General features: G+C 74.9%; 156 protein-coding genes. 76 read left to right on the top strand and 80 right to left on the bottom strand.

Annotated elements, in window-relative coordinates; all coding sequences use genetic code 11:
• Positions 1 to 126 precede the first annotated feature (126 nt).
• The 9 genes from ACFVTF_RS25540 to ACFVTF_RS25500 all read right to left on the bottom strand — a co-directional run bounded on the left by ACFVTF_RS25540 (position 127) and on the right by ACFVTF_RS25500 (position 16,374).
• Positions 127 to 3,012 (bottom strand): condensation domain-containing protein, encoded by a 2,886-nt coding sequence (locus ACFVTF_RS25540; protein WP_387816791.1) that lies wholly within the window; start codon positions 3,010 to 3,012, stop codon positions 127 to 129.
• On the bottom strand, positions 3,009 to 4,826 hold the full coding sequence (locus tag ACFVTF_RS25535; protein WP_387816788.1) for an amino acid adenylation domain-containing protein: 1,818 nt from the start codon (positions 4,824 to 4,826) through the stop codon (positions 3,009 to 3,011). Before ACFVTF_RS25535 ends, ACFVTF_RS25540 begins: the two co-directional genes overlap by 4 nt.
• 74 nt (positions 4,827 to 4,900) lie before the next feature.
• Positions 4,901 to 6,694, bottom strand: a complete 1,794-nt coding sequence (locus ACFVTF_RS25530; protein ID WP_387816786.1) for an amino acid adenylation domain-containing protein — start codon at positions 6,692 to 6,694, stop codon at positions 4,901 to 4,903.
• A gap of 47 nt (positions 6,695 to 6,741) precedes the next feature.
• Positions 6,742 to 7,917, bottom strand: coding sequence for an acyl-CoA dehydrogenase family protein (locus ACFVTF_RS25525; RefSeq protein ID WP_371522428.1), 1,176 nt, complete (start codon positions 7,915 to 7,917; stop codon positions 6,742 to 6,744).
• On the bottom strand, positions 7,914 to 11,024 hold the full coding sequence (locus ACFVTF_RS25520; protein WP_387816784.1) for an amino acid adenylation domain-containing protein: 3,111 nt from the start codon (positions 11,022 to 11,024) through the stop codon (positions 7,914 to 7,916). Before ACFVTF_RS25520 ends, ACFVTF_RS25525 begins: the two co-directional genes overlap by 4 nt.
• Before the next feature lie 343 nt (positions 11,025 to 11,367).
• Positions 11,368 to 12,642: a non-ribosomal peptide synthetase gene (locus ACFVTF_RS25515; protein ID WP_387816782.1), complete on the bottom strand. Its 1,275-nt coding sequence runs from the start codon at positions 12,640 to 12,642 to the stop codon at positions 11,368 to 11,370.
• Between the two features lie 74 nt (positions 12,643 to 12,716).
• Positions 12,717 to 14,009, bottom strand: a complete 1,293-nt coding sequence (locus ACFVTF_RS25510; RefSeq protein WP_387816780.1) for an MFS transporter — start codon at positions 14,007 to 14,009, stop codon at positions 12,717 to 12,719.
• 389 nt (positions 14,010 to 14,398) lie between these two features.
• Positions 14,399 to 15,487, bottom strand: a complete 1,089-nt coding sequence (locus ACFVTF_RS25505; RefSeq protein WP_387816778.1) for a PP2C family protein-serine/threonine phosphatase — start codon at positions 15,485 to 15,487, stop codon at positions 14,399 to 14,401.
• A gap of 233 nt (positions 15,488 to 15,720) precedes the next feature.
• A complete protein-coding gene (locus tag ACFVTF_RS25500; protein WP_387816776.1) occupies positions 15,721 to 16,374 on the bottom strand; it encodes a maleylpyruvate isomerase family mycothiol-dependent enzyme in 654 nt (217 codons plus the stop codon).
• Between the two features lie 71 nt (positions 16,375 to 16,445).
• Between ACFVTF_RS25500 and ACFVTF_RS25495 the strand changes: the two genes are divergently transcribed.
• The gene (locus ACFVTF_RS25495; protein ID WP_387816774.1) at positions 16,446 to 17,408 is read left to right on the top strand and encodes a LysR family transcriptional regulator; all 963 of its coding nucleotides are present in this window, start codon (positions 16,446 to 16,448) and stop codon (positions 17,406 to 17,408) included.
• Positions 17,409 to 17,441: 33 nt separating this feature from the next.
• Here the strand turns inward: ACFVTF_RS25495 and ACFVTF_RS25490 are convergent, their stop codons facing one another.
• Positions 17,442 to 18,584: an erythromycin esterase family protein gene (locus ACFVTF_RS25490; protein ID WP_387816772.1), complete on the bottom strand. Its 1,143-nt coding sequence runs from the start codon at positions 18,582 to 18,584 to the stop codon at positions 17,442 to 17,444.
• Positions 18,585 to 18,673: 89 nt separating this feature from the next.
• Between ACFVTF_RS25490 and ACFVTF_RS25485 the strand changes: the two genes are divergently transcribed.
• Complete coding sequence (locus ACFVTF_RS25485) at positions 18,674 to 19,435, top strand: TioE family transcriptional regulator (protein ID WP_387816770.1); 762 nt, start codon at positions 18,674 to 18,676, stop codon at positions 19,433 to 19,435.
• A 33-nt stretch (positions 19,436 to 19,468) separates the two neighbouring features.
• Here the strand turns inward: ACFVTF_RS25485 and ACFVTF_RS25480 are convergent, their stop codons facing one another.
• Positions 19,469 to 20,368: a BTAD domain-containing putative transcriptional regulator gene (locus ACFVTF_RS25480; RefSeq protein WP_387816768.1), complete on the bottom strand. Its 900-nt coding sequence runs from the start codon at positions 20,366 to 20,368 to the stop codon at positions 19,469 to 19,471.
• A 235-nt stretch (positions 20,369 to 20,603) separates the two neighbouring features.
• Positions 20,604 to 21,257, bottom strand: a complete 654-nt coding sequence (locus tag ACFVTF_RS25475; RefSeq protein WP_387816766.1) for a ScbR family autoregulator-binding transcription factor — start codon at positions 21,255 to 21,257, stop codon at positions 20,604 to 20,606.
• A 461-nt stretch (positions 21,258 to 21,718) separates the two neighbouring features.
• Between ACFVTF_RS25475 and ACFVTF_RS25470 the strand changes: the two genes are divergently transcribed.
• The 3 genes from ACFVTF_RS25470 (at position 21,719) to ACFVTF_RS25460 (ending at position 24,364) form a co-directional block, all read left to right on the top strand.
• A complete protein-coding gene (locus ACFVTF_RS25470) occupies positions 21,719 to 22,723 on the top strand; it encodes a ScbA/BarX family gamma-butyrolactone biosynthesis protein (protein WP_387816764.1) in 1,005 nt (334 codons plus the stop codon).
• 275 nt (positions 22,724 to 22,998) lie between these two features.
• Positions 22,999 to 23,529, top strand: a complete 531-nt coding sequence (locus ACFVTF_RS25465) for a DUF5959 family protein (protein ID WP_387816762.1) — start codon at positions 22,999 to 23,001, stop codon at positions 23,527 to 23,529.
• 169 nt (positions 23,530 to 23,698) lie between these two features.
• Entirely contained in the window at positions 23,699 to 24,364 is a 666-nt protein-coding gene (locus ACFVTF_RS25460) for a response regulator (RefSeq protein WP_387816760.1), read from the top strand.
• A gap of 43 nt (positions 24,365 to 24,407) precedes the next feature.
• On the opposite strand, the gene ACFVTF_RS25455 is transcribed toward ACFVTF_RS25460, so the two are convergent.
• The 3 genes from ACFVTF_RS25455 to ACFVTF_RS25445 form a co-directional block, all read right to left on the bottom strand.
• The gene (locus ACFVTF_RS25455; protein ID WP_387816758.1) at positions 24,408 to 25,697 is read right to left on the bottom strand and encodes a sensor histidine kinase; all 1,290 of its coding nucleotides are present in this window, start codon (positions 25,695 to 25,697) and stop codon (positions 24,408 to 24,410) included.
• A 119-nt stretch (positions 25,698 to 25,816) separates the two neighbouring features.
• Positions 25,817 to 27,205, bottom strand: a complete 1,389-nt coding sequence (locus ACFVTF_RS25450) for an FtsX-like permease family protein (protein WP_387816756.1) — start codon at positions 27,203 to 27,205, stop codon at positions 25,817 to 25,819.
• 5 nt (positions 27,206 to 27,210) lie between these two features.
• Entirely contained in the window at positions 27,211 to 27,987 is a 777-nt protein-coding gene (locus ACFVTF_RS25445) for an ABC transporter ATP-binding protein (protein ID WP_387816754.1), read from the bottom strand.
• A 299-nt stretch (positions 27,988 to 28,286) separates the two neighbouring features.
• Between ACFVTF_RS25445 and ACFVTF_RS25440 the strand changes: the two genes are divergently transcribed.
• The 5 genes from ACFVTF_RS25440 (at position 28,287) to ACFVTF_RS25420 (ending at position 33,390) form a co-directional block, all read left to right on the top strand.
• A complete protein-coding gene (locus ACFVTF_RS25440; protein WP_387816752.1) occupies positions 28,287 to 30,461 on the top strand; it encodes a serine/threonine-protein kinase in 2,175 nt (724 codons plus the stop codon).
• 87 nt (positions 30,462 to 30,548) lie between these two features.
• Positions 30,549 to 31,094 (top strand): hypothetical protein, encoded by a 546-nt coding sequence (locus ACFVTF_RS25435; RefSeq protein WP_387816750.1) that lies wholly within the window; start codon positions 30,549 to 30,551, stop codon positions 31,092 to 31,094.
• Entirely contained in the window at positions 31,091 to 32,002 is a 912-nt protein-coding gene (locus ACFVTF_RS25430; RefSeq protein ID WP_387816748.1) for a ketopantoate reductase family protein, read from the top strand. The genes ACFVTF_RS25435 and ACFVTF_RS25430 overlap by 4 nt, the downstream gene beginning before the upstream one ends.
• 187 nt (positions 32,003 to 32,189) lie before the next feature.
• Positions 32,190 to 32,591: a hypothetical protein gene (locus ACFVTF_RS25425; protein ID WP_387816746.1), complete on the top strand. Its 402-nt coding sequence runs from the start codon at positions 32,190 to 32,192 to the stop codon at positions 32,589 to 32,591.
• Between the two features lie 142 nt (positions 32,592 to 32,733).
• On the top strand, positions 32,734 to 33,390 hold the full coding sequence (locus tag ACFVTF_RS25420) for a transcriptional regulator (protein ID WP_387816744.1): 657 nt from the start codon (positions 32,734 to 32,736) through the stop codon (positions 33,388 to 33,390).
• A gap of 103 nt (positions 33,391 to 33,493) precedes the next feature.
• Here the strand turns inward: ACFVTF_RS25420 and ACFVTF_RS25415 are convergent, their stop codons facing one another.
• Positions 33,494 to 34,027, bottom strand: a complete 534-nt coding sequence (locus ACFVTF_RS25415; RefSeq protein WP_387816742.1) for a hypothetical protein — start codon at positions 34,025 to 34,027, stop codon at positions 33,494 to 33,496.
• A 271-nt stretch (positions 34,028 to 34,298) separates the two neighbouring features.
• Between ACFVTF_RS25415 and ACFVTF_RS25410 the strand changes: the two genes are divergently transcribed.
• Positions 34,299 to 35,474, top strand: coding sequence for a S1 family peptidase (locus tag ACFVTF_RS25410; protein WP_387816741.1), 1,176 nt, complete (start codon positions 34,299 to 34,301; stop codon positions 35,472 to 35,474).
• Between the two features lie 54 nt (positions 35,475 to 35,528).
• Here ACFVTF_RS25410 and ACFVTF_RS25405 read toward each other — a convergent pair whose 3' ends face one another.
• The 4 genes from ACFVTF_RS25405 to ACFVTF_RS25390 all read right to left on the bottom strand — a co-directional run bounded on the left by ACFVTF_RS25405 (position 35,529) and on the right by ACFVTF_RS25390 (position 39,699).
• Positions 35,529 to 36,737, bottom strand: coding sequence for an ROK family protein (locus ACFVTF_RS25405; protein WP_371522389.1), 1,209 nt, complete (start codon positions 36,735 to 36,737; stop codon positions 35,529 to 35,531).
• Positions 36,738 to 36,946: 209 nt separating this feature from the next.
• The gene (locus tag ACFVTF_RS25400) at positions 36,947 to 37,798 is read right to left on the bottom strand and encodes an SDR family NAD(P)-dependent oxidoreductase (protein ID WP_387816739.1); all 852 of its coding nucleotides are present in this window, start codon (positions 37,796 to 37,798) and stop codon (positions 36,947 to 36,949) included.
• A gap of 124 nt (positions 37,799 to 37,922) precedes the next feature.
• Positions 37,923 to 39,218: a trans-sulfuration enzyme family protein gene (locus ACFVTF_RS25395; RefSeq protein WP_387816737.1), complete on the bottom strand. Its 1,296-nt coding sequence runs from the start codon at positions 39,216 to 39,218 to the stop codon at positions 37,923 to 37,925.
• A gap of 100 nt (positions 39,219 to 39,318) precedes the next feature.
• Complete coding sequence (locus ACFVTF_RS25390; protein ID WP_387816735.1) at positions 39,319 to 39,699, bottom strand: hypothetical protein; 381 nt, start codon at positions 39,697 to 39,699, stop codon at positions 39,319 to 39,321.
• 219 nt (positions 39,700 to 39,918) lie between these two features.
• On the opposite strand from ACFVTF_RS25390, the gene ACFVTF_RS25385 reads away from it, so the two are divergent.
• On the top strand, positions 39,919 to 41,649 hold the full coding sequence (locus ACFVTF_RS25385; protein WP_387816734.1) for an LCP family protein: 1,731 nt from the start codon (positions 39,919 to 39,921) through the stop codon (positions 41,647 to 41,649).
• Between the two features lie 116 nt (positions 41,650 to 41,765).
• Here the strand turns inward: ACFVTF_RS25385 and ACFVTF_RS25380 are convergent, their stop codons facing one another.
• The 4 genes from ACFVTF_RS25380 to ACFVTF_RS25365 form a co-directional block, all read right to left on the bottom strand.
• Positions 41,766 to 42,425: a zinc ribbon domain-containing protein gene (locus tag ACFVTF_RS25380; RefSeq protein WP_371522382.1), complete on the bottom strand. Its 660-nt coding sequence runs from the start codon at positions 42,423 to 42,425 to the stop codon at positions 41,766 to 41,768.
• 242 nt (positions 42,426 to 42,667) lie between these two features.
• Positions 42,668 to 42,916, bottom strand: coding sequence for a hypothetical protein (locus tag ACFVTF_RS25375; protein WP_387816732.1), 249 nt, complete (start codon positions 42,914 to 42,916; stop codon positions 42,668 to 42,670).
• Between the two features lie 138 nt (positions 42,917 to 43,054).
• Positions 43,055 to 44,077: a signal peptidase I gene (gene lepB, locus ACFVTF_RS25370; RefSeq protein WP_387816730.1), complete on the bottom strand. Its 1,023-nt coding sequence runs from the start codon at positions 44,075 to 44,077 to the stop codon at positions 43,055 to 43,057.
• Between the two features lie 68 nt (positions 44,078 to 44,145).
• Positions 44,146 to 44,742, bottom strand: coding sequence for a helix-turn-helix domain-containing protein (locus ACFVTF_RS25365; RefSeq protein ID WP_063350727.1), 597 nt, complete (start codon positions 44,740 to 44,742; stop codon positions 44,146 to 44,148).
• Positions 44,743 to 44,837: 95 nt separating this feature from the next.
• On the opposite strand from ACFVTF_RS25365, the gene ACFVTF_RS25360 reads away from it, so the two are divergent.
• Positions 44,838 to 45,194 (top strand): hypothetical protein, encoded by a 357-nt coding sequence (locus ACFVTF_RS25360; protein WP_371522376.1) that lies wholly within the window; start codon positions 44,838 to 44,840, stop codon positions 45,192 to 45,194.
• 66 nt (positions 45,195 to 45,260) lie between these two features.
• Here ACFVTF_RS25360 and ACFVTF_RS25355 read toward each other — a convergent pair whose 3' ends face one another.
• From ACFVTF_RS25355 to ACFVTF_RS25345, 3 genes are all read right to left on the bottom strand, one after another.
• Positions 45,261 to 46,826 (bottom strand): hypothetical protein, encoded by a 1,566-nt coding sequence (locus ACFVTF_RS25355; protein WP_387816727.1) that lies wholly within the window; start codon positions 46,824 to 46,826, stop codon positions 45,261 to 45,263.
• A gap of 401 nt (positions 46,827 to 47,227) precedes the next feature.
• A complete protein-coding gene (locus tag ACFVTF_RS25350) occupies positions 47,228 to 48,049 on the bottom strand; it encodes an SDR family NAD(P)-dependent oxidoreductase (protein WP_387816725.1) in 822 nt (273 codons plus the stop codon).
• A 437-nt stretch (positions 48,050 to 48,486) separates the two neighbouring features.
• Complete coding sequence (locus ACFVTF_RS25345; RefSeq protein ID WP_387816723.1) at positions 48,487 to 49,656, bottom strand: magnesium and cobalt transport protein CorA; 1,170 nt, start codon at positions 49,654 to 49,656, stop codon at positions 48,487 to 48,489.
• 458 nt (positions 49,657 to 50,114) lie between these two features.
• Between ACFVTF_RS25345 and ACFVTF_RS25340 the strand changes: the two genes are divergently transcribed.
• Positions 50,115 to 51,452 (top strand): FAD-dependent monooxygenase, encoded by a 1,338-nt coding sequence (locus ACFVTF_RS25340; RefSeq protein WP_387816722.1) that lies wholly within the window; start codon positions 50,115 to 50,117, stop codon positions 51,450 to 51,452.
• A 97-nt stretch (positions 51,453 to 51,549) separates the two neighbouring features.
• Here the strand turns inward: ACFVTF_RS25340 and ACFVTF_RS25335 are convergent, their stop codons facing one another.
• Complete coding sequence (locus tag ACFVTF_RS25335) at positions 51,550 to 52,473, bottom strand: RimK family alpha-L-glutamate ligase (RefSeq protein WP_387816720.1); 924 nt, start codon at positions 52,471 to 52,473, stop codon at positions 51,550 to 51,552.
• Positions 52,474 to 52,704: 231 nt separating this feature from the next.
• Between ACFVTF_RS25335 and ACFVTF_RS25330 the strand changes: the two genes are divergently transcribed.
• The gene (locus tag ACFVTF_RS25330) at positions 52,705 to 54,306 is read left to right on the top strand and encodes an ABC-F family ATP-binding cassette domain-containing protein (protein WP_387816719.1); all 1,602 of its coding nucleotides are present in this window, start codon (positions 52,705 to 52,707) and stop codon (positions 54,304 to 54,306) included.
• A 68-nt stretch (positions 54,307 to 54,374) separates the two neighbouring features.
• Here ACFVTF_RS25330 and ACFVTF_RS25325 read toward each other — a convergent pair whose 3' ends face one another.
• Positions 54,375 to 55,241, bottom strand: a complete 867-nt coding sequence (locus ACFVTF_RS25325; RefSeq protein WP_387816718.1) for a methyltransferase domain-containing protein — start codon at positions 55,239 to 55,241, stop codon at positions 54,375 to 54,377.
• A gap of 183 nt (positions 55,242 to 55,424) precedes the next feature.
• On the opposite strand from ACFVTF_RS25325, the gene ACFVTF_RS25320 reads away from it, so the two are divergent.
• Positions 55,425 to 55,877 (top strand): hypothetical protein, encoded by a 453-nt coding sequence (locus tag ACFVTF_RS25320; RefSeq protein WP_387816716.1) that lies wholly within the window; start codon positions 55,425 to 55,427, stop codon positions 55,875 to 55,877.
• An 85-nt stretch (positions 55,878 to 55,962) separates the two neighbouring features.
• On the opposite strand, the gene ACFVTF_RS25315 is transcribed toward ACFVTF_RS25320, so the two are convergent.
• The gene (locus ACFVTF_RS25315; RefSeq protein WP_387816714.1) at positions 55,963 to 57,081 is read right to left on the bottom strand and encodes a DUF6745 domain-containing protein; all 1,119 of its coding nucleotides are present in this window, start codon (positions 57,079 to 57,081) and stop codon (positions 55,963 to 55,965) included.
• Positions 57,082 to 57,280: 199 nt separating this feature from the next.
• Complete coding sequence (locus ACFVTF_RS25310) at positions 57,281 to 57,607, bottom strand: hypothetical protein (protein WP_063350717.1); 327 nt, start codon at positions 57,605 to 57,607, stop codon at positions 57,281 to 57,283.
• 201 nt (positions 57,608 to 57,808) lie between these two features.
• Between ACFVTF_RS25310 and ACFVTF_RS25305 the strand changes: the two genes are divergently transcribed.
• The 7 genes from ACFVTF_RS25305 (at position 57,809) to ACFVTF_RS25275 (ending at position 64,801) form a co-directional block, all read left to right on the top strand.
• Positions 57,809 to 58,765 carry an STM4015 family protein gene (locus tag ACFVTF_RS25305; RefSeq protein ID WP_387816712.1) on the top strand — a complete coding sequence of 319 codons (957 nt, stop codon included), beginning with the start codon at positions 57,809 to 57,811 and terminating at the stop codon, positions 58,763 to 58,765.
• A gap of 95 nt (positions 58,766 to 58,860) precedes the next feature.
• Positions 58,861 to 59,802 (top strand): STM4015 family protein, encoded by a 942-nt coding sequence (locus tag ACFVTF_RS25300; protein WP_387816711.1) that lies wholly within the window; start codon positions 58,861 to 58,863, stop codon positions 59,800 to 59,802.
• A 15-nt stretch (positions 59,803 to 59,817) separates the two neighbouring features.
• Entirely contained in the window at positions 59,818 to 60,957 is a 1,140-nt protein-coding gene (locus ACFVTF_RS25295) for an STM4014 family protein (RefSeq protein WP_387816709.1), read from the top strand.
• Positions 60,958 to 61,004: 47 nt separating this feature from the next.
• Positions 61,005 to 61,901 carry an STM4013/SEN3800 family hydrolase gene (locus tag ACFVTF_RS25290; RefSeq protein ID WP_387816798.1) on the top strand — a complete coding sequence of 299 codons (897 nt, stop codon included), beginning with the start codon at positions 61,005 to 61,007 and terminating at the stop codon, positions 61,899 to 61,901.
• Complete coding sequence (locus ACFVTF_RS25285) at positions 61,898 to 63,229, top strand: STM4012 family radical SAM protein (protein WP_387816707.1); 1,332 nt, start codon at positions 61,898 to 61,900, stop codon at positions 63,227 to 63,229. The genes ACFVTF_RS25290 and ACFVTF_RS25285 overlap by 4 nt, the downstream gene beginning before the upstream one ends.
• Positions 63,226 to 64,197 carry an STM4011 family radical SAM protein gene (locus ACFVTF_RS25280; RefSeq protein ID WP_387816705.1) on the top strand — a complete coding sequence of 324 codons (972 nt, stop codon included), beginning with the start codon at positions 63,226 to 63,228 and terminating at the stop codon, positions 64,195 to 64,197. The genes ACFVTF_RS25285 and ACFVTF_RS25280 overlap by 4 nt, the downstream gene beginning before the upstream one ends.
• A 223-nt stretch (positions 64,198 to 64,420) precedes the next feature.
• Positions 64,421 to 64,801 (top strand): VOC family protein, encoded by a 381-nt coding sequence (locus ACFVTF_RS25275; protein WP_387816703.1) that lies wholly within the window; start codon positions 64,421 to 64,423, stop codon positions 64,799 to 64,801.
• 160 nt (positions 64,802 to 64,961) lie between these two features.
• Here the strand turns inward: ACFVTF_RS25275 and ACFVTF_RS25270 are convergent, their stop codons facing one another.
• Positions 64,962 to 66,581 (bottom strand): YDG/SRA domain-containing protein, encoded by a 1,620-nt coding sequence (locus ACFVTF_RS25270; protein ID WP_387816702.1) that lies wholly within the window; start codon positions 66,579 to 66,581, stop codon positions 64,962 to 64,964.
• Between the two features lie 261 nt (positions 66,582 to 66,842).
• Here ACFVTF_RS25270 and ACFVTF_RS25265 point away from each other — a divergent pair, with 261 nt between their 5' ends.
• Positions 66,843 to 67,172, top strand: coding sequence for a hypothetical protein (locus tag ACFVTF_RS25265; RefSeq protein ID WP_387816700.1), 330 nt, complete (start codon positions 66,843 to 66,845; stop codon positions 67,170 to 67,172).
• Between the two features lie 194 nt (positions 67,173 to 67,366).
• Entirely contained in the window at positions 67,367 to 68,257 is an 891-nt protein-coding gene (locus ACFVTF_RS25260; RefSeq protein WP_387816698.1) for a YhjD/YihY/BrkB family envelope integrity protein, read from the top strand.
• 85 nt (positions 68,258 to 68,342) lie between these two features.
• Here ACFVTF_RS25260 and ACFVTF_RS25255 read toward each other — a convergent pair whose 3' ends face one another.
• Complete coding sequence (locus ACFVTF_RS25255; protein ID WP_371522343.1) at positions 68,343 to 69,050, bottom strand: rhomboid-like protein; 708 nt, start codon at positions 69,048 to 69,050, stop codon at positions 68,343 to 68,345.
• Positions 69,051 to 69,327: 277 nt separating this feature from the next.
• On the opposite strand from ACFVTF_RS25255, the gene ACFVTF_RS25250 reads away from it, so the two are divergent.
• From ACFVTF_RS25250 to ACFVTF_RS25235, 4 genes are all read left to right on the top strand, one after another.
• Entirely contained in the window at positions 69,328 to 70,017 is a 690-nt protein-coding gene (locus ACFVTF_RS25250) for a rhomboid-like protein (RefSeq protein ID WP_387816696.1), read from the top strand.
• Positions 70,018 to 70,115: 98 nt separating this feature from the next.
• Entirely contained in the window at positions 70,116 to 70,646 is a 531-nt protein-coding gene (locus tag ACFVTF_RS25245) for a hypothetical protein (RefSeq protein ID WP_387816694.1), read from the top strand.
• 253 nt (positions 70,647 to 70,899) lie between these two features.
• Entirely contained in the window at positions 70,900 to 72,324 is a 1,425-nt protein-coding gene (gene argG / locus ACFVTF_RS25240; protein ID WP_371522338.1) for an argininosuccinate synthase, read from the top strand.
• A gap of 317 nt (positions 72,325 to 72,641) precedes the next feature.
• On the top strand, positions 72,642 to 73,310 hold the full coding sequence (locus ACFVTF_RS25235; protein WP_387816692.1) for a GAP family protein: 669 nt from the start codon (positions 72,642 to 72,644) through the stop codon (positions 73,308 to 73,310).
• 93 nt (positions 73,311 to 73,403) lie between these two features.
• Here the strand turns inward: ACFVTF_RS25235 and ACFVTF_RS25230 are convergent, their stop codons facing one another.
• The 3 genes from ACFVTF_RS25230 to ACFVTF_RS25220 all read right to left on the bottom strand — a co-directional run bounded on the left by ACFVTF_RS25230 (position 73,404) and on the right by ACFVTF_RS25220 (position 75,392).
• Positions 73,404 to 74,093: a hypothetical protein gene (locus ACFVTF_RS25230; protein ID WP_387816690.1), complete on the bottom strand. Its 690-nt coding sequence runs from the start codon at positions 74,091 to 74,093 to the stop codon at positions 73,404 to 73,406.
• The gene (locus ACFVTF_RS25225) at positions 74,090 to 74,662 is read right to left on the bottom strand and encodes an RNA polymerase sigma factor (protein WP_371522333.1); all 573 of its coding nucleotides are present in this window, start codon (positions 74,660 to 74,662) and stop codon (positions 74,090 to 74,092) included. Before ACFVTF_RS25225 ends, ACFVTF_RS25230 begins: the two co-directional genes overlap by 4 nt.
• Before the next feature lie 256 nt (positions 74,663 to 74,918).
• Entirely contained in the window at positions 74,919 to 75,392 is a 474-nt protein-coding gene (locus ACFVTF_RS25220; protein WP_363582623.1) for a MarR family transcriptional regulator, read from the bottom strand.
• 117 nt (positions 75,393 to 75,509) lie between these two features.
• Between ACFVTF_RS25220 and ACFVTF_RS25215 the strand changes: the two genes are divergently transcribed.
• Positions 75,510 to 75,920 (top strand): organic hydroperoxide resistance protein, encoded by a 411-nt coding sequence (locus tag ACFVTF_RS25215; protein WP_387816688.1) that lies wholly within the window; start codon positions 75,510 to 75,512, stop codon positions 75,918 to 75,920.
• A 119-nt stretch (positions 75,921 to 76,039) separates the two neighbouring features.
• Here ACFVTF_RS25215 and ACFVTF_RS25210 read toward each other — a convergent pair whose 3' ends face one another.
• Positions 76,040 to 76,414, bottom strand: coding sequence for a hypothetical protein (locus tag ACFVTF_RS25210; protein WP_387816686.1), 375 nt, complete (start codon positions 76,412 to 76,414; stop codon positions 76,040 to 76,042).
• 156 nt (positions 76,415 to 76,570) lie between these two features.
• On the opposite strand from ACFVTF_RS25210, the gene ACFVTF_RS25205 reads away from it, so the two are divergent.
• Positions 76,571 to 76,942 (top strand): hypothetical protein, encoded by a 372-nt coding sequence (locus ACFVTF_RS25205; RefSeq protein WP_371522326.1) that lies wholly within the window; start codon positions 76,571 to 76,573, stop codon positions 76,940 to 76,942.
• A 12-nt stretch (positions 76,943 to 76,954) separates the two neighbouring features.
• On the opposite strand, the gene ACFVTF_RS25200 is transcribed toward ACFVTF_RS25205, so the two are convergent.
• Positions 76,955 to 77,605 (bottom strand): beta-glucanase, encoded by a 651-nt coding sequence (locus tag ACFVTF_RS25200; RefSeq protein WP_387816684.1) that lies wholly within the window; start codon positions 77,603 to 77,605, stop codon positions 76,955 to 76,957.
• A gap of 166 nt (positions 77,606 to 77,771) precedes the next feature.
• A complete protein-coding gene (locus ACFVTF_RS25195; protein WP_387816682.1) occupies positions 77,772 to 78,401 on the bottom strand; it encodes a CBS domain-containing protein in 630 nt (209 codons plus the stop codon).
• 358 nt (positions 78,402 to 78,759) lie between these two features.
• Here ACFVTF_RS25195 and ACFVTF_RS25190 point away from each other — a divergent pair, with 358 nt between their 5' ends.
• Positions 78,760 to 80,610 (top strand): hypothetical protein, encoded by a 1,851-nt coding sequence (locus ACFVTF_RS25190; RefSeq protein WP_387816681.1) that lies wholly within the window; start codon positions 78,760 to 78,762, stop codon positions 80,608 to 80,610.
• Here ACFVTF_RS25190 and ACFVTF_RS25185 read toward each other — a convergent pair.
• Positions 80,594 to 81,808: an FAD-dependent monooxygenase gene (locus tag ACFVTF_RS25185; protein WP_387816679.1), complete on the bottom strand. Its 1,215-nt coding sequence runs from the start codon at positions 81,806 to 81,808 to the stop codon at positions 80,594 to 80,596. The two genes, ACFVTF_RS25190 and ACFVTF_RS25185, sit on opposite strands and share 17 nt — an antisense overlap.
• Positions 81,809 to 81,944: 136 nt before the next feature.
• On the opposite strand from ACFVTF_RS25185, the gene ACFVTF_RS25180 reads away from it, so the two are divergent.
• Positions 81,945 to 82,634 carry a TetR/AcrR family transcriptional regulator gene (locus ACFVTF_RS25180; RefSeq protein ID WP_387816796.1) on the top strand — a complete coding sequence of 230 codons (690 nt, stop codon included), beginning with the start codon at positions 81,945 to 81,947 and terminating at the stop codon, positions 82,632 to 82,634.
• Between the two features lie 164 nt (positions 82,635 to 82,798).
• On the top strand, positions 82,799 to 83,068 hold the full coding sequence (locus ACFVTF_RS25175; RefSeq protein WP_350882685.1) for a GlsB/YeaQ/YmgE family stress response membrane protein: 270 nt from the start codon (positions 82,799 to 82,801) through the stop codon (positions 83,066 to 83,068).
• A gap of 16 nt (positions 83,069 to 83,084) precedes the next feature.
• Here ACFVTF_RS25175 and ACFVTF_RS25170 read toward each other — a convergent pair whose 3' ends face one another.
• The gene (locus ACFVTF_RS25170; protein ID WP_371522314.1) at positions 83,085 to 84,986 is read right to left on the bottom strand and encodes an amino acid transporter; all 1,902 of its coding nucleotides are present in this window, start codon (positions 84,984 to 84,986) and stop codon (positions 83,085 to 83,087) included.
• Between the two features lie 356 nt (positions 84,987 to 85,342).
• On the opposite strand from ACFVTF_RS25170, the gene ACFVTF_RS25165 reads away from it, so the two are divergent.
• The 3 genes from ACFVTF_RS25165 to ACFVTF_RS25155 all read left to right on the top strand — a co-directional run bounded on the left by ACFVTF_RS25165 (position 85,343) and on the right by ACFVTF_RS25155 (position 89,309).
• Positions 85,343 to 86,920 (top strand): N,N-dimethylformamidase beta subunit family domain-containing protein, encoded by a 1,578-nt coding sequence (locus ACFVTF_RS25165; protein WP_387816677.1) that lies wholly within the window; start codon positions 85,343 to 85,345, stop codon positions 86,918 to 86,920.
• 298 nt (positions 86,921 to 87,218) lie between these two features.
• Positions 87,219 to 87,959, top strand: a complete 741-nt coding sequence (locus ACFVTF_RS25160; RefSeq protein WP_371522310.1) for a polyprenol monophosphomannose synthase — start codon at positions 87,219 to 87,221, stop codon at positions 87,957 to 87,959.
• A 114-nt stretch (positions 87,960 to 88,073) separates the two neighbouring features.
• On the top strand, positions 88,074 to 89,309 hold the full coding sequence (locus tag ACFVTF_RS25155; RefSeq protein WP_387816675.1) for an aromatic acid exporter family protein: 1,236 nt from the start codon (positions 88,074 to 88,076) through the stop codon (positions 89,307 to 89,309).
• A gap of 35 nt (positions 89,310 to 89,344) precedes the next feature.
• Here the strand turns inward: ACFVTF_RS25155 and ACFVTF_RS25150 are convergent, their stop codons facing one another.
• The 6 genes from ACFVTF_RS25150 to ACFVTF_RS25125 all read right to left on the bottom strand — a co-directional run bounded on the left by ACFVTF_RS25150 (position 89,345) and on the right by ACFVTF_RS25125 (position 94,922).
• Positions 89,345 to 89,794, bottom strand: coding sequence for an SRPBCC family protein (locus tag ACFVTF_RS25150; protein ID WP_371522308.1), 450 nt, complete (start codon positions 89,792 to 89,794; stop codon positions 89,345 to 89,347).
• Between the two features lie 4 nt (positions 89,795 to 89,798).
• Positions 89,799 to 90,272, bottom strand: a complete 474-nt coding sequence (locus ACFVTF_RS25145; protein ID WP_371522306.1) for a VOC family protein — start codon at positions 90,270 to 90,272, stop codon at positions 89,799 to 89,801.
• 97 nt (positions 90,273 to 90,369) lie between these two features.
• Positions 90,370 to 92,361 (bottom strand): phosphocholine-specific phospholipase C, encoded by a 1,992-nt coding sequence (locus tag ACFVTF_RS25140; protein WP_387816673.1) that lies wholly within the window; start codon positions 92,359 to 92,361, stop codon positions 90,370 to 90,372.
• Positions 92,362 to 92,375: 14 nt separating this feature from the next.
• Positions 92,376 to 93,809, bottom strand: coding sequence for an endonuclease/exonuclease/phosphatase family protein (locus tag ACFVTF_RS25135; protein ID WP_387816671.1), 1,434 nt, complete (start codon positions 93,807 to 93,809; stop codon positions 92,376 to 92,378).
• Between the two features lie 367 nt (positions 93,810 to 94,176).
• Entirely contained in the window at positions 94,177 to 94,443 is a 267-nt protein-coding gene (locus tag ACFVTF_RS25130; RefSeq protein WP_363582589.1) for a metal-sensitive transcriptional regulator, read from the bottom strand.
• 131 nt (positions 94,444 to 94,574) lie between these two features.
• The gene (locus ACFVTF_RS25125) at positions 94,575 to 94,922 is read right to left on the bottom strand and encodes a PRC-barrel domain-containing protein (RefSeq protein WP_387816669.1); all 348 of its coding nucleotides are present in this window, start codon (positions 94,920 to 94,922) and stop codon (positions 94,575 to 94,577) included.
• Positions 94,923 to 95,167: 245 nt separating this feature from the next.
• Here ACFVTF_RS25125 and ACFVTF_RS25120 point away from each other — a divergent pair, with 245 nt between their 5' ends.
• Together ACFVTF_RS25120 and ACFVTF_RS25115 are read left to right on the top strand one after the other, a co-directional pair.
• Positions 95,168 to 95,998 carry an SAM-dependent methyltransferase gene (locus tag ACFVTF_RS25120; RefSeq protein WP_387816668.1) on the top strand — a complete coding sequence of 277 codons (831 nt, stop codon included), beginning with the start codon at positions 95,168 to 95,170 and terminating at the stop codon, positions 95,996 to 95,998.
• A 231-nt stretch (positions 95,999 to 96,229) separates the two neighbouring features.
• Entirely contained in the window at positions 96,230 to 96,955 is a 726-nt protein-coding gene (locus ACFVTF_RS25115) for a DUF4097 domain-containing protein (protein ID WP_387816667.1), read from the top strand.
• 118 nt (positions 96,956 to 97,073) lie between these two features.
• On the opposite strand, the gene ACFVTF_RS25110 is transcribed toward ACFVTF_RS25115, so the two are convergent.
• From ACFVTF_RS25110 to ACFVTF_RS25095, 4 genes are all read right to left on the bottom strand, one after another.
• On the bottom strand, positions 97,074 to 97,724 hold the full coding sequence (locus ACFVTF_RS25110) for a hypothetical protein (protein WP_387816665.1): 651 nt from the start codon (positions 97,722 to 97,724) through the stop codon (positions 97,074 to 97,076).
• 192 nt (positions 97,725 to 97,916) lie between these two features.
• Positions 97,917 to 98,591 carry a response regulator gene (locus tag ACFVTF_RS25105; protein ID WP_371522292.1) on the bottom strand — a complete coding sequence of 225 codons (675 nt, stop codon included), beginning with the start codon at positions 98,589 to 98,591 and terminating at the stop codon, positions 97,917 to 97,919.
• On the bottom strand, positions 98,588 to 99,895 hold the full coding sequence (locus ACFVTF_RS25100) for a sensor histidine kinase (RefSeq protein WP_387816663.1): 1,308 nt from the start codon (positions 99,893 to 99,895) through the stop codon (positions 98,588 to 98,590). The genes ACFVTF_RS25105 and ACFVTF_RS25100 overlap by 4 nt, the downstream gene beginning before the upstream one ends.
• 223 nt (positions 99,896 to 100,118) lie before the next feature.
• Complete coding sequence (locus ACFVTF_RS25095; protein WP_371522289.1) at positions 100,119 to 102,308, bottom strand: MMPL family transporter; 2,190 nt, start codon at positions 102,306 to 102,308, stop codon at positions 100,119 to 100,121.
• 424 nt (positions 102,309 to 102,732) lie between these two features.
• Between ACFVTF_RS25095 and ACFVTF_RS25090 the strand changes: the two genes are divergently transcribed.
• From ACFVTF_RS25090 to ACFVTF_RS25080, 3 genes are all read left to right on the top strand, one after another.
• The gene (locus ACFVTF_RS25090) at positions 102,733 to 103,857 is read left to right on the top strand and encodes a DegT/DnrJ/EryC1/StrS family aminotransferase (RefSeq protein ID WP_371522287.1); all 1,125 of its coding nucleotides are present in this window, start codon (positions 102,733 to 102,735) and stop codon (positions 103,855 to 103,857) included.
• 123 nt (positions 103,858 to 103,980) lie between these two features.
• The gene (locus tag ACFVTF_RS25085; protein WP_387816660.1) at positions 103,981 to 104,925 is read left to right on the top strand and encodes an NAD-dependent epimerase/dehydratase family protein; all 945 of its coding nucleotides are present in this window, start codon (positions 103,981 to 103,983) and stop codon (positions 104,923 to 104,925) included.
• Positions 104,926 to 104,937: 12 nt separating this feature from the next.
• Positions 104,938 to 106,017 (top strand): hypothetical protein, encoded by a 1,080-nt coding sequence (locus tag ACFVTF_RS25080; RefSeq protein ID WP_387816659.1) that lies wholly within the window; start codon positions 104,938 to 104,940, stop codon positions 106,015 to 106,017.
• A gap of 75 nt (positions 106,018 to 106,092) precedes the next feature.
• Here ACFVTF_RS25080 and ACFVTF_RS25075 read toward each other — a convergent pair whose 3' ends face one another.
• The 4 genes from ACFVTF_RS25075 to ACFVTF_RS25060 form a co-directional block, all read right to left on the bottom strand.
• Entirely contained in the window at positions 106,093 to 106,830 is a 738-nt protein-coding gene (locus tag ACFVTF_RS25075) for a polysaccharide deacetylase family protein (RefSeq protein WP_387816657.1), read from the bottom strand.
• 5 nt (positions 106,831 to 106,835) lie between these two features.
• A complete protein-coding gene (locus ACFVTF_RS25070) occupies positions 106,836 to 107,624 on the bottom strand; it encodes an SDR family NAD(P)-dependent oxidoreductase (RefSeq protein WP_387816655.1) in 789 nt (262 codons plus the stop codon).
• A gap of 78 nt (positions 107,625 to 107,702) precedes the next feature.
• The gene (locus ACFVTF_RS25065) at positions 107,703 to 108,629 is read right to left on the bottom strand and encodes a hypothetical protein (RefSeq protein WP_387816653.1); all 927 of its coding nucleotides are present in this window, start codon (positions 108,627 to 108,629) and stop codon (positions 107,703 to 107,705) included.
• A gap of 118 nt (positions 108,630 to 108,747) precedes the next feature.
• Entirely contained in the window at positions 108,748 to 109,551 is an 804-nt protein-coding gene (locus tag ACFVTF_RS25060) for an SAM-dependent methyltransferase (RefSeq protein ID WP_371522276.1), read from the bottom strand.
• 225 nt (positions 109,552 to 109,776) lie between these two features.
• Here ACFVTF_RS25060 and ACFVTF_RS25055 point away from each other — a divergent pair, with 225 nt between their 5' ends.
• Together ACFVTF_RS25055 and ACFVTF_RS25050 are read left to right on the top strand one after the other, a co-directional pair.
• A complete protein-coding gene (locus ACFVTF_RS25055; protein WP_387816651.1) occupies positions 109,777 to 110,451 on the top strand; it encodes an RNA polymerase sigma factor in 675 nt (224 codons plus the stop codon).
• A 158-nt stretch (positions 110,452 to 110,609) separates the two neighbouring features.
• The gene (locus ACFVTF_RS25050) at positions 110,610 to 111,257 is read left to right on the top strand and encodes a hypothetical protein (RefSeq protein ID WP_387816649.1); all 648 of its coding nucleotides are present in this window, start codon (positions 110,610 to 110,612) and stop codon (positions 111,255 to 111,257) included.
• A gap of 30 nt (positions 111,258 to 111,287) precedes the next feature.
• On the opposite strand, the gene ACFVTF_RS25045 is transcribed toward ACFVTF_RS25050, so the two are convergent.
• From ACFVTF_RS25045 to ACFVTF_RS25030, 4 genes are all read right to left on the bottom strand, one after another.
• Positions 111,288 to 113,030: a condensation domain-containing protein gene (locus ACFVTF_RS25045; protein WP_387816647.1), complete on the bottom strand. Its 1,743-nt coding sequence runs from the start codon at positions 113,028 to 113,030 to the stop codon at positions 111,288 to 111,290.
• A 159-nt stretch (positions 113,031 to 113,189) separates the two neighbouring features.
• Complete coding sequence (locus tag ACFVTF_RS25040) at positions 113,190 to 113,969, bottom strand: hypothetical protein (RefSeq protein WP_387816646.1); 780 nt, start codon at positions 113,967 to 113,969, stop codon at positions 113,190 to 113,192.
• Between the two features lie 4 nt (positions 113,970 to 113,973).
• Entirely contained in the window at positions 113,974 to 114,264 is a 291-nt protein-coding gene (locus ACFVTF_RS25035; protein WP_079136143.1) for a phosphopantetheine-binding protein, read from the bottom strand.
• A 69-nt stretch (positions 114,265 to 114,333) separates the two neighbouring features.
• A complete protein-coding gene (locus ACFVTF_RS25030; RefSeq protein ID WP_387816644.1) occupies positions 114,334 to 115,266 on the bottom strand; it encodes a 3-oxoacyl-[acyl-carrier-protein] synthase III C-terminal domain-containing protein in 933 nt (310 codons plus the stop codon).
• 144 nt (positions 115,267 to 115,410) lie between these two features.
• On the opposite strand from ACFVTF_RS25030, the gene ACFVTF_RS25025 reads away from it, so the two are divergent.
• The 4 genes from ACFVTF_RS25025 (at position 115,411) to ACFVTF_RS25010 (ending at position 118,832) form a co-directional block, all read left to right on the top strand.
• The gene (locus ACFVTF_RS25025) at positions 115,411 to 115,734 is read left to right on the top strand and encodes a hypothetical protein (RefSeq protein WP_387816642.1); all 324 of its coding nucleotides are present in this window, start codon (positions 115,411 to 115,413) and stop codon (positions 115,732 to 115,734) included.
• A complete protein-coding gene (locus ACFVTF_RS25020) occupies positions 115,731 to 116,924 on the top strand; it encodes a glycosyltransferase (protein WP_387816640.1) in 1,194 nt (397 codons plus the stop codon). Before ACFVTF_RS25025 ends, ACFVTF_RS25020 begins: the two co-directional genes overlap by 4 nt.
• 146 nt (positions 116,925 to 117,070) lie before the next feature.
• On the top strand, positions 117,071 to 118,045 hold the full coding sequence (locus ACFVTF_RS25015) for an ATP-binding cassette domain-containing protein (protein WP_387816638.1): 975 nt from the start codon (positions 117,071 to 117,073) through the stop codon (positions 118,043 to 118,045).
• A gap of 22 nt (positions 118,046 to 118,067) precedes the next feature.
• Entirely contained in the window at positions 118,068 to 118,832 is a 765-nt protein-coding gene (locus tag ACFVTF_RS25010) for an ABC transporter permease (protein WP_387816637.1), read from the top strand.
• Between the two features lie 84 nt (positions 118,833 to 118,916).
• On the opposite strand, the gene ACFVTF_RS25005 is transcribed toward ACFVTF_RS25010, so the two are convergent.
• The 4 genes from ACFVTF_RS25005 to ACFVTF_RS24990 all read right to left on the bottom strand — a co-directional run bounded on the left by ACFVTF_RS25005 (position 118,917) and on the right by ACFVTF_RS24990 (position 123,183).
• Positions 118,917 to 120,215 (bottom strand): PLP-dependent aminotransferase family protein, encoded by a 1,299-nt coding sequence (locus ACFVTF_RS25005; protein ID WP_387816636.1) that lies wholly within the window; start codon positions 120,213 to 120,215, stop codon positions 118,917 to 118,919.
• Positions 120,212 to 121,147: an alpha/beta hydrolase gene (locus ACFVTF_RS25000; protein ID WP_387816634.1), complete on the bottom strand. Its 936-nt coding sequence runs from the start codon at positions 121,145 to 121,147 to the stop codon at positions 120,212 to 120,214. Before ACFVTF_RS25000 ends, ACFVTF_RS25005 begins: the two co-directional genes overlap by 4 nt.
• Before the next feature lie 97 nt (positions 121,148 to 121,244).
• Positions 121,245 to 122,039, bottom strand: a complete 795-nt coding sequence (locus tag ACFVTF_RS24995) for a class I SAM-dependent methyltransferase (protein ID WP_387816632.1) — start codon at positions 122,037 to 122,039, stop codon at positions 121,245 to 121,247.
• 49 nt (positions 122,040 to 122,088) lie between these two features.
• The gene (locus tag ACFVTF_RS24990) at positions 122,089 to 123,183 is read right to left on the bottom strand and encodes an alpha-hydroxy acid oxidase (protein WP_387816630.1); all 1,095 of its coding nucleotides are present in this window, start codon (positions 123,181 to 123,183) and stop codon (positions 122,089 to 122,091) included.
• Between the two features lie 180 nt (positions 123,184 to 123,363).
• Here ACFVTF_RS24990 and ACFVTF_RS24985 point away from each other — a divergent pair, with 180 nt between their 5' ends.
• The 12 genes from ACFVTF_RS24985 (at position 123,364) to ACFVTF_RS24930 (ending at position 135,196) form a co-directional block, all read left to right on the top strand.
• Positions 123,364 to 124,800, top strand: a complete 1,437-nt coding sequence (locus ACFVTF_RS24985; RefSeq protein WP_387816628.1) for a class I adenylate-forming enzyme family protein — start codon at positions 123,364 to 123,366, stop codon at positions 124,798 to 124,800.
• A gap of 33 nt (positions 124,801 to 124,833) precedes the next feature.
• The gene (locus ACFVTF_RS24980; protein ID WP_387816626.1) at positions 124,834 to 125,121 is read left to right on the top strand and encodes a phosphopantetheine-binding protein; all 288 of its coding nucleotides are present in this window, start codon (positions 124,834 to 124,836) and stop codon (positions 125,119 to 125,121) included.
• Entirely contained in the window at positions 125,118 to 125,372 is a 255-nt protein-coding gene (locus ACFVTF_RS24975; protein WP_371522244.1) for an acyl carrier protein, read from the top strand. The genes ACFVTF_RS24980 and ACFVTF_RS24975 overlap by 4 nt, the downstream gene beginning before the upstream one ends.
• Complete coding sequence (locus tag ACFVTF_RS24970; RefSeq protein ID WP_387816624.1) at positions 125,369 to 126,517, top strand: beta-ketoacyl synthase N-terminal-like domain-containing protein; 1,149 nt, start codon at positions 125,369 to 125,371, stop codon at positions 126,515 to 126,517. The genes ACFVTF_RS24975 and ACFVTF_RS24970 overlap by 4 nt, the downstream gene beginning before the upstream one ends.
• Before the next feature lie 61 nt (positions 126,518 to 126,578).
• Positions 126,579 to 127,211 carry a hypothetical protein gene (locus ACFVTF_RS24965; RefSeq protein ID WP_387816623.1) on the top strand — a complete coding sequence of 211 codons (633 nt, stop codon included), beginning with the start codon at positions 126,579 to 126,581 and terminating at the stop codon, positions 127,209 to 127,211.
• A 291-nt stretch (positions 127,212 to 127,502) separates the two neighbouring features.
• Complete coding sequence (locus ACFVTF_RS24960; protein WP_371522239.1) at positions 127,503 to 129,125, top strand: class I adenylate-forming enzyme family protein; 1,623 nt, start codon at positions 127,503 to 127,505, stop codon at positions 129,123 to 129,125.
• Positions 129,122 to 130,378 (top strand): beta-ketoacyl-[acyl-carrier-protein] synthase family protein, encoded by a 1,257-nt coding sequence (locus tag ACFVTF_RS24955; RefSeq protein ID WP_363617211.1) that lies wholly within the window; start codon positions 129,122 to 129,124, stop codon positions 130,376 to 130,378. The genes ACFVTF_RS24960 and ACFVTF_RS24955 overlap by 4 nt, the downstream gene beginning before the upstream one ends.
• A 42-nt stretch (positions 130,379 to 130,420) precedes the next feature.
• Positions 130,421 to 131,407, top strand: coding sequence for a 4-hydroxyphenylpyruvate dioxygenase (hppD, locus tag ACFVTF_RS24950; RefSeq protein ID WP_387816620.1), 987 nt, complete (start codon positions 130,421 to 130,423; stop codon positions 131,405 to 131,407).
• A gap of 33 nt (positions 131,408 to 131,440) precedes the next feature.
• The gene (locus ACFVTF_RS24945) at positions 131,441 to 132,355 is read left to right on the top strand and encodes a phytanoyl-CoA dioxygenase family protein (RefSeq protein WP_371522235.1); all 915 of its coding nucleotides are present in this window, start codon (positions 131,441 to 131,443) and stop codon (positions 132,353 to 132,355) included.
• Positions 132,352 to 133,407: a thiamine pyrophosphate-dependent dehydrogenase E1 component subunit alpha gene (locus ACFVTF_RS24940; protein WP_387816618.1), complete on the top strand. Its 1,056-nt coding sequence runs from the start codon at positions 132,352 to 132,354 to the stop codon at positions 133,405 to 133,407. The genes ACFVTF_RS24945 and ACFVTF_RS24940 overlap by 4 nt, the downstream gene beginning before the upstream one ends.
• Positions 133,404 to 134,372 carry an alpha-ketoacid dehydrogenase subunit beta gene (locus ACFVTF_RS24935; RefSeq protein ID WP_387816616.1) on the top strand — a complete coding sequence of 323 codons (969 nt, stop codon included), beginning with the start codon at positions 133,404 to 133,406 and terminating at the stop codon, positions 134,370 to 134,372. The genes ACFVTF_RS24940 and ACFVTF_RS24935 overlap by 4 nt, the downstream gene beginning before the upstream one ends.
• Positions 134,373 to 134,407: 35 nt before the next feature.
• Positions 134,408 to 135,196, top strand: coding sequence for a DUF3050 domain-containing protein (locus ACFVTF_RS24930; protein WP_371522229.1), 789 nt, complete (start codon positions 134,408 to 134,410; stop codon positions 135,194 to 135,196).
• A gap of 89 nt (positions 135,197 to 135,285) precedes the next feature.
• Here the strand turns inward: ACFVTF_RS24930 and ACFVTF_RS24925 are convergent, their stop codons facing one another.
• A complete protein-coding gene (locus ACFVTF_RS24925) occupies positions 135,286 to 136,557 on the bottom strand; it encodes an acyltransferase (protein ID WP_387816614.1) in 1,272 nt (423 codons plus the stop codon).
• Between the two features lie 214 nt (positions 136,558 to 136,771).
• Here ACFVTF_RS24925 and ACFVTF_RS24920 point away from each other — a divergent pair, with 214 nt between their 5' ends.
• The 4 genes from ACFVTF_RS24920 to ACFVTF_RS24905 all read left to right on the top strand — a co-directional run bounded on the left by ACFVTF_RS24920 (position 136,772) and on the right by ACFVTF_RS24905 (position 141,418).
• On the top strand, positions 136,772 to 139,180 hold the full coding sequence (locus ACFVTF_RS24920) for an FHA domain-containing protein (RefSeq protein WP_387816612.1): 2,409 nt from the start codon (positions 136,772 to 136,774) through the stop codon (positions 139,178 to 139,180).
• 129 nt (positions 139,181 to 139,309) lie between these two features.
• Positions 139,310 to 139,900: a hypothetical protein gene (locus ACFVTF_RS24915; RefSeq protein ID WP_387816610.1), complete on the top strand. Its 591-nt coding sequence runs from the start codon at positions 139,310 to 139,312 to the stop codon at positions 139,898 to 139,900.
• A 98-nt stretch (positions 139,901 to 139,998) separates the two neighbouring features.
• Positions 139,999 to 140,991: a serine/threonine-protein kinase gene (locus ACFVTF_RS24910; protein ID WP_371522998.1), complete on the top strand. Its 993-nt coding sequence runs from the start codon at positions 139,999 to 140,001 to the stop codon at positions 140,989 to 140,991.
• Between the two features lie 52 nt (positions 140,992 to 141,043).
• Complete coding sequence (locus ACFVTF_RS24905; protein ID WP_387816607.1) at positions 141,044 to 141,418, top strand: DUF1304 family protein; 375 nt, start codon at positions 141,044 to 141,046, stop codon at positions 141,416 to 141,418.
• A 21-nt stretch (positions 141,419 to 141,439) separates the two neighbouring features.
• On the opposite strand, the gene ACFVTF_RS24900 is transcribed toward ACFVTF_RS24905, so the two are convergent.
• Positions 141,440 to 142,837: a streptophobe family protein gene (locus ACFVTF_RS24900; RefSeq protein WP_387816605.1), complete on the bottom strand. Its 1,398-nt coding sequence runs from the start codon at positions 142,835 to 142,837 to the stop codon at positions 141,440 to 141,442.
• Between the two features lie 470 nt (positions 142,838 to 143,307).
• Between ACFVTF_RS24900 and ACFVTF_RS24895 the strand changes: the two genes are divergently transcribed.
• Complete coding sequence (locus ACFVTF_RS24895; protein ID WP_387816603.1) at positions 143,308 to 144,579, top strand: DUF6777 domain-containing protein; 1,272 nt, start codon at positions 143,308 to 143,310, stop codon at positions 144,577 to 144,579.
• A 30-nt stretch (positions 144,580 to 144,609) separates the two neighbouring features.
• Here the strand turns inward: ACFVTF_RS24895 and ACFVTF_RS24890 are convergent, their stop codons facing one another.
• Positions 144,610 to 145,053: a winged helix-turn-helix transcriptional regulator gene (locus ACFVTF_RS24890; RefSeq protein WP_387816601.1), complete on the bottom strand. Its 444-nt coding sequence runs from the start codon at positions 145,051 to 145,053 to the stop codon at positions 144,610 to 144,612.
• 136 nt (positions 145,054 to 145,189) lie between these two features.
• Between ACFVTF_RS24890 and ACFVTF_RS24885 the strand changes: the two genes are divergently transcribed.
• A complete protein-coding gene (locus ACFVTF_RS24885; protein ID WP_387816599.1) occupies positions 145,190 to 146,446 on the top strand; it encodes an MFS transporter in 1,257 nt (418 codons plus the stop codon).
• Positions 146,447 to 146,512: 66 nt separating this feature from the next.
• Entirely contained in the window at positions 146,513 to 146,965 is a 453-nt protein-coding gene (locus ACFVTF_RS24880) for a hypothetical protein (RefSeq protein ID WP_387816597.1), read from the top strand.
• Positions 146,966 to 147,038: 73 nt separating this feature from the next.
• Here the strand turns inward: ACFVTF_RS24880 and ACFVTF_RS24875 are convergent, their stop codons facing one another.
• Complete coding sequence (locus ACFVTF_RS24875; protein WP_387816595.1) at positions 147,039 to 148,631, bottom strand: LCP family protein; 1,593 nt, start codon at positions 148,629 to 148,631, stop codon at positions 147,039 to 147,041.
• Positions 148,624 to 149,199 (bottom strand): DUF6542 domain-containing protein, encoded by a 576-nt coding sequence (locus tag ACFVTF_RS24870; RefSeq protein WP_387816593.1) that lies wholly within the window; start codon positions 149,197 to 149,199, stop codon positions 148,624 to 148,626. Before ACFVTF_RS24870 ends, ACFVTF_RS24875 begins: the two co-directional genes overlap by 8 nt.
• Before the next feature lie 259 nt (positions 149,200 to 149,458).
• Here ACFVTF_RS24870 and ACFVTF_RS24865 point away from each other — a divergent pair, with 259 nt between their 5' ends.
• The gene (locus ACFVTF_RS24865; RefSeq protein ID WP_280680643.1) at positions 149,459 to 149,665 is read left to right on the top strand and encodes an antitoxin; all 207 of its coding nucleotides are present in this window, start codon (positions 149,459 to 149,461) and stop codon (positions 149,663 to 149,665) included.
• An 84-nt stretch (positions 149,666 to 149,749) separates the two neighbouring features.
• Complete coding sequence (locus tag ACFVTF_RS24860; RefSeq protein WP_387816591.1) at positions 149,750 to 150,451, top strand: lytic transglycosylase domain-containing protein; 702 nt, start codon at positions 149,750 to 149,752, stop codon at positions 150,449 to 150,451.
• A 38-nt stretch (positions 150,452 to 150,489) separates the two neighbouring features.
• Here ACFVTF_RS24860 and galE read toward each other — a convergent pair whose 3' ends face one another.
• The 4 genes from galE to ACFVTF_RS24840 all read right to left on the bottom strand — a co-directional run bounded on the left by galE (position 150,490) and on the right by ACFVTF_RS24840 (position 154,253).
• Entirely contained in the window at positions 150,490 to 151,506 is a 1,017-nt protein-coding gene (gene galE, locus ACFVTF_RS24855; RefSeq protein ID WP_387816590.1) for a UDP-glucose 4-epimerase GalE, read from the bottom strand.
• 92 nt (positions 151,507 to 151,598) lie between these two features.
• Positions 151,599 to 152,213 (bottom strand): hypothetical protein, encoded by a 615-nt coding sequence (locus ACFVTF_RS24850; RefSeq protein WP_387816588.1) that lies wholly within the window; start codon positions 152,211 to 152,213, stop codon positions 151,599 to 151,601.
• Between the two features lie 779 nt (positions 152,214 to 152,992).
• Positions 152,993 to 153,424: a hypothetical protein gene (locus tag ACFVTF_RS24845; RefSeq protein ID WP_063350641.1), complete on the bottom strand. Its 432-nt coding sequence runs from the start codon at positions 153,422 to 153,424 to the stop codon at positions 152,993 to 152,995.
• 91 nt (positions 153,425 to 153,515) lie between these two features.
• Entirely contained in the window at positions 153,516 to 154,253 is a 738-nt protein-coding gene (locus ACFVTF_RS24840) for a sigma 54 modulation/S30EA ribosomal C-terminal domain-containing protein (RefSeq protein WP_387816585.1), read from the bottom strand.
• A gap of 340 nt (positions 154,254 to 154,593) precedes the next feature.
• Here ACFVTF_RS24840 and ACFVTF_RS24835 point away from each other — a divergent pair, with 340 nt between their 5' ends.
• On the top strand, positions 154,594 to 157,131 hold the full coding sequence (locus tag ACFVTF_RS24835) for a cytochrome P450 (protein ID WP_387816583.1): 2,538 nt from the start codon (positions 154,594 to 154,596) through the stop codon (positions 157,129 to 157,131).
• A 7-nt stretch (positions 157,132 to 157,138) separates the two neighbouring features.
• Here the strand turns inward: ACFVTF_RS24835 and ACFVTF_RS24830 are convergent, their stop codons facing one another.
• From ACFVTF_RS24830 to ACFVTF_RS24810, 5 genes are all read right to left on the bottom strand, one after another.
• A complete protein-coding gene (locus ACFVTF_RS24830; protein ID WP_350879374.1) occupies positions 157,139 to 157,282 on the bottom strand; it encodes a DUF6126 family protein in 144 nt (47 codons plus the stop codon).
• Positions 157,283 to 157,389: 107 nt separating this feature from the next.
• Positions 157,390 to 157,734 carry a helix-turn-helix transcriptional regulator gene (locus ACFVTF_RS24825; RefSeq protein WP_063350638.1) on the bottom strand — a complete coding sequence of 115 codons (345 nt, stop codon included), beginning with the start codon at positions 157,732 to 157,734 and terminating at the stop codon, positions 157,390 to 157,392.
• Between the two features lie 257 nt (positions 157,735 to 157,991).
• Entirely contained in the window at positions 157,992 to 158,462 is a 471-nt protein-coding gene (locus ACFVTF_RS24820; protein ID WP_387816579.1) for a hypothetical protein, read from the bottom strand.
• 423 nt (positions 158,463 to 158,885) lie between these two features.
• Entirely contained in the window at positions 158,886 to 159,899 is a 1,014-nt protein-coding gene (locus ACFVTF_RS24815) for a glycoside hydrolase family 3 N-terminal domain-containing protein (RefSeq protein WP_387816577.1), read from the bottom strand.
• Positions 159,900 to 160,237: 338 nt separating this feature from the next.
• Positions 160,238 to 161,770 (bottom strand): PLP-dependent aminotransferase family protein, encoded by a 1,533-nt coding sequence (locus tag ACFVTF_RS24810; protein ID WP_387816575.1) that lies wholly within the window; start codon positions 161,768 to 161,770, stop codon positions 160,238 to 160,240.
• Between ACFVTF_RS24810 and ACFVTF_RS24805 the strand changes: the two genes are divergently transcribed.
• On the top strand, positions 161,769 to 162,662 hold the full coding sequence (locus tag ACFVTF_RS24805) for an L-histidine N(alpha)-methyltransferase (protein WP_387816574.1): 894 nt from the start codon (positions 161,769 to 161,771) through the stop codon (positions 162,660 to 162,662). The two genes, ACFVTF_RS24810 and ACFVTF_RS24805, sit on opposite strands and share 2 nt — an antisense overlap.
• Positions 162,663 to 162,701: 39 nt before the next feature.
• Here the strand turns inward: ACFVTF_RS24805 and ACFVTF_RS24800 are convergent, their stop codons facing one another.
• Positions 162,702 to 163,205: a MarR family winged helix-turn-helix transcriptional regulator gene (locus tag ACFVTF_RS24800; RefSeq protein ID WP_371522189.1), complete on the bottom strand. Its 504-nt coding sequence runs from the start codon at positions 163,203 to 163,205 to the stop codon at positions 162,702 to 162,704.
• A 111-nt stretch (positions 163,206 to 163,316) separates the two neighbouring features.
• On the opposite strand from ACFVTF_RS24800, the gene ACFVTF_RS24795 reads away from it, so the two are divergent.
• The 4 genes from ACFVTF_RS24795 (at position 163,317) to ACFVTF_RS24780 (ending at position 167,595) form a co-directional block, all read left to right on the top strand.
• Complete coding sequence (locus ACFVTF_RS24795; protein WP_387816573.1) at positions 163,317 to 164,255, top strand: EamA family transporter; 939 nt, start codon at positions 163,317 to 163,319, stop codon at positions 164,253 to 164,255.
• Between the two features lie 92 nt (positions 164,256 to 164,347).
• Positions 164,348 to 164,989: an NAD(P)-dependent oxidoreductase gene (locus tag ACFVTF_RS24790; RefSeq protein ID WP_387816572.1), complete on the top strand. Its 642-nt coding sequence runs from the start codon at positions 164,348 to 164,350 to the stop codon at positions 164,987 to 164,989.
• Between the two features lie 100 nt (positions 164,990 to 165,089).
• Positions 165,090 to 166,724 carry an alpha/beta hydrolase gene (locus tag ACFVTF_RS24785; RefSeq protein ID WP_387816570.1) on the top strand — a complete coding sequence of 545 codons (1,635 nt, stop codon included), beginning with the start codon at positions 165,090 to 165,092 and terminating at the stop codon, positions 166,722 to 166,724.
• A gap of 172 nt (positions 166,725 to 166,896) precedes the next feature.
• The gene (locus ACFVTF_RS24780; RefSeq protein WP_387816568.1) at positions 166,897 to 167,595 is read left to right on the top strand and encodes a DUF6585 family protein; all 699 of its coding nucleotides are present in this window, start codon (positions 166,897 to 166,899) and stop codon (positions 167,593 to 167,595) included.
• Between the two features lie 34 nt (positions 167,596 to 167,629).
• On the opposite strand, the gene ACFVTF_RS24775 is transcribed toward ACFVTF_RS24780, so the two are convergent.
• Positions 167,630 to 167,926 (bottom strand): hypothetical protein, encoded by a 297-nt coding sequence (locus tag ACFVTF_RS24775; protein ID WP_387816566.1) that lies wholly within the window; start codon positions 167,924 to 167,926, stop codon positions 167,630 to 167,632.
• 21 nt (positions 167,927 to 167,947) lie between these two features.
• A complete protein-coding gene (locus ACFVTF_RS24770) occupies positions 167,948 to 168,331 on the bottom strand; it encodes a hypothetical protein (RefSeq protein ID WP_350879391.1) in 384 nt (127 codons plus the stop codon).
• Between the two features lie 672 nt (positions 168,332 to 169,003).
• Between ACFVTF_RS24770 and ACFVTF_RS24765 the strand changes: the two genes are divergently transcribed.
• Positions 169,004 to 170,482 carry a lytic murein transglycosylase gene (locus ACFVTF_RS24765; protein WP_387816564.1) on the top strand — a complete coding sequence of 493 codons (1,479 nt, stop codon included), beginning with the start codon at positions 169,004 to 169,006 and terminating at the stop codon, positions 170,480 to 170,482.
• Positions 170,483 to 170,609 lie beyond the last annotated feature (127 nt).

Raw genomic sequence — 170,609 nt, 5'->3', positions numbered from 1 at the left:
TTTTTTTTTTTATAACTCCCCGCGGTTTTGGTGTTCGCGCCGGGTTCATATTCCGCCGGGGGCGCCCCCCCCCCCGGCGGGGGGGGCCGCCCCGCGGCCGCCCCCCACGACGCGGAGCGGTGCAGGTCAGCCGACCATCGCCGCCAGGACGGTACGCCAGTCCTCGCCCGGCTCGGGGCTCAGCGGGGCGGCGAGGGTCTCCGCGCGGTAGTGCCAGGGGCGGCGGAGTTCGGGATCGGCGTCGGGGCGCAGGTCCAGCGGGCTGCCGGAGTCGAGCAGGCGTACGAGCTCGCCGGTGAAGTCCGCCCAGGAGACGTGCCCGTTGACGGCGTTGACGATCCGGCCGGCCGCCGGGTTGCCGTCCGCGACGCAGGCGGCGAGCGCGCGGGCCAGCGCGGCGGAGTGCACCCAGGCGGCGCCGTACCAGGTGGAGCGGTCGCCGGGGGCGGGGGCGGGCAGGGCGATCGGGCGGCCGGCCAGGGCGGCCTGGTAGAGGTCGCCGGTGGAGCCCCAGCGGAGCTGGTCGCGCAGGCGCTGGTGCGGGCCCCAGACGATCGGGGCGCGGACCACGGTGGCCGGGCCCCGGCCGGTGGCGGCCGCCTCGAACAGGATGCGCTCGCAGTCCAGCTTGGCCTGTCCGTAGGGGCTGACCGGGTCGCCGGTCGGGCCGCCCTCGGGGATGTCGGTGCCGGACGGGCGGCCGTAGGCGTCGATGCTGCTGACGAAGACGAACGGGCCGCCGCGCCAGCCCTCGACCAGGGCGCGCATCGCGGCGAGGTCGACGGCGTGCTCGGTGAAGGTGCAGGCGGCGTGGATGACGGCGTCGACGCCCTCGACCGCGCGGCGCAGGCTGTCGAGGTCGGCGAGGTCGCCCTCGGCCAGCTCGGCGCCGTGCAGGGCGGGCAGGTGGGCGGACTCCGGCCGGACCAGGGCCCGGACCGGGCGGCCCTGGGCCATCAGTTCCTGGAGGACGGCCGCGCCGACACCGCCGGTGGCGCCGGTGAGCAGCACGGTGCCCGCGCGGGTGCGGCTGCCCGGGCGGGAGCCGGTGCGGGCGGGGGCGGCGCGGCGCTCGTCCTCGCGGGTGGCGAGCAGGGCGGCGAGGGCGCGCGGGGTGCGCTGTTCCAGCACGTCCAGGCCGGTGAGCGGCAGGCCGGTGCGGGTGCGCAGGCGTTCGGCGAGCTGGACGGCGACCAGGGAGTGGCCGCCGAGGGCGAAGAAGTCGCCGTCGGCGGGCGGGGTGGTGCCGAGCAGTTCGCCGAAGGCCGTCCGGACGGTGTCGAGCGGGCCGGAGCGCTCGGGGGCGGTCGGGGCCGCGCCGGGCAGCCGGCCGCGGTCCGGGGTTCCGTCGGCCTGCCGGGGCAGCCGGTCCAGCAGGGTGACGGCGGCCGGCAGGTCGCCGGGGGCGAGGTGGCGGCGCAGGGTGGCGCGCAGTTCGACGCCGGTCGGGGCGACCGGGCCGCGCACCACGGCGTAGGCGAGCGGCGGGCCGTCGGCGGTCTCGACGACGGCCGCCTCGACCACCCGGGGGTCGGCCGACAGCGCGGCGAGCGCCGGGTGCTGGGCGGTGGCCAGGCGGGTGCCGGGGAGCGCGGAGAGGGGCTGGTCGGGGTCGGTGGCGACGGCGGCGAGCAGGTCCGCGAAGGCGGTGAGCAGGTGCTCGGCGGTGGTCTCGTCGAGGGCGTCCCGGTCGTGCTGGACCAGGCAGCGGGGCTGCGGGCCGTCCTCGACCAGCAGGGCGAGGCCGAACTTGGCCAGGCCCAGGTCGAGTTCGACGTCCTCGGCGGTGAGGCCGGGCAGCGTGAGCGGCTCGGCGGGGTGGACGAGGTCGCAGCTGACGGAGAGCAGCGGGGTGCCGTCGGCGCCGCGGGCCGCCGCGCCGAGCCGCTCGACGATCAGGTCGAACGGGATCTCGTGGTGCTGCTGCGCGTCCAGCAGCGCGGTCCGGGTCCGTCCGAGCACCTCGGTGAAGGTGGGATCGCCGGCCAGGTCGGTGCGCACCGCGAGGGTGTTGACGCCGAGGCCGACGGTGCGGCGCAGTTCGGGCCGCAAGCGCTGGCCGCTGGCGCAGCCGAGGGTGAGGTCGGCCTGGTCGGCGGCGGTGCGCAGGGTGGCGAAGGCGGCGGCCAGGACGACGGCGAACAGGGTGGCGCCGTGCCGGGCGCCGAGCCGGCGCAGGCCCTCCACGGTGGCGGGGGCGAGCGGGGCGGTGTGCAGGGTGGCCCGGCGCTCGCGCGCCCCGGGCGGGGTGGGCCGCAGCAGCGGCAGCGGGCGGGCGCCGGCCAGGTGTCGGGCGCGGGCGTCGGCGGCGCTGGTGAGTTCGGCGTCGCGGGTGCGCTCCTCGCGGGCGTACTCGGCGTACGACGGTCCGGGCGGCGGGAGTTGGGGCGCCACGCCGTCGCGGGCGGCGGCGTAGAGGGCGGCCAGGTCGGCGGCGAGGACGGGCAGCGAGCCGCCGTCGACGGCGATGTGGTGGATGTTCAGGAGCAGGGTGTGGTCCTGCGGGCCGTGCTTCAGCAGCAGGGCGCGCAGGACCGGGCCGGTGGCGAGGTCGAAGGGGCGGGCGGCCTCGGCGGCGAGCAGGGCGGGGGCGTTGTTCCCGGCGCCGTTCTCCCAGGTGGCGTCCACCGTGCGCAGCGGCACCGGGGTGACCGGGTCGGTCTGCTGGTGGGGCTGGTCGCCCTCGCGGCCGTAGCGGGTGCGCAGGACGGCGTGGCGCTCGGTGAGGCCGGTGAGGGCGGTGGCGAGGGCGGCGGGGTCGAGCGGTCCGCGCAGGCGGGTGGCGAGCGGGACGTTGTAGAGGGCGCCGCCCTGGCCGAGGTGGTCCATCAGCCACATCCGCTGCTGGGCGTGCGAGAGCGGGGCGGGGCCGGCCGGACCGTCGCCCTGGCCGGTCGGCGCGCTCTGCCCGGCCGCGGGGCGCCCGCCCGCGGCGGGGCGGTTGCGGCGGGCGCGGCGCAGCAGGTCGGCCTGGTCGGCGGTCTGGTCGACGGCCGGGTGCTCGGCGGTCATCGGGTGGCTCCTTGCGGGGTGTCGTCGTGCGCGGCGCGCAGGGCTCGTTCGAGCAGGTCGGCCTGGCCGGCGACGGTGGGGTGGCCGAGGAAGTCGGCGAGCGAGAGCTCGACGCCGAGGTCCTCGCGGAGGTCGTCGACGACCCACATGGCGAGCAGCGAGTGGCCGCCCTCGGCGAGGAAGTCGGCGGCCGGGTCGGTGATCGGGCGTTCCAGGGCGCGGGTCCAGGCGGTGGCGACGGCCTGCTGGATCGGGGTGAGGGCGGCGGCGGTGCCGGGTCCGTCGGCGGTCGTCTCGTCGGCGGCGGCGAGGGCGCGGCGGTCGATCTTGCCGGTGCTGGTCAGCGGCAGGGCGGCGAGCACGGTCCAGGTGGTGGGGACCAGGTGGGCAGGCAGCCGGTCGGCGAGCCGCGCGCGGAGGGTCTCGACGGCCGGTCGGCTGCCGTCGGCGAGGACCAGGCAGGCGGTGAGCGCGGCGTCGGTGTGGCCGGGCCGGCGGACCACGACGGCCGCCTCGGCGACCTCGGGGAACTGCAGCAGCGCGTGCTCGACCTCGCCGGGTTCGATCCGGAAGCCGCGGACCTTCACCTGGTCGTCGGTGCGGCCGTGGAACTCCAGTGCGCCGTCGGGGCGTTGGCGGACGAGGTCGCCGCTGCGGTAGGCGCGGCCGGTGCCGGGCAGGTCGCGGAAGCGCTCGGCGGTCAGCTCCGGCCGGTCCAGGTAGCCCTGGGCGAGCCGGCCGCCGGCGATCCACAGTTCGCCGACAGTGCCGGGCGGCACCGGTGCGAGCTCCTGGTCGAGGACGAGGGTGCGGGCGCCACCGAAGGGCCGGCCGATCGGGACGGGGCCGGCGGTGCAGTCGGCCGGGGTGATCCGGTGCAGGGTGGTGAAGGTGGTGGCCTCGGTCGGCCCGTAGACGTTGAAGAGTTCGAGCCAGGGGAAGGCGCGCAGCACCGCCCCCGCGTACTCGGGCGACAGGGCTTCGCCGCCGACGGCCAGGGTGCGCAGCACGCCGAAGATCCGGGACTGCCGGGCGGCCAGGTGGTGGAACAGGGCGGTGGTGATGAACACGGTGGTGACGCCGAACCGCTCGATGTCGCGGACGAGTTCCTCGGCGGTGGGCCGGTCGGACGGCGAGACGGCGACGGCGGCGCCGCGCGCCAGCGGGGCCCACAGTTCGAAGGTGGAGGCGTCGAAGCTGATCGTGGAGTGGAACAGGACCCGGTCGCGGGGGCCGAGGGTGAACGCGTCCTGGGCGGTGACCAGGTCGGCGACGGCGCTGTGCGGGACGATGACGCCCTTGGGCCGGCCGGTGGAGCCCGAGGTGTAGAAGAGCAGGGCGGGCGCGGCCGGGTCGGCGGCGTCGGGGGCGGCCGCACCGGTGGCGTCGGGGCCGTGCCCGGCCGGGGCGGCGGGCTCGGCCAGGACGAGGGTCGAGGTCAGCGCGAGGGTCTGCTCCTCGGCGAGTCCGGCCTCGGCGAGCAGCGTCTTGTCGCCGAGGACGAGCCGGACTCCGGCGTCCCCGGTCATCTCGGCGATGCGCTGGCGCGGGTAGGCCGGGTCGAGCGGGACGACGTGGGCGCCGGTCCGCCAGATCGCGAGCTGGGCGACGACCAGGCGGGTGGAACGGGCGCAGAGCAGGCCGACCGCGCTGCCGGGGCCGATCCCCCGGGCGGTCAGGGTCGCGGCCAGCCGGCCTGCGGAGTCGAGGAGTTGACGGTAGGTCAGAACGGTGGAGCCGTCGGTCACGGCGAGGGCGTCGGGGCGCTCCTGGGCGTGCCGGGCGATCAGGTCCGGGAGGGTCGCGGTGGGCATGGTGGGTCCCTTCCGGGCGCCCCGGCCGCGAACGGCCGGGGCGCCCTGCGCAGGTCGTACGGGCGGGCGGGCGGTCAGACGGCGGCGGCGGCGGTCGGCTGCCGCTCCGCCACCAGCCGGGCGACGGCCCGCAGGTCGGGCTGGCGCAGCACCAGGGGCGCGCGCAGCCGCACCCCGCACTCCTCCTCCAGGGCCTCCAGCAGCCGTGCGGCGGCGAGCGAGTTGCCGCCCGAGGCGAGGAAGTTGTCGCCGGGCCCGAGGTCCGCGCGGCCGAGCAGGTCGCGGCACAGGCGCAGCACGGTGCGCTCGGTGGGCGTGGCGCCCTCCTCCGCCGCGACCGGCTCGTCCGCCGTCGGGGCGAGCAGCAGGGCGGCACGGTCGACCTTGCCGTTGGCGTCCAGCGGGAAGGTGTCGACCAGGCGGACGGCCGAGGGGACGGCCTGCTCGGGCAGCCACGGCCGGACGGCGGCCAGCAGCTCGTCGGCGTCGGCCGCCGAGGACCCCTCGGCGGTCTGGACGAAGGCGAGCAGCCGGACGCCGCCGGTGGGCGCCGGGGCGGGGGCCACCACGGCCCGGCGCACCCGCGGGTCGCGCTCGAACGCGGCCTCGACCTCGGCGGGTTCGACCCGGACGCCGCTGACCTTGACCTGGTCGTCGAGCCGGCCGTGGAACTCCAGCACGCCGTCGGCGCGCATCACCACCCGGTCGCCGCTGCGGTAGACCCGGTCGATGCCGTCCACGCCGGGCGGCACGCCGACGAAGCGGCGGGCGGTCAGCTCGGGGTCGAGGTAGCCGGCGGCCAGGCCCCGGCCGCCGATGCGCAGTTCGCCGGCCTGGCCGCGCGGCACCGGCCGGCCCTCCTCGTCGGTGACCAGGACGACCGCGCCCGGGACGGGCAGCCCGATCGGCGGTGCGCCGGCGCCGTGGTCGAGGCCGGGCGCCATGGTGTGCACGGTGGTGGTGACGGTGGCCTCGGCGGGGCCGTAGGCGTTGTGGACGGCCGCGGTGACGTCCGGGCCGGGGGCGCGGCGCAGCCGGTCGCCGCCGATGGTGAGGTGGCGCAGTGCCAGCCCGTCCGGCCACGCGCGCGCCAGGATCGGTTCGGCGAGCGGGGTGGGCAGGATGCTGACGGTGACGCCGGCCTCGCGCCACCAGTCGGTGAGCGCGCCCGGGTCCCAGCGGACGGCCTCGGGGGCGAGGGTGAGCGCGGCGCCGGAGGTGAGGGTGGCCCACAGTTCCAGGACGTGCGGGTCGAAGGACACGCCGATCAGCAGGCTGTGCCGCTCGCCGGGGCCGAGGCCGGTCAGCTCGCGGTACCAGTGCAGCAGCGCGCCGAGGGCGGGTTCGCCGACGGCGACGGCCTTGGGGGTGCCGGTCGAGCCGGAGGTGAGCACCGCGTAGTGGGTGCCGGCGGGCACGTGGACCTGCTCGCCGGGGACGAACGCGGCGACCACGTCGCCGGTCGATTCCAGGTCGAGCGCCAACTGCTCGCCGCCCTGGGGAAGTCGGGCCGGGTCGCCGACCAGGCAGGCGGGCCGCAGCTGCTCGGCGACGGCCTGGAGCCGGCGCTCGCCGGGGCGCGGGCCGAGCGGCAGGTGGACGGCGCCGAGCTTGGCGGTGGCGAGGGTGACGGCGGCCAGGGCGGCGGAGTGGCCGAGGCAGACGCCGACCAGGTCGCCGGGGCGGATCCGGTCGCGCAGCGCCGCGGCCACCGTGTCGGCGAGGCGGTCGAGTTCGGCGTAGCTGTAGGTGCGGGCGCCGTCGATCAGGGCGGGCGCGTCCGGGGTCCGGTGCACCCAGGTGGCGAACAGGTCGAGGACCGCGCCGTCCTGGTGCGGGCGGCCGTATTCGATGCTCAGGGTTTCCATCATCGTCTCCAGGTGGTTCAGGCCGTTGACAGGCCGTTGACGGACTGTCAGTTCAGGCCCATGGAGCGGGCGATGATCACCTTCTGGACCTCGGAGGTCCCCTCGATGATCGTGGTCATCCGCACGTAGCGGTACAGGAACTCCAGCGGGTGGCCGCGCACCCAGCCGGTGGCGCCGTGCACCTGGAGCGAGCGGTCCACCGCGCGCACGGCGGTCTCGGAGGCGGTGAGCTTGGCGAGCGCCGCGTTCTCCGGCGCCTCGGTGCCGTCGTCGACCAGCCGGGCGCAGGCGAGGGTGAGCAGCTTGGAGCACTCCACCTCGGCCCGGGTGGCCACCAGGTGTTCCTGGACGTGCTGGTACTCGCCGATCACCTTGCCGAAGGCGCGCCGCTCGCGGGCGTACTCGACGCCCATGCGCAGCGCGTACTCGGCGATGCCGTTGCACATCGCGGCGACGACCAGGCGGCCCCGGGAGAGGCTGTCCATGGCGAGGGCGGTGGCCGCGCCGACGCCCTCCTCGCCGCCGATCACGGCGTCGGTGGAGACGGTGACCTGGTCGAGCAGCAGCTCGAACAGCGGCTCGCCGGACATGCCCTCGTAGCGCTGACCGATCCGCAGACCGGGCTGGTCGATCGGGAGGACGAAGGCGGTGGCGCCGGCGGTGGGCCCGGCGCCCTCACCCAGGTCGGTGGCGGTGACGACGAGCACCAGGCCGGCCCGGTCGGCGTTGCTGACGAAGGTCTTGCGGCCGTTCAGCACCCAGCCGTCGGCGGTGCGCACGGCGGTGGTGGTGAGGCGGAACGCGTCGGAGCCGGCGTGCGGCTCGGTGAGGGCGAGGCAGCGGGTCTGCTCGCCGCGCACCAGCGGCACGAGGTGCTGCTCGATCTGCTCGGGGGTGCCGTGCCGCAGCAGCGGGCTGGGGCCGTCGGAGCCGGCCAGGGCGTACGGCGCGAGCGGGCAGCCGCTGCGCCCGGCCGCGTGGTGCAGCAGGACGACGGCGGTGAACGGCATGTCGGCGCCGCCGAGTTCCTCGGGGTAGTCGCCGGCGTAGAAGCCGAGCGCGGCGGAGCGCTTGCGGACGTAGGCGCGCAGTTCGGCGGGCACCTCGTCGGCGGTCTCGGGCAGTTCGGCGGCCAGCGGGACGAGCTCGCGGCGGACGAAGCTCTCGAACGCGTCGACGAGTTCGCGGTGGCCGTCTTCGAGGACGGCGGAGGGGGCGGTCATGCGCGGTCTGCCTTTCCGGGGTGCTGGCCGGTGAGGGCGCTGGCCTGGTCGGCCAGGACGGCGTGGCGGAACAGGGTGCGCAGCGGCGGGCGGCTGCCGAGGTGCGGCTCCAGCCAGGCGGCGAGCTGGGCGGCGAGCAGCGAGTGGCCGCCGACCTCGAAGAAGTGGGAGTCTGCGGTGAAGCGGTCGTGGCCGAGCACCTCGCGCCAGGCGGCGGCGATCAGTTCCTGGCCGGGGTCGGCGAAGGCGCTCTCGGCGGCCGGGGCTGCCTCCTGGGCGGGGGCCTCGTCGGCGAGCCGGGCGAGGGCGGCGCGGTCGGGCTTGCCGCCGGGCAGGGTGGGCATCGTCTCGACGGCCGTCCAGATGGCGGGGACGAGCCCGCCGGGCAGCCGCTGGGCGAGCGCCGCGTGCAGGGCGGCCTGGTCGGGGCGGTCGGCGCCCTCCAGGAAGCCGATCAGGCGCGGGCCGGCCTGCGGGTCGGTGTGCAGCACCACCGCGCAGGAGCGGCCGCCGAGTTCGGCGGAGGCCGCGGCCTCGATCTCCTCCAGTTCGATCCGGTGGCCGCGGAGCTTGACCTGGTTGTCGGCGCGGCCGAGGAAGCTCAGCCGGCCGCGCAGGTCGCGGTAGCCGCGGTCGCCGGTGCGGTAGACGCGCTCGCCGCCGAGGGCGGGCACGGTGACGAAGCGGGCCGCGGTCGGCTCCGGCAGGCCGAGGTAGCCGTCGGCCAACAGGGCTCCGCTGACGGCGAGTTCGCCGACGCAGCCGGCCGGGAGCGGGCGCAGCGCCTCGTCCAGGACGTGCACGCGCACGCCGTCGAGTTCGGCGCCGAGCGGGATCTCGCCGTCCTCGGCCACGTCGGCGGCGGTGACCTCGTACACGGTGGAGGTGACGGTGGCCTCGGTGACGCCGTAGGCGTTCAGCACGGTGGTGGCCTCGGTCAGGCCGGCCAGCGCGCGGGCGGGCAGGCGCTCGCCGCCGAGGACGAGCAGCCGGGGCGCCCAGCGGCCGTCGCGCAGCGCCTCGCGCAGGTCCTCGCGGACGGCGAGCAGGTAGCTGGTCGGCAGGTTGGCGACGGTGACGCCGCGGGCGGCGAGCACGGCGACGAGCTCGGGCCCGGTGGGCACCTCGCGCTGCGGCACGACCAGGGCGGCGCCGGCGGCGAGCGCGGGCAGCACCTCCTCCAGCGCCACGTCGAAGGACGGGCGGGCGAACAGCAGCACCCGGTCGGCGGGGGTCAGTTCGTAGCGGGCGGCGATCGCGGCGACGTACCCGGCGAGCGCGTCGCGGCCGACCAGGACGGGCTTGGGCACGCCGGTGGAGCCGGAGGTGTGGATCAGGTAGGCGGCGCCGTCCAGCACGGCGGCGGGCTCGGCCTTGGGGAAGGCCGGGCCGTCCAGCAGCGCGGGGGTGACGCCTTCGGCGGGCAGGGCGAGCGCGCTCTGCCGGGTGGCCAGCACCAGGGCCGGGGCCAGCCGGTCCAGCAGCAGGCCGAGCCGGGCGGCCGGGTCCTCGGCGGACAGCGGCGCGTACACGGCGCCGTAGCGCAGGCAGGCGAGCAGGGCGACGACGCTGTCCACGCCGCGCGGCAGCACGGCGGCGACCGGCTGGCCGGGGGTGACGCCGGCGGCGCGCAGGCGTTCGGCCAGCTGGGTGACGCGGCGGTCGAGCTCGCCGTAGCTGAGGCGCTCGGTGCCGGCGATCATCGCGATGGCCGTGGGGTCGTGGGCGGCGGCCGGGTCGAGACCGGCCCGGGCGACGGCGGTGGCGGGTTCGGCGGCCGGGGCCGGGTCGAGCGCGGCGAGCGTGGCCTCGGGCCGGTCGAGGTAGCAGCGCAGCAGCTGGAGCAGGCGGTCGGCCAGCAGGGTGGCCTCGGCCTCGCCGAAGAGGTCGGCGTCGTAGTCCCAGACGAGGGTCATCCCGGCGCCGCCGTGCTTCTCGCCGACGACGCGGCGGTCGTCGGGCAGCAGCACCAGGTCGAGGTCGAAGCGGGTGGTGCCGGTGTTGAAGCCCTCGTACAGCGAGACTTCGAGACCGGGCGCCTGGACGTCCGGCAGCGCGGCGTCGTGCGCGCTGAACATCACGTTGAACAGCGGGTTGTCGGCGCCACCGGTGTGCAGGCCGAGCCGGCGGGTGAGCTCCTGGACCGGCAGGTCCTGGTACGGCAGCGCGCGCAGCAGGACGTCGGTCACCTCGTCGACGGCCTCGGTGCCGGGGGCGGCCGGGTCCAGCCGCAGGTGCAGCGGCACGGTGTTCACGAACATGCCGACGGTGCCCTCGAAGCCCTCCGGGCGGTTGCCGACGGCGGTGCCGACGACGAGTTCGCGGTGCCCGGAGTGCCGGCGCAGCAGTTCGGCGAAGAGCGTGAGCAGGGTGCTGAACGGGGTGTGCCCGTCCGCCTTGCTGCGGGTGCGCAGCCGCTCGGCGAGGTCGGCGCCGATCGCCTGGCGCATCTGGCCGCCGCGGTGGCGGCGCACCGCGCCGGGGTTGGCCAGCCCGGGCAGGGTGACCTCGCGCGGGGCGTCGGCCAGCTCCCGCAGCCAGAAGGCGAGCGCGCGCTCGCGGGCGTCCGGGTCGACGGCCGTGCGGGCGTGCTGCTCGTACGAGGGCGCCTCGGGCAGCTGGTAGGGCTCGCCGAGGACGTGGGCGCGGTAGACGGTGAACAGGTCGCGCAGCAGGATCGCGAAGGAGTGGCCGTCGTGGACGAGGTGGTGCTCGACGTGGATCAGCCGGTGGTGGTCCGTGCCGAGGCGCACCAGGTGCCAGCGCAGCACCGGCGCCTTCTCGGTGTCCACCGGCTCCGCGGCCTCGGCGGCCAGCAGCTCGCGGAAGGCGGCGTCCGGGTCGGCCTCGGCGGCGAAGTCGCTGCGGCGCAGCGTCGGTTCGCAGTGCTCGGCGACCCGCTGGCCGGGCAGGCCCTCCGGGCGGGCGACCAGTTCCAGGCGCAGGCCCGGGTGGTGGGCGAGGACGGCGGCCAGTCCGGCGTGCAGCGCGTCCTCGTCGAGGGTGCCCCAGAGGTCGAGCACGGCGGTGAAGTTGTACGCACGACTGCCGGGCAGCATCTGCTCGTGCAGCCAGACGATCTCCTGCGAGGAGGAGAGCGCAAACATCGGTGACTCCCTTGTGTGGTGGGCGTGTTGGCCCTGTGGCGGCGGGGCGGGCGTGGATGGCCCGGCCCTGGTTCCGGGCACGCCGGGGTGGTGGCGCGGCCCGGCGGTCGGTATGGGGGCTCGGTGGCGGCTTCGGTCCGGGGCGGATCAGGCGTCCGGAGCGGGCGTCCTGATGCGGACGTCCGGTGCAGGTCCGGTACGGCTTCGGGTCGGGTCCGGGGCGGCTTCGGGGCGGCTTCGGGTCGGGTAAGGATCAGGCGTCCGGAGCGAGCGTCCGGAGCGGGCGTGCGGATCAGGCGTCCGACGCGGGGTCAGGCCGGGGGCGGGGTCGGGCCGGGGCGGGTCAGGCCGCCCGCAGGTGACGGCGCAGCGTGGCGAGCAGGTCGTCGAAGGCGGCGGTCGCGGCGTCCTCGGGGAAGCGTTCGCGGTCCCAGGCGAGGCGCACCAGCAGGTCGTCGCCGTGCGAGGCGGCGACCGCGAACGGCGCGGCGAGCGGCCGCCCGGCCAGGTGGGTCTCCCGGCCGGGCACGCCGCCGAACACCAGCGGCGGGCGGCGGTGCAGGTCCTCCAGGGTGAGCATGCCGTCCAGGGCGCCCGTCCACGGGGCGCCGGCGGTGCGGGCGGCCCGGACCACCTCATCGAACGGGGTGTCGGCGTGGTCGAGGTCGTCCCACCAGGCGTCGGCGAGGTCCTCCAGGGCGGCGGACCCGCCGGGCACGGCGGGGTGCACCAGGGTGTTGAGGAAGCAGCCGAGCGCGGCGGGCGCGCCGGGCGGGCGGCCGCCCCACGGGTAGCCGAGGGCGAGCTGCCCGTCGGTCCGGTGCAGCCGGTGGGCGGCGGCCGCGGTGGCGTCCAGCAGCGCGGGGAAGATGGCGGTGCGGGCGGCCCCCTCGGCGGCGGGCAGCCGGTGGCTGAGCATGCCGGTGGAGCCGGCCGCTCCCCCGCCCGTCCCGGTGACGCCGCCGAGCCGGCGGCCCCAGTGGGCCTGGGCGGCGGGGCCGCCGGCGGCGTCCTCGGCGGCCAGTTGCCGTTCGACGGCCTCCCGGTAGGCCGCCAGGGCGTCCTGGTCGGGGGCGGCGACGGCCTCCTGGGGGTGGTCGTCCCGGGCGTAGGCGTCGGTGAGGTCGGCGGTCAGGATGCCGAGCGACTGCTCGTCGCAGGCGGCGTGGTCCACCGCGAGGGCGAACAGTTCCTCCTCGGCGTCCGGCTCCCGGGCCACCAGCAGGCGCAGCGCGGGCCCGTCGGCGGGCCAGTCCAGCAGGGCCTCGCGCAGGGCGGAGCGGGCGGTGCCGCCGGGCGGGACGGCGATCCGGGCGGCCTCGGCCGAGGGGGCGCCGACCCGCAGGACGGGCGTGCCGCGCACCGTCCCGAAGCCGCCGCACAGCGCCGGGTGCCGAGCCGCGGTGGCGGTGGCGGCGCGGGCCAGCCGGGGCAGGTCGAGGGTGCCGCCCGGGTAGGCGTGGAACAGCGGGACGACGTCGGGCCGGCCCTGCGGCGCGAGCCTGCGGGTGATCAGGAAGCGCCGCTGGGCGCCGGTGAGCGGGAGCAGGTCCATCGGGGAGTCGGCGGCGGCGGAACGGTACCGGGCGAGGTAGGCGGCGGTGATGCTGGCGTGCACGGAACGGTCTCCGGTTTCCGGTTTCGGTTCGGTTCGGACGTCAGGCGGCGGGGCTCGTCGGGCGGCCGGGTGCGTCAGGCGGCGGGGCTCGCGACGGGCTCCTCCCCGGCCGTGGCGGCGGTGTCCGCCGGGAGGTCCCGCAGCCGGCGCAGCGGCGACAGCAGCAGCGGCACCGGGACGAGCAGGAAGCCCGCCGCGCACAGCCACAGCGCGGCGCGCGGTCCGGCCGCGTCGGCGACGGTGCCGCCGATGAGCGCGCCGATCGGCAGCGTGCCCCAGACCAGGAAGCGCATGGTGGCGTTCATCCGGCCGAGCAGCTCCGGCGGGCACAGGCTCTGCCGGAAGCTCACCTGGGCGACGTTGTAGGCCACCGCGCCGAACAGCACCACCGCCGAGGCGATCCCGAACAGCACCACGCCCGCGCCCCGGCCGGACAGCGGCCACAGCACCGCGAACGGCGCCGTCACCACGGTGGCGAGCCAGATCAGCCGGGCCTGGCCGAGCCACGCCGCCAGCCGCCCCGCGCACAGCGCCCCGGCCAGGCCGCCGACGGCGGAGGCCGACAGCAGCAGGCCGATGGCGCCCGGCGCGAGGTCGAGCACCCGCACCCAGAACACCGTCTGCACGGCCGCCAGCACGGCGGCGAACAGGTTGGACACGGCGGTCGCGGCGGCGATCGCGCGCAGCAGCGGGTGCTTGAGCACGAAGCGCACGCCCTCGGCGACCTCGGCGCGCAGCGACCGTCCGGGCGCCGGCTCCGGTCGGGGCTCCTCGACCCGGATCCGGGCGAGCAGCAGGGCGGAGGCCAGGTAGCCGACGGCGTCGGCCACGATGGCGAGCGACGCGCCGAGCAGTTGGACCAGGCCGCCGCCGAGCCCGGGCCCGACGATCTGCGCCGAGGAGCGGACCGTCTCGATCGCGCCGTTGCCCCCGACCAGTTGCTCGCGCGGCAGGACGGACGGCAGGAAGGACTGGTGGGCGACGTCGAAGAAGACCGTCGCCACCCCGGTGACCAGCGCCACCAGGTAGAGCTGGGCCATGGTCAGCACGCCGAGCGCGGCGGCCGGCGGGATCGACCCGACGGCGAGGCAGCGCACCACGTCGGCGCGGATCAGCACCGGGAGCTTGCGCATCCGGTCCAGCCAGGCTCCGGCCGGCAGGCCGACCAGCAGGAACGCGGCGGTCTCGGCGGCGGTCAGCAGGCCGACCTCGAAGGGTGTGGCATCGAGCACCACCACCGCCACCAACGGGAGTGCGACCAGGGTCACCTGGCTGCCCGTCTGGGCCGTCGCGGCTCCGGTGAGCAGGAGTCGGAAGTCGCGGTGGCCGAGCAGGCGGTCGCGGCGGGGGCTTGGCGTCTCGTTCATCAGTGCGACTTTCGGTCACCACTTCGCTACTGGGCAAGCATCGCGTCCGTTTCAGGACGAACCACGGGTCAGCCTGATCACGCCACTCCCGCGACCCGCCCATACGGCCCCCATACGACCGGGCGCGCTCCCGCCGGGACGTCCGCGCAGGCCGCCGACCTGGGGCGGACCACCCGCGCGGCCACCCGGCGCACCGCGGGCCCCGCACGTCCAATTCGCCGTCCGCTATGCGGGCATTCGCATTCCGGCCACCGGACGCCATCACTCAACTTGGCTGGATCATGCGAAACACTGACTGCCCGTCACCTGATCGTGATATCAGCCGCGCCGCGGGAGGCCGTGAGAAGAAGCACCCGTACCGCCGAACCGGCCGGACCGGGCCCCGCCGCTCAGTCCGCCTCCCGACAGGTCACCGCCAGCACCGCCATGTCGTCGTCCCGCGGCCCGCCCGTCCACCGCTCCACGTCCGCCACCAGCGCGTCGACGGCCTCCTGGGGACCGTCGAACGGGCCGAGCGGGCCGAGGGCGGGCAGCGGATCGTAGAACTCCCCGGCCGCGTCCCGGGCCTCCGTCACCCCGTCGGTCACCAGCAGCAGCGTGCACCCCGGCGGGAACGGCCGGGTCTCCGGCACCGGCCGGGCCACACCCAGCGAGCCCATCCCGAGCGGCAGCCCCGGGTCGGCGGCGTCCAGCCGGCGCACCGCCTCCGGGCCGCCCAGCAGGTACGGCCCCGGGTGCCCGCAGTCGAGCGTGCGCATGACGTCCTCACCCGGCGGGAACTCGACCAGCAGCGCCGTGATGAACCCCTCCAGCCGTACTTCCTCGGCCAGCAGCGTGCTCTCCCGGGTGAGCGCCCGCTCCAGCCCGTCGGCCAGCGCCGCGAGGTCCGGCGCCCGGTGGGCGTCCTCCCGGAACGCGCCGAGCAGCACCGACACCGCGCTGACCGCCTGCAGCCCCTTGCCCCGCACGTCCGCGATCAGCACTCGTACGCCGTACGGGGTCTCCTGCAGCGCGTACGCGTCGCCGCCGATCAGCGCCTCGGTCTGCGCCGCCCGGTAGCAGGCGGCGACCGACAGCCGGCCCACCCGCGCGGGCGGCTCGGGCAGCACCGCCCGCTGGGCGGCCTCGGCCACCGACCGCACCTGCGCCAGCTGCTCCCCGTGCCGGGCGACGACGCGGTTGACCCAGACGCCGAGCAGCGCGGCGAAGGCCGTGTTCACCAGCTCCAGGTAGCCGTCCTGGGTGCCGATCGAACCGTCCCGCACGGCCAGCACGAGGATGCCGGTCACATTGGCGACGCCCACCGCGAGGGTGTCCCGCAGGGTCAGCAGGGCGCCGGTCAGGACGGCGGCGGCCGCGAGGAGCGGGTCGCCCCAGTAGTCGGCGGGGTCCAGGGAGTTCCAGACGAGCCCGCCGACGATCAGCAACCACGGCGCGAACCGCACGTACGGCGGCCACTGCTCGGACCTCGGGGCCATCGGAGACCTTGCTTCCCGTCTCACCGCCTATCCGGAATGGGCGATTCCGATCCTAGCCACCCCTGCGCGGCCCGCGCGCGCCCGACTGCGCCGCGGGGAGCGAACCGCGCGGTGGCGCCCCTCGGCCACCGGGGCCGGGGCGGGCCGAAGGCCGTGGGTCGGCCTGGTGTTCTGCTCCGGTACCTGCACGGTGCCCTCGCCGACGGCCGGGTAGCCGGGAGCGGACGCGCCCGCTACCCGTCCAGGGCGAACCGCCCCGCGCCCGGGCCGGTGAGGAGGCCGGGCGGCAGCCGGCGCCCGTAGGTGAGCAGCAGGAGGTGTTCGGCCCGGCCCTCCACCACGGCCGGGCCCTCGCCGTACGCCCAGGCGGTGTCGGTGGCCCGCAGGTGGACGCCGTCGAGCCGGGCGCCGAAGAAGCGCAGGCTGCGGCGGGAGACGGTGGCGAGCAGGGCGGTGACCCGAGGCAGCGGGAGGCGCGAGGGCAGGCCGAGCGCGGTGGTGATGTCGAGGCCGTGGACGACGTCGTGGGCGAGGGCGGCGATCCGGCCGCCGACCGGAGGGCGCCAGGGGTGTTCGGCGTGGTCGGCGAGGGCGGCGACGAGTTGGCGGTCGGTGAGGGCGGCGGCGTCGCGGCGGGCCACCCGGTCGGTCATCCGGTGGAGGGAGCCGCCGGCCCGCACGAGGTCCGCGAGGTTGCGGGCGGTGGAGTGGCGGAAGCCGGTGCTCATGTGGGCGGCGACCTCGCGAACGCGCCAACCCGCGCACAGCGAAGGGGAGTTCCACTGGTCCCGGGAGAAGGTGGTGAACACCTCGGCGAGTTCCCGGCGTTCGGCCGCGATCTGCTCGCGGACCCGGTCGACGGCCTGGTCGTGCTGCACGGTTCCCATGCCTCCAGCCTGCGGCCGGGGCCCTCCGTACGTCCAAGACCGGGGAGTTCTTCCACCTATCATCAGAAGTTATGGAACTCCGGCAGCTCCAGTACTTCGTCACCGTGGCCCAGCAGGGCAGCTTCACCCGCGCCGCCGAGCTGCTGCACCTCACCCAGCCCGGGGTGAGCGCCCAGATCCGGCAGCTGGAGAAGGAGTTGGGCCACCGGCTGCTGGACCGCGGCGGGCGCGGCGTCCGGCTCACCCCGGTCGGCGAGGCGGTGCTCCCGCACGCGCGGGCGGCGCTCGCCTCCGCCGCGGCGGCGCGGCAGACGGCGCAGGACTTCGGCGGACTGCGGCGCGGGCACGTCCGGCTCGGGCTGGTCTCCGGTGCGGCGCTGGGTCCCGTCCCGCCGGCCGGGGCGGACGGCCTCCCCGGACTCGCCACCACGCTCGCCGCGTTCCGCCGCGACCACCCGGGCATCGACCTCTCGCTGGCCGAGGACGGTACCGCGCGGATGCTCGGCGCCCTGCGCGAGGGGCTGTTGGACCTCGCCGTGATCGGCCTGCCCACCGCCGCGAGCGGACGGGACGAGGACGACGGCTGGCGGACGCTGGCCGGGCTCGCCCTGCACACCGTGCTGGAAGCCCCGCTGGTCGCCGCCTTCACCGGGCGCCACCCGCTGGCCGGCGGACCGGACGGCCCCCTGCCGGTCGCCGCGCTGGCCGGGCACGCCCTGGTGAGCACCCCGCGCGGCACCGGCCTGCGGACGGCGCTGGAGCAGGCCCTGGCCGCGGCCGGCGCACACCCCACGGTCGCGGTCGAGGCGGCCGCCCCGCCGCAGCTGGCCGAACTCGCCGCCCACGGGCTGGGCGTGGCCGTGCTGCCGGATCCGCCGCCCGCCGCCGGGCTGCGGATCCGGCCGCTCACCGACCCCGTCCCGCTGGTGCGGATCGCACTGGCCTGGCCGACCGACCGCCCCACCGCGCCGCCCACGGCCGCGCTCCTGGGCCACTTGCGGACGGCCTATCCGGGCCCGGGGCCGCGTACCTGACGCTGCCGGGGGTCCGTCCTCCGCAGGCCGCCGTCAGAGTGCGACGGTGGTCCCGTCGCCGATGTGCAGGATCGCGTCGGCCTCGTCGAGGACCGCCCGGTCGAGCGGGAAGTAGCCCTGCTCCGGCGTGGTGTCGGTGCGCGTCCGGCCACCGGCGGCCGCACCGGAATCGGCCAGTCCCCAGGTGGCGGCCCCGCGCTGGAGCGCGCCCTCGTGGGTGTCCGGCTCTGGCTCCTGGAGCCCGACGGCCTCGCTGCGGCCCAGGCTGCCGGGGACGAAGGTGTACGGCTCGTCCAGGGAGCTCAGGATCGCGCCGACGCCGCTCCAGGCCAGGTCCAGGTCCCCCAGGCGCATGGTGCTCGGCTGCCGCTGCAGGTGGAGGTTGTGGGCGAAGACCAGGGTTCCCCCTCGGCGGGCCTCGCCGCCGCGGATGTCGAGGAGGTTCTGGGCCATGAGCACGTCCCGGGTGCCGAGGAGGCCGGACAGCCGGGCGCCCGGTTCCAGGCGCTCGGCCGACTGCCGGTGGTAGCGGAGCAGGCCGAGGCCGGCGGTGAGGTGCGTCCTGGCCCTGAGCCACTCGGCGCGCGAGGTCGCCGCGACCAGTTCCGGGGCCCGCGCGTACAGCAGGGTGAGCAGGTCGTCGGCGATCGTCCGCAGCTTCTCCGCCTCGGCGGAGGCGCCGGGCGACATCTCCGGGTCCAGGACCGCCTCGGGCCGGCTCCAGCGCTGGTCCTCGCCGACGAGGCCGGCGAGGTCGAGGTCGAGCCCGAGGTAGTCGCGGGCGTGTTCGAGGTAGCGCCGCGGGCTGGGTGCGCTGGTGTTCTCCGTCTGCGCGTCGAAGCCGTGGAAGGCCAGACGGTCCGCCGGCGGCCGGCTCCGGTTGTACTCGCGCATCCAGGCGACCAGCCGCCGGTTGCCGTCCAGCTCTCCGAAGCCGTGGGAGAAGCCCTCACCCATCACCGAGTCGAGGGTGCCCACCCCCTCCTGGACGAAGTCGTTCACGGCGAGCGCGGCCACCCGGTCGGTTTCGAGGGCGATCGACCGGAAGCCCCGGTCGACCAGCTGGGCGAACAGCTCGTTGCGGATCCGCGCGAAGGCCGGTTCCCGGTGGGTGGGTTCACCGAGCGCCAGCAGTGCGCATGACGGAGGGACGAGGTCTCGCAAGTCCTGACTCATGGCCCTCAAGCGTATCCTTGAAAGAACGGTTGAAACTTTTCCTGCTCCGACCGCCCGATCCGCCGCTAAAGTCTCTAACCGGTGACCGCATGCGCCCCTCCGACCTCGCCCGCCGGCACGGCCTCTCGACCCAGGCCGTACGCAACTACGAGCGGGACGGCTTCCTCCCGCCCGCCGAACGCACCGCCAGCGGCTACCGCGTCTACACCGAGGTGCACGCGGCCGCGCTCGACGCCTACCGCTCGCTCGTCGCGGCGTACGGCCACGCGACCGGCGGCCGGATCATGACCGCGCTCCACCGGGGCGGGCTCGACGACGCCCTGACGGCCATCGACCTCGGCCACGGCCAACTGCTCCGCGACCGGGACACCCTGGACGCGGTGCGGAAGGCCGTGCACCACCTGACCGCTCGGCCCGGCGCGGCGCGGGACCTCGCGGCGGATCCTGCGGCGGGCCCGCCGGCGGAGCCCGCGGTGGACGGCGCCGCCCTGAGCATCGGCGAACTCGCCCACCGGCTCGGCGTCACCCCGGCGACCGTGCGCAACTGGGAGGGCGCGGGCATCCTCACCCCCGCCCGGGACCAGGCCAACGGGCACCGCGTCTTCCGCGCCGACGACATCCGCGACGCCGAACTCGCCCACCTGCTCCGGCGCGGCGGCTACCCGCTGGACCACATCGCCACCGTGGTCCGACAGGTGCGGACGGCCGGCGGCACGGCCTCCCTGGCCGACGCCCTCGACGGCTGGCAGCGCAGGCTCACCGCCCAGGGCCTGGCCATGCTCGACGCGGCCGCCCGGCTCGGCCACTACCTGGGCCTGACCGGCCACCCGCGGCCGGACCGGGGGTCTTAGCCAGCGGTTCGGCGGGCCGTCTCCCCGGCGGGCTCAGCCCACGCGGGTGAGCCGGGTGGTGCGGGGCGGGGTCTGATCGGCAGGGGTGGCTATGCCTGCGGGGGTGGTGGGACCGGCGGGGGTGGTGGGGCCGGCGGCACGGTCGGGCTCGGGGCGGTCGGGGTTGGCGAGCAGGATGGAGCGCTGGAGGCGTCGCAGTCCGGCCGAGGGTTCCATGCCCAACTCCCGTACCAGGGTGTTGCGCAGGCGCTGGTAGGCCTCCAGGGCCTCGCCCCGGCGGCCGGAGCGGTGCAGGGCGATCATGTACTGGCCGTGCAGGCTCTCGTGGGTGCGGTAGCGGTCGACCAGGACGGTGAGTTCGGCGAGCAGGACGCGGTGGCGGCCCAGCCGCAGGTCGGCCTCGATCCGCTGGTCCAGCGCGCAGAGCCTTGTCTCCTCCAACCGCCTGGCCTCGACGGCGAGTTGACCGCCGAGCGGGACGTCGGCGAAGGCCGGACCGCGCCACAGGCCGAGTGCCTCGCCCAACTGGCGGGCGGCGAGCGGGAAGTCACCGCCGTCCATGGCCCGGTAGCCGAGGCCCGCGAGGCGGTCGAACTCCTGGTGGTCGACCAGTCCGCCGCCGCTGTCGAGCCGGTAGCCGCCGGGCGAGGTCACCAGGACGTCCTTGGCTCCGCACGCTCCCCCGGCGTCGTCACGCTGGGCGAGCGCCCGGTCGATGAGGTCGCGCAGTTGGAGGACGTAGGTCTGGACGGTGGTGCGCGCGCTGCGCGGCGGATGGCCGGACCACAGTTCCTCGGCGAGGACGCCCGCCGAGATGACCTGGTCGGCGCGCAGGGCCAGCAGGGCGAGCACTTGCCGTGGCTTCGGCGCCGAGGGCACCACCGACACCCCGCACACCTGGACCCCCAAGGCCCCTAACACCCGGATCTCCATGACGTCCACCCCAATCCAGACGGATCGGCGGCCCCGACGGCCACCGGCCGGCCGGTGCTGCGGCTACCGCACAGCCGAGCACCAGGTGCTCATCCAAAAACAGGACGGACGGTTTGTCAATACAAAACCGAACGAGCTGTTTGTTTTTGAACGGACCATCGAACTCCGGACTGCGACGACCCACCGGACCGACCGCCGCCGCAAGTGCCGTCGCGTCAGCCCCGGGCGCGAGCCGTCAGGCGCCACCAGCACGGGCCGCCGCCAGCTCGGCCACCACCCGCTCACCCCGGTCCGAGCCCAGGTCCAGCGTGGCCAGCACCCCGGGGACGGTGATGCCCGGCATCACGTGCCGGTAGAGCACGGCCACCCGCCGCTCCAGATCCGCCCGGCCGGACATCTTCTGGGACTGGATCTGCACGCCCGTCCAGGCACCCGTCATCAGCCACGCCGTCTCGGCCGGCAGTACGTGCGGCAGCAGCTCGCCCCGCTCGCCGGCCGCCGTCAGCACCGCCTCCAGCCGGGCGATCCACCCGGGCGTGGCACCACCGCTGAGGTCGCCGAACACGTCCTGGCCGAGCGAGAGCCGCGCGCCCGCGCTCAGCAGCGGGTCACGCGGCATGAGATGCGCGACGACCATCCCCAGGTCGACGAACTCCTGGAGCTTGCAGTGCCGTTCGGGGATCTCGTCCCGACCGAACTGCTCCTCCACGACGCCCTGAGCGAGCTCCCGCTTCGACGCGAAGTGGAAGTACACCGCACCCCGGGTCACACCCGCACGGGCGACCACCTCACCGATCGTCGCCCCGTCGTACCCGTGCTCGTCGAAGACCGAGGCCGCCGCCTCCAGGATCAGCCGACGCGTCCGGATCGCCCGCTCCTGCCGCACCACCGCAACCACCCCGCCCGAAACGCTCGGCAAACAAAACCAAACACCCTGTATCTTACCCGCCGGTCAACCGGCGATCCCTCCTCCCCAGGTCGCATGCACCCGCCTTCGAGCGAAGGAAAACCGTGTGGACGGCACAGGGCGGGAAAGCGACCGCCACCCCTCCCTCAGTCGACAGATCCGGAATCCGTCTCACCACTTCTGGCCGCATCCCACCGAAAACGGGCCGCCATGATAATGCACCTGTCATCCCGCTTTTGGGGATTCCTTTGCAGGCCAGGCGGCATCCACCCCAGGCTCGGCCCGCCCGGACGGCCATCACGCGACACCTGGAGCGACCACCCGACCACGCTCGGCCGCCAACGAACCTTCGTTCGGGCTCCTTGAAAACCAAACCGGAAGGTACGTATCTTACGAGCCCTGAGCAGCCCACCCCGCCCGCCACGGCCTTCCGGAGCGCTCCCATGACCCTGCTTGCCTACCGCGCCCCCGCCATCTCCCGCGCCGCCGGCGCGGACCACGGCACCGCCCCCGGCCGCACCGCCGGGCCGTCCGAGCCGACCGGACCGGCACCGCGCCTGACCAGCACCGTTGCCAAGGAGTACGTCCACCGGGCCTGCCACGCCGAGGTCTTCCTCACCGGCAGCGAGCAGCTGAACGAGACGACCTTCGCCGTCACCGCGCAGTGGCCGCGCGCCCACACCTTCTTCACCACCCCCGACGGAACCCGGCACGACCCGATCCAGACCGCTGAAACGATCCGCCAAGCCGGGCTCTACCTCGCACACACCCGGTTCGGCGTCCCGCTCGACCACAAGTTCATGATGTGGAACCTCGACTACACCACCCGCCCCCGCCAACTGCTCATCGGCGCGGCGCCCACCGACCTCAGCATCGAGGCCAGACTCGTCCCGCAGCCGCGCCGGAGCGGCACCACCATCGACTTCACCCTCAGCGCCGTCATCCGACGCGGCGCCCACCTCGCCGCCACCGGACACACCCGGTTCACCACCGTGCCGGACTCCACCTACCGGCGGCTGCGCGGGGCACGCCGCGAGGCCGGCCCGGCGCCCGCCGTCTCCGGCGAGCCGCTGGCCCCGGGCCGAGTGGGCCGGATCCGCCCCTGCGACGTCGTCCTGACCCCGGCCGACGCACCCGGCACCTGGCACCTCACCCCCGACCTCTGGCACCCGATCCTCTTCGACCACGCCAACGACCACATCCCCGGCATGGTCCTGCTGGAGGCCGCCCGCCAGGCCACCAACGCGCTCGTCTCACCGGCCACCGTCATCCCCGCCTCCGCCACGACCACCTACCACCGGTACGCCGAGCACGACGCCGCCACCACGATCACCGCCCGGCACACCCCCGGCGACGACCCGGACGCCCTCACCACCACCGTCACCGGCCACCAGAACGGCGAGCCGATCTTCACCACCGTCCTGACCGGCCACGCCGACCAGCGGTGACCGGCACCGACGGGCACTGCCGCGTGCCGACGGGCGCCGACGGGCTCCCGTCGACCCGCGCCGGCCCCGGCCGGTACCGGCCGGTCCCGACCAGGGCGGACCAGCCCTGAGCAGCGCGGACCTCCGGCCGCCCACCGCCCCGCCCGGCCCGTCCGACCTCCACGGTCGGGCGGGCCGTTGGCGCGTCGGAGACGAACCCCTCCCACGGACTGGCACCGGACGAACACCTGCGCGAGGATGTCAGCCCTTGGATTCGCAGTGACCGGGAGTACACAGTGCGTGAAGTCGCTTCGCACCAGAACGAGTTGATCAGGCTGACGGACCGCCCCGGCACCGACGACGCCACCGGACACGAGGGGCGCACCGGCGGCCGGAGCGTACGGGTGCGGGTGCTGGGGCGGCACGCGCCGGGCTCCCTGCTCGGCCACGACTGGCTGGACTGCGAGATCACCGTCACCGCCGACTCGGCCCGCGGGCAGTTCGTCACGCTGGTGACGGAACGTCAACTCCAGCAGTGGGAAGCCGCGCTGGAGCGGCTGGAGCGGCGCGAGGCGGTGCGCTGGCTGGACGAGGAGCACGGCCCGGAGCTACGGATCGAGCCGGGGCGACCAGGCGGCCTCTGGGTGACCGTCTCCGACGCCGAGGACTCCGGCGTCACCCTCCGGGTCGTCCTGTCCCCCGCCCCCGGCTGGCTGGACGAGCAGCGCGCCCTGCTCGAACTCGTCCGCGACGCCTACCCGTTCGAGGTGGTCGAGGTCGCCCCCGGCGTCCACGCGTGGCGCGGACAGCAGGGGGAAGCCGGCTGACGGATTGCCACGATCCTTGTGATGACAGGCCCGCCGCCCGGCGTGGCGAGCAGCCGGGCCTGGCGAGCGGCGGCACGACCGGTCCGGTGGTGGTGGCGGTTGGTGTGGCGGTGGCGGTGGCGGCGGTGGTGGCGGCGGTGGTGGCCCGGCCACCGCCGATAATGGCGACATGATCGAGAAGCAGCTCCGCGTCGTCCTCGCCGAGGACTCGGTGATCCTCCGGGACGGCATGGTCGAACTCCTCACCGCGCGCGGGTGCGCCGTGGTCGCCACCGCCGGGACGGCCCCCGAACTGATCGCCGCCGTCGAGGAGCACCGGCCCGATGTGGCCGTGGTCGACATCCGGATGCCGCCCAGCCACACCGACGAGGGCATCCGCGCCGCCGTCGAGCTCCGCTCCACCTCGCCCGGGGTCGGCATCCTGGTCTTCTCCCAGCACGTCGAGACCGCCTGGGCGGCCCGGCTGCTCGCAGACGGCGCCGCAGGCGTCGGCTACCTGCTCAAGGAACGCGTCGCCCGCACCTCGGAGTTCGTGGACGCGCTGCACCGGGTCGCGGCCGGCGGCACGGCGCTCGACCCGGAGGTCGTCAACGGCCTGATGCACGGCGGACGGCGGAGCCGTGTCGACGCGCTCACCCCGCGCGAACGGGAGGTGCTGGAGCTGATGGCGCAGGGCCACTCCAACCGCTCGATCGCCGGGCTGCTCGTGGTCTCGGAGCGGGCGGTGGAGAAGCACGTCGCCGCCGTCTTCACCAAGTTCGACCTGCCGGCGACCGAAGCCGACAACCGGCGCGTCAAGGCCGTGCTCACCTACCTCGCCGAGAGCGGCGGCTGAGCCGGGAGCAGCGGTTCCGTGGACGGCGCGCCGCGGCCACCCGTCACAGGCGGCTCGGCAGTTCGGCGGTGACCGTCGTCGGCCCGCCCGGCGGGCTGTCCACCCGCAGCACGCCGTCCACCGCCGCGAGCCGTTCGGCCAGGCCCGCCAGGCCCGAGCCGGAACCCGAACCGGAGCTCCCGCCCGGGACGGCGCCCCCGCGGCCGTCGTCGCGCACCGTCAGCCGCACCCGCCCGTCGGCCGCGCTCGCCGTGAGCTCCGCCGCCGCCGCGCCGCTGTGCTTGGCGACGTTGGTCAGCAACTCGGCCGCGCAGAAGTAGACGGCCTGCTCGATCGCCGCGTCCGGCCGTTCCCTCAGGTCCAGCCGGACCGTGACCGGCACCGGCGCGGTGGCGGTGAGCCCGGGCAGCGCTTGGGCGAGGCCGCCGTCCAGCGCCACCGGGTGGATGCCCCGGGTGAGCCGGCGCAGTTCCGCGATGGTGTCGTCGGTCTGCCGGCGGGCCCGGTCGACCAGGGTGCGCAGGCGCTCGGTGTCCGGAGCGCCGGGCGGGCCGGCCGGGCCGGTCCGGGCGTCGCCAGGAGCGTCACCGGTGACCGCACCGAGGGCGTCGTCGGTCAGCGAGAGGGTGATGGCGAGCGCGACCAGTTGCGCCTGCGTCCCGTCGTGCAGATCGCGTTCGAGGCGGCGCAGACGGTCGGTGTTCTCGGCGAGCAGGGTCGCCCGGGCGGTCTCCAGCTCACGTACCCGCTCCTGCGACCGCACCGGGCCGAGCAGCAGCCGGGCGAGACCCCGATCGGCCGCGCTCACCGCCCGCAGCGCCGCCGGCATCGCCGCGAGTACGGCGAGCCCGGCCGGGGCCCCGGCCACGTCCAGCCAGCCGACCGGTCGCGGCCCGGGCTCCAGCAGCCGGACCCACAGCGGGAAGCCCACCAGCCAGACGCAGCTGAGCGGCAGTCCGACCGCGACCAGGAAGCCGAGCACCCCCAGGGGCAGCCGCAGCAGCAGGTAGAGCAGCGCCCGCCAGGCCACCGGGTCGGTCAGCACCGCCCGGCCCCGGGCGATCGCCCCGGACGGCCGGGGCAGCGCGCCCGGGGCCGGCACCCGCTCGCCGAGCAGCCGCCCGACCAGTCGCCGGTGCAGCCCGCCCAGCCCGCGCGCCCCGGCCAGGGCGGCCACCACGAACGGCAGCCCGAGCACGGTGAGCGAGAGCAACGCCCCGGCATAGAGCACGGCCACGGCGTAGACCCCGCCGAGCACGCCGATCGGCAGCCCGAGCAGCGCGAAGGCCAACTCGCCACCGCGCACCGACAGATACCGCCACCGCTCAGCCACCGTCCACCTCACGCTCACAGCAATCACCGCTCACCGCTCACCGCCCACCGCTTCGACGACACACCCAGGCGGCTTCGACCCGGTCCCGCCCCACCTGGCGAAGGCCCGGTCACCCGCCCTCACCCCCGCTCACCGCCGACCGCCTCGACCGCACGCCCCCGGATCGCCCGCAGGCCGGTGCCCAGGATCCCCGGTACCGTCAGCGCCGCCGCGCCCGCCACCACCCAGCCGCACGCGGCGCCGGGCACCACCGGCAGCACCGACCCCGTCACCGCCCGGGCGAACGCCCCCGAGGCGACGGCCGCCACCGCCGCCCCCAGCAGCACGCCGACCGCCGTGGTGAGGGCCGCCTCGACGGACAGCATCCGCAGCAGTTGCCGCCTGGTCGCGCCGACCAGGCGCAGCAGCGCGAACTCGCGCCGCCGGTCGGCCGTCAGGGCGACCAGCGTGTTGACGGTGGAGACGGCCGCGAAGCAGACCAACATCCCCAGTTCCGCCTCGCGGAGCCAGACGTCCGTCGCCTTGGTGACGCTGGTCGCGGCGCCGGTCGTACGGACCACGTGCTCGGCGGTGCTCGTCATGATCAACATGGTGCCCGACAGCCCGACCAGGAGCGCGACCGGCACCACGGCCGAGGAGAGCCGGGCCGCGTAGCCGCGCAGGTTGGCGTCGGCGAGCCAGCCCGCCCCGGGGGCCAGCACCCGTACCGGCGCGCCGAGCACTGCGGCCACGGCCCGGGCGGCGAGCGGCCCGAGCAGGGCGAGGGCGACCAGCAGCACCAGCGAGCCGAGCATCGCCGCCTGCCCCGCCTTGTCCAGTTCACCGGCCCCTCTGGTGGCGGCGAGCCGCAGCAGCAGCACCCCGCCCGCCAGGACGGCCAGCCCGGCCAGCACCCGCAGCACGCCCGTGCGCCGCTGGCCCGAGGTGTCGGCGGTCAGCGCGGCGGCCGGGGTGAGCCGGGTGATCCGTCGGGCGGCGAGGGCGGTGGCGGCCAGGCCGACCAGCAGCACCACCGCCAGTGCGACCAGCATCGGCACCGGCGTCCCGGGGATCCGCAGCCCGGGCGCGGCCAGCCCCCGCCGTTGGAGCGCGGCGAGGAAGCCCCGGGCGGCGAGGGTGCCCGCCGCGCCGCCGGGCACGGCTGTCAGCAGGACGGTCGCCGTGACCTGGGCCCGCACCAGCCGACGCACCTGACGGGGTGTCGCGGCGACCGTCCGCAGCAGGGCGAGGTCACGGTGCTGCTGGCGGAGGGTGAAGCCGAGCGCGTTGACCACGACGAACAGCGCGACCAGGACGGCGATCTCACCGAACGCCCCCGCGATCAGCAGCAGGCCGGGCCCGGCCACCGCCCGCTGGGCCACCGTGGCGGGGGCCGTTGCCTGGGCGGCGACCAGCGAGCCGAACAGCGTCACCGTCGCCACCGCGAGGAACAGCGCCACCGCCAGCCCGGCGAAGGCGGCCGGTCGGCGCCGGATCTGTCCGGCCGCCAGGGAGAGGACGGGGCTCATCGCGCTCACCCGCCCAGCCGGCTCAGCCGCTCGCCGACCTGTGCGGCGGTCGGCCGGTCGAGCTCGTCCACCAGCAGCCCGTCGGCCAGCAGCAGCACCCGGTCCGCGTAGCCGGCGGCCACCGGGTCGTGGGTGACCATCACACACGTCCGGCCGTCCAGGTCCACACCGGAGCGCAGCAGGTCGAGGACGTCGCGCCCGGTCGCCCGGTCGAGCGCGCCGGTCGGCTCGTCCGCGAACAGCACGGCCGGCCGCGCGACCAGCGCCCGGGCGATCGCCACCCGCTGCTGCTGGCCGCCGGACAGCTGCCCGGGCCGGTGCCGCTCCCGCCCGGACAGGCCGACCCTGGCGAGCGCCTCCCGCACCTGCGCCCCGTCCGGCCGCGCCCCCGCGAGCCGCCCGGGAAGTTCGACGTTCTGCGCGACGGTCATCGCGGGCATCAGATTGAACGCCTGGAACACGAACCCCACCCTGGTGCGCCGCAGCTGCGCGAGCCGCCGCTCGGGCAGCCGGGACACCTCCGTCCCGCCCCAGCGGACGGTGCCCCGGGTGGGGCGGTCCATCCCGGCGAGGCAGTGCAGCAGCGTCGTCTTGCCAGAACCGGAGGGCCCCATCACCGCCGTGAACGTCCCCGGCGCGAAGGCCACGGACACCCCCCGCAACGCCCGGACGGCGGCCGTGCCCCGCCCGTACTCCCGGTGCAGCCCGTCCCCGGTCAGGGCCGCGCCCGCCACCTCACCGCCCGTCACCTCACCGCTCGCCGCCGCGGCAGCTGTCGTCATCCCGTTCATGCCCTCCATCCTGGGCATGAACGGCAGCACGATCGATTGGGCTGGCCCCCCGATGCGGGGTTCGGAAAACCGAACCCCGCAGGTTGTCCTGCCTCCGGGCCCAGGACGCGTACGTCGGGTCGAGGCCGTCGCGGCCCCCTCCCGCCCCGGCGCCGTCGCGGTCCGGTCCCACCCCGGCGCCGTCGAGGTCGACCGTCCCGAGCCGCCGTCACGGCGCCCACCGGGGCGGTACTAGGCTGGCTCCCGTTTCGCCGGGGGACGGGGGACGGGTGTCTGAGGACGGGGGTCACGTGACCTTGCTGGAGAACGATCCGCGCGAGATCGGCGGGTACCGGCTGGAGGGCCGGATCGGCGCGGGCGGCATGGGCGTCGTGTACCGCGCGCGGTCGCTGTCCGGGCGGCAGGTGGCACTCAAGGTGATCCGCCCCGAGCTCGCCGGGGACGAGGAGTTCCGGGCCCGGTTCCGACACGAGGTCGAGGCCGCCCGCCGGGTGAGCGGGGCGTTCACCGCACCCGTCGTCGACGCGGACCCCGACGCCCCGTCGCCCTGGCTGGCCACCCTGTACGTCCAGGGCCCCTCACTGGCCGAACGGGTCGCCCGGCAGGGCCCGTTGAGCCCGCCGGAGGTTCGGCGGCTGGCGACGGGCCTCGCGGAGGCGCTGCGGGACATCCACCGCGCCGGGCTGGTGCACCGGGACCTCAAGCCCGGCAACGTCCTGCTCGCCGAGGACGGCCCCCGCGTGATCGACTTCGGCATCGCCCGCGCCCTGGACGGCACCCAGCTCACCAGCACCGGAGTCGCCGTCGGCACACCGCCGTTCATGGCGCCGGAGCAGTTCCGGCACGGCGACACCAGCCCGGCCACCGACGTGTTCGCGCTCGGTTCGGTGCTGGCCTTCGCGGGCACCGGGCGCGGTCCGTTCGGCGCGGACTCCTCGCACGCGGTGGGCTTCCGGGTCGTCTACGAGGAGCCGGACCTCGCCGGGCTGGCGGCGGAGCTGCTCCCGATGGTCGCGGCCTGCCTCGCCAAGGAGCCGACCCGACGGCCCACCCTGGAGACGTTGCTGACCTGGTCCGTCGCGGGCGTGGAGCCTCCCCCGGCCGCACCCGGCACCCGGCCCCCGGCCGCGCCCGAAACCCGGCCCGCGACCGTGTGGGAGCGGCCCGTGGCGCCGCCCGTTCCGACCGAGCCGGACGTCCGCCCGGCACCCCTCGCACCCGCCCTCCCCCCGCCCGCCGGACCCGCCGTCATACCGGCGCCGACCGATCCCGCCGCCCCCGCCCCCGCCGCCTCCCGGCCACGCCGCCGGAAGGCCGCGCTCGTCGTCGCGGTCGCCGTCGCGCTGGCCGCGGCCGGCGGCACGGCCGTCCTGCTGCGGCAGCAGGAGAAGGACAGCGGCGGTGCCGGTGCCCTGCCCCCGGCCGCCTCGGCGCCGTCCACTCCCGGCCAGTCAGGCCGGTCCGGCCCGCCCGACTGCCCCTCGGCGCGCGCCGTCGTGGGCGGAGACGGGCCGTTGAAGACCGTCATGAGCCGTTGGACGGCCGACTACCACCAGGCGTGCCCCACCGCGAACGTGGCCACCGCCGACCTGGGCGGCACCGCCGACCAGCAGTTCGTCGCCGGCCAGGTCGACGCCGTCACCTTCGACGACGCGCCCCTGGGCGACGAGGCCGCCGGCCTCGGCAAGCGGTGCACGGCCGCCCGTCCCGCCAAGCTCCCGCTCGCCGCGCTGCCGATCGCGGTCGTCTACAACGTCCCCGGGCTCGACTCGCTGGTGCTGGACGCCCCGACGGTGGCCCGGATCTTCAACGGCCAGATCACCAGCTGGCGGGATCCCGCGATCGCGACGCTCAACCCCGGCCGGATGCTGCCCGACTCGGCCGTCACCGCGGTCCACCCGTCGACCGAATCGCCGGTCACGCTCGGCTTCACCCGCTACCTCGCCGAGGCCGCGCCCGCCGCCTGGCCGTACCCGACGGCCGCCCGCTCCTGGCCCGCTCAGGCGGCGGGCGGTCTGGCGGTCGGCGATCCCGGCGCCGTCCGCCAGACGGTGACCGGCAAGTCCGGCGCGATCGCCTTCCTCCCGCTCAAGGACGCCGACGGGCTGCGGACCGCCAAACTGTCCGCCGGCTCCGGTCCGGTGGCCGCCACCACCGAGGCCGCCACCACCGCCCTGGCCGGAGCCAAGGTCACCGGCACGGGCGCCGACCTGACGGTCGACGTCGACCACGCGAACCCCGGTTCCGGCGCGTACCCGCTCGTCCAGGTCGGCTACGCGGTGTTCTGCGGCACCGACGCACCGGACAACCGCGGCAACCGGCCGACCCAGGCACTGGCCGGCCTGCTCTCCCACGCGGTGAGCGCCGCCGGCCGGCCCGCCGCGACGCAGCTGGGCTACGCCGCACTGCCGCCCGCCCTCGCCCGTCAGGTCACCGACGCGCTGAACGGCCTGACGGCCGGCTGACCCGGCAACGGTGGGCGGCGGGCGACCGGTCACGACGCCGGTGCCCCCGGGCCCCGCGCCGCCCGTCCGGCAAGGGATCATGAACGGGTGACCATCGACCTGCTGCCCGGCCACGGCATCCGCCTGCCCGCGCCTCTGCCCGAACTGCGCTTCGGCCTCACCGAGGCGACGGTCCGCCGACTGCTGGCCCCGCACCACGAGGCGCTCCCGGGCGGTGTGCACCCCACCTTCGTCTGCGGCTCCGGCTGGGCGCTGCACTTCACCCTGCCCGGGGTCGGCGTCACCCTCTGCTCGGGCCCGGGCGAGCGCCTCCGGACCGTCTTCCTCTCGCGCTGCCCGGTGGAACCGGCCGAGGGTGCGGCCGCCTGCCCGGTCGGCCTGCACGGCGTCGACGTCTTCGGCTGGCCGGCCCACGAGGTGGTCGAGGCGCTGCGCGGCGGGGGCCTGCCCGTCCCCGACCCCGCCCACGGCAACATCCGGTACGACACGCTGCACCTCAGCCGGAACACCCCCGTGCGCTGGGCCCCGGCCGGCGGGCGGAAGCCGCGCCACGAACCGCCGTTCACCTTCGGCCTCGTCTCCCTCTCCTCCCCGCAAGCCCACCCCTCACCCCCTCACCAGGAGTCGACATGACCACCACCCCCGCGACCACCTCCGCGACCGCCCCCCTCACCGTCGCCGTCCTCGGGCCCGGCGGCGTCGGCGGCCTGATCGGCGGACTGCTCGCGCGCGCCGGGCACCGGGTGATCTGCCTGGCCGGCGAGGAGACCGCCGCCGTCCTGAACCGGGACGGACTGCACATCCACAGCGAGCAGTTCGGCGAGTTCACCGCCCGGGTCGAGGCCGCCACCGAACTGCGCGAACCAGTCGACGCCGCGTTCGTGACCGTCAAGGAGACGGCGCTGGCCGACGCGCTCGACCGGATGCCGCCGCAGGCCCTCGGCTCCGCCGTGGTGGTGCCGCTGCTCAACGGAATCGACCACGTCGCGGCGCTGCGCGAGCGCTACCCGGCCGGGCGGATCGCGGCCGGCACGATCCGGGTCGAGGCCACTCGGACCGCGCCCGGGCGGATCGAGCACACCAGCCCCTTCGCCGTGCTCGAACTCGCCGGACCGGTGGTGGACTTGGCCGAGCAGCTGCGGCGCACCGGCCTCGATGTCACGCTTCGCGAGGACGAGACCGCGATGCTCTGGAGCAAGCTCTCCTTCCTCGCCCCGTTCGCGCTGCTCACCACCCGCCACCGCAGCGAGGTCGGCGTCGTGCGCACCGAGCACCGGCCCGAACTGCTCACCGTCCTCGACGAGATCGCGGCCGTCTCCGGCGCGGCGGGCGCGCCCGCGGACGCGCAGGCACTGCTCGCCGCCTTCGACCGGGTGCCCGGGTCGATGAAGTCCTCGATGCAGCGCGACGTGGAGGCCGGCCGTCCGATCGAACTGGACGCCATCGGCGGCGCCGTCCTGCGGGCCGCCGCCGCGCACGGGGTCGACACCCCGGCCCTCGCCGGACTGGTGCGCGACCTCTCCGGACCGGCCGACCGGTAGCGGTTCCGGCCGACTTCACGTCACGGGGCGGCGCCCGTGACGTGAAGTCGGCGCAGTCGAGACCGGAACCTGATGCTCCATCAACTTCCGTTCCTGGCCGACGGTAAAGGTTCACCCATGATTCACCCTATCGGGCGGAACCAAGAGCGGGCGATCAGGCGTTGTTGCCGGCGGGAGGGATACAGACATGACAAGGAAACCGTACCGACTGGCCGCCGCCGCACTCGCGCTGCTCGCCACCGCTCCACTGCTCAGCGCGTGCAAGGACGTCGACCAGGCACTCGACTGCGGCAAACAGGCCGTCAGCATCACCGGCGACATCCAGGACCTCGCCTCATCGGCCATCAACGTCGGCCAACTCACCGACCAGGACCGTCGCAAACACACCTCGGACGCCCTGAAGAAGGTCGGCGACGACATCAAGAAGCTCCGCGACCACAACAACGGGGACAAGCTCGACAAGGCCACCGACAAGCTGAACAAGGCCGTCTCCAGCGCCCAGGACAACGTCTCCAAGGGCAAGATGCCCGACATCGGGGCGATCACCGACGCCGCCGGCGACGTGACCAGCGCCTGCGCCGGGTCCTGAGCCACCGACCGCACCGCCCGCTCCCGGCCCCGCACCCGCGGGGCCGGGAGCAACCCGGGCCCGCCCCGGCCTGTCGCCACCGACCGGGCCCCGCCGGACGGTAGGAATGGCACCGGGACCGAACCGCACCACGGAGGCACCGGTGAACCACCCGATCCTCGACCAGATCCGCGACCTGCGCGCCGAGTTGGCGCCCGGCGACGCCGCCCCGGCACTCGTCACGGCGCTCGCCGACGGCACCGCGCCCCGCGCGGCCCTGGCCGAACTCGCCGCCCAGCAGCACCGGATCATCGCCTCCGACCGGCGCAGCCTGCTGCTGCTCGCCACCCGCAGCGCCGACCGCCCGTTGAGCGCCTGGTTCGCCACCCTCGCCGAGGGCGAGAGCGCCGCGCTGCGCACCCTGCCCGGCCTCGCCACCGCCTGCGGCCTCGGCCCGGACGAACTCGCCGCCCGGCCGCCACTGCCCGGCTGCCAGGCCTACCCGGCCTACTTCGCCTGGCTCGCGCTGAACGGCGAGCCCGCCGCCGCGGCCGCCGCGCTGGTCGCCAACTTCGCGGCCTGGGGCGGCTACTGCGCCGACATCGCCCAGGCCCTGCGCGGCCGCTACGGCTTCCCCGACCAGGCCTGCGCGTTCTTCGACTTCTTCGCCCAGCCCGCCGTCGCGCTCGAACAGCAGGCCGCCGACGCCCTCGGGCCGGATCCACTGGACGAGCCGACCCTGGCCGCAGCCCGCGAGTACGGCCGCCTGCTCCAGGCGTACGAGCACCTGTTCTGGGACACCCTCGGACAGCTCGACTAGGGTCCAGGGTCTCCCGGGTCACGCCGACGGGCCGAACGGGCCGAACGGGCCGAACGGGCGCGGGGGGCCGAGGCGTCCATCCCCCGCGCCCGTTCGGCCTCGCTCAGGCCTGCCAGTGCGGCTTGCCGCTGACCATCCGGCAGTAGATCATTCCCCCGTTGGCGTCATGGGTGCTCTTGCCGAGATCGGCGTTGCGGCAGAACTGCCCGGCCGCGTAGCAGTTCCCGGCGTTCGAGCGGAGCTCGCACTCCGCGCCGCCGGCCGCCGCGGTGTGCTGCGGCTCCGGGGCGGCCGGCGGCTGGGCCGTGGTGGTCTTCGGCTGCGGCGCCTTCGGGGTGGACGACGGCGCGTGGGTGCTGGGGGCCGCCGGGGCGGGGGCGGCCGGCGTGCTCGGCACGGGGTCGGACGCGGGCGGCGGCGTGCTGGCCGGGGGCGCGGCGGGCGGCGCCGCAGGCGGTGCGGCCGGCGGGGTCGACTGGGTGGTGGCGGCCGCCGGGGCGGTCACCGAGGGCGAGGCCTTGGCTCCGCCGTCGGCGGCCGACGGGTCGCAACCGGTCAGCGCCAGACCGACGGTGAGGACGAGTCCGGCGAAGCCGGCCAGGCCGGCCCGCCGACGCCCGCGTATGCGTGAAGGCATGGGTGGAGAACGCTCCGTTCCGTATGGGTGAGGTGTGTGATTCAAGCAGAGCCCGCACACGATCCGTGCACGGATCTCCCACTCGTTGGCAGATCGAGATCTGCCGGCTACCGAGCGTCGCCGCCCCCGGCCCGCCGTCACGCTGCGCCGAACCGTCGGCCGCCCCAACAGGGGTATAGCGCCGGAGCGCAGGGGAATTCAGCATGTTCCTGACACGTCCGGCGGATCGCTACCGTTCCGGCAACCCCCACGCCGAACGAGGAGTTCCCCCATGCTCCGTATCCGTGTGCTCGCGGTCGCCACCGCGCTCGCGGGCGTCGCCCTGACCGCCGCCCCCGCCGTCAGCGCGCCCGCTGACGACCCGTCCGTAGTCGCCGCCCTCGCTTCCCCCGCGGCCCGGACCGCCCCGGCCCCGTCCGCGCTGCTCCCCGCGCTCCAGCGCGACCTCGGACTCTCGCCGCAAGCCGCCGCCGACCGGCTGGCCGGGGAGAGCCGGGCCGCCCGGGTTCGGACCGCGCTCGCCGACGCCCTGGGCTCCCACTGGGCCGGGGCCTGGGTCGAGGGGCCGGACGCCACCCTGGTGGTCGCCACCACGGACGCCTCCGCCGCCCGGACGATCACCGCGCACGGCGGCCGGGCCACCGTCGTCCGCAACGCCCTGGCCGCCCTCGACCGGGCGAAGGCCACGCTCGACCGGGCGGCCCGGGCCGCCACACCCACGGCCACGCCGGTCTGGTCCGTGGACGTCCGCACCAACGCCGTCGTGGTCCGGTCCTCCGACGCCGTCCGGACCGAGGACTTCCTGCGCCGCTCCGGGGTGGACCGCGCGCTGGTCCGGGTCGAGCGGGCCACCGCCACGCCCCGGCCGCTGGCCGATCTGCACGGCGGCGACGCGTACTACATCGACAACGCCGCCCGCTGTTCGATCGGCTTCCCCGTCACCCAGAACGGCCGGCCCGGCTTCGTCAGCGCCGGCCACTGCGGGCAGCCCGGTTCCAACGCGACGGCCTCCGACGGCAGTTCGATCGGCACCTTCCAGGGCTCGACCTTCCCCGGCAACGACTACTCCTGGGTGCAGGCCGGCCCGGGCTGGACGGCGCAGCCGCAGGTGAACGACTACGCGGGCGGCGCGGTGACGGTCGCCGGCTCGACCGAGCAGCCCGTCGGGTCCTCGGTCTGCCGTTCCGGTTCCACGACCGGCTGGCACTGCGGCACCGTCGAGGAGGTCAACGCCACCGTCACCTACCAGGAGGGCAGCGTCTACGGCGTGACCCGCACCAGCGTGTGCGCCGAACCCGGCGACTCGGGCGGGTCGTTCATCTCCGGCAACCAGGCGCAGGGCGTCACCTCCGGCGGCTCCGGCGACTGCACCTCGGGCGGCGAGACCTACTTCCAGCCCGTCAACCCGATCCTGAGCGCCTACGGCCTCACCCTGGCCACCGGCTGAGCGCCTGACCGGCCGGGCGGCCGGGCGAGCCGTTCGCCGAGCCACCGGCCGCCGTTAGGGAAGCCCCGCCGTCCGGCGCTCGAACACCTCGGGGCGCGCGGTCTCCAGGGCCGTGGCGACCGCGCCGAGGAGGACCGCCTCCTCCCCCAGCAGGCTCGGCGCGAGCGTCGGACGCATCGGGGCGATCCGGTGCAGGGCCTGCTCCAGCGGTTCCAGGAGAAGGTCCGCGCTGTTGCCTATGCCGCCGCCGAGGACCACCAGGTCCGGGTCCAGCACGGCGGACAACACGGCTACGGCGTAGGCGAGTTGGCCGGCCTCGCGGTCGACGGCCCGGACCGCCGCCGGGTCGCCGGCCCGGGCCCGTTCGAAGACCTGCTTGGCCGTGGGCGCGCCGCTCAGCCCGAGATCCTGGGCGGTGCGCACCACGGCGTCCGCGGCCGCCTCCTGCTCGATGGTCGCCGGCGGCTCACCGGGGCGGGCGGGCAGCGGCACCAGGCCGATCTCGCCCAGCGCGCCGTGTGCGCCGAGCAGCAGTTCGCCGTCCTTGACCACGCCGACGCCCAGGCCGGTGCCGACCAGCAGGTAGGCGAACATCCGGCTGCCCCGGCCGGCGCCGAGGGTGTACTCGCCGAGCGCGGCCAGGTTCGCGTCGTTGGCGACGGTGACGGCCACCCCCAGGCCCTCCCCGATCCGGTCGAACAGACCGGGCCGGCCCCAGCCGGGCAGGCTGGTGGCGTAGCGCACGCCGCGCCGCTGCTCGTCCCACACGCCCGGGGTGCCGATCACCGCGTGCACGATGTCGTCGGCGGCCAGGCCCGCCTCGTCGATGGCCTCGTGGGCGGCGGCGACCACGGCGTCGGCGACGGCGTTCGCCGAGCGGCCCCGGTTGGCCACGTCGCGGCGGGCGACGACCGTCCCGGCGAGGTCCGCGACGGCGACCCGCAGCCTGGCCCGCCCGATGTCCACGCCGAGCACGTGCCCGGCGGTCGGGTCGACCTCGTACAGCACCGCGGTGCGGCCGCGCTCGGGGGCCAGCCGGCCGGCCTCGCGGACCAGCCCGGCCTGCTCCAGGGCGGCCAGGGCGGCGGACACGGTGGGCTTGGACAGGCCGGTGTCCCGGGCGAGTTGGGCGCGCGAGGAGCCGCCGCCGGTGCGCAGCAGTTCGAGCAGCAGCCATTCGTTGTTGCTGCGCAGCCGCTGCCGGTTCCACGGCACCGCCGGGGCCCCGGCCGCCGGGCGGTGGGTCGGCAGGTGGCTGCTCATCGGTTCCTCCGGTCTGGGTGGGACGGCTGGCGGGCTGGCTGCGCCGGGTGGTGCCGGCACGGCCCGCGGCGTCCGGTGTCGGGCGCCGCCGCCCAAGTATGACCGGTGATCATTCCGTTCCCACCCCGGCTGCCGGCTCCGCGCCGCGCCGGGCCGCCCCGACCGGGACCCTCGGGCCCGTCAGGCGTGTCGGACCCGGGCCGGACTCGTCAGACCACCCAGCCGCCCGTCATCCGCCGCACCGCCGAGCCGTCCAGGTCGGCCAGCTTGGTGCCGGCGAAGGCCCGGGCCGCCTCCGAGGTCTGCACCCGCAGCGGCGGCCGCTCGGCGGTGAGGGCCGCGACGATCGGGGCGGCCGCCTGCTCCGGGGTCTGGGCCTGGCCGAAGGCCTTCAGCGTGCGGTCGACGTAGGCCCGCAGGGCGGGGGCGTACGGGCCCGCCGCGGCGGTCAGCGCGGGCAGGTCGATGGCCTGGTTGCCGATGAACTCGCTGGCGACGGCGCCCGGTTCGACGACGGTGACGTGCACGCCGACGGTGGCGGCGACCGGCGCCAGCGACTCCATGAAGCCCTCGACGGCGAACTTGGCGGCGCAGTAGGCCTCGTTGAAGGGCTGTCCGACCACGCCGCCGACGCTGGTCACGGTGACGACCCGGCCGCCGGAGGCCCGCAGGTGCGGCAGTGCGGCCCGGGTGACCTCGACCACGCCGAAGAAGTTCACCTCCATGGCGGCCCGCACCGGCGCCGTCCCGTCCTGCTCGATCGTGCCGACGTGGCCGGCGCCCGCGTTGTTGACCACCGCGTCGAGCCGGCCGTGCCGGGCGAGGACGGTCGCCAGGCAGGCGGTGACGGAGGCCGGGTCGGTGACGTCCAGTTGCTCGACCTCGATCCGCCCGGCGACGCCCGCCTCGGCGGCGGCGCGCCGCAGGGCCTCGGCCCGTCCGGTGTCGCGCATGGTGGCGACGACGCCGCACCCGGCGCGGGCGGCGGCCACGACGGTGGCGAGGCCGATCCCGGAGGAGGTGCCGGTGATGAGGACGATCGGGGCGGCGTCGGTGTCCATGGAAGTCTCTCCTCGGATCTCCCCGGCTTCCCCGGGGAAAAGTGTGTGCGTGCGCACGCACCATACATTTAGGTGCACGCGCACGCAACCGGTCGACGGCCCGGCGGCGCCGGCCGGGCGGCCGTCACACCTTCGCCAGCGCGCCCTCCACGTCCGCCCACAGGTCCTCGGGGTGCTCGATGCCCACCGACACCCGCACCGTCCCCGGGCCGATCCCGGCGGCGGCCAACTCGACGTCGTCGAGCTGGCGGTGGGAGGTGCTGGCCGGGTGGAGCACGAGGGTGTGCACGCCGCCGAGGGAGGGGGCGAGGGCGGCCAGGCGGACGGACTCGGTGAAGGTGCGGGCCGCCTCACGGCCGCCGACGAGGTCGAAGGCCAGGACGCCGCCGTGGCCGTCGGGCAGGAGCCGGCGGGCGAGGTCGTGGTCGGGGTGCCCGGGCAGGCCCGGGTAGTGGACGGCCCCGACCGCGGGGTGGGCGGCGAGGCGGCCGGCCAGGTCGAGGGCGCTCTCGCAGTGCCGGCGGACCCTCAGGGCGAGGGTCTGGAGGCCGCGCAGGGTCAGCCAGGCGGCGAACGGGTCGGCGGCGGCGCCGAGTTCGATGGCGTAGTGCCACACCTTGCGGTGCAGTTCGGCGTCCGCGAGAACGGCGACGCCGACCAGGACGTCCGAGTGGCCGCCGAGGTACTTGGTCGCCGAGTGGATGACGACGTCCGCGCCGTACTCGATCGGCCGGCAGAGCAGCGGCGTCGCGAAGGTGTTGTCCACGACGCTGACCACCCCGGCCCGCTTGGCGACGCCGATCAGCCCGGGAAGGTCGGTGACCCTGGTGGTGGGGTTGGAGATGGTCTCCAGGTGCAGCAGCCGGGTGGTGGGCCGCAGGGCCGCCTCGACCTCGGCAGGGTCGTCGCCCCCGACGTGGGTGACCTCCACCCCCCAGCGGTCGGCGAGGTCGGCGAGCACGGCGAAGGTGCCGCCGTACAGGCTCCGCTGGGCGATCACGTGGTCGCCGGAGCGCAGCAGGGCGAGCAGGACGGTGTTGATCGCGCCCATGCCGGAGGCGGTGGCGATCGCACCGGCACCGCCCTCGAGGTCGGCCACCGCCGTCTCCAGCGAGCGGACGGTCGGGTTGCCGTAGCGGTTGTAGAAGAAGGCCCCGCCCGGGCCGCTGAAGGCCTGGGTGAGCGCGTCGCTGGTGTCGAAGGCGAAGAGGTGGCTCTGGTGCAGCGGCACGCCCATCGGGCGGCTGCCGGTGGTGTCCGCGAGGGGCGGGTGGACGATCCGGCTCTCGGGGCGCGCGTCGGGGGCCCGGTGTCCGTCCGGGATCCGGTGTCCGTCGGGGGTCAGCTGTCCGTCGGGGGCCTTCCGTCCGCCAGAAGCCTGCTGTCCGTCGGGGGCCCGGTGGCCGAGGTAGTCGCTCATGCCGCCCATCGTCGGGCCGGTCGCACGCCGCGCCCAGGGCCAATCGCGCCCGGGTGGCCCGCCCCGGTGCCGCTGCGGCGCCGGGGCGGGCCACCGCGACTCACTTGCGGCGGCCGAAGATCCGCTTCGCGGCGTAGACGATGCCGACGATCAGCAGCACGAAGAACAGGATGATCAGGATGACCACGACGATCAGGAACTTGCCGAGCTTGGCGAAGAAGCCCGACTTCTTCTTCTCGTCCTTGGCCGCGAGGTGGGCGGCCGGCGCGGTCTGACCGCTCCGGGTGCCGACGGAGACGGCCGGGCCCGCCGCCGGGGCGACCGGGCCGGAGCCGGTGACGGAAACGGTGGTGGCGGCGGCGGCCGCGACGGGCCGGGGTGCGGCCGTCGCCGTCGCGCTCGACGCCGCGGCGGTGAGGCCGACGGCGGCCAGCAGTGCCACCAGGGCGCCGGCTATCGAACGTGCGATCCGGTGAGTCATCGTGCTCCTCGTACGGTTTCTGAGCAGCGCAGAGGAGCCTGGCCGACCGGATCCGCTGGTCTGACCAGGTGGTTTTCTCATCTGCGCCTAGTATGCTCCACTGAGTTTCTACAGCGGTGTAAAAGTTTAGCGACGGGCCTGCCCGGATCGGCCCCGGCCCCGGCCACGCACGCCCGCCGGTCCGACGGGGGTTTCGTGGCAACTGTGGAGGATGACGACGTGTCTGGTCGCAGGGGTTCCCCCGGAGCCGGAAAATCGCCGCGCCGGGCAGCCGCCGGCCCGCCGGAGGGCCGCATACCCGACGGCCGCATACCCGAGGACCGCAGCGCGGAGGGCCGCACAGCGGACGGCGGCCAGGCAGGCCGGACCGGTCAGGCGGGCGGGGCCGGCCAGGCGGGCCGTACGAGCCGGGCGAAGCCGAAGGCCAAGCGCAGCACCAAGGAGAAGGTGCTCTGGGCGACGGCCGGCTGCACCGCCCTCCTCGTCCTCGGCGGCTGCGCCGTCTACTACCGCCTGAACAGCAACCTCACCACCTTCGACGGCGACGCCCTCAGCAAGGACCGGCCGGCCGCCGCGGCCCCGGACTCCCAGGGCCGCACCCCGGTCAACGTCCTGCTGATCGGCTCGGACAGCCGCGGCAACGGCAACAGCGACCTGGGCGGCGGCGGGGACGGCGGCGCCCGCTCGGACACCGCGATCCTGCTGCACGTCTACGCCGACCACAAGCACGCCGTCGGCATCTCCATCCCCCGCGACTCCCTGGTCACCATCCCGCCGTGCAAGCTCCCGAACGGCAAGTGGACCAAGGAGCAGACCAATGTGATGTTCAACAGCGCCTTCTCGGTGGGCGACAGCGACCAGGGCAACCCGGCCTGCACCCAGAACGCCGTCGAGAAGCTCACCAACCTGCGGGTCGACCACACCATCGTGGTGGACTTCAACGGCTTCGCCTCGATGACCAAGGCGGTCGGCGGTGTCGAGGTCTGCCTGCCGAACGACATCCACGAGGGCGACCTCAACCCGAACCTGGGCAAGAAGGGCAAGCTGGTCTTCCCCAAGGGCAAGCAGAAGGTGGAGGGCCAGTCCGCGCTCGACTTCGTCCGGGTGCGGCACGGCATCGGCGACGGCTCCGACATCGGCCGCACCAAGCGTCAGCAGGCCTTCCTCTCCTCGCTCATCAAGGAGGTCAAGTCCCGCGGCATGGACCCGACCACCCTGCTGCCGCTCGCCGACGCCGCGACCAAGTCGCTCACCGTCGACCCCGACCTCGGCTCGGCGGCCAAGCTGCTCTCCTTCGCCATGTCGCTCAAGGACGTCGACCTGCACGACGTCAAGTTCGTGACGGCGCCGTGGCGCTACGAGGGCCCGCGGGTCGCCCTGCTCCACCCCGACTCGGACCAGCTCTGGGCCGCGCTCAAGGCCGACCGCACCCTGGACGGCCAGGACGCCAGCGCCACCGCCGCGGACTCCGCCGCGCCGGGCACCCCCGCCGCCGAGGCCACCCCCAGTCCCACCGCCACCACCCCCGCGCCGGACGCCAAGGGCGGCGAGGCCAAGCCCGCCGACGTGAAGGTCGCCGTGCTCAACGGCACCGGTGCGACCGGGCTCGGCGGCAAGGCCGCGGAGGCCGTCAAGGGCGCCGGCTACACCGTGACCAGCGTCGGCAACGCGACCGGCAAGCCGCGCGCCACCACGGTCGTCGAGTACGGCGCGGGCGAGCGCGCCGCGGCCGACGCGGTCGCCAAGCTGTTCCCGGGTGCCACCGTCCAGGCCGGCGGCAAGGGCGTCAGCGTGGTGCTCGGCCACGACTTCGCCGCCGCCAATCCGGCCGGCGCCGCCGACCCGGCCGCCTCCGCGTCGCCCGGCGCCCCGGCCCCGGTGCCCAGCAGCGTCGCCAACGCCGCCCGGTCGGCCGACGACGACCCGTGCGCCAACGTGTCGTACGGCTGACCCGGACGGCACGCACGACGACGGCGAGGCGCCTGCGGATCCTGGTCCGGAGGCGCCCCGCCGTCGCGAGGTGCGCGAGGTGCGCTGGGCCTGCAAGGCCTACGAGGCCTGCGGGGTCAGCGCCTGGCGCCGCAGGACGGGCAGAACGCCGCGCCCTCCGGGATGTCCTGGTGGCACTGGCCGCACTGGGTCGGCTGGGCGAGCCGGTGGCCGCAGCCCGGGCAGAACGGCGTGCCGTGCGTCTCCGCCGAGCACTGCGGGCAGACGAGCTGGCGCGGCGTCCGCACGTCGAACTCGGCGCCGGACTGCTGGCCCTGCTGGTAGGAGCGGTCGGTCACCATGTCGTTGAGGCCGCGCCGCTGCGCCGCCATCGCCTCGGCCGCCGTGTCCGGGGCGCAGTTGTGGCACAGCCCCTGGCCCGGGTCGAAGCAGCGGCTGCAGACGTAGTAGGTGCAGCGGGCGCAACGGTTGAAGTGCACCTGGGCGTTGGTGATCGCGCGCTGGAAGGCGGCGTCGCGCGCGTTGCCCCAGGTGTGGCCGGCCAGGCCGTCGGCGGCGTTGCTGATGGTGTTGGCGTTGCCGCCGATGAGGTTCCAGGCGGCACTGACGCCCTTGCCGATCCAGCCCGCCACCTGGCCGGTGGTGAACGCCTCGAACGGCGAGCGCCAGGTGTCGGAGCAGCGGTGGCAGGAGAACTCGAACTGGAAGCCCGCGCCGGTGCCGTGCTGCTCGCACAGGTCGCGGTAGTTGCTGCTGAAGTAGATCTCGGAACTCACGTCGTCCCCGGTCGATGAGGTGGCATGTCGGCGGCCCCGGGCCCCCCAAGGTGCCGACACGGATGGGGCGGGTCACGGGGGCGCTGCACAGAATCGCACATGCCGTCATATTTTGTGAATCTCTTATGGACAACGCCTCGTGACCGCCGCACCGAGGGACGTCCGGACCCGTCGGTCCGGTTCCGATCATGCCGGTACCGGTCCGACCGGAACCACTCCGATCGAAACCGGCCGACGCCTCCTCAGAGCCCGGCGACCGGCAGCAGCAGGACCCGCGCCGGGTCGAACCGCTCCCAGCCGGCCGGCTGCCCGCTGCGGCTCACCCGCAACCGGCACCACTGCTGCCCGGCGGAGTCCTGCCACCAGCCGCTGATCCGCCCGGACGCCCAGGTGCCGTCGCCGAGGTCCACCTCGACCGGCTGGTACACCCACTGGACGTCCGGGTCCGCCGGCTCCCCGACGGCCACAGGACTGCGCCGACTCTCCACCACGGTTCCGCCTCCCGACCCGGCCCCGGCGCGCGGCCTCCCCGGTCGGGCGGCCACGCGACCAGGCGTGCAGCTCACCCCGGAAACTCTACAGGCGTGTAGAGGATGACGGGAGGAGTTCCGCCGAAGCCCTCACCCGGCTCAGCGGCGGCTCCGGCGCGCGCCACGGCGGCGGCGCCACAGGGCGAACGGCACGACGGCGGCCAGCCCGAGCGCGTCCGGCGCCGACGGCGCCTGCACCGGCGTGGCAGCCCCCGCGCCCGCGGCCGCGCTCGCCGGCACCTTGCCGAAGGTGTCCGGGACGGGAAGGGTGGACCAGTCGGTGAGCGGCCACGCGACGACGAACGCCCGGCCGATCACGTTCCCCACCGGCACGAAGCCGTCACCGGTCTCGTTGTGGTGCGGGCGGGAGTCCCGCGAGTTGTTGCGGTGGTCGCCCATCACCCAGAGCTTGCCCTTGGGGACGGTGACGGTGCCCACCGGGTCCTGGTCGCAGGGCGCCGAGCCGGGGAACAGGTACGGCTCGTCCAGCGCGACGCCGTTCACCTTCAACGGGCTGCCCGCCTTGCACTCGACGGTGTCCCCGCCGACCGCGATCACCCGCTTGATCAGGTCCTTCTCGTCCGCCGAGGGCATCAGGCCGACGGTGCTCAGCACCTTCTGGACCGAGCTCATCACCGAGCCGTCCGCGTGCGTCGGCACGCTCTCCAGCCAGCCGCCCGGATCACGGAAGACCACCACCTCGCCGCGCTCCGGCTCGGCGCCGAACCACGGCGTCAACTTGTCGACCAGCACCCGGTCGCCGATCGCCAGGGTCTGCTCCATCGAACCGGAGGGGATCGAGAAGGCCTGGACGAAGAAGGTCTTGATGCCGAGCGAGAGCAGCAGGGCGATCACCAGCAGAATCGGGAGCTCCTGCCAGAACGGGCGCTTCTTGCGCGCGCTCTTGGCGTCCGGCTCCGCACCGCCGGGCCCGTCGGCCCCACCGGTCGGACCGCTGCCGCCGCTGCCGTCGCCACCGCCGGAACCACCACCGGCCCGGCCGGATCCGCCGCCGGAGGACCCGAAGGCCCCCGCCGGGCCCGGGACTTCGGGCGCACCCACCGCACCGCGCTCCCCGGTTCCACCGCTCTCGCCGGACTCCGTGCTCTGCTGGACACTCATCTTCTCGGCCCCTCCCGACGGCCTGGCGGGAGACCGGAACGGAAAACCCCCGCTGTCAGGGAACGAACCTACCGAACGGAGGTTCCCGGGCGCGCCCTGACATGGATCCGCTCACCCTGAGGACCGAACAGGCTGAGGAACTCCACCGGCTGCGGCCCGGCGTTGCCGAAGGCGTGCGGAGTGCGGGTGTCGAACTCGGCGGCCTCACCGGCCGTCAGCACCAGGTCGTGCGAACCGAGCACCAACCGCAGCCGGCCGGACAGGACGTACAGCCACTCGTGGCCCTCGTGCACCTTCAGCTCCAACTCGGGCTCGGTGCCCCGGCCGGGCGGCATGATCTGCTTGAAGGCGTGCAGGCCGCCGAGGTGGCGGGTGAGCGGGATGATGGTCTGACCGTTCCTGGTCACCGGGCGGGGATGGACCCGGGGGTCGCCGGTGGCCGGGGCGCCGACCAGTTCGTCCAGCGGCACCCGGTACTCCCGGGCCAGCGGCAGCAGCAGTTCCAGGGTCGGCTTGCGCTGCCCGGACTCCAGCCGGGACAGCGTGCTGAGCGAGATCCCGGTGGCGGCGGCCAGTTTGGCGAGGGTGGTGCCGCGCTCGCGGCGCAGGGCGCGCAGCCGGGGGCCCACCGTGGTGAGGACGTTCTCGAAGTCTTCGTCGGCCATGCCTGCCATTCGCCGGGACGGCAAGGGTGTTTGTCAAACCGGCACACCGGTGCACGGGCGCGCGGGCGCGTCGGCGCGCCCTATGCTGTCCGGCCATGCGCATCCACCTCACCCGGGACAGCGTCGCGGCCGGCGACGACGCCGACGCCCCGCACGCCACCGCGCTCGCCCTCCCCGACGGCCTCGACCTGCCGGAGGCGCTCGCCGCCCTCGGACTCCCCCGGCCGTACCTGCCCCTGATCGGCGGCGGCCGCGCCGGCTGGATCCTGCGCACCGGCGACGGCACCCCGCTCGCCGTACTCGCCCAGCAGTGGCCGCGCGCCCGGCCGCTCCCGGGCGTCCGGGGCCCGCTCGCCCGCCTGGCCGGCCCGGACGGCGACGTCCGGCTGCACGCCGAGTACCGGCGCCAGCTGGACCCGGACGCCGAGTACGACCGGCTCGCCGCCGGCTGAGGCCGGCGCACCGGAGCCCGCCGGGGCTTGGCCGCCGCCAGCCCGGGGCGGGCCCGGTGGCTGCGGCTACCGGTACTCGCGCAGGCGCGGCCGGACGCCCAGCGCGGTGAGGGCGAGCGCCACCGCCAGCGCCCCTGCGGCCAGGGCCGCCGTGCCGGCGTCGAGGTCGCCGTCGGTCGCGGCGACCGCCGAGTCCATCGCCCTGGCGTTGACCGCGATGGTGTCCCCGATGGCCGTGCTCAGTTGGTCGAAGTCGTAGTTCGACTGCCCCTGGGAGAGGCCGGTGTTGAGCGTCACCGCCTCCTTGAGCCGGCCCTCGTCGCGCAGCGCGCGGATCTTCCGGTCGTCCTGCTGGTACTGCTGGAAGGCGGCCAGCACCCGCTCGGCGGCGTCCTGCTCGCCGGGGAAGGTGATGTTGTGCAGTTCGGTGCCGAGGTAGCCGCCGAAGGGGACTACCGCGTGGTCGGCGCGGTGCCGGTCGGCGGCGGCCGCCAGTTGGACGTTGTAGTCGGCGAGGGTGGCGCCGTCCAGGCGGGCGATCGTCTGGGTCTTGTCGAGGAAGCTCTGCTCGTAGGCGGCCGCGCGGGACGGGTCGGTGAGGTAGCGGCTCTCGTCGGCGTTCAGGTCGAAGGCGACGGCACGGGCGCGGCTGAGCGCGATCACCGAGTCGTAGGCGTTGCTCTTGGCGGTCACCAGGTGGTCGTCGGCGCGGCTGACCAGGTGCAGGCCGATCGCCAGCACGACGCCGGTGAGCAGCGTGACCGCGGTCAGCGCCGGGTTGACGACGCGGTGGTAGCGCACCGCCAGGACGCGCTGGAGCCCGAGCAGCGCGGCGAGCGCGAACAGGCCGACCGCGAGCAGCCACCACCAGCCGTTGCCGAGGGCGTCGCGGCGCTCGGTGTAGACCTGCTCGACGGTGGCCTCGTTGGCGGCGGTGACCTGGTCGGCGGCGGGCAGCAGTTGCTGGCGCAGCAGGTCGGTGGCCTGGCGGTAGGCGTCCAGGGCGGCGGGCGAGGGTTGGCCGGCCAGGGCCTTGGCCTGCTCCTCCAGCAGCTGGGCGCGGGCCACCAGGGCCTCGTAGCTGCCGAGCCGGCCGAGCACCTGCTGGACGGCGCGCTGGCCGGCCGGGTCGGCGGCCGCGGCCTGGGCGGCCTGCTGGAGGTCGCCGTCGGCCTGGGCGCGGCGCTGCTCGTAGGTGTCGAGGGTCTGCTTGCGCAGCGTCGTGTAGTCGGGGTCGGCGCCGACCAGCAGCAGGTTGGCGGCCTGGGCGTCCATGTCGCTGAGCGCGAAGTAGAGGTCGGCGGCGCGGGTGGCCTGCGGGGCGGCCCGGTGGCCGATGGTGTCGGTGCCGTCGCGGGCCCCGCCGAGGACGGTGGTGGCGGCCGCGCCGAGGCCGATCAGGGCGGCCAGGCTGAGCGCGGTGAGGCCGCGGACCAGGCGCGGGGTGGTCCAGTAGGCGCGGCCGCCGACCGTCCGCGCGCCGTGCCGGAGCCGGGCCAGGGCGCTCGGGCGGGACGTCGGGGCGGCCGGGGCCGGGGCCCTGGCTGGGGTTCGTTCCCCCGCCGGATCGGCTTCCGTCCCCGGGGCCGTCTCCCCCGTCGTGGCCGTCGTGCCCGCTGCCGAGGTGGTCATGGCCGCACGTTCCTCTCCCCCGTCGCACGGTCCGCCGGGGTTTCCTGCTGAAACCGGAGCAGAACCGTTTCTCTCCGCCGGGCGACGCTAGTGCCGCGCCACCTGCGGGAAGCCGCCCCCTGACGGCTCCTTGACGCCGCCGGGCGCCGTTCTTGACGCATCCTTAGCGAGCGTCTCCGGCGCCCGGCGGTGTCCGCCGGTTCGCGGTGGTCCTCAGCGGTTCTCGGCGGTTCTCGGCGGTGGTGAGTGGTGATGGGTGGTGGCGGCGGGTGCCAGCCTGCGGTGGTGGGCGGGTCAGCCCTGCCCGGCCCGGCGGCCGCGGTTCGCCGTGTTCTTCCGCCGGGCCCTCTTCTTGCGGGCGCGCTTGGACATCGTGTGCTCTCCGATTCCGGGGAAGGGCTTCAGGCGGCCTGGCCGACCAACTGGTCCGCCAGCTTGACCAGGCGCTTCAGCGAGCGCTCCTCCTGGGCGGCCTGCGCCACCGGTGCCACCGAACCGCCGTCGTAGTAGGCGCCGTTGGCGACCGCGACGTCCGGCAGGCAGAGCCGGACGACGGCCGCCGCGCCCTCCGCCGCCGGCGCGCCGGCCCGCCCGTACAGCGGCAGCAGCGCCGTGTCGCACAGGCCCGGGTTGAGGCTGACGGCGGTGATGCCGGAGCCGGCCGGGGCCATGTCGGCGGTCGCCATGGTGAGCGCGAGCTGCGACTGCGCGTACGCGGCCACCCGCGAGTACCTCTTCACCCGGTGCGGGTCCGACCAGTTCATCGACGCCGTCCGGTGCAGCGAGGACGAGACGTTGACGATCCGGGCGTCGCCGGACGCCGAGAGCGGCGCCCGCAGCAGCCTGGCCAGCAGGTGCGCGGCCAGGAAGTTGACCTGCAGCGAGACCTCGTTGCCGTCGTCGGTCAGCGTGCAGCGCTCGGGCGCCATCGCGGCGGCGTTGTTGACCAGCAGGTCCAGCGCCGGGTAGTGCTTGACGACCGTGCCGGCCAGCGCCGCGACCTCCGAGAGGCGGGTGAAGTCGGCGGCCAGCTCGACGAGTTGGTCCCGGCGGGCGCCAGCGTCGACCAGCCGGGCGACGGCCGCCTCGGCCTCCGGGGTGGTCCGGGCGTGCACCAGCACGGTGGCGCCCAGCCCGGCGAGCAGCCGGGCGGTCTCCCAGCCGATGCCGGAGGAGGCGCCGGTGACGAGGGCGGTACGAGCGGACAGGGCGGATTCGGACATGACCGTTCCCAGGGTGCGGGGCACCGCCGGCCCTGTCCGGGCCGGGGTGCGGGCTCAAAAGACCTGATGAGATGCGGAACTCGCGCGCCCGCCCGCACCCCGCGCCGATCGGGCGACGGGGCGGGGCGCGGCACGTGCCGTGCCCTCCGGCGGGGAGGCTCGGATCAGCGCACGGCGATGGCGGCCGCGGCGACGCGGACCGGCGGCCGCGGATGCGGCGGGCGGTCGTGGTGGCGTGCCGGGCGGTTCATGCTCCTCATCCAACCGGCGGGCGCGGACCGGGGCAAGCGCCGCGCCGCCGCCCTGACGAATCCCTGACGCCGGGCGAACAGCCGTGCGGTCGGCGCCGGTTGCGGCGGCCGGTCAGTGCTGCCCGCGCGGGGCCGCGCCGGCTTGCGGCGGCACGGCGGAGCCGGTCGGGGCGCCGCGCCCCGCCGTCAGAGCCAGTTGCGGCGCTTGAAGACCACGTACAGCCCGGTGCAGACCAGCGCCATCAGCCCGATCGCGAACGGGTAGCCGAACGCCCACTTGAGCTCCGGCATGATCTCGAAGTTCATCCCGTAGACGGTGCCGATCAGCGTCGGCGCGAAGAGGATCGCCGCCCAGGAGGAGATCTTCTTGATCTCGTCGTTCTGCACGTGCCCGGCCTCGGCGAGCTGCTTCATCTCCTCGTTCTGCCGCTGCGAGACCAGCGTCGCGTTCACGGTCAGGATGTTCTGCAGCATCTGCCGGAAGCCGTCCACCCGCTCGGCGGCGTAGGTGGCGTGGTCGGCGACGTCGCGCAGGTAGCGCTGCAGCTCGTCGTCGGTGCCGTACTTGCCGAAGCCCGCCTCCAGGCTCCTCATGATCTCCAGCAGCGGCCGGGTGGCCCGCTGGAGCTCGATCACCTCGCGGGACAGCTCGTAGATGCGCCGGGAGACCTGCGGGTCGCCGCCGAACACCTCCGTCTCGATCTCGTCGATGTCGTGCTGGAGCCCGGCGATCACCGGCGCGTAGCCGTCCACCACGGCGTCCAGCACCGCGTACAGCACCGCCTCCGGGCCGAGCGCGAGCAGGTCCGGATCCGTCTCCAGGCGGCGGCGCACCGCGGAGAGGTCCGGCGCCTGGGAGTGGCGGACGGTGAGCACGAAGTCGGGGCCCACGAAGAGGTGGATCTCGCCGAAGTCGACCTCCTCCGCCTCGTCCAGGTAGCGCGCGGCGCGCAGCACCACGAACAGCGTGTCGCCGTAGCGCTCCAGCTTCGGCCGCTGGTGGGCGACGATGGCGTCCTCGACGGCCAGTTCGTGCAGGTTGAACCGGTCCGCCGCCTCCAGCAGCTGCGCCTCGGCCGGGCGGTACAGGCCGATCCAGGCCATCGCGCCGGGCCGGTCGGGCAGTTCGCGGTAGATGTCGGCGAGGTTCGCCGGTGCGTCGATCCGCCGCCCGTCCCGGTAGACCGCCGCGTCCACCACGGAGCGCTCCAGGGTGACCGGCTCGACGGGCTGGTCGGGCCGCGGATCCATCGAGTGCTCCGGCGCCGGCTGCGCGTCGGCGGGGCCGGCGCCCCCGGCGGGGCGGGAGAACGGACGCTTGCTCGCGCGCACGGCGCGCACACGCCAGTCGGACATGGCGGATACCTCCACGGTGGGTGCCCGGCCACCGTCCGGGGACGGCGGGCCGGAGGCGCCCGGCCGGCCACCACGCGCACGGCGCGACCGGCGGCACCTCGTCCAGTGACGAGGTCAGCGCCGCGCGGGAGCCGTACGGGAGGAGGAACGCCGGGGGCCGCGAATGGTGCGGGACAACCGGGGGCGGGGCCGACTTCGACCCGGACTACTGCACTCCACGGCTCTCACCTCCTCGGCTCCGCGCGCCCGCGCACCGAAAGGGGGGCCTGCACAACTCCCGCCGAGTGTAGTACCCGCTCCCGGGTGCCTCCCACCGCCCGCCCCCGGGGGCCCGCGCGGCAGCATTCCGGGCCGGTCGTGCGCCCGGCGCGTTCGGGCACCAACGGCCGCCCGCACCCTGCCCGTTCATCCCGTCGATACGGCTACAGGACTGGCACCGTCCGACTACGCTACGTGTCATGACTTCTTCACAGACGCCCCCCGGGCGGGGCACGGCGGTGGTGATCGGCGGCGGGCTGGCCGGCACGGTGGCGGCCTGGGCCCTGCGCGGGTTCGCCGAGCGGATCGTGGTGGTGGAGCGGGACCGCTACCCGGCGGAGCCCACGTTCCGGGCCGGGGTGCCGCAGGGCCGGCACGCGCACCTGGTGCTGGAGGCCGGGCACCGGGCGCTGGAGGAGATGATGCCCGGCATCAAGAAGGAGCTCACGGAGGCGGGCGCGGTGCGGGTCGCCGTCTCGGGCGATCTGAAGTGGCTCAGCTCGGCGGGGTGGATGGCGCAGTACCCGGCGCAGCTCGCCTTCCTCTCCTGCACCCGGCCGGTGCTGGACAAGGCGGTGCTGGACCGGGTCCGCGCCGATCCCACGATCGAGTTCCTGGAGGGCGCCGACGTGGTCGGCCTGCTCGGGTCGGCCCGCGCGGTGACCGGCGTCAAGGTCCGCGACCGCGGGCCCGAGCGCGGCGAAGTCCGGGAGATACCGGCCGAGTTGGTGGTGGACGCGGCCGGCCGCGCGACCTCGGTGCCGGACTGGCTGGCGGAGCTGGGCCACCCGCCGGTGCCCGAGGAGCGGGTGGACGCGGGCGTCGCGTACTCCTCCCGGCTGTTCCACCGCCCGGCCGGCGTCGACATCGGCCACAAGGCGATCTACCTGCAGACCAAGGCACCCGACGCGCCCCACCTGGGGGTGCTGCTGCCGGTCGAGGGCGACCGCTGGATCGTCAGCGTCGCCGGCATGCGCGGGGCCGAACCCGAGCCCGGCGAAGCCGGGTTCACCCAGCAGCTGGCCCGGCTGCGCGACCCGAGCATCCGCGAGGCGCTCCAGCAGGCCGAGCCGGCCGGCGAGGTGCGCGGCTTCGTGCCCGGCCCCGGCATCCGGCGGCACTACGAACGCAGCGCCCCGGACGGCCTGGTGGTGGTCGGCGACGCCGCCAGCACCTTCAACCCGGTGTACGGGCAGGGCGTCACCGTCGCCCTGTTCTGCGCCCGGGAGCTGCGCCGCACCGCCCTGCGCCACGGCGGCATCGGCCACGCCACGGCCCGGGACGCCCGGCGCGCGATCGCGGCCGTCTCCAAGAACCCGTGGGTGATGTCCTGCACCGAGGACGTCCGCTTCGCCGCCACCACCGGCGGCCCCTCCGGCGCCCTGCTCGCACTCCAGCACCGCTTCCTCGACAAGGTGCTGGCCGGCGCCGCCCGCGACCCGGCGGTCACCGCCGCGTTCCACGAGGTGATGTCGCTGGTCTCCCCGCCGACGCTGCTGTTCCGCCCGTCGCTCCTCGCCGCCATCCTGCGGAGCTGACCAGCCGGGGGCGCCCTCGGGTGAGGAGAACCGACCTGCTCCGCGACCGCTGCCGACCAGGGGCGCGCCCGGCCCGCCGCGCGCCCGGCCGGAACCGTCAGACGGGGTCCAGGTGCGCGGCCACGTACGGCACGGCGACCTGCTCCAGGGCGCCGCGGCCGAACGCCGGGTGGACGTTGACCTCGAAGACCACGCCGCCGCTCTCGGCGGCGAGGTCGACACCGGCCAGCGGCAGGCCGAGGCAGGCGACCGCGCGGATCGCCAGGTCCGCGAGCCCCCGGGGCAGTTCGGCGGTGGCGAGCGGGGCGGAGACGGCGCCGCGGCTCTCGTTGCAGGGGGCATCCGGATCCGCCTGCACGTGTTCGACGACCCGGACCACCCGGCCGTCGAGCACCACCACCCGGTACTGGTGGCGGCGGCCGTCCGGGGTGAAGTTGCGGGCGTCCCGGGCGATCAGCCAGTCCGCCCCGTCGCGCTCGTAGTGCCGTGCGGCGGAGGCGAGTTGGGCGTGGGTGGTGACGTGGAAGACGTCGTCGCCGCCCATCCCGACGCAGGGCCGGGCCCAGACGTCGCCGCCGAGCCGGTCGAAGGCCTCGGCGGCGGCCCGCGGGCTCGGCCGGGACAGCGAGACGGTCGGCATGTGCGCGACGCCGTCGCGGGTGAAGCGGGCCACCGTGAGGTCCTTCTCGGTGGCCGACCGCCAGGCCTGCACATCGGTGCCGAGCGAGCGGGCGCCGTGCGCGCCCAGCAGCCGCTGGAAGGGCGCGAAGTCGCGGCGCCGGTGCGGCGGGATCTCGTAGACCACGACGGCGTCGGCCGCCACGCTGCGGCCGTCCACCTCCAGGCGCAGCCCGCCCTCGCCGTCGGGGCGGATCCGGCCGCCCCCGCCGGTCATGAAGTGCCGGGCGTCGAACAGCACGGGCGCCCGGCCGGTGAGGGCCCTGGCGGCGGCGACGAGGACGTCCCGGCTTCCTTCGGTCGAACTGTGATCAGTCAGGAGAACGAGCTCACGTCGACCCATGCGGGTCATGGAAGCGCGGGGCCCGCGCCCCGACAAGGGGGCCCCACGAGCCAACACCCGCCCCACTGGCCGAAACCCGCGCGGGCGCAGTGCGCTCCCCCCGGTAATTCGGATGCGGACGCTCCACCCGCCCCGCTACCCTGGGCCGCATGTCTACGCCCCGAATTTCCTAGCCGACGGACCGCCTCCACACCACCCGTGTGTCCGTTCGCTGTTTCGGAGCGTTATCCCATGATCACCACCCGTGGTGTCGACCTGCGCGTCGGCGCCCGCCTGCTGCTGTCCGACATCACCGTCCACATCGCCCCCGGCGACCGGATCGGCCTGGTCGGCCGCAACGGCGCCGGCAAGACGACCCTGCTCGCCACCCTCGCCGGACAACTGCCGCCCGCCGCCGGGACGGTCACCCGCACCGGCCCCGTCGGCTACCTCCCGCAGGACTCCCGCGCCGCCGACCCGTCCGCCACCGTCACCGACCGCATCCTGTCCGCCCGCGGCCTGGCCACCGCCGTCCGCGCGCTGCGCGCCGCCGAGGAGGCGATGGCGCAGGCCGACGGACCGCAGGACCAGCGCCGGGCCATGGACGCCTACACCCGCGCCGAGGCCGAGTTCCAGTCCCGGGGCGGCTACGCGGCCGAGGCCGAGGCCGCCCGCGTCGCGGCCGGCCTCGGACTGCCCGCCCGGGTCATGGACACCCCGGTCGGCACCCTCTCCGGCGGCCAGCGCCGCCGGGTCGAGCTGGCCCGGATCCTCTTCGCCGACCACGGCACCCTGCTGCTCGACGAACCCACCAACCACCTCGACGCCGACTCCGTCGCCTGGCTGCGCGGCTTCCTCGCGGCCCACCAGGGCGGGCTGGTCCTGATCAGCCACGACCTCGGCCTGCTCGCCGACACCGTCAACCGGGTCTTCCACCTCGACCCGCAGCGCGCCGCGATCGACGTCCACAACACCGGCTGGCGGGCCTACCTCGACCAGCGCGCCGCCGACGAACGCCGCCGCACCCGGGAGCGGGCCAACGCCGAACGCAAGGCCGCCGCCCTGCACGCCCAGGCCGACCGGATGCGGGCCAACGTCGCCACCGCCACCAGCGCCCGCAGCATGGCCCGCCGCGCCGACCGGATGCTCGCCGACCTCGAACCCGCCCGGCAGGCCGAACGGACGGCCCGGATCCGGCTGCCCGAACCCGCCCCCTGCGGCCGGATGCCGCTCGGCGCGATCAGCCTCGCCAAGGCCTACGCCGGCCGCCCGGTGCTCACCGGCCTCGACCTGGCCGTCGACCGGGGCAGCCGGATGGTCGTGCTCGGCCTGAACGGCGCCGGCAAGACCACGCTGCTGCGCATCCTGGCCGGCCACGAGAGCCCCGACACCGGGCGGGTGGTGCCCGGCCCGGGCCTGCGGCTCGGCTACTTCGCGCAGGAGCACGACACCCTCGACCCGGCGCGCAGCGTCCGCGACAACCTCGCCCAGGCCGCGCCCCACCTGAGCGACGGCGAGCTGCGGCACGTCCTCGGCGCGTTCCTGTTCCGCGGCGACGACGCCGACAAGTCGGCCGGGGTCCTCTCCGGCGGTGAGAAGACCCGGCTGGCGCTGGCCGGCCTGGTCCACTCCGGCGCCAACGTCCTGCTGCTCGACGAGCCCACCAACAACCTCGACCCGGCCTCCCGGGCGGAGGTGCTGGCGGCGGTCGGCACCTACCCGGGCGCGATCGTGATGGTCACCCACGACCCGGGTGCCATCGAGGCCCTGCGGCCCGACCGCGTCCTGCTCCTCCCGGACGGCGACGAGGACCTGTGGCACGACTCCTACCTGGACCTGGTCGCCCTGGCGTGAGCGGCGCCGTGTGACGTCGTCGCGTGACGTCGTCGCGTGACGGTGCCGTCAGCCGGGCCTGAACCGTCCTACGGCTTGCGCGCCTCGATCAGGAAGCGCGCGGAGTGGGCGACGAACGGCCCCTCCGCCCGGATCAGGGCGTCCAGTTCGCGCAGCCGGTCCCGGTGGGCCGCCACGGTGAAGCCCGGGACCATCCAGATCACCTTGCGCAGGAAGTACACCACCGCGCCGATGTCGAGGAACTCCATCCGGAGCCGCTCGGAGCGCAGGTCCTCCACCTCCAGCCCGGCGTCCCGCGCGGCGGCGCGCTCGTCCTCCGGGCGGCGGGCCCGGCGTGCCTCGGGCTGCGGGCCGAGGAAGTACTCGACCAGTTCGAAGCCGGACGCCGGCCCCACGTGCTGGGCGCAGTAGGTGCCGCCGGGCCGCAGCACCCGGGCGATCTCCGACCACCAGGCCTTCACCGGATGACGGCTGGTGACCAGGTCGAAGGCCCCGTCGCCGAACGGCAGCGGCGGCTCGTCCTGGTCCGCGACCACCACCACGCCCAGCGGGTGCAGCAGGCCGGTGGCGCGCGCGACGTTCGGCGGCCAGGACTCGGTGGCCGCCATGGTGGCCGGAAGCGCTCCGCGCTGCGCGGCGGCGGGCATGCCGGGGGCGGGCATGCCGGGGGCGGGCATGCCGGGGGCGGACTGTCCTGCGACAGGCTGTCCTGTGACGGGCTTCGCAGCGGCGAGCCGGGCCGCGCCGGCCAGCACCTCGCCGCCGCCCGTCTGGATGTCCAAGGCCGCCGAGGCCCGGCCCAGCCGCTCGGCCAGCAACCGCTGGTAGCCCCAGGACGGCCGTTCCTCGGTGGCGCGGCCGGAGAGCCAGGAGAAGTCCCAGCCGTCCACGGACACCGCCTCGGCCTCGGCGATCAGCTCTTCGAAGGTGCGCATACCGGCATCATCCCGGTGGCCCGCCTGCCCGGCTAACCGCTTCACCCTCCGGGTCGCCTCGCAGACCGCCATCCATCGCTCCACCTCCTGGGCCCTCACCCAGTCCCGGCTCACCACCCTCGCCCCCTGATCCCGGCCGGCCCCGACGACTGCACGATCCGCACCGGCCGGGACAATTCCGGGGTGCTGTTGACATGGATCGCCGAAATAGCGGACGAACCGCTGATACTGGAGCCGAGCGACCGGCGGGTCGAGTGGCGGACCAACACCTGGTACCTGAGCGCGGAGGACGAGGACAGGTGGTCCCTGTCCGTGACCGAGGTGGTCGCCGCCTTCGAACGGACCGCTCAGGCCATCCGGCTCCGTATCCATGCGCTGGGCTTCGCCGGGGTGGCGACCTTCTACGTGTGGCACGACGAACAGGCCGACCAACTCCGCTGCTCCACCGGCTCGGTGGCCGTCGACGAACTTCCGTTCGGCGGCAGCTACCTGCCCTCCGACGACCTCGCTCCGGTCGTCGAGGGCTTCCTGAGCGACCGACGGCCAGCCGGGACCAACCCGTCGGACCAGACCGCGCCCGATGCCATGCCTCCCTTCCCCGTCTGGGTCCGCGACGTCGGACCGGCCTCACGCTGACCTGTCCCGCAGCCCGCCGAGGGCGGCGTCGAGCGCGGCCGGCCGGGATTCGCGGCTCAGCGGCCTGTGCCGGGGGCCGGGCCGGTCAGGTCTCGCGCTGCGGGTGGTACTCGGACTCGGGTATGCCGAAGGTCCAGGCGACCCCGGCGCGGGCGGTGCGGGTGCTCGGCGGGACGCGCAACCAGTAGGTGCGGAAGGTGCCGTCGGGCTCGGCGGTCGAGTTGACGACCTCGACCATGACCACCGGTTCGTCGTCGGGCAGGGTGATCCGCCAGAGCACCCCGGTCTCGTCGCGGTGGATGGGCTCGGCGCCGGAGTCGGCCAGGTAGCGCTCGTAGCCGTAGTGCTCCAGCAGGACGCGGCGCAGTTCGGCGTTCTCCTCGGTGCGGATCCGCTCGACGGTGACGTCGGCCAGCCCGGCCAGGAACTCGGCGGGCACGGGCATGCCGCGCCAGGCGTGCAGGGCGAAACCGTCGGCGTACTCCAGGGCGGGGCCGTCCGCCCGGTCGAGGCGCCCGGCCTCGTCGCGGTGCAGCGCGACGGGGCGCTCGCTGACCAGCACGACGTCCTGGTACGGCCACCACCAGCCGGCCTCGCGGGCCACCCCGGCGAGCGGCGCGACGGCCTCGGCGCTGCCCCCGGCCGCGGTGGAGGCGGCCTCGAAGGCGGCGAACCAGGGAGCGTCGTGCTGGCCGCGCACGGCGTCGAGCAGGGCGAGCCGGACGGTGGTGCGCCGGGCGCGGGCGGCGGCGGCCTCGTCGTCCGAGGCCTCCTCACGGTCGGCCTCGGGGGCGAGCCGGTCGAGGACCGCCGTGCGGATGCGATCGGCGAGCGGGGTGGTGACCGGGCCGAGCTCGCCGCCGGTGAGTGCCCAGTGCGCCGCCCACCCGGCCGCGCCGACCTCCTCGACGGCCCGCCGCCGGGCCTGCTCCCAGGGCCCGGTGCGCACGGCCTCGCGCACGCTCACCGCGCCGGCGGCCCGCAGCTGCAACGCCGCCTCGGCGGCGGCGAACGGCGAGCCGAACCAGCGGACGGCCGTGGGCTCGGGCAGCCCGGCCGCCCGGTAGGCGGCCCGGACCGCGTGCTCGGCCGCCGAGCGGTCGGCCGGCCCGGTGGCCGCCGCAGCGGCCCGCCAGCGGGCCGTCACCTCGGCGGGCCCGGCCGTCACCGCGCCCGCCGGGCGGTCGGGAATCGTCGTCTCCATCGTCTGCTCCGTTCCCGGCCGGGCTCCCCGCCCGGCCGCCTGCTTCCGTTCCGTTCGACACTGCGCGTACCACGCTGCACATTCCGCGTTGCACGCCGCGCCCGCCCACCCGTGCACGCGCCGCCTGCCGTCGCCCGACGCCGGGCCACCCGCCCGGCTGCCGGTCCGTCAGCCGTCGGCCCGCTCGTCGGGCCCCGCGTCAGTCCGCGACCACCCGCACTGCGCCCGGGGTGTACTCGCGCTGGCGCACCACCCGGTACCAGCTCTTCGGCAGCGGTATCGCCGCATGCTCCTCGTGCACCACCCGGCCGCCCTCGGGCAGGTGCAGCCAGCCCGCGCCGAACGGACCGGCCTCCCGGCGCAGTTCCCCGGGACCGACCACGGCGTGCGCGTGGCCGGTGACCTCCCCGAGGGCCAGCACCATCCGGCCCCGGCCGTCCCGGGGCTGGACGGCCAGCGCGGCCACCCTGGGCGGCACGGCGCCCTCCTCGACCGGCACGATCAGCACATCGCCCTGGCGGTACATCAGTCCTCCCTCGCCGTACGACCGGATTCCGGCGACTTCCGGAATCCCGGGCTCCGCCGCGCTGTTCGCGGTCACGTTCCGGAGCCACGACCAGAACGTAGACCAAGGGTCTGACAACGCGCCCGGCCCGCCACCCGGCCACCGGATTGTCGGACCCGACTGGTAGACACGTGTTCGGCCCCGACCCCTGAGGAGCAGCGCATGACCGTCAACCACCACATCGAGCAGTTCCACGGTCTCCCGGTCTTCGACTTCGTCCAGGCCCTGGACGAGGCCGCCGACGCCGGCGACGCGGCAGCCATGACCCTGCCGGAGCCGGCGGCGGCCGCCTGGCGTATCGGCCTGCACTACGACTCCGAGGAGGCCTTCACCAAGCGCTGGCGGCAGTTCCTCGACACGGTCGACACCGAGCGCGTGACAGCCGTGGTGATCGGCCCGTGGTTCTCCGACGAGCCGGAGCAACTCGACGCCGCCCTGGCCGCGATCGTCGAGGCGGCGGGCCGGCTGCCCGCGCTGCGAGGGCTCTTCGTCGGCGACGTCACGTACGAGGAGAGCGAGATCTCCTGGTTGGAGATGTGCGACGTCACCCCGCTGCTGACGGCCTACCCCGAGCTGACCGAGTTGGTGGTGCGCGGCGGCAACGACTTGAAGCTGACACCCGTGCGCCACGAGGCGCTGCGAGCGCTGCGCTTCGAGGCCGGCGGCCTGCCGGCCTCGGTGGTGCGGGCGGTGGCCGGCTGCGACTTCCCCGTCCTGGAGCGGCTCGAACTCTGGCTCGGCGTCGACAACTACGGTGGCGACGCCACGCTGAACGACCTCGCCCCCTTCCTGGACGGCACGCGCTTCCCCGCAGTGCGCCATCTGGGCCTGCAGAACAGCGAGTTCGAGGACGCCATCGCGGCCGCCGTGGCGCACGCGCCGGTGGTGGCCCGGCTGGAGTCGCTCAGCCTCGCCATGGGCGTGCTGACCGACCAGGGCGCCACCGCCCTGCTGGAGGGCCAGCCCCTCACCCACCTGCGCGCCCTCGACCTGCACCACCACTTCCTCACCGGGGAGGTGCAGCAGCGCCTCACCGAGGCCCTGCCGGGCGTCGAGCTCGACCTCTCCGAGGCCGGAAAGCCCGACGACCGGTGGCGCTACGTCGCCGTGGCCGAGTAGCCGTCACCGACCGCGCGCGCCCGACGCCGCCGCACCGCCGCACCGCCGCACCGCCGCACCGACCAGCCCACCACGCCCATCCGTCTGGAACCGACATGACCGTCTCCCGCCACCCCGACCGCTTCCACGACCTGCCGATCCGCGACTTCACCCCCGACGACGGCACCCGCACGCCGCCCGCCGTCGGCCCGGTCGCCTGGCGGCTCGCCCTGGACTACGACGCGAAGATCGACTTCGCGCAGCTCTGGCAGGCCTTCCTCGACACCGTCGACCCTGCCGGAGTCCGCGCCCTGGTGATCGGCCCCTGGTGGCGCGGCGACTACGTCTCCGTGGCCGCCACCGTCGCCGCCGTCGCCGCGGAGGCGGAACGCCTGCCCGCCCTGGAGGCGCTCTTCCTCGGGGACGTGACCTACGACGAGTGCGAGATCTCCTGGATGGAGATGGGCGACGTCACCCCGCTGCTGACGGCCTTCCCCGGGCTGACCGAGCTGACCGTCCGCGGCGGCACGGGCCTGAGCCTCCAGCCGGTGCGGCACGACCGGCTGGCCGCGCTGCGCTTCGAGGCCGGCGGCCTGCCGGCCCGGGTGGTGCGGGCGGTGGCGGCTTCCGAGCTGCCGGCGCTGGAGCGCCTGACGCTCTGGCTCGGCGTGGACGAGTACGGCGGTGACGCCACGATCGACGACCTCGGGCCCTTCCTGGACGGCACCCGCCTCCCGAGCCTGCGCCACCTCGGGCTGGCCAACAGCGAGTTCCAGGACGAGATCGCCTCGGCCGTCGCGCACGCGCCCGTGGTGGCCCGGCTGGAGTCGCTCGACCTGTCCATGGGCGTGCTCTCCGACGACGGCGTCGCCGCCCTGCTGGAGGGCCAGCCGCTCACCCACCTGCGTGCCCTCGACCTGCACCACCACTACGTCAGCGAGGAGCTGCAGCAGCGCCTCACCGAGGCCCTGCCCGGGGTCGCGCTCGACCTCTCCGAGGCCGAGGACCCCGAGGAGGACGAGGACGACGGGGACCGCTACGTCGCGGTCGCCGAGTAGGCGGGTGACGGCACGATGACACCGCGGCTGACCGTCCTGGGCAATCCCGGGCACCGGCGGGTGACGCTGTTCGCCGCCGCCGCCCGGGCCGCCGGGCTGCCCGAGCCCGCCGTCCTGCCCTGGCTGGACGTGCTGCGCGGCGACTACCGGCTGCCCGAGGACGGCCTGCTGCGGATCGAGTCGCCCGGCGAGGAGGCCCTGGTCGACGAAATGCTGCGCGGCCCGGCGCTCGGCCCGTCCTACGCACCGACCCGGGTCGAGGGCACGGCAGCCTGGTACGCGGGGGTGACGGCCGCGCTGCGCGAGCTGGCCGGGCGCCCCGGCGTACGGCTGCTGGGCGATCCGGAGGAGATCGCCGTGATGTTCGACAAACGGCGGGCACACGCGCTCCTCGCCGCCGCCGGGGTGCCGGTACCCCGGGCGCTGGGCGGCGAGGTCACCGGCTGGGAGCAGTTGCGCGGGCGGCTGGCCACGGCCGGCCTGCGCCGGGTCTTCGTCAAGCCCGCGCACGGCTCCTCCGCCTCCGGGGTGACGGCCCTGCAGTTCGGGCCGCGCGGGCAGGTCCTGGCCACCACTTCGGTCGAGCTGGCCGACGGGCTGCTGCACAACTCGCTGCGGGTCCGCCAGTACCGCGGCGAGCGGGAGGTGGCCGAGATCATCGACCGGCTGGCACCGGACGGGCTGCACGTCGAGCAGTGGATCCCGAAGGCCGCGCAGTCCGGCCGCTCGGCCGACCTGCGCGTGGTGGTGGTCGCCGGCCGGGCCACCCACGCGGTGGTGCGCACGAGCGCGCAACCGATGACCAACCTGCACCTCGGCGGCGCCCGGGGCAGCCTCGACCTGGCCCGGGAAGCCGCCGGGCCCGCATGGCCGGCCCTGCTGGAGACGGCCGAGCGCGCGGCGGCCTGCTTCCCCGGCTCGTTGATGGTCGGGGTCGACGTCCTGCCCACGGCAGGCTGGCGGCGCGCCCTGGTCGGCGAGGTCAACGCCTTCGGCGACCTGCTCCCCAACCTCACCGGCCTGCCCGGCGGCCCCGCCGAGGGCCTCGACACCTACGGCGCCCAGCTCGCCGCCCTCACCGGGGCCACCGGCCGCACCACCGGAACGCCCCTCCCCACCCCGACGGACCACCAGATCACGGAACCCTCCCGATGAACCACCAGACCTCCCCCCACACCCAGGCTCCCGCTCCGGCCCCCGACATGAACACGGTCGTCGGCACGCACGACCTGCTGCTCGTCACGCTCGACACGCTCCGCTTCGATGTCGCCGAGGAACTGGCCGCCGCAGGCCGCATCCCGCACCTCGCCGCCTTCCTCCCCGGCGGCCGCTGGGAGCGCCGGCACGCGCCCGGCAGCTTCACCTACGCCTCCCACCAGGCGATCCTGGCCGGTTTCCTGCCCACCCCGGCCTCCCCCGGCGGCCCCCACCCGCGCCTGTTCGCGGCCCGCTTCGCCGGCTCCGAGAGCACCGCCCCGCGCACCTGGGTGTTCGACGCACCGGATCTGCCGACCGCCCTCGCCGCCGCCGGGTACCGGACGGTCTGCATCGGCGGCGTGGGCTTCTTCAACAAGCAGGGCCCGCTCGGCTCGGTGCTGCCCGGCCTGTTCCAGGAGAGCCACTGGGATCCCGGGATGGGCGTGCCGTCCCCGACGTCCTTCGAGGAGCAGGTCGCCCGGGCGGAGCGGGTCGCCGCCGAACAACCCGCCGGGCAACCGCTGTTCCTGTTCCTGAACGTCTCGGCACTGCACCAGCCCAACTGGTTCCACCTGCCCGGCGCCACCCGTGAGCACGGCGACTCCCGGGCCAGCCACGCCGCCGCCCTGGAGTACGTGGACGCCCACATCGGCCGGCTCTTCGCGGCGATGAGCTCCCGCCGCCCCTGCTTCGCGATCGTCTGCTCGGACCACGGCACGGCGTACGGCGAGGACGGCTACACCGGGCACCGGATCGGCCACGAGGTGGTCTGGACCGTCCCGTACGCCCACTTCACCATCCCCGCAGCCGTCCCCGATGCCGCCCCCGCAGCCGTCGCAGCCAGCCCTGCCACCGCTGCCGTCCCCACCACCGCCACCGCCGCCACCGAGGAGCGCGCATGACCACCACACCCCCGCGCCCCGACTCGCCCTACCAGTCCTACGTCTACGCCTACCCGCACAAGACCGCCTACCGCCCGCTGCCCGAGCGCCCGGGGCTGCGCGAGCTGTGGGCCGGCGAGGCGCAGGACGCGCTCTCGCTCTACCTGCACATCCCGTTCTGCGAGGTCCGCTGCGGCTTCTGCAACCTGTTCACCAGGATCGGCAGCCCCGAGGGCCTGACCACCGCGTACCTGGACGCCCTGGAGCGCCAGGCGGTGGCCGTCCGCACCGCGCTGGACGAGGGCGCGCGCTTCGCGCTGGCCGCCTTCGGCGGCGGCACACCCACCTATCTGACGGCCCGCGAGCTGGAGCGGCTGTGCGACATCGCCGAGCGGCGGATGGGCGCCGACCTGCGGGCGATACCGCTCTCGGTGGAGGCCTCCCCCGCCACCGCGACCGCCGACCGGCTGGAGGTCCTGGCCGCCCGGGGCACCACCCGGCTGAGCCTCGGCATACAGTCCTTCGTCGACGCCGAGGCCCGCTCCGCCGTGCGCCCGCAGAAGCGGGCCGAGGTGGAGGCGGCCCTCGACCGGATCCGTGCCGCCGGGTTCCCGGTGCTCAACATCGACCTCATCTACGGCATCGACGGCCAGTCCGAGGCCAGTTGGCTGCAGTCGCTGGACGCCGCGCTCGCCTGGCAGCCCGAGGAGCTGTACCTCTACCCGCTCTACGTGCGCCCGCTCACCGGCCTGGCCCGGCGCGGCGAGCAGGAGAGCCACTCCGCCTGGGACACCCGCCGGCTCGCGCTCTACCGCACCGGCCGCGACCACCTGCTGGCCCAGGGCTACGAACAGGTGTCGATGCGGATGTTCCGCCGTGCCGCTTCCCCACAGGCCGGGGCGAGCGAGTACGCCTGCCAGACGGACGGCATGGTCGGCCTGGGCTGCGGCGCCCGCTCCTACACCTCGCGGCTGCACTACTCCTTCGACTACGCGGTGAACGCCACCGAGGTGCGCGGAATCATCGACGACTTCGTCGCCACCGAGGACTTCCACCACACCGAGGTGGGGCACCGGATGAGCGGCGAGGAACCACGCCGACGGCACCTGGTGCAGTCCCTGCTCCAGGCCGAGGGCATGCCGCTGGCCGACTACCGGGCCCGCTTCGGCAGCACACCGGCCGCCGACTTCCCGGCGGAGCTGGCCGAGTTCACCGCGCGCGGCTGGCTCGCCGATGTCCAGGACCGCCTGGTGCTCAGCCCGGAGGGCCTGGCGCACTCGGACGCGGCCGGGCCGATGCTGTTCTCGCCCGAGGTCCGGGCCCTGATGACGGCGTACGAGGCGAAATGACCTTCCTCGGCCTGCCGTCCACCACCCCGCCCGCACCGCGCACACCGGGCGCACCGCCCGCACCGAGCCCCGAGAGCGCACCGACCGACGCGGCCGACGGTGGGCGCGACCTCACCCTGCTCTACCGTGGCCCGCTCGCCTCCTGCGACTACGACTGCCCCTACTGTCCGTTCGCCAAGCGCCGCGACACACCCGATCAACTGCGCGCCGACCGCGCGGCCTTGGAGCGGTTCACCGGCTGGGCGGCCGACCGGGCGGGCAGTGGTGACACCCTCGCCCTGCTGTTCACGCCCTGGGGCGAGGGCCTGGTGCGGTCCTGGTACCGACGGGCGCTGGTCGAGCTGAGTCGGCTCCCGCACGTACGCCGGGTGGCGATCCAGACCAACCTCAGCTGCCGGACCGACTGGCTCGCCGAGGCCGATCCCGACACCCTCGCGCTCTGGGTGACGTACCACCCCGGCCAGGTCACCCGGGAGCGTTTCCTCGCCAAGTGCCGGGAGCTGGACGCCATGGGCGTGCGCTACAGCGTCGGCGTGGTCGGCCAGCCCGAGCACCTGGCCGAGGCCCGCCGGCTGCGCGCCGAGCTCGACGCAGGCGTCTACCTCTGGGTCAACGCCGCCGAGGGCCGCACCTACACCGACGCCGAGGCCGCAGACTGGGCGGCCGTCGACCCGCACTTCGGCTACAGCCGGCACGCCCACCCCAGCGCCGACCGCCCCTGCCGCACCGGCGAGTCCGTGCTCTCCGTGGACGGCGACGGCACCGTCCGCCGCTGCCACTTCGTCCGGGACGTCCTCGGCAACCTGTACGACGGCTCCTACCGCACCCAACTGCGGGCGCGCGGCTGCCCGTTGCCGGTCTGCGACTGCCACATCGGCTACGTCCACCTGGAGACCCTGCCGCTGTACGAGCTGTTCGGCGCCGGCGTGCTGGAGCGGGTGCCACACGACTGGCCACCGCGCGGCTGAGGCCGGGCGGCGGGACGCGACAACCCGATTGCCGGACGTGGCCGCCACCCGTGAAAGCCCGAACGACCTTGCAGGACCCTCCGCGACCGCCCGCACACGCCCCGGCTCCGCCCCGACTCCAGCCCGGCGCGCCCCACCGCCGCCCATCGCCGCCCATGCCCCTCCCCCGTGGGCGCCCGCCCGCCGACGTCCCTAGCCTGGAAGCAGGAGGAGGCGAAGCACCATGCTTGGAGACGCACCACTGCAGGCCGTCATCCCCGCCGCCGACCTCGCCCGCGCGAGGAGTTTCTACACCGACACCCTCGGCCTCAAGCTCGCCGAGGAGACCGACGAGGAACTGGTCTGCGACTGCGGCGGCACCCAGTTCACGATCTACCACACCCCCAGCGGCGGACAGGCCGCCCACACCCTCGCCAGCTTCAAGGTCGCCGACCTCGACGACGCGATGTCCGCCCTGCGTGAGCGCGGCATCACGTTCGAGGAGTACGACTTCCCCGGGCTGACGACCGTCAACGGCATCGCCGAACGCGACAACCTGCGCGCCGCCTGGTTCAAGGACAGCGAGGGCAACATCCTCTGCCTGGCCCAGGCTGTCAGCCGGTAGCGCAACCCCCCATCCCCACCCCCCCAGGCAGAATCCGCCGCCCCGCCCGCTCACCACGAGCAGACGGGGCAGCATCCACGCGACCGCCGGACGACCGGCGCCCCGCCCGCAACGGCTGTGCCGGTACCACCGGTTCTGCTCCCGCCCGGCCCGGACAGGGTCAGCGCATGCCCTCGTGCCGGGGGACCCCGTGCCGCAGCCGGTGCTCCGCGAGGCGCTTCCGGTCGACGACGTGATCCGCCGTCTCTCGCAGCCGGCCCAGCACGGAGCTGTCGTCGCGGCTCACCACCGTGAGGTCGTCGTTGACGATCAACATGCCGAAGTCGAACAGCACGTGGTGGTTGGCACACAGGCAGAGAACGTTGTCGACGGTGTCCGACCCGTGGTGCGGTCTCCCCAGGGGCGTGATGTGTGCGGCCTCGGCGTAGGCGCCGCCCGGGACCACCATGCGAACACCGCACACCTGACAGGTGTAGTCGTGCGCACGTTTCACGTGGGTGGCGATCGCGGTGTTCCGGACGACGCGCTCGACCGACGTCGCGGACCGGACCGGCCCCGCCTCCCGACCGTCCTCATCCGTCGGAGCCGTCCCCCGATCCGCCGGCCGATCCGTCGCCCGATCGGTCACCGTAGCCGCTACCGGAGCCGTCACCCGATCCGATACCCGGGCGACTGCCGCAGCCTGTTCGACCGGGGGAAGGGCGACCAGGCGGAACCGCCACACGAGGAAACCGCCGGAGGAGGTCTCGGACCAGAGGTCCTCGACCCGGAAGAGCCCGTCGTAGCGGTAGAAGGAACGGGTCCCGGTGGTGACTCCCCGGACCACGCGAACCGGGGCCCCGGTCGCCGCGCTCGTCGCCAGGGCCGCGTTGCCGCGCGTCAACTGCTGGTTCCGGGCCGGCTGCCCCGTCCGCGGGCTCCGCCCGCCCTCCCCGGTGTAGAGGATCACATCACCGAGATCCTCGTCGTCCTCGTACCCACCGGAGACCACGATCGATTCGGCGCCGAGTTCCCCCAGGCCGCAGATACCGGCCTGGAGCGGTCGGTGCACGCCGGCGTGCGAAAGCGTCCGGCGGTTGTCGAACTCCTGGCCCAGTCGTACGCCCGGCACCGGCCCGATGCCGTCGGGGAGCGGGCCGAACTCGACGGGCGCCTGCCCTTCCGGGAGGGCCGTGGCCAGTTCCCTGACCCTCGCCCGCTCCTCCTGGCGCGCCGCCTGGGCGCGGAAGAGCACCTCCCCGATGAAGGTGTCCCGGGTGGCCGCCAGCCAGGCGCTGTCATCGGGGCTCAGCGCGGACAGCCCGTCGAAGAGTTCGCGAAGCCGCGACTCCGTCGGAACGGTCCGCCCGTCCAGGTAGGAGTCGAGCGTTCGCGCGCTCAGGTCGCAGTGGCGCGCCACGCGTTCGGTCGACGGGTCGCCGACCTTGCTCCACAGTCCGCGCAGCGCGCGGGTGAAGTCCTCCTCCTCGGGGGTGCGGCCGGCCGTCGCCGCGCCCTGCCGCCGGGCCGCCTCCGCGAGGTCTTCCTCGGCGGAACGTCGCCGGTCGTGCCACTGCCGCCGTTCGAGCTCGCTGCCGCTGCCCCACGCCTCGACCATGGCGTCCAGGTTCTTGGCGCTCGGCAGGCGGGATCCGTTCAGGGCGGCGTAGACCGCCGTCCGCGAGGCGCCTCGCGCGACGACCGTCTCGACCGTGCCCCGGGAGCGTTCCTTGAGTTCGCGGAGCTCGCGGGCGAAGGAGACCAGCGGGCCCGTTCCACTCAGCGGGAGCCTGCGCGCCATATCCCCACCGTGATATTCCTCACAGTTCCTCTCCCGTTTCGCGTGATGCGGGTCACATGGATGGTGCCGGTGCGCCTCTGACCTGGACCAACATCAACTTTTCCAAGTCCCGCGATGTTTTCTGCGGTTTTTCGGCCTTCCACGGCTCTGTCATCGTAGCCACTGTCGGTACGAGCCGTACGCCCCACAACGGAGCGACGGCTCCCTGCGCCAACAGGAAGCCGTCATCACTCGTAGCCCCATCAACACCCGGAGAACTACATGCACGAGGGTACGGGGATTCCCGCGTCGGGCGGAAGCGCCCAGGTCACGGGCACCGCACCGCCCGCACCGGGCCCCCGCTGGCTCGCTCCGGCCGGCGTCGCCGCGACCGGCGCGGGCCCGGTCGCAGCCGGGTTCCAGAGCAACAACACCATCGCGCTCATCTCGGCGGCCCCGAGCCTCGTCGTGGTGCTGCTGTTCTTCTTCGGGGTCGTCTGCCCGGCGGTCTGGTCGCGCAAGGCCCAGCGCAAGAAGGCGGCCCTCAACGTGCTCAACGCGCTCATCGGGCGGAACCCCCCGAGCCCCACGAGCCCGCCGCCCCGTCGGTAGGCCCACGACCCCGCCACGCCACACCACACCACACCACACCACACCTCGCCCGCGCCCCGGCCCCGATCCCCCGCACCCGACGCCCGACGCCCGACGCCGCCCACCCACCTCCGGACGGACACCTCCGGTGGCGAGGCGGGCCGGGCTGGCCTTGACTGGGGCGGATCGTTGCCCCGCTGCGGGAGGACCGAGGGATGAGGTCGGTGAGGGAGGCCGCCGGCCGCTGGGGGGAGCGGCTGGCCCGGGGCCGCGGGCGGTGGGAGCGGGCACGGGTCGATGCCGAGCGGCGCTTCCCGGTGATCACCGAGCTGACGGCCCGGCTGCTCTCCCCCGGGCTGCTGGACGCCGCCACCCGGATGGCCTCCCAGATCTTCCTGACCTCCGTACCGCTGCTGTTCGCGGTGGCCGCGTTCGCCCCCGCCGATGTGCGGGACCAGTTGGTGGCCTCGCTCCGCGCGCTGTTCGGCGTCTCCGGCGCCTCGGAGCAGGAGCTGCGCCAGGCGCTGTACGGCAACGGGGACCTGCGAGGCACCACCGGAATCATCGGCCTGCTGATGGCACTGCTGTCGGCGACCAGTTGCAGCCGCGCGGTGGCCCGGGTCTGCGAGCACGCCTGGCGACTGCCGAAGGCCGGCACCCGGGCGGCGGGCTGGCGGTGGCTGCTGTGGATCGTGGCCTGGCTGATGGTGCTGGTCTTCCAGGGCTCGCTGCGGGACGGCTTCGGCGTCGGCTTCTGGCTGGGCCTGCCGCTCACCTTCGCGGCGTCCTTCGTGGTCTGGTGGTGGACCACCCACCTGCTGTTGAGCGCCCGGGTCGGCTGGCTGCCGCTGCTGCCCGGCGCGCTGCTGACGGCCGCCGCGGCCACCGCGATGTCACTGACCGCCCGGGTCTACATGCCGGGCGCGCTGAACCGCAGTCTGGCCCAGTACGGCTCGCTGGGGCTGGTGCTGATACTGCTGTCCTGGCTGATCGCGCTCTGTGCCGCCATCACCTTCTCCGTCACGGCGGGGGCGGTACTGGCCCAGGGGCCCCCACTGAACGTCTACCTGGGCGCGCCCGATCCGGACCCCCCGCGCACCGGCTGATCCGTCGACGCCGCCACCACCACGACGCAGCCACCGCCACCGCCGCCACCACCACGACACAGCCACCACGGAGCAGCCACCACCGTCAACGCCGGCGCAGCCGCCGTCGGACGAGCCGGCCCGTGGCGACCGGGTCCCAGGAGCCCGGGCGGTCCCGGGTCAGCGGGTAGCAGGCCAGGCCGATCAGCACGGCGCTGAAGTGGCCGATGCTGGTGTAGTCCCGGCTCTGCACGACGCCGAGGCCGTAGAAGACCAGCACACCGGCCACGTACAGGTACCGCCAGGGCCGCACGATCAGATAGGTGAGCACCGCGACCACCCCGGCGAGCGCGTAGCTGACGCCGTAGTCGAGGGTGTACACGGCCCTCGGCGGGGCGATGCCGCGGTGGATCGCCCACCCGAGCACGCCCTCGCTGAGGTAGGTCGCGCCGACGTGCGCGATCATCGCGACCGAGATCCAGCGCAGGGTGCCGAGCCAGCGTTCGGCGGGCACGTGGAAGAGGTTGTAGAGCAGGAAGTAGCTCAGCCACCCGCCGCCCGCGATCCACAGCGCGCTGGTGATCAGCACGCGCACCGGTGAGACCTGGAGGTGGTGCAGGTTGGTCGAGCGCCGTTCCAGGATCCGGTCGGCGGTCGCGCTGTCGACGTGGTGGATCACCTGCGTGGTGGCGAGCAGGATCGCCAGCCAGACGTAGGTGCCCGGGGCCCGGCCGACGTAGGTCAGGACCGCGTGCGCGAGCCGTGCCCACCAGGGGCGCCGGTGTCCGGGCGCGTTGGTGGTGCCACCGGTCATCGGCGCCTCCTCGACGGTTCCCTTCACCCTCACCCGGGGCGCCTCCGGGCGCGCCCACGCGGTGCGCCCTTCGAGTGACCGGGTCTCGCGGACGGTCTACGCACCGACTACGCACCGACTACGCACCGGCCCCGAGCGCCCAGGCACCGAACGCGAGTTCGGTCCGCGAGGAGATCCCCCGGGGCTGGCGTACGCTGGCGCTCTGACCGCCCGGAACGGGCCGCCGGGGGCTGCCGGGCGGCACCACCGGGACCGCACAGCGAGGGCGACGGGCACGATGAGCGAGCGCGGCACGACGACCGCACCTGCGGGTATCGACGCCGGCCCCGGCGCGCGGCATCCGGCGCTGCGCGTGGCGGAGCGACTGCGGCTGACCACGGTGTACGTGCTGCTGCTGACCGCGACGGCCTGCTGGCTGGCCGGCCAGAGCCACGGCGCCCGGGCCCGGTTCGTCCGGCACAACAGCAGCAACGTCCACCACATGGAGGTCGGCAAGTGGTGGACGATGTTCACCAGCGGGCTGGTGGTCGACGGGGTTCCCGCCTGGGCGGGCATCGCGGCGGTGGCCGTGGTGCTGGGCCTGGCGGAGTGGCGCTGGGGCCCGGCCCGGGCCGGCGCGGTCTTCGTCTTCGGGCACCTGGGCGCCACCCTGCTCACCGAGGGCGCCATGTGGGTGATGCTCACCGTCCGGATCCCTGGGGCGCTGTCCCGGGCGCGTGACGTCGGGATCAGCTACGGCCTGGTCGGCACCGCCGGCTGCCTGCTGGCCCTGGGCCCGGCCCCGTTGCGCCGGTTCGGGCTGCCTGCGCTCGGGCTGGGGCTGGCCGTGGCCTGGGCGCTGGACCAGCAACTGGCCGACGCCGGGCACCTGGTGGCGCTGGGCCTCGGCGCACTGGCCGCCCAGATGCCCTGGCTGCGCAGCCGGGCGCGGGCCCGGGCCCGGGTTCCGGTCTCCGCCACACACTGACGGCGCTCCGACGTTCCTCCGGCGCTCCTCCCGGCGCTCCTCCCGGCGCTCCTCCCCAGAGTCTTGCGATCACCCCCACCCCGAGTAATGCTGATTACATGATTACAACCTCACCCGAAGAGCTCCGGGGGTGGTTCACCGGCCGCCTCCCCGCCGACTTGTTCACCGATCTCGTCGAGATCACCGCGGACCGCGAGGAGATCACCGTCGTAGGCCGCATCACCGAGCCCACCCTCGACCGGACGGCCTCGGACGCCGAGCGCGAAGCGGCGTCCGAGGGCCGGATCGCCGAGTTCCGCGACCGGACCAGGGACGCCCGGATCGCCGTCGCCCGGGAGGCCGAGCGCCGCTACGGCCGCAAGGTCTCCTGGGGCGCCGAGTGCGGCGACCTGAGGAGCATGTTCACCACCGTCTCCGCCCCCGTCATGACCCGGCTGCGCCAGCCCGAACGGCAGGTGCTCGACACCCTGGTGGAGGCGGGCGTCGCCCGCAGCCGCAGCGAGGCGCTCGCCTGGTGTGTCCGCCTGGTGCAGAGCCACTCCGACACCTGGCTCACCGAACTGCGCGAGTCGCTGGAGAACGTCCGCCGCCTGCGCGCCCAGGGGCCGGACGCCGACGGCGCCACCTGACTCCCCTCCCGCAGCACCCGGCACCCGGCACCCGGCACCCAACGCACCTGGGAGACAGCCGGGTTGAGGCCAGGCGACCACCGATCGACCACGGCGGGGGGGCGGCAGCAGGAGCAGCCACCCCTCGCCGAGCCGATCGTATGCTCTTGCGGTACTCTGCAAACCTATGCCAGAGTGCGGGCATCGGATACGCCGAATCCCCTCACACGTCGCTAAGTCAGGAGCCCGCGCCTCGCGGGTCAAGGGTGCATGCATGTCGAAGGTCTTGAGCAAGCTGCCGGTCGGTGAACGGATCGGCATCGCATTCTCCGGTGGATTGGACACCTCCGTCGCCGTCGCGTGGATGCGCGAGCACGGCGCCGTCCCCTACGCCTACACGGCCGACATCGGCCAGTACGACGAGCCGAACCTCGCCGACGTCCCGGCCCGCGGCCGCGCCTACGGCGCCGAGCAGGCCCGGCTGGTCGACTGCCGGGCGGCGCTGGTCGAGGAGGGCCTGGCCGCCCTCGCCTGCGGTGCCTTCCACATCCGCTCCGCCGGGCAGACGTACTTCAACACCACCCCGCTCGGCCGCGCCGTGACCGGCACCCTGCTGGTCCGCGCGATGCGCGAGGACGAGGTCTCGATCTGGGGCGACGGCTCCACCTACAAGGGCAACGACATCGAGCGGTTCTACCGCTACGGCCTGCTCGCCAACCCCAGCCTGCGGATCTACAAGCCGTGGCTGGACCAGCGCTTCGTCACCGAGCTCGGCGGCCGCAAGGAGATGTCCGCCTGGCTCTCCGAGCGCGACCTGCCGTACCGCGACTCCGCCGAGAAGGCCTACTCCACCGACGCCAACATCTGGGGCGCCACCCACGAGGCCAAGCGGCTGGAGTACCTGGACACCTCGATGGAGATCGTCAGCCCGATCATGGGCGTGGCCTTCTGGGACCCGGCGGTCGAGATCCAGACCGAGGACGTGACGATCGAGTTCGAGTTCGGCCGTCCGGTCCGCATCAACGGCCGGTCGTTCGCCGACGCCGTCGAGCTGGTGCACGAGGCCAACCGGATCGGCGGGCGCCACGGCCTGGGCATGTCGGACCAGATCGAGAACCGCATCATCGAGGCCAAGAGCCGCGGCATCTACGAGGCCCCCGGCATGGCGCTGCTGCACACCGCCTACGAGCGGCTGCTCAACGCGATCCACAACGAGGACACCGTCGCGACCTACCACACCCAGGGCCGTCGGCTCGGGCGGCTGCTGTACGAGGGCCGCTGGTTCGACCCGCAGTCGCTGATGCTCCGCGACAGCCTGCAGCGCTGGGTCGGCCAGCCGGTCACCGGCAGCGTCACGCTGCGACTGCGCCGCGGCCAGGACTACTCGGTGCTCGACACCCAGGGCCCGAACCTCAGCTACCACCCCGAGAAGCTGTCCATGGAGCGCAGCGTCGACGCCGCGTTCGTCCCGGACGACCGCATCGGCCAGCTGACCATGCGCAACCTCGACATCGCCGACTCGCGCAGCAAGCTGGAGCAGTACGCGGTGCACGGCCAGCTGGCGCCGTGGAGCGGCCTGATCGGCGAGCTGGCCCCCGGCGGGGCGGCACCGATCGCCGCCGCCGGCCCCGACGCCGAGGCGCTGGCGGCCAAGTCCACCGCGCTCGACAGCGCCGCGATCGAGTCGGGCAACGACTGATCCGCTGCCGTGACCACCGCCGAGGGCCGCCGCACCACACCGGTGCGGCGGCCCTCGGCGGTTCCGGGCGAACTGCGGCCGTTCCTGGCCCGAGCCCTCCGGACCTCACCCGCACAGCGGCCCCGGCCGTGCACGGCGGCCCCGGGCGTAGCTGAATGGGGCAGACGTGTGCCCGGCGGAGCAGGCCCGGGCGACAGCTTCACGGAACGCCCCGGGCGACGGCTTCACCGGACGCCCCGGGCAGCGGCTCCACCGGACGGGCCCGGACGGCGGCTGCGCCGGGCGAGCCCGGGCGACGGCGAGGAGGCGGGAGCGGGATGGGCGAGGCGGTCGGTTCGATGCTGGCGTCGGCGGTGGGCATCGCGATCAGCCCGCCGGCGCTGGTCGCGGTGGTCCTGATGCTGGCCGCACCGCGCGGGCGGACCATCGGGCTCGCCTTCGCGGCCGGCTGGGCGGCCGGCCTGGCGGCGGTGGTGGCGGTCGTGGTGGCGGCGGGCAGCGCACTGGGTCCGGGTGGCGGCCGGCCGGCCTGGCCGTACTGGCTGGAGCTCGCGCTGGGCGTCCTGTTCGTCCTGATGACCTGGAAGCAGTGGCGCGACCGGCCCCGCGCGGGGCACGTCACCGCGCCGCCGAGGTGGATGCGGGAGGTGGGCCGCTTCAGCGCGGGCCGGTCGGCCGGTCTCGCGGCGGCCCTGGTCACGGCCGGCCCGAAGAACCTGGCGCTGGCCGTCGGCGGCGCGGCCTCGATCGCCGCCAGTACGGCCGGGGTCGGGGGCAGGGTGGTGGCCGCCGCGCTGATGGTGCTGATCGGTTCGCTGTGCACGCTGCTTCCGCTCGTGGTCCACCTCCTCCGCGGGGACCGCTCGGCGCGGACCCTCGGGGAGTGGAAGGCCTGGCTGGCCACCCACAGCACGGCGATCACGACCACCGTGCTGGCCGTGATCGGGGCCGAGTACGTCGGCGACGCCATCACGGGGCTCGCGTGAGCCGGCCCTCGGCGACCGACCCGCCGTCAGCGCCACCGGCCCCGGGCCCCGCGCCACCACAGCCCCCGCCCACCAGCGCCCCACCTCCCGGGCTCACCGGATGCGCACCACTCCTCTCCCCCGCACCGACCGCAGGCCCAGCCGTCCGCCGTCCGCCCCCGGGCGCACCGCCAGCACGTCCCTGAGTGTCAGCAGGATCTCGCCGTCGTAGCGCTCGGCCAGTACCCGCGCCAACTGCGCGGCGCCGCCCGGCCCGGCGTCCGGGGCCAGGGCCGGCAGGTGGCCGGGGCCGCTGAGGTCCTCGGCCTGGGCGGCCCAGCGGGCCGCGTCCCGGGTCTCGCCCTCGGCCGCGTAGTGGACGGCCAGGCAGTGCACGGCCAGCTGGTCGCCGTACTGCGTCGCGATCCGCCACCAGAAGACGCCGTCCGCGGTGCGGCCCATCCCGTAGAGCAGGCAGCCGAGGGTGCGGAAGGCCGTCTTCTCGGCGAGTTCGAGGTCCAGCGCCAGTTCGCCCGGTTCCACCGCGCCCGCCACGGTGGCGCACAGGTGCCGCAGGTCGCGTCGGAGCTCCGTCCGGCCGCCGGCCCACGGGGGCTCGCCGAAGGCGTGCGGTGGCCGGGCGTTCGCGGGCGGGCGGGCCGGGCGTTCGCGGGTGGCCGGCGCGGGCCGACGGGCGGCGGCGAGCCGCTCGGCCAGCCGACGGGTGAAGGCGGCCGGGTCGTGGTCGCGGAACTCGTGTTCCAGCAGGGCGGCGTCCGCCCGCAGCAGTTCGGTGACCTTCACGGCGCCTGCCCGTCGTCCGGCTGCTCCAGCAGGTACTCCAGGTGGCGCCGCCCGAGGCTGTAGTAGGTGCGGGCGGTGGTGTGCGCGATGCCGAGGTTGCGGCCGATGTCCGGGTAGGACAGGCCCGCCTGGCGCAGCCGGACGACGTCGGCCTGGACCGGGGCGGCGCGCGCGAGTTCCTCCATCGCCCAGTCCAGCGCGTCGAGTTCGGCGAGCTGGTCCAGTTCGTCCTGGCTGGTGTCGGGCCGGCGCTGCGCGATGACGCGCAGCCGTTTGCGTTCGGCGCGGCGGCGCTCGCGCAGGAGGTCCACCACCGCGTCCTTGACGATCTTGAAGGCGAAGGCCTGCGGGTCGGCGCTGGCCAGGGCGCGGCGCCAGTTCTTGTAGAGCGTGGCGCCCGCGTTCTGGACGGCGTCCTGCGCGTCCTCGCGATGTCGCAGGCGCTGCTGGGCGTACCGGAGGTAGCCCGGGTGCTCGCGGGTGAAGAAGGCCTCGAAGTCGGCCGGCAGCGCGCCGAGCGGGTCCGCCCGCAGGTCCCGCTTCTCGCCCGGCCCGGGGGTGTTCAGCACACGCGCCCCCCTTTCGTGGGTCAGCTGGCCGGCCCACCGGGTGGCACGCCGACGGCCCCTGGGGGCTCGTGGTGTAACCGTCCGGGCGGCCCGGGTTGTTGACCGGATCGGGCGGACAATTGGCGACCGTTTCCGTTCACTTTCGAAAACCGGCGCTGACCTGCCGGTTCGACCCCGACAGGAGTCCGGGACCGAGACGCACGTGACCCACGTCACAGGCCCCGGGCCGCCCGACTTGACAGGTCGGGTGCCGCGACTACGGCGCCGGCTCCACCACCGCGGAGTCCAGCGCGGCGGTCACCCGCTCCAGCAGTACGCGCAGCGCGGCCAGGTCCTCGACCGGCAGTCCGGTCGCGTCGAACAGCCGGCGCGGCACCTGTCCGGCCCGCTCGCGCAGGGCGGAGCCCTCGGCGGTGAGGCTGACGGTGACCGACCGCTCGTCCTCCGGGCTGCGCTCGCGCCGCACCAGTCCGGCCGCCTCCAGCCGCTTGAGCAGCGGGGAGAGCGTGCCGGAGTCGAGCCGCAGGCGCTCGCCGATCCGCTTGACGGGCAGGTCGCCGTCCTCCCAGAGCACGAGCAGGACGAGGTACTGGGGGTAGGTGAGCCCGAGGTCGCGCAGCAGCACCCGGTAGACGCCACCGAAGGCGCGGGAGGCCGCGTTCAGCGAGAAGCAGATCTGCTGGTCGAGGCGGAGCAGTTCCTCGTCCGCCATGCCGGGGAGCGTGGTCATGGCTCCATGGTACCGATCACCCTCACGCCATTTAGTTGTGCGCAATTGAATTGCGTGCTCTACTTATCCCGAGAGGGCGGCCCGGGCGGCCGCCGGAACACACGAAGGGAACCGACCATGGACGCGCTCTACACCGCAGCCGCCACCGCCAACGGCCGGGAGGGCCGCGCCGTCAGCTCCGACGGGCAGCTGGACCTCGCGCTGGCGATGCCGCCCGCGCTCGGCGGCAGCGGCCAGGGCACCAACCCCGAGCAGTTGTTCGCGGCCGGCTACGCGGCCTGCTTCGCCAGCGCCCTCGGCCTGGTCGGCCGCCAGGCCCGGGTCGACACCAGCGAGGTCTCGGTCACCGCCGAGGTGTCCATCGGCAAGGACGGCGCCGGCTTCGGCCTGGCTGTCGTGCTGCGCGTCGAACTGCCCGAGGCGCTCGCGGACGGGACCGGCGAGCGGCTGGTCAAGCAGGCGCACGAGGTCTGCCCGTACTCGCGCGCCACCCGCGGCAACATCCCGGTCGAGCTGGTCGTCGAATAGGACCGGCAGGCCACGCACGCCGAGTAGGCCGAACGGGCTACGCCTACGCCGACCAGGCCGGCACCGCGGACGGGCCCGCCACACGCACCACCGTGTGGCGGGCCCGTCCGCACCCCGACTCAGCCGCCACCCGGCCCGTTCGCCGAGCGCAGCGTGTCGAGCCTGTGCCGGTACTCCTCGGTGTCGATCTCGCCACGTGCGAACCGCTCCGCGAGCAGTTGCTCGGGCGTCGGCCCGGCCGCCGCGCCGTGCGGCGCGCCCCACCCCGGCCCCGCCGCACCCGAAGCCGCCGAGCCCGAGCCCACGCCCGGACCCGGACCCGTCGCGCCCGGACCCGCCGGGCCGTGCGGCAGCGGGCGGCGCGACCGCGACAGGTACCGGAACAGGGCGATGGCGGCGAGCACCAGCACCAGCAGGACCAGCAGGGTCAGGACCGCCATCACGCCGATGCCCCAGCCACCCAGGACGTGGCCGTGTCCGTGCCAGTACCTCATCGGGACCTCCTCCTCCGGCCCCGCAGCCGGGGCCCGCCGAGGTGACCAGCGCCTCACCACCATCGTGCGCCCGCACCGGACCGAAGCGCCCTGAAGAAAGCCTGAGAAAACGTTCCGGCGCTCAGCGCCCGGCCCACCGGGGTAGCGTTGCCGCCCATGAACCACCACCCGCCGGCCGACGACCGCTCACCCGAGCAGCTCGTCGCGGCCGGGGTGCTGCGGCGCCACGGGGACCACCGCCCCCACCCCGCGCTCGGCCACTCCCCGATCAGCTACGTCTCCACCGCGCTCTGGGCCGAACTCACCGCGCTCGCCATCGCACCGCCCGCGGCCGACGCGACCGCCACCGCCCTGCTGCACGCCATCGCCGCACGCGCCGTGGACGCGGCCCTGGCCCCCGGCAACGAACGCGCCCCGCGCGACGACCTGTACGTGGCCCACCCCGCGCACATCGGCGCGCACCGCCGGACGGTCTGGTTCCAGCGCTCCGGCCCGCGCGGCCCGGTCACCGCCACCTTCGCCCCGTGAGGCGGGACGCGCTCAGCGCTCGACCTGAAGGCTGTGGCAGACCCAGCTGAGCCGGTCCGGCCCCTGCAACGGCGGCCGGTCGTGGTACGTGCCGTCCGCGACCGACAGGTTGACGATCAGGTACGCCTGCCAGCCGGGGCCGACCCCGTGCAGGTCCGCGTAGACCAGCTCGTCCTCGACGTACCAGTCCACCGAGTTCGCGCCGAGCACGACCCGCAGGTCGAACGTCGCCCCGGGCGCGATCCCCGAGCCGGCGCCGTGCCAGTACCGGTACCCGCCCCGGACGTGGTTGGAGAACTCCAACAGGTCCGGGTGGTCCGGGTGGTACTCGAAGAGGTCGACCTCGTTGCCGCCGTTCCGCCAGGTCCAGACGGCCGGCCAGGCGCCCAGCCCGACGGGCAGCGTGATGCGCGCCGACAGCTGGTCGCCGGTGCGGGCCTGGAAGCCGTCCGGACTGCCCTCGGTGGTGAGCAGGTTGCACGTCCAGAGCCCGCCGACGAGCCGCCGGGTGGCGCTGAACACGCCGCCCGGGCAGTAGCCGCGGCCGAGGTAGTCGAGCTTGTGGTCGCTCCGGTTGGTCGGACCCATCCGGGGGTAGGCACTGCTGCGCCCGGCGGTCCACTGTCTGGTCGAAGTGAAGTCCGCGTCGAACACGACCGCCACGGCCGCCTCCCCTGTGCTCCGGAGCCCCGGCAGTTCGACCCGCCAGGCACACAGGGTGAGTTACCCGATACGCTCCGCAGTATGCGGAGCGGGACGCCCGGGCCGGAGCAGCGCGCAGCGGTCGGATCGCAGGATCGACGGATCTCGGGATCGACGGATCGACAGATCAGCCCACCGGAGCGGCCGCCCCGCCCGCGCCGAGCCGGTCGGTGACCGAGACCACGCCGTCCACCGAGCGGCACAGGTTGAGCACGATCGGGACCAGGTGCGGCTCGGGCACCGTACCGCTGAGCACCACCCGGCCCTGATCGACCTCGACGCCGATCTCCGCCGGGCTCACCCCCTCGATCCGGCCGAGCACCTCCTCGACGATCTCCCGCCGGATCACCACGTCCTCGCGCAGGAAGACCCGCAGCAGGTCCCCGCGGCTGACCATGCCGGTCACCCGCCCGTCCTCGTCCAGCACCGGCATCCGCTTCAGCCCGTGCCGGCTCATCAGCCGGGCCGCCGCGACCACGCTGGTCCCGGGGGTCGTGCAGACCGGCTGCCCGGTCATCAGGTCGGCCGCGGTCACGGAACCGCCCGGGCCGGCCTGCGCCGCCTCGGGGGCGGGCAGCAGCGCGCCCGGATCCTCCTGCGCGGCCAGCGTGCGCAGCAGGTCGGCCTCGGAGACGATCCCGAGCGGGCGCCCCTCCGCGTCCACCACCGGCACCCCGGTGATGTCGTACTCGGTCAGCAGCGCGACGATCTCCCGGAAGCCGGTCTCGGGCGCGACCCGGACCACGGGGCTGGTCATCACTGATTCGACGGTGGCATGCCGCACGCCGGTTCACCTCGTCCACGACACTCTTGCGGCCGGGCGCGGATCGTCCCGGCCGGTACCGGCAGCATCGCGCCCGGCGGCACGGGCCGCCAGGGGCCAAGGGGCTGAACGGGTGGGACCTTGGGCCCGCCCGCCGAACGCGGATCCGACACCGCGCCGAACCACCGCCCGCCCGCCGCCCCGCCGAGACCACCGAGTCACGAACCCCGCGACCCGGTGACCCACCGACCCGGTGACCCGGACGGCGCAACCATCACATGATCGACTCGTTGGACCGTCCACCACGACAGCACGCACGGCATCCGGGGAGGGCACGTTGGCAGGACGGACGATGGGCGCGGCATCGCCTGCGCAGGGCGCCGCGGCGCGCCCGGTGGCCCAGGCCGAGGCCGCGCTGGTGCGCCACTACCGCAGGCTGGCCCGGCTGGCGTACCTCGCGCTGCCCGCCGACCGGGACCGGCACAGCCGGGTGCTGGCCGCGCACGCGACCGTCCAGCGCGCCCTGCCCTCCCGCTGGACCCGCCCGGCCGGTCCGCCGGCGGCGGACGAGGACCCGGTGTACGCCGCACTGCGCCTGCGGGTGCTGCGCGCCGCGCTGCGGCCGCACCCCGCGCGGCGGCTGCCCGCTCCCCGGATCTGGGGACTGAGGCTGTTCACCCCGCACGGCGGCGAGGAGGACGCGGCGCTGGACCACGCGCTCGCGGCCCTCGACGCCCCCGCCCGGGCGGCCTTCGCCCTGCGCGCGGTGGAGGGGCTGACGCCGGAGCAGGCGGCCGGGGCGCTGCGACGGGCCGGGGTCGCGCACCCCGAGGAGGCCGTCGCGGCGGCGGCCGGCGTGACCGCCGGGGCGGACCCGGAGCCGCCCGCCTTCGACCCGTGCGCGGTAAGGGTCCAGCCCACCGACCTGCTGCGCCGCCGCCGGACGTGGAGCGCCGCGCTGCTGGTCGGCCTGCTCGGACTCAGCACGACGGCGGCCGTGGTGGCCGACTCCGGGCCTGGCGCGCCCGTGGCCCGCCCCGCGTCCGCCCCGGTCGGCACCGCGGCCGACCCGGCCCGCCTGACCCGGGTCGAGCCGGACCGGTGGCAGCACACCGCGCGGGTCGACTTCACCGCCTGGCCCGCCCGCGGCGACCGCCGCGACGACGGCGCGCTGCTCGGCCGCGCCCTGGCCGCCTGGGAGCGGCCCGGCCCGCAGACCCGCGCCGAGCCGGGCGTGGACGTCACGCCGCCCGTCGCCCCGCCGGCCCTGCTGTTCGCCGGGACGGTCGACGGCACCGCCCTGGTGGTGCTGTTCGACGGCCGGCGGCTCGCCCGCTACACCGACGGGCGCGACGGTGGCCTGGACCTCGCCCGGGCCGACGACTCGGACGTGACCACGGCCGGCGCGGTGGTGCTGCGCCGTCAGGGCACCGCAGTGCGCTATCTGCTGGCCCCCTGGGTGGACGCCGTCGAGACCCGCCGGATCGACCAACCCGACTCCCCCGCGCGGCCGTTGGACCACCCTGACGGGGTCACGGCGGCGGTCCCCGGGGGCGGGCTCGCGGACTGCCACGGCGCCACGGTGCTCCAGCTGCACTCCTCCCCCACCATCGCCGAGAAGCACGCCTTCCTGCTGACCGACCTCGGCGGGCTCGTCCCCGCGCACCTCACCTACTCCCCGCCGCCGGACCGCGCCCAGCCGGCCCGCGAGCCGCGCGAGGCCACCGGCCAGGACGCGCTGCTGGCCTGGGCCCGCGCGGGCTGCGCCGTCCCCGACGGCACGCCGGGCGTCAAGCAGCTCAACCTGTGGGCCTTCGCGGTGCAGCCGCTGCCGCAGAACGCGGGCTCGGCGTCCTGGGTCTGCCTGCGCGCCGACCGCTGGACCGGTGAGGGCAGCGCCGCCACCGCCGTCCTGCTGCCGTCCGTCCGCGGCCCTCAGCGCACCGGCGGCGGCCCGGGGCGGGCGTGCAGCCGGTTCGAGCAGGACGTCGTCGGCTGGGCCTGGTGGCGCTCCCCGCAGGGGGCGGAGTTCCTGCTCGCGGCGGGCAGCCGGCGGGTCAGCCGGCTCGCCGTCAAGGGCCCGGACTGGTCCGCCGACCGGCCCGTCCCGGACCACACGCTGGCCGTCGAGCGCCCGGCCCGGGCGACCGTCCAGGTGGAGGCGGCCCTGGACGGCGGCGCCCGGATCAGCCCGCCGCACTGAACCGGCCGGCCGATTCTCCCGCGTACTCCGGCAGCTCGTAGTCCGGCAGCTCGACGCTGGAGACCTGCTTGCCGAGCTCCAGCATCCGGTTCAGCACCCAGCGCCGGTTCAGCAGCCCGTTGCGCACCCGCAGGCCGGTGGCGGTGCGCGGCGCCAGGAACGGGCCGGTGCGGTCCCCGCCCTTCTGGCAGCCCTCGGCGTAGCCGCGCAGCAGCTGCTCGTACCGGGCGAAGGCGGTGCGGTGGTCGCCGCGGGCCCGGGCCAGTTCGCCGGCCAGGACGTACGCGGCCACCACGGCGGTGCCGGTGCCCATGCCTCCGATGGTGGCGCCGCAGGCCGCGTCGCCGAGCAGGGCGATCCGGCCGCTGGACCAGGTGGGGACGTCGGCGCGGCTGATCGAGTCGAAGTAGAGCTCGGGAGCGTGCCGCAGGCTCTCCAACAGGCGCGGCACCTCCCAGCCGAGGCCCGCGAAGGCGTCCCGCACCAGGGCCTTCTGCTGCTCCTGGTCGTGGCGGTCGTAGCGCAGTTCGGGCGAGGCGAAGAGGCAGAAGGCGCCCGCGCGGGCCGGGTCGCGGTGGTCGGCGCCGATCGAGGCGAGCCGGCCGGGGACGTTGAGGCCGACCGAACCGGGCGCCAGGCCGAGGTCGTTGGGGAACTGCCAGGTGGCCGCGTAGTAGCCGAGGTGGCGGACGTAGCGCTGCTCGGGGCCGAAGGCGAGCCGGCGGACGTTGGAGTGCAGCCCGTCGGCGCCGATCACCAGGTCGAACTCGCGCGGCGCGCCGTGCCGGAAGGCGGCCCGCACACCGCTCGGGGTCTCCTCCAGGGCGGTGATCGAGTCGCCGAAGACGTACTCGGCGCGGGTGCGGCTGTGCCGGTACAGCAGCTGGGCGAGTTCGCCGCGCGGGATCTCCAGCTCGCCGCCCGCGAACTCGGCGGGCAGGTGCAGGAGTCGGCGGCCGTCGGCGCCGAGGAAGGTCATCGGGCTGCCGCCGGTGTCGAGCGCGCGCAGTTCGTCGAGGACGCCCATCCGCTCCAGCACCGTCAGGTGGGTGCGGCCGCGGAAGTCGACGTTCTGGCCGCCGCCGCGCAGTGCCGGGGCGAGTTCGACGACGGTGACCTCGAAGCCGTACCGGCCGAGCCAGTGGGCCAGGGCGGGGCCGGCGATGCTCGCGCCCGAGATCAGGACCTTGGTGCTCATGGGGAACCACTCCGTCCGAGAGGATCGAGAAACTGTGTCCGGTGGATACTGTTTGCTGCTGTGTACGGTAGACGCAGTTAGGTCGGACGAGCAACCCCCGGAACGGGAGCGGAATGTGAGCGAGGCGGCGAACGACATGGTGCGGCTGCTCTGGGGCCCCCCGGCCAAGCCCACCCGCGGGCCGAAACCGGCCCTCAGCCTGGAGCGGATCGCGGCGGCGGGCGTCGAGATCGCGGACGCCGAAGGCCTGGGCGCGGTCTCGATGCAGAAGGTCGCCGGGCTGCTCGACTTCACCAAGATGTCGCTCTACCGCTACGTGCCCGGCAAGGCCGAACTCGTCGCCCTGATGGTCGAGGCCGCCGTCGGCGAGCCCCCGCAGGACCGGCACGCCCACGACTGGCGGGCCCAACTCACCGCCTGGGCGCACCACTTGACCGAGTCGTTCGGCCGCCACCCGTGGCTGCTCGACGCCACCGTCGGCCCCCGGGTGATGGGCCCGAAGGAACTCACCTGGCTGGAACGGGTGGTGACCGCCCTCGACGGCCACGGGCTGACCGGCCCCGAGCGGATGGACGCCGCCGTCCTGCTCGCCGGACACGTCCGCAGCATCGCCCAGCAGTCCCGCGCCGCCGGGCCCGACGGCTCCCCCGAAGCCGAACTCCTCACCGCCCTCGGCACACTGGTGCACCAGCACGCCGACCGCTACCCCGCCCTGGCCGCCGCCATGACCGGGGAGGACGGGCGCGACCAGGCCCTCGACTTCGGCCTGGACCGCATCCTCGACGGCCTCGCCGCCCTGATCACCCGCCGCACGGGCACCGCCTGACCGCCGCCGATGCCGGGCCGGACGGGCCAGCCCGGCGGCCGGTGAGCTGCGGCGTCGGCTCCCGACGTGCCCGTTCGGCCGATCCGGGCGATCATGGGACGAACCGCGTCTCGGCGATTCGGCGCACCGGTGTCAGTCCGGCCGCGCCCGGAAGGTGGACTGCGATGTTCCAGCTCCTGTGGATTCTGCTCATCGGCTTCGTGCTGGGCGTACTGGCCAAGCTGATCCTGCGCGGGCCGCAGTCGATCCCCTGGTGGCTGACGATGCTGCTCGGTGCCGCCGGGGCCTGGCTCGGCAACGCCGTCTCCGGATGGATCGGCGTCCGCCACACCTCGGGCATCGACTGGATCCGGCACCTTCTCCAACTCGGCTTCGCCGTCGCCCTGGTGGCCTTCGTCGCCCCGGCCTGGACCAAGTCCCACCCGAGCCGCTGACCAGGACGAACCGGACTCAGCCGACGTGGACGGCCGGGCGGCGGCTGCGGTCGGGTTCAGCCTCGCGCAGGACTTCGCGGGTGACGGGGGCGATCTCGCCCTGGCCGAACAGGAAGAACCTGAGGAACTGGGCGAAGGGGTTGCCCTCGGTCCACTCGAAGTAGATGTGCGGCTGCTGCCCGGTGAGGTCCCGCACCCGCAGCAGCAGGGCGGCCAGCGCGTTCGGCACGCTGGAGCTCTGCAGCGTCAGCACCCGGTAGCGGTCGTGCAGCACCTCGCCGCGCACGGTCAGTTCGGCCTCGAAGTCGGACGGGTCGAGCACGGTGACCTCGACGAAGACCAGGTCGTCCTCGGTCGGGATGTCGTTGTCGGCGCGGATCTGGCGGATCTTGTCGCGGTACTCGGCGAGGTCCCGGCTGTTCGGCTCGTTGGCGATCAGCCGTAGCGGGCGGTGCATATAGTCCCGGACGAAGCGTTCCGCGACGACGTCGAGCACCACGTCGGTGACGCGCAGTTCGAAGGCCCGCTTGAGCCGGGAGAGGAAGGACACCAGCATGATGCCGGCGATGAAGCAGCCGCCGATCTTGACGCCGTCCGGCCGCTCGGCGATGTTCACGGCCGTGGTGTAGAGGAAGACCCCGGCGATCGCGGCGAAGCCGACCGTCCTGCGGCGCTGCCCCGACTTGTGGGCGGCGATGGTGACGGCGATGGCGGCCGAGCTGATCAGCACCAGCACGCCGGTCGCGTACGCGCCGCCCTGGGCGTCCACGTTGGCGTCGAACAGCCAGGTGACCAGGAAGGCGATCAGGGTGAGGACGATCACGGTGGGCCGCACCGCGCGGGCCCAGTGCGGGGCCATGCCGTAGCGGGGCAGGTAGCGCGGCATCAGGTTGAGCAGCCCGGCCATCGCGGAGGCCCCGGCGAACCAGAGGATGGCGATGGTGGACAGGTCGTAGACGCTGCCGAAGGTGTTGCCGAGGTTCTGGTGGGCGAGGTAGGCGAGTGCTCGCCCGTTGGCCTGGCCGCCGGCCTTGAAGGCGTCCGCGGGGATCAGCAGGGTGGTGATGAGGCTGGTGGTGATCAGGAAGCAGCTCATGATCACGGCCGCGGTGGTGAGCAGCTTGCGGGCGCCGCGGATCCGGCCGGTGGGCTTCTCCTCGGTGTCGTCCGGGTCGCCCTCGATGTGCGGCATCACGGCGACGCCGGTCTCGAAGCCGGACAGGCCAAGTGCCAGCTTCGGGAAGACGATCAGCGCGACGCCGATCATCGCGATCACGTTGCCGTGCTCGGCGGTGAGCGCGTCGGTCCAGTCGCCGACGACGTGCGGGGCCTTCAGCACGTGCCAGAGTCCGTTGGTCACCACCACGACGTTCAGCGTGAGGTAGACCGCGACCAGGACGACGGCGATGCCGATCGCCTCGCTGAAGCCCTTGAGGAAGACCGCGCCGAGCAGGGCCACCATGATCAGGGTGATCGTCACCTGCTTGCCGGTCAGCAGGCTGTGCAGGTGCGGGTTCTCCACCAGGTGCGCGGTCGCGTCGGCGGCCGACAGGGTGATGGTGATCATGAAGTCGGTGGCCGCGAAGCCGAGCAGCGTGAGCACGAAGAGCTTGCCCTGCCAGAACGACAGCAGCCGCTCCAGCATCGCGATCGAGCCCTGGCCGTGCGGGCTCTCCTGGGCGACCCGCCGGTAGACGGGCAGGGCGCCGAGCAGGGTGACGACCACCAGCACGATGGTCGCCAGCGGCGAGAGCAGGCCGGCGGCGAGGGCGGCGATGCCGGGCTGGTAGCCGAGCGTGGAGAAGTAGTCCAGGCCGGTCAGGCACATCACCCGCCACCAGCGCTGGCCCTTGACGTGCGGCGCCTCGGCGTGCGGGCCGGGGTGCTGCTTGGCCATGTCCGACAGGCCTTCCAGCATCCACGCCCGGAACCTCGCGCCGTGGGTCGCGGGTGCCACCCCCGGATCGGCCGAACCCGACGACACCACGTGCACCCCTGTCCACCAGTCGGCCGGCCGCGCTCGGCTCCGGCCCCCCGAAGGCCGCCGGACGGCGGGCCTGGTCAGGCTAGGGGACCGGACCGGTGCCGCCGGGGAGCAGCGCGTCCGGACACGCCAGGGTGCCCCGGACGGCCCTCAGCGGTGGCGGACGGCGCCCCACCGTGCTGCCCGTCCCGGCGCGGCGGGCCGCACGCACCGCCCGGAACCGGCGAGGATGTCCGCGCGATCGACGGATGCGTGCGGGTTTGCCGAGGACGGACAGCAGGGAGGCAGCGGTGGCGGAACCGAGTCGGCGGGGGATTCTGGGCCTGGGCCTGCTGGCGGCGGCCACCGCCTCCTGCGGCACCCGCCACCCGGACCCCGCCCCGCAGTCCTCGTCCGACGGCCCCGCCCCGCGCCCCTCCCCCGACGACGCCGCTCCGACCGCCGACGCCCAGCACGTGGGCGTCCCGCCAGAGCAGTCCCTGCCCGGTGCGCGCGACTGGGAGATCACCAACCCCGGCCCCGCCGACTCCATCGAGGGCTTCGCCGACCGGGTCAGCGTGCTGCCGGGCGAGCAGTTCGGCCTGCACGTCTCCACCCCGGCCGCCGCCTTCACCGTCTCCGCCTACCGCACCGGCTGGTACGACGGCGCCCGCGCCCGCCTGGTCTGGCGCCGTGAGCACGTCCCGGGCGGACGGCAGCCCGCCCCGCACGTGGACCCCGCGACCAGGACGGTGCTGACCGGCTGGCAGCGCACCCTCGCCGTGGACACCACCGGCTGGCCCGAGGGCGCCTACCTGCTGCGCCTGGACGCCGAGGACGGCTCCGGCCAGCGCTACGTCCCGCTGACCGTCCGCTCCGCCGCCACCGCCGGGCGGACGGTCGTGATGAGCGCCCCCGCCACCTGGCAGGCGTACAACGAGTGGGGCGGGTACAGCCTCTACAACGGCCCCACCGGCGGTCTGGCCACCCGCTCGCTGCGGGTGGTCTTCGACCGGCCCTACGACTACGACCACGGCGCCGGGCTGTTCCTGGTGTACGAGGCGCCGCTGGTCGCGCTCGCCGAGCGGCTCGGGCTGCCGCTCGCCTACACCACCGGGATCGACGTGGCCCGGGAGCCCGGACTGCTGCACGGCGCGAGCGCCGTCCTCTCGCTCGGCCACGACGAGTACTGGTCCCCCGAGCAGCGCGCCCAGGTGGTCGCGGCCCGCGACGCCGGCACCAACCTGGCGGTCCTGGGGGCCAATTGCTGCTTCCGCCGGGTCCGCTTCGAGCCCTCGGAGCTGGGCCCGGACCGGACGGTGGTCTGCTACAAGGACGCGTGGGCGCAGGACCCGGGCCACCAGGCCGGCGCCCCGGCGACCACCGACTTCCGGGCCGGCCCGGGCGCCGACCCGGAGAGCTCGATGCTCGGCGTGATCTACGACGGCTACCCGGTGGACGCCCCGTACGTGGTCGGCTCGCCGGAGCACTGGGCGTTCGAGGGCACCGGCGTCGCCGCCGGTGCGTCGTTCCCGCACCTGGTCGGCGTCGAGTACGACCGGGTGGACACCGCCTTCCCCACCCCGCGTCCGATCGAGGTGATCGCGCACTCCCCCGTGGTCTGCGAGGGCCGCCGCTCGCACTCCGACACCGCGTACTACACCGTGCCGGGCGGCGCCGGGGTGTTCGCCTCCGGGACGATGCGCTGGGTGGAGGCCCTGGACGCGCACGGGCCCGGCGGCGGCAGCGCCGACCACGGGATCGACGCCCGGGCCGGGGACCTGGTCCGCCGGGTCACCGAGAACGTCCTGCGCGCCTTCGCCGCCGGCCCGGCCGGCCCGACCCGCCCGGCCCGGGACAACCTCGCGACCGTCTACGGCGGGGCGTAGCCCGCCGGGAGCTGCGAGGGACCGTCGGCGAGGGGCCGTCCGTGAGGGACCGTCCGTGAGGGACCGTCGAAGAAATTTCCCGGACCGGCGGATCGGGTCGGTGGCGCGGCGCCCCGGGCACGCATCGCGGTCGAACGGATTTCCGGGCCGTGGCCGGCCGTGCCCAGCCCGTCACCCGGGGCGAGGAACCGTCCGCCGCACCGATACACTCACACGGTCTCATCCACCGCAGGTCGTCAAGGACAACCGTCCGGCGTGGCACGGGTGCCGGCCGGAAAGGGCACGAGGGAAACAGAACATGGTCGAGGCCTCCCCGAAGGTCGTTGTCGTCGTCCCCACGTACAACGAGCGGGAGAACCTTCCGGTCCTCGCGGGTCTTCTCGCGGACCTCCCGGTACCGGGCCTGCACCTGCTGGTGGTCGACGACAACTCGCCGGACGGCACCGGCGAGATCGCGGACAAGCTCGCCGCCGGGTCCGGCGGCACCGTCGGCGTGCTGCACCGCACCGAGAAGGACGGCCTCGGCCGCGCCTACCTGGCCGGCATGGCCCGGGCCCTGGACGAGGACGCCGACGTCGTGGTCCAGATGGACGCCGACCTCTCGCACCCCGCCTCGGCGATACCCGCGATGGTCGAGGCCCTGCTGGCCGACGACACCGCCGTGGTGCTCGGCTCCCGCTACGTGCCCGGCGGTTCGACCGCCGCGGAGTGGCCCTGGCACCGCAAGGCCCTCTCCGCCTGGGCCAACCTCTACGTCAACACCATCCTCGGCCTGGGCGTCCGGGACGCCACCGCCGGTTTCAAGGCCTGGCGGGCGAGCACCCTGCGGGCGATCGACCTGCCGACCGTGCAGAGCAGCGGGTACTCGTTCCAGGTCGAGATGAACTACCGGGTCGTCCAGCGCGGCCTGACGATCCGCGAGGTGCCGATCCGCTTCGAGGAGCGGATCGAGGGCGCGTCGAAGATGAGCATCGGGGTGCAGGTCGAGTCGGCGCTGGCGCCCTGGAAGCTGCGGCTGAACCGTCAGGACCCGCGGTAGGCCGTAGGACCGTGACCCTCGCCCGGGTCAGGGCCCGGGCCCGGGCCAGAGCATACGGGTGCCGGTCGGGCGGCTCGGCGGTGTGAAGGGCGGCCGGGGGGAAAGAAGGGCGACATGGCCCTTCTCCCGGAGTCCCTCACGGCCCTGATCCGCCGCGGTGCCCGAGAACCCTTCGTCGTCCAGACCGTGCGGGCCACCGTGGCCGCCACCCTCGCCTTCGCGGTGGCCACCCGGCTCAGCAGCGAGCCGGCCCCGCTGACGGCCCCGCTCACCGCGCTGCTGGTGGTGCAGGTCACCGTCTACTCGACGCTCAAGACCAGCATCCGCCGGGTCAACTCGGTGGTGGTCGGCGTGCTGATCGCGACCGGCTTCAGCGCCGTGGTGGGGCTCTCCTGGTGGAGCCTCGGGCTGATCATCCTGGCCTCGCTGGTCGTCGGCCGGTTCGTCCGGGTCGAGGAGTTCGTCCAGGAGGTCGCGATCAGCGCCATGCTGATCCTCGGCGTCAGCGGGCTCGCCTCGCAGGCCTGGGACCGGGTGCTGGAGACGCTGATCGGCGCCGCCGTCGGCCTGCTGTTCAACCTGCTGTTCGCCCCGCCGGTCTGGGTGGACACCGCCGGGGAGTCGATCGAGGACCTCGCCCGGCGGGCCCGCCAGCTGCTGCTGGACATCGCCGAGCAGCTGGGCCGTCCGACCCCGGTCGCCCGGGCCGCCGAGCAGCTGCACGAGGCCCGCCGGCTCGACCACGCCATCGCCGACGTGGACGTGGCACTGCGCCAGGCCGAGGACAGCCTGCGGCTCAATCCGCGGATCAACGACGGGTTGCTGTCCCGGCTGGTGCTGCGCACCGGGCTGGACACCCTGGAGATCTGCGTGGTGGTGATCCGGGTGCTGGCGCGCTCGCTGACCGACCTGGCCAAGCGGCGCGCGCCCGGCGAGCGGCTGTTCCCGCCGGACGTCGCGGTGGGCCTGGAGGAACTGCTGGCGCACGTCGGCGGGGCCATGGTCAGCTTCGCGGTGCTGGTCACCACCCAGGTGAGCCGCAGCGCCGAGGAGGCCGAGCAGCGGCTGACCGCCGAGCTGGCCGCGGCCTGGACCTGCCGGGAGAACGTCGCCCAGGTGCTGCTGCAGAAGGTGCGGGAGCACCCGGAGGCGTGGCAGTTGCACGGTTCGATACTGGCCGAGGTGGACCGGATCCTCGACGAACTGGACCTGGAGCACCGCAGCCGGCGGCTGATGGAGGAGCTGGACCGGGCCTCGGTGGCGAGCCGGGAACGGTTCTCGCGGTTCGCCGGGCTGCGACGCTTCGTCCGGGGCGAGCGGGCGCGCCCGGCGGTACGGGCCGGGCGCTGACCTCCGGTGGGCGGGGGCCTGGGGGGCGTGGGGGCTCAGGGCATCGACCAGGGTTCCTGCGGGAGCGGGTGGCCGGTCTCCAGGTAGGTCTTCAGGTTGGACAGCACCGCCGACCAGCCGCGCTCGGCGTCCGCCCGCTCGGTCTCGTCGGCCAGCCGGTCGTGGGTGACGGTGAGCCGGGTGAGGTCGTGCCAGCCCCGGAGCTCGAAGGTGACCTCGGAGGGGCCGCCCGGGCGCCGCTCCCCGGGCGCCGCCCAGGTGATGACCAGCCGGTGCGGGCGGTCGGCGGCCTCGACGACACCGACCACGTCGGCCGTCCCGGAGCCGTCGGCGCGCTGGTGCTCCCAGGGCGCGCCGGGCAGCCAGGTGGAGACGTTGCGGTGGCCCCAGTAGAGGCCGGACTCGTCGGCGTTGGTGAGGGCGTGCCAGACCCGCTCGGGGGTGGCGCGCAGGTAGAGGGTGCTGCGGAGGGCGGGCGCGGCCATCGCGTCAGCCCCTGGCCGCGTCGAGCAGCGGCTGGACCTCGATCTTCTGCATCCGCATCATCGTCGCCATCACCCGGCCGGCCTTGGCCCGGTCCTCGTCGGCGATCAGGTCGAGCAGGACGCGCGGGGTGATCTGCCAGGAGAGGCCGAAGCGGTCCTTGAGCCAGCCGCACGGGCCCGCCTGGCCGCCGTCGGCGGTGAGCTCGGCCCAGAGCTCGTCGACCTCCTGCTGGCCGTCGCATTCCACCTGCAGCGACATGGCCTCGGTGAAGTGGAACTCGGGGCCGCCGTTGAGGGCCGTGTACTCCCGCCCGGCGAGTTCGAAGGCGACGGTCATGACCGATCCGGCTCCGCCGGGGCCGGTCTCGGGGTAGCGGGTGACCTGCGTGATGCGGGAGTTGGGGAAGAGCGAGGTGTAGAAGGTGGCGGCCGCTTCGGCCTGGTCGTCGAACCAGAGGAAGGTGGTGATCTTCTGCATGCGCCCGACGGTAGCCCCGGGCCCCGCCCGGACGGCCGAGCCACGGCCGGGGGTCACCGGTTCGGCGCCCCCGGCCCGCGGCCCGCCCGCTACCGGGTCAGTGCACCCAGCCCGCGTAGCGCTGCACGAAGCGCAGGCCGGTGTGGGCGGTGACGACGACGTCGTAGCGGCCCTGCTTGTCCAGCGGCCAGGACAGGTTCGCCTGCTGCCCGGGCTTGACCCGGACGGTCTGCGCGGTGCCGGCGAAGTCGTTGGGCGCGGCGGTGAAGGAGACGTCGGTCATGCCGTCGTTGGCCACCTGCAAGGTGAGCCGCACGCTGCCGTGCAGGTCGGCGGTGACGATCGGCACGCCGATGTCGTTCTGGCCGTCCTGCCCGTCCCGGACCACGGTGCCGGCGAAGCGGCGGACGAAGCCGTCCGGGCCGTGGACGGTGAAGTCGTAGCGGCCGTTGGTGGTGGCGGCGTCCCAGACGTACCGGGCGGTGGCGCCGGGGGCGACGGTGTACGGGGTGCCCGCGAAGGGCAGCGCGATGTTCGGGTAGACGGTGTACGGGAAGGCCACCGAACCGTCGTTGCTCATCGTGCAGGTGACCTTGCCGGTCTTGCGGTCCACCTCCACGTCGGCCCACGGCTGGTAGGGCAGCGGGCGGTGCGGGCGCTCGCCGCGCTCCTGGACGGGCATCGACTGGGCTCCGACCGCCGGGAGGGCGACGCCGGGCAGCTTGGTGCCCGCGTCGGCCCTGGCCATCAGGGCCGTGGTGTCGGGCAGCGACGGGACGGACGGGTTCGGCGCGGCGAAGTCGAAGCAGCTGGTGAGGTCGCCGCAGACGGACCGGCGCCAGGCCGAGATGTTCGGCTCGGCGACGCCCGTGACCAGCTCCATGAAGCGCAGCACGGAAGTGTGGTCGAAGACCTGGGAGTTGACCCAACCGCCGCGCGACCAGGGCGAGACGACCCACAGCGGGACGCGGTTGCCGAGACCGATGGCGCGGCCCTGGGTGAACTCCTCGGGGGTGCCGGGCTCGGGGGTGGGCGGGACCATGTGGTCGAAGTAGCCGTCGTTCTCGTCGTACATGACCAGGAAGACGGTGTGCTGCCACACCTCCGGGTTGGACATCAGCGACTGGAGGGCCTGGTTGACCCAGTGCGCGCCGTACGCCGGGCCGGCCTCCGGGTGCTCGGAGAAGAGGTACGGGGCGACCAGCCAGGAGATGGTCGGCAGGGTGCCGTCCTTGCAGTGGCGGTCGAAGGCGGCCGGGTCGAACTTGGTCATCGCGTTGATGTAACGCGGGTCGGTGGGCGGGAAGTTGTGGAACTGCTTGAAGTAGGAGAGGGCGTTGTCGTCGTAGTCGCCGGTGCGGTCGTCCTTGCTGGGGTTGTGGTAGACCCGCCAGCTGACGCCGGCCTGCTCCAGGCGCTCGGCGTAGGTGGTCCAGTCGGCGACGGGGTTGTCGGTGACCGGGGTGTTGTCGATCCAGGGCCCGGTGGTGCCGTCGCGGCCGGGGCCGGAGGTGCCCGTCCAGAGGTAGAGCCGGTTGGGGTCGGTCGGGCCGGCGAGGGAGGTGAAGTAGGCGTCGCAGAGGGTGAACGCGTCGGCCAGGGCGTACTGGTAGGGGATGTCGTCCCGGGTGAAGTAGCCCATGGTGCGCTCGCCCTTGGCGGCGATCCACTTGTTCATCGCGCCGTTGTTGATCGCCTGGTGGCCGGTCGCCCAGTCGTGGGGCAGGCCGCCGGCGTTCTGCGCGTTGTACTTCGAGGTGTCCATCCGGTACGGCAGCATGGCGCCGCCGTCGCTGCGGCGGCTGTCCGGCTGGCGGAACACGTCGGCGCCGTCCGGGAACTGGAGCGCCTGCTTGTCACCGAAGCCGCGGACGCCGCTGAGCGTGCCGAAGTAGTGGTCGAAGCTGCGGTTCTCCTGCATCAGCACGACGACGTGCTTGACGTCCTTGATGGTGCCCGTCAGCCGGCCGGAGGCGGCAGGGGCGGCGGCGGGGGCTGCCTCGGCGGAGGCGGCGCCCAGTCCGGTCAGGGCGGTGGCGCCGACGGCCGCGGTGGCGCCGACGAAGGTGCGGCGGGAGAGCTCGGACATCACGAACTGGCCTCTCAGAGCTGGAAAGTGGCGACGGCGGCGGCGGTGTCGGAGGGCCACTCGTTGGCGGCGGTGTTCGGCTCGGGCTGCGGCCAGTCGGCGACCAGGGTGTGCGCCTCGACCAGCTTCAGCGAGCCGGCGTACTGGACGTAGTCGATGCGGTCCTGCGGCTCGGGCTTGGCGCCGCGCTGCTTGCGGGTGGGCGACCAGGTCGCGCCCGGGAACTTGACCGGGTCGCGGTGCTCCTCGCGGAAGGTGTCGGTCAGCCCCGCGCCCTGAAGGGCCACGCTGACGGGCCAGTTGAGCACCCCGACACCACCGTGCGCGGCGGCGGTGGCGGCCGTCCAGTCCAGGTGGGACGGCGAGGAGAGGGCGCCGGCGAGCACCACCGGGGTGCGCCGGGCGATGTCCGCGCGCACCGCTGCGGCCAGGGCCCTGGCCTGCTTCAGGCGGAGCGAGGCGGTCTCGGCGGCCTCCGCCTGGGCGGCCGTCCGACCGTCCTGGAGCGCGTACGGGCCGTAGCCGGCCTCGTCGAGGTGCGCGGCCCAGAAGCGGACGGCCCGGCCGCCCGGGAGCTGCACGGTGGCCGCGGCGGCGGGCAGGTCGGCGGTCGGCGCGGTGACGTCGGCGAGCGGGTAGCGGCTCAGGATGCCGACGCTGCCGGGGCTCTGGTAGGCGTACCAGCCGAGCGCGTCGGCCAGGGTCTTCGCCCGCTCACCGGCGGTCTCCTGGAGGGCGACGACGTCCAGGCCCTGGGTGAGGACGACCCGCAGCTGCTTCTCCAGGGCGTCGGTGTACCCGGCGCCGGCGTCGTGCAGGTTCCAGCTGGCGGCCTTGAGGCGCGGCGGCGCGGCGGGGTCGACCACGGGGATGAGGACGGTGACGGTGTCGACGGCACCCGCGCTGTCCTTGACGCCGACGACGGCCGGCTCGGGGCTCTTGCCCGCCGCGGGAGCGGTGCCGGTGAGCGTGCCGTCGGCGGTGACGTTCAGCCAGGACGGCCCGCTGACCTTGCGGAAGGCGGCGGTCCCCGCCGGGTTGCCGACCGGGCGGGACCAGAGGCCGCCGAGCTTGACGGAGACCGCGGCGCCGGGGGCGACGGGCGCGGTGGTGAGGGCGTCCACGGCGCTGTGCGGGCGGACGACGGCCGGCTTGGCGCGGAAGCTGAACGGGGCCGTCTGGGCGAGGATGCCGTAGCCGTCCTTGGCGAGCAGGTAGGCGGTGTAGGGGCCGCCGGTCAGCGCGGAGGTGTCGAGCTGGAGGTCGCCGGAGGTGCCCGGGACGTACTTCCAGAGGAGGGAGCCGCCGTTGCCGGGCTGGCGGCCGCCGTCGTACACGCCGACCCAGTTCTTGGCGTCGGGGGCGTCGGTCGTCCAGTGGAAGGTGAGCCGGTCGCCTTCGGTGGGGTTGGCGGAGGAGGTGAGGGTCAGGGCGCTGCCTGCGGCCACGGTTGTCCTGTCCGCCGCCCGGGGCCCGGTCCGCCGGGGGTCGGCGCCGGGCCCGCGCGCGGCTGGTCACGGAGGCTGGGGAAGGGAGGGCCCGGCAGTTGGCTGTACAACTGTGGGCGGCCCTCATTCATCCGAAAGTCAGCGACCGGGACGTGAACGGCGTGTGACGGCCCATCGGGCGGTTCGGGAACTCCGTGGCGGGCGGCGGGGATTCCCGGCGGAGACGCCGGAGGGACGGGGGGCCAGGAGCCGGGGGCCGGGGGCCGGGGGCCGGGGGCCGGAAGCGCCGGGAGGGCCGCGACGGGATCCGTCGCGGCCCTCCTGCGCTGCTGCACCTCTCGGCTGCCGCGCTTCGCGGCTTCTCGGCCTATGCCAGGGCGAGGAACAGCTTCTCCAGCTCGGCCTCGCTCATCGGCGGGGTGTCCTCGTCGGACGCGGCCATGCACTGGCGCATGCCGCTGGCCACGATCTTGAACCCGGCCCGGTCCAGGGCGCGCGAGACCGCCGCGAGCTGGGTGACCACGTCCTTGCAGTCACGGCCCGCCTCGATCATCGCGATCACCCCGGCCAACTGGCCCTGGGCACGGCGCAGCCGGTTCAGGACCGCGCCGACCGACTCCTCGTCCACCTGCATGTCCGGGCCGCCTTTCGCATCGACTGTCGACTGACAACTGTACCCGGTGGGGTATCCATTGCAGGGCGGGGCGATGCGGGCGGGGGCACCGGGGTGTTCGGCGGCTCAGCGGCTTCGCTCAGCGGCTTTGCTCAGCGGCGGGCGAGGCGGCGCTCGCCACCGGCGCCGGTCTCGTACGGGAGCCCGTAGTGCGCGAACACGGCCGGTTCCTCCTCGGCGGGCAGGACGTCGTCGGTGCCGATCGACGGCGCCTGCTTGACCTGGCTCTTCGGGAACGCCACCTGGACGTAGTCCGGACCGACGACCGCCCCGTCGAGCGGGACGAACACCAGGCGGCGCTTGGCCACCAGGCCGACCGTGACGGTGGCGAAGAACGGCTGGTCGGTGGCCGTCTCCACATAGACGGACTCCAGCGAGCCGATGCGGTGGCTCTTCTCGTCGACCACGGCGTGGCCGCGCCATTCGCGGATGTCTGCCATAGCGATCACCACAGCGCCGGACCTCCTGTTCCCCGGTCTTTCGGCTTCCGTCGCCCGGCAACGGTTCGCCGCCGGGACCTCCCATCCTCCGCCGGGACGACCGGGGGCGCGCGATGGACGAACGAAAACGGACATACAGGGGTGACCTGACCAACCGCCACCAGGGCCGTGACCTGGGCTTTAGGCTGTCCGCCGAGGAAGTTGGAAGCAGATCATCCGATCGTCAACAGACGGAGGCAGCGGCCGTGGGACACGACGACCTGTGGGAGTCCGGCGAGGCCGGAACCCCGGCCGACCTGCGGCCCGACATCCCGCACCCGGCCCGGATGTACGACTACTACCTCGGCGGGAAGGACAACTTCCCCGCCGACCGGGCCGCCGCCGAGAAGGCGCTCGCCGCCAATCCGGAGTTCCGCCCCACCGCGCGGGCCAACCGGGGCTTCCTCACCCGCGCGGTGCGCTGCGTCGCCGACCTCGGCATCGACCAGTTCCTCGACGTCGGCACCGGCATCCCCACTGTCGGCAACACCCACGAGATCGCCCAGGCCGCCGATCCCGGGGCGCGGGTCGTCTACGTCGACAACGATCCGATCGTGCTCAGCCACGCCCGCGCCCTGATGGCCGGCACGGGCCCGGGGCGGACCGCCGTCCTCCAGGCCGACCTGCGCGAGCCGTCCGCCGTACTCGCCGCCGTCGAGGCCGCGGGGCTGCTCGACCTCTCCCGACCGGTCGGCCTCGTCCTGGCCGCGGTCCTGCACTTCCTGCGCGACGAGGACAAGCCCTACCAGGCGGTCGGCACACTGATGGAGGCGCTCCCCTCCGGCAGCCACCTCGTCCTCTCGCACGGCACTGCCGACTTCATCCCCGCCGAGGTCCGCGACCGCGTCACCGGCATCTACGACAAGGCCACCGCCCCCCTCGTCGGCCGCACCCGGGACGAGGTCCGTGCCTTCTTCGACGGCCTCGACCTCCTCGACCCCGGCATCACCACCGTCGCCCTCTGGCGTCCCGACACCGCCCCCGCCCCCGGCGCCGACCGCGTCAGCATCTACGGCGCGGTGGGTCGCAAGCCCTGACGGCCCCCCGGGAAAATATACCGACCGGTCTATTGATTCCTCCGGGGCTCCGGTGGGCCCAGGTGGGGGTGGGTGCAGCGGCGCCGGGGGCTGGCTGGAGTCGCTTTAGGGGGGTTAATACCACCGACCAGGGCCGCCACGTGCGGTTATTGTCGTCAGGACGGCTCCGGACGGGGGCGGTCATCAGGGGCTATCGCGCAACAAGCAGCGCAGGACACATGGGGGACGAACATGGGCAGGTACCACCGTTTCGCGGGAGCTCTCGTGGTCGCCGGGCTCTCCGCCGGGGTGCTCAGCGCCTGCAACCCGATCGGGACCAACTTCACCGACGACGCCACCGTCACGGACAAGATCACCGGCATCCGGCTGGACAGCGACGCCGGGGAGGTGACCGTGCGCGGCAAGGCCGGCGCCACCCAGGCCGCCGTCCACCGCAACATCACCTACCGGAGCGGCAAGCCGGGCGCGAGCACCCGGGTGGACGGTGGCGTGCTGGTGCTCGGCGGCTGCGGACGCAACTGCTCGGTGGACTACACCGTCGAGCTGCCGCCGGGGCTGCCGATCACCGGGGGGACGTCGGCGGGCGGGATCAAGCTCACCCAGGTCGGCGACGTCTCGGTGCACACCAGCTCCGGCGACATCACGCTCGACGACGTGGCCGGGCCGGTCGACGTGCGCACCAACAACGGCGAGATCAAGGGCACCTCGCTCAAGGGCGACCGGGTCAGCGCCAAGACCGACAACGGCGGGATCAAGCTCACCCCCGGCAAGGCCCAGAACATCACGGCGAAGACCTCCAACGGCGAGATCAACGTGACCGTGCCGACCGCCTCCTACCACGTCACCGCCTCGACCGACCTGGGCGAGAAGCACATCGGCGTCCAGAGCGACCCGAACGGCCAGTACAAGCTGGACCTCGGGACGAACATCGGCGAGATCACCGTCAAGACGGGCTGACCGACCCGGTCGGCGGGGCCGCCAACGGGGCGCCGTGACGGCCGGGTTCGGACCGGTGCGTGGCCGCCCTGGCCCCGCCGGGGGGGCGTAGCGGGGCCGGGGGCAGGGGCGGAGTCGGTCAGAGACCGACCTGGACCTCGGCGCGGTGCCGGATGTACTCGTCGGGGTGCGCCCTCGCGATGGCCACCGCGGCCTCCACCAGGGCGTGCAGCCGCGACGGGTAGGCACGCGGCACCAGGGGCAGCCCGGGGAGGATGCAGCGCCGCACGTCCAGGTCCTCGTTGGCGACGAACTCCCGCAGCGCGGCCTCGTACCAGGCGTCCCGCACGGTCGACCCCTCGTCGGCGACGGCCGTACTGCGACCGTCCCCGACCGACAGGGACGTCCAGTACCAGGCCCGGGCGGCGCCGGCGCGCTCGACGTCGGTGCCGGTGTGCAGGTAACCGAGCAGCGTCAGCCGCACCCGGCGCTGGCCGAAAGCCAGCAGGGCCGGCTCGACGAAGCGCCGGTTGAAGCTCGGGTTGGGGTCGTAGACCGCCGCCTCCAGCAGTGCCTCGAAGTACTCCTCGGGCAGGTCGGTACGCCCGGAAAGCGCCTTGTGGACCTCCCACCGGGCCGCGCTCGGGAAGTCCGCCCCGTGTGCGGCCTCGGCCCCGAGCAGGCGGAGCAAACGCGTCAACCGCAGGTCGAACTCCTGCGATCCGTCCGCCGTGCGCCCGGGCAACGGCTGGAGAATCCGCACCTCGCCTGCCGTGTCCTTGGTTTCCACGAACACCCTCCTCATCCTGAGTCATCGGCAGACTACTCGCTGATACACCAGTTCGGAGGTCGTTTTCGGGCAGGCTGGAATTCAGATCACCGACATATGGCCGGAGTTTGACGGTCGATCAGTCCTGCTATCACCACGAACCAGGCGAGTTGGACAGGCCGACGGACGGGCCGGCGGGCGGGCCTTCGCCGGTCAGGCCGGACGGCCCGGCGGGACCAGGCCGGACTGGTAGGCGATCGCGACGAGTTGGGCCCGGTCCCGGGCGTCCAGCTTGGCCATCGCGCGGTGGACGTGGGTGCGGACGGTGAACGGGCTGACGAACATCCGCTCGGCGATCTCCTCGTTGGTGAGGCCGGTGGCGGCCATCGACATCACCTCGCGCTCGCGCGCGGTGAGCACGGACAGCCGCTCGGCGGTGCCGCCGGCCGCCGGATCGGGCTGGGCGAGGAGCTGGTCGATGACGGCCCGGGTGGCGGCGGGCGAGAGCAGGGCGTCCCCGGCGGCGACGGTGCGTACGGCCGCGAGCAGTTCCGCCGGGTCCGCGCCCTTGCCGAGGAAGCCGCCGGCGCCGGCCCGCAGCGCCTGGGCCACGTACTCGTCGATCTCGAAGGTGGTGAGGATCAGCACCCGGGTGCCGGCCAGTTCCTCGTCGCCGCAGATGGCGGCCGTCGCACCGAGGCCGTCGGCGCCGGGCATGCGGATGTCCATCAGGACGATGTCGGGGCGGGTGGCGCGGGCGAGTTCGACGGCCTGGTGGCCGTCGGCGGCCTCGCCGACCACCTCCATGTCGTCCTCGGCGTCGATCAGCACCCGGAACGCACCGCGCAGCAGCGCCTGGTCGTCCGCGAGCAGTACCCGGATGGTCATGCGTGGTCCTTGTCTACTCGAACGGCACGGTCTTCCCGGCCGGCACGGTCTTCCCGGGCGGTGCTGCCACCGCGACCGACACAGCCACCGCGAACGGCGCCGTCGTCCCGGGCGCCGGTGCGCAGCGGAAGTTCGGCGGTCACCAGGAAGCCGCCGTCGGGCCGGCTGTCGGCGGTGAGGCGGCCGCCGACCGCGCCGGCCCGTTCGCGCATGCCGATCAGCCCGAAGCCGCCCTCGCCGGGGGCCGGGTGGGGCAGCAGGGCCTGGCGGGGGCGGGCGCTGGTCGGCGGGCGGCCGTTGGCGACGCTGACGGCGACCCGGCTGCCGCTGTAGGCGAGGGTGATCTCGGCGCCGGCGCCCCGGGCGTGCTTGGCGACGTTGGTCAGGGACTCCTGGACGATCCGGTAGGCGGTGAGGTCCACGCCGGGCGAGAGCGCGCGGGCCTCGCCCTCGACGGTGAGCCGCACCGGCAGGCCGGTGCGCTCGAAGGCGTTGATCAGCTCGGGGAGCCGGTCGAGGCCGGGGGCCGGTTCGAGCGGCGCGGGCTCCTCGGCGCGGCGCAGCAGGCCGACGGTGGCGCGCAGCTCCTGGAGCGCGGAGCCGGTGGCGTCGGTGATGTGGCTGAGCACCTCGCGGGCCTGGGTGGGGTGGCGGTCCATGAGGTAGACGGCGATGCCGGCCTGGGCGTTGGCGAGGGCGATGTGGTGGGCGACGACGTCGTGCAGGTCGCGGGCGATCCGGATCCGCTCGTCGGCGACCCGGCGGCGGGCCTCCTCCTCGCGGGTGCGTTCGGCGCGTTCGGCGCGTTCCTCGATGGCGGCGAGGTGGGCGCGGCGGTTGCGGATGGAGTCGCCGAGGGCGCCGGGCAGCAGGGCCCAGGCGAGGACGCCGAGCCGTTGGCCGATCGGGCCGCCGCCGTCGCCGATCAGCGAGGTGCCGGTGAGCAGGACGGCGGAGCCGATCGAGGCGCGCAGGGCGGTGGCGCGGTCGGTGCGGACGGCGAGGAAGTAGAGGGCGAGCAGCAGCGGGGTGGCCAGCCCGGGGGTGAGGCGGGGGGTGGTGAGGATGAGGGCCATCGTGCAGATCAGCGTGATGACGACCACTGCCCGCGGGTACCGGCGGTGGGCGAACACGGTGACGGCGGAGGCCAGCGCGATGGCGGCGCTGAGCGGCCTGAAGGAGATGACATGGCCGGTCTGGTCGACGGTGACGCCGATGCCGGTCATCGCGATCAGCACGACGCCGCCGACGGCGTCGAGCAGCCGGGGGTGGTCGCGGCGCAGCCGCTGCCAGGTGTCGCTCATCGTGGTGCTCTCCGGGTCGGGGGTGCCCTGGCGGCACCCTCGCCGGGTTCTGCCAGTTCGTGCCGAACCTCGCCCTGCCGGGCGGGGTGGGCCGGGTCGGGGGCCGCCGTGTGCGTGGCGGACCCCGACAGCAACGGTAACGGTAGGGATCGAACCATTGTCCGGGCCGGGGCCCGTCCCGTGGATCGGGACGGGCCCCGGCCGGGCCTCGGGGGGATCGGTCCTAGACGCCGACGGACTCCCGGACCGGGGCCGGTTCGGGAGCGGCGGTCTGCAGCTTGCTGCCCTCGACGTCGATGTCCGGCATCAGCCGGTCCAGCCAGCGCGGCAGCCACCAGGCGTGGCGGCCGAGCAGGGCCAGGACGGCCGGGACGATGGTCATCCGGACCACGAAGGCGTCGAAGGCGACGGCCGCGGCGAGGCCCAGACCCATCATCTTGATCATCGGTTCGCCCATGCCGATGAAGCCCGCGAAGACGGCGATCATGATGAACGCGGCGGCGGTGACCACCCGGGCGTTGTGCCGGAAGCCGGTGACGATGGCCTCGTCGGGCTGCTCGCCGTGGACGAAGCCCTCCCGGATCCGGGTGACCAGGAACACCTCGTAGTCCATGGCGAGGCCGAAGACCACGCCGACCATGAAGATCGGCATCATGCTCATCACCGGACCGGTCTGTTCGACGCCGATCAGGTTGGCCAGCCAGCCCCACTGGAAGACCGCGACGACCGCGCCGAGCGCGGCGGCCACCGAGAGCAGGAAGCCGAGCGCCGCCTTCAGCGGGACGAGCACCGAGCGGAACACCACCAGCAGCAGGACGACGGCGAGGCCGACGACCACCGCGAGGTAGGGCACCAGCGCGTCGGTGAGCTTCTGCGAGACGTCGATGTTCATCGCCGTCGTGCCGCTGACCAGGATCGTCGCCCCGGTGGCCGTCTTGAGGCCGGCGGCGTGGCCGCGGATCGTCTGGACCAGGTCCTTGGTCTCCGCGGCGCTCGGGCCGGTGGACGGGACGGCGTTCAGCAGGGCGGTGTCCCCCGCCTTGTTGAACATCGGCGGGGTCACGGAGACCACGCCGGGCAGCGCGGAGACCGTCTTGGCGACCTCGCCCGCGGCGGCCTTCGGGTCGGGCGTGCCCTTGACGTCGACCATGACGGTCAGCGGCCCGTTGAAGCCGGGGCCGAAGCCCTCGGACAGCAGGTCGTAGGCGCGGCGCTGGGTGGTGGAGGTCGGCTTGGACTCGTCCCCGGGCAGGCCGAGCCGCAGGTCGAGCGCCGGGGCGGCGAGCACCCCGAGGCCGATCACGCCGCCGAGCAGCACCGCCAGCGGGCGGCGCAGCACGAACTTGGCCCAGCGGGAGCCGCCGTTCTCCTTCTTCGGCTCGACGGCGCCCTTGCGGGCCTTGCGGGGCAGCACCCGGCGGCCGATGAAGCCGAGCAGCGCGGGGACCAGGGTGAGTGCGACCAGGACGGCGATGACCACCGTGCCGGCCGCGGCCATGCCCATCTTGGCGAGCATCGGGATGCCCACCACCGAGAGCCCGGCCAGGGCGATCACCACGGTGAGCCCGGCGAACACCACGGCGGAGCCGGCGGTGCCGACGGCCCGGCCGGCCGCCTCCTGCGGGGTGCGGCCCTCGGCGAGCTCGGCCCGGAAGCGGGAGACGATGAACACCGCGTAGTCGATGCCGACCGCGAGGCCCAGCATCATCGCGAGCGTGCTGGTGGTGGAGGACAGGCCGAGCGTGCTGCCGAGCCCGGTGATCAGGGCCATGCCGAGGCCGACCCCGATCACGGCGGTGAGCAGCGGCAGGCCCGCGGCGACGAGCGAGCCGAAGGTGATCACCAGGACGACCGCGGACAGCGCCATGCCGATCATCTCGCTGCTGCCGCCGGCCTCGGGCTTGGCCATCAGCGCGTTGCCGCCGACCTCGACCTTGAGCCCGGCGTCCCGCCCGTGCTGGGCGGCCTGTTCGAGGGCGTCGGTGGCGCCCTTGGACAGCTCGCCCGCCTTCACGGAGTAGCTGACGGTCGCGTACGCGGTGGTGCCGTCCTTGGAGACGGTGTTGGCCTTGAACGGGCTGACCGCGCCGGTGACCTCGTCGGCGTGGGCGAGCTCGGCGACCGTCCGCTCCACCGCCTGCTGGTTGGGCTCGGCGGTGATCTTCTGCCCGGACGGGGCGACGAACACCAGGCGGGCCGAGGCGCCGTCGGCGTGGCCGCCGGGGAATCGCTCGTTCATCAGGTCGAAGGCCTTCTGCGCCTCCGTGCCGGGCATCGCGAAGCCGTCGTCGGGTGCGGCGGGCGCCTTGGCCGCGAGGACTCCGCAGACCGCCAGCACGGCGACCCAGAGCAGGGTCACCAGCCGGCGTCGGACGAAGGCCCAGCGGCCCAGGCGGTACAGGAACGTGGCCACGGAAGAGTGGACTCCTTCGGATCTCGGTCAGAGTGCGCACCGCGGCCGCCCCGGCGCCTTTCGACGCGGACCGCCCGCAGCATGACCCATCCTTGATCGCCGGCCCCTCCTCCGTCGTCGTCCCTGCGCAGGCCGTTTGCGTACTGCGGACGCAGTACGGCCCCTCCCCGGACGGCGGAAGCGCATCAGCGGTGGTGGGAGCGGTCGGGCGCACTCCCGGCGGTGGCGTCGGAGCGGCGGCGGGGCGGTGCCGGGGCAGTGGCAGGGCGGCGACGGGGCCGGGCACCGTCACCCGGGCGGGGGCGACGACGGGCCGCGTCCCGGCGGGCGAAGTAGCGTGATGTGCCGGGCCCGACACTTTTCGTACGGTTCGGCCCCATCTGACCCGATCGGTGCTGACCCCAGCCCGCCGCCGGAGGTGCCCATGGGCGTTCCAGCCGCCCGCATCGTGTTCGACGAATCCGACCGCGCGGCCGTCGCCGAGGCGGTGATGGAGATGCTCACCACCGGCGCCCTCACCCTGGGCCCGTGGACCGAACGCCTGGAGCAGGCCTTCGCCGCCGAGCACGGCGCCTCGCACGCCGTCGCGGTGAGCAGCGGCACCGCGGCGCTGGAGGTGATCCTGCGCACGGTCGACGTCCGGGGCCGCGACGTCGTCGTACCGGCCGTCACCTTCTACGCGACCGCCGGCGCCGTCCTGCACGCCGGCGGGCGCCCGGTGATCGCCGACGTCGACCCGGCCACCCTGGCGCTCTCCCCCGAGACGCTGGAGGCGGCCCTCACCCCGGATACCGCAGCCGTCGTACTCGTCCACATCGGCGGACTGATCACCCCGCGGGTCCAGGAGCTGCGCGCGCTCTGCGACCGGCACGGCGTCCCGCTGGTCGAGGACGCCGCACACGCCCACGGCAGCAGCCTCGACGGGCGCTGCGCCGGGACGTTCGGCCTGGCCGGGGCCTTCTCGTTCTACCCGACCAAGGTCACCACCAGCGGCGAGGGCGGACTGATCCTCACCGAGTCGCCCGAACTGCGCGACGAGGCCCGCACCTACCGCGACCAGGGCAAGGGCTCCTTCACCACCAACCACCACGTCCGGCTCGGCCACGCCTGGCGGATGAGCGAGCTCAGCGCGGCCGTCGGCGCCGTGCACCTGCGCCGGCTCAAGGAGTTCATCGAGACCCGCCGGGCCGTCGCCCGCCGCTACGACGAGGCGCTGGCCGGGCTCGACGGCCTGGAGCCGGTGCTCGAACCGTCCGGCTGCCGCGGCAACTACTACAAGTACGTGGCGCTGCTGCCGCCCGGGGTGGAGCGCGCCGCGTTCAAGCGGGCGGTCGCCGAGGAGTACGGCGTGCGGCTGTCCGGCGAGGTGTACGACCTGCCGCTGCACCTGCAGCCCGTCCTCGCCCCGTACCGGCGCGGGCCGCTGCCGGTCGCCGAGGACGTCTGCGCGCGGCAGGTGTGCCTGCCGGTGCACTCCGACATGACCGGGGACGAGACGGAGCAGGTCATCGAGGCCGTCTCGGCGGTGCACCGCAGACTCGCCGGATAGCCGGGGCGGGTCGACCCGGCCAGGCGGGCGCGCCGAGGTGCTCGGCACGGAGCGCGGGAAACGGATTGCGAGAGACGGAGTGCGAGAAGGCGCTCGACACGGAGCCCGACAAGGAGAGAGATCGTGCGGATAGCCGTCACCGGGGGATGCGGATTCATCGGGTCACACGTCGTGGACCACCTGATCGCGGCCGGCCACGACGTCCTCGCGGTGGACACCACCGACAAGTACCTCAACCCCGACGCCGAACACGCCCGGCTCGACATCCTCGACCTCGCGGCCCTCACCTCCGCGCTGGCCGGCAGTGAAGTGGTGTACCACCTCGCCGCGATGGCCGACGTCGAACAGGTCTCCGCCGACCCGGTGCGGGCCGTGCGGACCAACATCGACGGCACCGAGGCCGTCCTGGAGGCCGCCCGGCGCAGCGGGCTGAGCCGCACCGTGCTGGCGAGCACCGTCTGGGTCTACGGCGCCGCCCTCACCAACGATCAACTCGACGGTGGAGAGCAGGAGTTGGACGAGCACGTGCCGATCGAGCTGGAACACAGCGGCCACCTCTACGTGGCCACCAAGCTCGCCGCCGAGATGCTGGTGCACAGCTACCGCGAGCTGTACGGGCAGCACTTCACCATCCTGCGCTACGGCATCCCGTACGGTCCCCGGATGCGCGACGAGCTGGTCGTCGCCCGGTTCGTCCAGGCCGCGCTCGCCGGGCGGCCGATCACCATCGCCGGCGACGGGCGGCAGAGCCGCAACTTCGTCTACGTCGAGGACCTCGCCGACGCCCACGTCCGGGCCCTGTCCCCCGCCGCCGAGGACCAGACCTTCGCCCTGGAGGGCTCCACCGCCGTCTCGGTGCGCGACATCGCCGACACCGTCGACGACCTGCTGGGGCCGGTCTCGATCGAGCACATCGACGGCCGCAAGGCCGACTACACCGGGCGGCGGATCTCCTGCGCCCAGGCCAAGCGCCTGCTCGGCTGGTCCCCGCACACCAACTTCGCGGACGGCGTGCGGAGTTACGCCGACTGGTACCGGGCCGCCACAGCCGCCTCCGCCGCCTCCTGAGCGGGCCGCCCGATGCCGCACGCCCTGCTCGTCTCCGGCTCCCTCGGCCAGGGCCACGACGTGATGGCCCAGGCCTGCGCCGACACCCTGCGGGCCCGCGGCTGGACCACCCACACGGTCGACGCGATGGCCCTGCTCGGGCAGCGCTCCGGCGCCGCCGGGGAGGCCGTCTTCCGGCGGCTGCTCGACCTGCCCGGCGTGTACGACGCCTTCCACTTCTCGGCGTTGCGGCCCGGCGCCCGGCTCGCGCTGCTCGCCGACGCGGCCGCCCGCAGCCGGCTCGTCCCGGCGCTGCGCCGACTGGTCGCGGCGCAGCGGCCGCAGCTGGTGGTCTCCGTGTTCGCCACCGCCACCTCGGCCGTCAACCGGCTGCCGCAACGGGACTTCCGGCACTTCGTGTTCTGCACCGACGTGACGCCGCACCGGCTCTGGGTGCAGGAGGGCACCGACCTCTTCCTGGTCACCTCCGAGGTCGCCGCCTGCGCCGTGCGCCGCTACCGGCCGGACGCCGCCGTCACCGTCCTGCCCGCTCCGCTGCGGGAACCGTTCTACCGGCCGCCCGGCCGGGCCGAGGCGCGCGCCGAACTGGGCGTCCCGGCGGGCGGGCGGTGCGTGCTGCTGATGTCCGGCGCCTGGGGGCTCGGACCGCTCGCCCGCACCGCCGCCTCGCTCGCCGCCGCCGGTCCGCACGTGCTCGCCGTCGCCGGGCGCAACCGGGAACTGGAACGGCGGCTGCGGGCCGCCGCCCGCAAGGAGTCGCGCCTGCACCCCTTCGGCTACACCGACCGGATCCCCGCCCTGATGGCCGCCGCCGACCTCGTCGTCACCAGCTCCGGCGACACCTGCAGCGAGGCCCGCGCCCTCGGGCGGCGGCTGCTGCTGCTCGACGTCGTCCAGGGCCACGGCCGCGACAACCTCCAGCACGAGCTGGAGCTCGGCCACGCCGACGTCGCCTCCGCCCACCCCGCCGAAGTGGTCCGCAACGCCCTCGCCGCCCTCACCCGCCCGGCGCCCGCCCCCTCCCCCGGCGCCACCCCGGAGCCCTGGCGCACCGGGTTCACCGCGGCCCTGGCGCAGGTGGGTCTGGCGTAGGCGGGTCCGGCGTCGCCGAGGGGCGGGGCTTCGTCGTGCGCCCGGCGCTCGGGGGCGGGGGCGGGCGCGGTGCCGTCAGCCGCGGGCGGCCCCCGGGACGGCGTGGTCGCGGAGCGGGCCGAGGGTGAGGGAGTGGGCGCGGCAGTGGGCGGCGATCAGCGGAAGGGCGGCGAGGGTGGCCCGCCAGGAGTCGGGGGCGGAGGTGCAGTCGGAGTCGTGCAGGAGGAGGGTCGCGCCGCCGGTCAGGCCGGGGCGGGCGGTCGCGTAGACGGAGGCGCCGGTCGCCTCCGCCGTCCAGTCCCGGCCCCAGGCCGTCCACAGGACACTGCGCAGGCCCAGCCGCCGGGCGGCCAGGGCGGGGCCGGCCGTCAGCACCCCGTACGGCGGGCGGTACCAGTGCGGGCGCACCCCGCACAGCGCCGTCACCGCCTCGGTCGCGCGGCGCAGTTCGCGCAGGTCACGGGCCGGAGCCGGGTACCACTGCGGCCGGTGGTGCCAGCCGTGGACGGCCACCTCGTGGCCGCGCAGCACCAGCTCCCGGCCGAGGGCGGGGGTGCGCTCCAGCATCGAGCCCAGCAGGAAGAAGGTCGCCCGGACACCGCCCAGGGCGTCCAGCGCGTCCAGGATCTCCGGGGTGCCGCGCGGGTCGGGGCCGTCGTCGAAGGTCAGGGCGACGTGGTGCGGGTCCGCGCCGTGGCCGGCGGTTCGGCGGGCCAGCGTGCGGCGCAGCGCCGGGAGGCGCACCGCCGCCGGGGCCAGGTGCGCGAACTCCGCCGCGGCCGCCGTCGCGAGCACCCGGGTCGCGGTGTCCACCGGGCTCACCCGAAGCGGGACGCCATGCGCCGGAAGACGCCCGGCGCCACGCCGTGGATCCGGGCCGGGAAGCCGAGCCAGTGCGGCACGAAGAGCCGGTCCCGCCCGGTGGTGATGGTCGCGACCACGGTCTCGGCGACCCGCTCCGCCGGGACGGGCCGTGGCCGCTCCCGCTGGTAGGGCGTGCCGCGCCGGTCGAAGAACGGGGTGTCCACCGGGCCCGGCAGCACCAGGCGTACCCCCACCCCGGTGCCGCGCAGCTCGTACCAGAGGCTCTCCGCGAACATCGCCAGCCCGCCCTTGGTCGCCGCGTACCCCGACTCGTCGCGCACGCCGACCTGGCCGGCCATCGAGCCGAGCAGCACGATCCGGCCCCGGCGGCGCTCCAGCATGCCTGGCAGGAGCAGGCGGACCAGCCGCAGCGGGGCGGCGAAGTTGACGTCGATCATCCGGTCCAGGACGTCCGAGGGGGTGTCCACGAACGGGCCGCGCCACCCCAGGCCCGCGCTGGCGACCAGCGCGTCCACCCGGCCGGCCTCCGCGAGGGCCGCCTCGGCGAGCCGGCTCGGGCCGTCCGGTTTGCTCAGGTCCTCGGGCAGGACGCGGCCGCCGGTCCGGGCGGCGACCTCGTCCAGGCGGGCGCCGTCCGTACCGGACAGCAGGGTCCGCCAGCCGGCGTCGGCCAGGCGGACGGCCGTGGCCAGGCCGATGCCGGAGGACGCGCCGGTGACGAGCACGACCGGAGGGTCGGCGGGCCCCGGCCGTCGGGGGCCCGGCTGGGCTTCGTCCGCCATCGCGCACCTGCCGCTCCGTGGGCCTGTCACCGTCCGATTTGTCCGGCAAGTCACCTTCGCACGGCGGCGCCACCCGGGCTACCGGGGCGGGACGACCGGCTCCGCGTCCGCCTCCGGGTCCGGGCCCGGTTCGGAGGCCCGGTCCGCCGAGCCCGGCCGCGCACCGGCCACCTCCGCGGACTGCCCCTCCAACTCCCCGAACCTGGACAGCAGGAAGGTGCCGCCCACCGCCACCGCGAAGCCCGCCAGCGCGCACCACTCGAACCCCGGACGCGCCGCGTCGCCCAACGCCGCCACGCCCACCAGCGCCGGGCCGAAGGTCTCGGCGACCGTCCCGGCGGCGGTCGCGGCCGTGACCGTGCCGCGCTGAAGCGCCAGCGCGTACGCCAGGTAGCCGCCGAGGCCGCCCACCGCGAGCGCGTACGCCGCCGGGTCGGTGAGGACGGTGACCAGGCTCGACGCGTCCATCACCCGCACGGCCAGGCTCGTCACCCCGAACCCCACCCCCGCCAGCAGCCCCAGCCCGGCCGCCGCCACGGTGCCGGCCCGACGCACCAGGACGAGGGTCAGCAGCAGCATCACGGCGGTCGTCGCGAGCAGCGCCCAGTGGAACAGCGGCGGAGCGTGCTCCCGGCCCTCCCGGCCCGACCCCAACGCCAGCAGCGTCAGTCCGACCACCACGGCGACGATCCCCGCCACGTCCCCCCGGCGCAGCCGCGCCCCGAGCAGCCGGACGGCGGCGAGCGCCGTCACGGCCAGGCTCGCGTTGGTGACGGCCTGCACCAGGAACAGGGGCAGGCTGCGCAGCGCCACGATGCTCAGCGCGAAACCGACGATGTCCAGCACCGTGCCGAGCAGGAACTCCCACGACCGCGCCAGCGCGGCCAGCAACCCCGCCCGCACCCGGTCCGCCTGCGGCGCCGACCGCGCCCCGCGTGCCTGGAACACCGCCCCGAACCCGAAGCACACGGTCGCGACCAGGGCGGTGGTGAGTCCCAGCAGCATGCCTCTCCCAGCCTCACGGGCAGCGTCGATCCACCACCAGTCTGTCCCGGGGACGGCGGGGCCGCACGGGTGGAGGGCGCTGGGTGGCGACCGGGCGGACGGGTCAGGGCGGGCGGGGTCAGGGCTTGAGCGCCACGGCCGCGTAGGCGGCGGCCTCGGGGGCGGTGGCCGGCGGGTCCGCGGGGGTGGGCCGCCAGTGGGGGGTGGGGACGGTGCCGGGCGCGATGAGGCTCCAGCCGTCGAAGAAGCGGGTGAACTCGGGGAGCGTTCGGGCCTGGGCGGCGGTGCCGGCGGATTCGTAGATCCGGACCAGGCCGGCGATCTCGGCCGGGGCGAAGTCGGGGGTGACGTGGGTCATCACCAGGGCGCTGCCGGGGGCGAGGGCCGCTTTGAGGTGCTCGACGAGCTCGTGGGCGCCGCGGGTGTCGGGGACGAAGTGCAGGAGGGCGTTGAGGGAGAGCGCGACGGGCCGGGTGAGGTCGATGGTGTCGCGCAGGCCGGGCGAGGCGAGCAGGCGGGCGGGGTCGGTGACGTCGGCCTCGACGTAGGCGGTGCGGCCTTCGGGGGTGCCGGTGAGCAGGGCCTGGGCGTGCGAGAGCACGATCGGGTCGTTGTCGGCGTAGACGACGCGGGCGCACGGGTCGACGCTCTGGGCGACCTCGTGGAGGTTGGGCGGGGTGGGGATGCCGGTGCCGATGTCGAGGAACTGGTCGATGCCGGCCCGGGCGAGGGCGCGGGTGGAGCGGTGGACGAAGGACCGGTTGGCGCGGGCGGCGACGCGCAGCCAGGGTGCGACCGCGAGGGCGTGCCCGGCGGCCTCGCGGTCGGCGGCGAAGTTGGTGAAACCGCCCAGGTAGTAGTCGTACATCCGGGCCGAGTGCGGCATGTTGAGCCGCAGGTCGACTCCGTCGTAGAGGCTCATCGCGTTCCCCCTTGGCGTCGCGGACACCTGTCGATTGGTGCCCACCGTATCCGGAGGCCGAGCGCGGACCCGCCGCGCTCCAACCGGTCGGCCGATCCCATGGGATGACGATCTGTATTCGGGATGCGGCCTGGAGTGACGAGCCGGATGGACTGAGGATGGGCGCAGACAGCCCGAACCTCAGGTGGCCCGGCGACCTGCCGGCGGCCACGGAAAGCAGGCTCGATGACGATCGACAGGGGCGCCCCCGTGCGCGGGTACCGGGGAGGGCCGACGCTGGAGCGCGCCGACGGCGCGGAGTCGGACCGGGAGGCCGGTGGCGACCTCGGCCTGCGGCTGGACCTCACCTACGCGTCGTTCTGCGAGACCCATGAACCCGCTTGGCACGCTCTCGCGTTGACCAGGATAGGCGGCCAGGCGGACGCCGCTCTGGTGGTCGAGGCCGTGAAGGCGGACCTGGCCCGCTGCTGGCCCCAGGTGCTGCGGTTCGAGGAGCCGGCCGCGTACGCCTGGCGGTTGGCGAACCGGCACGTCTCGGACTGGATGTCCGCCGAGGAACCGGTGGCGGTGGAGGCCGTCACCTTCGCCGCGGTGATCGGCGCGTTCAAGCAGGTCGCGAACGGGCTGCTGCACAGCGAGGCGGACGAGGTGCGGCTGTACGCGGCGATCCTCGAACTCCCGGACCGGCAACGGGATGTGATCATCCTGCGGTACCTGCTGGGCCTGCACGTCAAGGTGATCGCGGCCTACCTGGGGCGGCCGGTGGCGACGGTGCACTCCAACCTGCGGCACGCGCGGGAGCGGCTGGCGCGCCGGCTCGGCGTGGGCGAACTGCCCGACCGCTCGGGCGAACCGGCCGACCGGGCGGGTGAACTGCCGGACCACGCGGGTCAGCTGTGACACCCGGGCCGGAGGCGGACCCGCCCGACGGGGCGGTCGCGAGCGGCGAGGCGGGCACGGGCGGCGAGGCGGGCACGGGTGACAGGACGGGTACGGGCGGCGGAGCGGGCACGAGCGGCGGGGCGGGTGCGAGCGGCGGGGGGCGTGCGGTGGTCCACGTGCCCCGGCCTGAGCGCGCGCACGCCGAGCGCATCGCAGCACTGCGCCAGGCCCGGCTCACGGCCGCGCCGACACACCTGCCGTCGGAGTTCGAGCAGGCCGCCTTCGAACTGGGCCTGGTGGTGGCCCTGGTACTGGGCGCGCCGGACGCCTCCCGGGGGCTCGACCTCCTGGTGAACGCCCGCCGGATCCAGCCCGAGGGCGCGGAGGTGTTCGCCGCGCTGCTCTACGCGACCGGGCGGGAGGAGGGCGCCGAGTTCTGGTGGCGCTTCGCCGCCGGATCGGGCTGCGGCACGGCGGCGTACTGCCTGCACCTGCACCATCTGAAGCTCGGCGAGAACGACGACGCCGACTACTGGCGGGCCTGGTCGGACCAGCTGGCGGCGACCGGACGCCCCTCCGGGCCGATGCCCTTGCGGATGACCAGGCCGCTGCTGCCGGACGACGTGCGGCGCGACATCCTGTCCCGGGTCCACCACGGCCTGGCGCCGCAACTGCCGCCGCGGCTGGTCGCGGTGATCGACCGGCTGCCGTTGCAGGGTGACGAGGACGAGGAGGAGGTGCCGAGCCCGTGGGGGCTCACCTCGTGGGCGACCTCGGCGTGTTCCTGGGACGTCCGGTGGGACGGCGAGGACCCGTTGGAGTGAGTCCGCCCGCGCCTGCCCGCGCTCCCCCGTTCAGGTGAGCACCGCCTGCCGGGCGGCGATGTCCGGGTCGCGGCCGCCGCCGGAGGTGACGGCCTCCGCCCCGGGGCCGGTGTGCCGGACGACGTAGCGGTGCGGCGCCATCGCCGTGTCGCGACCGGGCAGTGCGGCGACCACCGCGTGGTGGGCGGCGGCCGGGGTGAGTTCGCGGTCCGCACTGGTCAGCCTGGCGGTCAGCCTGCCCTCGTCCAGCGCCAGTTCGATCTCCGCCCGCGTGCCGAGGGCGGCCTCCAGCAGGGCGCGGACGGCGGCCAGGTCGATCCAGGAGCCGTCGACCAGGCGCCACTCCCCGCCCCGGTCGGGGGTCGGCACGCCGTCGACGCCGGGCAGGGCGTCGAGCGGCACGGGCCCGCGGGCGGCGGCGGCCAGGACGGCGAGCAGTGCCCGCGCGAACCGGTCGGTCTCGTCCGGGTCCAGCACCTGCGGGCAGCTGATCAGGGCGAAGTCGAGGCTGCCGCTGATCCGCAGGATGGTGAACATCAGCCGGACCGGCAGCTGTGGGGCGGGCAGCCGGGTCAGTTCGGGGTCGGCGGCCGCGGCGGGTCGGGCGTCGGCGACGGCGGCGGGGATGGTCAGGCTCAGGTCGTTGACCACGACGTGGCGGGGGAAGCGGCTGCCGCGCAGGTGGGCGCAGTCCTCGATGAGCCGCCAGACCTGTTCGGCGTCCAGGGTGCTGTGCCAGTAGGCGCTCAGCGAGGCCGCCTTGGCCCGGCCGATCAGCTGGTCGAGGTCGGCGGTCCCGGTGTCGAGCAGGATCAGGGCGTCCTGCGCCAGGGTGCCGACGTGGTCGACCAGGGCGGCGCGCTGGCGGTTCGCGGAGAGCGCCGAGAGCGCCAGCCCGGTGCGGCCGGACCGGTGCGCGACGAGCGCGGCGAAGGCGGCGAGCAGGACGACGGACGGGCTCGCGCCGGTGCGGCGGCAGGCGGCGGCGAGGTCCTCGGCGGCGGTGCGGGAGCGGACCAGGACGGCGGAGAGGTCGCGCGGGGGGCCGGTGATCCGCGCGTCGGCGAACACCACCTGCGGGCCGGTGGCGAGGCTGCGGGCCCAGTACCGCAGGGCGGCGGCCGACTTGCGGCGGCCCTGCGCGCTCCGTTCCGCGTCCGCGATCCGCAGCGGGGTCGGGGCGGTGACCGGCGGGAGGTCCTTGCCGGCGGCGAGGTCCAGCCAGTCCTGGATCAACAGCACGGTGGCGGCGCCGTCGGCCCCCGCGTGGCAGACCACCACGACCAGCCGCAGCAGTCGCTCGCCGTCCGCGACGAGGGTGAAGCGCAGCCGCGGGGCGGCCGCCAGGTCGAACGGAACGGCGACGTCGATCCGACCCAACTCCGCTGCGAGCGCGTCCAGTTGGGTGTCGCTGCGGTCGCCCGCCTCGATCACGGTGACGGTGAACCGGCCTTCCGGGTGCACCACCTGGCGCTCCGGGAAGCCGTCCGCACCGGGGCCGGCCGGGAAGGAGGTGCGCAGCGACTCGTGCCGTTCGACGAGCCGGCGCAGGGCGGCCAGCCCGGCCGACACCGAGGTGCCGTCCGGGACGGGCCAGAGCGCATCCTTGTTGATCTGCTCGGGGGCGTCGCGCCCGATGCACCGGATCATGTTGTCCTGGCCGAGCGTGAGCGGCCCCGAATCGACAGCCGAACCCTCCGCCGAGTCGTCGGCCGAGGCCGCGTACCGGACCTCGATCCGCCTACTGGTCTGTGTCTCGCCGTACGGGGTCACGTCGCACGCGCCTTTCGGCTCGCCGGGGAAGGGTTCAGCGGGAGTGCGATCGGGACGCTACCAGCGACCTCGCGCACTGGTCCATACCAATCGTTTACCAAACCAGCAGTTCGTCAATTCTCTTGCGAGACAGGAGAGTTGGCATGAACCGAACCATGGCTACGGAAGGGTCAACGTGCTCAGCACGCCGAGCCTGCGGTCCAGGTCGGCGACCAGGACGGGGCGCCCCTGCGCCCGCCAGGCGGGCAGCTGTTCGGCGAGCTCCGCCCAGGCCCCGGTGAACGGCTGGGCCGCCGAGTCCTCGGCACCGGCCAGCCCGGGGCCGAGCACGAGCGCCGGGTCGGGCCCCAGTTCGGCGGCCCGCGCCCGGACCGCCGCATCCGACAGCTCGGCACCGGGCGCCTGGTGGACGGCCATGTCAGGCCCGGGGGCCTCCTCGCAGACCAGCACCACCACGCCGTGCCGCTCCGGCAGCACCACCGGCGCGGCCGGCTCGTGGTGCAGCGCCGTCTGCTCGGCGAGCACCACGACCGCCCGGCGGCAGGATCCGGTGCGGTGGTAGTCGACCGCGAGGCGCAGCGCGGTGAAGGCCGCGGCGACGCCCTGGTCGCAGACCGCGAAGGCGAGCGGCGTGCCCGGACAGGACCGGCTGAGCGCCAGCGAGGACGGCGCGCCCGGTCGGACGTCCGGGGTGTCGAAGGCCAGGATCAGCAGGTCGACGGGCTCGTCCTCGCCGAGCGCCTCGCGCAGCAGGTCGGCGGCCAGCTCCTCGTAGGAGTGGCCGACGCCCTCGCCCAGAAGGTCCTCGCGCAGCGGCAGGCCGTAGGGGCGGACGAGGTCGGAGACGAACACCCGCAGGTCCGGGTGGAGCGAGGCCTCCGAGCGGCCGTCGAAGCGCCGCGCGAGCGCCCGGGTGATCCGCAGGCCGTGGTCGGCCACCCGGTCAGTCCTCGGGGATGACGTGTCCGGCGACGTAGTCGGCCAGCTTGGTGACCGAGCGCAGGTCGTCCTCGGTGATCTGCTCGACGTCCACCTGGATGTCGAGCGACTCCTCCAGCTCCAGGATGAGCTCGATGGTGCCGGCGGAGGTGAGGCCGAGGTCGTCGAAGAGGCAGGCGTTCTCGGGGATCTCGGGCAGTTCGCGCTTGAGGACGCGGGGCAGCAGCTCGCCGATGCCGGTGCGGATCCGCTCGCGCAGCTCGGGGTCAGTGGTCTGGACCACAGGTTCTGACATGGGTGTCCCGTCCCGTCGTACGTGGGAGAGTGGTCTGGCGTGGGAAGGATGGACGAAGCCGACGCTTCGTCAGCAGCGGACCGCCATCGCGGAGAAGGTGGCTCCGACACCGGCGGCGGCGATCAGGTAGTGGTCGCCGCGGCGCAGCAGCCCCCGCGTGGTGGCGGTGTGAAGGTTGATGAGGCTGTCCGCAGCGAAACTGTGCCCCACCGACAGCACGTTGTCCAGCACCACCTTGTCGAGCGGATAGCCGATCCGGCGCGCGATCATCCGCCACGACGCCTGGTTGACGTTGTGCGGAAGCACCGCGGCCAGGTCGGAGAGGTCCAGACCGGCCTCGTCCAGGGCGGACTCGATCGCCTCCACCATCACGTTGGGGTACTCGCGCTGGTAGCGGGCCAGGAGGTCCGCGTCCTCGGCCAGCCGGCCGTCGAACTCCGGGCGCTGGCGCACCGCGAAGGAGAGCACCCGGTGGCGCTCGCCGTCGGCGCTCACCAGGCAGGCGGCCGCGCCCTCGGCGAAGATACCGGTCTCGGGCACCACCTGGGCGTCCTTGGTGAAGGTCTTCTCGCCCGCCAGGACGAGCGCCAGCGCCCGCGGGTCGGGCTCGGCGGCGAGCAGCCGGCCGGCCAGGTCGATGGCCAGCAGGCCCACCGCGCACGCGTGGTGGGTCACCGTGAAGGCGTTGGCGTGCGCGAGGCCGCGCGGGGCGAGCAGGTCGTGCAACGGGTTGAGCGGGTAGGGCACCGCCACCGGCATGCTGCGCGCGTGGATCACGAAGCGGACGTCCCGTTCGCGTCCGCGCAGCTCAGGCAGGTTGTCGAGGGCGGAGTCAAGCAGGTCGGGCAGCGTCCCGGACGGGTCCAGACGGAGCTGGTCCAGTCCGTGGAAGCGGCGGAAGAGTCGAAGTTGACGTGGGGTCAGGCCGATCCGCTCACCAACCGCCTCGATGGGCACGGCGTGCGGGGGGAGGTGAACGGCCACTGCCTCCAGTGCTGTCACGCGGGCTAGTATTCCGACGCCCGCCGGGTCGCACAAGTGATCTCGGGCCCCTTCACCATCGCGTTCGTCTCCGAGGCCGCCGAATCCGCCTGCGGGGCCGACGCGTTCACCCCCGCGCCGTCGAACAGGTGGGAGACCCCTTCGATGTCCGATGCCATTTCTCACACGTCGTCCGACCGTGAACCACACCACCCCGTCGCGCCGTTGCACCCCGAGCTGGTCGCGCTGCTGGTCGAGGCCGCCGGGGCGCCGCCCGGCTGGGCCGACCGGCTGACCCCGGACGCCCGGCTGGACGGCGACCTGCTGCTCGACGAGGGCGAACTGGCCGCGCTCGCCGGGCACCTGCGCGAACGCTTCGGCCCGGCGGCCGACCTGGCCCGGCTGCGCGCCGGGCTGGACCTGGCCGCCCTGGAAGCGCTGACCGTCGCCGACCTGCAGAAACTGATCCCCGAGGAGGGTTCGCGATGACCCGGTTCCTGCTGGTGATGCCCCCGTTGACCGGGCACGTCAATCCCGCGGCGGGCATCGCCGCCGAGTTGACCGCGCGCGGACACGACGTCGCCTGGACCGGCACCGAGTCGGTGCTGCGCCCGCTGCTCGGCCCCCAGGCGCAGGTGCTCGGCACCGGCACCCGGGCGTTCCGGGCGCAGGGCGGGCACGGGCTCGCCGCGCTGCGTTCGCTCTGGGAGGGCTTCATCGTCCCGTACGCGCGGTTCACCGCGAAGCCGCTGGACGCGATCGTGCGGGAGTTCCGTCCGGACGTCCTGCTCGTCGACCAGCACACCCCGGCGGGCGCGCTGGCCGCCCACCGGCACGGCCTGCCGTGGGCGAGCTTCGCGCCGGGGGCGATGGAACTGGGCCGCCCGTACCGGGCACTGCCGCAGGTGGAAGCCTGGATGACCGGCCTGCTGCGCGGGTTGTGGGAGCGCGCCCGGCTGCCCGCGCAGGAGTACGTGGACCCGCGTTTCTCCCCCGCCCTGGTGCTGGCGACCACCGGCCCCGCGCTGACCGGTGACGACGCGCCGCCCCCGCACCACGCGCTGGTCGGGCCGGTCCACTCCGTCCGGCCGGCCGATCCGGACTTCCCGTGGGAGCGGCTGCTGCCCGGGCGCCGGCGGGTGCTGGTCAGCATGGGCACGCTGGCCGGGGAGCTGGGCGCGGACTTCCACGCGCGGGCCGCCCGGGCGCTGGAGCTGTGCGGCGGCGACGTGCAGCCGGTGTTCGCCGCCCCGCGCGAGCTGCTGCCCGAACTGCCGCCGCAGGCCCTCGCGGTGGACCGGGCGCCGGTGCTGGAGCTGATGGCGCGCGGCGCGCTGGACGCGGTGCTGTGCCACGGCGGGATGAACACCGTCGGCGAGGCCCTGACGCACGGCCTGCCGCTGGTCACCGCACCGATCCGGCACGACCAGCCCTTCGTCGCGGCGCAGGTGGCGGCGGCCGGGGCGGGGCTGCGGGTGCCGTTCGCCCGGGTGACGCCGGAGCGGCTGGCGCAGGCCCTGCGGACCGTCCTGGACACGGCCGACTACCGGCGCGGCGCGGTTCGGGTCGGCGAGGCGCTGCGCGCGGGCGGCGGGGCGGCCACGGCCGCGGATCGGCTGGAGGCCCTGGCGGCCCGAGCCGGGCAGGACTTCCGGCAGCCGCTGCCGGGGATCCTGTAGCAGACCGGAAGATCGACGTCCATTGGTCTAGGCCATTGTCTCCGGGCCGGAGTTCGGCCTAGGGTGGCGCCCAGCACCGCCTTCGCAGGTGCCGAGCACCGCCTTCCCAGGTGCCGTGGCAGCCCATCCCAGCACGGGAGTTCCGGTTGATCGAGACCACGGGACTGCGCAAGTCCTACCGCAAGAAGACCTCCCGCAAGAGCGGCGAGAACCCCACCGTCGACGCTGTGCGCGGCATCGACCTGTCCGTCGACGCGGGCGAGATCTACGGTTTCCTCGGGCCCAACGGCGCCGGGAAGACCACCACCCTGCGCATGCTGGCCACCCTGATCCGCCCGGACGGCGGTCAGGCCAGCATCGCCGGGGCCGACCTCTTCACCGACCCGGCCGGTGTACGCCGCCGGATCGGCTACGTCGCCCAGGGCGGCGGCACCACCGACACCGTCAGCGCCCGCGAGGAGCTGGTGCTCCAGGCCCGGATGTACGGCGCCGCCAAGGCGCAGGCCGTCCAGGCCGCCGAGGGCGCGCTCAAGGCCTTCGACCTGGCCGAGTTCGGCGACCGCCCGTGCGCCACCTACTCCGGCGGCCAGCGCCGCCGGGTGGACATCGCACTCGGCGTCATCCACGAGCCCCGGGTGCTGTTCCTGGACGAGCCCACGGTCGGGCTGGACCCGGCCAGCCGGGCGTACGTGTGGGAGGAGATCCGCCGGCTGCGCACCGAGGGCATGACCGTCGTCGTCACCACGCACTACCTCGACGAGGCCGACGCCCTGTGCGACCGGGTCGCGATCGTCGACCACGGCCAGGTGGTGGCCGAGGGCACGCCCGAGGCGCTCAAGCGCGAGATCTCCGGTGACGTCGTGCTGCTCGAACTGGAGCCCGGAGAGGGCGTCGCCGAGCGGGCCGCCGAGGTGCTGCGCCCGCAGCCCTACCTGCACCGGCTGGAGTTCAGCGGGGAGGCCGGACTGCGGCTCTACCTGGAGGACGGCGCGGCGGCCATCCCGCAGCTGCTGCGCGCGCTGGACGGGGCGGGCGTGACACCCGGCACCGTCCAGCTCCAACGCCCCAGCCTGGACGACGTGTTCCTGGCCCGCACCGGCCGTTCGCTCCAGCAGTCCTGATCCGCCCACTCCTGGGGAAACCATGAAGCTCGCCCGCGACACCTGGCTGGTCTTCCAGCGCCAGGTGCTGCTGATGATCCGCACCCCGATCTGGATCGCCGTCGGGATCATCCAGCCCGTGTTCTACCTGCTGCTGTTCGCCCCGCTGCTGAAGACGCTGATCGTCCCCAACGGTGCCGGCAGCTACGCCGACACCTACCAGATGTACGTGCCGGGCCTGCTGGCGGTGCTGTGCATCTTCGGCGGGCTGTTCACCGGCTTCAGCCTGCTCGGCGAGCTGAGGGCCGGCATCATCGAGCGCTCCCGGGTGACGCCGGTGAGCCGGCTGGCGCTGCTGCTCGGGCGGGCGCTGCGGGAGATGGTGGCGCTGCTGGTGCAGGCCGTCCTGATCACCCTGATCGCGCTGCCGTTCGGGCTGCGGGTGAGCCCGCTGAACCTGCTGCTCGCCTACCTGCTGCTCGGGCTGCTGGCGCTGATGACCTCGGCGATCTCCTACGGCATCGCGCTGATGGTGCCGACGGACGCGGCGATGGCACCGGTGGTGAACACCATCGCGCAGCCGATCGCGCTGCTCTCGGGGGTGCTGCTGCCGCTCACCCTGGCTCCGCACTGGCTGCAGCAGACCGCCAAGTGGAACCCCTTCTACTGGGCGGTGGAGGGCATGCGCGCGCTGTTCTCCGGCCACCTCGGGGACAGTGCGGTGTGGCAGGGCCTGCTGGTCGTCGTGGTGATGACCGTGCTGTCGGTGTACTGGTCGGCCCGGCTGTTCTCCACCCGGGTGCGCTGAGACACGACGCACGAGAACGAGGCACATGCACGAGGAGGGGCCCGGCTCACGAGCCGGGCCCCTCCTGCTGTTCGCAACTGCCGCTCAGGAGGCGATGAACGCCGCCAACTTGGCCACGCCGTCGATGATCTGAGCCTGCGTCAGTGAGCTGATCGAGAGCCGCAGCCGGTGCTCCCCGCCGCCCGCCGGGTAGAACGGTGCCATCGGCGTCCACAGCACCCCGTACCCGCGGGCGCAGCGCTCCATCGCCGCGTCGTCGGCGGCGAACGGGACGGTCAGCACGGCGAAGAAGCCGCCCTCGGGCCGGTTCCAGGACACGCCCGAACGGCGCCGTTCGGAGGCCGGGAAGTGCCGGTCCAGCTCCCGCAGCAGGGTGTCCATACCGGCCGCGTAGTGGGCCGTGGCGGCGGCGTTGGCGGCGCGCAGCCGGCAGTCGTGGCGCAGCAGCATGCCGCCGATGACGGCCTGGCTGAGCGCGGGCGTGTTGACCGTCGTCATGCTCTTCAGCTTGGCCAGTTCGTCCGCCAGCAGGGTGCGCCGCCCGCCGGGGCCGGCCACCTCCTGGTCGGCCACGACGTAGCCGAGGCGGGCGCCGGGGAAGCAGGTCTTGGCGAAGGAGCCCAGGTAGACCACCTGGCGGCGGCGGTCGAGCGCCTTGAGCGTCGGCCGCTCCCCCGGGTCGCGGGCGAAGAAGCCGTACGGGTTGTCCTCGATGACGAGCAGGCCCTCCTCGGCGGCCGCCTCCAGCAGCCGGGTGCGGGCCTCGACGGGCATGCTGGTGCCCGAGGGGTTGGCGAAGTCCGGGACGACGTAGAGGGCGCGCGGGCGGCGGCCCTCGGCCCGCACCGCCCGGGCGGCGGCGCGCACGGCCTCCGGGTCGGGGCCGCCGGCCGGGCCCTCGGGGACGGGGAGGGTGGTCAGGTCGAGCAGCCGGGCGGCGCCGGTGACGCCGACGTAGCAGGGCGAGCTGACCAGCAGGACGTCGTCCGGGCCGGCGCACAGCGCGCGCAGGGTCAGCAGCATTCCCTCCTGGGCGCCGACCGTCAGCACCAGGGCCTCGGGCGCCACCGTCAGGCCCTCGTCGTTGGCGAGGGTGCGGGCGACCAGGTCGGCGATGATCCCCTTGGTGGGGCCGTACTGGAACAGCGCGGTGCGCATGGCGTCCCGGTCGAGGCCGCGGGCCGCCAGGTGGGCGAGGTAGGTGTCCAGGTAGGCGGGGACGTCCTCGGGTTCGAAGAAGCCCTCGTAGGGGCGGCCGGGGGCGAAGGAGACGGCGTCGGGGTAGCGGGTGGTGACCTCGTTGAGGAAGGTCATCGCGTCCAGCAGCGGGTCGGCGAGGCTGGCGTGCAGGTCGGCCAGGGGCAGCGGCTCGGGCGCGCTCACCGCAGGGCCTCGCGCAGCCGCTCGGCGGCGTAGCGCTGGGCGTCGGCGGCCGCGTCCAGGGTGCCGGTCATGGCGAAGAAGCCGTGCGGCATGCCCGCGTAGCGGCGGCTCTCCACCGGGACGCCGGCCGCGCGCAGCGCCTCGGCGTACTGCTCGCCCTCGTCGCGCAGCGGGTCGTACTCGGCGGTGATGACGGTCGCGGGCGGCAGTCCGGCCAGGTCGGGGGCGCGCAGCGGGGAGGCGTGCGGGTGGGCGCCGTCGGCGGGGTCGGCCAGGTAGTGGCCCCAGTACCAGGCCACCGAGCGGCGGTTGAAGAGCATCGGGTCGTCGTGCTCGCGCAGCGAGGGGGTGTCGGCGGCGTGGTCGGTGTTGGGGTAGACGAGCAGCTGGTGGCGCAGGGCCGGGCCGTTCTCGTCGCGGGCGATCAGGGTGAGGGCGGCGGTGAGGTTGCCGCCGGCGCTGTCGCCGCCGACGGCGAGCCGGCCCGGGTCGACGCCGAGTTCGCCGGCGTGTTCGGCGAGCCAGTACAGCGCGGCGCGGCAGTCCTGGACGGCCGCGGGGAAGGGGTGTTCGGGGGCGAGCCGGTAGCCGACGGAGGCGGTGACGCAGCCGGCCGCGTTGGTCAGCCGGCGGCAGACCGCGTCGCTGGTGTCCGGCGAGCCGAGGGCCCACCCGCCACCGAACAGGTAGAGCAGGGCCGGTAGTTGACGGCCGGGCGGCTCGGGGCGGTAGAGCCGCAGGGCGAGTTCGCCGCCCGGGCCGGGGATGCGGTGCTCCTCGACGGCGGCGACCGGCTCGGGGCTCCCGGCCGCGGCGCGGATGTCGGCGAGGTCGGCGGCGCGGGCCTCGGCCAGGGTGAGGGTGTAGAGCGGCGGCGCACCGCTGCTCGCGCGCCGGGCGCGCAGCGCCTCGGCCTGGGGGTGCAGGGGCATGGGTGGTCCCGTTCGGTACAGATCCGGTGCGGAGGCGTCGGCGGGCGGACTCTCAGGGTCCAGGGTCCAGGGTCTATGGGACGAAGGACCCGAGGGCCTAGCGGTCGGCTTCGACGTAGACGGTCTCGTCGGTGCGGAACGCGGTGTCGAGGTCGGCGACGTCGGGGCGGGCGCCCTGGCGGTAGGCGCAGTGGCGGATCCGCTCGGGTTCGAAGCCGGCGAGGGTGAGGACGTGGCGCAGCTCGTCCAGGTCGTAGATCCACTGGTGCCCGAAGTGGCGGAAGATCTGGTTGACCAGGAAGGCCGGGCGGGCGGGCATCGGCGGGCCGAAACCGAGGGTGGTGAGGCGGCGGCGGTGCTTGGCGAGGAAGCCGTCCCCGTTGGCGTAGCCGACCAGGTAGCGGGCGAGGTCCGGGGTGGTGAGGCGCAGCACGCCGCCGGGGCGCAGGACGCGGCGCACCTCACGCAGCCAGCCGACCGCGACCGGCATGGTGACGTGCTCGATCAGGTGCTCGGCGTAGACCCAGTCGACGCTGGCGTCGGCGAAGGGCAGCGGGCGGCCGATGTCGAGCTGGGTGAACCAGCGGTCGCCGTCGACCCGGTAGAGGGTGCCGGGTTCGGTGGCGGCGCCGGGGCTGCGCAGGGCGGTGAGGTCGGTGCCGAGTCCTTCCGGGTGGGCGGTCCGGAAGGCGGCGAACTCGATTCCGGTGAGGCCGAGTTCGCGGAATCCGGCGTGGTCGCGGGGCAGCCCGCCGGGGTGCGCTTCGAGCGTGTCGCAGGTGGCGACCTGCTCGCTGAAGGCGTCCAGGCGGGTGGCGAGGCCGTCAGGGTCGTCCCAGTCCCATCCGGGGAAGGGGTCGTTGCGTTCGGTCTCGGGGGTCGGTTCGGTCATCTGCTGTTCTCCATCCATTACGGACAACGTGGCGCGGGCGGTGCGCGGTTCAGCCGACCGGGCAGGGCCAGGGGGCGAGGGCCGTGCGGTCCAGGTCGGCGAGCCGGGGGCGGCCCAACAGGGCCATGGTGTGCTCCAGTTCGTCGCGCAGCAGGTCGAGGACGCGGTGCACGCCGGCCTCGCCCTCGGTGGCGAGGCCCCAGAACACCGGACGGCCGACCAGGACGGCGCGGGCGCCGAGGGCGAGCGCGACGGCGATGTCGGCGCCGGTGCGCACCCCGCCGTCGAGCAGCACGGGCAGGTCGGCGGGTACGGCGTCGACGACCTCGGGCAGTGCGGCCAGGGAGGGCAGTGCGCCGTCGAGTTGCCGCCCGCCGTGGTTGGAGACCACGACGGCGTCGGCGCCGTGCTCGGCGGCGAGCCGGGCGTCCTCGGCGGTCAGGATGCCCTTGAGGACCAGCGGCAGCCGGGTGCGGGCGCGCAGCCAGTCGAGGTCGGCCCAGGTCAGGGTGGGGTCGAACTGTTCGCGGGCGTGCTCGGCGATGCCCGAACCGCCGTCCGTAGCGCGGTGGCTGGCGGACATCAGGTCCTGGTCCAGGTTGACGGCCCGGACGGCGGGCGGGATCGCGAAGCCGTTGCGCAGGTCGCGCAGGCGGCGGCCGATCCTGGGGGCGTCCACGGTCAGGACGAGCGCGCGGTAGCCGGCCGCCTCGGCGCGTTCGACCAGCGCGGCGAGCGCGGCGCGTTCGCGCAGCCAGTACAGCTGGAGCCAGAGCGGGCCGGTGGCGGCGGCCGCGATCTCCTCCAGGGTGCGGCTGGCGAACATGCCGGCGACCAGCAGGGCCCCGGCGCGGCCGGCGGCGCGCGCGGTGGCGGTCTCGCCCTCCGGGTCGACCAGCCGGTGGTAGGCCATCGGGGCGATGCCGACCGGCAGGCCGAGCGGCGCGCCGAGCAGCGTGCGCCCGGGCGAGCAGTCGGAGACGTCGACCATCGTGCGCGGGCGCAGTGCATAGCGCGCGAACATTTCCCGGTTCGCCGCCACGGTGCGTTCCGTGCCGCTGCCACCCTCGATGAAGTCCCATATTTCCGGGGAAAGTTGCGCGCGCGCGGCACGCTCCATCCCGGCCAGCGTGAGTTCTCCCACGGGCGTCCTCGATTCCGGGCGGCCACGCGTGGACCAGCCCCGGTTCGGCAGCGTAGGAGCAACAACCACATTGGTATAGACCTTGATTTGACCAAACGTCTGTGCAATCGTCTGGCAACGGAATTGACCGTTTTGGTTGTGAACGGCGTTCATGTCAAATCCCCTCACTTGTGTGGAGCGGTGTTGACCGGCATTTCCCCCTCTTCACTTCCGCCTTCCTCACCGCCGCACGCCGACGCCCCGGACGCCTGGGTCGACCGGCTGTTGCTGGCCGGTCCCGGAGGCGAGGAGTGCCTGCATCTCGGCGGACCACTCGACCGGGACGCCCTGCGCGCCCTGGTCGACGAACAGGCCGCGCACCTCGCCGCGGCCGGACTCGGCCCCGGCGGCACCGCCGCGCTCCGGCTGCCGCCCTCGGTGGCGTTCGTCACGGTGCTGCTGGCGTGCTGGCGGCTCGGTGCCCAAGTGGCGCTGCTCGACCACCGGTTGACGGACCACGAGGTCGACGCGGCGGTGGCGCGGCTGGCCCCGCAGGTCCTGGTAGGCTCCGCCCACCGGCCTGCGGCGGCCCTGCGCGGCTTCTCCGAGGTCGAGCCGGTGGCCGTCCGGCTGCCGGAAGGCCGCCCGGCCGGCACCGGGCACGCGCTGATCCAGCTCAGCTCCGGGTCCACCGGCCCGGCCAAGGTCATCGCCCGCACGGCCTCCGACCTGCTCCGCGAACTCGACTGCTACCACAGGCTGGTGGAGTTCCCCGGCGAGGGCGAGCGGGTCGTCCTGCTGTCCTCCGTGGTGCACGTGCTCGGCCTGGTCGGCGGACTGCTCAACAGCCTGCACGCCCGGGTCGCGCTCACCGTGCCCGAGCGGATGACGGCGGCGGGCATCCTCGCCGCGGTCGCCGCCGGCGACCGGCCGACCACCGTCATCGGAGTGCCCTTCCACGCCGAACTGCTGGCCGGCGCCGTCACTCCCCCGGCACTGCCGGGGCTGCGGCGGATGATCGTGGCCGGCGAACTGGTCCGACCGGGCCTGCCCGCGCTGTTCGCCGACCGCTACGGCGTTCCGCTCGGCACCATGTACGGGATGACCGAGACCGGGGTCATCGCCACCGACCTGTCCGGCACGCTCCACCCGGCCAAGCAGCCCGTCCACGGGATGCGGCTGCGGCTGGTCGCGGGCGAGCTGCGGATCGGCGCGGAGTCCTCGCCCTACCCGGGGCTGGACGACCCGAACCGCTGGTCGGACGGCTGGCTGCACACCCGCGACGCGGCCGAACTCGACCCGGACAGCGGCCTGGTCACCGTCCTCGGCCGCCTGGACTCCCAGGTCTCGATCGGCGGCCTCAAGGTCGACCTCACCGAGGTCGAGCAGACGCTCACCGCGCTGCCCGAGGTCCGCGAGGCCGTCGTGGTCTTCGAGGACGGCGCGATCGAGGCCTACCTCGCCACCGAACCCGACGCCGACCTCGCCCTCGTCCAGGACGGTCTGGCCCACCGGCTCGCCGCCTACAAGCGGCCGCGCCGACTCGCCCTGCTGCCCCGACTCCCCCGTACCGCCACCGGAAAACTCCTGCGCGACCCGGCCGCCCTGCGCACCACCGCCACGGCCGCCGCGCTCTGATCCACCGCACGCACCCCGACAAGGAGCCACACCATGCAGGACCGCGTCCGCGAGTTCGTCCTCGCCTCGCTCACCGAGATGCAGTACGACGTCTCCGAGGTCACCGGGGACACCGACCTCGGCCCGGCCGGGCTGGACCTCGAATCGCTCGCGCTGGCCGAGCTGTCGGTGCAGGTCGAGGACGAGTTCGGGATCAAGTTCGACCTCGACGAGATGGAGACCACCGCGCTGATGACGCTCGACGAGTTCACCGCCGACGTCGTCAAGCGGATCGCCGCCGGCACCACCGCCGCCACGGCCACCGCCGGTAGCCCGGCGTGAGCGGCTCCGCCCTCCCCGACCGGGCCGAGGTCCGCGCGATGCTGGCGGCGTTCGGGCAGCGCGCCGCCGACACCGTGCCGGACGACCTCGGATCGCTCGAACTCACCTGGCTCATAGCCGAGTTCGAGCAGCGCTACGGCATCCAGGTGGACCTCGACGACGACCGCTTCGGCGCCGTCCGGACGGTCGACGACGCCACCGAACTGCTGCGCTCGGCCGTCCTGGCCGACCGTGTGGGCGCCCGGCCATGACCACCGGCGCGCCCTCCGCGCACCGGCCGCGCGGCCGGCCGGTGGTCACCGGGCTCGGCGTGCTCAGCGCCGCCGGGCGCGGACTCGGCCCGCTGACCGAGGCCGCCGCCCACGGCAAGACCGCCTTCGGCCCCGTCACCCGCTTCGACGTGAGCGCCCGCCGCACCACCCGGGCCGCCCTGCTGCCCGACGACGTGCCGCTCGCACACACCTTCCCGCTGGCCCGCGCGGTGCTCGACGCCGTCGGCCAGGCCTGCCGCCAGGCCGGACTGACCGCCGCCGACGGCGCGGACACGCCCGTCCTGCTCGCCCTGCACAGCGACGAACGGACCAGGGGCACCGCCGACGCGGTGGCCGCCGGCGTCCGCGCCGCCTGGGGCACCGCGGGCGTGACCCGGGTGTACACCGGCGCCTGCGTGGCAGCCGCGACCGCCGTCGCGGACGCCGCGGCGCTGGTCGCCGCCGGGCGGCACGAACGGGTCCTGGTCGCGGCCGGGCACCTGGTCGAGCCGGGCGTGTTCGCCGTCTTCGACGCCGGCCGCGCGCTGGCCCGGGACGGCGAGCTGCGCCCGTTCAGCACCGGCCGCACGGGCACCCTGCTCGGCGACGCGGCCGCGGCCGTACTGGTCGAGGCCGCCCCGGCCGCCGAACGGCGCGGCGCCACCGCCCTCGCCCGGCTGGCCGGCTGGGGCCGGGCCGGGGACGCCCACCACGTGTGCCGCCCCGAACCGGACGGCGCCGGAGTCGCCCGGGCCGTCGAGGCCGCGCTCACCCGCGCCGGCGTCGCCCCGGCCGAGGTCGGCTACGTCAACGCCAACGGCACCGGCTCCACCCTCGCCGACCAGGCCGAGGCGAGCGCGCTGCGCCGGGTCTTCGGCGCGCACACCGCCGAACTCCCGGTCAGCTCCAGCAAATCCGTCCACGGGCACGCCCTGGAGGCCTCCGCTCTGCTCGAACTCGCCGTCACCATCGGCGCGTTGGGCACCGGACTGCTCCCGGTCAACGCAGGCTGGCTCGGCCCGGACCCGGACATCGGCCTCGACCTCGTCCTGGACGGCCCCCGCGCCGCCCGCCCCCGCTACGCACTCAGCCTCAACTCCGCCTTCGGCGGCGCCAACACCGCCCTGCTGGTGGCCCCCGCATGACCGGCCACCAGCCACCGCCCGCCGTCCGACGGCGCCGACCCCGTACCCCGGCACCCACACCATGACCACCGACGCCACAGACTCCGACGCCACAGCGCCCTACGGCGCAGCACCCGACGACACAGCGCCCGACGCCACGAGCTTCGGCGCCGCACCCGCGCCGGCCGCCGCCCGGCTGCGGGTCCTCGCCGAGGCCCGCCGACCCGACCCCGGCTCGGCCGACCCCGACCTGGCCGGCCCGCCGCCACCGCTGCCCGGCTTCGCCGCCTCCGGCTTCAACCCGCTGGTCGCCGACACCGCCGACCGCTGCCTGCGCGCCCACCACGGCGCCCCGCCCGCCCCGGGGCGGACCGCACTGCTGCTGGCCAGCGCCGGCGGCGACCGCGCCACCGCGCGGGCCATCGACCGGAGCGCCGAACCCGGGAGGCGCCCCGCACCCCTGCTGTTCTTCCAGTCCAACCCCAACGCCGTCCTCGGGCACATCGCCGCCCGCTGGGGCCTGACCGGCCCCGTCGTGGCGATCAGCCCGGCCCACGCCGTCCCCGGGCAGGTGCCCGCGGACGCGCTCGACCTCGCGGCGCTGCTCCTCGCGGACGGCGACGCCGACCAGGTGCTGGTCATCGCCGCCGAACCGGGCGACGACGGACCGGGCGAGGCCACCGGACACGCGGTGGCCGTCCTGGTCACCGGCTGACGTCCTGTTGACCGACCGGGCCACCGGCCGAGTCACCAGCCGGGCCACCCGCCGGGTCACCGACTGAACCGTCCGGCCACCGCCGGCCGTACCCACGGACGAGGCCCGACCACTGAAGCAGCCGCACCCGGCAGACCAGCACCCGGCCCCGTCACCCACCCCGGCGCCGTCGCACCCGCCGACAGCCCGCCGACACCCGCCAGCACCGTTCGCCGCCCGCGCGGCCGCCCGACCCACGCCAACCGATCAGCCGCCCGGGCCGCCTCCGGCCCCGAGGGAGGGATCCACCCCGTGACCATCCGCAGTGTCCGCAGCCTGATCGCGGACGACCCCGACGTGGGCGCCGGCAACGTCCTGACCGCCCGGCTCGCACTCGGCCTCGGCCTCGACGAACCGCTGCTGACCTTCGACACCCCGGTGGACGACCACCCCGCCTGGCAGCCGCTCACCCTGCGCGAGCTCGACCGCGCCGTCCGGGCCCGCGCCGCCGCCCTGCACGCCCTCGGCATCACCCGGCGCGACCCGGTGGTGGTCTTCGCCGGCGACGCCGCCGACCACGTGCTCGCCTTCCTCGCCCTGACCCGGCTCGGCGCCATCCCCGCGCTCCTCAACCCCAACGTGGACGGCGAGCGGGCCGCCCGCTACATCGCCCGCCTCGGCGCCGTCGGCGTCCTCGCCGACCCGGCCCACCTGGCCGCGCTGGCCGACCACGACCCCGGCGCGCCGCTGCTGCCCGAGATCTCCACCCTCGGCGCGGGCGACCCGGACGCCGCCCCCGAGCCGTACCGGCACTGGTCCGGAGACCCGGTGGCGATCACCCACTCCTCCGGCACCACCGGGATGCCCAAGGCCGTCGTCCACTCGCACGCGAGCCTGTACGCGGCGATCCGCCACCGGCTGCGGCTGCCCCGCCCCCAGGGCCAGGACCGGATGCTCAGCGCACTGCCCGCGCCGCACGCCGCCACCCTGATCGCGCTCAACCTGGCGCTCAGCTCGCACACCGAACTCGCCGTGCTGTCACGGCAGTCCGGCGCCGGGGTGCTGGACGCCATCGAGCAGTGGCGGCCCACCGGGGTGATCGGCTTCGCCGCCACCTGGGCCGAACTCGCCCACCACGACCTCACTGCCCGGGACCTCGACACCGTCGCCCTGTGGTGGAACACCGGCGACTGCGCGCACGAGGTGCACATCCGCCGCCTGATCGCCGCCGGCAGCCGGGAGTCCGTCACCCGCGCGGGCCGCACCCGGACGCCGGGCTCGCTGTTCGTCGACGGCCTGGGCTCCACCGAGATGGGCCACTCGCACTTCTTCATCACCCACGGCCCCGGCACCGAGCGCTACGGGCGCTGCGTCGGGCGCCCGCACGCCTTCGTCGACTGCGAGGTGGTCGGCCCGGACGGCGAGCCGCTCGGCCCCGGCGAGGTCGGCGAACTCGCCACCTCCTCGCCGACCCTGGCACTCGGCTACTGGAACGACTCGGCCACCACCTTCCGCACCCGGATCCGCGGCCGCTTCCTCACCGGCGACCTGATGTACCGGGACGAGGAGGGCTACTACTACCACGTCGACCGGGCCGTCGACTCGGTCGAACTCGGCGACGGCAAGCGGCTGTTCACCGCCATGTCGGAGGAGCGGGTGCTCGCCGCCCGCCCGGACGTGGCGGACTGCACGGTGGTCGCCGTACGGGACGGCGAGCGGGTGGTCACCGACGTGCTGCTGATCCTCGCCGCCGACGCCGACCCGACCGCCGACCGGACCAAGGACGTCATCGCCGCCCTGGACGAGGCCGCCGCCGCGACCGTGCGCCAGGTGCTGGTCGTCTCCGGGGACGACATCCCGCTCGGCCCCACCGGCAAGGTCCGCAAGGTGCTGCTGCGCCAGCGCTACCTCGACGCCGCGGCCGGTGCCCGATGACCCGCCGCGAGGGCGCCGTCGTCACCGGCCTCGGCCTGGTCTCGCCGCTCGGCCGCAAGCCCGCCGAGGTGTTCGACGCGCTCAACGCCGGGCGCTCCGGGCTGACCGCCGTCCCAGAGGGCCACGCCGCGCACGGCTGGCTGCCCGCCGCCGGGATCGCCCCCGCCGTCGACGGCCGCGAGGTGCTGCCGCCCACCGAGACCCGCTGCGTGGACCGCTTCGTGCTGCTCGCCCTGGCCGCCGCCGACGACGCGCTCGCCGACGCCGGCCTGGTCGTCGGCCGGGACGCCGACCCGCACCGCACCGCCGTGGTGCTGGCCACCGGCGGCGGCGGACTGGAGACCTTCGAGCAGCAGTCGCACCGCCGGCTGGAGCGCGGCCGCCCCGGCGTCAGCCCGTACCTGCTGCCGGGCATGCTCTCCAACATGGCCACCGCCCGGATCGCCATCAAGCACGGCATCCGCGGCTACAGTTCGGCCGTGGTGACGGCCTGCGCGGCCGGCGCCCAGGCCGTCGCCGAGGGGCTGCGGCTGATCCGCTCCGGCGACGCGGACGTGGTGGTGTGCGGCGGCACCGAGTCCTCGCTGCACCCGACCATCGCCGCCGCCTTCACCAACGCCCGTGCGCTCGCCCAGGGTTGGGAGGATCCGGAGCAGGCCAGCCGGCCCTTCGACACCCGCCGCAACGGCTTCGTGCTCGGCGAGGGCAGCGCCGTCCTCGTCCTGGAACGCGCCGACCACGCCGACGCCCGCGGCGCCGCCGGGTACGCGGACGTCATCGGCTGGGGCGCCTCCACCGACGCCCACCACCCGACCATGCCCCGCCCCGACGGCTCCGGCGCCGCCGACGCGATGCGCTCCGCGCTCGCCAACGCGGGCCTGGCACCGGGCGACATCGACTACGTGAACGCCCACGGCACCGGCACCAAGCTCGGTGACGTGGCCGAGACCGCCGCCCTGCGCGCCGTCTTCGGCGCGCACCCGCCCGCGGTCAGCTCCACCAAGGGTGCCACCGGCCATCTCCTCGGCGCCGCAGGCGCGTTGGAGGCGGCGGTGACCGCCCTGGCGGTGGCGAGGGGGACGCTGCCGCCGACACTCAACCTGACCGACCCCGACCCGGCCTGCGACCTGGACCACGTCCGGGGCGGGGCCCGGTCCGCACCGGTGCGCGCCGCGCTGAGCAACGCCTTCGCCTTCGGCGGCCACAACCTCAGCCTGATCCTCGGCCCGGCGTCCACCCGGGCCGCCAAGTAGCGCGCCGATCCACGCCCTTCCATCCCTCCGGGGGAGATCCCGTTGTCCATCCAGTCCATCACCCACGTCGAGTTCCACTGCGCGGACGCCGACAAGACCGCGGCCGGGCTCTGCGCCGACTTCGACTTCACCGCCGACGCCCCGGAGACCGCACCGGACGGCGCCCGCACCATCCGGCTGCGCCAGGGCTCGATCCGGATGCACCTGGCCTCCGCCGCCGACCCCGACCACCCGGTGGCCGGCTTCGTCGCCCGGCACGGGGACGGCGTCGCCGCCCTCGCCCTCGCCTGCACCGACCCGCAGGCCGCGCTGGAGCGCGCCGAGCGGCACGGCGCCCGCGTGCTGGACCGGGCCGGCGGGCTGATCGCCGGCTTCGGCGACACCGCGCTGAGGTTCGTGCCGCCGCGGCCGGCCGAACCCGCCGACGAGCCGGGCCTGCTGGACGCCCTGGACCACGTCGCGATCTGCGTCCCGGCCGGCGAACTCGCCGACGCCGTACGGTTCTGCGAGGCCGCGCTCGGCTTCCACCGGATCTTCGGCGAGTACATCGAGGTCGGCCGGCAGGCCATGGACTCCAGCGTGGTGCAGAGCGCGTCCGGCGAGGTCACCTTCACCCTGATCGAGCCGGACACCACCCGGCGGCCCGGCCAGATCGACGAGTTCCTGGCCTCCCACGACGGCGCCGGAGTGCAGCACCTGGCCTTCCGCACCGGCGACATCGCCACCGCCGTCCGGACCGCCCGGGCCAACGGCGTGGAGTTCCTGAGCACCCCGGGCGCCTACTTCGACGCCCTGGCCGAGCGGTTCGGCGAGACGGCCATCCCGGTGGAGACCCTGCGCGACCTGCACGTGCTCGTCGACCAGGACCACGGCGGCCAGCTGTTCCAGATCTTCGTGCGCTCCACCCACCCCCGGCGCACGTACTTCCTGGAGCTGATCGAGCGCCAGGGCGCCGGCACCTTCGGCACCGCGAACATCAAGGCCCTGTACGAGGCCGTCGAGCGGCAGAGCTCCGACGCCGCCGTCTGACCGCCGCCCACACCTCCGGAAGGGGCACACCCCATGACCACCGCCGTCGAGTTCCGCCTCAGCGAGGCCGAACACGCCCTGCTGCCCACGCCCGAGGAGGTGGCCCACTACCGCGAGCACGGCTGGTACCTGTCCCGGAAGCTGTTCAGCGACGAGGAACTGGACACCCTCCAGGCCGCCACCGAGCTCTACTACGGCGGCCACCGTGACCGCGAACTGCCCGCCCGCCCGCCGCGCCTGGCCGCCTGGGACCCCTCGCAGGGCCCGATCCAGCGGCACAACGACTACGTGCACTACGAGAGCGACGCCATCGGCGCGATCCTGCGCAAGCCGCTGATCGGCGCGGTGGCCGCCCTGCTGGCCGGCGCCGAGGAGATCCGGGTGTTCCAGGCGACCCTGATCTACAAGCCGCCGGTGCCCGGGGAGCCGAGCAACCAGGTGCCCTGGCACTTCGACAAGCACTACTGGCAGACCTCCACCTCGGAGGAGATGCTCACCGCGTTCATCCCGTTCCACGACTGCCGCGAGGAGAACGGCACCATCACCATGGTGGACGGCAGCCACCGCTGGCGGGAGCTGGACTCCGGCGAGGACTCCACCCGCCACTTCGCCGACCGCGACCGCACCGAACTCGACGACATCCTGGCCGCCAACGCCGCCCACAACGGGCAGCAGGTGCGCACCGTCCCGATGCACATCCCGCGTGGCCACATGTCCTTCCACCACTGCCGCACCTACCACGGCAGCGGCCCCAACCTGGCCTCCTTCCCGCGCCGGGCCGTCTCGCTGCACCTCCAGGACGGCGCCAACGAGTACCGCCACCACACCCGGGCGGACGGCGGCCCGGTGGTGTACAACCACGACGTGCTGGTGCGCCGCACCGCCGACGGCCGACCCGACTACGCCGACCCGCAGTTCTGCCCGACCATCTGGCGGGGAGCCCGGTGACGGCTCCCCCGGCGACCGTGCCCCCCGGCACCACCTCACCCGACACCGCCGCGCCCGGCACCGCTGCTCCCGGCACCGCGCCGCTGGACACGCCGGCCGAGCGCTACCGGATGCTGCGGCTGATCCGCGGCTTCGAGGAGCTGGCGCTCGGCCTGGTGAAGGCCGGCGCGATCCCCGGCGGCATCCACCCGTACATCGGCCAGGAGGCCGTCGCGGTCGGCGTCTGCTCGGCGCTCGGCCCCGCCGACCGGCTCACCAGCACCCACCGCGGCCACGGCCACGTCCTCGCCCGGGGCGCCGCACCGCACCGACTGCTCGCCGAACTCGCCGGCCGTGTCGACGGGTTGAACGGCGGCCGGGGCGGCTCGATGCACGCCGCCGACCTCTCGCTCGGCATCCTCGGCGCCAACGGCATCGTCGGCGCCGGTGCCCCGATCGCGGTCGGCGCCGCCTGGGCCGCCCGGCAGGCGGGGGACGGCCGGGTGGCGGTGGCCTTCTTCGGCGACGGCGCGCTCAACCAGGGCGTGCTGCTGGAGTCGTTCAACCTCGCCGCGATGTGGCAGCTTCCGGTGGTGTTCGTCTGCGAGAACAACGGCTACGCCACCACCCTGCCCGCCGCCACCGCGGTCGCGGGCAGCGCGACCGGGCGGGCGGCCGCCTTCGGCATCCCCGCCGAGGAGGTGGACGGCATGGACACCGAGGCCGTCCGCGCCGCCGCCCTGCGCGCGGTGGAGCGGGCCCGCTCCGGCGGCGGCCCCGGCTTCCTGGAATGCCGCACCTACCGCTACGAGGGCCACCACACCATGGAACGCCGGATGAAGCTGCACTACCGCACCCCCGAGGAGGTCGAGGCCTGGCGCGCCCGCGACCCGCTCCCCCGGGCCGCCGCCCAGCTGGAACAGTCGGCCGTCGCCGAACTCGACGACGCGGTGGCCCGCCGACTCGCCGCCGCCGAGGAGTTCGCCCTCGCCTCCGAACACCCCGACCCGGCCGGCGCGTTGGACCATCTGTACGCCGACGGCCTGCGGCCCCGAGCCGGGGCGGTGGCATGACCAGGCTCTCGTACACCAAGGCCCTCAACCGGGCGATCGCCGACGAACTCGCCGACGACCCGGCGGTCTGCGTCTTCGGCGAGGACATCGGCGCCGGGATGGCCGGCCCGACCCTCGGCCTGCTGGACCGCTTCGGGCCCGAGCGGATCGTCGACACCCCGCTGTCCGAGCAGGCCTTCACCGCCATGGCGATCGGCGCGGCGCTCGCCGGGCGCCGCCCGGTGCTGGAGTTCCAGATCCCCTCGCTGCTGTTCCTGGTATTCGAGCAACTCGTCAACCAGGCACACAAGTTCTCGCTGATGACCGGCGGGCAGGCGAGCGTCCCGCTGACCTGCCTGGTGCCCGGTTCGGGCTCCCGGGACGGCTGGGCCGGGCAGCACTCCGACCACCCGTACAGCCTGTTCGCGCACGCCGGGGTGAAGACCGTGGTGCCCGCCACCCCGACCGACGCCTACGGGCTGCTGCGCTCGGCGATCCGCGACCCGGACCCGGTCGTGGTGTTCGCGCCCGCCGCCGCCCTCCCGGTGCGCGAGACCGTCACCTGGGACCTCGCGCCGATCCCGCTCGGCCGGGCCCGGATCCACCGCTCCGGCACCGACGTCACCGTGGTCGCCGTGGGACACCTGGTGCACGACGCGCTCGCCGTGGCGGACGAGGTCGCCGAGGAGATCTCGGTCGAAGTCCTCGACCCCCGCACGCTGTACCCCCTAGATTGGGCCGCGCTCGCAGCCTCGCTGGAACGAACCGGCCGGCTGGTCGTCCTCGACGACTCCAACCGCAGCTGCGGCTTCGCCGCGGAGGTGCTGGCCACCGCCTCCGAGGAGATGCGCCTGATCGCCCCGCCCCGCCGGGTCACCCGCCCCGACGGCACCGTCCTGCCGTTCGCCCCCGCCCTCGACCGCGCCCTCCAGCCCGGCCGCGAGCAACTGCGCCACGCCCTGCACGCCGTCCTCAAGCACCCCTGAGCAGCCTCCAGCACCCCTGAGCAGAAGGAGCCGCCTTGTCCACCAACCGCTACCACTGGGACCGTTCGCACCCCGGCCTGACCAGCCTCCAGCAGGCCATCGACCCGCTGCGCCGCGAGGTCGTCGGCCACGGCGTGTACGGCGGGCTGACCAGCATCGAGCGCGTCCGCACCTTCCTGGACAGCCACGTCTTCGCGGTCTGGGACTTCATGTCGCTGCTGAAGAGCCTGCAGCGCGACCTCACCAGCGTCGACGTCCCGTGGGTTCCGAGCGGGCCGACCGCCAGCCGCCGGCTGATCAACGAGATCGTGCTGGTCGAGGAGAGCGACGAACTCGGGGAGGGCTACACCAGCCACTTCGAGCTGTACGTCGAGGGCATGCGGCAGGCCGGCGCCGACCCGGGCCCGGTGGAGGAGTTCCTGGGGCTGCTGGGCACCGGCACCGCCGTCCCGCAGGCGCTGAAGGCCGCCGCGGTGCCGCAGGCCGCCGTCGACTTCACCGGCACCACCTGGTCGATCATCGAGAACGCGCCGGTGCACTGCCGGGCCGCCGCCTTCGCCTTCGGCCGCGAGGACCTGATCCCGGACATGTTCGCCCAGGTGGTCGGCATCGACGACCCGGACGGCGTGCTCACCGTCTTCAAGGACTACCTGGCCCGGCACATCGAGGTGGACGGCGAGCAGCACACCCCGATGGCGATGCAGATGCTGATCGACCTGTGCGGCGACGACCAGGCCAAGTGGGACGAGTGCGCCGAGACCGTCCGCACCGCGCTGCGCGCCCGGGTGCAGCTGTGGACGGCGATCGAGGCCGCCTTCGCGTAGCACGGCCCAGGCACGGCCCAGGCACGGCCCGGGCGCGGCACACTCCGCGGCTCACCCCGCGCATCGCGCCTCGTACCGCGCGGTGCGGCTCAGACCACCTTCGGGACGGCGGCGGCCGACGCGGGCAGTTCGTCCGCCGCCGTCCGGAAGCGGTGCAGCGCGGCCCGGCCCTCCGCCCCCCGCACCCGGGCGGCGAGCCGGGCCGGCAGCACCACGGTGGTCAGGTAGCCGGCACCGCCGAACCCCTCGACCGTCCAACTCACCCAGGGAAGCGGGTAGTTGGCGGCTGGACTGAAGAACACCGGCCGATGCCCCTGGAAGCTCACCCGATAGGCCCCGAACCGACTCCAGTTCGAGAAGCTGAACCGGCGCTCCTGCGGGTCGAAGCCCAGCGGCACGCAGTCCCGCAACCGGGAGCGGCCGAGCGAGGCCAGGAAGCCGAGGTTGGAACGCAGGTTGAGGTGGGCAACCGGGAACTCCTCGACGGCCGCCCGCAGCGCGCCCGCGAGCGCCGCCGGGCCGTCCTCGGGCCGGTGCGACACGTGGACGTCGCCCAGCAGGTTGCCCACCAGGGCGGGTGAAAGTCCGAGCCAGCGCCGGGCGTTGACCGGTACGGTCAGCCAGCGCTCCGCCTTGTCGCCGTCCAACTCCCGGACGGTGCTGACGACATGGGCGCAGAGCACGTCACCGGAGGAGAGCCGGCGGCCGGCCGTCGCGCTGAACTCCGCGCGCATCCGCTCGACTTCGGCGTCCCCGAAGTAGATCTGGACGGTCCGGTTGGCCCGCGGACCGACCGCCACCTCGCGGGCCAGCAGCTGCGCCTGCGCCGTCGAGGGCACCCGGAAGCCGGGCCGCCCGCAGTCCTCGACGGGGAGCACCCGGTCCAGCAACTCGTCCTGGTCCTCGACCAGTTCGGCTTCCGGCAGCTCCTCGTCCTCGACCGCCGCCGACCAGATCCGCAGCAGCAGCATGAAGCTGTGCAGATCGCCGATCGCGTGGTGCCAGGAGCAGCCCAGCACCGTCCCGCCGTCTCCGGTGCGGGTGACCCGGACGGTGAGCAGCGGGACGCCGCCGCCGCGCGCGGCCGGGGCGTCCACCGGATCGACCAGTTCGGAGCCGGCGGCCGCCACCCGGCCCATCGTCTCGGCGAGCGTGCTGTCCACGGTGTAGACGTCCAGCGGGACGCCGGAGTCGTCGCAGACCGCTTCGAGGGCGCCTCCCCCGCCGGTGCGCAGCCGCCCGGCGAACACCGGCACCCGGTCCAGTGCGCGGGCCAGTCCGGCGGCCAGCCGGTCCTCGTCCAGCACCTGGTCGAAGCAGAGCACGACCGAGACGGCGAGGTCCGCCAGCATGGTGTCCATCAGACCGCAGTGCAGCACGGTTGCTGGGGCGCGGCCGGCCCTGACAGTCCGGGATCTTCGCAACACCGGCCAACTACTCATGCGTTCCGTCCCCGATTGTTCTGCGGGTGGCGAGCGGGCACGCCGAACGATAGTGCCGCGCCGTCACAGTGGTCCAGTCCAATCCCAGGATCCGGAAAGGCCGCTGAACCGCCGCGGCGATAGAATGCCCAGCATGGGAGAGCGCCCGGGCGCACCCACCGCGCCGCCCCTCGTCCTGGTCACCGACACCGGGTCGCTGCTGATCGACCCGGCCCTGGCCTACCACCTCGGCCGCGACCCGACCAGCGAGGTCGTCCTGGACGACCCCCGGGTCTCCTGGCACCACGCCGTGCTGCGGGCCGCCGACGGACACTGGCTGCTGGAGGACGCCGGCAGCACCAACGGCACCTACGACCAGGGCCGCCGGGTCGAGCGCGAGGACATCGGCCCCGGCACCCGGCTGCGCTTCGGAGACCCGGCCGACGGCCCGTCCGCGACCTTCGCCGGCCTGCCCCGCCCCGACCCCGGCGAGCGGCCCTCCCTGCTCGCCCCGCAGGCCTCCGGCACCTTCCGCAGCCCCAGCTCGGTGCTCCAGCTGCCCGGCCGCACGGTCCGGATCGGCCGCTCGCACGACAACGACCTGGTCCTGGACGACCTGGTGGTCTCCCGCCACCACGCCGAACTGCGCGAACTGCCCGACGGCGGCCACGAGATCGTCGACCTGGACAGCCACAACGGCACCTACCACAACGGCCGCCCGGTGCAGCGGGCGGCGGTCGGCCCGGCCGACATCGTCGGCATCGGCCACTCCGCGCTCTGCCTCGCCGACGACCACCTGGTCGAGTACACCGACACCGGCGAGATCTCCCTGGACGTGCGGCACCTGGTGGTCCGGGTCGGGTCCGACCACCGGGTGCTGCTGGACGACGTGAGCTTCCCGCTCGCCGAGAAGGCGCTGCTGGCGGTGGCCGGCCCGAGCGGCGCCGGCAAGTCCACCCTGCTCAACGCCCTGACCGGGCTGCGCCCCGCCGACGAGGGCACCGTGCTGTACGACGGGCGCGACCTCTACCGCGACTACGCCGAACTGCGCCGCCGGATCGGCCTGGTGCCGCAGGACGACATCCTGCACACCCAGCTCACCGTCCGCCGCGCGCTCGGCTACGCCGCCGAGCTGCGCTTCCCCGGCGACACCGCGAAGCACGAGCGGGAGGCCCGGGTCGTCGAGGTGGTCCAGGAGCTGGGCCTGGCCGGCCGGGCCGACCAGGTGATCGGCAGCCTCTCCGGCGGCCAGCGCAAGCGGGTCAGCGTCGCGCTGGAGCTGCTCACCAAGCCCTCGCTGCTGTTCCTCGACGAGCCGACCTCCGGCCTGGATCCGGGCATGGAGCGCTCGGTGATGCACATGCTGCGCGGGCTGGCCGACGACGGCCGGACGGTGGTCGTGGTGACGCACAGCGTGCTGAGCCTGAACGTGTGCGACCGCCTGCTGGTGCTCGCCCCCGGCGGCCGGACGGCCTACTACGGCCCGCCGGGCGAGGCGCTGGCGTTCTTCGGCTTCGCGGAGTGGCCGGAGGCCTTCGAGGCCTTCGAGAGCGAGGACCACGAGGCCTGGCAGCGCCGCTTCCGCAGCTCCCCGCAGTACGAGCGGTACGTCGCCGCCGAGGCGGTGCCCCTGACGCCGGCCGCGACACCGGGAGCAGCGGAGGCACCGGGAGTACCGGGAGCGCCGGAGGCAGCGGGCCCGGCGCGGGCACCGGCGGCCGGGCGGGATCCGATCGGCTGGGAGAAGCCGCAGGGCTGGTTCTCCCAACTGGGCACCCTGGTGCGCCGGTACACCGCGGTGCTCGCCGCCGACCGGCTGTTCCTGACCATCATGGTGGCGCTGCCCTTCGTGATCGGCCTGATGTGCCGGGTGATGGCCGGCTCCCGGCTCACCCCGGACAACGCCGTGAACTGCCTGCTCACGCTGTGCATCGGCGGCCTGCTGACCGGCGCCGCCAACTCGGTGCGCGAGGTGGTCAAGGAGCGGGCGATCTACCGCCGGGAACGCGTGGTCGGACTGTCCAGATCGGCGTACCTGGTCTCCAAGGTGGTGGTGCTCGGCACGGTCACGGCCGCCCAGGCCGTCGTGCTGACCGTGGTCGGCCTGGCCGGGGTGGACCTCTCCTGGGCGGTGCCGACCGGGGTGGTGATGCCGCAGCTGCCCGAACTGATCATCGCGGTCGCGCTGCTGGCGTTCTCGGCGATGATGCTCGGCCTGGTGGTCTCGGCGATCGTGGACAAGGAGGAGGCCACCATGCCGCTGCTGGTGCTCCTCTCGGTGGTGCAGATCGTCTTCAGCGGCCTGATGCTCAAGCTGCACGGCGTGCCCGGGCTGGAGCAGTTCGCCTGGCTGATCCCGTCCCGCTGGGGCATGGCCGCGATGGCCCGCACCGTCGAGCTGCACGGCATCTTCCCGAGCGCGATCACCGCCGACCCGATGTTCCGCCACGAGCGCGCCGGCTGGCTGCTCGACATCGCGGTGCTGCCCGGCCTCGCGGTCGGGTACGGGCTGCTGGTGCTGGCCCTGCTGCGGCGGCACGAGCCCGCGATCATGCGGCGCTGAGTCCCGAACAGCGGCCCCGGGCCCCGGCCGACCACCGCCGGTACAGTGGGAAGCGACCTGTGGTGCGAGTCCCATCGCTATGACCGCGCGCAGCCGCGGGCTCGCGCGGCGGAGGAAATGCAGCCGCCCATGGACGAGTTCGCGTTCCGCCCCACCCACGTCGCCCCGCCGGCCGGGATGGCCACCTGGGCGGCCCCGGACCCGGCCCGGCCCGCCACCCGGCTGGACGCGCTGCTGCCGGTGCGGGTGGTCGCCCGGCAGGGCGACTGGGCGCAGATCCTCTGCTCCAACGGCTGGACTGCCTGGGTCGACGGCCGTCTGCTGGTCGCCCTCCCGGAGCCGCCGCCCACCGCCGGGGGCCCGCCCACCCGGACGGCGGACCCGCGCCCGGCGCTCGTGGAGGCCGAGGCCGCGGTGGCCCGCTACCGGGGCCTGCTGGAGGACCTCGCGGCGGGCGCCCTGGACCTGGAGGCCTTCCGGGAGCGGACCCGCGGCCTGCGGATCGGCCTGGTCGTGGACGCCGAGGCGCTCTGGGTGTTCGACGCGGTGCGCGACCGCTGGTGCTACTGCGACGGGCTCCAGCTCCAGACGTACGCGGCCACCGACCGGCCGGGGCCCGGGGCGTCGCCATCGCCGCCCCCCGCCCCGTCGCCCGCCCCCGCCGCCCCGCCGGGGCCCGCACCCGGTCCGTACACCCCCACCCGGCCGGGCGTGCCGTGACCCGGGCCGAACGACCCCCCGAACGCCCCGGCCAGGCCGGCCACGCCGACCAGCTCGACCGCCCCGACCGGCCGTCCGCACCCGGCCTGCCGGCCGGCATGGTCGGGCGCCGGATCGCGGGCTACCGGCTGGAGCGCGAGATCGGCCGCGGCGGCATGGCCGTGGTGTACCGGGCCAAGGACCTGCGGCTCGGCCGGACCGTCGCGGTCAAACTGCTCGCCCCCGAGCTGGCCCGCAACGAGGTGTTCCGGCAGCGCTTCATGCACGAGTCCGAGGCCGCCGCCGCGATCGACCACCCGCACATCATCCCGGTGTTCGAGGCCGGCGAGCACGACGGCATCCTGTTCATCGCGATGCGCTACGTCGAGGGCGGCGACCTGCGCGGGCTGATGAACCGGGGCGGCCCCTTCCCGGCCGAGCGGACCGTCCGACTGGCCCTGCAGATCGCCTCCGCGCTCGACGCCGCGCACGACCACGACCTGGTGCACCGGGACGTCAAGCCCGGCAACGTGCTGGTCGCCGCCGGGACGGACAGCGAGCACCCCGAGCACCTGTACCTGGCGGACTTCGGCCTCACCAAGAAGTCCCTCTCGCTGAGCGGCCTGACCAGCGTCGGCCAGATCGTCGGAACGCTGGACTACGCCGCGCCCGAGCAGATCTCCGGCAAGCCGCTGGACGGGCGCTGCGACCAGTACGGCCTCGGCTGCGTGGTCTTCGAGATGCTCGCGGGCTCCCCGCCGTTCCGCCGGGAGAGCGACGTGGCGCTGCTCTGGGCTCACCTCAACGACCCGCCGCCCACCTTGCGCGACCACCGCCCTGACCTGCCCGCCGCCGTCGGCGCGGTGGTCGCCCGGGCACTCGCCAAGGCCCCCCAGGACCGCTACGCCAGCTGCCTGCAGTTCGTCGCCGAGCTGCGCGCGGCCACCGCCGTCGTGCCCGGCCACGGCGCCGTGCCAAGGGCGTGGAGCGGGGGCGGGCACGGGCCGCCCACCCGGGTCGTCCAGGCGGTCGTTCCCGGCCTCGCCGCGGCGGCCGTCGTGCCCGAGCCGCCCGCGTGGGCCGCCCCGGTCGTCCACCCGCCGCCGTGGTGAGCGCCGTACCCCCCGTCCCCCAAGGAAGCCGACCCTCAGGAAGCCGACCGCCATGAACGCCGTGAGCCAGGTCTTCGCCGTGATCGCCGCCGCGGTCCACCTCCTCGCGTGGCCGCTGGAGAGCTTCCTGTACGGCCACCCACGGGTGCGCTTCCTGCTCACCGGCAGCACGGCGGACGCGCCGGAGGTCCGGCTGTGGCGCTTCAACGTCGGCTTCTACAACCTGTTCCTGGCGCTCGGCCTGGTCGCCGGACTGGTCCTGCTGCACACCGGGCACTCCGCCTCCGGCCGCGCCGTGATCAGCTACGTCGCCGCGTTCATGGTCGCCGGCGGGGTCACCCTCCTCGCCTCGGAGCCGAAGGTCTGGCGCGGCGCCCTCGCCCAGGCGCTGCCGGCGGCGGCGATCCTCATCGCCGAGGCGTTCTGAGCGCGCGCCGCCCGGCAGCTGTCAGCCCGCCCCGGGGGCCTCGCCGCCCGAGACCTCTCCGCCGGGGACCTCGCCGCTGGGGACATCGCCGCTGGGGACTTCGCCCCGGCGGCCGGCGCGGGCGGCCAGCAGGGCGCCCAGCGCGCCGGTCAGCAGGCCCCAGCCCGCCGCCAGCGGGACGGCCGTCCACAGCACCGGGCGCAGGGTGAGGCTGCCGCTGCCGAGGCCGGCCAGCGGGTTGGCGCTGCCGAGGAGCGAGCCGATCAGGTCGCCGAGGCCGCCCTGGCCGACACCGACACCGAGCACCGACAGCCCGTAGTCGGCGTCCGCCCTGGTCCAGAGCCCGACCAGCAGCATCGTCACCGCGCCGGCCAGGGCGAACCGGACGGCGTGCTGCCAGAGCCGGACGGTGCGCGGCGAGCGGTACGCGGCGAGGAAGCCCGCCGCGAGCAGCAGCACGGCGGCCAGCGGCAGCAGCCACCAGCTGCGCGCGTCCTGGTCGGCGAGGGTGCCCAGGCTGATGGTGGCCTGCTGCCCGTCCGGCACCCGCAGCACCTCGGCGAGCGGCCTGGGCACCGGCAGACCGAGCGCGCCGCTGAGCCGCCCGTGCCACTGCGCACCGAGCCCGACGCCGAAGGCCAGCCAGACCAGGTCGGGCAGGGCGAGCAGCAGCACGGCCAGGGTCTGCCGGGCGTTGCCGTGCACGATCGCGGTCAGCACCCCGGCCGTCAGCCCGATCACCAGGTACGCCAGCAGGACCATCCAGAGCGCGAACGCGGCCGGGCGGACGGCCAGTTGGTAGGGCAGCAGGGCGCGCGGCAGCGGCGCCCGCCGGGACACCGCGAAGGTGCCCGCGAGGACGACGAGCAGCCAGGCCAGCCCGATGCCGACCGTGCTCGGGGCGTCCGCGTGGAAGCCGACCTCCGGGGTGAGCCCGAGCGCGCCGCCGATGGTCTGCGCCAGGTCGCCGCCGAGCGGGACGTCGAAGGTGTGCCGGGCGCCGAGGGTGAGCAGCGCGAGGGCGACCAGCCAGATCACCACCGTGCGGGCGATCCGGCCGAGCAGTTCGCCGCTGCCGGCCACCGCGCGGAAACGCAGCTGCCGCAGGAACACCTCGGCCATCACCACCGCGCCGGCCAGCGAGACGGACAGCGGCATGGCGCTGATCCCGGCATCCACCGCGGCGAACTGCCCGGCCCCACCGTCGAGTTGGACGGCTCCGCCGACGGCCAGCACCACCGCCCCGGCCAGCACGGCCGGGAAGCCGCCGCCCGGGAGGTCGTCGGCGCCGGCCAGCCAGAGACCGAGCGCGGCCACCGCCGCCATGGCGGCGAACCCGGCCAGCACCACGGCGAGCGCGTCCAGCCAGCCGCGCAGGGCGCCGGGCGGGCCCGCGACCCGGGTGGTGGGCTGCTGCATGGCGCCTCCTCGGTGCGTCGGGCTTCGCGTTCCAGGGTGGCCGACAGCAGGCGGGCACGCTCGGCGACGGCTCCCGCACCTGCTGTTGCGGCGGGTGGGGGGCCGGGGGGAAATGGAGGCCAGTGGCAGGAGCTTCCCGGGTCGGCGGGTCCGTCGGCCGCCTGCGAAACGGAGCCTCGATGAGTCCCCAACCGCCGCCGTCCGGCCCGCCGAGCGAACCGCCCCAGGGCCCCCCGTCCGGCCCGTTGGCCGGCCCCCCGTCGGGCGGCGGGCAGTTCGGGCCGCCGTCCGGGGCATCCGGCCCGTCCGGTCCGTCCGGCCCTCCGTCCGGGCCGCCTGGTTCGCCCGGTCCGCCCGGTCCGCCCGGTCCGCCCTCCGGGGACGGTCGGGGCCCGCACACGCCGTGGTGGCGCTCCGGGCGGGGGCTCGCGCTGGCCGCCGGCACGCTGGCGGTGGCCGCGGTGGCCGCGGTGCTGATCGTGAACAGCCAGGGTGGCGGTCATCACCACGACACCGTGCCGGTCGCCAACGAGGTGGCCCTCCAGGCCCCGGCCGACCCGGGGCCGGACCCGTTCACCCCATCGGTGGAAACCCAGGGGGTGAGCGCCCCCGCCCCCGCCCAGGCGCCGCGGTCCGAACAGGCGCCGCAGTCGGCCCAAGCGCCGCAGTCCGGGCCGGGCGGCCGGTCCGCGGCCGCCTCCCCGGCGGTGATCCACAGCGTCGAGGGCAGCTCCGCCGGGCTGTACGGCGGGACGATGACCAGGCCCAGCTGCGACACCGAGCGTCTGATCGGGATGGTCTCCAGCGGGGACGCCGGCCGCGCCTGGGCCTCCGCCGCGGGCATCCAGCAGTCCGGCGTCCCGTCCTACCTCCGCTCGCTGACCTCGGCCTACCTGCGGGTGGACACCCGGGTCACCAACCACAGCTACAGGAGCGGCGCCGTCGTCGAGTACCAGTCCGCGCTCCAGGCCGGCACCGCCGTCCTGGTGGACGCCCAGGGCGTGCCCCGGGTGCGCTGCTCCTGCGGCAACCCGCTGAAGCCGCCGGTGCTGGTGAGCGACGCCAAGTACACCGGGACGGCATGGGCCGGGTTCCACCCGACCACGCTGGTCGTCGTGGTGCCCGCGCCGCAGCCGGTGACCGAGATCATCCTGGTGAACATCGAGACGGGTGGCTGGTTCTCCCGGCTGACCGGGCGGACCGACGTGGTCGACCGGAACGTCGGACCGCCCAAAGGGCCGCTGGCGCCCGGCGTCCCGCCACCGGGGAAGATGACGCCCACCACGCCGCCGGGCACGGCCTCGACGTCGCACTCGACCTCCGCCTCGTCCTCCGGGACGACCTCCGGGTCCGGCTCGGCGACGACCTCGGGTTCGACCTCGTCCGGGGCGACGTCCTCCGGCCCGACCTCCTCGGGGGCCTCCAGCGGGACGGGCTCCGCCTCGGCAACGTCGTCCACCTCCTCGGGCGCCCCGCCCGGGACGGCCAGGACGACCGGCACCTCGTCCGCGTCCACCGGCTCCCCGACCGGACCCCCGACCGGCTCGTCCACGGGGCCCTCCACCACCAAGACGCCGCCCCAGACACCGGCCCGGTCGCCGAGCACCAAGGCCCCGGCGACCACGACCGGCTCCACCACGACGAACGGCACCAACGGCACCGCCCCCGGCACCCCCGGTACCACCGCGACGGCCACCGAGCCCCCGAAGACCACGACGGCCGGGAGCGCCACCCCCAGCTGATCGCCCACCCGCCGCCGGTGGCGGCGCGCCTCAGGGCAGCAGCACCTCGGCATCCTCGGGTCCCAGCACCCGGCCGCCGGCCGCACGGACCTCCATCGCCTCGATCGGCGCGCCCGTCCCGCGCTCCACCAGCCGGGCGCGCGGCTCGCCCTCCGCGAAGAACCACTGGTCGCCCCACTGCCGCAGCGCGGTGATCACCGGAAAGAGGGCGCGCCCCTTCTCGGTCAGCACGTACTCCTGGTACGGGCTGCCGTCGGTGGCCGGCGCGAGCTCGAACACCCCGTTGGCGACCAGGTTGGCGAGGCGGGCCGAGAGGATGTTCCTGGCGAGGCCCAGGTTCTTCTGGAACTGGCCGAAGCGGCGCAGCCCGTCGAAGGCGTCGCGGACGATCAGCAGCGTCCAGCCGTCGCCGACGACGTCGAGCGGGCGGGCGACCGGGCAGGTCGACTCCTCGTGCGTGGTGCGCTTCGGCACTTCTCCCACCTTCCACCGGTCGGCGCCCAGCCTATCGGCGAGTCTCGTGGTTGCTTATTGAAACCAGCATATGCCAGGGTGACGTGGTAGCACTTTGAAACCAGTTGGTCGTGCCCGCCACCAGGAAGACCCGCCCATGACCTCGCCCGCCCGCGCCACCGCCGCCACCACCGCCGAAGCGCCCCCGCGCGGCCTGCCACCCGCCGCCGCCTGGCTCCTCTCCGTCGCCTGCGGCCTCGCCGTCGCCAACGTCTACTACTCGCAGCCCCTGCTCGACCTCATCGCCGCGGACCACGGCATCGACCCGGCCACCATCGGCCTCGTCGGCACCCTCACCCAGACGGGCTACGCGCTCGGCCTGCTGCTGCTCGTCCCGCTCGGCGACCGCGTCAACCGCCGCACCCTCACCACCGCGCAGCTCGGGCTCTCCGTGCTCGCCCTCGCCGCCGTCGCGCTCGCCCCCTCCGCGTTGCTGATGCTCGCCGCGATGGCCGCCGTCGGCGTCCTCGCGGTGGTCGCCCAGGTCGTCGTCGCGTACGCGGCCTCGCTCGCCGCGCCCGCCGACCGGGGCCGGGTGGTCGGCACCGTCACCAGCGGCATCGTGGTCGGCATCCTGCTCGCCCGCACCGTCGCCGGCACCATCGGCGACCTCGCCGGCTGGCGCGCCGTCTACGTGGTGTCCGCCGTCGCCACCGGCGCGATGGCCCTCGCCGTCGCGGTCGTCCTCCCGGCCGAACGCCACCGGCCGTCGGCTCGAACCGAGCAGAGCGCGCAGACCGAGCAGACCTCGCAGACCGCACGGATCAGCTACCCCCGGCTGATCGGCTCGGTGTTCACGCTCTTCGCCGAGGAGCCCGTGCTCCGCACCCGGGCGGTCCTCGCGCTGCTCACCTTCACCTCCATCACCGTCCTGCTCACCCCGATGGTGCTCCCGCTCGCCGCCCCGCCGTTCAGCCTCAGCCACACCCAGATCGGGCTGTTCGGCCTGGCCGGCGCCGCCGGGGCCCTGGGCGCCGGCCGCGCGGGCCGCCAGGCCGACCTCGGCCGGGCCGAACGCACCGCCGGCATCGGCCTGTCGGCCATGCTCGCCGCCTGGATCCCGGCGGCCCTGCTGCCGCACTCGGTGTGGTGGTTGGTGCTCGCCATGGTGGTGATCGACTACGGCCTGCAGTCCGTGCACGTGGTCAACCAGCACCTGCTGTACCAGGTCCGCCCCGAGGCGCAGAGCCGGCTCACCGCCGGGTACATGCTCCTCTACTCCGCCGGCTGCGCGGCGGGCGCGATCGGCTCCACCGTCGTCTACGAGCGCTGGGGCTGGACGGCCGTCTGCCTCCTCGGCGCGGCCACCAGTCTGGCCGCACTGCTCTACTGGCTTGCCAGGAAGCAGAATTGACGCAACCCCCGAACCGCTCCTCCCCCTGATCCGACGGCACGTCACGGGGCGGGTATCGTCCCGGCCATGAAGGCAGTGTTACGCCGGGTGTGGTCCCTTCCGTTGGCGGGCGCGGTGGTCTCGCTGCTGGTGCTCTGCTGGAGCCTGTTCGCCGCGTCCGCGCAGTGGCGGGCCGCGAGCCGCATAGACGCCGCGCCGCTGCGGGTGGACGGGACGGTCAGCGCCGTGGCCCTGCGCAAGGGCGGTTGGCTCTACACCGTCATCTACCGGGTGGGGGATCGCGACTACCGCACGTCGGCGCTCGGCCTCAAACGGGTCGAGAAGCCGCACGTCGGGATGACCGTCGCGCTGGAGGCGGCGGCCGACGACCCGGCCACCGTCCGCGTGGCCGGTGACCACTACCCCAACGACGACATGCCCGCGACCTACGTGCTGGCCGCGGTGGGCGCCACGGCGGTCCTGCTGTGGCTGGTCGGCCTGCTCGTCCAGCGCGCCCGGGGCCGCACTCCCCTCCCGTGACGGCCGGTCCGGCCGCCGGGCCGGTTCGCCCGCCGCCTCGCGGGTGCGGCCGCACGGCGCCCGGCGCCGCCCGTCAGTCCACGCAGGGGATGCCGCCGGCCTTGACGGCGGGGCCCTGCATGGGGAGGCCGGCGGCGGGGTCGGTGGCCGCGTCGCCCGGCCCGGTGGCGGCGGCGGTGGGGCTGGGGGTGCGGGTCACGGCGAGGGTGACGACGATGTGGCCGGGGGCGACGACGGCGGCCGCGGTGGCGGTGACGCCGTAGCGGGCGGCGAGCTGCTGGGCGTCGGCCTTGGCGCCGCTGCCGTAGGAGACGGTGGTGGCCCTGGTCCTGGCGGCGGAGTCGCCGATCCTCCCCGGCTGGTAGCCGAGTTCGGTGAGGGCCTTGGACTCGGTGGCGGCCGCGCCGGCGCCCGCGACGGCGTTGACGTCCACGACGGCCCTGGTCGCGGTCGGGGAGGCCGCGGGCGGCGAGGGGGTGGTGGTCTCGGCGGCCGTCTCGGTGGGCGCGGGGACGGCCTGGACGGGGGCCGGCTCGCGGTTGAACAGCTGCCGGACGATCTTCTTGATCAGCTCCGGGTTGACGGTGTTGACCTCCTGGCCGCCGACGGTCTTGAACCCGGTGATCGGCAGGGTGTTGAACTCGACGTTCCCGCCGGTGAGGTTGGGCGCCTGCTGGGCGAAGTCGAGGATGTTCCACTCGTTGTCGATGACGACGTCCTTCTTCACCACCCCGAACAGCTTCTGCATCTGCCCGAAGTCGTTGAGGATGCCCTGCTGCTTGAGCCGGTACTCGACGGAGGAGATGAACGCCTGCTGCCGGTGGGTGCGGTCGAGGTCGCCGTTGGCGAGGTGGTGGCGCTGGCGGACGAAGGAGAGGGCCTGGGCGGCGTCGAGGGAGCTGATGCCCGCGGGGAGCTTGAGGCCGGTTCCGCCGCCTTCGTGGGCGGCGGTGCGGGCGACGATCGGATCGTCGACGGGGTGGTTGAGGCAGACCTGGATCGGCTCGACGGCCTTGGCGATGTCGTAGAAGCCGATCAGGTTGACCTCGGCGAAGTGGTCGATCGGGACGTCGAGGAAGCTCTGCACGGTCTGGATGGTGGCGGAGCGTCCGGCTTCGCGGCTCTGCCGTTCCAGGTCGGCCTTGGAGAGCCCCTTGCCGGCGAGTTTCTGCTCGGCGGCCACCTTCGCGATGCCGTAGGCCTCCTTGATCTTGTGCATCTTGCCGTCGGCGCCGGCGGTCTGCACGTAGTCGTCGCGCGGGACGGACAGCGCGGTGACCTTGCCGCCGTTGGCCGGGATGTGCAGGACGATCAGGGCGTTGGTGTTGTACCCGCCGATCTCGCTCGACCCGGCGTGCAGTTCGTCCTCGACGAACTGCTTGGGCAGGTCGTTGCCGTCCATGTCCTTGCGGCTGTCGAGGCCGATCAGCAGCAGGTTGACGGACTTGTCGAGGTGGGGCGGGGCGTTCTTCTTGGCCTCGCTCAGCGCGGTCGACTTGGTCATGCCGTCGTCGAGGCTGCGGTACTCGTACCAGGTGAAGCCGCTGGCGCCGAGGACGGCGACGGAGACGGCGCAGGCGAGGGTGCGCCCGGCGACGGTCAGCGGGGCGGGGCCCCGGCGCGGGCCGCGGCCGCGCGGGCGGAGGCGGGCGGCGCGTTCAGCCACGACGGCTCCTTCCGACCGGGGTGCCCGCACTGCGGGGCCGTCGGCGGTCGAGCGCGACGCGGACCGCGACGACCAGCAGCGCGACCCCCACCGCCGCCGCCATCACCGGGAACGCCCCCACCACCCACCGCAACGCGCCGGTGCCGAGCTGCTTGCCCTGGTACGCGTCCCGGTTCGCCAGGTACTCGATGCCGGCGGCGCCGAGCAGCACCACGAGCGGGGCCGCGGTGACGACCCACCAGCGGCCGGCCCGGCTGCACAGCGCCGCCGCGGCGCCCGTCCCGCCGACCGCACCGACCGCGAAGAGCACGCCGACGCCGGGGCCGCCGAGTTCGTCCGCGACACCGCCGAGGACGGGCAGGCCGACGGCGGTGAGCAGCACCGGCAGCCGGCCGCCCCGGCGGGCCTGCGGCCGGCGGCGGGAGGCCCCGGTCCGTGGCGGGCGGGCGGCGGGCGGCGCGGCGGGCTCCGCCCGGTCGGCCGCGCGCGAGCGCTGCGCGGGCAGGGCGGGGTCCTCGGTGCGCGGTCCCGCGTCCTGGTACGGCGTTCTCGCCCGCTGCCCGGCCATGCGCACTTCCCTCGCTCGTTTCGGCTGCCGCGGCGCGTGCGCGCCGCTGTGCGTGCCGGGACGCGTTCCGTCCTGGTGGCGGTTCCCAACTTCTACAGTGCTGTAGAAGCTGGGCTGGAGCATACAAACCCATTTCAGCAAAGTCACCCGCCGTCCTCCGGCAGCGGCCGAGCGCCCGGTGGGCCGTCGTTAGGATGGTCATGATCCCCCGCCACGTCGGCACACCATCAGGAACGCGTCAGAGGAGCAGAGCGTCACCATGTTTGAGAGTCTGAAGAACCTCGCGGACAAGGCCACCGACCTCGCCCGCGAGCACAGCGACGTGCTCGGGCAGGGCCTGGACAAGGTCGGCGACGTGATCGACGACCGCACGGACGGCAAGTACAGCGGCCAGATCGACACCGGCGTCGAGAAGGCCAAGGGCTTCCTGCGCAACCTCGACGGCGAGCAGAAGCCGGCCGAGTAGCCTGCCACCGGGCACGGTCGCCGGCACGATCGGCAGTACGACGATCGAACAAGGACACGGGCGCACGGGGAGGGGTCGGCAGCGATGAGCGAGGGGCAGCAGGGGTCGCGCTGGGGGCGCTGGCTGGTCGTCGGCGTACTCGTCGCGGCCGGGTGGGGCATCGTCCACGGCGGCGACCACCCCACCACGGCGTCGTCCGACGCCTCCCCGTCGGCGACCCCCTCCCCGGACGGTGCCGCGCCCTCCGCGTCCGCGTCCTCCCCGTCCGGGCCCGCCTCGACCGCGCCGTCGAAGCCGTCCGGCCGCTACGACCCCGCCGACTACGCGGCCCCGGTGCGCCGGTACGCCGCCGAGGCCGGGGTCAACCCGCAGCTGCTGATGGCGATCCTCTACAACGAGTCCTACAAGCCGCACGACCCGGAGCTCGAACGGGCCTGGCAGCGCGGCAAGCCCGAAGCCTCGTTCGGCATCGCCAACATGCACCGCGCCGCCTTCGACGACACCAAACCCGGCCGCCCCTTCGCCGACCGCAAGTGGGAGGAGCTGCCGGACGACCGCGACCTGGCCGTCCAGGCGGCCGCCTGGCACCTGCACGACCTGGCCGGGCAGCTCCCGGCGCGGCCGAGCGCGCCGCTGAACCACGACGAGCTCCTCGCCCTCGGCTACAACGCCGGCGCGGGCAACATGCTGGCCTTCGCCCGGGGGGTCAAGGTGGGCTCCCAGGCGCAGTCCTACCTCGACCGGCTGCACGACAACTGGGCCAGGTCCGGCACGGCCGTCCAGTAGCGCGGTCTCCCCGGGCCCCGGGGAGACCGCGCCGGGGATCAGCTGGCGCCGAGGCGGGCGGCCCACTGCGCGCGCCAGGCCAGCGCGTCGGCGACGCCCTCGGCGATGCCCCGCCGCGGCTGCCAGCCGAGCAGCTCGCGGGCGGTGTCGACGACCGCGTAGCAGCCGATCACGTCGCCCGGCCGGGGGCCCGCCTCGCGGACGTCGAGCTTCGCGCCGACGGCCTGCTCGAAGGCGGCGATCAGCTCGCGCACGGTGGTGCCGTCGCCCGTGCCCACGTTGATGACCCGGTAGCGGTCCTCGGCGCCCTCGACGATCACCTCGTCGAAGCGGAGCAGCGCCGCGACGTGCGCCTCGGCGAGGTCCCGGACGTGGACGTAGTCGCGGATGCCGGAGCCGTCCCTGGTCGCCCAGTCGACGCCGGTGACGGTGAACGGGGTGCCGTTGGTGTGCGCCTCGATCAGCTTGCCCAGGGCGTGGGTGGGGTTGAGGTCCTGGAGCCCGGTGCGCAGCCGCGGGTCGGCGCCGATCGGGTTGAAGTAGCGCAGGGAGATGACCCGCTGCCGCTCGGCGCCCTCCCCCTTGGTCCAGTCCTGGAGCACCTGCTCCATCATCAGCTTGGTGCGCGCGTAGGGGCTGTTGGCCTCGACCGGGCTGCTCTCGTCGACCCGCGCGTCCGGGGTGGGCGCGTAGATGGAGGCGGAGCTGCTGAAGACGACGCGGGTGCAGCCGTGGCGCTGGAGGGCGTCGAGCAGTTCGACGGTCTTGCCGACGTTCTCCCGGTAGTAGAACAGCGGCCTGGCCACCGAGTCCGGGACGACGATCCTGGCCGCGCAGTGCACGGCGGCGTCGATGTCCGGGTGCTCGGCGAAGATCCGGTCGAGCAGGGCCACATCGGCGACGTCGCCCTGGTAGAACACCTTGCCCTCGACGAACTCGGCCCGGCCCTTGGACAGGTCGTCCAGGATGACCGGGGTGATGCCCTGGTCGAGGAGGGCGAACACCACCGAACTGCCGATGAATCCCGCGCCGCCGGTGATCAGGACCTTCTTCATGCGCGGACGCTCCCTTGCGGTCGGCCGGGCGCCCGGTGGCGCCCGGTGACTTCTGGGACGGTGGTTCGCGCTCGACGGTTCCGCCGCCGGGCTCAGCGGCGGCGGAGCCAGAAGCCGGTGGCGACCAGCACGACGGCCGCTACGGCGGTGCCGATCGCGGCCCAGGCGGCGGCGTCGGGCGTGGTGTCGGAGGGGGTGTCGCGGGCGTCGGCACGGGCCCGGGCGGCGGCGGGGGCGGTGGAAGCGGTGGGTGTGGCCGTGGATGCGGGCGCCGGTATCAGGGCCGGGGCGCCGGTCGTCGCGCCCGTCGCCCCCGGCAACGGCGGATCGCCGACCACCGCGGCCTCGACGTCGAGTTCACCCTCGCCGTGCCCCGGCGAGGGGAACGCGCAGTCGACGCTCACCCGCCAGTGCCCGGCCGGGAGGATCTCCCGGGTGGTGTACGTCCCCGGCTCGCCCGGGACGGCGACCAGGCGCCAGGGGCCGACCGTGCGCCCGTCGGTGGCCGTCGCGGCCAGCGTGCCGGTGAACTCACCGGTGACCGGGTCGTGGTCGTTCTCCCAGGTGGCGGTGGTGCTGACGCGGCCGTTCCGCTGGCCGGAGACGTCCAGGTGGACGGTGTCGCCGTGGGCGGCGACCGGCACGGCTGCGGGCAGCACGGCCGCACCGGCGAGGGCGAGGGCGACGACGAGGGGGCGGGTTCGCATGGCGGGCAATCCTCGTGAGGGGTGAGGGGCAGGGAGCGGTGACGCCGGGTGCGGGCGGCCGCCGGGTGGTGGCGGCGCCCGCACCCGGCGGCCGCCGGACGGTCTCAGGAGGCCTTCAGCAGCGGCCGGTTGTTGCACGGCCGGCCGTTCGGGCTGCTGGAACTCCCCCCGGGGGCTGGTCCGACGGTTCGCGCCCTGCGAGAACCGTCGGACCAGCCCTAGCCGACCACCGTAGTACCAGCGGCCGTCGAGCCCGAGCACCAGCGCGCCGCCACCTGACGTGAAGTTAACCGGCCGACGCCGGAGGCGAGTTGCCGCTACGGGGGGCGCGGCTCCGCACTCCGGCGTCCCATCGCGTTTTCCCCTCCTCGTACGAGGTACGGGCGTCCCGCGGAGCGGGGCCCGCACCTTCCGGCACTCAGGAGAGCGGCGGGCCGCACGGGAATAACGAAAACCTCTTGCGAAATTCGGCCCGCTTGCGCGCGGCGGGCCGGGTCGCGCGGAGCGGACGGCGCCGGAGGCGCGGACCGAGAGCGGGCCGGGAGATCCCGGGGGCGGCCCCGGACGCGACGGTGCCGGGAAGCGCACTCGGGGGGTGTGCGCTCCCCGGCAACGGGGTGGTGGCGGCCACCCGGCCGGAGTCCCGGGGCATGGGCTCAGACGGCCGTGACGGAAATGCTAGGGCGTGCCACGGGGCCCTGAACAGAGTCCTGAACTGGCCAATTCCCGCCCAGGACATGCCAGCTGGGGCCGCTGGCCGACGCTCCGTCGACCAGCGGTCAGGCCGCCGCCCGCACCGGGGCCTGCTGCGCCGCCGCCCGGCCGCCGGCGCAGCCGCCGTGCAGTCGGGCCAGCCCGGCGGCGAGCCCCGCCCGGTCCCCGGCGAGCCACAGGCGCAGCGCGGCGGACAGCGCGGCGCTGGCCGGTCCGCTCGACGGGCCGCCGGTCCGCGCGATCCGCTCGCCCAGCAGCGGCAGCAGGTCCGCGATCGGGGCGGGCAGCCAGAGGGTCAGGGCGCAGGGGGCGGGCCGGGCCAGGACGCGCCGCAGCGGCAACGCCGAGGCGTCGTCGTGCAGCGCGGGGATGACCTCCAGCAGGCCGTCGACCACCACCTCGGAGACGTCCCCGCCGTGGCCGCGCGCGAGGGCCCGCAGCAGCGCGCGTTCGGCGGCGGTGATCCGGACGGTCAGCATGACCTCGTCGCAGTCCATGGTCCCGGTTCCCCTGTCGTGGAAGTCGTGGCGGTCGTGGCGGTCGTGGCCATCGGGGCCGGTGGGCCTGCCCCGGTGGTTCTCCTGCCCGTCAACGAGGCTCCGCTACCGGCGTTATCAGGCCGTAGTGGCCGTCGTAGCGGCGGTAGAGCACCCGGGCACGGCCGTCGCCGGGGTCGGCGTAGCAGACGAACGGGCCGCCGGTCAGCCAGAGCCGCCGGGCCGCCTCGGTGAGGTCGAGCGGGCCCGCCGGGTCGACGCCCGTGGACCGGCCCGCCCCGGGCGCGCCGCTGAGCGGGCAGCGGTGGACCAGCGCGTCCCGACCGGTCGCGGCGTCCGCGAAGAGGTGGAACGGCCGGTCCAGCGCGAGCAGTTCGCAGGTGGCCTGCTCGGGGGTGCGGCGGGCGAGGACGACCTCCTTGCGCCGGGCGATCCGCCGTTCGGCGAGCGGGCGGGCGGCGTACTGCGGGCGGTAGGCGCTCTCGTGGACAGCGGCGAATCCGATGTCGCCCTGCTCGCGCAGCCGGCCGGCCCGGCCGGCGAGGGTGCCCAGGACGACGTCGACGGCCTCGCGGGCGGTGGCGGCGGCGAGTTGCACCCGGACCGGGCCGACGCCGGCCAGGTCGACGTCGGCCTGCGCGAGGGCGGGACGGGCCATGGCCCGGTCGCGCACGCGGGTGAGCCGGATGCGCAGCGCGCGGGTTCCGGGGCCGAGCCCGACCGCCGTGTCCAGTGCCTGCGCCCGGGCGTACTCGGCGTCCTCGCGCGGCAGCTCGCCGCGGATCTCCACCCGGACGTCGAGGGCGGGACGGTGGCGCAGACTGGTCATCAGGGTCCTCCTTCTCCTGGACCATGCTGGCCCTCGGGCGGCCGGGCGGCGAGGGTCCAAAGACCCTCCGCGAGGGGCCCGGCCCGGAACTTTCCGGTGGGGCCTTCACCGCAGGTCAGCACCACGTTCCGGGGCGGTCGGAGCGAGTGCGGATGATCGACCGTTGGAGTGATCCGCCCGCGTTCGGCGCAACGCCCGTCGGACCGGCGCGTTTGCCATGACGTGCGCCCCTCCAGCCGGGGCACGCGCGGATCCGCGCGAGCCGGCCCCCCACCTCCCGGCCGGCCCGCCGGGGCCCCCGGTACCGTCCGCACCGGCTCCTCTGATGAGAGGTACTGACATGACCCTGCTGACCGAGACGCGGCAACGGGACCTCCCCCCGAGAACCGCACCGACCGCACCCCGCACCACCCGCGCGGCCGTCCCCCCGCTCGCCCCCGGCGCGGTTCCCGGCCTCGGCCACGCCGCCGCCCTGCTGCGCGACCCGCTCGGCTTCCTCGGCTCGCTCTCCCGGCACGGCGGCGTCGTCCGGATCCGGCTCGGGCCGCGCACCGTCTGCGTGGTCACTGACGCCCCGCTCGTCCACACCCTGCTCGTCGCCCTCGCCTACGACTGCCCGCGCGGCGCCGTCCAGGACACCCTCAAGACGGCGTTCGGCGACGGCCTGCTGATGTCCGAGGGCCAGGCCCACCGCGACCGCCGCCGGATCATCCAACCCGCCTTCGGGCCGGACCGGATGGCCGAGTACGTCGCCGTGATGCACCAGGTCACCGAGGAGCGGGCCGGGCGCTGGCACCCCGGGCAGGTCCTCGACGTGGCCAAGGAGATGAACCACCTCGCGCTGGAGATCGTCACCCGCTCGCTGTTCGACGCCCGGCTGAGCGAGGACGCCACCCTGGCCTTCCACCAGGCCCTGCCGGACCTGGTGAAGGGCCAGATCGTCCAGTCCCTCTACCCGCACCCGGCGCTCGCCCGGCTGCCGCTGCCCGTCAACCGGCGCTTCGACGCCGCCGTCCGGGTGCTCAACCAGGTCGTCGACCAGGCCGTCAGGCCGACGGGCCCCCGCTCCGCCGAGCGGGGCGGCACCCTGCCCGCCCTGCTGCGCGCCGCCACCGACCCGGGCACCGGCCGGCCGCTCACCGAGGCGGACGTCCGGTCCGAGGCGATCACCATGTTCGGCGCCGGCACCGAGACCGTCTCCACCACGCTGACCTGGCTCCTCGACGAACTCCTGCGCCACCCCGAGGTGGAGGCCCGGGTGCTCGCCGAACTCGACGAGCACCTGCCCGCCGGCGCCGCCCCCACCCCCGAGGCGCTGGCCAGGCTCACCTACACCCGCAGCGTCACCCAGGAGGTGGTGCGGCTGCACGCGCCCAACGCCTTCCTGATGCGCACCGCCCAGGTGCCGGTGGACCTCGGCCCGTACCGGATCCCGGCCGGCACCGAACTGCTCTACAGCCTCACCGCACTGCACCGCGACCCGGACCGCTACCCGGACCCGCTGCGCTTCCGCCCGGAGCGCTGGCAGTCGGGCGGGGTCGGGCGGCACTCCTTCCTCCCGTTCGGGGCCGGCAAGCACAAGTGCATCGGGGAGGCCTTCGCCTGGGCCGAGCTGACGGTCGCGGCGGCCGCGATCCTGCGCCGCTGGCGGCCGGTGGCCGTCCCCGACTCCCGGGCCCGGGAGGTGGTGTGGACGACGGTCCAGGCGCACGGGCTGCGCGTGCGGCTGGCCCCGCGCGGCGCCCGGATGCCCCGCCCGGACAGTCCGCCGGACGGCCCGGCGGACGGCCCGGAGGGGGACGACGGGGTGGGGAACGACGAGGTGGGGAACGACCGGGCAGGGGACGACCGGGCGGGCGTCGAGGCCACGCCGGCGGCCCGCTGCCCGATGAGCAACCCCGCCCCGGCCCCCGCCGCGCCCCAACTCCCGCAGCGGTCCGGCGAACTGCGCACCGCCGCGGCGCGGCACGCCGCCTGGGTGGTCGGCCGCAACCTCCTCACCCCGCCCGAGATGACCCGCTACGGGGCCTACGCCCTGCACGAGTTGATCGGCCACTCCTTCCCCCGCGCCCACGGCGCCAACCTCGACCTGCTGGTGGACATGCTGGGCTGGTTCACCATCCTCGACGACCGCTTCGACGGCCCGCCGGGGTGCCGCCCCGCCGAAGCCCGCGCCGTCGTCGACCCGCTCATCGACGCCCTGCGCCGCACCGGGGCCGATCGGACGGCTTCCTCCGCACCGGTCGGCGACGGCCGGGCACCGCGCTCGGGCGACCACCTGCTCCGCGCCTGGCACGACCTGTGGAGCCGCCAGGCGCAGGGCATGTCGCCCAACTGGCGCGTCCGGGCCGCCCGGGAGTGGCAGGCCTGTCTGGAGACCTTCCCCGCCGAGGCCGAACACCGCGCCCGCGGCACCGTCCCCGCCCTCGGACTGCCCGAGACCATGCGGCTGCGCCGCCATGGCAGCTGCCTCTACCCGTTCATGAACATACTGGAACGGGTCCACGGCGCCGACGCCCCCGCCGCCCTCCACGCGGAGCCCGCACTGCACCGGCTGCGTGCCAACACCGCCGACGCCGCCACGCTGATCAACGACCTGTACTCACTGGAGCGGGAGGAACGCCAGAGCGCGGCCGCCTTCAACACCGTCCTCACCCTGCAACGGATCCGCGGCTGCACCCGCAGCCGGGCCGTCGGGGCCGTCCGCGCCCGGGTCGCCCGGCTGCGGCGGGAGAACGAAGCCCTGCGCAGCGACCTGCGCCGCCGCCACCCGGCCGGGCGCTGGTACCTGGACGGCACCCGGGAGCTCATCGAGGGCGTCCAGGCCTGGACCAGCACCAGCGACCGCTACCTCGTGAAGGACGGCCCTCGGACGTAGCAGGTGCCTACTTGCGGCCGCCGAGCGCGAACAGCAGCAGCACGAAGCCGGCGAACAGGTGCGTGGCGAAGATGTAGATGCCGGCCCGGATGAGCATGGCCTTGCGTCGGCGCTTCTCCTCGCGCATGCCGTCGCTCGTGCTCTCGCTCATGGCGGGGGTTCTCCTCGGGTCGGCCGGCCGGGTCGGGCGCGGGTTCGCCGGGCCGGCCGGGTTCGCAGGGGTCCTCGGGTCCAGCCGGCCCGAGGGCCTCGGCGGGCTCAACGGTGCGGCCGGCCGCCGGGCTCGCGCAGTTCGGTGAGCAGCGCGCCCTGGTCGGTGATCAGCTCGGTCAGGATCCGGCGCGCGGCCCGCAGCAGCTCGGCCACGTCCGGGGTGCTGAGCGCGTACACCACGGTGTTGCCCTCGCGGGTGGCGGCGACCAGCTGGGTACGGCGCAGCACCGCGAGCTGCTGGGAGAGGTTGGAGGGCTCGACCTCGATCTCGGCCAGCAGCTCGCGCACCGGCCGGGGCCCGTCCTGGAGCAGTTCCAGCACCCGGATCCGGACCGGGTGGCCGAGAGTGCGGAAGAACTCCGCCTTGGCCTGGTACAGCGGGACGGGCATCGTCGGCGCCCCTCCCTCGGGTACGGCTCGCTGGGCGTGCGGCCGCGTCCTCACCGGCGGCCGGCAAGCATCATCGCCACAGATGAAGGTTTCTTCAAGTCGTCACAGTGGGCGCCCGGCCGCCGCCTGCCGGTCGCCCGGCCCGCCGGGGCCGCCCCCGAGTGGTCCACGTCACATCCGGAGGGTGCCCGGGAACGCCGGAAGCCGAGCCCGGGACGCTGCCAACTCCCGGACTCGGCGCTCATGGTGAGGTTCCGTCAGCAGCCTACAGGTACATCCACCTCGACCGGGGCCGGCCCCCGCGAGATCGATTCGACGGAGAAGGTCGCGTGGAGGACCGAACCGCACGGCACGGTCACGCTGACGCCGTCGACCCGCACGGTGGCGGCCGTGAACACGGCGCGCACGCTCGCCGAGCCGAGGGACTCGCCGCCGACCACCCCGGCCGACAGGCGGGTGAGCAGCTCCTGCGGCTTCGGCGGCCACGGGGTGTCCGGGGTGGGCGGACCGGCCAGGCCGATCTGCCCGTACAGCACGACACTGCTGCCGGTGACCTCGGCGCAGACCTTGGTGGACAGCCCGGCCTGGAGACCGTTGTAGCCGCAGGTCGTCACCGTGGCGACGGTCGCGGCGGCATCGCCGGTCGACGCGGCGAGCGCCGGCACCGGCGCCGCGAGCAGGGCGACGGCACCGGCCGCGCCCGAGGCGATCCGTGTGATGCGGTTCATTGCCTTCTCCTTCGGAGGATGCGAGGAACGATCAGAACAGGTGAGGTCACATGTGACATTTCACATGTGCCATGACGAGACTTTGCCATGCGATTCCCATGCGATGACCGGGATTCTGCCTTCGAACTGCCGAGCAGACCGAAACCAGACCTTCGATGGCGCAATCCCACTCCGGAGGGACGGGATCCGCGCACCTGCCCCGGCCGGTCTGCCCGGTGCCCGGTGCGGACGGCGGCCGCCCGCCCCCGCAGGCGTCGGCCCGGGGACGGCCCGGGGACGGCCCGGACGGCCCGGACGGCGGCCCGCCCACGGGCGGGGCGCCGCCGGCGCCCCCCCCCCCCGGCGGGGGGGGGCGGGGGCCGGCCCGGGGCCCGCCCCGCCCGCCCGGGCGGGCGCCCCCCCCCGGGGGGGCCCCCCGCCGGCTCAGTCCAGGGAGGCCCGCAGGGCGTCGACCCGGGTGACGGCGTCCGCGAAGGCGGCGCGGTCGAGGCGGCCGGAGTCCAGGGCGTCGGCGAGGGCCGTGGTGGCGTCCTCGGCCTGCTGCGGGTCGCGGGCCGAGCAGAGGATCAGGTCCATCCCGGCCTCGGCGGCAGCGACCGCGCGGTCGCCCGCGCCGCCGTAGGAGGCGAGGGCCTCGGCCTCCAGGGCATCGGTGACCGTGACGCCCTGGAAGCCCAGGCGGCCGCGCAGCTCGCCCTGGACCACGGCGGGCGACATCCCCGCCGGGCGGTCCGGGTCGAGCGCCGGGTAGACCGCCCAGGAGGCCATCACCAGCCGGACACCCGCCGCGATGGCCGCCCGGTAGGGCTCCTCGCCGCGGGTACGCAGCTCCTCCAGCGGGACGGACAGGGTGACGGGGCGGTCATCGGTGTTCTCGCCGTTGGCGGCCGAGCCCAGCCCGGGGAAGTGCTTGGCGGTGGCGGCCACGCCCAGGCCCTGCTGGGCGGCGAGGAAGGCGCTGCCCAACTCGCCGACACCGGCCGGGTCCTGGCCGTAGGAGCGCTCATGGCGGTCGATGAAGTTGCCCGGGGTGTCGTAGACGTCCAGCACCGGCGCGAGGTTCACGTTGAGCCCCGCGTCCGCGAGCGTCCCGGCGGCGCCGGCACCGGCGCGGCCCGCCGCGCCGAGCGGGTCGGGGTCCGATCCGGTCCGGCGGGCGGAGAGTTCGGGCTCGCCGGGCAGGCGGCGCACCTTGCCGCCCTCCTGGTCGGTCATCAGCAGCAGCCCCTCGGGCACCGGCGACTGCGCCGCCGCCTCCCGCAACTGGCCGACGGCCTCGGCGAGTTGCGCCGGGCTCGTGACGTTCTCGGCGAACAGGATGACCCCGGCCGCCCGCCCCTCCCGGATCGTCTGCAGCACGCCCGGCGGCGGTGTCGGACCGGCGTACGAGAGTACGATCCGGCGCCCCGCGAGCTGCCGCGCGTCCTGATCGGCCATCTCCGCCGCCACCGTCCCCCCTCCCGGGGCAACTGCCTGCCCCGGTATCGACTCCGGTATCGACGCCGGCGCGGACACCGGTGCCGACGCCGGTGCGGACGCCGACACCGACCCGGCCGGAACCGGCCCGAGCGTGGCCGCCAACACCACCAGCATCGCGCCGAACTGGACGGTGCGCCGAAGCACGGCCATCACGCCTCCCTGAGGTCGGCAGCGGGATACGGCCCGTCAAGGCACCCGAGCCTGTCAGGGCACCCGAGCCCGTCGCCACCATAGCCCGGACCCCGGAGGAGCACACCCGCGCCGGAGCGGACGGGGGACCCGGGCGCCGACCGCCCTCAGACGGAGCGGCGCAGCAACCGCCCCAGGACGGCGATCCCCTCCGCGATCTCTCCCGGCGCACCCGCCGCGTAGCCGAGCACCAGCCCCGGCGGGTACGGCAGGCGCGCGTGCCAGGACAGCGGCTGCACCTTGACGCCCTCGGCGAGCGCCGCCGTGGCCAGTTCGGTGTCCGTACAGCGCGCCCCGAGCGGCAGGGTGAGCATCAGGTGCAGGCCGGCCGCCGCGCCGTGGACGGTGGCGCCGGGGAGGTGGGCGTGGACGGCGGCGATCATCGCGTCCCGTCGGCGGCGGTGGCGGTGGCGCAACAGCCTTAGGTGGCGGTCGAGTTCGCCGGACTCCATCAGCCGGGCCAGCACCAGCTGCGGCAGTACCGGGTTGCCCAGGTCGGCGAACCGCTTGGCCTCCAGGACGGCCTCGCGCAGCCGCGCCGGCACCAGCAGCCAGCCGGTGCGCAGCGCGGGGGCGAGCAGCTTGGAGATGCTGCCCGCGTAGCAGACCTGCTCCGGCAGGGCGGCGCGCAGCGCGGGGACGGGCGGGCGGTCGTAGCGGTGCTCGGCGTCGTAGTCGTCCTCGATGACCAGGCCGCCCTCGCCCGCCCAGCGCAGCAGTTCGCGCCGCCGCTCGCCGCCGAGGACGACCCCGGTCGGGTACTGGTGGGCCGGGGTGAGCAGGACGGCCGGGGCGCCGGTGGCGCGCAGCGCGTCGACCCGGACGCCCTCGGCGTCGACCGGGACGGGCGGGGTCGCGGCGAGCCAGTGGGCGAGGTGCTGGCGGGCGCCGAGCGAGCCCGGGTCCTCGACGGCGACCTCGGTGACGCCCGCCCGGCCGAGCGCCCGGCCGAGCAGGGCGAGGGCCTGGGCCGTCCCGGCGACGATCAGCACCTCGTCCGGGTCGGCGCGGATGCCCCGGTTGCGGGCCAGCCAGTGGGCGACGGCCCGGCGCAGCGCCGGGGTGCCGCGGACGTCTCCGTAGCCGAGCTCGGCGGCGGCGAGGCCGTCGAGGACGGCGCGTTCGGCGCGCAGCCAGGCGGCGCGGGGGAAGGCGGCGAGGTCGGGCACACCGGGAGTGAGGTCGATCCGGGCGGGCGTGCCGCGCAGCAGGTCGAACACCTCGGGGTCGGGGTCGGCGTGGAACAGGACGGGCTCCGGCCGGGCGCGCGACGGGGACGTGTCCGACGACGGGGGCGCGGGCGGCGCCGGGGCCGCGACGACGACGGTGCCGCCCCTGCCCCGGCCGGCGATCTGGCCCTCCTCGGCCAGGCGCCGGTAGGCATCGGTCACCACGCCCCGGGAGACGCCGAGTTCGGCCGCCAGCCCCCGGGTGGCGGGCAGCCGGCTGCCCGTGGGGAGACGGCCGTCGGCGATGGCCTCGCGCAGCCGGCGGGCGAGCCAGCCGGTGAGGCCGCCGGGCGGGGCGTCGGCGGTGTCGAGCTGGAGGAAGTCGGTGCCCGGGTCCGCCTGTTTGGACCTGCCGTCCGGCGCTTCTTTGGACCTGTTCACCGGACCATTGTGGCCCGAGGGTGGGGCCATGACCACGGAAACGGCATCACTGAACGACCGGCAGGACGCCGCGGACCCCGGCCGCCCCTCCAGCCGCCTCCCCGGCCACGACTGCGCCCCGGACTACGTCCACGGCTACTCGGAGACCGAGGCGCAACGGCTCGGCGACCAGGCGGACACCCTCGCCGAACTGCTGCACGCGGGCACCGCGTACCCGGCGGGCAGCCGGGTGCTGGAGGCGGGCTGCGGGGTGGGGGCGCAGACCGCGCACCTGCTGGCCGCCAGCCCCGGCGCGCTGCTGACGGCGGTGGACGTCTCCGCGGAGTCGCTGGCCCGGGCCCGGGCCCGGGTGGCGGCCGAGGCACCCGCCGCACGGGTCGCCTGGCACCACGGCGACCTGCATCGACTCCCCTTCCCGGACGGCGCGTTCGACCACGTCTTCGTGTGCTTCGTGCTGGAGCACCTGGCCGACCCGGTGGCCGCGCTGACCGCGCTGCGGCGGGTGCTGCGGCCGGGCGGCACGATCACGGTGATCGAGGGCGACCACGGCTCGGCTTTCTTCCACCCGCAGGGCCCGGCGGCCCGCGACGCGGTCGACCTGCTGGTGCGGCTCCAGGCGGCGGCCGGCGGTGACGCCCTGCTCGGGCGCCGTCTGTACCCGCTCCTGACGGAGGCCGGCTTCCGGGACGTGGCCGTCCGCCCCCGCACCGTCCACGCCGACGGTGGGCGCCCCACCCTGGTCGAGGGCTTCACCCGGCGCACCTTCGTCGCGATGGTCGAGGCCGTCCGCGCCGAGGCGCTGGCCGCCGGTCTGACCACCCCCGACGCCTTCGACCTCGGCATCGCCGAACTGCGCCGCACGGCCGAGCCGGGCGGGACGTTCCACTACACCTTCTTCAAGGCGGTGGCGGTCAACCCGTAGGCCGGGCGGGCGGGGAGGTCCGCCCGCGCGCCCGCCCGCTCACTCCGGGCTGTCGCCGAGGGCGGCCAGGAGGGCGCGCATGGCGTCGACGAGGGCGGCGGTCCCGGGGTCGTCGAGGCCGGCGAGGAGGGCCCGCTCGGTGGCGAGGTGGTCGGGGAGGGCGCGGTCGATGAGGGCGTGGCCCTCGGGGGTGAGCGCGACCACGCGGCTGCGGCCGTCCTGGTCACTCTGGGTGCGGGTGACCAGGCCGCGGGCCTCCAGACGGTCGAGGCGCTGGGTGATGGCGCCGGAGGTGACCATGGCGGACTGCATCAGCCCGGTGGGGGTGAGGCGGTAGGGCGGGCCGCTGCGCCTGAGGGTGGCGAGGACGTCGAAGGAGGCGGCGTCCAGGCCGTGCTCGCCGAAGGTCCGGTTGAGCTCCGCGTCCACCAGGCGGTAGAGGCGCTTGAGCCGGCCGAACACCTCCATCGGGGAGACGTCCAGGTCGGGGCGCTCGACGGCCCATTGCGCGACTACTCGGTCCACATGATCTGCATCTGCCACAGGTTCAGGGTAGGGGATCCCGCCGGGATTCCTTAGCGGTGAGGTAACTGTGAGCCACGTCACCCCGCCAAAGCGGTGAGAGATGTCTTAGCGCTGAGATACATTTGCTTAGTGCTAAGAAATCGCCTCGGAATCGTGCTGGTGACGGCGATAGCCCCCGCCGTCTGGGGGTCGACGTACATCGTCACCACCGAACTGCTCCCGCCCCACCGTCCGCTCCTCGCGGCCGTCCTCCGGGCCCTGCCCGCGGGGCTGCTGCTGATCGCCGTCACCCGCCGGCTGCCGAAGGGCAGCTGGTGGTGGCGCGCACTGGTCCTCGGCGCGCTGAACATCGGCGCCTTCCTCGCCCTCCTCTTCATCGCCGCCTACCGCCTCCCCGGCGGGGTCGCCGCCACCGTCGGCGCCGTCCAGCCGCTGATCACCGCCGGGCTCTCGGCCGCGCTGCTCGGCGACCGGCTCACGCCGCGCACGGTGATCTGCGGCATCGCGGGGATCGCGGGCGTCAGCCTGCTGGTCCTGCGGGCCGACGCCCAGCTGGACGCCGTCGGCGTGGCCGCCGCGTTCGCCGGCGCGGTCGTCATGGCCACCGGCGTCGTCCTCTCCAAGCGCTGGGTCTCCCCCGCCCCGCTGCTCGCCACCACCGGCTGGCAGCTCACCGCCGGCGGACTGCTGCTGGTGCCGGTCGCACTGTTCGTCGAGGGCGCCCCGCCGTCCCACCTCACCGGCGGCAACCTGCTCGGCTACGGCTACCTCAGCCTGATCGGCGCGGCACTCACGTACGCGCTCTGGTTCCGCGGGATCCGGGCACTGCCGCCGACCTCGGTCTCCTTCCTCTCGCTGCTCAGCCCGGTGGTCGCCACCGCGATCGGCTGGCTGGCCCTCGGGCAGGACCTCAGCCCGCTCCAGGCGCTCGGCGCACTGATCGTCCTCGGCTCGCTGATCGCGGCCCAGACCCGGCGCCGCCCCGGCACCACTACGCCCTCAGCGCCCGCCGCGCCCGCCATGCCCTCCGCCCCGGCCGCCGCACCGCCCGTCCGCGAGAACGCCTGACCCCGCCCCGCCCCGCCTCCGCCGGATCCCTTCCCGCGCTCCCCGACCCCCGCCCAGCAGCCGCTGACACCCACCACATCAGGAGAACGTCCATGCACATCACCGTGTTCGGTGCCACCGGCAACGTCGGCAGCCGGGTGGTGACCGAGGCGCTCGCCCGCCGCCACCGGATCACCGCCGTCCTGCGCGACCCCGCCAAACCGCACGGCCTGCCGGCCGCCGTCGCCCTCGGCGTCGGCGACGCCCGCAACCCCGAGGACGTCGCCCGCCTCGCCGCCGGGCAGGACCTGGTGATCACCGCCACCCGCCCGGCACCCGGCAGCGAGCACGAACTGTCCGCCGCCACCCGGGGCCTGCTGGCCGGTCTCGCCGGAACGGGCGTGCGCCTGCTGGCCGTCGGCGGCGCGGGCAGCCTCACCCTCCCCGGCCGCGGCGGGACGGCCCTCGCCGACGACCCCGGCTTCCCCGCCGAGCTCCGGCCGATCGCCCGGGCCTGCCGCGAGCAGCTCGACCTCTACCGCGCCGCCGACCCGGACGTCGACTGGACCTACCTGAGCCCCGCCGCCCTGCTCGAACCCGGCGAGCGCACCGGCCGGTTCCGGCTCGGACGGGACGAACTGCTGGTGGACGCCGAGGGCGCCTCGGCGATCTCCATGGAGGACCTCGCCGTCGCCCTGCTCGACGAGGCCGAGGACCCCGCGCACCGCCGCACCCGCTTCACCGCCGCCTACTGACCTGGGGCGATCCTCCGTGTCCGGGGTGTACCCAGCACCACCCCGGACACGGAACCCCGCATGATCGACCGTCAGGGCGGGCTCGGACAGGATCATTCCCGTGAACACCAACGCATCGAACACCACGGCCTCGCACACCATCACGCCGAGCACCACCGCGCCGAACACCACCGCCTCGCACACCCCGGCGGCCGGCGCCACCGCCTCCCGCACCCGGCGCGCCGCCCTGGCCGTCGCCGCCACCGTCCTGGCCGGCCTCGCCGTACCGGCCACCGCCAGCGCCGCCCCGGACGCCGGCCGGAACCCGGGCGACGCCGAGGCCGCCCCCGCCCGCTACACCCACCAGACCCTCGCCTGGCAGCCCTGCGCCAAGCAGCCGGCGCTGGACTGCGCCACCATGACCGCCCCGCGCGACTGGCACCACGCCGACGCCGGCGCCGACGTGACGATCGCCGTCTCCCGGCACCGCGCCGGCGACCCGGCCAAGCGCAAGGGCACGCTGCTGATGGCCGCCGGCGGCCCCGGCGCGTCGGGCCTGCTGCGCCCGGCGAACCTGGCCACGGCCGCCCCGGCCGTCGGCGCCGCGTACGACATCGTGGGCTTCGACCAGCGCGGGGTCGGCGAGAGCACCCGGGCCGTGTGCCAGACGCCGGAGGAGTTCCAGGACTTCCTGGCCGGCGACTTCCGCGACCAGTCCCCGGCCGCGATCGACCGGGTGGTCGCCAACTCCAAGAAGCTGGCCGCCAGTTGCCAGGAGCGCACGGGCGACCTGCTGCCCTACCTGAACACCGAGCAGACCGCCCACGACATCGACCTGTTCCGCGGCCTGCTCGGCGAGCAGAAGCTCAGCTACTTCGGCCCCTCCTACGCCTCGATGATCGGGGCCTACTACGGGACGCTCTTCCCGCACCGGGTCGAGCGGATGGTCCTGGACAGCAACATCGGCTTCGACGGCACCTGGGAGAAGTTCGAACTGGGCCAGCCGATGAGCTTCCAGCGCCGCTTCGACGAGGACTTCGTGCCGTGGCTGGCGGCCCGCGACGCCACCTACCACTGGGGCTCCACCCCCGAGGAGGTGCAGGCGCACTGGGAGCAGCGGCGCGCCGCACTGCACGACCGGCCCATCGTCGACGGCTCCCTGACGATCGGCCCGAACCAGTTGGACAACGGCGCGATCAGCGCGATCTACGAGCGGGAGACCTTCCCCTTCCTCGCCCAGGCCCTGACCGCCGTCGACGACTGGCAGGGGGCCGACCCCGCGGCCAGGACGATGGCCGGGCGGCTCTTCGGCCAGTACCTCAGCCCGGAGTTCCTCGCCGAGTACTTCTCGGTGACCTGCAACGACACCCCGTGGACCAAGGACATGGACACCTGGGTCCAGCGCGGCGCGGAGAACACCGCGCGCTACCCGCTGGCGGGCGCGCGCACGCTGGCCTTCAGCGCGGTCTGCGCGGCCTGGCCGACCGCGCCCGCCCCCAAGGTCAAGGTGACCGGCGCCCACCTGCCGACGGTGCTGATGCTCAACTCGGTGCACGACCCGGCGACGTACTACGAGGCCGCGCTCGGCGCGCACCGCGCGCTGCGCGGCTCCAAGCTGGTGACCGTCACCGGGAGCGGCGACCACGGCCAGTACCCCACCGCCAACTCCTGCGTCACGAACGTCGTCGAGAGCTACCTGCTGGACGGCCGCGCCCCCGAGCGCGACCTCGTCTGCCCCACCCCGCAGGCGGGTTGAGCGCCGAGCCGGTCAACGGCGGCCGCCGGGGCGCGCGTCGGGTGAGGCACGGCGGCCCGCGACTGGCCGAAAGACTGCGAAATCCCAAGCGGCCGGACGCTGTTGGGCCTCGCCTCCCCCGGCTCCGGGGAATACTGCGATGGACGTAGTCGCCACACACGGGAGCGAGCCCATGGTGAAGGTCGTCGAGACCACGGATACTCAGATCACCGCCGCAGTGGCCGAGCGGGCGCAGCAGGCCGGCCTCGGCCTGCTGCGCCAGTGCTTCCTGGTGCTGACGAAGAAGCGACTCTTCGGTCAGCCGCGCGAGGAGGAGAAGCTCCGGGTCTACCACTTCGACCACGGCCTGGCGCACGAGGGCGGGGGCATGGAGCTCACGGTCTTCCGCTGGGACGAGGTCTCGACCGTGATGCAGTCGATCGTCGCCCACTACTCGCACAACATCTACACCGAGACGGACTTCTCCTACCAGTTCATCCGGGAGGACGGGGAGACGTTCACGATCGACGGCAAGTACCGCGACCCTCGGCGCGCCAAGCTCAGCGGCGGGGACAAGGGCACCCAGCTGGGCAGGTGGGCGGAACTGGGGGAGGTCGCCGCACACTACGTCGCGGCCACCCAGCTGTCCGGGGCCCGGGCCTCACTGGCGGACGGGGAGGAACTGGCCTTCGGTGACCTGCTGGTCAGCTCGGCCGGCCTGCGCACGGTGAAGCGCGGTCTGGTGCCCTGGGACGACATCAAGTCGATCAGCGTGGTCAACGGCTACCTGGTGGTCAGGAAGGACGGCAAGTTCCTCTCGCTGTCGAACACCGCGGTCAGCCGGATCCCGAACTACGCGCTCTTCATGATGCTGCTGGGCCGTTCCGGCTGACGCACGGCCGGCCCGGACAGGCCCTGGAGCGCCGTCAGGACCGCGAGTCGTCCGCCGTACGCCCCAGCCGCGACCGGAGCCAGGCGAAGGCGGCGGCGAGCCCGGCGAAGCCCCCGACGGCGAGCTTGATGCCGGCCTTGGCGACGATCCAGCCGACCCAGGGGACGCTCCAGCCCAGCCAGTGGAAGACGGCCAGCAGGACGGCGGCGCCGCAGAGGACGGCGAGCACCGTCACGCCCACGGCGGCGGCCCGCGAGAGCTCCCGCGGGCTGTCGTCCGTCGCGTCCTGCGCCTGGTCGCCCGTCAGCTGCTTCGTGTCCCCATCACCCATGGGGATCATCCTACGGATTCCTCACCGGCGGGCGCGATGGGTGTCGCCGAGGTGCTCGCCGGTCTCGTCGTCGGGAAAGCTGACGGCGAGGGTGACGCGGTACTCGTCCACGTCCTCGCGGTGCCCCGGCACCCGGGCCCAGGCGAGCGAGTGCACCTCGGCCGCGGGGGCCTGCCGGCACCAGGCGGCGGCCTCCTCCAGTACGCGGGCGGCCGAACGCCCGGTGCACACCACGGCGGTGTACGCGGCGACGGCGAGGTCCCCACCGCTGCGGGCGACCCGCGAGACCGCCCGGACGGCGGCCGCGGCCTGGGTCAGGTCGCGGGCCAGGTCGTCGACCACCCGAGGGGGGGCCGGCAGGACGACCGCTCCCTCGGCGACGGTCTCGGGCAGGTTCGCGCTCACAGTCCGGGCCTCCATCCGCATGGTCACGGGGCACAGCATGCCGGGCGGAGATTCCTGGCATGCCCTTTTCACCAGAACGTCACCCGTCCAGGGGCGAGTTGGGGCCGCCCCCTGGTGTCCGCACGCCCGCCCTGGCAGGGAAACGCCCGCCCGGCGGCGGACATCCACGCAGGTCAGGCGGGTCGGCGGCGGGCGCCGCCGGGGAGCCCGGAACGACGCGCACGCACCACCCCCGCGCCCCGGACCGCCGGTCCGGGCCCCGGTACGCCCGGCCCACCACCGGCACGCCCCCGGTCAACTCCCTTGGCAGAAAAGGGAGATGCCGCCGATGCTCGACCCACACGGCCCTCCGGTGCCGCCACCGGGCCCGCGGACGGAACCCGCGGGGGACGCGCACCCACCCCAACTCGCCTGCCCGGCCGGGCCGTCGGGCAGCCCGGCCGTGACGCGGATCGGGCCCGGCCCGAGCCCGAGCGGGCCTTCCCCCACCCCTGCTGACCTGCGGTGTTGGACGTCGGCGCCGGTCCGCGGCAACCTCCTGCCGCCCCCGTCGCGTCAGACCGTCGTGATACTAATCGTTGCGACGGCGGGAGCCGCCGTCCGGCGGCAGGCACGATGACGACGGTTCATCCGTTCCGGCAGGGTCGGAACGGCTACGGGGAGGGGCACGGTATGACGGCGAGGTTCGGCAAGGTGCAGGGCGGGCGCGGACTGCGGCTCGGCAAGCGGGTCACGGGGACGGCTGCGGCCTTCACCGCACTCGCCGCACTGACGGGCTCCCAGGTGACGGGCTTCGGGCTCGCCCCGGTCGCGGCCGCCGACGCCGTGACGGCGCCGGACGCCTCCGCCTCCCAGTCCGGCTCACCGGCCGGCGGCAGCCCGACCGGCGGCGCCTTCGGCACCGGCGTCCCGGCCGACGGCGGTGGCACCGTCCAACTGCCGCAGCCGCCCGGCACGGTGCCCGGCGCGCCCGCGGCCGGCCCCTTCGCCGCCACCGGCCCGGCCCTGCCCGCGACCGTGCTCGCCGCCTACCGCCAGGCCGAGGCCTCGGCCGCACAGCGCTCGCCCGGCTGCCACCTGCCGTGGCAACTGCTGGCCGCGATCGGCCAGGTCGAGTCCGGCCAGGCCAACGGCGGCCAGGTGGACGCGGCGGGGACGACCCTCACCCCGATCCTCGGTCCGGCACTGGACGGCAACGGCTTCGCCGCGATACCCGACAGCGACGGCGGTCGCTACGACGGCGACGCGCGCTGGGACCGCGCCGTCGGGCCGATGCAGTTCATCCCCTCCACCTGGGCCACCTGGGGCACGGACGCCAACGGCGACGGCAAGGCCGACCCGAACAACATCTTCGACGCCGCCGAGAGCGCCGCCCGCTACCTGTGCGCGGGCGGGCGCGACCTCTCCGACCCGGCGCAGCTCGACCGGGCGATCCTCAGCTACAACAACTCGGGCGAGTACCTGCGGACGGTCCGCAACTGGATGGCGCACTACGGCAGCGGCACCGTCACCACCGTGCCGAACAGCCCGGCCTCCTCGACCCCGCCGGCCTCGCTGCCCTCCCCGCTCCTGCCGCTCGCGCCGCTGCTGCCGCCGACCGGGACGACGCCTGGCGCCACCCCCGGGACGCCGAGCACCCCCGGGACCACCCCGACCCCGGGCGGGCAGCCCTCGCCGAGCGCGCAGCCGACCTCACCGGCCCCGACGCCGTCCTCCTCCGCGCAGCCGACGACGGACCCGAGCACCACCCCGACGGGCACGCCCAGCAGCACGCCGCCGTCGACCGCGCCGGCCACGCCGTCCGGCACGCCGTCGACCACTCCGTCGGGCACCCCCTCCGGCACCCCGTCCTCGACGGCCACCCCGACCGGAACGCCGTCCGGCACCCCCACCACGACGCCGACCACGACGCCGACCGGAACGCCCACCGACTGCCCGAGCCCGACGGCCACGACCACCCCGACGGGCAGCCCGTCCCCGACGGCCACCCCGACCGGAACGCCGTCCGGCACCCCGACCGCCCCCGGGTGCGCCACGGCGACGCCGACCCCCGGTGCCACTCCCACCCCGGGCGGCACCCCCTCCTCCGCCGCCCCGAGCACGACCCCCAGCGCGGGCCTCTCCCCCTCGGCCGCCCCGCCGACCCGCTGACACCGCCCCATCCGCCGACGGCCCGCACCCCTGCTTGGGTTCTAACGGTCCTCGCAACACCCGCGATCTGTGGGAGTTGCGAGGACCGTGGGCGTTAGGCGTGATGATCTTGCTGAGTTGCGGGAGC

The organism is Kitasatospora sp. NPDC057940 (assembly GCF_042887425.1).
GTDB lineage: Bacteria > Actinomycetota > Actinomycetes > Streptomycetales > Streptomycetaceae > Kitasatospora.
Note: the sequence above shows the minus strand (reverse complement) of the source record. Positions and strands in the feature narration are given on the sequence as shown.

Coding starts and splice junctions, on each gene's coding strand:
- ACFVTF_RS25540 (WP_387816791.1), bottom strand. CDS start 3,012: ATGACCGCCGAGCACCCGGCCGTCGACCAGACCGCCGACCAGGCCGAC.
- ACFVTF_RS25535 (WP_387816788.1), bottom strand. CDS start 4,826: ATGCCCACCGCGACCCTCCCGGACCTGATCGCCCGGCACGCCCAGGAG.
- ACFVTF_RS25530 (WP_387816786.1), bottom strand. CDS start 6,694: ATGGAAACCCTGAGCATCGAATACGGCCGCCCGCACCAGGACGGCGCG.
- ACFVTF_RS25525 (WP_371522428.1), bottom strand. CDS start 7,917: ATGACCGCCCCCTCCGCCGTCCTCGAAGACGGCCACCGCGAACTCGTC.
- ACFVTF_RS25520 (WP_387816784.1), bottom strand. CDS start 11,024: ATGTTTGCGCTCTCCTCCTCGCAGGAGATCGTCTGGCTGCACGAGCAG.
- ACFVTF_RS25510 (WP_387816780.1), bottom strand. CDS start 14,009: ATGAACGAGACGCCAAGCCCCCGCCGCGACCGCCTGCTCGGCCACCGC.
- ACFVTF_RS25505 (WP_387816778.1), bottom strand. CDS start 15,487: ATGGCCCCGAGGTCCGAGCAGTGGCCGCCGTACGTGCGGTTCGCGCCG.
- ACFVTF_RS25500 (WP_387816776.1), bottom strand. CDS start 16,374: ATGGGAACCGTGCAGCACGACCAGGCCGTCGACCGGGTCCGCGAGCAG.
- ACFVTF_RS25495 (WP_387816774.1), top strand. CDS start 16,446: ATGGAACTCCGGCAGCTCCAGTACTTCGTCACCGTGGCCCAGCAGGGC.
- ACFVTF_RS25490 (WP_387816772.1), bottom strand. CDS start 18,584: ATGAGTCAGGACTTGCGAGACCTCGTCCCTCCGTCATGCGCACTGCTG.
- ACFVTF_RS25485 (WP_387816770.1), top strand. CDS start 18,674: ATGCGCCCCTCCGACCTCGCCCGCCGGCACGGCCTCTCGACCCAGGCC.
- ACFVTF_RS25480 (WP_387816768.1), bottom strand. CDS start 20,368: ATGGAGATCCGGGTGTTAGGGGCCTTGGGGGTCCAGGTGTGCGGGGTG.
- ACFVTF_RS25470 (WP_387816764.1), top strand. CDS start 21,719: ATGACCCTGCTTGCCTACCGCGCCCCCGCCATCTCCCGCGCCGCCGGC.
- ACFVTF_RS25460 (WP_387816760.1), top strand. CDS start 23,699: ATGATCGAGAAGCAGCTCCGCGTCGTCCTCGCCGAGGACTCGGTGATC.
- ACFVTF_RS25450 (WP_387816756.1), bottom strand. CDS start 27,205: ATGAGCCCCGTCCTCTCCCTGGCGGCCGGACAGATCCGGCGCCGACCG.
- ACFVTF_RS25445 (WP_387816754.1), bottom strand. CDS start 27,987: ATGACGACAGCTGCCGCGGCGGCGAGCGGTGAGGTGACGGGCGGTGAG.
- ACFVTF_RS25430 (WP_387816748.1), top strand. CDS start 31,091: ATGACCACCACCCCCGCGACCACCTCCGCGACCGCCCCCCTCACCGTC.
- ACFVTF_RS25425 (WP_387816746.1), top strand. CDS start 32,190: ATGACAAGGAAACCGTACCGACTGGCCGCCGCCGCACTCGCGCTGCTC.
- ACFVTF_RS25415 (WP_387816742.1), bottom strand. CDS start 34,027: ATGCCTTCACGCATACGCGGGCGTCGGCGGGCCGGCCTGGCCGGCTTC.
- ACFVTF_RS25410 (WP_387816741.1), top strand. CDS start 34,299: ATGCTCCGTATCCGTGTGCTCGCGGTCGCCACCGCGCTCGCGGGCGTC.
- ACFVTF_RS25405 (WP_371522389.1), bottom strand. CDS start 36,737: ATGAGCAGCCACCTGCCGACCCACCGCCCGGCGGCCGGGGCCCCGGCG.
- ACFVTF_RS25400 (WP_387816739.1), bottom strand. CDS start 37,798: ATGGACACCGACGCCGCCCCGATCGTCCTCATCACCGGCACCTCCTCC.
- ACFVTF_RS25395 (WP_387816737.1), bottom strand. CDS start 39,218: ATGAGCGACTACCTCGGCCACCGGGCCCCCGACGGACAGCAGGCTTCT.
- ACFVTF_RS25390 (WP_387816735.1), bottom strand. CDS start 39,699: ATGACTCACCGGATCGCACGTTCGATAGCCGGCGCCCTGGTGGCACTG.
- lepB (WP_387816730.1), bottom strand. CDS start 44,077: ATGAGTGTCCAGCAGAGCACGGAGTCCGGCGAGAGCGGTGGAACCGGG.
- ACFVTF_RS25365 (WP_063350727.1), bottom strand. CDS start 44,742: ATGGCCGACGAAGACTTCGAGAACGTCCTCACCACGGTGGGCCCCCGG.
- ACFVTF_RS25360 (WP_371522376.1), top strand. CDS start 44,838: ATGCGCATCCACCTCACCCGGGACAGCGTCGCGGCCGGCGACGACGCC.
- ACFVTF_RS25355 (WP_387816727.1), bottom strand. CDS start 46,826: ATGACCACCTCGGCAGCGGGCACGACGGCCACGACGGGGGAGACGGCC.
- ACFVTF_RS25350 (WP_387816725.1), bottom strand. CDS start 48,049: ATGTCCGAATCCGCCCTGTCCGCTCGTACCGCCCTCGTCACCGGCGCC.
- ACFVTF_RS25345 (WP_387816723.1), bottom strand. CDS start 49,656: ATGTCCGACTGGCGTGTGCGCGCCGTGCGCGCGAGCAAGCGTCCGTTC.
- ACFVTF_RS25340 (WP_387816722.1), top strand. CDS start 50,115: ATGACTTCTTCACAGACGCCCCCCGGGCGGGGCACGGCGGTGGTGATC.
- ACFVTF_RS25335 (WP_387816720.1), bottom strand. CDS start 52,473: ATGGGTCGACGTGAGCTCGTTCTCCTGACTGATCACAGTTCGACCGAA.
- ACFVTF_RS25330 (WP_387816719.1), top strand. CDS start 52,705: ATGATCACCACCCGTGGTGTCGACCTGCGCGTCGGCGCCCGCCTGCTG.
- ACFVTF_RS25325 (WP_387816718.1), bottom strand. CDS start 55,241: ATGCGCACCTTCGAAGAGCTGATCGCCGAGGCCGAGGCGGTGTCCGTG.
- ACFVTF_RS25315 (WP_387816714.1), bottom strand. CDS start 57,081: ATGGAGACGACGATTCCCGACCGCCCGGCGGGCGCGGTGACGGCCGGG.
- ACFVTF_RS25310 (WP_063350717.1), bottom strand. CDS start 57,607: ATGTACCGCCAGGGCGATGTGCTGATCGTGCCGGTCGAGGAGGGCGCC.
- ACFVTF_RS25305 (WP_387816712.1), top strand. CDS start 57,809: ATGACCGTCAACCACCACATCGAGCAGTTCCACGGTCTCCCGGTCTTC.
- ACFVTF_RS25300 (WP_387816711.1), top strand. CDS start 58,861: ATGACCGTCTCCCGCCACCCCGACCGCTTCCACGACCTGCCGATCCGC.
- ACFVTF_RS25295 (WP_387816709.1), top strand. CDS start 59,818: ATGACACCGCGGCTGACCGTCCTGGGCAATCCCGGGCACCGGCGGGTG.
- ACFVTF_RS25290 (WP_387816798.1), top strand. CDS start 61,005: ATGAACACGGTCGTCGGCACGCACGACCTGCTGCTCGTCACGCTCGAC.
- ACFVTF_RS25285 (WP_387816707.1), top strand. CDS start 61,898: ATGACCACCACACCCCCGCGCCCCGACTCGCCCTACCAGTCCTACGTC.
- ACFVTF_RS25280 (WP_387816705.1), top strand. CDS start 63,226: ATGACCTTCCTCGGCCTGCCGTCCACCACCCCGCCCGCACCGCGCACA.
- ACFVTF_RS25275 (WP_387816703.1), top strand. CDS start 64,421: ATGCTTGGAGACGCACCACTGCAGGCCGTCATCCCCGCCGCCGACCTC.
- ACFVTF_RS25270 (WP_387816702.1), bottom strand. CDS start 66,581: ATGGCGCGCAGGCTCCCGCTGAGTGGAACGGGCCCGCTGGTCTCCTTC.
- ACFVTF_RS25265 (WP_387816700.1), top strand. CDS start 66,843: ATGCACGAGGGTACGGGGATTCCCGCGTCGGGCGGAAGCGCCCAGGTC.
- ACFVTF_RS25260 (WP_387816698.1), top strand. CDS start 67,367: ATGAGGTCGGTGAGGGAGGCCGCCGGCCGCTGGGGGGAGCGGCTGGCC.
- ACFVTF_RS25255 (WP_371522343.1), bottom strand. CDS start 69,050: ATGACCGGTGGCACCACCAACGCGCCCGGACACCGGCGCCCCTGGTGG.
- ACFVTF_RS25250 (WP_387816696.1), top strand. CDS start 69,328: ATGAGCGAGCGCGGCACGACGACCGCACCTGCGGGTATCGACGCCGGC.
- ACFVTF_RS25245 (WP_387816694.1), top strand. CDS start 70,116: ATGATTACAACCTCACCCGAAGAGCTCCGGGGGTGGTTCACCGGCCGC.
- argG (WP_371522338.1), top strand. CDS start 70,900: ATGTCGAAGGTCTTGAGCAAGCTGCCGGTCGGTGAACGGATCGGCATC.
- ACFVTF_RS25235 (WP_387816692.1), top strand. CDS start 72,642: ATGGGCGAGGCGGTCGGTTCGATGCTGGCGTCGGCGGTGGGCATCGCG.
- ACFVTF_RS25220 (WP_363582623.1), bottom strand. CDS start 75,392: ATGACCACGCTCCCCGGCATGGCGGACGAGGAACTGCTCCGCCTCGAC.
- ACFVTF_RS25215 (WP_387816688.1), top strand. CDS start 75,510: ATGGACGCGCTCTACACCGCAGCCGCCACCGCCAACGGCCGGGAGGGC.
- ACFVTF_RS25210 (WP_387816686.1), bottom strand. CDS start 76,414: ATGAGGTACTGGCACGGACACGGCCACGTCCTGGGTGGCTGGGGCATC.
- ACFVTF_RS25205 (WP_371522326.1), top strand. CDS start 76,571: ATGAACCACCACCCGCCGGCCGACGACCGCTCACCCGAGCAGCTCGTC.
- ACFVTF_RS25195 (WP_387816682.1), bottom strand. CDS start 78,401: ATGACCAGCCCCGTGGTCCGGGTCGCGCCCGAGACCGGCTTCCGGGAG.
- ACFVTF_RS25190 (WP_387816681.1), top strand. CDS start 78,760: ATGGGCGCGGCATCGCCTGCGCAGGGCGCCGCGGCGCGCCCGGTGGCC.
- ACFVTF_RS25185 (WP_387816679.1), bottom strand. CDS start 81,808: ATGAGCACCAAGGTCCTGATCTCGGGCGCGAGCATCGCCGGCCCCGCC.
- ACFVTF_RS25180 (WP_387816796.1), top strand. CDS start 81,945: ATGGTGCGGCTGCTCTGGGGCCCCCCGGCCAAGCCCACCCGCGGGCCG.
- ACFVTF_RS25175 (WP_350882685.1), top strand. CDS start 82,799: ATGTTCCAGCTCCTGTGGATTCTGCTCATCGGCTTCGTGCTGGGCGTA.
- ACFVTF_RS25170 (WP_371522314.1), bottom strand. CDS start 84,986: ATGCTGGAAGGCCTGTCGGACATGGCCAAGCAGCACCCCGGCCCGCAC.
- ACFVTF_RS25160 (WP_371522310.1), top strand. CDS start 87,219: ATGGTCGAGGCCTCCCCGAAGGTCGTTGTCGTCGTCCCCACGTACAAC.
- ACFVTF_RS25155 (WP_387816675.1), top strand. CDS start 88,074: ATGGCCCTTCTCCCGGAGTCCCTCACGGCCCTGATCCGCCGCGGTGCC.
- ACFVTF_RS25150 (WP_371522308.1), bottom strand. CDS start 89,794: ATGGCCGCGCCCGCCCTCCGCAGCACCCTCTACCTGCGCGCCACCCCC.
- ACFVTF_RS25145 (WP_371522306.1), bottom strand. CDS start 90,272: ATGCAGAAGATCACCACCTTCCTCTGGTTCGACGACCAGGCCGAAGCG.
- ACFVTF_RS25140 (WP_387816673.1), bottom strand. CDS start 92,361: ATGTCCGAGCTCTCCCGCCGCACCTTCGTCGGCGCCACCGCGGCCGTC.
- ACFVTF_RS25130 (WP_363582589.1), bottom strand. CDS start 94,443: ATGCAGGTGGACGAGGAGTCGGTCGGCGCGGTCCTGAACCGGCTGCGC.
- ACFVTF_RS25125 (WP_387816669.1), bottom strand. CDS start 94,922: ATGGCAGACATCCGCGAATGGCGCGGCCACGCCGTGGTCGACGAGAAG.
- ACFVTF_RS25115 (WP_387816667.1), top strand. CDS start 96,230: ATGGGCAGGTACCACCGTTTCGCGGGAGCTCTCGTGGTCGCCGGGCTC.
- ACFVTF_RS25105 (WP_371522292.1), bottom strand. CDS start 98,591: ATGACCATCCGGGTACTGCTCGCGGACGACCAGGCGCTGCTGCGCGGT.
- ACFVTF_RS25100 (WP_387816663.1), bottom strand. CDS start 99,895: ATGAGCGACACCTGGCAGCGGCTGCGCCGCGACCACCCCCGGCTGCTC.
- ACFVTF_RS25090 (WP_371522287.1), top strand. CDS start 102,733: ATGGGCGTTCCAGCCGCCCGCATCGTGTTCGACGAATCCGACCGCGCG.
- ACFVTF_RS25080 (WP_387816659.1), top strand. CDS start 104,938: ATGCCGCACGCCCTGCTCGTCTCCGGCTCCCTCGGCCAGGGCCACGAC.
- ACFVTF_RS25070 (WP_387816655.1), bottom strand. CDS start 107,624: ATGGCGGACGAAGCCCAGCCGGGCCCCCGACGGCCGGGGCCCGCCGAC.
- ACFVTF_RS25065 (WP_387816653.1), bottom strand. CDS start 108,629: ATGCTGCTGGGACTCACCACCGCCCTGGTCGCGACCGTGTGCTTCGGG.
- ACFVTF_RS25060 (WP_371522276.1), bottom strand. CDS start 109,551: ATGAGCCTCTACGACGGAGTCGACCTGCGGCTCAACATGCCGCACTCG.
- ACFVTF_RS25055 (WP_387816651.1), top strand. CDS start 109,777: ATGACGATCGACAGGGGCGCCCCCGTGCGCGGGTACCGGGGAGGGCCG.
- ACFVTF_RS25035 (WP_079136143.1), bottom strand. CDS start 114,264: ATGTCAGAACCTGTGGTCCAGACCACTGACCCCGAGCTGCGCGAGCGG.
- ACFVTF_RS25025 (WP_387816642.1), top strand. CDS start 115,411: ATGTCCGATGCCATTTCTCACACGTCGTCCGACCGTGAACCACACCAC.
- ACFVTF_RS25020 (WP_387816640.1), top strand. CDS start 115,731: ATGACCCGGTTCCTGCTGGTGATGCCCCCGTTGACCGGGCACGTCAAT.
- ACFVTF_RS25010 (WP_387816637.1), top strand. CDS start 118,068: ATGAAGCTCGCCCGCGACACCTGGCTGGTCTTCCAGCGCCAGGTGCTG.
- ACFVTF_RS25000 (WP_387816634.1), bottom strand. CDS start 121,147: ATGCCCCTGCACCCCCAGGCCGAGGCGCTGCGCGCCCGGCGCGCGAGC.
- ACFVTF_RS24995 (WP_387816632.1), bottom strand. CDS start 122,039: ATGACCGAACCGACCCCCGAGACCGAACGCAACGACCCCTTCCCCGGA.
- ACFVTF_RS24980 (WP_387816626.1), top strand. CDS start 124,834: ATGCAGGACCGCGTCCGCGAGTTCGTCCTCGCCTCGCTCACCGAGATG.
- ACFVTF_RS24970 (WP_387816624.1), top strand. CDS start 125,369: ATGACCACCGGCGCGCCCTCCGCGCACCGGCCGCGCGGCCGGCCGGTG.
- ACFVTF_RS24965 (WP_387816623.1), top strand. CDS start 126,579: ATGACCACCGACGCCACAGACTCCGACGCCACAGCGCCCTACGGCGCA.
- ACFVTF_RS24955 (WP_363617211.1), top strand. CDS start 129,122: ATGACCCGCCGCGAGGGCGCCGTCGTCACCGGCCTCGGCCTGGTCTCG.
- ACFVTF_RS24945 (WP_371522235.1), top strand. CDS start 131,441: ATGACCACCGCCGTCGAGTTCCGCCTCAGCGAGGCCGAACACGCCCTG.
- ACFVTF_RS24935 (WP_387816616.1), top strand. CDS start 133,404: ATGACCAGGCTCTCGTACACCAAGGCCCTCAACCGGGCGATCGCCGAC.
- ACFVTF_RS24925 (WP_387816614.1), bottom strand. CDS start 136,557: ATGGACACCATGCTGGCGGACCTCGCCGTCTCGGTCGTGCTCTGCTTC.
- ACFVTF_RS24920 (WP_387816612.1), top strand. CDS start 136,772: ATGGGAGAGCGCCCGGGCGCACCCACCGCGCCGCCCCTCGTCCTGGTC.
- ACFVTF_RS24915 (WP_387816610.1), top strand. CDS start 139,310: ATGGACGAGTTCGCGTTCCGCCCCACCCACGTCGCCCCGCCGGCCGGG.
- ACFVTF_RS24910 (WP_371522998.1), top strand. CDS start 139,999: ATGGTCGGGCGCCGGATCGCGGGCTACCGGCTGGAGCGCGAGATCGGC.
- ACFVTF_RS24905 (WP_387816607.1), top strand. CDS start 141,044: ATGAACGCCGTGAGCCAGGTCTTCGCCGTGATCGCCGCCGCGGTCCAC.
- ACFVTF_RS24900 (WP_387816605.1), bottom strand. CDS start 142,837: ATGCAGCAGCCCACCACCCGGGTCGCGGGCCCGCCCGGCGCCCTGCGC.
- ACFVTF_RS24885 (WP_387816599.1), top strand. CDS start 145,190: ATGACCTCGCCCGCCCGCGCCACCGCCGCCACCACCGCCGAAGCGCCC.
- ACFVTF_RS24880 (WP_387816597.1), top strand. CDS start 146,513: ATGAAGGCAGTGTTACGCCGGGTGTGGTCCCTTCCGTTGGCGGGCGCG.
- ACFVTF_RS24870 (WP_387816593.1), bottom strand. CDS start 149,199: ATGGCCGGGCAGCGGGCGAGAACGCCGTACCAGGACGCGGGACCGCGC.
- ACFVTF_RS24865 (WP_280680643.1), top strand. CDS start 149,459: ATGTTTGAGAGTCTGAAGAACCTCGCGGACAAGGCCACCGACCTCGCC.
- ACFVTF_RS24860 (WP_387816591.1), top strand. CDS start 149,750: ATGAGCGAGGGGCAGCAGGGGTCGCGCTGGGGGCGCTGGCTGGTCGTC.
- galE (WP_387816590.1), bottom strand. CDS start 151,506: ATGAAGAAGGTCCTGATCACCGGCGGCGCGGGATTCATCGGCAGTTCG.
- ACFVTF_RS24850 (WP_387816588.1), bottom strand. CDS start 152,213: ATGCGAACCCGCCCCCTCGTCGTCGCCCTCGCCCTCGCCGGTGCGGCC.
- ACFVTF_RS24845 (WP_063350641.1), bottom strand. CDS start 153,424: ATGGACTGCGACGAGGTCATGCTGACCGTCCGGATCACCGCCGCCGAA.
- ACFVTF_RS24840 (WP_387816585.1), bottom strand. CDS start 154,253: ATGACCAGTCTGCGCCACCGTCCCGCCCTCGACGTCCGGGTGGAGATC.
- ACFVTF_RS24835 (WP_387816583.1), top strand. CDS start 154,594: ATGACCCTGCTGACCGAGACGCGGCAACGGGACCTCCCCCCGAGAACC.
- ACFVTF_RS24830 (WP_350879374.1), bottom strand. CDS start 157,282: ATGAGCGAGAGCACGAGCGACGGCATGCGCGAGGAGAAGCGCCGACGC.
- ACFVTF_RS24825 (WP_063350638.1), bottom strand. CDS start 157,734: ATGCCCGTCCCGCTGTACCAGGCCAAGGCGGAGTTCTTCCGCACTCTC.
- ACFVTF_RS24820 (WP_387816579.1), bottom strand. CDS start 158,462: ATGAACCGCATCACACGGATCGCCTCGGGCGCGGCCGGTGCCGTCGCC.
- ACFVTF_RS24815 (WP_387816577.1), bottom strand. CDS start 159,899: ATGGCCGATCAGGACGCGCGGCAGCTCGCGGGGCGCCGGATCGTACTC.
- ACFVTF_RS24805 (WP_387816574.1), top strand. CDS start 161,769: ATGACCACGGAAACGGCATCACTGAACGACCGGCAGGACGCCGCGGAC.
- ACFVTF_RS24810 (WP_387816575.1), bottom strand. CDS start 161,770: ATGGCCCCACCCTCGGGCCACAATGGTCCGGTGAACAGGTCCAAAGAA.
- ACFVTF_RS24790 (WP_387816572.1), top strand. CDS start 164,348: ATGCACATCACCGTGTTCGGTGCCACCGGCAACGTCGGCAGCCGGGTG.
- ACFVTF_RS24780 (WP_387816568.1), top strand. CDS start 166,897: ATGGTGAAGGTCGTCGAGACCACGGATACTCAGATCACCGCCGCAGTG.
- ACFVTF_RS24775 (WP_387816566.1), bottom strand. CDS start 167,926: ATGGGTGATGGGGACACGAAGCAGCTGACGGGCGACCAGGCGCAGGAC.
- ACFVTF_RS24765 (WP_387816564.1), top strand. CDS start 169,004: ATGACGGCGAGGTTCGGCAAGGTGCAGGGCGGGCGCGGACTGCGGCTC.